Source organism: Rhodococcus sp. PAMC28707 (assembly GCF_004795915.1).
Classification (GTDB): Bacteria; Actinomycetota; Actinomycetes; order Mycobacteriales; family Mycobacteriaceae; genus Rhodococcoides.
This window is the reverse complement of sequence record NZ_CP039253.1, coordinates 3,164,932-3,352,500: the sequence shown is the minus strand read 5'-3', so window position 1 is coordinate 3,352,500 and position 187,569 is coordinate 3,164,932. Positions and strand designations below refer to the sequence as shown.

The following is a 187,569-nucleotide window of genomic DNA, read 5'->3' as shown; positions in this document are numbered from 1 at the left end:
CAGTTTCCCAGGCTTATCCCAGAGTGCAGGGCAGATCACCCACGTGTTACTCACCCGTTCGCCGCTCGTGTACCCCGAAGGGCCTTACCGCTCGACTTGCATGTGTTAAGCACGCCGCCAGCGTTCGTCCTGAGCCAGGATCAAACTCTCCGTAAAAGACTCTAGATATCACAGCCGAAGCTGCTAATCAGTCAAAGACATAAGAGCCAAATCACTAGCAAAAAAACTCAACTAGCTATAAAACAACACCCAACCATAACCACCACAAGCGGATGATCATTCACATCGGATGCTTTCACCAAATATAAAATTCGGCACTGACATTCATCGACACACTGTTGAGTTCTCAAAGAACACGCACACACCACACACCCACGAAAACAATGTCCTCGCAGCGCCTGGGGCAACCGTTCCAGCCTAGCTAATCCAAGCGACTGAGTCAATAACCCCGCCACATCGAATCACCCGGACACGACAACACCATCTTGCCGATCCAGGATTTTCAGTTCAAACGCCGTACAACCTCGTGTCCCGCACCTTTCGGTCCGGGTCGGTGTCCGTGTCGCTCTGACTCGACAAAAGTTACGCGACTCTGACGCCATCTCCAAATCGCCTGGTCAGCGGCCTACGTCAACTCCGCAAGGCGTCGCGAGCGAATCGTCTCGACCAACTGGGAGCGTCGAACACCTCGCTTCGGAAGTACAGCGACGGACCATGGGCGCCGACCAGGTCCAAGAAGTCGACCGTTGGTTGTGCCGCGGAATGGGCGTCGACCAATTTGCTGGTCCCCCACCCCAACGCTTGCATCGTCTCCACGATCATCGCGTTCCGTTGCGTTGCGGATGCCGACGAAGCGAGCGCGACTAGAAACAGCGTTCCGCCGTCGATCTCGTGAGCTTCCTTGCCCAAAGGGACTCGCGACGCACAATGCCTCCAGAGACCGATGGGGTCGTCGGCATATCGAGTTCCCGCTTTCGTGCGTACCAAAGCGCCCTTGAGGACTCGGACCAGACCGAGACGCTTGGCGGCATTGCGCAGATCGGCGACCTGGTGATTGTCGACCTCACGGAGGCTCGCTCCGATCCATCCCAGTCCCCATTCGAGTTCGACGCGCATGGCTTCGACAGCTGCCGGCGGGAAATAGCCACCCGGCGCCAACTGCAATCCGGTGTCACCTACGAGCTCGAGCAACCACAAAAGTTTTTTCATCGCCACAGTTGCAACCGGTAAATCGACAGAGCTTTCGATAGTGAGCTCACATCGCGGTAGCAGCGCCAGCAGAGCGGGCATATGGTCCGGCCGGGCAGTGCTGAAGAGCCGTGCGATCAGCTTCGACGCGACAGCGGCCTCGGCCTCGGCCGATCGCACGGGAGCGCCGGCCCGAAAACCTTCGTTGACACGAGCTACCTCGAACCGCTCGGGATCGAACGGTCCAACCGATTCCCGCAGACTTTCGTATTCCGCGTGGCCCTGGTCTCGGAGTACGTCGAGCAGATGGCGATAGCCGACGGGCCCTCCGCTGTTCTCGGGCGGACACGCACGCGCGCCGTCGAGGCACAGGGTACGAAGATCCTCGTGGAACTCGATGAGGGATTCGAGTTCGACGGTGTGTTTCCATCCGTCGCCGAAATCGTATTCGTATCCGATGACGTCGCCCTCTTTGTCGAGAACGCTATCCAACCTGACGTGCTGTTCGTTGATCACCGACCCAGCTTCGACCAGCGAGGTCTCGAAGTCGTATCGCATGACAGCTACCGACTTCCGTAGCCGGTAGCGGTGCGAATGAGCAGCATTCCACCCCATTACCTGCTGCAGCACCTGATGAAATTCGGGGAGTAAGAGGTCGGACCGGACCTCGAACTTTCGCCACACTGCCGGTTCGACGCCGTCCAATGAGACTCGAATCGTGTATCTCGCGACCGGAGCACCGTAGTCGGCGGACGCGTTGGTGAACGTATCGTCGGCGATCTCGAGCTCGGGACCGTCAGAGCTGTCCAAAAGGTCCGGCACCAGCGTCAGGTGCCGTACGCGTCCAGTGCGATTCCGCATTACTCGACCTTAGTAGCGGCTGCGCTTCGGCAAGGCTCAGACTGCGTTCAGAAAGCCACTGTTGATCGCATCGATGTCGAATGCCAGCTTGTCTGCGTGGTCGGCGAAGGTGGTCACCGTGAGTTGAACCAGATATTGCTTTTCGCTCTGCACGACGAGGTACCGGGTCGTGACGGCCAGTTCCCACTGCTCGGCGACGAATGTTCCCCTGATGAACCGCGATGGATGGCCACCGAACGGGTCGGAGTTCGCCTCTGTTTCGACCCAGCCATCCATCGCGCGGGCATCGGTGAAACTGCAGTCGAGGAGTTCATCGGCGTCGACTCGAGTGGACAGCGAGCCCACAAGCAATACGGCGTTCGGTGCGAACCCGCCTTCGACCAGACCCGGCTCGACAAGAACTTCGGTGGCACCGGGGAATTGTCCTTCGGGCGCCGCTTGCCATCCGGCGGGTACGGGAGCCTCGATGCCGAGTTTCGCGGCCTGAGCACGATGGACCGATGTCACCGCTACGGCGTGCGCCGCGAGGTACTGGGCGACGGTCATGCGATTGGATACACTGCTCTGTTCCACCCGTACATCTCCTGACGTTTCGAGACAATAGAATTTTCGATCGTAAAGTGCACGCTGCTCACGATGTGCCGGGCATCTTCACCCCGGCAGACTCTCGGCAAGCAGCGCCTGTCCGAGGTAGTTCAGTCATCGACGTCCGGCGACGAGCTCTTCCAAGTACCCCGCGACGCCGTCGTCATCGTTCGAAGGCAGCACGCGATGAGCGACAGCCTTGATCTCGGCCATCGCGTTGGCAGTGGTCAAGGCGGTACCCGCCCAGCGCAGCATCGGCAGGTCGTTGAACGCGTCACCTACAGCCGCCACGGCAGCTCGCTCGATCCCGAGTTCCGCACACAGCACCGATAGAGCACTGGCCTTCGACACGCCCGCAGCGGACATCTCTATATATGGTGCGCCCGAATGCGTCAGCTCCACTCCCCCTACCCCTGCTGCAAGAACAGCGTGGAAAAGGTCGACGCTTGGCAGCTCGGGATGTCGGGCGACGATCTTGACGGTCTGCTCCGACGCCGCGGGCAACACGTCGACCGAGACGTCCATCTCGTGGGGGTGTCGATGATGGTCCGCGAAAACACACATCGCTGCATAGTCGTGCTCGGCGACGAACCGAGTCGGACCGACCGTGGCGAAGGCGACTCCGGGAACCAGCTCGCGAACCCTGGTCATAGCAGTGGTGACGACGTCGGATTCGATTCCGGTCGTTTCGGTGACGACCGGTGTGCCGTCAGCGAGGTCGAGCACGACTGCACCGTTGGCGCCGATGGCCTTACCGGTGAATCCACAGGAGGCAGCCAACTCGTCGATCGAATGGCGTGCGCGCGCCGTGGCCCAGACGACCTCGATCCCCGACGCCTGTGCCGCCGCCATCGCTTCGGAGGTACGCGCTGAGATGGTTCTGTCCGAGCGAAGCAGGGTGCCATCGAGGTCGGTGGCGAAAAGTTGGACTGTCACGGCGCCTCTGTCCGTAGTACGAGCACGGTGATCTCACTGGGCGCAAAGACTCGAAACGGCGGTCCCCAGAAACCGGTGCCGCGGCTGGTGTAGAGCTGGGTGTGCTTACCGTGCCTGCTCAGGCCATGCACCGTCGGTTGATCGAGCCGGACCAGGTACTCGAACGGCCAGATCTGCCCGCCGTGGGTATGACCGGAAACCTGCACTTCGACGTCGCGTCGAACTGCCTCGTCGATCTGTTTGGGCTGATGTGCCAGGAGGAAGACCGGCAGGTCCGCGTCGGCTCCCTCGAGCGCACGATCGAGGTCCGCTCCGTGCCCCTCGAGTGTGGAAGCTGCTGCCGTTCGATCGTCCACACCAGCGACGATCAACCTCGCACCGCTACGTTCGACCACGAGGTGCTTGTTGTGCAGGGCCGTCCAGCCCAGCGTCTCCATGTGATCCAGCCAGTCCTGCGCTTCGCCGAAGTATTCATGATTGCCCGTCACGTAAACCTTGGCCAGGGCTGCGCGTGCTCCCCGAAGCGGCTGGACCTGATGCTCCCGCCGCAGGACCGAACCGTCTGCCAGATCTCCGAGGTGACAGAGCACATCGGCTTCCAATGTGTTGACGACGTCGACGACTTTCGCTGACCAATCGGCTCGATCCAACGGGCCGTAATGCGTATCGGTGATCATCACGACCCGGAGTCCGTCGAGTCCGGCACCGAGACGCGGAACCACCACGCTGCGCTCGACAATGCGTGGGACGCGCATCGCCTCGTGATGGCCCCACACCAACAATCCGATGACCACGACGACAACGGCGGCAGCCACAATTCGCGATCGCAGGGGATCTTCCAGACCGGCAAGGGCGAGGAGCACTCCGACAATCCAACCGAGTGCACTCCACACGAACAGCACCCACACGGTTCCGAGCAACATGTCACCGATCAGTGCTGCGCGGTCATGGGCGCGCGCGTGTCCGCGGGCCATGGACACCGGCAAGGCGATCGCAGCGGCGACGAACAGAACGCAGCCGAATATTCGCATCGAGAACGGCCAGTCGGAACCGGAGAAGAAAAGCGTCCACAGTGGGACGCCGAACAGCAGTGCGAGGACGATCAGAACTGTCGGTGCGATCAGCCATCTACGTCGGGAAGGCGCCGACTCGGGCGGGTGGATCTGAGTGTCATCGGTCGGTTGTGAATCCGCCATGTGTTTTCCTCGCTGCAGAGACGGCGAAATTCCAGGACAAGTGGCTGGGAGATCCGACTCAGCTGAGCGCCTCTGCGATGGGGGTGTCGCCGTTGTCGAATTCGATGACACGTCCGATGGTTGCCGGAGTGTCGACGGTTTCGGCCACTACGGCTGCGACGTCGTCCCGGGTGACCGAAGCGCCTGTGGCACCGTTGCCTTTGGTGGTGATCGATCCGGTACCGGGATCGAGTGTCAACGCACTTGGTCCCAGGATCGTCCAGGACAACGACGTAGATTTCAGGTACGCGTCGGCGGCCGCCTTGGCCTCCGCGTACGCGAAGAAGGAATTGCTCGGATCCACTCCATGCTGGGTCCCCGCCCCGAAATACGACACCATGACATAGCGCGTGATGCCCACTCGCCCGGCAGCGTCCATCGAGCGAATTGCTGCATCACGGTCGACGGCATACGTTCGGTCCGCACTGCCGCCGCCCGCGCCTGCAGCCCATACGACTGTGTCGAAGCCATCGAGTAACGCCGCAATCTTCTCGACATCGAGGTTCTCGATATCGGCCACCAACGGTGTGGCGCCCACGTTCGCGATGTCGGCGACGTGATTCGGGTTACGAACGATCGACCCCACCTCGTGTCCGCGCTCTACGAGCAACGGCGCCAGACGGAGCGCCACCTGTCCGTGTCCTCCGAAAATGGCGATTCGCGACATTGGCACTCCTTCGACAGACACAGTCGGACGCCGTCCACGCTATCGCATTTGCCTCGGTCAGCTGTCGTGGCCACGTCCTCCATCGTGATAGCCGTTGATGGGCAACTCAACAGACGGAAACAGGTACTCGGGGGCTTCACTCGGAACCGTCCACATGTCGTACTTCTCGCCTTCGGGCGCTGACTGCCACGCATTCCACGGCGTTTCCGCAGTGGCGCTCGTCAGGCTGGTGTCGGGACGTTCCACTGCATGATCAGCCTGCGCATCCACTGGCGTATCCACCGAGTTGTCCACCGGCATGTCCTCGGCTTGCACATCATCGTGCGATCGATCCAAATCGACCGGAATCCACTCCTCGGTCACCGTTTCCGCGGGCGAAATCGAAATCGTATTAGGTTCGATTCCCAACGCGGACAATGTATTCCACAAATCCTCCAGAGCGGCCTCGACATCGAGGTAGTACTCCGACTCGCGCACGCGCCAGAACGTCCAGCCACAACGTTTCAGTTCCTGCTCGCGCTGAAGGTCTGCCAGACGACGCTCCGGAGTTGACTGAATCGAGTCACCATCGCATTCCACGGCGAGCCTGGACACCTGCCCGGTGACCACCAGGTCGATACGTCGATTGTTCACCTCGAAGCCAGGGTTGACGTGATATCCACGATCCCTCAGATCGACGAACAGTCGCTGCTCGAACAGACTCTCGAACTCGCTGCGCCGAACATCCGGCGTGACATCGCGCGGCATCGGATTCGCAGGCGCAGGCGAGGTCGATGTGACATACGCGAGCAACGAGTTCCGTAGGTCGGATCGCTTGAGCCGATCGACCGTGACCGAGTGGAACAACCAAAGTTGATCCTGCGCACGCGAGGCCGCGACATTGAACCGCCTCTTGTACTGGCTTGCACTGAGAGCGGGAAAGTCCTGGTTCGGTGCGACCACCATCGACAGGAATACGACGCTTCGTTCGTCTCCCTGAAAGTCCGGTGGTGTCCCGACTCGGAGCCTTCGATCCGCCCACTGGTCGATTCCGATGCGCTTGATCAATTCGTTTCGGATTTCATCGACCTGAGCCGTTCCCTGCAGCACGACGACGCCGAAGGTCTTACCGTCGTACAGGGGATCGGCAAGGCATTCGAGGATCTGACCGGCGATGGCTTGCCCCTCGGCATGATTGACGAGCGAAGCGCCCTTCCCTCTTACCAATGCATCGGGTACGAAAGTATGGCGAAGCGGCGGGAGCCTGTCCGCGCCGAATTGACGCACAGGAACCAGGGGCGAATCTCCATAGAATTGTTGCGATGACCAGTTGATGATTTCCGGCATCGATCGAAAGTGCTCGCGCAGACGGACGACTTGGCCGAAACGCGTGCGCAGCATCGAGAACAGTGACGACCGTGGAGTCAACGTCGCACGAACATGTTCGGGCAGATCCGGCAGGTACACGTCCAGTCGGGTGAACACGTCTTCGAGCGTTCCCGCCTGCGGGACGTCTGCGGGTGCACATTGCCGATCGTCACCGACGACGATCACCCGTGGTGCGAGATACAGCAGAAACAGGCTGCTGATGTCGGCCTGGCTGGCTTCGTCGACGATCACGACGTCGAAACTGTCCGCTATGGGCGGCACTGTCGCCAAGACCTGAGCGAGGGGCATGACCCACGCCGGAACTGCACTTTGCGCATCTCTCATAGCCGAGCGCGCAGCGCTGCGGAACGTTTCCGCGTATCGACCTGCGCCTGCCCCGATCGACGACATGTGTTCCCGATACGTTTGCAACGCACGCACTTCCACAGCCGTCATGCGCTCGAGACAGTCGCGCCAGGCCATCGCAGCCGCCAGCTGAGCCGTCAGGTACTTCAGATCAGCGTCGAGTGCGTTCAGTTCGACATCGAGCTGATGTTCGACACCGCCGCGATGCTGTTCGCTTACCCACTCACGCGCTCGACGCCAGGCCCATGCCTTGGACATCTGCCAACTGATTTCATCCCAGTCGGAGTCACCGGCCGTGTCGAGAACCAGTTGGTACAACGCGGGTGCAGCATCGGCGAGTTTCTTCGCCAACTCGTCCTGTACCCGCTGATCGTCCTGCTCCTGGCATGCGGCGATGTACTTCCCCGACGCCTCGGCAACGGCGTCCTCGTCGGCCGAGTTCAGCGCCGTCACGAGAGCTGTTCCCTCGGGAGACGGTCCGATATCCACCTGCGTTGCAACGGAATACAGAATTTTACTCAGTTCGGCCGTGGCCACGTCTGCATCGATACGGGTAGCAATCGCCCTTGCCGACCCAGCGAACTGCGCCGCGTCGTCGAGGCTTCGAATCCACGGTGCCGAAGGCGACACTGCGTACAGCTTCTCGACCAACGCGTCGCGCGCATGCAGAACACCTGCCACCAACGTCAGCTTGTCACTGACGAGCCGAAGATCGTTCACACGTCGTGACCGGGGTCCGTCGGTGGACACCGAGATCCGCAGGTCCCCGAGCAGGGTCGCCGCGGTGCTTACGATATCGAGAGCACGAATGTGCTCTGTCACGAGCCTGCCGGCGCTCGCCGACGCAACTGGAACGCCATCGACGGTCGCCGTGATACCAAGATCCTCGACCACACGCTGCTGTTCGCTTTTTCGGAACCGAAGCTTCCACTCGATCCCCGATTCCAAAGCGACAGTGAGGGATTCCATCGCGTTGAGCGCAGCGGTCGTCGACGAGGAACACTGCACATCATGGGCACCGATGAAGCGATCGGCCCGAGCCGCAACCTCGGCCATGGAGGAAATACCGCTTACCCGTGACCAAAGGTGCGCAGCTTCGCCGGACAACACGGAATCGGTCAATTGCTGGAAGAGTTGGTCCAGTTCGAGAACGTCACGCACTCGCGCGTCGAGTTCTTCGCACAGTTGCCGAATACCCAGAGCTGCAGCCGGATCGACTCCGCCGAGGAACTCGACAAGCCTGGACGAATGCTCGGACTCCACATGAACCTTGGCGCTCGCTCGCCGACACAACAATCGTAGTTCGGCCGAATTCGGCAGAATGGTATCCAGCCGTGGGAGTGACTGCCCAGCTCGGGCCGCACGCCCGTCCGGCGCGGTCGCGATCAACTTCCGCAGCCGATCCACCTCGGTTCCGATCAGCGTGGGGCGATCCGTCGACAGCGGTCCCGGCAGCCACTCGTGAGCCTCTTCCGCTGCCTTGACCTTGCGGACGATCGCAGCCGCGGTTCCCTCGAATCCATCGGAAACATACTGATGCACAACAGTTTCCGACACGCGCAGGTCAGCGATGGCATCGAGCAGCACGGCACGCCGCGCCGAAGCATCCGACCGTCGCGCGGTCAATGACGCGATCTTCTCGGCCGCATCCACGTCGTTGTACGCCGCTTTGCGATCTGCGATACGAGCGACACTGCGATTGAGCTCCTCGGATCCACCGCGCCCGAGATCGGTGATCGAGACGCAAAGCTCCTGAAGTTCGGGTGGAAGTTTGTCCCGAAGCACGCGAAGCGCCTGTGACTTCTCACTGGTGACGAGCACACGCTGGCCGCGGGCGAGCAATGCCGACACCAGATTCGCGATGGTGTGCGTCTTCCCGGTACCGGGAGGACCTTCGACCACTACACCGCTGTCACGGCCTAGCCTGCGCAGGATCTGCGACTGTTCGGCGTTCGCCGGAAGCGGAAAGAGTGGATCCGTAGCGAGCGACCGAGTCTCGGCCGCACCCATTCGCTCCAACCAGGCCAAGCGTTCGGCGGGTTCGATGGGCTCCACCAACTGCGCCAAACCGAGCGGAAGCCTCGAACCTGGCTTGGCAAGATCCGCGATCATCTGTTCGTAGTAGTCACGCAGCGCAAAGGCATTTCGTTTACGCATGACCAGGGCGGGCGACAACGTCACCGTCGCCCCACACTCGGGAGCGTCGGCGGTAAACGGCCGATCCAGATCGGCTCGAACGTCGACCGGTATGTCCAGCGCAGTATCGGCCCACTCCACGAGTAGGGACACGACGTCGTCGTCGAGAGGTGAGGTGATGCGCCTCGGCAGGTCACCCTGCATCTTCACCGAACCGGACGGGTCGAATCCGGCCCGGCCGGTCAGCAGCTGAGTGTCCTCGAATCGCGGTTGAGAATTGGCAGCGAGCTTGACCAGCAGGTCTCCGGTGCGGACGTCCAACTCGATTGCTGCCGACTGGGTCAGCAAGTGCGTCTCGACCGCTTCTGCAGTTCCCTGAGCCGAAAGACTCAACAGGCCTGAGGCGACTACCAGCTCGATTGACTCCGGTTGCGAAGTCAGTTCTTGCATCATCAGCTGAAGAGCGTGGTAGAGCGAGGCTTCCGGTCGCTGCTCTCGATCCGATTCTGCCCATCGACGCCACTCGGTCGAATACGTTTCGAACGCACGTCGAACCTGGTAGGCATGTCGGACATCGAAGTCGGCGTCGGCATCGACGTCCTCGCTCGTAGGTGATGCCAAAGCCGACTCGATCAATTCGATATCCAGATGACGGCTGTCGGCCACCATCTCGGTATCGACGAATCCTTCGAGGATCTCCGGGAGCTTCGGCGGTTCTTCGAACTCGACCCGCCGGGCCCTGAGTACGACGCCGCCTTGCTCTGCCGACGCATCCAGGTGAGACGCGGGCGAGTCGGCCTGAAGCCACTCGACACGAAGGTGTTTTTCGTAATGCAAAACGGGCTCGGTGCGAGCGGTGACGATCTCGCGCAGGAATTGCAGCATGCGCAGAACCCTGTCCGTGAGCTCTTCATGCCCTTCCGTCAATACTTCGCCCTCCACGAAAACGCCCCCTTCAGCCGGGCCCCTGCTGGGATCCGGCTGCTGGCCACGATCGGGAACCGATGCATTCGACACTGTTGAACCTCTGAAATCCTCGAACGGCCGTCCTTTAACCGGGACGGTGCTTGCGCGCACGCACCAGACTAGTCTCTGTGTCCGGGTTGATCATGGTCTACGGACCCTAGGTTCTTTTCGTCGTGGTAGATCACAAGAAGTGGAAGAAAAAGCCCATTCGGGTTCACAGCGGATGCCCTATCGCGCTCGATCGGCAGTTTCGGGCCCGGATTCTGAATTTCGCGTTTTATGTCCGATTCCAATCGGTGCCGAGTGACACGTACCGACCGGTAACGTACCTGCCGGTAATGAATGGTCGTCGCCGACACCGAAATGTCCGTTGTCGCAACGCTACTCGTCAGTATTCCGTCAAGCATTCGGCGACCTTTTTTGGCAGCATTTCAAAACTTCGGTGAAATACATTGCCGTAGTGAAGGTTTGAACGAAGCGAGATCAATCACATCGACCCATATCGCCGTTGACATGGTAAGAATCGTGTGATCCGTTAGAATAAGACGACATTCAGACCTGTTCCACGTCTTCGACGAGGGATCAGCGGGGTAACGAACGAGATCGAGGTCGATGCGTGGGGGCTGTTACATCGACTCCCACTTTCGTCCACACACAAGCTTCTCGAGATCGAGTGTGTCGTTCGATCCCCAGCAAGCCCGATATGTGACAAGAACCCGCGGGCGTTCGACGTGCCGGCATTCGAGAAAAGCATTTTCACCCACCTGACGGAGAGAGAAACGTTGTTCAAACGGATTGCAGTAGTGAACAGAGGCGAGGCGGCAGTACGCCTGATCAGGGCCGTCAAGGAACTCAACGCCGAGTTCGACTACGGCATTCGGACGGTCGCCCTCCACACCGAGGCAGAACGCCGCGCAATGTTCGTCAGGCGGGCCGACGAGACCGTCGTTCTACGTAAGCCCGAGGTGGGTTCCGCGTACCTCGATCACGCAGAACTCGAGCGGGCACTCGTCGAATCCGGCGCTGACGCCGTGTGGGTCGGATGGGGCTTCGTCGCCGAAGATCCAGCGTTCGCCGACCTCTGTGCACGACTGAAGATCACCTTCATCGGACCTTCCGCCGACGCGATGCGCCTCCTCGGGGACAAAGTCGAGGCGAAACTACTCGCCGAACGGGTCGGTGTTCCCGTCGCACCGTGGAGCGGCGGACCCGTCGAAACACGAGCCGACGCTCGCAGGCACGCACAGGCCATCGGCTACCCACTGATCATCAAGGCTCGCAGCGGTGGCGGCGGTCGCGGCATCCGCAAGGTCTACGAGGAGAGCGAACTCGAACTCGCACTCGAACGTACGCAGGGTGAAGCCGAACGCTCGTTCGGCGACCCGGTGGTATTCATCGAGCGACTCGTCACCGACGCCCGCCACGTCGAGGTCCAGGTCATCGCCGACAACCACGGCAACGTCTGGGCTCCGGGCGTACGCGACTGCTCCATCCAGCGTCGCAATCAGAAGGTCATCGAAGAATCCAGCTCGCCGGTCCTGACGCAAGAGCAAGCCGATCACCTGCGCACCGTCTCCAGCGAACTCGTGCGCGCCGCCTCGTACACCGGCGCTGGGACAGTGGAGTACCTCTACCAGCCCGAGCAGAAGATCTTCACCTTCCTCGAAGTCAACACCCGACTCCAGGTCGAACACCCCATCACCGAATTCACCACGGGTATCGACCTGGTGAAACTGCAAATTCTCGTCGCCAACGGTGATCACCTCGAAGGTGATTGCCCACCCGAGTTCGGCCACGCCATCGAAGCGCGTCTGAACGCCGAGGACGCCGACAACGGTTTCGCACCCGCACCGGGAACCGTCGAACTTCTCAAGTTTCCCCTCGGCAGCGGCATCCGCGTCGACACCGGCATTGCACAGGGCGACGTCATTCCCCCCGACTACGACTCCATGGTGGCGAAGGTCATCGCATGGGGGCGTGACCGAGGTGAAGCACTCGCCCGGCTGCGCAACGCGCTCCGCGAGACGACTGTCGTCATCGACGGTGGAACGACCACCAAGTCGTTTCTGATCGATCTACTCGACCGTGAAGAGGTCGTTTCCGCCTCCGCCGACACCGGCTGGCTCGATAGATCCGAAGCAGGAACGGCCACCGGCCCGACGGCCGTGGCAGACATCGCGCTCATCGCCGCAGCAATCGATGCCTACGACGTCGAGGAAGGACGCGAGCGTGCCGCATTCCTGTCCTCGGCCCGCGGTGGCCGTCCTCGTGCAAGCCACACCATCGGCCGGACCGTAGAACTGAACTACCAGGGTCAGGCATACAAGCTCGGCGTCGGTCAGATCGGACCGCACCTCTACCGCGTCGATGGAGACAGTGGCGTTGTTCAGGTCGACATCGAGCGCCTCGGTCAGTACGAGAGCCGCCTCGTCCTCGGCAATCGCCGCTTTTCGATCGTCACCGTCGCCGGCGCCGCGCACTTCCTCGTCGAGGTAGATGGCATCAGTCATCAGATAAGCCAGGACGAAGCCGGACTGGTCCGTGCTCCAGCGCCCGCCGTCGTCGTTGCCGTGCCGGTTGCGGTCGGTGACGAGGTCGAGGCAGGCCAGACCTTGGTCGTGCTCGAGAGCATGAAGATGGAAACTGCTGTCCGGTCGCCGTACGCCGGCCGCGTACGCGAGGTCTTGGCCTCGGTCAACGGCCAGGTCGATTCCGGTGCCGCGCTGCTGCGTGTCGATCAGGCCGGCGAGCAGAAGGCATCCACGCAGACAGCTCGGGTGGAGTTTCGTATCGTGGACCGACCCGAGGGTGAGACACCGCGATGCAAAGCGCTGTCGTATCTCGACGAGCTGTCAGCCCTCATCACCGGTTTCGACGTCAATGCCTCCCGTGTACAGGCTCTGCTCTCCGACTACGAGACAGTGCGCAACGAGGTAGCGTGCGACGATTCTCAGGTCGTCGACGCAGAGTTGGCACTGCTCAACACATTCGCCGATATGTGCGAACTCTCCCGCAACCGTCCCACCATGGACGAGGAGAACACGGACGAACGGGTGCACAGCCCGCGCGAACACTTCCACTCATTTCTGCACTCTCTCGACGCAGACATCCAGGGACTGCCGGAATCGTTCCGCGGCAAGCTTTCTCGTGCACTCAAGCACTACGGCGCCGAGGACCTCGAACGCAGTCCAGAACTCGAAGAGGCCGTGTATCGGGTCTTCCTCGCACTTCAACGTATCGAGAATCAAGTTCCGGTCGTCTCGGCACTCCTCGATCGTTGGATGACGGACTCGGCAGCACAGCCCGCTGCAGGTTCGGCCATCGGTGAGGTTCTCGAGCGGCTGATCGTTGCGACTCAAGCCCGGTACCCCATCATCGGTGACGTCGCTCGCAACCTGCGCTTTCGTCTTTTCGACGCCCCTTCGATCCGTCGTTCACGCGACCAGGTCCACGACGGGGTCCGTGGCAGCTTGCAGTACCTTGCCGAAAACCCCGACGCGTCGGACTACGCAGCTCGCATCGATGCGCTCGTCTCCACCCCCGAGCCGTTGATCGATCTGCTGGGTTCACGGATCGACGCGCCCGGTGCACTGCTCGAGGTCATCACTCGCCAGTATTACGAGATCCGCGATCTCGAAGACGTCGAGGCATTCGACCGAGACGGGGTTCGTTTCGTCACCGGTAATTTCGAGCTCGCCGGCGAGCGACTCCAGTTGGTCTCGGCCGCAACCACGTTCGCTACGCTGTCCGCCACGATCGATGCGATCGACGACATCGCCGGGCCTGCTCCGGAACACCTCGCCGTCGACCTGTATCTGGCGTGGCCCGATGCCCCGGCCAGCGGCGACGACATCGCGAGGACCGTCCAGTCCGTTCTCACCGAACATCCTCGGACCAAGAACTGGCGTCGGATCACGATCACCGTATGCGGCACCGATATTCGCCATGTAACGTTCCGACGCCCGAGCGTCGAGGGTTCCGAACCTTTGGCCGAGGATCTCGCCATTCGCGACATGCATCCATTGACCGGGCAGCGCCTGGATCTCTGGCGCCTCAAGAACTTCGACGGCACCAGGCTTCCCGCAACGCCCGGAACTTACTTGTTCCATCTGACGGCGAAAGAGAATCCGTCCGACGAGCGATTGATGGCTCTTGCCGAAATTCGTGGAGTGACAACGCAACTCGATGACAACGGCATCGTCGTCGCTGTTCCCGAGATCGAAAGAACCGTCGCCTCCTGCCTCGACGGGATCCGGCGCGCCCAGAGCCAGCGGGGTAAGAACCGGCTCGACGCGAACCGTGTCACGCTCTACGTGTGGCCGGTACTCGATGTGCCCGAGGATCGCCTCGCTGCAATTGCACGGCACATTGCGCCGTCCACCATCGGTGCCGGGCTCGAAGAAATCACGATGATCGCCAGGCTGAGGAACCGACCGAGTGCGCCTGTTCGCGAGGTCGCAATCCGATTCTCGTATCGCTCCGGCGCGGGTGTCGTCGCCAAGGTCACCGACAGGCCGACCGAGCCACTACGCCCGCTGGACGAATACACCCAGAAGGTTCAGCGCTCGCAGGCACGCGGAACCGTGTACCCATACGAGCTGATCCCCCTGCTCACGGGCTCGAGTGGGACGTTCACCGAGTACGACTTCGACGAGACCGCCACCCTGGCTCCTGTCGATCGACCGTACGGCCGGAATACAGCGGGCATCATCGTCGGACTCGTGTCGACTCCGTCCGATCGCTATCCCGAAGGCGTCACCCGAATTGCCTTGTTCGGTGACCCGACCAAGTCGCTGGGAACCGTTGCCGAGGCCGAGTGCTCGCGGATCGTCGCAGCAATCGACCTTGCCGAGCGCCTCGGCGCTCCGGTCGAGTGGTTCGCCCTTTCCTCCGGTGCCACCATCTCGATGAGTACCGGTACCGAGAACATGGACTGGGTATCGCGTGGGCTTCGTCGCATCATCACGTTCACCCAGGCAGGCGGCGAGATCAACATCGTCGTCGCAGGCATCAACGTCGGCGCACAGCCGTACTGGAATGCCGAGGCCACGATGTTGGCGCACACCAAGGGCATTCTCGTGATGACCCCGGACAGTGCCATGGTCCTGACCGGCAAGCAGTCACTCGACTACTCCGGCGGCGTCTCCGCCGAGGACAACTTCGGCATCGGCGGTTACGACCGAGTCATGGGCCCGAACGGCCAGGCACAGTACTGGGCGCCGAACCTGCGTGCCGCGTGTGAGGTGCTCTTCGCGCACTACGAACATGCCTATACGGCACCGGGTGAGAAGTTCCCGCGACGCGCACTCACCACCGACCCGACCGAACGCGACGTGCGGAGCTACCCCCACGTCCACCCGTCTAGCGACTTCACCACCGTCGGTGACATCTTCTCCTCCGCAACCAACCCGGATCGTAAGAAGCCGTTCGACATTCGCACGGTCATGCGTGCCGTCGTCGACCAGGATCACACCGTCCTCGAACGGTGGGCAGACATGGCCGACGCGGACACTTCGGTCGTCTTCGACGCCCACCTGGCGGGTATTCCGGTCAGCGTCATCGGCATCGAGTCGCGGGCGATCCCGCGTAAGGGATGGTTCCCGTCCGACGGTCCCGACCAGTGGACCTCGGGCACACTGTTCCCGAATTCCTCGAAGAAGACCGCACGGGCCATCAACGCCGCCAGCGGAAGCCGGCCGATCGTGGTGCTCGCCAACCTGTCCGGGTTCGACGGTTCACCGGAATCCCTACGCAATATTCAGCTCGAGTACGGCGCCGAGATCGGCCGCGCGATAGTCAACTTCGACGGTCCGGTCGTGTTCTGCGTCGTATCGCGCTACCACGGAGGCGCATTCGTGGTGTTCTCCGGAGCACTCAACGACAACATGGAGGTGTTGGCAGTCGAGGGATCGTTCGCTTCGGTTCTCGGTGGCGCACCGGCAGCGGCAGTGGTGTTCACGCGGGACGTCAACGCCAGGACTGCAGCCGATCCGCGCGTCCGCGACATCGAGGCGAAGCTGACGGCCGCCGAGACGGACGCCGAACGCGCGCGCATCCGCGTGGAGTTGGCAACCGAGCGCGGCAACGTCCGCAACTCGAAGCTCGGTGAAGTGGCCGCCGAATTCGAGGCGATTCACAACATCCAACGCGCACAGAAGGTCGGGTCGGTGGATCATATCGTCCCCGCTGCCGAGCTACGTCCGCAGATCATCGCTGCCATAGAGCGTGGAATGGCTCGCGCGCAGTAGCGATTTCACCTCGAACGCACCCCCGGCCGCTCTGCGGCCGGGGGTGCGTTCGTTGTCCGATGTCTCGATCGGCGCTCAGCCGAGAACAGTTCAGTCGGACAGACTTCGATTGCTTCGGAAGCGACGCGAAACGCCGGTGATCGGGTCTTCGAATTCCACCGCCCGCGCCAGAAGCCTCAGGGGTTCGGTGAAGTCGTCGCCCGGTACCGACCGATACTCTGGATAGAACGGATCACCTTCGATGGGTATGCCCATCGAAGACAGGTGAATTCGCAACTGGTGCGTCTTGCCTGTTTTCGGGAAGAGTCGATAGCGCGCGCGTTCACCCAGGATCTCGATCATTTCGACCCGTGTTTCACTGTTCGGCTCGCCTGGTTCCTCATGGGCGACCATGACCCCGTGTTCTTTGATGATTCGACTCCGAATCACCCGCGGCAATTGCAGTGTCGGATCGTAAGGCGCGATCGCCTCGTACTCTTTGAGTACCGATCTCGACGCGAAAAGCTCCTGGTACGGCCGTCGGAGTTCCTTGGTGCGGGTGAAGATCAGAACTCCCGCCGTCGCCCGATCGAGCCGATGGGCAGGCGTGAGATCCGGGCAATCGAACATCCGACGCGCACGCACCGTCGCGGTCTCGGTGACGTGCCTTCCCCGAGGGATCGTTGCCAGAAAGTGCGGCTTGTCGACCACGACGATGCCGTCTCCGTCATAGAGGATGTCCATCTCGAACGGCACCGGGGTCTCCGGAGCGGGGTCTCGGTAGAAGTACACGAATCGTCCAGGAGCATAAGCACTTTCGCTGCACCACGGCCGCCCCTTCTCGTCGACGACCTCGCCGGAGACCATCGACTGCTCCCACAGGTCGGCCGAGTACTCGCGACCGAGGTACTCGAGCACGGTCTTCGAGGAATCCTCGTGTGGAAGCCGAATGCGCAATGGCGCCAAACCGTGCCGGTACGGAAGTGGCTCAGGCACAATCGACACAGACCAGGCGGAGCCCGCGGCCCTCGTCGTCGTCGAAATCCTGGTACCGAGAAGTCGGGTTCGTGCACACAGTGCAGCGGCCGATCACCGACGTGTGGTCGGAGAAGTCGATCTTCATGCGCTTGTCGAATACGTACAGCGATCCCTCCCACAGCGCATCGTCGCCGTAGGCCTCCGCGTAGCGCACTATTCCGCCGTCGAGCTGATAGACCTCTTCGAAACCTCGTGAGCGCATCAGCGAAGAAAGCACCTCGCATCGCACCCCACCGGTGCAGTAAGTGACGACGGGACTCTTCTTCAGATGATCGAACTGCCCCGAGTCCAGTTGCGCGAGGAAATCGCGGGTGGTGTCCACTTCGGGCACCACAGCATTCTTGAATTTGCCGATCTGCGCCTCGAACGCATTGCGGCCGTCGAAGAAGACGACGTCATCACCACGACGATCGACAAGTTCGTTCACTTGCGCGGGATTCAGGTGCACTCCCCCACCGACCACTCCGTCTGCGTCGACCTTCAGTTCCTCCGCTGCCCCGAAGGTCACGATCTCCGACCGGACCTTGACCGAAAGCCGCGGGAAGTCCTCCCCCAGTCCCTCCGACCACTTGATGTCGGCGTCTTTGAAGGCCGGGTAACTCCGCGTTCCTCGCACATAGCGCTTGACGTCGGCGAGTTCGCCGCCGACGGTTGCATTGATCCCATGCTCGGAGATGATGATCCTGCCACCGAGATTGTTGGACGCGGCCAGCGTGTGCTGCCACAGCCGGATTGCCTCCGGGTCCGGTAGTGGGGTGAAGACGTAGAACAGCACGATTTTCGGTACAGCCATAGATGTAAGTATGCCGGTGCGTACCGAGTCGGTGTAAGGAGCGACTACGCGCGAACGGGTAGAGCTACCGGATCCACCCGCGCCAACCCGTCGGGAACCGCAAATCCCGCACCCCAATAGATGCCGCTGAGCGGGTCTTCCTTGGCATCGAGGTACCAGTGATCCATCTGGACGCCCGCGGGCGTCACATCGAAGACGCCGAACCCGTGACTGTCGAGGTCGACGTATTTGATGTGACGGTTGAGCGTGGTCAATGCGGCCTCGGCGACTCTGCTGAGCGTGTGCGGGTCCGTCTTCGTCAGATCATCGATGTTCGCCGAGGACACCGACGTGACGACGAGCTCGGTGGCGACACCACCGGTCTGGAAGTAGCGTGCTGCATCGACTGGAACGTCACATGCCCATGACGAGTGAATATCGCCGGTGATGAAGACTGTGTTGCGCACGTTCTTCTCTGCGATCGCGCCGAGCAGCCGCTTACGGTCCGCGGTGTACCCGTCCCATGGATCGGCGTTGTATGGCAACCCACCAGCTGGAATCCCGAGCAGGCCGGTCAGCGCGGCAGCAGCTTCGCTCTCGAGCGGAGGGAGAAGAACCGGGGTGATCATGACCGGATTCCCGACGATCTTCCACTGCGCCGGCGAACTCACCAGTCCCTCGGTGAGCCACTCCATCTGGTCCGCTCCGGTGATCGTGCGATTCGGGGAATCGACGTCGCCGCCCTGGAATGGCAACACCTGCTGGGACCGATAGCTTCGCAAATCCAGCATCGACAGCTCGAGCAACGTCCCGAAGCGCAACCGTCGGTAGATGTGGCGATTCTGCGGGGTACCGGCTGCGCGTACGGGCATCCATTCGAAATAGGCCTGTACCGAGTTCGCCTTACGAACCGACCACGGTCCCTCGGTCTCGGGCTGATGAGTCTGAGCGCCACCGTCGTACGCATCGTTGGCCGATTCGTGATCGTCCCACGTGCAGATCCACGGCACGCCGAGGTGAGCGGCTTTGAGGTCCGGATCGGACTTGTACTGACCGTGGCGGATCCGGTAATCCTGCAAACTGACGATCTCGTGAACCGGATCGTGCTGCCGAACGACCCCGTTCTTGCCGGCAAAACCACCGGTCTCGTACTCGTAGATGTAGTCGCCGAGATGGATGATCGCGTCGAGATCGGTGCGTGTGGCCAGATGGCGGTAGGCGCCGAAGAATCCGGACTCCCAGTTGGCGCACGAGACGACACCGAACCTGAGTCCGTCGAGTTCGGCGTCGTTGGCCGGGGCCGTGCGGGTCGTGCCGACAACGGATTGCGTGCCTGCTGCGTCGCCACCCTGGACTTCGAAGCTGTAGTAATACGTCGTCGCCGGGGAAAGGCCGTCGACGTCGACTTTGACAGTGTGATCGGAGTCCGGGCTCGTCGCCACGGTGCCGCTGCGGACGATCGCCGTCAGCTCCGGATCGGTAGCCACCCTCCATCGAACCTCGCTCACGGGCCCGATACCGGAACCGGGGAGGGCATCAGGAGTCGGAGTTACCCGAGTCCACAGAATGACGGCCTCGGGCGTCGGATCACCCGAGGCGACGCCGTGCTGAAACGGGACGAACGAGCCCTGTTGCGCGTGAGCGAGAACCGGGACCGCCGAAGCTGCTCCGACCGCTGCCACTGCGATGGACGAGGACCGAAGAAATCCACGCCTGGACACACCTTTTTTCACGGTCACGTCACAAGTTGATGTGATCGAGAGGCCGCGGTCAAGTCCGGCTGGCCACCGAGGGTAGAGATTCACTCTCAGCTCACGCGGCGTTCGAATACAGGCACCTGACCGACGGAGAAAGTTTGCGCTTCCCTCGACTCGAGCACTCTGCGTCCATGTCCCCCTCCGCTCCGCTCTGGTTGTTCGGTGATCAACTCGGCCCGCATTTTCACTCGACGAGTGAGCACATCCATCGCGAAGTCCTGTTGATCGAGAGTGCACGAGTGTGCCGGACACGTCCGTTCCATCGACAGAAGTTGCATCTGGTCCTCTCGGGGATGCGACATCTCGCCGCTGAACTGGACGATCGCTCTACCTATCTGAAGACCGAAACGTACCGAGACGGTCTCGAACAGTACGGACGGCCGGTGCTGGTGTTCGAACCAACCTCGCACGCTGCGGAGCGTTTCGTCCAGAAACTTCTCGACGAGGGCGTCGTACTGGATGTGTTGCCGACACCGATGTTCGCGCTGAGCCGAACGGATTTCGCCGAGTGGGCCGGCAACCGAAATCGGTTTCGCCTCGAGGCGTTCTATCGCGACCAGCGCAGACGCTTCGAGGTGCTCATGGCAGGTGAGGAGCCGGTCGACGGGGTGTGGAACCTCGATGCCGACAATCGTGAACCACCTCCGAAGAAGCGCTCGACGCTCGGCGTGGATCCGCCGTGGTGGCCGACCGAGGACGTTATCGACGATTCCGTCCGGGCAGACCTGGATGCTCTGGACCTCCCGACCGTCGGACAGGACGGCCCGCGCCTGTTCGCGGTGACCGTCGGCGAGGCCCGGGAAGCCCTGCAGCACTTCGTCTCCTATCGTCTCGCTGATTTCGGCAAATACGAGGACGCCGTGATGAGTCAGGACTGGGCGATGGCGCATTCACTACTGTCGGTGCCGCTGAACATGGGTCTGCTCGAGCCTCTCGAGGTAGTCGAGGCCGCCGAACAGGCTTGGCGCGACGGTGACGCCCCGCTCGCGTCGGTGGAAGGATTCATCCGCCAGGTGCTCGGCTGGCGGGAGTACGTATGGCACCTGTACTGGCATTTCGGCCCGGATTACCTCGACCGCAACGAGCTGGATGCCCATGAGCCACTACCGAAGTGGTTCACCGATCTCGACGGTGAACACCCGATCGCGGCGTGCCTGTCACACACTCTGACGGAACTGAATGCGCGCGGCTGGGTGCATCACATCCCCAGGTTGATGATTCTCGGCAACTTCGCACTCCAGCGTGGATACGACCCGAAAGCACTGACCGAATGGTTTGCCACCGCATTCGTCGACGGATTCGCCTGGGTCATGCCGGTCAACGTGATCGGCATGAGCCAGCATGCCGACGGCGGGTTGATCGCGACGAAGCCGTACGCATCGGGCGGCGCGTACCTCGATCGCATGACCGATCACTGCGGTGGGTGCGAATACAACCCGAAGAAGCGCCTCGGCCCGGACGCGTGCCCGTTCACGGCCGGGTACTGGTCGTTCGTACACCGCCATCGGGAGCGGCTGGCGAAGAACCATCGAACAGCGCGCCAGGTGTCGGCGATGCACCGACTCGCCGACCTCGACCAGGTGCTCGAACAAGAATCCCAGCGAGAGGTCTTCTGATCGCGCTTGTGAGTAGGGGTGATCGAACTCGTGCTTCGCTACGGTAGACCCATGAGCCTTCCTCGACCTACGCCCGACAGCACTGCCGTCGTCACGGGGGCCTCCTCCGGAATCGGGGCAGCGATTGCCCGCGAACTCGCCGGCCGTGGGCACGGGGTGACCCTCGTGGCGCGAAGCGGCGAAAAGTTGAGCGCGCTGGCCGAGGAACTCAATTCGCGCGGAGTCCGAGCCGAGGTTCTCGCTGCGGACCTGTCCGAGCGATCTGCACGGAGTGAACTGCTGGGCCGAATCGAAGCGCTGGGACTGGTACCGGACATCCTGGTGAACAACGCCGGACTGTCCACGCTCGGTCCGGTCGCATCCTCTGACCCGGAAGCCGAGTTGAACATGATCGAGGTCGACGTGGCTGCTGTCGCCGACCTCTGCAGCCGATTCCTGCCAGGCATGACGGCGAGAGGACGCGGTGCCGTACTGAACGTTGCATCGACGGCGGCGTTTCAGCCCGTTCCCGGTCAAGCTGGGTACGGCGCGTGCAAGGCATTCGTCCTTTCGTACACCCAAAGTCTCAGCGGCGAACTGCACGGAACCGGAGTCACCGCGACAGCGTTGTGCCCCGGACCGGTGGATACCGGATTCGGTGAGACAGCAGGCTTTTCGAAAGAAGATGCCGAGGCTGCACTTCCGTCCGTGATGTGGATATCGCCCGAAGATGTCGCAAAGACCGCCGTCGACGGCATGGCGAAAGGGCAGATGGTCGCGATACCTGGCGCCATCAACCGTATCGTGTCGATATTCGCCCAGGTGACGCCACGAAAGCTGTTGGTACCCATCCTCGCTCGTAACCATCCAGGCCTACGCAAAGGATCCACTTCATGACCCGCGAATTCACGGTGTCCGACAGCGCCGTCGTCAGCGCTGACGCCGACACTCTCTACGCAGCCATCAGCGATCCGACGCAGATGGGTAGCTGGAGCCCGGAGAATCTCGGCGCCGTGGTGCACGATCCCCACGAGAGCGCTTACGTCGGAATGGTGTTCGACGGAAAGAACAAGCGCGGGCGTGCACGCTGGATCACCCGATGCACCGTCACCGTCGCAGATCCCGGGTCGGCGTTCGAGTTCCGCGTCCACGCGATCGGTGTGAAGACTCCCCGCTTCAAAGGCGCCAACGCGACGTGGCGGTACGACTTCGAACCGGCCCCCGGTGGCACCAAGGTCACCGAGACATGGACCGACGACCGCACGAAGTGGCCCGATACCGTAGCGCTCGTATTCGACAAGATCGCCACGAGTGGAAAGACGTTCCCGCAGTTCCAACGTCGGAACATCGCGAAAACCCTCGACAACCTGCAGAAGCGTTTCAGCTGAGCGAAACGGACGTACGGTGAGCAGCTACTTCCGCTCGAACAAGCCCCGCACATAGGCCGCTTGTCCACAGTGCTGCAGGTCATCGGACACCACCGACACCAGTCGCACGCCCAGGGTCACCGGGGGATCCCACTGCTCGTCGACGACGCGATCGAGATCCTCGGCCGTCAGCGAACCGAGATAGGCGACGGTCCTGGCGTGCACCGCGTCGTGGTAACTGCGGAGCAGGTCGGCGCCGGCGCTCACCCGAGCGACATCGTCGGAGCTATGGCCGTAGCCGATCGCAGAACTCTCGAACGGCAGGCCGAATCTGCCCTCCCAGCCGTCCGAGGTCCACACCTGCTCTCCTCCCTCGACGTCGGCCACGTGATCATCCTGAACTCGGGTCAAGTGCCAGATCAGCCACGCAATCGTATTGGCCTCCGCGTCCGGCCTGAAGATGAGGGCTTCGGAAGAAATGTCGTCGAGGGTGTCGTGTACGACCCCTTGGATGCGGTCGAAGGCGTCGATGAGTACTCCGGCGTGATTCACCTGGTTGTCCTTTCGAAATACGGGTGGAGATGTCGTGGTGACATACCTACTCGGTGCATACCCGACTGTGTTCGACGTGCATACCCGAGTGTGTTCGACGTGCATACCCGAGTGGGCAATTTTCATCACCGGAATTTCCGGTACTGCCCAACCCGTTGCACCCTGGTATGAAGGCAATCACATACACCAGGACCGGCGACACCTCCGTACTCGATCTGGTGGACCGAGAGATACCCGAACCGGGACCGGGCGAGGTTCGAGTGAAGGTCGCCGTGTCCGGGGTCAATCCCACCGATTGGAAGAACCGGACAGGCGCGCGCCCCGGAGACACACTCGACTTCGAGGAGGTCGTACCCAACCAGGACGGTGCAGGGACCGTGGATGCGGCAGGCACCGGCGTCGACGGCCTCGCAGTCGGTGACCGGGTGTGGCTGTACCTCGCACAGCACCGTAGGCCGACCGGAACTGCGCAGGAATACACGGTCCTCCCGGCCGAACGCGTCGTACGACTCCCCGAACACGTCGGTTTCGACGTCGGGGTCAGCCTCGGTGTGCCCGCCATGACAGCCCACCGCGCACTGACCGTCTCCGAAGACGGCCCCGCGCGGTTGCATCCCGGCGCGCTCGTCGGCAAGACGGTTTTGGTTGCCGGCGGGGCGGGAGCGGTCGGGCATGCGGCAATCCAACTCGCGCGCTGGGCAGGAGCAACGGTTGTCACGACCGTCAGCAGCCCGGAAAAAGCAGCCCTCGCTACTGCCGCGGGTGCACATCACGTCGTCGACTACACAACCGGCGATGCCGCTGCCTCGATCCGAGCCATCGCCCCGGACGGGGTCGATCTGGTGGTCGAGGTCGCCCCGGCGCAGAACGCGGAATTGAATGCCGCTGTCATCTCCACACGCGCCTCGATTGCCGTGTACGCCAACAACGGCGGCAACACGATCACCCTCGATGTACGACCGAACATGGTGCTCAACACTCGCTACCAGTTCATTCTGCTCTACACCGTCGGCGAGGCAGCCCTGAAGGCAGCTCAGGAAGACGTCAATACTGCGGCGGGTGCAGGTGTCCTCGAGGTCGGCGAGAGCGCCGGTCTACCGTTGCACCGGTTCCCCTTGTCCGGCACAGGCGCTGCGCACGAGGCAGTTCAGAACGGCGTGACCGGAAAAGTTCTCATCGATGTCTGACACACCTTTCGGTCACCTTTGCCGAAACAGCAAAGAAAATTGCACATCCGTGAATGCGGCGGCATTCTCGTAGGCATGCACACACACGACGATGCTCCGGAAGTATTCGACCAGCCGTTCTGGGACAACCTGTACTCGGAACGACCCAGTATCTGGAGCGGGCACGCCAACCAGGTACTGATCACAGAAGCGTCGAAGCTCACACCCGGCAGCGCCCTCGACATCGGCAGCGGCGAAGGAGCCGACGCATTCTGGCTCGCGGACAACGGCTGGAAGACCACCGGCGCCGACATCTCCCCCATCGCCCTCGAACGCGCTCGGCAGGCACAAGGCAATCGAACCGTGGCGTGGCTCCACCGCGATCTCACCGAGTGGGCTCCGCCCGCCACGTCGTTCGACCTGATCAGTGCCCACTTCTTCCACCTGCCACCCGCTCAGTTCCAGCCCGCAGTCCTTCGCTTCGGCGACGCAGTCACCTCGGGCGGACACCTCCTGATCGTCGGACACAGCCCTTCCGACGCCCTGGCCTCGCAGCATGGACACGCCGAAATCCTGTTCACAGCCGAGGAGGTCACGGCGCTGTTCCCCACCGAGGAATGGTCCGTCGTCGTCGCCGAGGATCGAGCGCGAACCGGAACCACCCCCGAAGGGGAGCAGGTCGAGCGCGTCGACGCCGTCGCGGTGCTTCGCAAGCTCTGACCTCGGAGTCGGGCCAGGACAGGGAGCTTCAGGACACAGGGGCATCTAGAATCGATCCCGATGCCCCTGCCTCTGCGCTCCCCCATGGCTCTACCGCTGCGCTACTACGTACCATTGGCTCTCGCACTGCTCGTCGCGATGATCATTCTGTTCACTCCCGCGTCGGGCGTGCCCAGCGGATTCACTCACAGCGACAAGATCGTTCACTTCACGCTCTTCTTCGCACTCGCCTACACCTCACGTATCGCAGCGGTGTCGGCGTTGCGGACCGTCCTCTGGACGACAACCTTCGCGATAGCGTCCGAGATCCTTCAGGCCGTCCTGCCGTTGGGCCGCAGCGGTTCCCTCCTCGACACGGCATTCGATGTGGCAGGCGCGGCCGTGGGGGTGCTCGTTGCCACGCGCATAGTTCCAACTCACTCCGCTATAGACTGACAGCACGCTCCGGGGGTTCTCGGCTCGCACGCCACGTCCGGAAGGGTCACCATTATCTCGTCCACGCCCCATGAGATCTATCTGGTCGCCCCCGAGCAAGATGCGCTCGACCCGGTGATCGGTGAATCGCCCGAGTCGGTCGCGCGCCTGACCGACCGAACAGATGTGGTTGCGTACGACGGAAGATTCGCCTTGTCGATCACGTCCACGACCCCCCACCAGGCGATGGTCTTCGATCTACTGTTCATCCGCGCGGCCCTCGACAGCGCCCGCATCCGATACCTGCTGGTTCGCGGAAATGACAAGAGACCCGTCATCGCCATAGATGCTGCCGACCGCGAACCACTGCGCGCAGCGTTGGTCGAGGCGTGCCTGCAAGAGCCGTTCTACTCCAAAACCGTCGACATCAAGCGAGCCAAGACGGTGCTGGTAGCCGACGGATCTCTCTCGCCTGCCTCCGACGCCCGCATCTTTCGGCTCTACCGCCCCCGAATCGAACCGAACAGTGGCCTGCATTACGGCGCGTCGACGGCAGTTCAGATCGAACTGTGGGCATTTTCGCCCCAGGAGATCGTGCTTCCCGTCGAGAACTCGCTGACCCGCCGCGCCATCCGACGCGACGAAGCGGTGCGCGGAACCGTCGAGCGCTTCGGTAAGTCCTGGCCGACGATCGAGAACATGTTCGCCGACCACGCGTCGGACATCAATTTCGATATCGACATCGTGTTCTCCTGGGTCGACGGCTCCTCCGCGGAGTTCCAAGCCCAACGCGCACGCCGTATGCAGAACTATGTTGTCGGAGAAGGTGACTCGTCACCCGCACGATTCCGGCAGATCGACGAATTGAAGTATGCGCTTCGCTCGATCCATATGTATGCACCGTGGATTCGTCGAATCTTCGTCGCAACCGATTCCGACCGACCGAGCTGGCTCGCCGAAGATCCGCGCGTGACGTTCGTGCCGAGCGAAACGTTCTTCGTCGACACCTCCGTTCTGCCGACGCACAATTCACAGGCAGTCGAATCCCAGCTGCACCACATCCCCGGCCTGTCCGAACATTTCCTCTACTCCAACGACGACATGTTCTTCGGACGCCCGGTCGGCCCGCAGATGTTCTTCTCACCCGGCGGCATCAGCATGTTCATCGAAGCCGGCACCCGAATCGGGTTGGGCTACAACGACGAAGATCGCAGCGGGTTCGAGAACGCCGCCCGGGTCAACCGCCGACTGCTGCAGGACCGCTTCGGCCTGATGACCACCAGGCACCTGGAACACGCGGCAACGCCCCTTCGCAAAAGCGTCATGCAGGAGATGGAGAACGAGTTTCCCGACGAGTTCGCTGCCACTGCCGCAAGCGTCTTTCGCGCCAGCACCAACATCTCGGTCACGAACTCGCTTTACCACTACTACGCGTTGATGAGTGGCCGGGCCGTGGTGCAGACGAACGCCAAGGTGACCTACATCGACACCACGTCGCATTCGGGACTCCACTCCATGGAGAACCTTCTACCCAAACGCTCGATCGACTTCTTCTGCCTCAACGACGGCAGCTTTCCCGAGGTCGACCTCGAGGTACGTACCCGTCGGGTCACCGAGTTCCTCGAAAGGTACTTCCCCATCGTCGCACCCTGGGAAAGCTAGATACTGCTGAACCTCGGCCGGCGCGTGCTTTCGGCGATGGTCACCCCTGCCTCGTCCAAACGCCGAACGACCTCTTCGGCGGAGACGTATTCACCGACTGTCTCGTAGGTTCCGATAGGGACCACCGAGTGCACGACGTTGTCGTCGTAGAGGTGGACGAGGTTGTAGGCCTGCGCCCCGTCGCGGCCCCGGGTAGCACCAGGTGGGACGTTGAGGTCCTGGGTATAGCAGGTAGCGGACGCTACCGATACAGGAATCCCTGCGAAGGTCGCGGAAGTCGAATAGTGCAGGTGGCCGGCCAGAATGGATCTGACGTCGCTGCCACGGAGTGCATCCGCGAGGCTGCGCTGATCGAGCAACTCCACCAGCACCGCAAGATCCAACACCGCAGGCACCGGCGGGTGATGCATCGCCAGGATGGTGCCGAATTCGGCTTTCGTTTCGAGAATGCCTGCAAGCCAATCCAATTGGCTCTGCGTCACTTCACCGTAGTGGTGACCGGGAACTGTCGAATCCAACGTGATGATGCGAAGTCCTGCCACCTCGTGCACACGGTCGACCGTGCCGGTCGTCGGTGCCTGGTCGAGTAGCCGAGACCGGAAGGTCGCACGGTCGTCATGGTTTCCCATCGCCCAGATGATCCGGGCTCCGAGCGCCTCGGCAACCGGCTCGACCAGCGCCCGCAGCGTGTCGTAAGCACCCGGTTCACCTCGGTCGGTGAGATCGCCGGTGAAGACCAGCGCATCGGGCCGCACCCCGGATGTCTCGACGTCTGCAAGGATGCGACGCAGCGTGGCCGTGCTGTCAACCCCACCGTACAAATCACCGCCCTCGACAAGGTGCGTATCGCTCAGGTGCAGGAGGCAATGATTCGGGCGTGGGTACTCCGCCGTCCGAGACTTCATCGGTGTCTCGCTTCCGATCGGCCTTCTCGTGGGCACACTTTCCGCATGCCCTCTATCTCACAGTAGCCAAACCCTCTGAAGGGAACACTCGGGGTACGGAGAATTTACGGAGAACGAACACCGAGACAGCTCCCCACGCAGGTGAGTGGGAATCTTTCCGACTCCCACTCACCTGTCGGACTCTGCTACTTCGACAGCACGCGCAGGTGCTCGTCGGCACCACCGAGCGTGTGCTCGATTGCGACGAGCCTGCTGACGTAATGTCCGACCGGATATTCGGCCGTGACGCCGATACCACCGTGCAGCTGAATCGCCTCTTGCCCCAGCTTGCGCGAGGACCGAGATATCTGCAGCTTCGAACGCGAAGCCACGAGCGGATCTACGACGTCGTCCGCGAGATTCATCGTCGCGTACAGCGCCATACTGCGCGCCAGTTCGAGCAAGACGTACATATCCGCTGCCCGGAACGTCAACGCCTGGAATTTGGCGAGCGGAACACCGAACTGCTTGCGCTGCTTCAGATAGTCCGTCGTCAACCTCAATGCCTCTTCCATGGCACCGACAGCTTCGGCGCACAGTGCGGCCTGAGCCTTCACCTCCGAAGCCACGATGGCCGCGCTTGCATCCGCGCCGTCACCCAACGGCTCGGCCGCGACATCGGTCAGTGTGATCTGGGCCGCCCGGCCGCCATCGTGAGTCTGGTAGGACTTGCGATCGAGCCCCGTCGCATCGCCGTCGACGAGAAACAGGCCTGTCCCGCCGCCGGGAAGCGTCGCACTGACCACCAGTACATCGGCGCTGCCGCCTGATGGGACCGGATTCTTCGTACCGGTGATGGACCACGAACCGCCGTCCTCGGTCGCTGAAGTACCCACCGTGATGTTCGGCCAACGGCTGCCGGTTTCGTTGTGTGCAAAGGCAAGCAAGGTGCTGCCTTCGGCTACGCCGGGCAAGACGCGTCGACGCTGATCGACACTTCCGACCTCGGAGATCAACCCGCCCGGCACGAGCACCGCATCGAGTATCGGCTCCGGGGCGAGGCGCCGTCCTACCTCGGTCATGACAGCCATGATCTCCACCGGACCGGCATCCATGCCGCCGTCGTCCTCGGAGAAGCTCAGTCCGAGTAGCCCGACCTCGGCGAGCTGCTTCCACACATCGGCAGACCAACCAGGTTCGGCGGCAACGATCTTGTTCCGCTTTTCGGTGTCATACGCCCTCGACAGCACCTCACGAGTGGTGTCACGCAGGAGTTTCTGTTCTTCGTTCAGTTCGAAATCCATGTCCTGCCCCTCACAATCCGAGAATCGTCGACGCGATGATCTGCCGCTGCACTTCGTTGGATCCGCCGTAGATCGATACCTTGCGGTAGTTGAGGTACGTCGGAACCGAACGCTGCGCCCAACCGGGACTGTCGATGTCGTCACCGGCCTCGTAGGGAAGCGAATCAGGTCCTGCGATATCCATCAACATCTCGGTCGCCGACTGCTGCAACTCCGATCCGCGCAGCTTCAGAATCGACGACGCTGGATTCGGCTTACCGTCAGAAGATCCCGACACCATTCGCAGCTGTGTGAGTTCTAGTGCGAGAACTTCGTTTTCGAGCTCGGCGAATCGCGCGGCGAAGATCGGATCTTCGAGCAGGGTGCCGTCGGCAACGGCGGTGGCGGACGCATGCTTCTTTGCCTGTTCCAGACGAACCTTCGTGTGCCCGACCCGGGTGACACCGGTGCGTTCGTTACCGAGCAGGAACTTCGCGTAGCTCCACCCCTGATTTTCCTCGCCCACAAGGTTCTCCGCCGGAACACGGACATTCTCGAAAAACACCTCGTTGACCTCGACGCTGCCGTCGATCAACTTGATCGGGCGCACCGTGATACCGGGCGTGTTCAAATCGATCAGCAGGAACGAGATCCCCGCCTGCTTCTTCGGCGCATCCGGGTTGGTCCGAACGAGAGCGAAGATCCAGTCGGCGTACTGCCCGAGCGTCGTCCACGTCTTCTGTCCGTTGACGATGTAGTCGTCACCGTCGCGCAAAGCAGTCGTTCGCAGCGAAGCAAGGTCCGATCCTGCCTCGGGCTCGGAGAATCCTTGACACCACCAGATGTCCAGATTCGCCGTCTTCGGGAGGAATTTCTCCTTCATCTCTTGCGAGCCGAAAGTCGCGATCACCGGTCCGACCATCGAGGCGTTGAATGCCAGTGGCTCGGGCACCGAGGCAAGCTGCATCTCGTCGAGCCAGATATGACGCTGAACCGGCGTCCAATCCCGGCCGCCGAACTCTGCGGGCCAATGCGGAACAGCCAGACCGTTGGCATTGAGGATGCGCATCGTCGTCACCATGTCTTCACGGCTCAGCTCGATACCCACCTTGCTCTTCTCGCGAATTTCTGCGGGAATCTCAGTGGTGAAAAAAGCCCGCATTTCGTCACGAAAGGCGGCTTCTTTCTCTGTCAGGGCAAGATTCATTTTGGTCCCTCCGGACTCGACCACGTTGTCGCTTTCGACCGTACTCTCCAGTAGCTGGGATACCCTCCGGACACTATGACTTTGCTGGCACTGGTTCGACATGGCGAAACCGACTGGAATCTGCACGGTCGCCTCCAAGGCTCCTCGGACATTCCACTGAACTCGACCGGCCGCGCGCAGGCCGGCGAAGCCGTGTACGAACTCGAAGGCCACGCCTGGGACCTGTTGGTGAGTTCACCGTTGTCGAGGGCATCCGAGACAGCGGACATCATCGGATCGCATCTCGGGATCGAGCGCAGCGCCGCCTATCCCGATCTCGCCGAACGACACTTCGGCGAGGCCGAAGGATTCACCGACTACGACGCGTACTCACACTGGCCGGACGGACTGTATCCAGGCCTGGAACCGCGCGGCACCCTGATCGAGCGGGGAGTGCGCGCCGTCGACGAGATCGCGGATACGTATCCGGGCTCCTCCGTGATCGCGGTCGCCCACGGCGGCATCATCCGGGCGATTCTCGGCGCAATCCGCGGCGTACCGTCGCCGCGCATCCTCAACGCAGGGGTGTCCACCCTCGTCCGCGACGAGACTGGATGGACTGTTCGCACGATCAACGGAATCCCAGCACGGAGGTACCACTGAGATGCACATCGAACGCAAGTTGGAGGAACTGGGATTCGTCCTTCCCGCCGAGGCCCACGCGCCGCCGGGATTCCAATTCTCCTTCGAATGGGCTCGTGTTCGAGGCAACCGGGTGTACGTCACGGGTCACTCACCGCAACGAGCGGACGGTTCGATGGCAGGCCCCTTCGGCGCGGTGCCGTCGCACATCTCCCTCGACGAGGCCACGGACGCCGCACGAGACACAGCCCTGGCGGTACTCGCCAGCGTGCAACGCGCTATCGGCGACCTCGATCGAATAAGCGCCTGGCTCACGGTCTCGGGAATGGTCAACGCCGATCACGGGTTCACCCAGACGACGACAGTCATCAACGGCTTCTCCGATCTGATCCTGCAAGTGTTCGGCCCCGAAGTCGGAGCCCATGCGCGCAGTGCCATCGGAACGGCAGCACTACCGATGAACAACGCAGTCGTCGTATCGGCAGAAATAGAAATCGACGGGTAGGTTTCCTCTACCGAACGAGATGACGGAAGGCCTTCCTCGAAGTGCATCGCAAAGTGCTCGCTCTGCTTGCCGTGCTGGTCGCACTGATGTCCGTTGCCGGTTGTGGATCCTCCACCGGACCACTGATCGATACGGTCAAGGACAACGGCGTCCTCGTCGTAGGTACCGAAGGTACTTACAGCCCGTTCAGCTTTCAGGGCGCGAACGGACAACTCACCGGATACGACATCGACGTGGTCGATGCAGTCGCGGGCGAACTCGGCGTCCGCGTCGAGTACGTACAGACCCCGTTCGACTCGATATTTGCCGGACTTCAATCCGGACGCTTCGACCTGATCGCCAATCAGGTCACGATCAATCCCGATCGACAGAACGCGTACGACTTGTCCAAGCCGTACACGGTCTCCGATGGCGAAATCCTCGACTCGGCGACCAGCACAGCGATCACCTCGGTCGCAGACCTCGCCGGCAAAACGACTGCACAATCGTCGACCAGCAACTGGGCTCAGGTCGCCGCAGACGCAGGCGCGAAGGTAGAAGCCGTCGAAGGGTTCGTGCAGGCAGTCACTCTCGTCAAAGACGGACGTGTCGACGCCACCGTCAACGACAGCCTCGCCATCGCCGAGTATCTGAAACAGACCGGCGACACCGGCGTCAAAGTGGCGGCACAAACCGGAGACACCAGCTACCAGGCCTTCGCAGCCCGCAAAGACAGCGGCCTGATGGACGAAATCGACAACGCGATCGACACGTTGCAGGCGGACGGAACGCTCGATCGGATCTCCACCACGTACTTCGGTTCTGCCGTCGCCGCACCGACCGCAGATACCCAGGTGCCCACATCGGACGCCTCGGCTGTCGAACCGCAATCCAAACTCGAACTGATCCTCGACAATCTGTGGCCGATGTTGAAGGCAACGCTGACCATGACCATCCCGCTGACGGCCATCAGCTTCGTCATCGGGCTCGTCATCGCCCTCGCAGTTGCATTGGCTCGCATCTCGTCGAGAAAGGCCTTGTCTGCGGCAGCTCGCTTCTACGTCTCGATCGTTCGAGGCACGCCGCTACTGCTGCAATTGTTCATCGTCTTCTACGCGCTGCCGCAGTTCGGAGTGGTGATCGACCCGTTCCCCGCTGCGGTGGTCGCGTTCAGCTTGAACGTCGGCGGCTATGCAGCCGAAGTCATCAGAGCAGCCATCCTCAGCGTGCCGAAGGGACAATGGGAAGCCTCGCAAACCATCGGCATGAGCTACCGCACGACGCTGCAGCGCATCATCCTTCCCCAGGCATTACGTACCGCCGTGCCGCCGCTGTCGAACACGTTGATCTCACTCGTCAAAGACACCTCGCTGGCATCGACCATTCTGGTGACCGAATTGCTCCGCGTCGCGCAATTGGCAGCCGCACCGACGTTCGACTTCTTCGCTCTCTACAGCGTTGCCGCCCTGTACTACTGGGTGATCTGCATGATTCTTTCGTTCTTCCAAGGAAAACTCGAAGTCCGACTCGACAGGTATGTGGCGAAATGACCGACCTACTCGACGTCAAGGCACTCAAGAAGTCGTTCGGCGAGATCGACGTGCTGTGCGACGTCTCCTTCTCCGTCCCGGCGGGCAGCGTCACCGTGATCATCGGGCCGTCCGGATCCGGCAAGACGACGGTGCTCAGATCGTTGAATGCACTCGACCCCGCCGATTCCGGGTCGATCCGGATCGGTGACGTCTCTGTGGACTTCGCAACCACAGTGTCCGCAGCAGAGCTTCGACTCCTCCGAGCACAAAGCGGAATGGTCTTCCAGAGCCACAATCTGTTCCCACACAAAACCGTTCTGCAGAACATCATCGAAGGTCCGGTAATCGTCCAAAAACGTCCGAAAGACGAAGCGATCGCCGACGCCCACACGCTGCTCGAGCAGGTCGGTCTCGAAGCCAAAGCCGATCAATACCCGTTCCAACTATCCGGCGGCCAGCAACAACGCGTCGGGATCGCCCGAGCCTTGGCGCTTCGACCGAAGCTCATGCTGTTCGACGAGCCGACCTCCGCCCTCGATCCCGAACTGGTCGGCGAAGTACTCACCGTCATCAAAAATCTTGCAGCGCAGGGATGGACGATGGTGATCGTCACCCACGAAATCCGCTTCGCCCAGCAGGTCGCCGATCAAGTCCTCTTCATCGAAGACGGCATCGTTCTCGAGCGAGGAACACCAGAGGAAGTACTTGTCAATCCGACCGAGGCGCGGACCAGGCAGTTTCTACAGCGGATCATGGGCTGACGAAGACGGGTCCAACCCAAGGCCACCGGCCAAGAAAAACACCGCCCAAGAAAAACACCGCCCACCTCCGCGTCGCACCGTCTGAAACAGGGTGCGATGCGTAGGCAGACGGTGTCTGTCTACTTACGTGCTTCTTCAGCGCCTGGGCTTGCCCTTGAACTTGCTGCCGCCGCCACTGCGTCCGGGAGGCCCGGAGTCGGGGGTCAGCTGAATCAGCACTCCACTGATCCGAGTACGACGCAACGCTTCGACCGTCTCGTCGGCCAGGTCCGCAGGCAGTTCCACCAGCGAGTGGTCCGGTCTGATGCTGATGTGCCCGAAATCGCTGCGTCGTAGTCCGCCCTCGTTCGCGATAGCTCCGACGATGGCACCCGGCGCGACGTGATGACGCTTGCCGACGCTGATCCGATACGTCGCCATCTCCTGACCGGTCTTGCGGTGATGCGAATCGGCCGCGTCTGCGTCGAACGAACGCGGAGGCCTCGGCTCGCGTGGCTCCCGGGGTGCGCGCGGCGGGGCGGGCGGCTCGGGCTTGAGCAGGAACGCTTCACCGTCGCGGGACTGCACGGCGAGCGCTGCTGCGATATCCGCGAGCGGGACGTCGTGCGCCTGCACGTAATCCTCGACGAGCCGGCGGAACAGAGCGAGATTCTCGCTCTCGAGGCTCTCGGTGATCGAGTCCCCGAACTTGGTGACGCGTTGCGCGTTGACGTCGTCGACACTCGGCAACTGCATCTCGGTGATCGGCTGACGCGTCGCACGCTCGATCGCTTTGAGCAGGTGACGCTCCCGTGGCGCTACGAACAGCAACGCCTGACCGGCTCGGCCCGCGCGCCCGGTACGACCGATGCGGTGCACGTACGACTCGGTGTCATGCGGAATGTCGTAGTTGATGACGTGTGAAATGCGGTCGACATCGAGACCACGCGCCGCGACGTCGGTGGCAACGAGAATGTCGATCTGGCCGTTCTTGAGCTGACCGATGGTCCGCTCGCGCTGAGCCTGCACGATGTCACCGTTGATCGCTGCCGCGGAGAATCCCCGTGCACGCAGCTTCTCGGCGAGCTCCTCGGTGGCCTGTTTGGTTCGAACGAACATGATCATCGCTTCGAATTCTTCGACTTCGAAGATCCGTGTCAGTGCTTCCAGCTTGCGCTGATGTGCGACCTGCACGTAGCGCTGTGTGATGTTCGGTGCCGTCGAGGTCTTGGTCTTGACGGTGATCTCGACAGGATCGTGCAAGTACTGCTTGGAGATCTTGCGGATCGCAGCAGGCATCGTGGCCGAGAAGAGAGCGACCTGCTTGTATTCGGGAGTATCCGAGAGAATTCGCTCGACATCCTCTTGGAAGCCCATCTTGAGCATCTCGTCGGCCTCGTCGAGGACCAGATACTCGAGGGCGGACAGGTCGAGAGTGCCCTTCTCCAGGTGATCGATGACGCGACCGGGGGTACCCACGATGATCTGCGCACCCTTGCGCAGACCCGAGAGCTGAATACCGTATGCCTGCCCGCCGTAGATAGGCAGGATGTGCAGGCCAGGGATGTGCGAGGCGTACTTACCGAACGCCTCGGCCACCTGCAGCGCGAGCTCACGCGTCGGTGCCAACACCAGCGCCTGCGGAACACGCCGCGACACGTCGAGCCGCGAGAGGATCGGCACCGCGAACGCCGCAGTTTTGCCGGTACCGGTTTGCGCCAATCCGACGACGTCGTTGCCTGCCATCAGCGGCGGAATGGTGGCCGCCTGAATGGGCGACGGTGTCTCGTATCCGACGTCCCGCAGTGCCTGCAGAACACGTTCTTCGATTCCGAGGTCGGCGAAAGTAAGCTGCGGAGCTTCTTCGGACGCAGCGTCCGGGGCGGGGGTCGAGTCGGTGGGCGCCGGTGCCGACCTATTCGAAATTGCTTCGTCACTCGTCACGGCGGCATCCTGATTCGGCTCTGTTGTGCTCATATGCAACCCAGTTTAGTCCCTGCAACCGACCCAGCGGACCGAGTGCCGAGAATTCATGGTTGCGCACCCACCGGCCGGGGCGGTTCTCTGCCCCCGATCCGGGCGACGGCGACAACGGGGGCAGATAAGAAGAGAAGCCTCGAACCTCCGTGCGACAACGGTTAAGGTCCACCCAGAGTTACACCAAAACTCGGTAGATCTGGCCGAAAGTTCGCAATCCGGACACCCCATCGGAAGTGCACGCTGGCCAAGAGTGTGATGAAATGCACATCTATTACGTCATTTTCCCGGAGGGGTCCCACAGTGCGAGAATATTCTGTACCCGCGTCATTCACCATTCCCGAAGACGCATCCATGGCAGATTCGGTGTTCCGGTACGCAAAGGAGTCCCCGAACCTCGTACCGTTCGTGCGGATGCAGAACGGTTCTTGGACCGACGTCACCGCAGCTCAGTTCGCCAAGGAAGTGTCTGCAGTCGCCAAGGGGCTCATTGCCTCCGGAGTCGAACTGGGCGATCGCGTCGCCATCCTGTCCGCAACTCGTTACGAGTGGGTTCTCCTCGACTACGCGATCTGGACCGCAGGCGGGTGCACGGTAGCAATCTACGAGACATCCTCACCCGATCAGGCGCAGTGGATCCTCGAAGATTCCGCTACCAAGATCCTGTTCATCGAATCCCCAGCACATGCCGAAGCGTTGAAAGAGGTCACCGAGGGTGCCGCCGAACTGCGTGAGGTACTGCAGATCGACGGAGGCGCTGTCGAAGAACTGACCAAGCGCGGCGCAGCGGTCACCGATGAAGAACTGCACACCCGTCGCAAGCAGGTCGGCGCGTCCTCGCCGGCAACGCTGATCTACACCTCCGGCACCACCGGCCGTCCCAAAGGCGTTCAGCTGACGCACTCCAACTTCTACGCCGAGGTGGAGGCCGTGAAGCTGGCACTTGGCGATTCGATGAAGGAGGGCAACCGAACACTCATGTTTTTGCCGATGGCGCACGTGTTCGCGCGGGCGATCTCCTTCGGCTCGTTCGAGTCCAAGGTGACCGTCGGCCACACTGCCGACGTAACAACCCTCGTCGACCAGTTCGCTGTATTCCAGCCGGATTTCATCCTGTCGGTACCACGCGTGTTCGAGAAGGTCTACAACTCCGCCAAGCAGAAGGCGCACGACGGCGGTAAGGGCGGAATCTTCGACAAGGCCGCCGCGACCGCGATCGAGTGGAGCGAGGCCAAGGAAAAGGGCGGAGCCGGTCTCGTCCTCAATCTCAAGCACGCACTGTTCGACAAGCTCGTCTACTCCAAGTTGCGTGCGGCCCTCGGCGGCAAATGCGTGCGAGCTGTCTCGGGCGGCGGACCCCTCGGGGCACGTCTCGGTCACTTCTTCCGCGGCATCGGCGTCCCCGTGTACGAGGGCTACGGCCTCACCGAGACCAGCGCCGCAGTCACCGTCAACACAACGCCGGAGCAGCGCGTGGGCACGGTCGGCAAGCCGATCAACGGCCATGCCGTCAAGGTCGCCGAGGACGGCGAACTACTCCTCAAGGGACCAGTCGTCTTCAGCGGCTACTGGCACAACGACAAAGCCACCGCCGAGTCCATTGTCGACGGGTGGTTCCACACCGGGGACCTCGCCTCCATCGATCAGGACGGTTATGTCTCCATCACCGGCCGCAAGAAGGAAATCATCGTCACTGCGGGCGGCAAGAATGTCGCACCCGCGGTACTCGAGGACGCACTGCGGGCGCACGCGCTCATCAGCCAGACACTCGTCGTCGGCGACGCCAAGCCCTTCATCGGCGCGCTGATCACCCTCGATCCCGAGGCACTGCCCGGCTGGAAGCAACGCCACGGGCTGTCCGAGACCGTTGCCTTCGCGGAACTGTCGACCCACGTCGACCTCGTTGCCGAGATCGACAAGGCCGTCGCCGAAGCGAACAAGAAGGTCTCCAAGCCCGAGCAGATCAAGAAGTACAAGATCCTCGAGCAGGACTTCACGGTCGAGACCGGGGAGCTGACACCGACGCTCAAGCTGAAGCGGAACATCATTCACCAGGAGCGCAGCGCGGTCATAGAGTCGATCTACAGCTGACTTACCCGTGTGACGTGCATGTCTGCTGTTCGGGCATGCACGTCACACCTTTATGTCTATACACCTGTGTCTATACAGCCGAGCATGAACTCGGCAGCGTCGAGCGAGACGGTCCGGTGGATCTTCTCGTGCAACAGATCATGACCGGCATTCTCGTACTCCTTCAACTGAGCGCCCGGCACCGATGGAATCCACGTGCGAACAGCGTCTATCGACGCCATCCGATCGTCCACGCCGTGCAGCGCCAGCAGTGGCACAGTCGAACTGCGTAGATCAGCGACGGCTGCACCGACAACCGACTTCGGGGTCGCACACAACACCGCCGAAGTAAATCGGCTCGAATCCTTGTCGAGAGCGGCAATTGCGGTTGCCGCGCCCAACGAATGCCCCATCAGGGCCAGCGGGATGCCGTCACGCTCGGACTGCGCGATCGCTGCGAGCTGAAGGGCGTTGTCTGCAAGACCTTCGATCTGCGATGCATCGGACAGCTCGCCCTCGGTGAGACCGTGGCCGACGTGGTCGATGGCCCATACATCGATGTCGAGACCGTTCATCACCCGCGCGAACCGATGGTAGTTACCGCTGTTCTGTCCCAAACCGTGGAGGAACACCACGATGAGACGGGGGTGTGCCGTCGTCCATGATCGGTAATGAACGGCACCGGTGGCTCCCTCGAAAAACGGCATTGGGCTATCTTGCCTGTTTCGCTTCCGTGTCGGTGCATTCCCCTACAGTTACGCGCGTGTTCCTCTTGGACGATCAGGTAATTTACAGCGCCAGCGATCTCGCGGCGGCCGCGTCCTGCGAGTTCGGCCTGCTGAGGCGACTCGACAGCTTGAACGGGCTCGTGCCGCGTGTCGCCGTCGAACCCGATCCGATGCTGGAGCGAACATCAGCACTCGGCCTGGCACACGAACGCACGCAGCTGGCACGGTTCGAAAAGCAGTTTCCGGGCGGAGTGCTGACGATGGAGAGGCCGGGCCGCACCCGTCAAGAACTCGCCGACGCCGACTGGTCGACGTTCACAGCGTTGACCTCCCGCACCCCGGTGCTCTATCAGGCGACCTTCTTCGATGGCCGATTCCTCGGATTCTGCGACTTCCTGGTTGCCGACGGGGATCGCTACGGCGTCTACGACACCAAATTGTCTCGTCATGCAAAGGTTCCGGCTCTACTTCAGTTGGCGGCGTACGCCGACTCATTGCAGCGCGGTGGAATCACGCCGTCCGATCACGTGCATCTGATGCTCGGCGACGGCAGCACTTCGAGCCACACCCTCACCGAAATACTTGCCGTCTATCGGCAGTCCCGCGAGAACCTCCAACGCATACTCGACGAGCATCAGGCGGAGGGGACCGCCGTCGGGTGGGCAGATGCGAAATATTCCGCGTGCGGCCGGTGCGATACCTGCTCGGTGCAGGTCGAGGAACACCGAGACCTGGTTCTTGTTGCGGGTATGCGCAGTTCGGCGCGCGAGCGACTGATCGACGCAGGCATCTCGACGATCGAGGAGCTTGCAGCCTCGGCCGGTCCAGTAAACGGCATGTCGGAGAGAACATCGACGAGTCTGCGGGCACAGGCCGCACTGCAGGTGCGTCAGGAGCGCACCGGCGCCGCCGAATTCGACATCTTCGACGCTCGAGGTCTCGGCTCGATCCCAGAACCGGACCCCGGTGACATCTTCTTCGACTTCGAAGGCGACCCGCTCTGGGCCGATCCGGCAAATCCGAACGACTGGGGTCTGGAGTACCTCTTCGGTGTTCTGAACACGGATTTGTCGTTCGAGCCGTTCTGGGCACACGATCGCAGCCAGGAACGTCAGGCGCTGATCGATTTTCTCGCCTACGTCACGGCCAGGCGCGCCGAATACCCGAACATGCACGTCTACCACTACGCCCCGTACGAGAAGACAGCGCTACTTCGGCTGGCAGGCCGGTACGGCGTCGGCGAGGACGTCGTGGACGACCTGCTGCGACACGAGGTCCTGGTGGATCTGTATCCAATCGTCCGCACGTCGGTTCGCATCGGTGCCAGGTCGTACAGCATCAAGAAGCTCGAACCGCTGTACATGCCCGAGGACAGATCAGGCGATGTCACGAATGCGGCGGCTTCGATCGTCGAGTACGCACACTGGTGCGAGTTCCGCGATGCAGGCGAGGATGCAGCGGCGGCGGAACTGCTGAACGAGATCGCCGAGTACAACCGGACGGACTGCGTCTCGACGATCGAGCTCCGCGATTGGCTTCTCGCCAGGGCCTCCGACGCCGGGGTGACACCCCGCAAGCCGAGCGAACCGGTCGTCGAACGGGAAGACACTGCAACCCCACTGGAAATCTCACTCGGCAAGTACGCCGGCCTGCCCTGGAATCGAACATCGGCTCAGCAGGCGGTTGCCATGTACGCGGGCGCCGTCGGCTTCCACCGACGCGAGCGTAAGCCTTTCTGGTGGGCTCACTTCGACAGACTGACCGACCCTGTCGACGAGTGGTCCGACGCCGCCGACGTCATGAAGATCGATCACGTAGAAATTCTCCACGATTGGATGAAAACCGCACCACGCCAACGAGTTCTCCGTAGAAAATTGAGACTCGTCGGTGAACTGTCCAACGGTGTCATCGGCGGAGTCGGTCATACGGTCAGATTGTTGTACGACAATCCGTCACCCGAGGGGTTGGACAAGCTTCACCCGACCCATCGTGGTTCGTCCATGGCGAAGATCGTCGACGTCGGGTTCGCCGGCACCCGAGATGCCGTCATCGTCGAGGAATCTCTGCGAGCGGGCACCGAGCCGTATTTCGATGCTCCGATAGCGACAGCTCCGGACCGCCCCGTACCCACCGCAAGCCTCGAGTCCGCGATCGAGACCGCCGCCACCGAGGTCGATGACGCGCTGCCCGATCTGCCACTGACCGCCGTGGCCGATCTGATGGCGCTGTCGCCACCTCGAACCACATCGGGCAATCCGCTTCCACCCGTAAACGGAAGCGACTATGCCTCGGCAATCACTGCAGCGCTTCTCGACCTCGACCACTCGTATCTGGCGGTTCAAGGCCCGCCCGGAACCGGAAAGACCTACACCGCATCCAAGGTCATAGCCCACCTTGTGCGCGAGCATCATTGGCGCATCGGAGTTGTCGGACAATCACACATGGTGGTCGACAATCTCCTCGCCACCGTCGTCGAGGCGGGAGTCGACGCCCGATCAGTCGGGAAGAAAGCACCGACCGAACAGACCGTACTGAAGGAAACCGAGTACCCCGGCTTCGTCGCCGACGCAGATCGCGGCTGCGTCATCGGCGGTACAGCGTGGGACTTCTCGCATTCCACCCGGGTAGTGCCAGGGTCGCTCGATCTTCTCGTCATCGACGAAGCCGGCCAATTCTCGCTGGCCAACACCATCGCCGTCGCCGGTGCAGCTCGAAATCTGTTGCTGCTGGGCGATCCACAACAACTACCCCAGGTAAGCCAGGGAACCCACCCCGAACCCGTCGACCGATCAGCGCTCGGTTGGCTCGCTGCCGGACACGGCGCCCTTCCTGCCGATCGCGGCTACTTCCTGGCCACCACGTGGCGTATGCACCCGGCACTGTGCGCGCCGGTATCGGCGCTGGCGTACGAGGGGCGCCTCGAGTCGAACCGCGAGGCGACCGAGTCAAGAAGCCTCGACGGACTCGCCCCCGGCCTGCACACCGTCCTTGTCGATCATCACGGGAACTCGACGAGCTCGCCGGAGGAAGCCGCGGAAATCGCCACTCGTATTCAGGGGCTGATCGGCAACGAGTGGACGGATCCTGCATCGTTCGAAGGGACCCGAGCGCTCGCGGCATCGGACTTTCTCGTCGTCGCCGCATACAACGCGCAGGTCGCCGCCATCCTCGCCCACCTCGCAGAGGTCGGCCTCGACGAGGTGACGGTGGGAACCGTCGACAAGATTCAAGGCCGTCAGGCTCCGGTGGTCCTCGTCTCGATGGCCGCCTCGTCCGTCGACGACGTCCCCCGCGGAATGGGATTTCTGCTCTCACGCAACAGACTGAACGTGGCAATCTCGCGTGGCCAGTGGGCTGCATTTCTCGTCCGGTCCCGCAGCCTCACTCAGCACCTCCCCGCAACCCCCGACGGGCTCGTCACATTGGGAACCTTCATGGCACTGAGTAACAGCGGGCAGGGGAACAGCGGGCAGGGGTAACAGCGGGCATGACTAGCCGAAGTTCTTCGACTCTCCTCGGTAGGTCGGGACCGCAGTCCGTCCACCGTCTGCGTCGATGACGTACAGCGTGTCGAAACGCTCGCACACTTCGCCTGCCTTGGCGTGACGGAACCAGATTCGGTCACCGATCGCGACCGATTCGGCACCACGCAGCGGCGTCTGAACCTCGCCTGCACCTTCGTTTCGGATCAGCTTCAATCCGCCGCGGGTCACCCCGCGCACCGCATTCGAGAACCCGACGGGCAACGGCACTCGCGTAGCCGACACCGGTCCCGAAGCTATGTACCCGCCGCCGAATGCCGTCGCGATCGCTGCGGTGGGCTTGCGGAGAACCGGCAACGCGAAATACAGGGCCGGATTCGACGGAAAAGCCTTGTAGCGGTCGAACAGACCGGGCAGGAAAAGCCCCGACCCGGCGGTGACCTCGGTGACGACGGAGTCCGCCGAGGTCACCTCGAGTGAACCGGTGCCACCACCATTGACAATTTCCAATGGCCCGACAACATCGGTTACTGCGCTGACTACTGCCTGGCGCCGCATCAGAAGCTCCGATGCCGATAGTCGCTTCATCAACTCGACAGCGGGATTCGAGTCCGGCAACCCCGCGATCTGGGCTTCGTAGAACATCACTCCGACGACGTGGAATCCTCGTGCATGCGCGATGCGTGCGAATTCGGCTACCTGAGCCGGCTCACGTAGCGGCGAGCGCCTGACACCGATATGGACGGGACCGATCCGTAGCGAAGCGTCGACATCGATACAGATGCGCGGAGAGAGTCGATCGGAACCGGCTGCGGCTCGAATGATGTCGAGATGTGCAACGTCGTCGACCATGAGAGTGATACGTGCAGACAGCACCGGATCACGGGTGATCGCGGCAAGGGATTGGGTGTCGACGCTCGGATATCCCATGAGGATGTCCTCGACGCCATCGACTCCGTGCCGATCACCGGCGCCTGCGAGCCACACCGCTTCCGCCGTCGAGTACGCCATGATTCCCTGAAACCCTTGCCCTGCAGCCGTATTCGATCCGGCCGTGGATTCGGCAACCGGATCCTTTCCGAGGACACGGCCGAGTATCGCTCGCGATCGCACCGACTTGCTGGCGACCCGAACCGGTAGTGCATTGCTACGCCGTATCAACTCGGACGCGTTGAAGTCCAATGCAACCGAGTCCACGGCAGCGAAAGGTGGTTCCAGGTCCTTGGTGGCCGAAGCGATACGGTCGAGGGCCGCGTCCGGTGTCGCCTTATCGCGTGTGGCTGAGTTGTGGGTGATCCGACCGAGAAGTGACGTCACTGAGCTGTCTTCCTTTTCGTCTACTCGCTACTGCGGGGGGCTGTCAGTCAAGCACCGGGAGCATGGTGTGTCCCAGCGACCGTCACAGATCGACGGCTTTGGCTGCTATCAGACCGGATAGGTCATCGAGCTGCGCGATGACTGCTATCTCGTCTCGGTCCACCAACCAACGCAGGACCATACCGTCGATGACGGCCATGCCGAACCTGGCTACCGCGTCAGGTGGCTCCAGCCATCGGATACCGGTATGGGCGGCGCAGCGCTCGAAGAATTCCAGGGCTTCGGAGTCACGCATGCGGTACTGCCCGGTGGCGATCTGGGCTGCCTGTTCCGAACCGAGTGCGCGGTGGCGCAACAGGTACGTCTTGATCTCGTAGGACAGCAGTTGCCGGTCAGCGGACTGCTCGATGCCGGGCCAGATACCACTCAGGCCGCTGTGCACCAGTTCGCGAAGTCCGCGCACACCGGAGAGTTCGCGTGCATCCACCGCTCGGTCGAATGCGCTGTGCAACGCCCCGGTCACATCGGAGAGCAACCGTTCCCCCATGGCAATGACGAGCGCTTCTTTCGTTTCGAAGCAGTAATAGACAGCGGCCTGGGTGACGCCCGCTTCATCGGCGACACCGCGAACGGTCAACCCCTCGATGCCGACGTGCTCGGCTCGTTGCACCGCAGATGCCACCAAGTGCGTACGGCGCGAATCTGCCGACAACTGGGTCTGCATGCCCACGATAGTAGGCCCAGACAGAGCGATACGTCGGAAAAATTGACCGTGTCGGACGGGCGATCCATAGTTATGCCATGACGGGGCATACATGGAAGAATTGGGCCGGCAATCAGACCGCACATCCAGCGGACTACCTCATGCCGCGAACGATCGACGAGCTCAGGTCGGTGGTCCTGCGGGCGGTCGAATGTGGCCTTCGCGTCAAATGCGTCGGCGCCGGCCATTCGTTCACCTCGATTGCCGTGACCGACGGAGTACAGGTCAGTCTCGACATGCTGTACGGAATCGAATCTGTTGTCCCCGAAGCCGATGGCTCCACCTCGGTCACCGTGCTCGCCGGAACTCGATTGGGGGAGCTGACAGCCCGCCTGTGGGACCTCGGATTGGCGATGACGAATCTCGGCGACATCGACTCTCAATCCGTGGCGGGAGCAATTTCGACAGGTACCCACGGCACCGGTGCACGATTCGGTGGCATCGCCACACAAGTTCGCGCGCTCGAAATACTCACCGCCGACGGGCAGCTGATCAACTGTTCGGCGACGTTCGATACAAACCTCTTCGACGCTGCCCGTGTCGGGCTCGGTGCGCTGGGCATCATCACAAAGGTGACCTTGGCCTGCGAGCCCGCCTTTGCGCTGCACGCCGTCGAGGCACCCGCGACGCTCGATGGAACGCTTGCCCATCTGAACGAGACGGTCTCCGGCGTCGACCACTTCGAGTTCTATTGGTTTCCGCACACCGATCGGGTGCTGACCAAGCGGAACACGCGGCTACCGGCAGACACGCCACTGTCCCCACTCGGATCGGTGCGGGCCTACATCGACGACGAGTTGTTGTCCAACACGGTCTTCGAGGTAGTCAATCGAGCAGTGACCAGGTTTCCCCGTGCGACTCCGCGAATCAACATGTTCTCCGCGCGGGCGCTGTCTGCTCGCGAGTTCACCGACCGTAGCTATCGCGTGTTCGCGTCCTCCCGCACCGTCAGGTTCCGCGAAATGGAGTACGCGATACCGGCAGAATCGGCCACGTATGTGTTGCGCGAAATCGATCGATGGCTGGAGTCTTCTACCGTCACGGTCGCGTTTCCCGTAGAGGTGCGGTTCGCGGCGGGGGACGACATCTGGCTCTCCACCGCCTACGGCCGAGATACCGCCTACATCGCCGTCCATCAGTATCACCGAGTGGACCATCGCGAGTACTTCGACGCGGTCGAAGCGATTGCGCGCAGCGTCGGCGGCAGGCCGCACTGGGGAAAGCTGAACTCGCTTCGGGCCGAAGACTTCGCCGGAGCGTACGAGCACTTCGACGACTTCTGCGACATTCGTGACAAGTTCGATCCGGACAGGTTGTTCGACAACGAGTACCTTCAGCAGCGGTTACGCAAGTAGACGCGGACCGAAACCCAAGGCCCGACGAGAGCACCGCTTATCGTGGAGTGATGTTGAAGCGTGCACTATCCGGTCTCCTCGCGGCAGGAGTGATTCTCGGCGTCGGCGAACTCGTCTCGGTTCCCTTCGGGCCGAACTCCTCTCCGTTCTATGCCGTCGGCTCGGCGGTGGTCGACAACACCCCCGAAGCAGTCCGCGAATGGGCGATCGATACCTTCGGCACCTCGGACAAAACGGCTCTCTTCGTCGGCATGTCGCTGATCATCGCCGCGCTCGCAGCCGTCGCGGGCATGATGCGCGCTCCACGCGGCGCCGTGCTGTTCGCTGGACTCGGCGCCGTCGGGGTGATTGCAGCGCTGACTCGCAGCGGAAGCACCCTGCTCGACGCTGTCCCGACCGTCGCGGGAGTCGCCGTCGGGATCGCCGTGCTGAACGCGCTGATCCGCGCCGCCGAAGCACCCGAACCGGCACAGGGCATGAGCAGACGGAATTTCCTCGGCCTTGCCGTTGCTGCGGGGGCGCTCGCAGTAGTTGCCGGAACCGCCGGCCGGATGATCGGTCAAGCCCGCAGCGTCACGGCCAACCGCCTCGCATTTCTGCTTCCGACCCCGAAACCACAGGCCCCGATCCCGCCCGGCGCCGATCTCAACGCGACGATGGACATCGACGGCTTGGCGTCCTACATCACCCCGAACGAGGACTTCTACCGAATCGACACCGCACTGGCCTTACCGCAAGTGCCATCGGACACCTGGAAACTCCGCATCCACGGCATGGTGGAGCGAGAACTCGAGATCACCTTCGAGGATCTGATGCAACGCGAAGCCGTCGAGAAGACCGTGACCCTGACCTGCGTCTCCAACGTCATCGGTGGCGACCTGATCGGCAATGCCACCTGGATCGGTTACCCGCTGAAAGACCTTCTCGAAGAAGCCGGGATCCAAGACGGCGCCGACATGGTGCTCTCTTCGAGCCACGACGCGTTCACCGCAGGAACCCCACTGGAGGTGCTGCTCGACGGCCGCGACGCCCTTCTCGCAGTCGGTATGAACGGCCAACCACTACCCGTCCGCCATGGCTATCCAGCCAGACTGGTGGTCCCCGGGCTCTACGGCTACGTCTCGGCCACCAAATGGGTCACCGACCTCGAGGTGACACGATTCGACCAGGTCACCGCATACTGGACCGACCGGGGATGGGGCGAACTCGGACCGATCAAGACCGCCTCACGCATCGATACGCCTCGCTCCGGCGGAACGGTCCCGGCAGGAAAGACCATGATCGCCGGCGTCGCCTGGCATCAGCACCTGGGCATTTCCGGAGTCGACGTCCAGATCGACGAAGGCAACTGGATGCCCGCGACGCTGTCCGAGGAATACTCGAAAGACACCTGGCGCCAATGGGTCCTCGAATGGGACGCGCCACCAGGCACTCACACCATTCGTGCACGAGCGACCGACGCGAACGGTGACATCCAAACCTCCATGACCGCCGACACCGTTCCAGACGGCGCAACCGGATACCCGAAGATCTCGGTATCGGTCAGCTGAACGAGGCGCGAATCGAGTTGTCGTACAAGATCTCTCGCTCACGTTCGGTCAAGCCGACCTGATCGGTCAGGGCCGCGAAGTTGTCGTCCACATAACCGCCGAAGTAAGCCGGATCATCCGAATTGACGGTGACCACGAGCCCCCGCTCGATCATCTGACGAATCGGATGATCGGCAAGCGTATCGACGACCTTGAGTCGAACATTCGAAAACGGACAGACAGTCAACGGAATTTCATCTTCGACAAGACGATTCACCAACGCCTCGTCTTCCAAGCAACGAACCCCGTGATCGATACGTTCGGCACCCAGTAGGTCCAACGCCTGCCAGATGTACTCGGCCGGGCCTTCCTCACCTGCATGAGCAACCACATGCAAACCTTCCGCCCGCGCACGCGCGAACACGTCCACGAACAACGAAGGCGGAAAACCCATCTCCGCCGAATCGAGACCGAGGCCGATGATCGGCGCCTTCATCGCCAGCAAATCCTCGAGCAACTTGTTGGCATGCAAGACCGGCTTGTCCCGCAGAATCGAAGCGATCAAACCGCTCGTGACACCGAACTCCCGCTCGCTCGACGCCGCAGCATCGGCCAGACCCTCCACCACCGCCTCCAACGCAACACCCCTGCTGGTGTGGGCCTGAGGATCGAAGAAGACCTCCGCATGCGTGATACCCGCAACCTTGGCACGCGCAAAATATGCCCGCCCGAGATCGGCAAAATCCTCAGCAGTACGCAGCACCGAAGTATTCGCATAATAAAGATCGAGAAACGACTGCAGATCCGTGAACTCGTACAACCCACGCAACTCGTCGATATCCGCATACGGCAACCGAATATCGTTACGCTCCGCGAACTCGAAAATCTGACCAGGCTCCAACGAACCCTCGATATGCATGTGCAATTCAGCGAGAGGCAAACTCATCCAGCCCACACTACCTGCCCGAATATATCGCCTTACCAGGACCGTTCTCCAGAAAACTCTTCACCGCACCGCGTAGATCATCCGACTCGAACAACGCACCCGATACCTCGGACGTGATCTCGTCAGCATGCGCGACACCACCCGAACGCCACGCTGCCACAATCTTTTTCGTGGCAGCGTGAGCCACCGTCGGCCCGGCGGCCAACCGCTCGACCAGGGAACGAGCAGCCGCGTCGACATCGGGGTGGACGGCGTTGACGACGCCCCATTCGCGCATCGTTTCGGCGTCGTACAGATCTCCGGTCATAACGAGCTCGCGAGCGCGACCCGAACCTGCCCGTTCGGCCAAGCGCTGCGGGCCGCCCATCGACGGAGTCAGCCCGACGACGGTTTCGACGAGGCCGAATCTTGCCTTCGGTCCGGCGAGAATGATGTCGCAGGCGAGGGAAATCTCGAATGCCGCGGTCAGGGTCAGACCGTGAGCGGCGTAGACGACCGGGCACGGCAGCGCCTCGAGCGGGTGGGCGATGTCAGCGAAAAGCTGACGCCACATCTCGGCACCCTGCTGCGCGGTGAGGCCCTCGAACACCTTCACATCGACCCCTGCGGAATTGACCTTGCCCTCCGCGCGCAGCAGCACCGCGCGCGGGGGGCGTGCAGTCAGATCAGCTACATCTGCGGCGACGGCGTCGAACATCGCCTGATCGAACAGATTGAGCGGTCCGTGATCGAAAGTCAGGACAGCAACCTCAGCGCCGGCGTCGGTGAAGTATCGAACTAGCGAAGTGGGGTGGTCAGCCATGTGGTTGAGCGTGCCACATCACCCCACGAGCGGAGGTTACCGGCGGGTACATTTCCCGACAGAGCCATACCGCCATCGAGGCCACAAAGGGAAACTGGTGGAGTTCGCAGGTACAGAACGACATCATGAAAGGTCCCATCGGCGCGATCTCGGGCTTCAGGCGCAAAGGCGCACTACTTGAAAGCAGGCCTCGCATAGAACGCCACTGCCACGACGCCGATCAGCAGGACGATGGCAGGCAAGATCAGCGACTGCGCCATCGCCGTCGTGAAGCCGTCCTGCAGCATTTCGGGTACTCGGCCGCTGAATTCATCGGCTCCCGCCGCGTCGGATTCGGGAATCTCCGCTGCCAGCCGAGATTGAATCAGCGCACCGATACCAGCACTCCCGAGGACGGATCCGACCATACGGGTTGTGTTGTAAATGCCGGAGCCTGCGCCGGCCTGGCTCATCGGCAAGTTGCGAGTTGCAGTGGCGGCCAACGGTGACCAGATCAGCGCATTGGCTACCCCCATGACTGCGATCGGTATCAGCAACTTCCAGATCGCAGTCGTCGGCGTCATGACCGAGGCAAACCCAAGGAGTGCGGCGGAGAGCAAGAGCAATCCGGTGGCGGCAAGGTAGCGAGGGTGCATCCGATCCACCAACCGGCCGACATTGGGCGCGAGTGCTCCGGTCAGGATCGCCATCGGTACGAACAACAACGCCGAGCGTGTCGGGCTCAATCCGGTCACGCTCTGTGCGTAGAACATGATGGGAAGCATCATCCCGGACATCGCGAATCCCATGGTCGCGATTCCGACGTTGGAGAGGGAAAAGTTCCGATCACGGAATAGAGCGAGAGGAACGAGTGGTTCGTTCTTGTTCTTGGCCTGCCAGTAGATGAAGACCGCGAACACGATCATCCCTCCAGCGACAAGGCCCCACACGCGTGCATCCCAGTCGTACTTCTGCCCTTCCTGGATGCCGAAGACGATGCAGAACAGCCCGACGGCGCTGAGCACGACGCCGAGAAGATCGAACTTGTGCTCGTGGGTCGGCAACACGGGAACAAACTTGAGCGCCAATGCAATCGCGACGACTCCGACCGGAATATTTATGAAGAAGATCCATTCCCACCCGAGCGTGTCGACGAGGACACCGCCGAGAATTGGACCGACGAGCGTTGCGACGCCTGCGACGGCGCCCCAGGCGCCCATAGCCGTGCCTCGCTTCTCTGCTGGGAACACCCGCGTGATCACTGCCATCGTCTGCGGGGTAATCATCGCCGCGCCGAGGCCCTGCACGGCGCGAGCGGCAATGAGCATCTCGATCGATCCAGAGAGCCCACACCATGCCGAGGCCATGGTGAATACGACCAGGCCTGCGATGTACAGCCTGCGGGGCCCGAATCGGTCACCGAGACGGCCGGTGACCAACAACGGCACCGCATAAGCAAGCAAGTAGGCGCTGGTAACCCAGATGACGTTGTTGATATCGGTCTGCAGCCCTTGCAGAATCGCCGGCTGCGCGACAGCAACAATGGTGGTGTCGACGAGGATCATGAAAAACCCCAGACACAGCGCCCACAGCGTCGGCCACGGCTTGATCTCGGTATCGTGTTGCGCTACAACGGTATTCATTGAACCTTCCCAGTTGTGTGCGCCACGCTCGCTCGCCTCTGTGCCATATCGGCCGCCTTACCTTCCGTCAGCCATAGCGTCTCGCCGCTGTGTACGTCAGCGAAGATTGCCTCCAACCAGCGCACCTCCACTGCGATCGTCGCGCGCATGCAGCCCACTCCACATGGAAAATTTGCGGGGTTCTACGTGAGCGCTGAACACTTAGGATCTCCGCGAGTTCGACACCCTCGGCATACTTCCGTTCGATCCGGGGGCGCGGCCGCGAAAAAGCCTGCACTGCATCGATATTGTGAATCTCCGACTCCGCCGGCACGAACTGTGGATACTCGAGGGCTGAGTCCTCGACGATGCGCGAAATTCATTCGATCGAAGCGACACGGCCCGCCGCGGCTACCTTGTACTTGGTTCGCTCCGGCCGATTGCCTTCGTTTCAGTACCCATAGCGTGCAGAAGATCCTGTTCCGCCGATCGATCGATGGCGTGATACCGCGACCCCGGTCGAACTTTTGACGATGAGATCCTCCTGGCACGACACCAGTAACTGATACATCTCATACGGGTACATCGGCCGTTCGACCAGCAGCGCGAGCACTGCCACTCCCAGTGGCGTCAGCACCTTGGCAAATATTTACCCCTCGATCTCCCAACTGAAATATTCCAGTTGGGAGAATAGCGCACAGTGGGTCCAAACAGCACAAAGGCCGGATACGCGAAGATTTCTCTTCGTGTATCCGGCCTTTGAAAACTCGGAGTCGGACAGCTTAAGCCGTCAGCATTTCCGGGTGGCGATCCTTTAGGGGGATCAGATAGCGCGAACGCCGGTGGCCTGGGGGCCCTTCTGGCCCTGTCCAACCTCGAACTCCACGCGCTGACCCTCGTCGAGAGACTTGAAGCCAGTTCCCTGGATCTCGGAGTAATGAACGAACACGTCAGGTCCGCCACCATCCTGCTCGATGAAGCCGAAGCCCTTTTCGCCGTTGAACCACTTAACACTGCCCTGCGTCATACCGTAAACCTTCTGTAGCGAGCTGGACCTTCACGTCGAAGCTCCAATCTCACTCACGATCATGCCATTCATTTGGCATTTGCGATACGCCGGGGTCAAAAAAGTCTTAAAACTTATTTCTCGGCGGGCCCGGATACCCTTGGAACGGTGGATTCACATCATCACGACATTGTCCGACTTGCCTGGTCCCGACGCCTCCGGCTGCCCGACGCGGCTCTGAAGCCCGGCATCCGATATCTGCAGGTAGATCCCGATGCGACCGAGGTCACGTTCCTGCGCCTAGGGGACGCGAGCGCCCTAGTAGGGCCGGAGCAGGTGTTGGAGGCCGCAGAACACCGATCCGACGACGAGCTGGCCGAGCGTGGCACTCTCTCGCTACTGGATTCCTCGGTGTCCGGCCGCAGTCGCGGACCCATCGTCTTGTCCTATGCCGCCGACATCGGCACGACCATCGAACTTCACGACCCACTCATTTCCCACGACCTCGGGCACGTTCTCGCACTGGACGCCCTGTGCGCGCCGGATGACGTGCTCAGTGCAGATCTGACACGCAAGCGGTCGTGGTTCACTCTCCTCTCCGACGATCGCCCGGCAGAGTCCGCCGCGTCCCTGTCCTGCGCGGCGTATCTCGAATGGGAAGGCATTCTCGCCGACGTCGGCGTTCTGACGGCGCCGCTCGCGCGCCGCCGCGGCAACGCTCAGGTCGTCGCACGGCTCGCAACGAACGACGCGATAGACGAGGGACTGATCCCGCAGTGGCAGACAAGCGCAGAGAACGGGACCGCCCGCAGGCTCGGTTCGCGGCTCGGATACGAAGAATGGGGCGTGTTCACCTCCGTCGAGCTGGGGAACTACGTAACGTTGGATTCATGAGCTACGTCGAACCCGGCAAGGAATTCAACAGAGACACCAACTACATCGAAACGCGGATAACCGCCGATGGTCGTGACGGCTACCCCGTAGAACCCGACCGCTACCGGCTCGTCGCGGCCAGGGCCTGCCCCTGGGCGCACCGATCGATCATCGTTCGTCGCCTGCTCGGGCTCGAGGACGTATTGTCGCTTTCGATTCCCGGCCCTACGCACGACGCGCGCAGTTGGAACTTCGACGAGGAGCCCGGTGGCGTAGATCCAGTGCTGAAGATCGAACGTTTGCAGGAGGCTTACTTCGCTCGCTTCCCCGACTATCCGCGCGGCATCACCGTGCCCGCAATGGTCGAGATCTCCACCGGCGAGGTCGTCACCAACAACTATCCGCAAATGACACTCGATTTTTCCACCGAGTGGAAGCAGTACCACCGCCCGGGCGCACCGGATCTGTATCCCAAGGCACTGCGCGCCGAGATCGACGAAGTGGCCCAGCGCGTATTCACCGAGGTGAACAACGGTGTGTACCGCTGTGGTTTCGCCGGATCGCAAGAGGCATACGAAAATGCATACGACCGGCTGTTCACCGCCCTCGACTGGCTCGCCGGACGTTTGAGCGGCCAGCGCTATCTCGTCGGCGACACCATCACCGAAGCAGATGTCCGCCTGTTCACCACGCTTGTGCGGTTCGACCCGGTTTACCACGGCCACTTCAAATGCAACCGCAGCAAACTCAGCGAGATCCCGGTCCTGTGGAATTACGCGCGCGATCTGTTCCAAACACCGGGCTTCGGTGACACTGTCGACTTCGACCACATCAAGCGGCACTACTACCTCGTGCACACCGATATCAACCCGACGGGCATCGTGCCCGAGGGCCCGTATCTGCACGGCTGGCTGGAGCCGCACGGACGCGAATCACTCGGTGGTCGACCGTTCGGCGAGGGCACCGCCCCTTCGCCACCCAAGGCCGAAGAAACGGTGCCCGCCGATCATTGGGTTCCGCAGTAGGTCACGAAACTCCAGTAGACGCCCTCGAGGTCGCGGCAAGTCCTACGGCGCGAACCCGAACTCGGCCGTGAACTTGACGATCAGATGTCGCCGGCTCCATCGAACGTTCTGGGCTACCTCACCCACCCGTGCCTAACCACCCGACCCGACCAACTGCCGCCATTCCTCGGCGAGCGTCGGATCGATGGGTTGTTCTTCCAGATTGCGAGCCAAAATCTCGTCGACCACGTCGAACCGTCTGTCCCAGTCTTCGGTCGCGGCGACTCGATCGAGGAGCTCGCCCGCGCCTGACATGACTTCGCCGAGGTCGACCATCCAGTCACCGAGCGCGGCAGTGGGGATCCCGAACAGTGCACGGGCACCGGCGGGGTGAACGACAGCTGAATCCCGTGTTGATTGCCGTCGTGCGCGATGGTGACAGGTACAGCGGAGATACCACTGGCAAGTGTCTCGAAAGCGCAGGCACCCTGTCGTGGCGAATCCGCGATCTCGAGCTTGGGTCCGATGGCGATGATCACAGTCAGATACGGACTCGGCATCCCGATATGCTCGCCGGGCTCGTAACCCGACAGTCGATATCCGCTGTACGACGCGACATACGGACGCAGCCGAGCACTCGGGGTCCCGCGCGCGCCCTCGGATACACCGGCCACCACTGCAGGGTAGAACCGAATGCGAACGGGTACCAGCGCTCGACGACCGAAAACCAAAGAATTCACATCGATCGGAGTGCGGATGGCGAGCAAGGACAAGAACAAGGATCAGGTCGAGATGATCAAGGAGGGCGGTCGCCTCGAACAGGCGCTCGTGAAGATCCTCGACCACGGCAGCAGGATCCAGGGACCGGCCGTCGAGAAGTACGTCGGGTACATGCGTCGAGCCCATCCGGACGACACTCCCGCGCAGCTGATCGAACGCCTGGAGAATCGCTTTCTGCTCGCGGTGACCGGAAGCGGAAGCGCAGTGGGTGGCGCCGCAGCGGTACCGGCGATCGGGACCGTCACTGCCCTTGCTGCAGTCGGTGCAGAGACAGCGTTCTTCATCGAATCTTCCGCGCTGTTGACGCTGTCGGTGGCCTCGGTGCACGGTATCGCGGTCCACGACCACCAGCAGCGACGTGCGCTCGTTCTGTCGGTCGCGCTCGGCGAATCGGGAATGCAGATCGTGCAGAAGACCGTCGGGACCAGCGCACGCAACTGGGGATCGCTCGTCACCTCTCGCATTCCCGGTGGCGCGATGACCAACATGAACAAGTCACTCGCCAAGAAGTTCGTCTCCAAGTATTTCGCCAAACGAAGCGCGCTGCTGTTCGGCAAACTTCTGCCTGCCGGAATCGGCGCGGTGATCGGCGGAACAGGCAACCGCGTGATCGGCAAAGGCGTCATCAAGAATTCGCGCGAAGCTTTCGGACCAGCACCCCGCGCGTGGCCGGAAACCCGGATCATCGAGCCGGATCGGTAAGTCCGCAGGAATTACAGCCGTACGGAGCGGTGTTGGTCATGAACATGACCATCACCGCTACACCTGAGCTCGGCACGATCGGCATCTGGCGCCACTATTCGGGGATCCCGCCCGAGTTGGCCCACATGATCGAAGGAGCCGGCTACGGCGCCATCTGGCTCGGCGGCTCCCCGCCTGCGGATCTGGCCTCGGCCGAGGAGGTTCTCGATGCAACCGAGTCGATCGTCGTGGCGACCGGGATAGTCAACATCTGGTCTGCAGCTGCACCGGAGGTCGCCGAATCGTTCCACCGCATCGAGAAGAAACACCCCGGACGATTCCTGCTCGGTGTCGGCGCGGGGCACCCGGAGGCAACGCAGGAATACCAGAAGCCGTACGAGGCACTGGTCGACTATCTCGATGCTCTCGACGAGGGCGGGGTACCCATCGGACGTCGGGTACTCGCGGCATTGGGACCGAAGGTGCTGAAGCTGTCCGCAGACCGCACCGCCGGAGCCCACCCCTATCTGACGACTCCCGAACATACGGCCGAGGCTCGGGCGATTCTGGGACCGGACAAAGTCCTCGCCCCCGAGCACAAGGTCGTCCTCGACACCGATCCCGAACGGGCCCGAGACATCGGGCGTCCACCGGTGAACAATCCGTACCTGCACCTGCGGAACTACACCAACAACCTCGAGCGCCTCGGATACTCCAAAGAGGAGATCGGCGACGGCGGCAGCGACCGGTTGATCGATGCCCTTGTCGCCCATGGAGATGCGGCCGCGATCGCCCATCGACTCGGCCAACACATCGACGCCGGTGCCTCTCACGTCATCGTGCATGCCTTGCCGGACAAGGCAGATCCGTCGGAGGTATATCGCGAGGTTGCTGCCGCGTTTCTCTGAGCGCTCGCAAACGTCGTAACCTGAACCCGGGGTCGGGAAGTTCACTCGATCCCGGGTAGCTCACGTACGACGATCCGGGGGAATCGAATCCATGACAGGCGGCTACGCAGGGGCGAACGGCTTCGCTGTCCACGCATTGCAAGCGCAAGGTCTCACCAAGGCCTTCGGCTCGATTCGCGCAGTGTCCGACCTCAGCTTCGTGGTTCCACGCGGATCCATCACAGGATTTCTCGGCCCCAACGGATCCGGTAAGACCACGACGCTGCGGATGCTGCTCGGCCTGACGAAACCGAGCGCCGGGGTCGGCCTGGTGGCCGGTGCACCGTTCTCCGCTCTGAGCCACCCGGCTCGCGCCGTCGGTGCCGTCCTCGATTCACGCAGTCTGCATCCCAAGCGCACCGCGGCCGGCCACCTCCGCATCTTCACCGCGTCGATCGGTGTGCCCGACAGCCGCGCCGACGACGTTCTCCGACTCGTCGGCCTCGGGGACGCGACCAACCGTCAGGTCGGCGGATTCTCCCTCGGAATGCGTCAGCGACTAGCCTTGGCGACGGCGCTCCTGGGCGATCCCGAAATTCTGGTGCTCGACGAGCCTGCCAACGGTCTCGACCCCGAGGGAATCGCCTGGCTCCGCGACTTTCTGAAGTCCTACGCGGCAGGCGGAAGAACCGTACTCATCTCCAGCCACCTACTCCGCGAGGTCGAGGCGACGGTCGACAATCTGGTGATCATCAGCGGCGGTGCATTGATGTATCAGGGTGGGATCGATCAGCTTCGTGCCTCGCGGCCGAGCCGAACGCTCGTTGCCGTGTCGGATCCGGCGGCTCTTGCCCTGGCACTTGCATCCAACGGAATCACGAACGCACAACTACTTCCCGACGGCCGGCTCGGCGTCGCCGGGAGCGACACGGACACCGTCACGCGCATAGCATCGGAGTCCGGGTTGACCGTCTTCGGTGCTTCCTACGAGCACGCGGACCTCGAGCAAGTATTTCTTTCGATGACTGCCGGGCAGTACACCGCAACGCCCGCGGGCAGTATCGGAACGCCTGGGTACGGACCTCCTCCTGGTTATCCCCAACCCGCAGGTAATCCCCAGCCCCCTGGTTACGCCCCTCCCCTGGGTTATGGCCCGCAACTGCAACACGGGGCACCGCACGCCGGCCCGTCTCCCTGGGACGGGGGTCGACGATGACTACGTTGATCACCTCCGAGATACGCAAGGTGACCACCCTCAAATTCTGGTGGGCGCTGGCCATACCACCGGTGTTCGTCGGGATCTGCGCCAGCGCGATCGCCGCGTCGATAGCCAATTCCACCTCCGACTACGAGTTCGAACTGTCGGGCGGCTTCGGAATCGTGGGGCTCTACGTCGCCCTCGGGTTCACGATGATGTTCGTCGCGGTGTTCGGAGCGGTGAACGGCGGCACCGAATTCCGGTACGACACGATCACCACATCATTTCTGACCTCGACGAGTCGTGACCGCGTCATCGCCGCCAAGCTGGGTGTCACCGCTCTGTTCGCACTCGGATACGGCCTCCTGGTCGAGATCGTCAGCCTGGTGTGCCTGTTGCTGTTCTCGAGCGAACCTTTCGTGCTGTCCGGCGCGGTGATCGGCATGCTTGCCATGGGGTTGTTCGCCGTCGTCGTCTGGTCCTCGATCGGTGCGGGTCTCGGACTACTGATGGGTTCACCGACCTGGCCCGCGATCATCATCGTCGCGTGGTATCCGATCGGCGAACTCGTTGCGACCTCGATAGTGTCGGGTATCGGCCTCGGCAACATCTCGGTGGTGACGCCGTCGGCGCTCACTCTCGCGACGGTCAGTGTGGGCGAGGTCGAAAGCGAATTCTTCATGCCCTGGCCGGTGGCGCCGTTCGGCCTGCTCGTGTGGGGTCTCGCCATTGCCGGTGCCGGATGGCTGCGGACCAGGGAACGCGATATCAGCTGAGAATCGTGTCGGTAGCGCGGTCTACCTTTGACAGTGATGTCGACTATCGGTAGCGCCCAACGACCGGTGAGAAGATCCCCTGGCTGGATCCGCCGCCTCGGAGCTCAATGCTGGATTCATCGCCGTACAGCCGCAGGTGCGTTGGCGGTCACCATGATCGCCGCCGTCATCGATATCTCGTTCCCGCTGCTCACACGCATCGCGATCGACGACGCAAGTGCAGGCGAGGGCAGCACAATCGGCGCCATCGCCATAGCGATCGGTGGACTCGGCGTCATTCGGTTCGGCTGCCAGTTCGGTCGACGATTCCTGGCCGGCCGACTGTCCATCGACGTCCAACACGATCTGAGGCTCGGTCTACTCGCGTCGCTGCAACGCCTGGACGGTCGACGCCAGGACGACATCAGAACCGGGCAGGTCGTCTCGCGGACCATCACCGATCTGCAACTCGTTCAGGGGTTGCTGGCGATGATGCCGTTGTCGGCCGGGGCATTGCTGCAGTTCGTCCTCGCCCTGGTCGTGATGGCCTATCTGTCGCCACTCTTGACCGTCGTAGCACTGTTGATCGTTCCTGCAGTATCGATCGTCGTCTATCGCATTCGGCCCACGCTGTATGCGGCAACATGGTCGGCGCAACAACGAGCGGGCGACCTTGCCCAGCACGTCGAGGAAACCGTGACCGGAGTACGCGTCGTCAAAGGTTTCGGGCAGGAAGCCCGAGCGGTCGACCGGCTCGAGAACCTGAGCCGCACACTCTTCGCCGAACGAATGCGCTCGGCCAGAATCAACTCCCGATTCACTCCGTCGATGGCGGCAATCCCCCAACTGGGACTCGTCGGCGTCATCGCACTCGGCGGCTACCTCGCCATGACCGACCACATCACTATCGGCACCTTCCTCGCCTTCGCGACGTACGTGGCAACGCTGTCGGCGGTAACCCGCACGCTGTCCTCGGTCATCATCATGGCGCAACTCTCCCGAGCCGCCGTCGAGCGCGTCTACGAGGTCATCGACACCGAGCCTTCGGTCCCCGAGCCTGAGAATCCCACCCACCTCCCCGACGGGCCACTGGGAGTGGACCTCTCCGCCGTGACCTTCGGCTTCGAGGAAGAACGCGACGTGCTTCGATCCTTCGATCTCACCGTCGCGCCGGGAGAAAGCGTCGCGATAGTCGGGCACGCGGGCTCAGGAAAGACCGCACTGTCGCTACTGCTCCCCCGCTTCTACAGCCCCCGAATCGGCTCGGTTGCGCTGACGTCGCACGGGAGAAGATTCGACGTCGCCGACATCAGCGCCGAGCAACTCCGCGGAGCCGTCGGTCTCGTCTTCGACGAACCGTTTCTTTTCTCGGACACCATTGCCGCGAATATCGCGCTCGGCCGACCCGACGCCACTGCCGAGGACATCACCCGCGCGGCAACTCTGGCCGAAGCATCCTCGTTCATCGACGCCTTGCCAGACGGGTACGACTCGGTCGTCGGCGAACGTGGCCTCACCCTGTCCGGCGGGCAGCGGCAACGGATCGCACTGGCCAGAGCGCTCCTGACCGATCCGCGGATCCTCGTCCTGGACGACGCAACTTCGGCAGTCGATGCGACCACCGAGGCAGCGATATTCGATGCACTTCGCGCTGGGCGTGAGAGAACAACCCTGATACTCGCGCACCGACGCTCGACGCTGACCCTGGCAGACCGAGTGGCAGTACTCGACGACGGCCGCATCATCGATTTCGGGACGGTCGCCGAATTGGACGAGCGCTGCCCACTGTTCCGCCTGCTGCTCGCAGACGGAGAAGGCCCTCGAGACATACCCACCATCGAACGAAGTGCCGAGCCGACCGAGTCGATGCTGTGGCCCGAACTCGAAAAGTCGGTCGATTCCGTCTCCCACCGCACCCCGACCGCACCCGCGGGCAGGGGCCGGCCGACATCGGGCTCACTCGGCCAGGTCGCATCGACGCCACAGCTGCAAGCTGCAGTTGATGCGTTACCACAGGCAACCGAGGATCCGCATGCCTCCGATGCGGAGATACGAGCCGCGGACCCACAATTTCGACTCTCGCGTCTACTGAAACCCGTCCGACTCCTTCTTGCCACAGTCGTGGTGTTACTGGCGCTCGACTCACTTTCGGCGATTGCTTTTCCGTCGATCGTGCGTTTCGCCGTCGACGACGGAGTCAGCCGTGGGAATGCGGGTGCACTGTGGGCCGCGACAGCACTCGGCGTCGTACTCGCAGCAGTGGGATGGTTCGTCATCGCCGCGACCACCATGATCACCGCACGGGCCGGAGAACGAGTCCTGTTCGGTTTACGGGTCAAGAGCTACGCGCACATCCAAAGACTCGGCTTGGACTACTACGAACGCGAACTCTCCGGCCGCATCATGACTCGGATGACGACCGACGTGGACGCGCTGTCGTCGTTCATCCAGACCGGTGCATCCACCGCCGTCGTCTCACTGCTCACCGTGATCGGCATCGCTGCTGCACTCCTGGTCACCGATCTGACGCTCGGACTCGTCGCACTCGCGGTGGTCCCACCGCTGATACTCGCGACGATCATCTTCCGCAAGGTCTCCGCCGTCGCGTACTCCCAATCCCGCGAGCGAATCTCTACCGTCAACGCCGACTTCCAGGAAAACGTCGCCGGGCTTCGGTCCGCACAGGCCTACCGTCGCGAAGAGTTCGCCGCACTGCAGTTCGCCGAACGTGCCGATCGATACCGTCGGAGCCGGATGCGCTCTCAGCGAGCGATCTCGGTGTTCTTCCCTTTCATCACTCTGCTCTCGGACGTGGCATTGGCCTTCGTCGTCTTCGTCGGGGCCCATCAGGTCGCGACCGGTTCGACTTCGGCAGGCACCTTCGTCGCGTTCGTGCTCTACCTCGGTCTACTCTTCGGACCGATCCAGCAGCTGTCCCAGGTTTTCGACGGTTACCAACAGGCCAGTGTGGGTGTGAGCCGGATCGGCGACCTGTTGCGTACGCCGAGTTCCATCGAGGCCGGTTCGGACACCGACACCGTCCCGATCGAGGGCGGTCAGTTGCGAAGCGATGTTCATCTCGACAATGTGAGCTTTCGCTACGCAGGTGCCGAGACCGATGCACTCACTGAGGTCAATCTCACAATTCCACTGGGAACCACAGTTGCACTCGTCGGCCAAACCGGCGCCGGCAAGTCGACGGTCATCAAATTGCTGGCCCGTTTCTACGATCCGACGTCAGGTTCGGTTCGTGTGGGAGGCACCGATCTGCGTCGATATCGACTCTCCGAATACCGTCGCCGACTCGGAGTCGTACCGCAGGAAGCGCACCTGTTCACCGGCGATGTAGCAAGCAACATCGCCTTCGGACGCCCCGATGCGAGCCGCGCCGACATCGAATCCGCCGCCCGCGCAGTCGGGGCTTTGGACATCATCGCCGGACTTCGCGGTGGCATGTACCAGCCGGTCGGTGAGCGCGGACAGGGCTTGTCCGCCGGCCAAAGACAGTTGATCGCGCTGGCCAGAGCCGAGTTGGTCGACCCCGACCTGTTGCTCCTCGACGAGGCGACAGCCACGCTCGACCCGGCTACCGAGCGCATAGTTCTCACGGCGAGTGACGCCGTGCTCCGCAAGCGGACCTCGGTCGTCGTTGCGCACCGGCTGGCGACTGCGGCACGCGCCGACATGATCGTCGTCGTGGACTCCGGACGTATCGTCGAGGTAGGTACACACGATCGGTTACGCACTCACGGCGGCTTCTACACACAGCTGTGGAATGCGGCCGAAACACGCGGAGGGAATACACCGATAGACCGAGCAGTCATCAGCAATGAAGCCGATAGTTACTCGTGAGTACTTATCACGGCTCCGTCCCGGGCGCTAGCACGTACCGGGAGCGGGTTAGCCTGGCTATGTACGCGCGTTGATCGGGAACGAAGAGAAGAGACGAGGCGAACTACTGCCGTGAGCAGCAGCTCTACTACCCAATTCGGACAAAACCAATGGCTGGTCGATGAGATGTACCAGCGATTCAAGGAAGACCCAGCGTCTGTGGATGCGAGCTGGCACGAATTCCTCACCGATTACGACCCGGACGCTCCGGCAGGTGACACTGCGTCTGTCCCGAATGGCAGTACAGCGAAGCCCGCCTCCACCAGCGCCGCTGCTTCGAAGAGCAACGCATCCGAGACGGGCGCTTCCGGATCGAACGGCACCGCTCCAGCTCCCCGAAGTGCACCGGTGAAAACCGAATCGCCCAAGGCCGCCGCAGTCAAGCCTGCGCCGACCTCCAAGCCCGCGACGTCGAAAGCCGCAGGTGGAACCTTGACCGCTGCTGCCGCAAAGCCCGCTCCTGCGTCCACAAGCGACGCCGGCGAACCGACCAACAAAATTCTTCGCGGAGCTGCAGCAGCCGTCGCGCGGAACATGACGGCTTCTCTGCAGATCCCGACAGCGACCAGCGTTCGCGCGATCCCGGCGAAGCTGATGGTCGACAACCGGTTGGTGATCAACAACCATCTCGCGCGTACACGCGGCGGCAAGATTTCGTTCACGCACATCCTCGGATTTGCGATCGTCCAGGCGATCAAGTCGTTCCCGACCATGAATACCCACTTCGCCGAGATCGACGGCAAGCCGAACGCGGTCTCACCCAGTGCTACCAACCTCGGTCTCGCCATCGACCTACCCGGCAAGGACGGCAACCGCACCCTCGTCGTCGCCGCGATCAAGGGCACACAGGATCACACCTTCGCCCAGTTCTACAACGCATACGAGGACGTAGTCCGTCGTGCGCGTGACGGCAAACTGACGGGCGAGGACTTCCAAGGCGTCACGATCTCGCTGACCAACCCCGGCGGAATCGGAACCGTGCACTCGGTTCCACGCCTGATGAACGGCCAGGGAACGATCATCGGTGCCGGCGCGATGGAATATCCCGCGGAGTTCCAAGGCGCGAGCGACGAGCGTCTCGCGGAGCTGGGCGTCGGCAAGCTGATGACCCTCACCTCGACGTACGACCATCGAATCATCCAGGGTGCAGAATCTGGCGACTTCCTTCGCACGATCCACAACTTGCTGATCAGCGACGAGTTCTACGACGAACTGTTCCACTCACTCAAGATCCCGTACGAGCCGATTCGCTGGCGCAAGGATCTGCCCGAGGGAACGGTCGACAAGAACACTCGCGTTCTCGAACTGATCGCCGCGTACCGCAACCGCGGTCACCTGATGGCCGACACCGATCCGCTGCAGTTCACCAAGGACAAGTTCCGGATGCATCCGGACCTCGATGTCATCAGCCACGACCTCACGCTGTGGGACCTCGATCGAGAGTTCAAGGTCGGCGGATTCCACGGCAAGGACAAGATGCGTCTTCGCGACGTACTCAGCGTCCTACGTGACTCCTACTGCCGCCACGTAGGTGTGGAATACACCCACATCCTCGAGACGGATCAGGTCGCCTGGCTTCAGGACCGCGTCGAGACGACACTCGTCAAACCGACCGTGGCACAGCAGAAGTACACATTGAGCAAGCTCAATGCAGCCGAGGCATTCGAGACGTTCCTGCAGACGAAGTACGTCGGCCAGAAGCGCTTCTCGCTCGAAGGCGCCGAGTCCGTCATCCCCATGATGGATGCGGTCATCGATCAGAGTGCAGAGTATGCACTCGACGAGGTCGTCATCGGCATGCCGCACCGCGGTCGTCTCAACGTCCTCGCCAATATCGTGGGCAAGCCGTACTCGAAGATCTTCACCGAGTTCGAGGGCAACATGAACCCCGCAGCCGCACATGGCTCGGGCGATGTGAAGTACCACCTAGGTGCCGAGGGCACATACATCCAGATGTTCGGCGAGAACGACATCAAGGTCTCGCTTACCGCGAACCCCTCTCATCTCGAAGCAGTCGACCCTGTCCTCGAAGGGCTGGTCCGCGCCAAGCAGGATCTACTCGACAAGGGTGCAGGCGAAGGCGGATTCTCGGTTCTACCGCTGATGCTCCACGGCGACGCAGCCTTCGCGGGCCAGGGCGTGGTCGCAGAAACGCTGAACCTTGCGCTGCTGCGCGGCTACCGCACGGGCGGAACCGTGCACATCGTGGTCAACAACCAGGTCGGCTTCACCACCGCACCCGAGCACTCCCGCTCGTCCGAGTACTGCACCGACGTCGCGAAGATGATCGGCGCGCCGATCTTCCACGTCAACGGAGACGACCCCGAGGCCTGCGTACGCGTTGCGCATCTCGCCGTCGACTTCCGGCAGAAGTTCCACAAGGACGTCGTCATCGACATGATCTGCTACCGCAGGCGTGGACACAACGAAGGCGACGACCCTTCGATGACCCAGCCGGCGATGTACGACCTCATCGACACCAAGCGCAGCGTTCGCAAGAGCTACACCGAATCGCTGATCGGCCGTGGCGACATCTCCCTCAAGGAGGCCGAGGACGCGCTTCGCGACTACCAGGGCCAGCTCGAACGCGTCTTCAACGAGGTTCGCGAACTGGAGAAGTACACCCCGGAGCCCAGCGAGTCGGTCGAACTCGACCAGCAGTTGCCCGCCAAGCTCACGACGGCGGTCGACAAGTCGGTTCTGCACCGCATCGGTGACGCGCACCTCGAGGTTCCGGACGGTTTCAGCGTGCACCCGCGCGTCAAGCCGGTACTCGAAAAGCGTCGCGAAATGTCGTACGAAGGCAAGGTCGACTGGGCATTCGGTGAGCTTCTGGCTCTCGGCAGCCTCGTGGACGAGGGACGCAACGTTCGTTTCTCCGGCCAGGACACCCGTCGCGGAACGTTCTCCCAGCGGCACTCGGTCATCATCGACCGCAAGACCGGTGCCGAGTACACCCCGTTGCACAACATCGGCAGCGAGAATCCCGGCAAGTTCATGGTCTACGACTCCGCACTCAGCGAATTCGCAGCCGTCGGCTTCGAGTACGGCTACTCCGTCGGTGACCCCGATGCACTCGTCATGTGGGAAGCGCAGTTCGGCGACTTCGTCAACGGTGCGCAGTCCATCATCGACGAGTTCATCTCCTCCGGTGAGGCGAAGTGGGGACAGCTGGCCGACGTCGTGCTGCTGTTGCCGCACGGTCACGAAGGACAGGGTCCGGACCACACCTCGGGCCGCATCGAACGATTCCTCACGCTCTGCGCCGAGGGTTCGATGACCGTCTCGGTTCCGTCCACGCCGGCGAACTACTTCCATCTCCTGCGTCGCCACGCACGGGACGGAATCCGTCGCCCGCTGATCGTCTTCACACCGAAGTCGATGCTGAGGAACAAGGCCGCGGTGTCCAATATCGAGGACTTCACCGACGGCAAGTTCCACTCCGTGTTCGACGAGCCGACCTACGACTCCGGTACCGGTGATCGCAGCAAGGTCAAGCGCGTCCTGATGGTGAGCGGCAAGCTCTACTACGAGCTTCTCGCACGCAAGCAGAAGGACAACCGCGAAGATGTGGCGATCGTCCGGATCGAACAGCTCTACCCGGTCCCGGTCCACCGGATCACCGAAGCGATCAACAGTTACCCCAACGCAACCGAGTTCCGCTGGGTCCAAGAGGAGCCTGCCAACCAGGGTGCATGGCCGTTCTTCGGTCTGGCGTTCCCGGAATTGATGCCGGACGTTCTCAGCGGCATCAAGCGGGTTTCGCGTCGTGCGATGTCGGCACCTTCCTCGGGTTCGAGCAAGGTGCACGCCGTCGAGCAGCTCGAAATCATCGACGAGGCCTTCTCTGGCGTCGGCGAGTAGTTCACTTCAGGCCTGATGGCGCATTCGGTCACTTTCGAGCGACCGGGTGCGCCATTCGGCGTTGCGGGACTGTATGCGCCCGCCCCATCGCTTCAATGGTCCACTCATACGATCAGATAGCTTCGGAGCGCCATTCAAGCGAGGGCGCACGGCGGCAAAAGCTACTCGACGTCCGCTCCGAACAGCGCGGCGCTCATGTCGGGTGTGAGGGCAACCGCAGGCAGGGCCGCGACGTTGAGCGCGATGACTTCTTCGCGGCTTACTTCGGGGTCGCGGAGCCAGGAGATGGTCGCTTCTTCGACGAACGCGATCCAGCCGCGTACGGCAAGACGGATGGTCGCGGTGGGCTCGATATCGAGTTTGTAGAGCTGGGTGACGGTTCGGTCGGCCATGGTGGTCCGGGTTTGCTCGAACACCTCTCGCATATCGGCGTCTCCCCCTACCGTTCCGCGGAGTAGCGAAATGTAGGTGTCTCGATTCTCGGTGACGTAGTCGACGTAGTTGGCCACCGATTCGCGGAGCAGATCCAATGGTTCGAGGCTGGTGTCCGGCGCCGTGCGTTCGAGCATCGCGTTGCTGGTCTCGCGGACGATGGCGAGGTGAAAGTCCCGTTTCGAGGCGAAGTAGTGGAACAGCAGACCGCGGGAGACGCCTGCTTGGTCGGCAATGTCTTCGACCGAAATCTGCTCGAGTGGACGTTCGGAGAGCATGTCGGTTCCGAGTGCGATCAATTGCGCTCGACGGTCTTCCGGACTCAGGCGGGTCCGTTTTCCTGCTGCCGGTTTCGCAGCCTGCGCTCCGTGCTTCACACTGGCCATCACATCAGCCTACTGATCAACAGTCAATAACTGTTGACTCACACTCAACAAGCTTCTACGCTCGCTTACATGAGTCTCTCGGTAACGGACACTTCGGCGCGCGTGAGCACACCGCGTCAGGTCGACACTGTCATCATCGGTAGCGGGTTCGCAGGCCTGGGGGCTGCGATCAAGCTGACGCAGGAGGGCAAGAGGAACTTTCTCGTCCTCGAGCGCGGAAGCGACGTCGGTGGGACGTGGCGCGACAACACTTACCCGGGAGCTGCATGCGATGTTCCCTCGCACCTTTACTCGTACTCGTTCGCTCTGAACCCGGCGTGGACTCGCTCGTTCTCCACACAACCCGAAATCCAGAAGTACATCGAATCGGTCGCTCGCAAGTACGGCGTCATGGACCGACATGTATTCGGTTCGGACGTCACCTCGGTCCGGTGGAATGCAGACACTTCACGGTGGGACATCAGCGCCAGCACCGGCGAATATTCGGCAAAGATCGTCGTCACTGCCGTCGGCGCACTGTGCGAGCCGAACCTTCCACCCATAAAGGGAATCGAAGGCTTCGAGGGTGAAATTTTCCATTCGGCACAGTGGAATCACGACGCGAAGCTCGACGGCAAACGCGTCGCGGTCATCGGAACCGGCGCTTCCGCCATTCAGATTGTCCCTGCGATCGCGGATACGGTGTCGCATCTCGACGTCTATCAGCGAACCGCGCCCTGGATTCTTCCTCGCGCGGACCGTCCGTACACGCGGTTCGAGCGCTTCGCGTTCAAGCACATTCCCGGATTCCAGCGCCTCTCGCGCACCGGAATCTACGCAGCTCGCGAGACTCAGGTCCTCGGCCTGGCCAAGCAGCCGAAGCTGATGAAAATTTTGGAGTTGGTGGCGCGGCGACAGATCGTCAAGGGCATCAAGGACAAGTCGTTGCGTAGGAAGGTGACGCCGAACTTCCGTATCGGATGCAAGCGCATGCTCATCTCCAATACGTATTACCCCGCTCTGGACCGTGGACACGTCGACCTCGTCGCCGACGGCATCCGCGAGGTTCGCGCCCACTCGATCGTCAGCGCGGACGGAACCGAACGCCCGATCGACGCGCTGATCGTGGCCACCGGTTTCCATGTCACGGATTCGCCTGCTTACCAGGGCATCTACGGCAAGAACGGTGAGTCGCTCGCGCAGACCTTCGAAAAGGAAGGTCAGCAAGGGTACAAGGGCGCGGCCATCTCGAACTTCCCCAACATGTTCTTTCTCGTAGGCCCGAATACCGGTTTGGGACACACGTCGATGGTCTTCATGATCGAATCACAGCTCAACTACGTCATCGACGCCATCGACACGATCGACAAGCACGACATCGGTGTCATCGAGGTTCGAAAGGACGTCCAGGACGACTACAACGCTGATCTTCAGAATCGAATGGCCGACAGTGTCTGGATGAACGGGGGTTGTGCCAGCTGGTACCTGGACAAACATGGCAACAACACCACTCTGTGGCCGGACTTCACTTTTCGATTCCGAAAGATCACCAGAAAGTTCGACCTCGCTGCGTACCGCAGTACTGCAGCATCCGACCTTCCCAGCCCTCTCGGCAGCACCCTTGCCGGCACCGACACCAAGGTAGTGACACAGTGAGTTCGAAGTCAGCGAACGGATTTACCGGCAAGGTAGCAGTCGTCACCGGCGCCGGTTCGGGGATCGGCCGTGCGCTCGCCCTTAATCTTGCCCAGCGCGGCGCAAAGCTCGCACTCTCGGACGTCGACGTCAACGGGCTCGAAGAGACTGTTCGTCAGGCGGAGGCACTCGGCGCCGAGGTGAAGTCCGACTTCCTCGACGTCACGCAGCGCGAGACCGTGCTCGACTACGCAGATGCGGTTGCCACCCGATTCGGGAAGATCAATCAGATCTACAACAATGCGGGCATCGCCTACCACGGCGACGTCGAGAGCTCCTCGTTCAAGGACATCGAGCGCATCGTAGATGTCGATTTCTGGGGAGTTGTCAACGGCACCAAGGCATTTCTTCCCCATATCCAAGCTTCCGGCGACGGACACATCGTGAACATCTCGAGCCTCTTCGGGCTGTTGGCAATGCCGTCACAAGCTGCATACAACGCCGCAAAATTCGCTGTCCGCGGTTTCAGCGAGGCACTTCGGATAGAACTGCTGATCTCGAAAGCTCCGGTGAAGATGACTGTTGTGCACCCTGGTGGCATCAAGACCGCTATCGCGCGCAACGCCACCGTCGCCGAGAACTACGACCAAGCGTCCGTCGCGAAGTTCTTCGATGCGAAGCTGGCAAAGACCACCCCCGACAAGGCAGCCAAGACCATTCTCGCGGGAGTGGAGAAGGGGAAGGGCCGAGTGCTCATAGGCGCCGATGCAATCGCGCTCGATCTGCTGCAGCGGGTGACCGGTTCGAAGTATCAGAGGGTCATCGCCACGGTGTCAGCCCGCGTCATGCCGCGAAAGATTTAGCGCATGAGGTCCTTTTATCTGCCACTCCCCCTTGTCGCTGCATCGTTGAAGCCGTTCTATCGCTTGGCGTTGAATGCGCGCTTGCCGTTCACGGTTCAACGCAAAATTCTCGAAGCGGCATCTCCACTGCAGACCTTGCCGCACGGAACCGTCAGCGAAAAGCTCACCCTCGCCGGACGCCAGGCAGAACGCATCACAGTCGGCGCGACGGAACGTACGACGGCAGTGCTTTACCTGCACGGCGGCGCGTACACCATCGGTTCGATTGCTACGCACCGCTCGCTGGCGGCACACCTTGCTCGCGAGTCAGCAAGCGCGGTATACGTTCTCGACTATTCACTGGCACCGGAAAATCCGTTGCCCGCTGGATTGAACGACGCTGTTGCCGCCTTCCGCGAGTTGGTGACTTCGCACGGCTTCAGTGCTGATCGAGTTGCGATTGCGGGCGACTCGGCCGGGGGTGGCCTGGCAGTTGCTACGGCTCGTCGACTCGTGGACGACGGAATTCTGCCTGCCGCACTCGGATTGATTTCCCCATGGGTCGACCCTGGTGCTCGCGACGCGCAGTTCGACCGTGATTTGGTCGTCAATACGGCTTGGTCGTTCTCCTCCGCCGATGCGTATTTGCACGGCGGTGATCCACTCGATCAGAGATTCGCTCCCCTGCACGGGGATTTGTCGGGGCTACCGCCGATCGTCATGCATGTCGGAACATCCGAGGTGCTGTATCCACAGATCGTCGCCTTTCACGACAAGCTCCTGTTGTCCGGCGTCGAAGTCGACTATGTCGAATACGAAAAGTTGTGGCACGTCGCGCATCTGCAGGCGTCGATACTGCGAGAGGCAGCTGATGCCGTGCACCATATGGGCGCATTGCTCGGCACGAGAGTGCGGACTTCAGAGGTTGTGTTCCCCGAGCCAACGAGTCGCGACCTCGTCTAGTTTCGCACCCTCTCGGACCTCGCCGATCATGTCGGCGAGGTCCGCGGTCGTCAATTCACCGGCGACCACGCCGAAGGCTTTGATTTCGTTCTCGTTCAACACGCCGTCTCGAAAGAGTGGTACGACGTTCTGGGCCCGGAATGCGCCTTCGTCGTCGTCGAGCGCGGTCAGATCCTTGGCCCTCGGCCCTGACGACGCGGTACGAATGACGCCGGCGGGCACGAACTCCGACCCTGTCACCGCGCCCGCCTCTACTGCTTCGACGACTGCCTCTTCGTCGGCCTCGATCCGGACCGAGGCAAAACTGCACCCGTATCGATCCCGCACTCTGTTCAATGCTTCGGCGTTCGCGACGGTGACCGATACCGTGGCCTGTGAACACCTCGACGCGATGTCGGTGATCGTCTCGGCTCCCGGAAAAGGGTTGACATCAGCGATGACCAGTGCCAGACCGTCTTCGGCGGCGGCATAGTCCGCGACGGACAACCCCTGCGGAAGCGACTTGTTGAGGTCGGCGAACACATCGTCCGCTTCGGTAGCCTCGGACGTCGAATCGAACGTGTCGAGGAGTTCGCCCATCAGCTCCGGCGCTACGTCTACGTCGCCTCGATCGAGTGCAGCCAGGGGGTCACCGCGGTCACCCTCGTCCAACTGGGTGCGCACCTCTGCTCCGGTCGAGCGAAGCGCTCCGGCGTAAATCTGCGCCAACAGCTCACCCTGCACGGTGTCCGAGGAACCCACCACGAGGGTCGAGGATGGCTGCTCAGCTGTCCCGCACGACATCGCGACGCACGAGAAGAGGGCTAGAACTACGACCCGCAGGCCTGACACACGCACTTTTCCACAAGCTCCGTTCACGGCCGATGTCGGTGGCAAGGTTTATCGTTCCACCACAACGGGAACTGAGGCCAACGAGATGCTCTTCGGGGCAACCCTATGTCTAGACTTGCTCGGATCACCATCCCGAGCTGCCGAGACAACCGGTCAGTCGACGCGCCGGTACCGATGGAAGGACCACATGAACATCACCCGAACCACACGCGTCCTCGCTGCACTGTCGATTTCGGCACTCGCGCTGACAGCATGCGGCAACAACGACGATCCCCTGTCCAGTGGCGGCGGCGAGAGCAACGGGGACACGAACTCCATCGTGGTGGGCTCGGCCAACTTCCCGGAGTCCGAGACGGTGGCAAATATTTACGCAGAAGCGTTGCGCGCCAATGGTTTCGATGTGGGTACCAAATTCAACATCGGCAGCCGTGAAGCCTACATACCGGCAGTCAAGGACGGGTCGATCGATCTGGTCCCCGATTACACAGGCAACCTCCTGCAGTACTTGGACGAGTCGGCAACGGCGACTTCGTCCGAGGATGTTCTGGCGGCCCTGCCCGACGCACTCGGTTCGGACTTGGCCGTGACGGCTCAGGCACCCGGTGAGGACAAGGATGCCGTCGTCGTCAGCCGTTCGACGGCCACAGAACGCAAGTTGACCACGATCGGCGATCTAGCGCCCTTCTCCGCGGACGTCACCTTCGCGGGCACGCCCGAGTTCCAGGAACGCGTCGGTGGGCTACCGGGGTTGAGTTCGAAATACGGACTCGACATCGCGGCAGGAAACTACGTTCCGATCTCCGACGGGGGCGGCCCAGCGACCGTCGAAGCTCTGGTCTCCGGCAAGGTCACTGCTGCCGATATCTTCACCACTTCGCCTGCGATCGCACAGAACGATCTCGTGGTACTCGAGGACCCGGAGAACAACTTCGCTGCACAGAACATCATTCCGGTGCTCAACACCGCGAAGCAGTCGGACAAGCTCACCAAGGTCCTCGACGCAGTGTCTGCGCAGATCACTACCGAAGAACTGATCGCCCTCAACACCTCTGTTTCCGGTGACGCCAAAGTCGAACCGGCCGCGGCGGCGAAGGCCTGGGTAGCGCAGAAGGGACTGGACAAGCCGATCAGCTGATAACTCGTCTATCGACGCAATGCACTTCACCGACGGTTTGCCGGTGCACCGACGAGAGGCACCCCTGTAGTGATCACTTTCGACAGTGTGAACAAGACATATCCGGATGGCACGACCGCCGTCGACTCGCTTGATCTGGTGATCGAACCCCAGTCGTTCACGGTCTTCGTCGGGCCGTCGGGCTGCGGTAAGACCACCTCGATGCGGATGATCAATCGCATGATCACTCCGACTTCGGGAGTGATCACGGTCGATGGCAAGAACATCGCCGACGCCGACGCCGTGAAACTGCGGCGCGGCATCGGTTATGTCATTCAGAGCGCCGGCCTGCTGCCGCACCGCACGGTCGTGGACAACGTCGCCACCGTGCCGGTGTTGCGTGGCGCCACGAGGCGCGCCGCGCGTAAGGCAGCATTGGGTGTTCTCGAACGAGTAGGCCTCGATCCAGCTTTTGCCTCTCGGTACCCGGCGCAGTTGTCCGGCGGCCAGCAGCAAAGAGTCGGTGTAGCCCGGGCACTGGCCGCGGATCCGCCGATCCTGTTGATGGACGAGCCTTTCAGTGCTGTCGATCCGGTGGTCCGCGAGGACCTGCAAACCGAAATGCTCCGCCTACAAGCGGACTTGAAGAAGACCATCGTGTTCGTCACTCACGACATCGACGAAGCCGTCCGTCTCGGCGACCACATTGCCGTTTTCGGGCCCCATGGGAGACTGCAGCAGTACGACAAGCCGGAGACCATCTTGTCTGCACCGGCCACTTCCTTCGTGGCCTCGTTCGTCGGTCGCGATCGTGGCTATCGGGGACTCTCGTTCAGGTCGGCTCAGTCGGTCACCCTGCACTCGATCGACACTGCAACCGAGAGCGAAGTGAAGTCACTGCGCCTGGACCAGGGGCAGTGGGTTCTCGTTGTGGACTCGTCACGTCGTCCACTCGGTTGGATCGATGTCACCGGGGTCGAGAAGGTCCGCGACGGGCGGCCGCTGGAGGACAGCACCGCAGCGGGCGGGTCACTGTTCACCCAAGGTGGGGATCTGCGCCAAGCGCTCGACTCGGCAATCTCGTCGCCGTCGGGAATCGGGGTCGCGGTCGACGACACCGGAGCAGCCGTCGGAAGCGTCGACGCCGCAGAGATCCTCGAAAACCTTGCTGTGCAACGCAAGTCCGAGGACGAAGAGCGAAACCGCCACCACTTCGATTCCAAACACAACGCGTCGGGGCAACACAGCGAGGACGACAAGCAGTGAAGTGGCTGGTCGACAACTTCGATGTCGTCCTCGGCCTCGCCAAGACACACCTCTATCTTTCGCTTATTCCGTTGCTCATCGGACTGGTCGTTGCAATACCCGTCGGCACGCTCATCCGGAACACACGATGGGTGCGGCGCACCACGCTGACGCTGGCCAGCATTGCCTTCACCATCCCCTCACTGGCACTGTTCGTCACTATTCCAGCGATCGTAGGTCTCCCCATTCTCGATCCGCTCAACGTCGTCATCGCGCTGGCGGTGTACTCGATTGCTCTGCTGATTCGGGCCGTTCCCGAAGCGTTGGACTCGGTGCCGTTCGCGGTCGTCGATTCTGCCGAGGCCATGGGTTACTCGCCGATTCGGCGCGCGGTGTCCGTCGAGTTGCCGCTGTCGCTTCCGGTGCTGATCGCGAACGTCAGGGTCGTGGCGGTCACGAATATTTCGCTGGTGTCGGTCGGCTCGGTGATCGGCATCGGTGGCCTCGGTCAACTGTTCACCCAGGGCTATCAGCGTGACTACCCGGACCAGATAGTGGCCGGCATCATCTCCATCGTCTTCCTGGCGCTCGTATTCGATGCGGTGCTGTATCTACTCGGTCGTTGGCTCACACCGTGGACTCGCCTCAACTCGGCCTCGAAGAAGAAAGCCACCATCTCGCCAAGGGCCACAGTCTCGGAGGAGGGGTCGGCATGAACTTGTTCTCGGAGGCCTTTTCCTACATCTTCGACTCCGGAAACTGGGCCGGGCCCACCGGAATCGGCGCCCGCATCATCGAGCACATCTGGTACAGCCTGCTCGCCGTGGTGATCTCGGCGGCCATCGCGATACCCATCGGCCTGCTGATCGGACACCTCAGGAGAGGGGAAGCCCTCGTCGTCGGACTCGTCAATGCGCTCCGATCGCTACCGACACTCGGCATTCTGGTGTTCCTGGTTCTGGTCATCGGGCTTGGACTGGTGCCCCCGATCATCGCGCTGGTTCTTCTCGGCATTCCACCTCTCCTTGCCGGGACCTACTCCGGAATTGCGAACGTCGACGCCGATGTGGTGGATGCCGCCAGAGCCATGGGCATGACCGAACTGCAAGTGCTCTTCCGCGTCGAAGTCCCCAACGCGCTGCCGCTGATAATCGGTGGCCTCAGAAACACCACGCTCCAGATCATCGCCACCGCGACCGTTGCGGCCTACGTCAACCTCGGTGGGCTCGGTCGCTACATTTTCGACGGCCTGGCCCTCTACGACTACGGGCGGGTGCTTGTCGGTGCGATCCTGGTCGCGTTGCTGACCCTGATCGTGGACGGCCTGCTGGCCCTTGCCGTCTGGGCTTCGGTTCCGGGTACAGGTCGGCTGAAGCGCATGCCTTCGCGTGTGGCCGAGGTCTAGCTGACGAGGGATTCGGACACGAACGAAAAAGCACCCCGCACCATGCCTGGTTGAGGCAAGGTCCGGGGTGCTTCTTCTATTCGGTCCTACGCGACACCCTCGGCTCGCGCTGCTGCCGCAACTGCGTCCGCAACGGCCGGGGCTACGCGAGGGTCGAGCGGGCTCGGCACGATTTTGTCCGCAGCCAACTCATCGCCGAGAACCGAGAGGATTGCCTCGGCAGCGGCGAGTTTCATGCCTTCGGTGATGCGGCGTGCTCCGGCGTCGAGTGCGCCTTTGAACACGCCGGGGAAGGCGAGCACATTGTTGATCTGATTCGGGAAGTCACTGCGACCTGTCGCGACGATCGCGGCGTAGAGGCTCGCTCGCTCAGGGTGAATCTCGGGATCCGGGTTCGAGAGGGCGAATACGATCGACTCCGGTGCCATCGACGCGATGCAGGACTCGTCGATCTGTCCAGCGGAGACTCCGAGAAACACGTCGGCTCCAGCGAGCGCATCGGCAGCGCTTCCCGACAGCCCGCGAGGATTGGTCCGCGAGGCCAGGTCTGTTTTCACCGAGTTCAAGTCACTGCGATCGGCTGACACGATCCCCTTGGAATCGAGCACGACGACATCCGGAGTGCCTGCCGCCAAAAGAATGTTGGCGCAGGCGACACCTGCTGCCCCGGCACCGGAGATGACCACCTTCAACCCTGCAGTGGTGCGCCCCTGGACCTTCGCCGCGCCGTTCAGGGCAGCGAGAACGACGATGGCGGTGCCGTGTTGGTCGTCGTGCATCACCGGGCAGTCCAGAGCGTCGATGACGCGCTTTTCGATTTCGAAGCAGCGCGGCGCCGAGATGTCTTCGAGATTGACTGCACCGAAGCTATGGCGCAGACGAACGATGGTGTCGACGATCTCGTCGACGTCCTGGGTGTCGATGACGATCGGGATGGAGTTCAGGCCGGCGAATTTTTTGAACAGAGCCGCCTTACCCTCCATGACCGGAAGCGATGCGCGGGGGCCGATGTCACCGAGTCCGAGAACAGCCGAACCGTCGGAGATGACAGCGACGAGTCGGTCGGTCCATGTGTATTGCTTGGCAAGCGCGGCATCTTCCGCGATAGCGCGACTTACCTGAGCTACCCCGGGGGTGTACGCGATGGAAAGGTCACGCTGGGTCTCGAGTGGAGATGCCAGTTCGACGGACAGCTTTCCACCGACGTGTCCGAGGAATATCTCCTCGTCGGTGATAGCGGACAGGTTTGCTGTGTTGCTGATCGGTTCGGTCACGGTGGTCACGTTAGCTCCTATGGACTCCGGTTTCGATACCGTCCAGGAATTCGAGGGAGGTGTCACCGAGCGCGCCATCGTGCGGCTGCATCTGCGGGAGAACCGATTTGCACAGTCGGTACGGCGCGGTGGCGCCAAAACTGCAGTAGTCAGTGTGCCACTGCGGTCCGCGGGTTGGCAACATGTCGGTCGTCGCCACCGACAGGTGAGGTCAACTCCACCACTGAGTCCAGAGCAACACACCTGCGATGACAAGGACGACGGTCGATGCGAGAGCCGAAGAACCTCGACGACGATGATCGGCGAAGTGCTGCACGACGATGGCGGCGACTGCGGCTGCGATGTGGGCCACTACCGAGACCGTGCCCGGCCCGGGAAACGCACGTTGATTTCCAAGATACTGGGCGCCCACGACCAGGATGGCCATGACGACGAGCCCTGCTGCGACGGCCCCACTCAACGCTTTAAGCACACCCGTCAACCTCCTGTGATGAAGCCGCGGACGGAGTCCGCAATGAGCTGGACGGCAATTGCAGCCAGCAGTAGGCCCGCGATGCGAGCGAGCAGGGTGATGCCGCCGACACCCAGGATTCGTATCAATACCGTCGAAAATCTGAGCACTGCGAAGAACAGTATGTGAATGGTGACGATGGCAACCGCGACGGCTGCGAGGGACCCGACCCGCCCGTCGGCTTGGCTGACATAGACGATGACGGCTGCGATCGCACCCGGCCCCGCCATCAGCGGGGTGCCGAGGGGGACGAGCGCGACGTTGACTTCCTCGGCCTCGGTGCCACTACCTGCACCTCTGCCGGTGAGCAGTGACAGTGCGATGAGCAGAAGCAGCAGACCGCCTGCGCCCTGAAGCGCCGGTATTCCGATGTGTAGGTAGCCGAGAATGGCCTGGCCACCGATGGCGAAGACGGTGATGACCGTCAGCGAGACCGCAGGAGCTTGCCAGGCGGCACGATTTCGCTCTTCTTTGCTTTTGCGTCCAACCAAAGAAAGAAAGACGGGAATGGCACCGGGTGGGTCCATGATGACGAACAGAGTGATCAGGACCGTCAGGTAAAGAGTGGTATCGAAGCTCATACAGACAGTCCAGATGCCTGCGATACCAGCCGCTCGTAGTCGTCCACGTGCGTCATGTGCTGACCGAGCTTCAATTCTTTGTTTCCACCGTGATAGTCGGACGAGCCTGTGACGATCAGGTCGAGCTCGGCGGCGAGCTCACGGAGTATCCGAGCGTCCTCGGCGTTGTGATCGGCGTGGTCGACCTCGATACCCCCGAGTCCTCCGACTCCTCCGGGCTCGAGCGAGACGAGTTCACGGATCTGTGCGAGATCGAGCAGTCTTCCCCGGGTCCTGGCCCGTCCGTGCGCGAGCACGCTGACCCCTCCCGCTGCCGCGATCATCTCCACGGCCCGATCGAGCGGGGTATCGATCTTGGGGACGTAGTACTGGCTCCTGGTACTCAAGGGGCCGTCGAACGCTGCCTGCACGCTCGGGGCGGCGCCGGCGTCGACCAGTGCACGTGCCAGGTGGGGCCGGCCGGCCGACGGGCCGGTCCCTGCCAGAATGCCCTCCGGATCGATGCTGGGATAGTCGACGGCCAGTAACTCGGCCATGCGTCTGATCCTCGTGCTGCGTTCTTCGCGCAATCGCGCACGTTCGAGCGCGAAGGCTTCGTTCTCGGGATCGAACAAGTACGCCAGCAGGTGCACCGGAACCGGAGCACCGTCCTCGCCTCGACCGGTGCAGGACATTTCCATTCCGCGCACCACGGTCAGACCGGAAGGTGCCGCCTCCAGCGCCGCGTCCCAACCGGCCGTAGTGTCGTGATCGGTCAGCGCAACGACATCGAGACCTGCCGCGCGCGCCGCACGAACCAACTCCGCCGGCGTATCGGTGCCGTCGGACGCGGAAGAATGAGTGTGAAGATCGATGCGCACGAGGGAAAGTCTCTCAGGCGTACAGTTGCGCGTCGCTCGCCGCCCAGAACAGTCCGCCCTCGAAGAACCCGCCCTCGACGAAGGAGTGCAGCCATGCCATCTCTACCACCACGGCCTTCGCTGCCGTCCCTGCATTCGCTGCGGCCCTCTACTCGGTCTGCTGCTCGCGCGCCGAAAGTCCCGGTGCCGACCGCCCGCGCCATCGTCGACTGCGCCGTGTACGTCGATGGTGTCCGGCTGGATGGCAAGTTCACTCATTCCGCTGCCATCGCCGAGGTACGCAGGCGCGGCGACGGATTCGTCTGGGTCGGTCTGCATGCCCCGGACGAAAGCCAGATGAACAGTGTCGCCGCGTGCTACGGCCTGCACGAGTTGATGGCGGAGGACGCAGTTCACGCCCACCAGCGCCCCAAACTCGAACGATACGACGACGTTTCGTTTCTCGTTCTCCGAACTGTGAGCTACGTCGAGCACGAATCGGCGACGACGGCCAACGAGTTGGTCGAGAGCGGGGAGATCATGGTCTTCCTCGGTCGAGACTTCGTGGTGACCGTCCGGCACGGCGAACATTCCGGGCTCTCCGGCGTGCGTCATCGACTCGAGCAGAATCCGGAGCACCTGGCGTTGGGGCCGACTGCGGTTCTGCATGCCGTCGCCGATCACGTCGTCGACGAGTATCTGGCGGTGACGTCTTCGATCGAACGTGACGTCGACGTGATGGAGGAGGAAGTGTTCTCCCCCGACGATCACGTCCCGATCGAGAACATCTATCTACTCAAGCGCGAGGTCGTCGAGCTGCGACGCTCGGTCACGCCTCTCTCGACGCCGTTGAGCCAGCTCGTGCAGGGTGTGGACACTCCTGTTCCGAAGGCGATACGCCGGTATCTGCGCGATGTCGCGGACCACCACACGCTCGTCGCGGAGCGGGTGGCCGAATTCGACGAGGTGCTGAGTTCGCTGGTCGATGCTGCGTTGGCGAGGGTGACGATGCAGCAGAACATGGACATGCGCAAGATCTCGGCGTGGGTGGCCATCGCCGCGGTGCCGACAATGGTGGCAGGCATCTACGGCATGAACTTCGACAACATCCCGGAACTGCATTGGAAATACGGTTACTACGGCGTCATCGGAGTAGTTGCTGTCGTCTGTATCAGCTTGTTCGCGACGTTCCGGCGCAACAACTGGCTCTGACCGCCGGCAAGCCGCGGCGAACTCGGTGTGACTAGAGGGTCACAGCCGACCGGGCAGGGTCGCGAACGTCGATACCTGCTTCTTTCCATGCGTCCCGAAGCGCTTCGGCACCGCGCAGTCGTACCCATGCCGCCTCGGTACTGGTGATCGGAACCAACTGCAGAAATTTCACCGGCTCTGCAGGCTCCGGCAGCACCAGATCCTCGATCTCACTGTCTCCGAGCAACACCGCAGTGAAGGGCGCGCCCTTCCACAACGGTTCGCCGATATCGAGCAGAAGATCGGGGCGCAGAACCACCCCTTCCACCGACGGCGACGCCGCCAACTTGGCGATGTTCTGCAGGAACGAGGTGTCGATACCGTCGAAGACTCTCGTGATGAGAATGAGTTCGGCTCGGGGACCGCGGGTCGCGTCGGCGATCATCTCACTGGGATCGGACATGGGATATCGAGAGCAACCCAGAGTTGCGAATCTGGCGAACGCATCCTGCCGCGGCAGAAATGTCAGCACTTCCAACGATTCGAGACCGAGGAAGGTGACCGAGTAGGGGCGGGGATTCTCGTCCCCGATCTGCGCGACGAGGTGTGCGCGGACCGAGGAAATGACACTGTCGCTCACAGTGCCATCCAACACCACCGCGGTCCGAACGACGCGTTCGGTGCATCACGAAAGGTGGTTGTCGGTAGCGTCGGGCCCGTGGTCTCCGTCCTAGCCGTCTCCGACGAAACTATCGAGACCCTGTGGAGCACACAGGTGCGCTCGCTCGATGTCGACCTCGTTCTCGGGGCCGGCGACCTACCCTTCGAATATCTGGAATATCTGACGGAAGCGTTGAATGCGCCGTGCGTGTTCGTCCCCGGAAATCACGACGCGGACTTGACGGGATACTCGTCCGGGCGGGTCGGATGGATGCGCGCGGGCCTGCCCAGCGCCTGGCCAGGGCCGGTAGGTGCGGTGAATGCGGACCGCACGATCGTGTCGGCGGCGGGGTTGCGCATCGCGGGCCTAGGTGGATCGATTCGGTACAACGATGGCCCGAACCAGTGGACTCAACGTCAACAGCGTCGCCGAGCCAGGTCCCTCACCCGCACCGAGTCGTGGAAACGTACGGTGCGCGGCGACCTGCGCGGTGTGGACGTGCTCCTGACGCACAGCCCGCCGTTCGGAGTCGGCGACGACACCGATCCCGCGCACGTCGGATTCGAATGTCTGGACGACGTCGTCCGTTCACTGCAACCCCAGCTGCTTCTGCACGGCCACATCCACCCCCACGGGCAGACACCGGAAGACTTCGAGTTGCACGGGACCACCGTCCTCAACACGGTCGGATACACATTGCTCGAGATCGAACCGGGTGGCAGAGCAGCTGAGAACGCACCCACGATCGTGAGGCGACGACATGGCACGTGACACCGGCTTTCCCACCGCCGATGCGGAGAACGACTTCACACGGCAGCGCCGTCGCGCCGACATCGCACGATTGGTCGGGTGGTTGCGTCGACAACCTGACGACGTCAACACCATCCTGCCGTTCGACGAGGTCGTCGCCGCTCTCGGCAAGGTGGGTGAACGCCAACTCGGCTTGCAGGTCATCCGGGTCGACTCCATCGTCGGAAGCGTGGACCGCACACGCGACTTCGATCGATTCTTCCGACCGACCTCGGCACGGGTTCGGGAGCGGTGGCAGCGCCTCGCCGCCGCCCAACGACGCGGCGAGTCCATGCCGCCGATTCAGGTGTATCGCATCGGCTCGATGCATTTCGTTATCGACGGCCACCATCGGGTGTCCATCGCTTTCGCCATGCACCGAACCACGATCGACGCTTTGGTCACCGAGATCATCACGCGCATCTCCCCCGAGGGCATCAACAGACGCGGTGATCTGCTCATCAAGGATCACCGACGCATCTTCCTCACCCGCGTGCCCTTGGTCGGCAAGGCCCGCGACGCGGTGCAGGTCACCGATCCGTTCGAGTATGCGGAATTGAGCGAATGCGTCGAGGCCTGGGGTTTCCGGCTGATCCAGGAGCTATCCGAATTCGTCGATCGCCCAACCGTTGCCCGACGCTGGTTCGGCGAAGAGTATCTCCCCGTCGTCAGGATGGTGCGCGCCGCCGACATCTTGGAAGGTAAGACGGACGCCGAGGCGTATCTGTGGATGATCCGCGAACGGTATCGCCTGGTGCGCGAACATATCTGGAACGACGAGATCGTCTCCGAACTCCGCGAGCGGGCGCGAGACACTCGACGTTCGTGAACCTCGCATCGCAGTCGCGAGAGGCATGCGCGCCTTCCCCCTCCGAAGAAACTCTGATAAGCATTTAGGTGCACACATCAAGTTTTTTTGATGTCTCTTTGCTCCATCGAAATGTAAACGGGGTTCTTCCGCATGTCATCCGCGGTTCGCACGGAAGATCTACGACCGGGAGTTCTACTGCTGCCGGGTCTGTGCTTCGTGGTGATGACGGTTGCCGTCCTGCAGACGATGGTCATCCCTATCGTCGGAACGATAGGGATGCAACTCGAAGTCAGCCCTACCGCTGCCGGGTGGGTCATCACTGCCAATCTCCTCGCCGCCGTCGTCGCGACCCCGGTAATCGGCAGATTGGCAGACCTGCACGGCAAACGCCCCGTCCTCATCGGTGTTCTGCTGCTCGTGCTCGCAGGTTCCCTCGTCGCCGCAAGCACTCATTCGCTCGCACTTCTGATCTTCGGACGGGTACTTCAAGGTGTGTCGTACGCGCTGTTTCCGATCGCCCTGGCAATCCTTCGCGACGAAATGCCGCACAGAAAACTGGTCGGCTCGATGGCCATTCTTTCCGGCACCCTCGGCGTCGGAGGCGGGTTCGGGCTCGTCCTGACGGGATTGCTGACCGCGGACGGCGCCGACTATCACCGTGTCTTCTGGCTGACCTCAGTGTTCGTGCTCGTGGCTCTCGTGATCGCGTGGTTCGCCGTTCCAGCGCGAGCGCGCAGTGGCCTCGGCTCGGTGGACTGGTGGGGCGCTGTCCTCCTCGCAATCGCGCTGGTCCTGCTTTTTCTCGCGTTGACACAGGGCAGGGAATGGGGGTGGGGCTCGGTCACCACTCTTGCCTGCTCGATCATCGGAGCCATCACGCTCGCACTGTGGTGGATATTCGAAAACAAGACGCCGGCTCCCCTCGTGGCACCGCGTCTGCTCACGCACGGACCGCTGCTGGCGACGAATATCGCAACGCTCTTCGTCGGTATCGGAATGTTCGTCAACTTCCTTGCCAGCTCGTATTTCGTGCAGACACCTCGTGAACTCGCCGGTTACGGCTTCAGCGCAACCGTGCTCGGGGCCAGCGTCGTGTACCTGCTGCCCGGAGCTGTCGTCGGCGTCATCGCCGCAACCTGCAGCGGGGCATTCATCCGACGCTTCGGTGCACGACCGGTACTGATCACGAGCGGTGGAATCGGAGTCTTCGGTTTCGTGTTCTTCGTCTTCTTCCACACCGCCACCTGGCAGGTCGTTGCCGCGACTTCGATTGTCAGCGTCTTCGTCAGCCTCGCATTCGCGGCGATACCGAATCTGCTGATGGCCGAGGTCTCCGCCTCTGACACCGGCGTCGCGAACAGCGTCAACTCGATCGTCCGAACCGTCGGAACGTCCATTGCAAGTGCACTTCTCACCACCATGCTGGCCACCTACACCATTGCGGGAACCTCGATTCCACGCGAAACGGTGTATACGTTTGCATTCGTCGCCGGAGCGATCGCGTGCACCATCGTGGCCTTGGCTGCCACCGCAATACGAGTGCAACCCTCTATCCCTGTAACCGTTACCGAGGTTGCGCGCGACAGCGGGGTCGCACAGGTGCGCGGAAATCCCTAGTGAGCAACAGATTTCCGCGCACCTGAACCGCCTTACAGGGTCAGGTTTGCACCCGACGAATGGTCGAACACAGACACCTTCGCGGGATCGAACCACAACTCGATCTGGCTGCCCTCGGCTGCCTTGGACTCGGCTGCCAACCGTGCAACGACCTGCGCACCACCGAGATTGCCGATACCCGCATCGGCAGCCAATTCCTGTAGTTCCGCGGACTCGACCTGAGCACCCGCGAGAGTGAAGTAAGCGTACTTGTCACTGCCCATCGACTCGAGAACGTCGACTTTCGCGGTGAAGACCGCGCCGCTGATCTTCTGGTACCCGTCGATGAGTGCAGCATCCTCGAAATGTTCGGGGCGAATGCCGACGACAACTTCACGCCCCGGATTCTTCGACTTGATCGAGTCCATTCGGTCCAATGGAAGCTCGATGTCGCCGAGGTCGGTGGACACCCCGTTCGCGGTGAGCTGTCCCGGCACGAAGTTCATCGAAGGAGATCCGATGAAGCCGCCCACGAACAGGTTCTTGGGCTTGTCGTAGAGCTCCTGCGGTGAGCCGATCTGCTGCACGCGTCCACCACGCAACACCACGACCCGATCGCCGAGCGTCATGGCCTCGGTCTGATCGTGCGTCACGTACACCGTGGTGGTGCCCAAACGCTTCTGCAGCCTGGAGATCTCTGCGCGCGTCTGCACGCGCAGCTTGGCGTCGAGGTTCGACAACGGCTCATCCATGAGGAATGCCTTGGGGGTGCGAACGATGGCGCGTCCCATCGCAACTCGCTGGCGCTGGCCGCCGGAGAGATTCGCCGGCCGACGGTCGAGGTGCTGGGTCAGATCGAGGATCTTCGCAGCCTCCTCCACCTTCTCGTTGATCTCGTTCTTGCTGAGCTTGGCGAGAGTCAACGGGAACGCGATGTTCTGCCGAACCGTCATGTGCGGGTACAACGCGTAGGACTGGAACACCATCGCGATATCGCGATCTTTCGGAGCCTTCTCGTTGACGCGCTCCCCCGCGATACGCAGCTCACCGGACGAGATGTCCTCGAGGCCCGCGATCATATTCAGCGTCGTGGACTTTCCACACCCCGAAGGCCCGACGAGAATGATGAACTCGCCGTCCGCGATGGTCATGGACACGTCGCTGACGGCAGCGGCGCCGTCCGGGAAGAGCTTGGTGATGTTTTCGAGAACAATTTCGGACATGACGGTTATCCCTTCACTGCGCCGGACGTCAAGCCCGCCACGATGCGTCGTTGGAAAAAGAGCACGAAAACGATGATCGGAATGGTGATCACTACTGCTGCTGCAGCGATCGATCCTGTCGGCTCCTCGAACTGCGAGCTTCCGGTGAACTGCGCGATCGCCGCGGGGGCAGTGATGGACCGCTCGGTTGCGGTCAACGAGATGGCCAGCAGCAAGTCGTTCCAGGCGAAGATGAAAACCAAGATGGCGGCTGTCACGATGCCGGGAGCCGCCAGCGGAGCGATGACCTTACGGAAGGCCTGAGCTGGAGTGGCACCATCCATTTTCGCCGCTTTCTCCAGCTCCCAAGGAATCTCTCGGAAGAACGCGGAGAGCGTGTAGATCGCCAGCGGCAACGCGAAGGTGGTGTACGGGATGATCAGGCCCAGCCAGGTGTCGAAGAGGCCGAGAGCACGCTCGATGTCGAACAGCGGAGTGACGAGCGAGATCTGCGGGAACATCGCGATGAGCAATGCGACACCGACGAGCAACTTCTTGCCGGGGAAGTCCAATCTTGCGACGGCATATGCCGCCATCGTGCCGATCACGACGGCGATGACCGTGGTGATGAGACCGATTCCGATCGAGTTGATCAGAGCCGAGGTGAACTGACTGGTGGAGAAGATTCCCTTGTAGTTGTCGAACGTGAAGGACCGGGGAATGAACGCGCCATCGGTGATAGTGGCCGTCGACTTGAACGACAAACTGATGATCCAGGCCAACGGAACGAGCGCGTACAGCAGGACGAGGACATTGATGACCGTCCAGCCGACCTTCTTACGAGGCGTCACTGTCGTCATTATTTACGGCCTCCGTCGTCCGAGCCCGGCGCCGAAGCCCCGAACAGCTTGATGAACACGAACGCGATGATGGCGACGCAGAAGAAGATGAGAACGCTGATCGCCGAACCGAGTCCGAGATTGAAAGCGCCGAACAGGTTGTCGTAACCGAGAATCGACACCGAACCGGTGCCGTTGCTGCCCTTGGTCAGTACGTAGATGTTGTCGAAGATGCGGAACGCGTCCAGGGTGCGGAAGAGAACTGCGACAAGGATTGCCGGCTTCATGAGCGGAATTGTGATGCGCAGCAATCTTGTCCAGGCTCCGGCACCATCGACCTCGGCGGCCTTCAGCAGATCGTCCGGCACGAGTGCGAGCCCAGCCAGCAGCAGGAGAGCCATGAACGGCGTGGTCTTCCAGACCTCGGCGAGCACGATGATCGCCAACGACGGGAACTGTTCGGTGAGCGGTGCACTGCCGTCGGGAAGAAGGTTGGCGAGATACCCGGTGCCCGGCGTCCACGCGTAGTACCAGCTGTACGCCGCGGCGACTGTCACGATGCCATACGGAATCAGAACCACGGTACGAACGAGTCCGCGACCGAAGATGGTGCGGTGCATGACGAGTGCCACGGCCAACCCGAGGACGAACTCGATGATCACCGACACGATCGTGATTCCCACTGTGACACCGAACGCCTGCCACCAGTAACTGTCCGACAAGACGGTGAGGTAGTTCGAGAAGCCCACGAACTCGCGGTCGTCGGGAAAGGCCAAGTTGTACTTCTGCAAGCTGAGCCAGAATGCATAGACGATCGGATACCCGGTGACGGCCACCATGATGATCGCGGCGGGCGCAACCAGCATGAGCCCGAGTCGACGCTCGGCCTTCTTACCGTCTGATATCTGCTTCAGCGCATCCTGCCTGGCCGGCGCGACGGACCCGGATTCGGGCTCGGTGGTCGGTGCGCTCATGGGATCAGCCCTTCCGAGTTGACGGCCTTGGAAACGAGATCGGCGAGCTTGTCCACGTCGGCGACAGGGTCGATGTTCTGCGGTGGATTCAGCGCGTCGGTGAGCAGAATCGAAATGGACTGATAGGCCGGGGAAACGGGTCGGACCGCAGCGTTCTCGATCGAGTTGAGTACGCCTTCCCACGCTGGGTAGACCGCCTGGAACTCAGGATCCTGGTAAAGCTTCCGCAGGACCGGCGGCACGCCGCCGTTGACTGCGTTGTTGCGCTGGTTCTCCTCGTTCGTCAAGCATGCGACGGCTTCCCAGGCGAGGTCCTCGTGTTGGGTCGTGTTCGCGACGCCGATGTTGAATCCGCCGATCGTGACCTTGGCGGGCGTGTTTTCCTCGACAGCTGGATACGGAGCGCTTCGGAAGACCTCGTCGATTGCCGCATCCTGTTGATCGGCAGGGACATTCGAAAGATCGAGAAATGGAACCGCACCGGCGACCGCATTCTCTTTCAGACCGGGCAGGACGAACGGGTAGTTGACCTCGAATGCGGAGCTACCTGCTTCCAGTCCGAGTCGGGCCGTCGCTTCGTCGGTCTGGGAAATGGACGGATCTGCACCATCCGCGGTTGCAACACGTTTCATGATTTCGAGTGCTTTTTCGGTAGCTGCGCGATGCTCCGGAGTGTCGTTGAGGGTGACAGTCGTACCGTCATCACCGACAACCTGTCCGCCCGCGCTGACCAGGAGGCTGTTGAACCACACCATCAGGCCCTCGTACTGCTTGGCCTGAACCCCGATGTACGACGGCTTGCCCTCTGCAGCATTCGCTTCGGCGACGTCGATCAGCTGATCCCAGGTTTGCGGGGGTACGCCACCTGGGACCTGGTCCGGGCGGTACCAGAGCAGCTGCGTATTGGAGTTGAGCGGAACCGCGTACAGCTGGTCCTGCCATTCTGCCGTTGCCAGAGGACCTTCGAGGGTCGACCCGTCGCGCAGTTTGGCGGACAGCTCTTCGGGAACCGGCAGCGCCCAACCTGCTTCGGCGAACTCCGCCGTCCAGACGACGTCGAGCGTCATCAGGTCGAGTGAACTGTCGTTGCCCGCCAACCGTCGAGCCAGCTGAAGCCGCTGATCGTTGGCGCTCTTGGGGAGTGTTCTCTGCTCCACGGTGTAGCGGCCCCCCGACGCCGCCGAACAGGCCTGCGCGGCAGCCGCATATTGCTCGGCACCGTCCGCGGCTGTATAGAAACTCAGCACCGGAGTGCTGCTGTCCGACGATCCACATGCCGCCAACAGCGGAGTGACGACCAGAGCAGCTGCGGCCAACACCCCTATCCTGGTTGCGTTTCTCGGCCTCGGACCACGTTGTCTCGGCACTTTTCGCCTCCGTATTTTCGATTACTCGCGCAGCAGTTGCTCTGGTCTACCCTGCGCGTAAAGAAACGTAACCGAACTCACAGTCCTCGAGGCGAAATTGGGACTATTCCGTAATGTCCGACAGATAACTATCGGGTCAGATCGATAGTTTTGCGAGCATGTCCCGAGCCTTTTCGGCACTCTTGGGCTCGCACAAGACGTCGTAGCGACCAGCGACGAGCTGCATGCTCGACGCGAAGTCACGTTGACCGCGCGTTGCTGCGTACGGAATGGCGGTGGAGATGAGACCGAAGATGATGCCGCCGACGATGCCGATGGCCAGAGCACCGAAAAGGTTGCCGTTGGTGAAGATCCCGAGCACGAGGCCGAGGAATACGCCCAGCCATGCGCCCGAAACAATTCCTCCGCCAATCACTTTGGCCCACGTGAGTCTGCCGAGGACTCGCTCGACCTGCATGAGGTCGACGCCGACGATCGTGACGTCTTGAACGGAGAACTCCTGATCGGAGAGGTAGTCGACAGCCTTCTGGGCCTCGGCGTAGGTGGGGTAGGAGCCGATCGGCCACCCTGACGGAGGCGTCGGAAGTCCTTGGCCACCGCGGCCGGACTGCGAGAGTGGATTCGTCATGTATCCATTGTGCCTGGGAACGGGCACAACAGATACCCGTTGTGGTGTTTCACCATGCCCTGTGCGTTGCCGGGCAGAATTACGTTGCCGGCGGCGTGAACGAGGTCGTCCGTGTCATGCCTGCGACTCTCCCCTTCGCCGACACGACAAGCGCCATCTTTCGGCTGGCTTCGTCGATCATCTCGTCCCCCAACATGACAGCACCACGGCCGCCGCCTGCTGCGGAGGTGTGGAACTCGTAGGCGTCGAGAATCATCTCGGCCTTGTCGAAGTCGGACTGACGCGGGCTGAATATCTCGTTGGCGGCGTCGATCTGCGTCGGGTGCAGTACCCATTTCCCGTCGAAGCCGAGGCCCGCGGTGCGACCCGCGGCGCGCCGGAACGCGTCGAGGTCGCGAATCTGGAGGTACGGTCCGTCGATCGCTTGTAGCCCGTGCGTGCGCGCGGCCAACAGGATGGTCATCAGAATGTGGTGATAGGCGTCGCCGGTGTCGTAGCCTTCCGGTTGTTCGCCGACGACGAGTGTGCGCATGTTGACGCTGGCCATCAGGTCTGCAGGCCCGAAGACGAGGGTTCGAACACGAGGACTCGCCGTAGCGATCGCGTCGATGTTGCGCAGACTTCTCGCACTCTCGATCTGTGGTTCGATGTCGATCGCGCCCACCGGCAGACCGGCGAGCTTTTCAACCTGCGTGAGCAACAAATCGAGCGCCTGGACGTGCGAGGCGGTCTCGACCTTGGGGAGCAGGATCGCATCCAGGTTGCTGCCTGCACCGGAGACGACCTCGATCACATCACCGTGCGTCCACGGCGTGGTCCAATCGTTGACGCGGACGACCTTGATCTGTTCGCCCCAGCCGTCGGAGTTGAGCGCCTCCACTATTCGTCCGCGCGCTTCGACCTTCGCGATCGCGGCGACCGCGTCCTCGAGGTCGAGAAAGATCGCGTCGGCGGGAAGTGTCTTGGCTTTCTCGATCATCTTCGCGGAACTGCCGGGAACGGCAAGAACCGATCGACGCGGACGGTCTCGCTCCACCGAAGTCACGTTCACGCCACCCCTGTCTGATTCTCTGAAATATCCGTTGACGCTCTAACCTTGACATCATGGCAGCTCTGAGCAAGGTATTTGCGGCCAGGCTGGCGGGCCTGGTGGTTCTCGGTCCCGATGGTGAGTCGATCGGCCGTGTGCGCGATCTGGTCATCACCATGCGCATCGGACGCGCCCAACCGCGCGTGCTGGGTGTGGTCGTCGAACTTTCCACGCGCCGAAGAATTTTCGTGCCGATGCTTCGGGTCACGAGTATCGAGCCGAACTCCGTGCAACTCAACACCGGCAACGTGAGTCTGCGTCGATTCACCCAGCGCGCGAACGAGATTCTGGTCTTCGCGCAGATTCTCGATTCCAAGGTCCGCGTCGACGACCCAGAGCTCGAAGAGATGCACGATGTCGACTCGATCGTGGTGGATCTCGGGATCGAACTGACCCGTACCCGGGATTGGCTCGTCGCTCGTGTCGCAGTGCGGCGCCAGCGTCAACGGCTCGCCCGACGCGGCGCGATCCACGTTGTCGATTGGCAGCACGTGCAGGGGTTGACGCAGAACGAGCTGTCGTTGCCCGGCCAGGGCGTCGCACAGCTTCTGATGCAGTTCGAGGACCTGCGTGCCGCCGACGTGGCCCACGCGATGCGCGAACTCCCCGTCAAAAGGCGCATGGAAGTGGCGATGGCGCTCGACGACGAACGCTTGGCCGACATCGTGCAGGAGCTACCCGATGACGATCAGGTGGAGTTGATGCATTACCTGGGCGTCGACCGTGGGGTGGACGTGCTCGAAGCGATGGACCCCGACGACGCCGCCGACCTGCTGGGCGAGCTGCCGAAGACCGAGGCGGAATCGCTACTGCGACTGATGGACCCGGAGGACTCGGCACCGGTTCGCCGTTTGCTCGCGCACTCTCCCGATACGGCCGGTGGAATGATGACGCCCCAGCCGGTCATCCTGACGGCGTCGACTACCGTCGCCGAAGCACTCGCACGGGCGCGCAATCCGGATCTGACTCCGGCGTTGGCCTCGTTGGTTTTCGTCGTTCGACCGCCGACCGCGACGCCTACGGGGGCGTATCTCGGATGCGTTCACTTGCAGCAATTGCTGCGTGAACCGCCCGCAAGCTTGATCGGTGGTGTGCTCGACAGTGCGCTTCCCCGACTCTCCACCGAGGACAGTTTGACGACCGTCACGCGATATTTCGCGACATACAACCTGGTCTGCGGCCCGGTAGTCGACGATGAGGACCATCTGGTGGGTGCGGTAACGGTGGACGATCTTCTCGATCACCTGTTACCGGAGGATTGGCGAGAGCAAGAGGTGGCCGGCCGATGAAGGAAACAGCCCGCCAACGGATGGACACCCCACGCGGGACCAAGCTGTTCAACTTCCACCTCGACGTCGACGTGGGCAGATCCGGTGAGAAGGCTGCACGGTTCCTCGGCACCGGGCGCTACCTCATCATTCAGACGGCCATCGTCATCGTCTGGATCTTCCTCAACGTCGTTGCGGTCAATCTGCGCTGGGATCCATACCCGTTCATCCTGCTCAACCTCGCGTTCTCCACTCAGGCTGCGTATGCGGCGCCGCTGATCCTGCTTGCGCAGAACCGTCAGGACGACCGCGACCGCGTGTCGCTGGAGGAAGATCGCGCGCGCGCGCAGCAGACCAAAGCGGACACCGAGTTTCTCGCCCGCGAACTCGCGTCACTGCGCATCGCCGTCGGCGAGGTCGCCACCCGCGACTATCTGCGCCGCGAACTCGACGAGATCAGGGAACTTCTCGAACAGTTGAATGGCGACTCGCCGACGCCGGTGAAGAAGTCCAGAAAGAAAGCCTCACGTCCCGCGTCGAAAAGTGACGGGGAGACGTGGGGGTCCGGCACGGAACACATCGAATAACGTTTCAGCGGCGGCTTGACCTCGCACGACACGCTCTATAACGGCGCGGTAACGAAATCATCTCGAATCGGGTACCCTCGACTCCGGAATTCAAACGGAAAGCCTCGAAACAACGGGGCGACGAGGAGGTACCAGGCGTGGGACGTCACAGAAGAGCATCGAACTCCACAATGCGACGGAATTCGGTGATCGCTCTGACCGGCCTTGTCCCCGCAGGTCTCATCACCGCGGCTTCCAGCGCAGGAGCAGCGGAGTACCTCCCGTTCATGGCATCGGAGTCGACGACCGAGCAGTCGGAGCCCGTCGTCGAGACTCCACGTCCCCTCGCATCCGAGACCGACGCTCAGCCCGTCGCCGCAGCCGAGGCACCGGTCGCACTGGCCGTCGCAATCCAGGCCCCGCAGCCTGCTATCGCGCCGACGCCCGAGCTACCTACCTCACTGATGGCCAGCCCGATCGCCATCCCCACGGTCAACGTGTCGGCATACAAGAACGCCGAGCAGATCCTGACCACCGAGCTCCCGGGTTGCGGTATCAGCTGGACCGTCATCGCCGGTATCGGCCGCGTCGAGTCGACGCATGCGAACAACGGCAAAGCAGATGACGCGGGCGAATTGTTCGAACCGATCCTCGGCCCCCGATTGGACGGCTCGCTCGCCGGAAACAACGTCATCGCCGACACCGACGGGGGCGCACTCGACGGCGACCCACATTTCGATCGCGCCGTCGGACCGATGCAGTTCCTACCGGAAACCTGGAATCACTACCACGCCGACGGTAACGGCGACGGCATCTCCGACCCCCAGAACCTCTACGACGCAGCTCTCGCCACCGGCAAGTACCTCTGCGACGGTGGACTGGACCTGCGTGATCTCGGCCAGACGACCAAGGCAATTCTGCGGTACAACAATTCGATGGCATACGTCGCGAATGTGCTCGCCTGGTCCACCGGCTACGCAACCGGAATCGTCCCGACATCGGACGAGCTCCCCCGCATCCACTAGCGTCGGGGCCCCGATAGCATGGGGTCATGGCAGTCCTTACGGAATCCGACGTCCGAACAGCACTTTCGAAGGTCATCGATCCGGAAATTCACAAACCGATCACCGATCTCGGCATGGTCAAGAGCGTCAAGATAGGCGACGGCGGCGCAGTCGAGGTGGGCATCTACCTCACCACCGCTGGATGCCCGATGAAGGGCGAGATCAGCGAGAGCGTCAAGAAGGCCGTCGCCGACGTCCCGGGAGTCGGCATCATCAACGTCGAGCTCGATGTGATGAACGACGAGCAGCGCACCGAACTCCGCAGATCCCTTCGAGGCGATTCCGCCGAACCCCTCATTCCGTTCGCCCAGCCCGGATCGCTGACTCGCGTGTACGCCGTCGCATCGGGCAAGGGTGGGGTCGGAAAGTCTTCCGTCACGGTCAACCTCGCCGCATCGTTGGCAGCCCGTGGCCTGTCGGTGGGTGTGCTCGACGCCGACATCTATGGCCACTCGGTTCCTCGGATGTTCGGCAACGATGCCAAGCCGACCCAGGTGGAGAAGATGATCATGCCGCCGCAGGCTTACGGCGTGAAGTTCATTTCCATCGCCCAGTTCACCCAGGGAAACACCCCCGTCGTCTGGCGCGGTCCTATGTTGCACCGCGCCTTGCAGCAATTCCTCGCGGACGTGTTCTGGGGAGATCTCGACGTCCTTCTTCTAGACCTTCCGCCCGGCACCGGCGACATCGCGATCTCGGTGGCGCAATTGGTTCCCAGCGCGGAGATCCTCGTCGTCACCACACCGCAGCAGGCAGCAGCGGAGGTAGCCGAGCGCGCAGGAGCCATCGCACTGCAGACCCGCCAACGTATTGCCGGAGTCGTGGAGAACATGTCCTGGCTCGAACTGCCCGACGGCACCCGCATGGACATCTTCGGATCGGGCGGCGGGCAGGACGTGTCCGAACGATTGACCAAAGCTGTCGGGGCCACTGTTCCTCTGCTGGGCCAGATTCCGCTGGATACCGCGGTACGAGAAGGCGGTGACAACGGGATTCCCATCGTGCTGGGTCACCCCGAGACTCCGGCCGCGAAGGCACTCGAAGCCGTCGCGGCGAAGCTCGCCGTGCGTGAGCGGGGGCTGGTCGGCATGTCGCTGAGCATCGATACAACCCGCCGGTAACCTCGAAACACTTGCCACTCGGACACAATCCGGTAGAGAGTGGCAACCATGAAAACGCCGAAATCGAACGGCCGTGGCGCAGTGGCGTTGGCGTTCGTGCTGTTCTCCGTTCTACTGGGATCAGTTCTAGCACCCGCCGTCGCAGCCGCCCAGCCGGCTCCGCCGCCGGGTCAGAACTATTCGATCGCAACCGATATCACGTTCGCTCCGTTCGAATTCCAGGACGAGAGCGGCAAACTCGTCGGCATCGACATGGATCTGCTCGCGGCGATCGCAAAGGACCAGGGATTCGAGTACGACGTCAGCCCAGTCGGATTCGACGCTGCACTGCAGGGCGTCACCGGCGGCCAGTTCAACGGCATGATCGCCGGAATGTCGATCACGGACGCCCGCAAGGCTACCTTCGACTTCTCCGAGCCGTACTTCGATTCCGGCGTACAGATGGGTGTCCTCGACTCCAACGATTCGGTCACGTCGTACGAGGACCTCCGCGGTAAGACCGTCGCGGTCAAGAACGGCACCGAAGGCGCCACCTTCGCCGAATCCATCAAGGACCAGTACGGATTCAGCACTCGGTATTTCGCCGATTCCTCGTCGATGTTCGACGAGGTCCGAACCGGCAACTCCGCCGCTGTATTCGAGGACTACCCAGTGCTGGCATACGGCATCAAGCAGGGCAACGGCTTCAAGACCGTCACCGAAAAAGAGCCTGGCGCCAGCTATGGCTTCGCCGTCGCGAAGGGTCAGAACGCGCAACTGCTGGAGGAATTCAACGCCGGCCTCGCGAACCTGCGCGCCAGCGGCGAATACGACCAGATCCTCGACACCTACCTCAATTCCGCTGCCAGCACCGATGACAACTCGATTCTCGGACTGATCAAGAGCACCTGGAAGCTCCTGCTCGAAGGCCTCTGGCTGACGATCCTGCTGACTGCAATATCGATCGCGATCGCCCTGGTACTCGGCGCTGTCTTCGGCCTCTTCCGAGTATCGGCGAACATCGTCCTACGCGGTATCGGCACGACTTATGTCGATGTCTTTCGTGGCACACCGCTTCTCGTACAGGCATTCTTCATCTACTTCGGTATCCCTGCTGCACTGGATTTCCAGATGTCGGCATTCACCGCAGGCGTCATCACACTCTCACTCAATGCCGGCGCCTACATGGCCGAGATCGTGCGAGGCGGCATCCTCGCTGTCGACAAGGGCCAGATGGAAGCGTCGCGGAGCCTCGGTATCGGCTATCTGAAGTCGATGCGCAAAGTGGTGATGCCGCAAGCAGTTCGAACGATGATCCCGTCGTACATCAATCAGTTCGTGATCACGCTCAAGGACACCTCGATCCTGTCGGTCATCGGCCTCGCCGAATTGACCCAGACCGGCCGAATCATCATCGCGCGCAACTTCCAGTCCTTCAACATGTGGCTGATCATCGGCGTCATGTACTTCATCATCATCATGGCCCTCACCAAGCTGTCGAACCGGATCGAGAAGAGGATCAACAAATGACCGCGGACCTGAGCAAAGCTGTGCCGGTCGAAGGCAAGCCCGGCATCAAGATCGCCATCAAGGACCTACACAAAGCATTCGGTGACAACGAAGTGCTCAAGGGCATCGACGCCGATATCGCAAACGGTGAAGTGGTGTGCATCATCGGGCCGTCCGGATCCGGCAAGAGCACGCTGCTTCGGTGCCTCAACAAGCTCGAGGACATCACCGGCGGCCACGTAGTCGTCGATGGCATCGACCTCACGGACAAGAACGTGAACCTCGACAAGGTCCGGCAGAACATCGGCATGGTGTTCCAACATTTCAATCTCTTCCCACACATGACGGCCCTCGAGAACGTCATGCTTGCCCCCGTGGAGACCAAGAAGGAATCCAAGGCCGAGGCCAAGAAGTCCGCGCTCGAACTGCTCGAGCAGGTCGGCCTCTCCGATCGTGCCCACTACAAACCTGCCAGCCTGTCCGGTGGGCAGAAGCAGCGCGTCGCGATTGCCCGAGCCCTGGCGATGAGCCCGTCGATCATGCTGTTCGACGAGGCGACCTCGGCCCTCGACCCCGAAATGGTCGGCGAGGTTCTCCAGGTGCTGCGCGATCTGACGAAGGGCGGCATGACGATGGTCGTCGTGACCCATGAGATGGGGTTTGCGCGCGAAGTGTCCGACCGCATCATCTTCATGGCTGAAGGAGTCATCGTCGAAGAAGGTACGCCCGATCAACTTTTCGGGAACCCGCAGAACCCGCGGACACAGGACTTTCTGAACAAGGTGCTCTGACCGGACGACGCGCGAACGGTCCGTTCGAGCAGCACCGCGAACGGGCCGTTTTTCGGGCCGAGAAGACCTAGGTGGCGTCCGAATCGATCGGCGGAGTCTTACCGGCCGGAAGTTTCTTCTCCAGTGACGGCTTACTTTCCGGCGTGGACACAGATCCCTTGGTCGAAGAGCCGCTGGCCGAGGACCCGGTGGTCGGCTTCTTGGAATCGAAGTTGCCGGTGAAGATCGAGTCGTCGCCGTCGAGCAAGTGCTTGGTGATGACCGCGCGCGGGGTCATGCCGCGAAGCTGATTGAGGTCTGCCAGGGGCTTACGGAGATCCTCGAAGTCCGTGCCGAGCTCGTCTTTGAGCTGCTGACTCGCGCCGTTCGCGTAGTCCTTGACCTGACGGATCGACTTGCTGACCCAACTGATGGCGCCGGGAAGCCGGTCAGGACCAAGGATGACGAGCGCTGCTACCAGGAGCACGACGAGCTCTCCCCAGCCAATGTTGCCGAACACCTCGTCAGCCTACTTCCTCAGTCCGAAATTGGGGTGACGGTGACATCGACCAACCGACCCGACCGGATCAGCTGCACCGGCGTCGACTCACCGATCCGGCTCGACTGCACGGCGACGACCAGTTCGTCGGCGCTCGTCACAGTGCGATCGCCGACCTTGGTGATCACGTCGCCCTCGACGATGCCTGCTTGCTGAGCGGGCCCACCGGCACGCACGTTGGCGACTTCGGCACCGGACGTCGCATCGTTGATGACCGAGCGCGCGTTGATGCCGATGTCCGGGTGTTGCATCTTCCCGTTGGCGATGAGCGACTGGGCGACCTTGGTGACGTCATCGATCGGAATGGCAAATCCCAGCCCCACCGAGCCGCCGCTTTCGCTTCGGATGGCCGAGTTGATCCCGATGACACGACCTTCGGCGTCGATCAGGGGTCCCCCGGAGTTACCCGGGTTGATCGCGGCATCGGTCTGCACGGCATCGATGACGGCATCGGTGTCGGTACCTTCACCGGACAGGCGAACCGGACGATCGAGCGCGCTCACAATGCCCCGGGTCACTGTCTTACTCAAGCCGAGAGGCGAGCCGACTGCTACGACGTCCTCGCCGACCTGGACGTCTGCAGAATTTCCCAATTGTGCGACCGTCAGATTTCCGACGTCGGTCTTGAGTACGGCCAGATCCGTCTTGGTGTCGCGGCCGACGATCTTCGCGGGCACCTTGGTGCCGTCGGAGAAGGTCACTTGCAGCGTCGCACGGTCCGGGTTGGTAGCCGCCATCGAGATGACGTGGTTGTTGGTCACGATGTACCCGGCTCCGTCGATGACGACGCCGGATCCGGTACCTGCGTTCTCGCCGAGAGTCACCTGAATCGAGACGACGGCCGGCAGGACTGCGTCGGCCACCTTGGCGACCTGACCCTGTGGGAGGTCTTCGCCACTCGATTGAGTCAGGTTTACCTTCTGACTGGTCAATGCGCCCGTCACTTCAGCAGTCTCACGGCCCACCAGCCCGCCGACGAGGCCGATTGCCAGGGCGATGGCCCCGAGCACCACGAGAGTCTTGGGTGCGACGCGCTCGCCGAACAGCACCTCCCGTACGCCGAGCTTGGGTCCGTCGGGCGCGACCAGGGGTTCCGGTGTCGGTTCGGCGGCGTTGCCCAGCCGCACCGAGGAATGCGGGTCACGCCACGGATCCTCTGGTACGGGCCCGGGTACCACCTCGGTGGATGTTCGGTCAGGGTCGCGTTGTAAGGACTCGGCAGCGTCCGTGGGGCGGCCGAACGCCTCAGCGAGAACTGGGTCGGGCGTGCGCACCGCAATTCGGGGAGACGGCTCTGCCCGTCGGCCTGGAGGTGTGAACGACCCCTCGTGGCCCTCCGGACGTCCGAACGCCGCAGCAGACGCCGGATCCACCTCGGGCCGGTAGAGCGGCCTTGGAGGCAGTCTGGGGGCCTCGGGATCTGTATGGGTGCTCACGCGCACAGGCTACCGACGACGCCTGCGGATACCCACAACGGAGGTGACGATCGCCCGTTTGCTGCGGCTGATCGCATCCTTGGCTTCGGTTGGTTCGCACATCGGAATCTGGCTGAGCAGACCGCGAAGCGAGTGGGGCATGGACAACTCACCCGCGCCTTGCAAAGCACTACGCGCCTGCTGCTGAGCATCCACCTCGGCGGAGCACTCATGGCACTCGGCGATGTGGTGGGCGGCCCGTAAGTAGGCCGTCATTCGAAGTTCGCCGTCGACGAAGGCGGCAACTGCTTCACTGGCCAGATGCTCGGTCGAGCTGAACTGTCGTGGCTTGCGGGCCTGCGTCATCCAACCCTCCTCGTAGCTACTGGACACTTGCGTGATCCGGCTCGACCTTCCCGTTCACTCGAAGATACTCGCGAAGCGCTGCGCGTCCACGGTGGATTCGACTTCGGACGGTTCCGAGCTTCACACCGAGTGTTGCACCGATCTCTTCGTACGACAGCCCTTCGATGTCGCACAGCACGATCGCGGCGCGAAACTCCGGCGCCAACGAGTCCAGCGCGGACTGCAGATCAGGGTCGAGGCGTGCGTCGTGGTAGATCTGTTCCGGGTTCGGGAGCTCGGAAGGGACCCGGTCGTAGTCCTCGGGTAGCGCTTCCATTCTAATCCGATTGCGTCGACGGACCATGTCGAGAAACAGGTTGGTGGTGATGCGGTGCAGCCAGCCCTCGAATGTGCCGGGCTGATAGTTCGACAGCGAACGGAACACACGAATGAACGTGTCCTGTGTGAGATCCTCGGCATCCTGCGCGTTGCCGGACAGCCGGTATGCCAAACGGTAGACGCGGTCGCCGTGTTCGCGAACGAGCTCGTCCCAGGACGGCATCGTGTTCTTTTCGCCGGTTGCGTCGAATACGGCGGTGCCGCTCAGATCCGCTACAGCAGCAGAATCGGCGGGCTCGGGCAATCGAGCTGTGTCTCGATCTCCGTTGATCTTGTAGATAGTTGGATCCTCCTGCTCAGGACCACGTTGGTGTAGCTCCCGTGCCGTGTACAACCTGCGGCTCCGCCGAGATGTTCCCGCGTGTGTCTTCTCGATCAAGCGATCTCCAGTAGCTTGTCGCATCCGGGTGTGCCCACCGTATGAAAAAGCTGAGGTGCCGCTGAGAAAGTGGCACGCAGATCAACCGAGTCGCTCAGCAGGCTTCGCTGCAGATCAACCGAGTCGCTCCGCAGGCTTCGCTGCAGATCAACCGAGTCGCTCCGCAGGCTTCGCTGCAGATCAACCGAGTCGCTCCGCAGGCTTCGCTCCAGATCAACCGAGTCGCTCCGCAGGCTTCGCTCCTGCCACGATAGCCTCGGCATGTGCTGACAAATGCCGAGAAGTTGCTCACCTACGCCGAGGACTCCGTGCAGGAAGACGAGATCCTCGTCAATGCTCGTGAACGCGCTGACGATCTCGGTGCCGCACCCGTGCCGCCGTCCGTAGGCGCGGTACTGAGCATCTTCGCGCAGATGCTCAGCGCCAAGACCGTCGTCGAGGTCGGAACGGGTGCGGGAGTGTCCGGCCTATGGCTGCTCGACGGGATGCGCGAGGACGGCGTGCTCACCACCATCGACACCGAACCCGAACATCAGCGCGCCGCGAAGGAAGCGTTCCGTGCCGGCGGTATCGCGCCGTCGCGGACGCGCCTCATCAACGGATGGGCGCTCGATGTCCTCCCCCGCCTCGCCGACGACACCTACGACTTGGTGTTCATCGACACCAGTCCGGTGGACCACCTGCATTTCGTACAGGAGAGCGTGCGACTACTTCGCCCCGGCGGAGTTCTGGTGTTGCACAACGCCTTGCTGGGCGGGCGGGTTCCCGACTTCACGCAGCGTGACGCCACTACCGTCGCCGTCCGCGCTGCCGCTCGCGCCATCGCTGAGGACGACCGCCTCACGACCGTCCTACTCCCCCTCGGCGACGGGCTGATCTGCGCCTCACGGAGCTAGATTTCAGGGCAGCTCGATCCGGGGCTGCTAGATCCAGATGCCCTTGCCGACGGTGACGATGCCGCCGGCGGAGACGTTGAAGCGTTCCTTGTCGCGCTCGACGTCGACGCCGACGATTTCGCCGTCACCGACGACGACATTCTTGTCCAGGATTGCCCGGCGAACGACCGCACCCTTGCCGATTTTCACCCCGGGCATCAGGACGCTGCCCTCCACGGTCGCGCCACTGTCGATCATGACGTTCGAGCTCAGAACCGAATTGCGAACCGTTGCCGCCGACAGGATGGAACCTGCGCCCACAATGGATTCCTGGGCGAGCCCGCCCTGCACGAATTTTGCGGGCGGAAGGTTTTCGGCGGCACTGCGAATGGGCCAGCGACGGTTGTAGAGATTGAAGATCGGATGCACGGACACCAGATCCATGTGCGCGTCGTAGAACGCGTCGATGGTGCCGACATCACGCCAGTAGCCTCGGTCGCGTTCGGTGGCACCGGGAACGACGTTGTCGTTGAAGTCGTACACCGACGCCATGCCCGCCTCGACGAGAGCCGGGATGATGTCACCGCCCATGTCGTGGTCGGAGTCGGAGTTCTCGGCGTCGGCTTTGATGGCGTCGATGAGCACCTTGGTGGTGAACACGTAGTTGCCCATCGAGGCATAGGTGACGTTCGGGTCGTCGGGAGTCCCCGGTGGGTGCGCCGGCTTCTCGAGAAACTGGGTGATGTTGCCGTTCTCGTCGGAGTCGATGCAGCCGAATGCATACGCTTCGCTACGCGGAACCCTGATGCCCGCCACGGTGACGCCTGCACCCGAATCGATGTGCTGCTGGACCATCTGTTCCGGATCCATGCGATAGACGTGATCGGCGCCGAAAACGACGATGTACTCGGGGTCCTCGTCGTAGACGAGGTTGAGCGACTGGAAGATCGCATCGGCGCTGCCGGTGTACCAGCGTGGGCCGAGCCGTTGCTGCGCCGGTACCGGCGTGATGTATTCACCCGCGAAACCCGACAGGCGCCAAGTTTGCGAGATATGGCGGTCCAGCGAATGGGACTTGTACTGAGTCAGCACGCACAGCCGGAGGTATCCGGCGTTGACGAGATTACTGAGCACGAAGTCGATCAGTCGATATGCGCCACCGAATGGGACGGCGGGCTTGGCTCGATCGGCGGTCATCGGGTATAGACGTTTACCCTCACCGCCTGCCAGCACAATGCCTAGTACGTGCGGTTGTGTCCTCACGTGCCCAACCTATCCGCACCGGATGAACCTCGCCAGCAGTACACGCGGTTCGCGCGAGGAATGTAGGTTGTCAGATGTGCGCGTGGCAATGATGACAAGGGAATTTCCGCCTGAGGTTTACGGCGGCGCAGGTGTACATGTGACCGAGCTATCGGCACAGTTGAGATCCCTGTGCGAGGTAGACATTCACTGTATGGGGGCGCCGCGCGATACCGCGCAGGTTCACGATCCCGATCCCGCATTGGCAGGGGCCAATGCCGCCCTGACGACACTGTCCGCCGAATTACGGATGGCCAACGCAGCGGCAGGCGCCGATGTCGTGCACTCGCACACCTGGTACACCGGGCTTGCCGGGCATCTCGCGGCCGAACTGTACGGCGTGCCGCACATTCTCACCGCCCATTCACTCGAGCCTCGCAGGCCGTGGAAGGCCGAGCAACTGGGCGGCGGTTATCGCATCTCCTCCTGGTCCGAACGCAACGCCGTCGAGTACGCGGATGCGGTCATCGCGGTCAGCGAGGGCATGGCCAAAGATGTCCTCGACGCCTATCCGCGCCTGGATCCCAGCCGAGTTCATGTGGTGCGCAACGGCATCGACACAGAGAACTGGCATCCAGGTCCAGCGGCAGACCCCGAGGATTCCGCGTTGGCCGACATCGGCGTCGACCCGAACAGGCCGATGGCGGCGTTCGTCGGACGCATCACCCGCCAAAAGGGTGTCGGCCACCTCATTGCGGCAGCGCATCATTTCGACCCCTCCATTCAACTGGTCCTGTGCGCGGGCGCGCCGGACACCCCGGAGATTGCCGCCGACACCGAGCGAGCAGTGGCCGAACTCGCCGAGACCCGATCGAATGTGTTCTGGGTTCGCGAGATGCTACCTACCGAAAAGGTCCGCGAAATACTTTCAGCGGCAGACGTATTCGTATGCCCGTCGGTGTACGAGCCTCTCGGGATCGTCAATCTGGAAGCTATGGCCACCGAAACTGCCGTCGTCGCATCCGATGTCGGCGGCATTCCCGAAGTGGTCGACAACGGTGTCACCGGACGCCTCGTGCACTACAACTCCTATGAGCCACAGGTGTTCGAACGCTCGTTGGCTGACATGGTCAACGCTGTCGCGCTCGACCCGAAGACCGCGACGGCGATGGGCAAAGCTGGTCGAGCACGGGCCATCGCCGAATTCTCGTGGGCTGCTATCGCGCAGCAGACGGTCGAGGTCTACAACGCAGCGCTGGCGGCCAGGGCCCGGTAAGTTCCGACGGTCACCGAGGCAGTCACCTCGACGGTGTCCGGTAGAGCTGCGATTGCAGAGCGGCGCGCGGCATCAGTGGAATGCCGCGCCGACGGGCCCATCCCCACAAGGCTTGCGATGCTCAGGTGATCGAGGGCCATCGTGAACTCGATGCGGGTGGTATCCGTCTGCTCGAAGCGTCCGGCGAGAGCTTCTCCGAGGCGGCGCGCCTTGTCCTCGTCGACGCTGAGGAGGCCGAGGGTCTCGATCAGTTCCTGCTGATGATGTTCGGTCGGCGTGACGACGACCAATACTCCGTTCGGAGCGAGAATGCGCCGTAGCTCGGCGGCGTTCCGCGGCGAAAACACGCAACTGACCGCATCGATCGATCCGGTACGCACCGGCAGTGGTTGCCACACGTCGGCCACGATGGATCCCAGTCGCGGATGCGCACGAGCCACTTTTCTGGCCGCCGGCTTGGACACGTCGAGTCCAACACCCCTCATGCGCTCGAACGTCTCGAGTACCGCCGCCAAATAGTGTCCGGTACCCGCGCCCACCTCGAGAACGGTGGCGGGATCGTGTGCCGACATGGCCGCTACTACGCCAGCGATGATCCGATCGAAGTGTCCGCGGTCGAGAAACTCCGACCGCGCCTCGATCATCTCGGCGGAATCACCGACGATCTTGCCTGCGTTTCCCGCCAGCAAACTGACGTAGCCCTGCCGTGCGACATCGAAGGTATGCCCACGGTCGCACCGCAATACGCGACCGTCCTCGATGGCCGCGAGATCCGAGGTGCAGTGCGGGCAGACCAGTAGATCCATCACTTCGCTCAGCATTTTTGTTCTCTCCGTATGGACTGGCATCACCACAAAGCCCCGTTCGCCGACTTCGCGCACGGGGCTATGGGTAGAAAAGAACAGCAGCTATGCGGTGACGCCCCTCAATTCCTCACCGAGTGCTGCTGCCTCGTCTGGGGTGAGTTCGACGACCAGGCGCCCACCGCCTTCCAGCGGCACCCTCATCACGATTCCTCGTCCCTCTTTGGTTGCTTCGAGGGGACCGTCTCCGGTCCGGGGCTTCATCGCCGCCATCCTCTGCTCCCTCCAGATCTGCGCCACACTGCACTGCGCCTCGGCCAAAAAAGATTTCTCGCCGCAGGGCGAGAAAGGTTCTTGAACACTATTCTTCCCTATCGAGCCCGATATCGGGAACTGGAGTCGGTATTGAGGGCTGGCATCAGACAACCAGACAGGTGATCGTCCACCATTCCGGTGGCCTGCATCAGCGCGTAGGCCGTTGTCGGTCCGAAGAACCGCAGGCCACGACGCTTGAGGTCGGCGGCCATCGCCGTGGACTCCGCGGTCACCGCCGGCACCTCGGAGGCGTCGACGAGCCTGCTCGGCCGCGGCGCCGGCGCGAACGACCACAGCAGAGTGTCGAGATCGGTTCCAGCCAGTTCGAGGACGACCCATGCGTTGGATATCGTTGCGGCGATCTTGGCCTTGTTGCGGACGATGGAGGCATCGGCCATCAGCCGGGCGACGTCGTCCTCGTCGAAGCGAGCGACCTTCTCCGGGTCGAAACCCGCGAACGCGCGCCGAAAGCTTTCGCGTTTACGCAAGATGGTGATCCACGACAGGCCGGATTGGAACGATTCGAGGCACAGTCGCTCGTACAGGGCGTCCCGGCCGTGAACTTCCCGGCCCCATTCGGTGTCGTGATACTCCCGATAGAGGTCCTCTGCCGTAGCACCCCATGGACAGCGCAGTAGACCGTCCGGTCCGGGTACCGCCGTCATTCCTCGGACTTCGCTGCTGCCAGAGCAGACCGCAGCAGATCGATCTCGGCACCCAACCGGTCGAGGGCCCAATCGACTTCGCTCTGCTTGTAGCCACGCACCGTTTGCTGAAATTTCAGCGTTCGAACATCGTCGCCGGTCACACCTTCTGCGGGCAGCACCGTGGCGGTGGTGCCCTCTGGTAGCGGGCCGAGTTCTTCACCGCGTCCGAACACGAGGCTTGCCACGAAGAAGAGCAGGGCTGCGATCACAGCGATGATGACGACGTAGAGAAGGAGCGTCAGCATGGACCGATCGTCTCACGCAGCCCTGCCCGTCACACGTGCAAGGTGTTGATTGCCGGTCGATCCTCCAACGAGACCGCCGTCGAGAACGGGACGAACGAGTCCCCGTCGACGCGGAACTGTGTGAGCCCGGCCCCCGAGTCCAGGATTCCGCATCGCCCCAGCATGGTGCCGACGATCTGACGACTCATGGCACCGAGTTCGATGAGCGGACGATTCCGGTGCTTGCGTACACCGAGATTGACCTGGCCGATCGCGTCGAGGCCGAGCCGGTCGTAGGTATCGAGCAGCAGTCCGATCTCGACGCCGTAGCCGGGCGCGAACGGGACGGCAGACAACAGCTCGCGGGTGCCGGCGTACTCACCACCGAGCGGCTGGATCACGCTGGTCAATTCCGGACGCATAGCTGCCAGCATGGGGCGGGCGACGAGCTCGGTGACCCGCCCTCCACCGTTGGCGTCCTCGCCGCCGCTCACCCGTAACGGGCGCCGGTAATACCCCTTCACCAGATGGATTCCCTCGACCGTCAACAGCGGCCCCAGCAGCTTCGGAACGAAGGCCGGGTCGGGGTTGATGAGGTCGGAGTCGACGAAGGCAATGAGGTCACCGCTCGACGCCGCGACAGCGCGCCACAGCACTTCGCCTTTGCCGGGCACGGGTTCGAGTCCCGGAATTGCTTCCTCTCGACTGATTACTCGTGCACCCGCTGCCCTTGCACGTTCGGCAGTGGCGTCGGTGGACCCGGAGTCCAAGACGATCAGTTCGTCGACCAGACCTCCCAGCAAGGGGTGGATCGTGTCGATGACCGCGGCCACGGTCCGTTCTTCGTTGAGGGCTGGTAAAACAACCGAGACGGTTCGGCCCTTCTTCGCGGCTTCCAGCTCCGCCAGAGACCACGACGGTTCGTCCCAACTGTGCGAGGCTGCCCACGATTCCCTCACAGCCGTTCGGTCGGCCAACGTCATGCGAGCCCCCTGACGGTTCGTTCGGGAATCCTCGTCCCCAGAATTGCGGCAACCATGTCCACGACTCTCCTGGTCGATGCGACCTCGTGCACTCGGAACATGCGAGCTCCGCCTGCTGCGGCCAACGCTGTCGCTGCCAATGTTCCCTCCAACCGGTCGGCGAGTTCTACACCTAGAGTCTCGCCTATGAAATCCTTGTTGCTCAGCGCCATGAGCACTGGCCATCCGGTGTTTACAAGAACGTCCACTCGCCGCAACAACTCGAGCCCGTGATAGGTGTTTTTTCCGAAATCGTGGGTCGGATCGATCAGAATCGAGTCGCGGCGAACTCCGGCAGCAAAAGCCGCTTCTGCTGCTTTCGTCACTTCGGCGACGACGTCGGCGACCACATCGGTGTATCGAACGCGGTGCGGACGCGTGCGTGGCGTCGCGCCTCCGGTGTGTGAACACACGATCCCGACGCCCTCTTCTGCAGCGACTCCAACGAGATCGGGATCGGCCCCCGCCCAGGTGTCGTTGATCAGATCTGCACCGACTCCGCACGCGAGCTTTGCTACCTCGCTACGCCAGGTATCGACACTGATCAGCAGATCGGGATATTCGCCTCGAATGGCTTCGACGAACGGAATCACGCGGCGAATTTCCTCGGCCGCGTCTACCACATCACCGGGTCCGGCTTTGACGCCGCCGATATCGACCATGTCCGCGCCCTCCGCGACAGCACGGTGCACCGACGCCATGGCCGCGTCGTCGGTGAAATTCGCACCTTTGTCGTAGAACGAATCCGGGGTGCGGTTCACAATCGCCATGACGAGTGCGCGGTCGGTGGCGACCGGTTTGCCGCAAAGGGTGCTCATGAATCAATAGTGGCATCCCTTCGCACACCGACACCTTCGCGCAGCTGAACTAGGACTGCGTCAGCGCCCACGTTGGCCCAATGACGAACCCCGCACCCCTGTTCGTCGAGCTCGATGATGTGGAACTGCTCGATCACCACCGGGACCCCTTCTGCTGGTATACCGAACAGCGGCGTGCCGGTATGTGTTCCGCGCATCTCGACTCTTGCGGCCAGGCGGTCACCTTCACCGAACAGGTCCATCACGGACACCTGCAGATCCGGCATTGCCGATCTGAACATGCCGATCGCATTTTCGAGATGTGCCGCCATGTCTGGTTCGTCTGCACCGAACGGATGTCGATCCACTGCGGTAGGGGCCAGTGCTACACCGACCACCGCCAAGTCACCTTTTCCGAATCCGTCTTCGAACACACTCCTGACTCGCAGCTTGGCTTGCTGAATATCCATGAGGTCCTCAATTCGTTCCAGTAGCACTCGGATTAATATGTCTATAGTGGAAGCAATGAACGACGCAGTCAAGAGGGTCTACAACTCTGCAGTTCGTCGAGACCGAGCCGCAGCGACACGCCTACGCATCATCGATTCGGCGCGCGCGCTCTTCCTCGAACGCGGGTACGCCACAACCTCGGTGCCTGCCATCGCAGCGGCGGCCGAGGTCTCACCCGACACGGTCTTCCACATATTCAGAAGCAAAAGAGAGCTACTGAAAGTGTTGGTGGACCTCGATATCGGCGGAGACGACGATCCGAAGCCGATCATGCAGCGCGGCCACGCCCTCGCCGTCCGAGACGAGCCGGATCAGCGGGCGCAGATTCGGCTTTTCGCACATGGAATTGCCGGGCAGGTAGCCCGCATCCGCGAAATCGACGACATTCTCCTCGGTGCCGCAGCGGTAGATGCCGACATTGCTGCTCTCCGCACGGACATCCAGGATCGCCAACGTAAGGCAGCGATGACCCAGATGGCGTCGTGGATCGGTGCACGCGGCCCCCTGGCCGTCGACATCGACACGGCGGGCGTCACGATCTGGGCACTGACCAGCCCCGAGATGCACCGCATGCTGTGCGACCGCTCGGGCTGGTCGACGGACCGATTCGGCCAGTGGCTGGAAGTCACACTGACCGCATCGCTTCTTCCCTAACCTTTGGGGGCCTTGCCTGCAGCTACCTCGTCGACGTATCCGTCGTACGCTTTGTCGTACCCACCGGACTTACCGCGTAGTACGTACAGTTCGGCCTCGGGGTCGTCGCCGTAGCCGAGCTTGCGCAGGGCAACCTTCTGGCTCTTGAACGTCGAGGTCTGCTCGAGACTGTCCACGACACGGACGAACAGCGGAACCGCGTACGAGGGCAGTTTGTCGTAGAGATGCTCGGCGACCGATTTTCCATCGAAGCTCTCACCGTCACGCAACGTCACCGCAGCCATACCTGCCTTGCCGTCGGTTCCTTCGATGTCGACGCCGTACACGACCACACCGTCCACCGATGGGTGTCCGCCGAGCGCGCCCTCGACCTGCGTCGTGGCGACGTTCTCTCCCTTCCACCGGAAAGTGTCACCGAGTCGGTCGATGAACGCGACGTGCATCCAACCCTGATGCCGGACCAGGTCGCCGGTGTCGAACCAGCAGTCTCCATTTTTGAAACCGTCTCGAACGAGCTTCTTCTCCGTCGCCTTCTCGTCCGAGTAGCCGTCGAACGGCGCGCGGTCGGTGACCTTGGACAGCAAAAGACCGACCTCGCCGCTCGCGACCTTGCTAAGCCGGCCGTTGCTTCCGCGCTTCGCCTTGCCGGACTCCTCGTCGTATTCGACGACGGCATACGGAAGTGGGCAGATGCCTGCAGTCTTCTTCATGTTCAGAGCGTTGATGAACGCGATGTTGCATTCGCTCGCGCCATAGAACTCCGCAACGCGCGAGATTCCGAAACGCTCGGTGAACTCTTCCCAGATCTCGGGGCGTAAGCCGTTGCCGACGATGAGCTCGATCGTGTTGTCTCGGTCCTCCGGCCGCTTCTCCTGAGTCAGCAGGTAGCGGCATAATTCGCCGATGTAGGTGAACGCGGTCGCCTTGTTGACCTTGACGTCTTCCCAGAAGTTGCTGACCGAGAACTGTTTACCGATGGCCATCGCCGCGCCGCCGGCGAGCACCGATGACAGCGTCACCGTCAGTGCATTGTTGTGATAGAGCGGCAGGCAGCAGTAGATGACGTCGTCTTCGCGCAGCCGCACACCCATGTTGCCCAGCCCGGACATCGACTTGAGCCAGCGGAAATGGCTCATCAAACTTGCCTTCGGCAGGCCGGTGGTGCCGGAGGTGAAAATGTAGAAAGCATTTTCTTTGGCCTGAATCTGCGCAGTCACCGACGGGTTTTCCGCGCTGGCATCCGCCGCGAGTTCGGCAAGCTCGCGCATCGGCAGAACCACGCCCGCCTCGGGAGCTTTGTCCAACGAGTCGAGCGCTTCCTGAGCGTTCTCGTCGAGGACAAGAACGGTCGCCGACAAGATACCGAGGCTGTGTTCGAGGACGTTGCCGCGCTGGTTGTAGTTGAGCATTCCTGCCGTAGCGCCGAGCTTGACGGCAGCAAGGGCCGCGAAGAGCGCCTCGGGCCTGTTCTTGCTGAGTACACCGACCACGTCGCCGCGCTCTACGCCCAGGTCCGTGAGCACGTGGGCATACCGATTGACGATCGCGTTGGCGTCGGCGTACGACACCGATTCACCTTCGAATCGCACGAAAGGTCGGTCTCCGCGCTTGGCAGCGGCATCCTGGAACACCAGGCCGATCGAGGCCTTGTGATGAGGTTTGCGAGTAAAGCCCAGGACACCGCGCAGCATGCTCGGCACCTCCGTCACCATTTTCGGCAACGCGACCGCGAGGTCGGTCAGTCCAATCTTCTGACGGGCATCGACAGCCATGTACTCCCCTTCGAGCGATGTGATCCCCATTACCTTACTCCAGAGTAACCTTAGCTTTCATCGAGGAGAACAGGCGGCTAACGCATCGGCCACGGTGGCTGTCCTGATCAGCTTGTCCAGTGCCCGTTGTTGGACGAAGCCCGTCGAGGACAGCCCGTCGAGCCACTGCAACAGACCCGCGTAGTGGTCCGTCGGATCCAGTAGTACGACTGGCTTCTCGTGCATGCCCAAATACCCGGCCGTCCAGGTTTCGAACAGTTCCTCCAGCGTTCCGATGCCACCGGGTAGCGCGATGAACGCGTCGGCCCTGTCTTCCATGATCTTCTTGCGCTCACGCATGGTGTCGGTGACGATCAATTCATCGGCATCGAGGTCGGCGACTTCTCGATGTACGAGAGCTTTCGGGATCACACCGACGGTGAAAGCACCTGCAGCCCGCGCAGATTCGGCTACCGCTCCCATCATCGAGACGTTCCCGCCACCGGAGACCAACTGCCATCCCCGTTGACCGATCGCGGTACCGAGTTCACGCGCCAGCTCGAGAAACGAAGGATCCACCGGCCCCGACGCACAGTAGACGCACACCCTGATTACGACAGCTTCGCTCACTCCGACTCTCCGCAAACGCTGCTCACGATCTGCACTGCTTCCTCGACGCTGTCGGTACAACGAATCAGGTCCAGGTCGGCCGAGGAGATCTTGCCTTGTGCGACCAGTGTGTCCTTGATCCAACTGATGAGACCGGACCAGAACTCTGTGCCGATCAGGACAATCGGAAAGCGCGTCACTTTGCCCGTCTGCACCAGCGTGAGAGCCTCGAACAATTCGTCGAGAGTGCCGAAACCGCCTGGGAGACAGATGAATGCCTGGGAGTACTTCACGAACATCGTCTTCCGTACGAAAAAGTACCGGAAGTCGATACCCAGATCTACCCAGTCGTTGAGGCCTTGCTCGAAGGGCAACTCGATGCCGAGCCCGATCGAGTAGCCGTCGACAGTACTTGCTCCGCGGTTCGCCGCTTCCATGATTCCAGGGCCGCCGCCGGTGATGACCGCAAATCCCGCTACCGCCAACGCACTTCCGAGCTCGCGGGCTGCCTTGTACTCATCGTGATCACGCGGGGTTCGAGCCGAACCGAATACCGTGACAGCCTTCGGCACCTCGGCCAGAGCGCCGAAACCCTCCACGAACTCACTCTGAATTCGTAGCACCCGCCACGGGTCGGTGTGAGTCCAGTTTCCTGTTCCGCGCTGATCGAGCAATCGTTGATCGGAGGTCGATGATTCGGTGTTGCGTCCGCGACGCAACGTCACCGACCCCATGTGTTTTGCTGGCGTCTCCATGTTTTACAGGCTATCCGGCCGATCTACCATCGGGACCACAGGTTATCCAGTGGTCAGGTATCCCCGTAGAACAGCCGTGACATTCGTGATCTGATCGGTAGGGACCCGCTCGTCGCGCTTGTGCGCCAAGTTCGGGTCTCCAGGACCGTAGTTGACCGCCGGAATACCGAGCGCCGAGAACCGCGACACGTCGGTCCAGCCGTACTTGGCCCGAAACCGCCCACCGGCCGCCTCGATCAGCGCCGCCGCTGCAGGTGCGGCGAGTCCAGGCAACGCACCTGGTGAAGAATCGGTGACCTCGAAACCGAGATCGAGCCCGTCGACGACGCCACGAACGTGCTCGATAGCCTGCTCGACACTCCGATCGGGGGCGAAGCGGAAGTTCACATCCAGCTCGGCTGCGTCGGGAACGACATTGCCTGCCACGCCACCGGAAATACGGACAGCCTGCAGACCTTCGCGGTACAAGCAGCCATCGATATCCACCTCTCGCGCACTGTATGCAGCCAACCTGTTGAGAACAGCGCCGAACTTGTGAATTGCGTTGTCCCCCAGCCATGATCGCGCACTGTGCGCCCTCGTTCCACCCGCCGAAAGTCGCACTCGCAGCGTGCCCTGGCAGCCCGCCTCGATGAATCCACCGGACGGCTCACCGAGAATCGCCACGTCGGCCGCAAGCCACTCCGGCAGTTCACGTTCGATTCGGCCCAGGCCGTTGAGCGTCGCGTCGATCTCTTCACAGTCGTAGAACACCAGCGTGATGTCGTGCGCAGGGTCGTCGATCGTGGCGGCGAGATGAAGAAAGACAGCGTCACCAGACTTCATGTCGACCGTGCCACAACCATGCAGGACATCGCCCTCGACACTGTCGCGTTCACGTCTGCTCGGCACATTGCCGGCGATCGGGACGGTATCGAGGTGACCGGCGAGCATCACGCGACTGGGAAGCCCACGATCGGTGCGCGCAAGAACCGCATTCCCGCTCCGGATTATCTCGAAACCGACCGTCTGTTCACGCAGCGCGACCTCCACCGCATCGGCGATCACCGACTCCTCCCGCGAAACGCTGGGTATGTCCACCAGCGCCGCTGTCAGATCGATGGGGTCGGAATGCAGATTCAAAGCCGGGTGCGAACTCACCGTACGAGACTACTTCCAGATCGTTCCGCAGCAACAACTCCCGCCACTCCCGCCTCTAAAGTGCGCCTCCGGGGATCTCGTACACCGCGCCATCGAATCCTGCCCGGAACAGCTTTCCAGCAGAGAAACCCTGTTCGCCACGGCCGTAGATCAGAACACTCGACAACGGAATGCCACTGCCGAGGACGCAGTACTGCCCGGGTGCATCGATGCGAACTACTTGCCCGCGAGCGTTGAGCGGGACGACGGGGCGGCCTGCGGAATCGAGTGTCAGACCGTCCGGTGCGCTCAACGCATCGACACCGGAGAAGTCGAGAATGCTCTCCGGCCTCGATGGATCGGCGACAGGGATTCTGCTCACGCCGGAGTTCACGAACGTCCGAGACACATACAGGTACTCACCCCCAGGATCGAGCACGGCGCCGTTTGCGCTGGGGAACCTTGCCCACTCGGAATTCACCGATCCGTCGGGGCGAACTTGCCCGATGAGACCACCGAAGTCATTTGTCGCATACACAGTCCCATCGCCGGCGACCGCGAGCCCGTTGGCAGCACTCAATCCCGACGCAAATGGGCTGAGTTCGAGCGTATCGATGTTCAGCCGAACGATGCCCGCAGCCTTGACGAGATCACCGACGAACACGCGGGGGTCGGCGCCGTACCCGACGAGCAAGGTGCCGTCCGGCATCCAGGCGAGAGCGCCACCGCCGCCGCTGGGCACCGTCGCGATGGGGTATGCAGCCTGGCCCGGCGCATCGATCCGGTAGACCCGGCCAGTGACGATGTCGGTTGTGTAGAGCCTGCCTTGCCCGTCGACCGCCAGGCCTTCGAGAGCCGCCCCGTCGATCTGGGCGACCTTCACCGGCGGTGCGCTCACCGCAGCACACTCAGGCGCCGCGGACGCCGTCGGCGCCTGCAGGATCGCTGTTCCACCTGCCATCAATACAGCCGATACAGCAACCGTGCCCCACCGTCGGAATTGTGCCCCCAAAGTCATGAATCATGTTTAGCACGCACGCCCGCCGCCCTCACGCTTCTACCTTCGACGACACACGCCGTATCCTCGGTACCTGTGAGCGCACAGGGAGCATCAGCAATAGGCATTGCCAACATCACCACCAGCGGAGTCGTCCTCGACACCTGGTACCCCAGCCCCGAACTGGGCGGTAACGGGCCCGTCGGCACCACGCGGCTCGAGGGGTCGGACATCCCCGCCGAGTTCGCCGCCCTCGTCGGCCCGGACGAGGCTCGCGGAGTCGACGTCGTCGCCGTCCGAACGACCATCGCCTCGCTCGACGACGCACCGATCGACGCGCACGACGTCTACCTGCGCCTGCATTTGCTTTCGCATCGTCTCGTTCAGCCGCACGGGCTCAGCCTGGACGGCCAGTTCGGCTTTCTTGCCAACGTCGTATGGACCAACTTCGGACCGGCAGCAGTCGACGGTTTCGAGACAGTCCGCACTCGCCTCCGTGCACGCGGCCACGTCACGGTCCTCAGCATCGACAAGTTTCCCCGTCTCGTCGACTACGTCGCGCCGTCCGGCGTCCGGATCGCCGACGCCGATCGTGTCCGCCTGGGCGCGTATCTGGCGAGCGGAACGACGGTCATGCACGAGGGATTCGTCAACTTCAACGCGGGCACGCTCGGTAACTCGATGGTCGAAGGCCGAATCTCGGCCGGAGTCGTCGTCGGTGACGGCTCCGACGTCGGCGGTGGCGCGTCGATCATGGGCACACTGTCCGGCGGCGGCAAGAACGTCATCTCGGTCGGCGAGCGTTGTCTGCTCGGTGCCAACTCCGGACTCGGCATTTCCCTCGGCGACGACTGCGTCGTCGAGGCGGGCCTCTACATCACCGCGGGAACCAAGGTGACCGGACCGGACGGCACCGTTGTGAAGGCTGCGACGCTCAACGGAAACAGCAATCTGTTGTTCCGTCGAAATTCGGTATCCGGTGCCGTCGAGGTCGTGCCGTGGAAGGGCACCGGCGTCGAACTGAACGCCGCACTGCACGCCAACGACTAGATGGATCGAAGGGAGTCGAGGGTGGCCACCACTGCGCGTGCCGCCTCGACTCCCTTGCGCTCCAGATGTGCGGTGAAGAACGCCGAGTGATCGGCGTGCTCGTGGAAGTGGTGGGGCGTCAGCACTACGGAGAACACGGGTACGTCGGTATCCAGCTGGACTCGCATCAGGCCGTCGATGACCGCTGATTCGACGAATTCGTGCCGATAGATTCCGCCGTCGACGACAAGCGCGGCAGCAACGATTGCCGAATATTTACCCGTACGCGCCAGACGCTGGGCGTGCAATGGAATCTCGAATGCGCCTGGGACCGCGAACTGGACTACCGACGCTTCCGGATAACCCTGCGCCGCCAACTCGGAAACGAATCCCTGGCGCGCCCGGTCGACTATCTCACTGTGCCACGTCGCTTGGATGAAAGCGATGGATCCGAGTTGCTCGTTCGTCATGAAAGATGATGTTAGTCGTCGAGCAGATCGATAGTTCGCTCGTCCGGCTTACCGTCGTAGTACTTATCCAACACCTCGCCGAAAATCGGAATACCAGGGTCGACTTCGGCGAACAAGGTCATCGACGACTGCAGCTTCAGATCGTCCGGATATCCGAGGATTTCAGCGGCGGTCCCGTCGGCGATCTTCGCCACCATCGCGGCGGCCTTGCGCAGTCGAGGTCCCAGCACTTCGTGGGAGAGGTACATCTGCGCTTCCACGCGGTCTGCGATTCCGAAATGCTGAGCCGTCGCACTCCGTCCTAGCCCAGCGAGTTGCGGAAAAACGAACCACATCCAATGGGTGCGTTTGCGGCCGACCTTCAGTTCGGCGCGGACGGTGTCCCACACCGGATCCTGCGCGTCGACGAATCGCTGTAGGTCGTATTCCATCAAGAGCCTTCCGAAGAATTTTTGGCCGAAACAGCTTCGTCGCGGGGCCGACAGTAGCAGCTCTGCCTGCACACTCATTTAACTCGTCAGGCCGATACACTCCGCAGATGGGCAACGACGGGGTCGACACCGCGCCCGTGCGCGCGCAATCGGCTAGTACCTCACCGGCCGCGCGCACGAGCCGTCGAAAGTTGGGATGGGTCGCCGGAGTTCTTGCCGCCACCGTGTTGTTGGCAGCGGGCGTGTTGTGGTTGGCGCCGAGTAGATACTTACCGTGGGACACCACGGCATTCCCCGATGTCGACGCTGCGGCACTGTCTTCGGAGCAGGCCGAGGTGGTCGAACTTCTCCGCACCGAACACAGCCGACAGAACCCGGGAACCTTCTACTCCGATGGTGTAGAAGAAGCGTGGTGCGCAAACTTCGTCAGCTGGATCATGCGTGAGGCAGGACAGCCACTGAGCAATCCGAATTCCGGTAGCTGGCGGATCCCCGGTGTGTACACGCTGACCGAGTACTACCAAGACGAGGGCAGATTCGAACCGAAGGGATATATCCCGTCGGTCGGGGACGTCGTACTCTACGACAACAGCAGTTGGATAGGTCAGCACACCAACATCGTCGTCGCGATCGACGGAAACACTGCCACCACGGTGGGTGGCAACGAACTCGGAAAGATCCGCGTACATACCGTCGACGTATCCGGCGATTCGGCCGTCGTCGGATTCGGGCGCCTCGTCGAATAGCCGCTCAGCCGAGCTGCTTTTTCTGAACCTTGCCCATCGCGTTGCGTGGCAGTGAATCCACGACGCGAATTTCCCTCGGCCGCTTGTGAATCGAGAGTTCGTTCGCGACGAGATCGATCAGAGCCGACGGTTCGACGCCGGTGCCGACGACGAATGCGACGATGCGCTGACCGAGGTCGTCGTCCGGAAGCCCCACGACGGCGACCTCGTCGACGCTCGGGTCCCCCAGCAGAACGGTCTCGATCTCACCGGCACCGACGCGATAGCCACCGGTCTTGATCAGGTCGGTGGATGCGCGTCCGACGATGCGGTGGAATCCGTCCGGACCGATGACCGCCACGTCGCCGGTGTCGAACCACCCGTCCTCGGTGAAGACCTTCGCCGTCGCCTCCGGGTTGTTCAGGTAGCCGGCGAACAGCATTGGACCGCGCACCTGCAGCGCTCCGATCGACTCGCCGTCGTGTGGCAGCGCCTCCCCCACCTCGCTCACGATTCGTGTTTCGACGCCATCCACCGGCAGTCCCACGGACCCGGGCCTACGTTCTCCGTCGGAGCGGGTGCTGATGGTGATCAGTGTTTCGCTCATGCCGTAACGCTCGATGGGCGCCTGGCCGGTGAGTTCGTTCAGTTTCTCGAACACCGGCACGGGCAGAGGCGCGCTACCGGAGACGAGCAGACGGGCGTGTGCGAGTGCTCTTGCGGACGCCTCGTCGGCAGCGATGCGGGACCACACCGTCGGGACACCGAAATACAGCGTCCCTTTGGCTGCGGCATACAACTCGGGAGTCGGCTTACCGGTGTGTACGAGCGGACTTCCGACGCGCAGCGGGCCCAGTACTCCGAGGAGCAGTCCGTGGACATGGAACAGCGGAAGTCCGTGCACCACGATGTCCCGGGATGTCCAGTTCCACGCCTGCGCTACCGCGTCGATGCCGGCCGCGATCGCTTCCCTCGACAACAGGACGCCTTTCGGCGGGCCGGTCGTGCCGGAGGTGTAGAGAATGAAAGCGATGGACGACGGGTGTGGATCCGGGTAGCTGTGCCAGGACCTTGCGTGCTGACGAACCGGCAGGACCTCGAGGCCCGCCGTGTCCTCGGGCGCCTCACCCAGCCATGCCTGCGCACCGGAGTCCCGCAGCATGTGTTCGCGTTCGGCATGCCCGGCATCGGGCGGGATCGGCACCACCGTCACACCTGCAATCAGCGCACCGACTACGGCAAGCACCGTCTTGACGCTGGGAGTCGCCAGAACTGCCAGGCGTTCCGCCCGCGAGATCCGCTCGGCGACCGATGTCGCGGCGCCGAGAATGTCGCCGCGGGAGAGGGAGACACCGCCGATCGTCACAGCGTCGGCAATATCGTGTCCGCGAGCGACGGCGAGTGGATTCAATGATCGGAGCAGCACATGGTTACCGTACATACATGGATGCCGACGGAATCGACACCGGTGACTACGCCGAGTACATGACGGTGCCCGCCGGAGACCTGCAGCCCGGGGTCTATTTGATCGGAACCGATGCCGACCAGGAAATCGCTGACGAGGAAGATCTGGACGACGACCTGGACAACGAGGACGACATCGAGGTCGCGCACATCAGCGACGGCGCTCCTCGGCTGGTCTATTCGGTGCAGTCCGATGACTTCTGGACACGCGTGGAACTCGCCGACTTGCGCGCGGCACAGATCTACGAGGAAGCGCATGCACGCAATCCGTCGGTCAACGCTGCGTCCAAGCGGTTCACCACGGTCGAGGCTTTCGGTAGTAATGAACTGGTCTACATCCTCCGCATCAGGCGGGGTGGTTGGGACATCGCCTGACCCTCGAATCGGGTTCGATCACGTCACCTGTGCCCTACACCGAGGACGCGACTGTGCCGATGCCGAGGGCGGCGAGGATTCCAGCGCTGATGCGATCGAGCCAGTCGGTCACCTTGGGTCGCCGCAGCAGCACGACGGCACGCGCGGCGACGACCGAGAAGAAGCCCATGACCAGTGCGGCGACCACCACCTCCACGGCCCCGAGAGTCATGGCTCCGGCGAACGTGACGACGGTCAGGAACTGGGGAACGACAGCGAGATAGAACAGCCCGACTTTGGGATTGAGCACGCACGAGAGGACACCGGCGCCGAACGCGGAGCGAGCCGAGGCCACGACCGGCACCATCGGTTCCCCGTCGACCTTCGTCTTCCTGCGCGCCGCGAACGCACGTACCCCGAGGTACAGCAGGTACAGGCCACCGAGGATCTTGATTGTTCGGTACACGGTCGCAGACTGCTCGACGATGGCTGCAAGTCCGACGGCAACCAAAACTGCCCAGAACAAGCCACCGAGTGCAACGCCCATGGCCGCTGCCATTCCGGGTCGCTGCCCTCCGATGCTGTATCGAAGCACGAGGAACGAATCCGGTCCAGGAAGAATCGCCAGCAGAAAACACACACCTGCAAAGCTGAGCAGCACACTGACGGTCATGGACTGAATGGAAACACCCAGGCCAGACCACGCGCAACTGGATACGCGCGAGACTAGGCCGTCAAACGCTCCGCTGCAGTGCGGATTCGTTCGTCGGTGGCGGTCAGCGCGATACGGACGTGCTGGGATCCGCGGGGACCGTAGAACTCACCCGGTGCGGCAAGGATGCCGCGCTCGGCGAGCCAGTCGATGGTGTCCCGGCAGGGTTCCCCACGGCTGGCCCAGAGATACAGCCCGGCTTCGGAGTGGTCTACTTCGAAGCCGGCTGCCCTGACGGCGGAGAGCAGTGTGGTGCGCCGGGCACGGTAGCGCTCGCGCTGGATGTTCTCGTGCTCGTCGTCGGACAGTGCCGCAGTCATCGCAGCTTGAATCGGCAACGGCATGATCATTCCTGCGTGTTTGCGGACTTCGAGCAGTTCGGTTACCAATTTCTGGTCGCCTACGACGAAGCCGGCACGATAGCTCGCGAGATTGGATGTCTTGGAAAGTGAGTGCACGGCAAGGAGATTCGTATGGTCGCCGTCGCTGACACGGGGGTCGAGGATCGAGAGTGCTTCACCTTCCCACGTCAGGCCGAGGTAGCACTCGTCGGAGACGACCACGGCGTCGCGCTCACGGGCCCACGAGACTACTTTGCGGAGGTGCTCCAGGCCGAGCACCTTGCCGCTCGGGTTCGCAGGAGAGTTCACGAACACGAGCGATGCGCGCTCGGGCCCGAGTCGATTCAAGCCGTCGGCACGAATGATGCGTGTACCCGCAAGGAGAGCTCCGACTTCGTAAGTCGGGTAAGCCAGTTCGGGGATGACCACGAGGTCGCTGTTACCGAGACCGAGAAGGCTCGGTAACCAGGCGATCATTTCCTTGGTGCCGATAGCAGGCAGAACGGCGTCGACACCGATCCCCGTTACGCCGTACCGCCGCGCCAGCGCAGCAACTGCTGCTTCACGTAAGGCAAGCGTGCCGACGGTCGTCGGGTAACCGGGGATGTCGGATACCGATGCCAGCGCTGCACGAATGATCGGTGCAACCGGGTCGACGGGCGTGCCTACCGACAGATCCACGATCCCGTCCGGGTGCGACTGTGCCTTGTCCTTCGCGGCAGTCAGTGAGTCCCAGGGGAAGTTCGGCAGGCCGGACGCGACGGAGATACGTGCCAATGTCAGCTCTCACCCATGGGAGGCAGTGCCTTGATGAACGGTGGGTCGAAATCGGTCTTGCCGAGCTTCGCGGCCCCACCAGGTGAACCTAGATCGTCGAAGAAATCGACGTTCGCGCTCACGTAGCCACTCCACTGCTCCGGGACATCGTCCTCGTAGAAGATCGCCTCGACGGGGCAGACCGGTTCGCATGCACCACAGTCGACGCACTCGTCGGGGTGGATGTACAGCATGCGGCCACCTTCGTAAATGCAGTCCACCGGGCATTCTTCGATGCATGCCTTGTCGAGTACATCCACGCACGGTTCCGCAATCGTGTACGTCACTGCTGGTCTCCCTCCCTTTCCAGTAATCGGCACTGAAAGCGTTGTTCATTGCTTGCAGTGCCCTGAGAATCCTAGTATCGCGCCGCAGAATTACGACAATCAGCGCAGGGTGTCCTCACTGTGGCACTCGGATCATCCGAGAAGCCCCCCCGAGCCTACGTGGCTCGGTTTTTCGGCGTTCGCCTGAACCCAACCAATCCCCTGCTTTGCAGCACGGGACAGCGCACCACGCTCCCCGAAGTAGCTAGCCACGCCTCCGACCAGCGGAATCACCGATAGCACACGGTAGATGCCACGACTGTGCGGTCGCTTGGCCAACTCGCCCGAGACGTCCTTGAGCACTCTTGCGACGTCCCACATCGCATGCAGTAGCGCGAACGGCCCGCATTCACGCGTCGGTGCCGGCGACGAATCGGGCTCGGAGACGTCGAGGTCGACTTCACGGCCGCACAGCACGGACGCGAGCATGCTCACGTGCGCCGACCGGTCCGTCACGCCGTTCTCTCTGGCGACGGCAACGAGAACCATCGCCTGGTTCGCGAAGCCGAGCAGATCCTGCAACGGCAGCCTGTTGACCAGTACACCGAAGACACTGGGGAATGCGACAGCCACAGTGTTGAGGGCGCCGATCCGCGCGACCCACCACTGTGAACGAGCTGGCGCATCGAGCTCGAGCCATGCTGCGGTCCCGGGGAAGTCGGTGGCGTTCAGAGTCTTCGCCAACGTGTCGAGCACGGTGTCGATGGCGGTGTCCTCGGCGGTCGGTTTTCGAAACGTTCTCGCCTTCAGGCCTACCGGATCACGTTCGGCGAGAATGTCGAGAACAGGGTCGATGATGGCCACGGCCCGATCGAGGGCTGTGACGACTGTGCGATCGTCCATGCTCAGACGAGTCCGACCGCGGGGAACTTGTCGACGAGACCGTACGTCGTGGTGCGTTCACGGGCAGGACGACCGATCCCATTGGCAATCTCGTGGAGCTCGGCGACGGTCTTCTCCGATCCGTTCTGGCTCCCCGCCATCCGCGAGATGGTCTCTTCCATCAACGTGCCGCCGAGGTCGTTCGCGCCCCCGTTGAGCATCGCCTGAGTGCCGGTGATGCCGAGCTTGACCCACGACGTCTGGATGCTGTCGATACGTCCGTGCAGCATGATCCGCGCCAATGCATGCACTGCGCGATTGTCACGGTTCGTCGGGCCGGGACGCGATGCTCCGGCTAGATACAGCGGCGAGGACTGGTGCACGAACGGCAGTGGCACGAATTCGGTGAATCCGCCTGTCTTGTCCTGGATTCCCTTGAGCACGTTCAGATGACCGACCCAGTGCGACGGATTGTCGACATGGCCGTACATCATCGTCGAGCTCGATCGCAGGCCTATTTCGTGGGCGGTGGTGACAACTTCGATCCACTCCGCGGCAGGCAACTTGCCCTTCGTCAACACCCAGCGGACCTCGTCGTCGAGGATTTCGGCTGCGGTACCGGGAATGGTGTCCAGTCCCGCGGCGCGAAGTTCGACGAGCCAATCGCGAATCGACTGTCCACCTCTCGAAGCCCCGTTCACGATCTCCATCGGAGAGAACGCATGGACGTGCATCGACGGCACCCGCGCTTTCACTGCGCGCACCAGGTCCGCGTAGCCGGTGACCGGCAGTTCCGGGTCGATACCGCCCTGCATGCAGACCTCGGTTGCACCGAGAGCGTGCGCCTCCCAGGCGCGGTCCGCCACTTCCGCCGTGGACAGCGTGAACGCATCCGCGTCGCCCTTGCGTTGCGCGAAAGCACAGAACCGGCAGCCAGTGTAGCAGATGTTGGTGAAGTTGATGTTCCGGTTGACGACGTAGGTGACGGTCTCGCCGTTGACCTGCCTACGTAGGTCGTCGGCGAGGGCCGCGACGGCGTCCATGCCGGTCCCCTCGGCCGTCGCGAGCGCCAGGTACTGCTCATCGGACAGACCTGCGGGATCCTTTTCGGCCGCTCGGAGCGCGGCCACCAGGTCCCTGTCTACGCGTTCGAGGCCGGCCAGATCGCGCACTTGTTCTCGGATGGACTCCCAATCCCCGAATGCGTTGTCCAGGTCGCTGCGGGTTTCGCTGTTACGCCCCTCGGTGTCGATCTCGGTGTTGAGATCCACTCGGCCCGAGGACACCCACTCCTCGTCCGGCTCCTGCCACGGAAGCCCAGTCGGGAGGACGCCGTCACGCGCCATGCCGGTCTTCGGATCTGCCAGTGCGTTCACGTGCGCGGAGATCCGCGGATCGATCCATGGCGCGCCCGCGAGAACGTACTGCGGTTGCGCTGCTGTGCGCTCGGTCAGCGTGTATCCGGCGGCCTCGGACAGCTCAGCCAAGGTGTCGAGATTCGGCCACGGCCGTTCCGGGTTCACGTGATCCGGAGTCAGCGGAGAGACGCCACCCCAGTCGTCGACGCCCGCGCCGAGCAACGCAGCGGTCTCTTCGACCGCGACGAGATTCGGCGGCGCTTGAATACGCATCGACGGCCCGAGCAGCACCCGCGTGACCGCGATGGTTGCGAGGAATTCCTCCATGCCTGCGTCAGGCATATCTCGCATCACGGTGTCGTTCTTGGCAAGGAAGTTTTGCACGATGATTTCTTGCACATGGCCGAAGGCCTTGTGCACCTTACGAATAGCCATGATCGACTCGGCGCGATCGCGGATTGTTTCCCCGATTCCGACGAGGATGCCGGTGGTGAACGGGATGTTGAGGCGTCCTGCATCGGTCAGAGTTCGTAGCCGAACCTCGGGATCTTTGTCCGGGCTGCCGTAGTGAGCCTGACCCTTTTCCTCGAACAGTCGGCGAGAGGTCGTCTCGAGCATCATTCCCATCGACGGCGCGACGGGCTTGAGGCGAGAGAGTTCCTGCCAGCTCATGACTCCAGGATTGAGATGGGGAAGCAATCCGGTTTCTTCGAGAACTCGAATCGACATGGCTCGGACGTAGTCCAACGTGGAGTCGTAACCCCGGGAATCGAGCCACTCTTTGGCCTCGGGCCAGCGATCTTCCGGCCGGTCTCCTAGGGTGAACAGTGCTTCTTTGCATCCCAGTTCCGCACCTTTGCGCGCAACCTCGATGATCTCGTCGGGATCCATGAACAGTCCGTGGCCCTCGGCGCGCAACTTCCCCGGCACCGTCACGAACGTGCAGTAATGGCATTTGTCGCGGCACAGGCGAGTAATCGGGATGAACACCTTGCGCGAATACGAGACCGTTTTGGGGCGGCCCGCGGACTCGAGACCTGCATCCCGCACCCGCGACGCCGAAGTGCAGAGGTCAACCAGGTCGTCACCGCGTGCGTGCAGCAGCACCGTGGCTTCGTCGACGTTGAGCGATACCCCGTCGCGGGCGCGCCGTAGAACGCGACGCATTGCGGAGGGGGCGGGGACCTTTTCTGGTTCGGGAGCAGCGGCGGTTACAGGATCAGGCAGCATGGTCACCCGTCGATCATGCGCCACCGACGGGTCGGCGTGCCACCGGCGGTGGTCTGGCGGGGCAGGAGTGGAGCCTGCGGAACGACCAGACCAGGCAGGAGTGGAGCCTGCGGAACGACCAGAATAGATTGGGGCATGATCACAATGACCGATCCAGCGTGGCGTCCGAGTCCGCGTGCGCGGCAATTGTGGGCCATCAATGCGTCGTTGATGTGGGTTCCGCTGTTCATCGCCCAGCTCGTCTGGGCCTTGATCGACGGCAAGTGGACGACGTGGCCCCATGTGGCGGTGTTCGCCGCGTCGGTCGTGTTCGCAGCTGTCCATATCGTTGTCGTCCCGGTGTGGCGGTATCGCGTGCATCGTTGGGAGATCAGTGACACGGCGGTGTACACGCTGACCGGCTGGTTCGACCAGGAACGACGCATCGCACCGATTTCGCGGGTGCAGACGGTCGATACCGAGCGTGGGCCGATCGACCGCATGCTGGGTTTGTCCACGGTCACCGTCACCACTGCGTCCTCGGCGGGGGCGGTCAAGATCACGGCTTTGGACAAGGAGGTGGCCGATCGTACTGTCGCTCAGCTCACCGAGATCGCGGGTAGAACGTTGGGTGACGCGACGTGAGCACCGACACCGAACTTCTGGTCGCTGAGGAGCAGCAACCGTGGCTGCGCCTGGACAAGCGGATGCTGTTGGTTCATCCGGTCAACGAGGCGGTCAAGGTTCTACCGGTGCTGTTCGTGTCTTTCGTGATCGGCAGTCGGAGCGGTAATCATCTGTGGGGGTTGATCATCGTGACCCTGGTGGTGCTGTTCGCGTTACTGCGCTGGTTCACCACCAGCTATCGGATCGGCCCGGTGCATGTGCAACTGCGTACAGGGGTGTTTCAGAAGAAGCTACTGTCCGTGCCGCGCAGCCGAATTCGCTCGGTCGATGTCGAAGCGGGCGTCATGCACCGGCTTCTCGGTCTGTCGATTTTGCGGATCGGCACCGGCCAGCAGGCAGGCAAGGGTGAGAAATTCGAATTGAACGCGCTCGATTCGAGGGTTGTCCCCGCGTTGCGCGAACAGCTGTTGCAGCGAGCCGAGCGGGGCCCCGATGCACTCAGGAAGGCGCCGCCCGCGGCAACCGAGATTGCGCATTGGAAGACCGAGTGGGTCCGATATGCACCGTTCTCGTTCACCGGCGTCGTGGCCATCGCGGCGGCGGTCGGGGTGCTCTTTCAATACGGGTTCGGTGAGCGCGTGGCAAATTCTTCCCTCGTCTCCAGCAGTATCGACTCCGCGGAGCGTTTCGGTATCGCCCTGGTGATCGTCGTCGGACTGCTGGTTCTGCTGGTCGTCGCCAGCCTCTTCGCATGCGCGCGTTACCTGATCGCGTACGGCAATCTGACCGTCACCGACGACGGCGCCCGCCTCCACGTCAACCACGGACTCCTCAAGACTCGCTCGACGACGCTCGACCGGAAACGCCTTCGCGGCACCTCACTGTCCGAACCTCTGCTGCTGCGGATCGCCAAGGGCGCGAAGCTCGACGCGATCATGACGGGGGTCAGCGCGGAGAAGAAAGAATCATCACTGCTGTTACCGCAAGCACCCGCACGCGAAGCGCTCCGCATGATGACGGTGGTGCTCGGTGACGCAGGGCTGCACGAGAACGCGCAGAAACCGCTGACACCGCACGGACCGGCCGCCGAACGTCGCAGATACACCCGTGCAGTAGTCCCCGTACTCGTTGTGGCCGCCGCGCTCGGTATCGCCGAAGCACTCGGTGCTCCGATCCCGACAATCGCGTGGGCCGTCGTGGTGCTGGTGCTGCTCGGAGCCGTATTCGTCGCAAGGGATCGATACCGAGGCCTCGGCCACGCAGTGTTGCCGGGCTGGTTGATCACCCGTCACGGATCCCTCGACCGCACCCGGCACTCGCTCGAGGCCGCCGGGATCATCGGATGGACGGTCAGACAGACATTCTTTCAACGACGCGCCGGTGTAGCGACAATCGTCGCTGCCACACCAGCCGGCGTCGGACACTACGAAGTTCTCGACATTCCAGCAGACCAGGCCTGGGTCCTCATCGACGCCGTCACCCCGGGAGCCGGTGACGCATGGGCTCACTGAACGCACCTGGCCCCAATAGTCATTCCGCGGGCTCCACTCCTGATCCCCCCGGTCATTCCGCGGGCTCCACTCCTGATCCCCCCGGTCATTCCGCGGGCTCCACTCCTGCCACCATCGCCGAACTCGACCTGGCCGTCAGCGCCTGCCGAGCTTGCCCCAGGCTGGTCGCCTGGAGGGAAAAGGTCGCGACCGAGAAACGAGCCGCATTTCGGGACGAAACCTACTGGGGCAGAGCGGTTCCCGGGTTCGGTCCTGCGGATGCGTCGGTCCTGATCGTCGGCCTCGCACCCGCCGCACACGGAGGCAACCGCACCGGGCGCATGTTCACCGGGGACCGCAGCGGTGACTTTCTCTATGCGGCACTTCATGCCGTTGGACTTGCCAATCAGCCGACGGCCACACACATCGGCGACGGCCTGACGTTGCGAGGGGTCAGAATCACTGCGCCGGTTCATTGCGCTCCACCGGACAACAAGCCGACCGTCACCGAGCGTGATCGTTGCCGCACGTGGCTCGACATCGAATTGAGCTTGCTGAAGCCGACGCTGAAATCCGTGATCGTGCTCGGCGGATTCGGTTGGCAGGCACTACTACCTGTGCTGGCAGCGAACGGCTGGGATATTCCGCGTCCACGCCCGAAATTCGGTCATGGCGTCGAAGTCGATCTGGGGTCGATCCGGCTGTTCGGTAGCTATCACGTCAGCCAGCAGAACACGTTCACCGGGCGGTTGACTACGAAGATGATCGAGGATGTGCTGCGGGCGGCCGGCTCCCATGCGGGCCTGATGTGAGCGCTGTCAGCCTCCAGGTGAACAACAGAACTCCGGCCGGGGCGATACCTGCCACCAGCAACAATGCCGTCCGCCAATCGGAAAGCAACAGCACATCGCCGCCGGGGCCGCCGAACATGCAGACCAGCACTGCGACACCCCAAGCGATCAGCGGCGACGCGATGGCGAGGGGTCGTTCTGCTACTTTTCGCGCGGCGTAGAGGAGCATGACGTTGGCAATTCCAGCCAGCAGTGCGCTGACTGGAAAGGGCACCGGCCCGAGGTATGCCGGGAGGAAGAATACGGACAGTACGCCGCAGAGAAAGCCGTCGAAAATCAGTACTGCAAGCGTTGCCCTCGACACGAGGACGACAGCATTGGATGCGGCCTTCGAGATCATGTAGCCAATACTGGCGTACTCCCCGCGGTCAGGAGACCGGCGGGTATCCCAAAGAGGTCAGCAGGTTGCTCAGTGCGGACGCGAGATCGGTGAGACCGGACTGATACAGCATCTCCTGACGGGGGAAATCAGGTATCAGCGAATTGACGAACGCGACGATGGCGTCCTGCACGACCCAGTTGTACATCTTGTGTGTTCCCCTGCTCGGCCGACCGCACTGAAGAAGATCTAGTGATCCAGATCATATTCTACGACGCCGGCAAACAGGTCGCTTTCCCTACCCGACCCATCGAGCTCTCCCCGATCGCCTCGAACGAGAACGAACTGCTCTTCGGCCAGGATGGGCTGCGCGATGTTGTTCGACAATGCGTACTCGGTGCCCGAAGGCGCGACGGTCACCTGGGTGGCGTGTGCCTCGAGTGCAGCGCGTTTGTTGTCGAGGACGCCGCTGACATCGAGCGAGGTGGTGATGGTCGACTCGGGCACGCTCGGCAGTTCACCGGGCTCGGGCATCCGCCAGCCGTCGGGAATGTTCGCGATCGAGTCCAGTCCACGCACCAGCTGTTCTTCGCCGGTGACGGTCCAGTAGAGCTTCTGCGGCGCCCACGGTGCGCCCACATCCGGGTAGCGGTCACTGTCTGCGATATCGACAGCCTCCGTCACCAGCGAATGCACTTGCTGGTGGTCGGGGTGTCCGTACCCACCCTCCGGGTCATAGGCGACGACGACATGGGGCCGGACTGTGCGGATGACCGAAAGTATTGCCGACAGAGCCTCGTCACGGTCGGCGTTGACGAACGCCCGCGGATTGAGCGCCGCCGAGGTACCCGCCATGCCGGAGTCACGCCACCGTCCGGCGCCGCCCAGGAATGTCGGACTCTGGACACCGAGAGCTGCCAGCGCCCTGTGCAATTCGTGAATTCGGTATCCACCGAGCTGATCGGCTCGGTCTGCGACGAGGCCCGCCCACCGGTCACCGATGACTTCGCCTTCTTCGCCCAGTGAACAGGTGAGGACCGTAACCTCTACACCTGCTCCCGCGTAATGCGCGATAGTTCCACCGGTGGTGATGGTTTCGTCGTCCGGATGCGCATGAACGAGAAGAAGTCTCACTTGGTCTTGGTCCTCATCCACTGCGCAGCATCACCGAAGATGCCTACCTCGATCGGTCCTGCCAACGACACACCTTCGACACCGGTACCGACGGCGACAACGGACGAATCCTGCATGATCGGGAGAACCGCGGCCAACGCCCACAATTTCGGCTCTGCTTCGGCGATCAGCCGGTCCGCCGGAAGTTCGCCGCGTAGAGCCAGATTCACCGAATTCTGCAACTCCGGCACACATAAACCGGAGAGGTTGCTCGGCGGACGCGCCTTGGCCTCGTCGGTGACACCCGACCGAGTCGGGGCCGGAGCCGGTGGGCACCCGAATCTCGACGCCATCACGGTCGCGGGATCGTTTCCTACACTTGTCCATCCGACCAGTGCGTCGATCCCGCCGTCTACGAGTGCCGTGCTGTACAACTCTTCGGGTGGAAGCGGGGTCACCGATGCATCGATGCCCACGCCTCCCAGTTGGTCGGCAACAGTGTTTGCGACGGCGAGCGAGGTGGAATCATCCTCTACTGCTCCGATGACGAATTCGACTGGTACTCCGTCTTTTTCGAGCGCCCCGTCCGGACCTGGCACGAATCCGGCTCCGGCGAGTAGTGCGAGCGCACTCTGGCGATCGATCGGAGCGGGAGCACTTGGGGCATAACCAAGTTCGGAGGGGCTCGACAGTTGAGCGCGCGCTGGGTGATCGGCCGACCCTGTCCCTGCTGCAACCGTCGACAGCAGTGCCGGATCGAGAAGGCCGAAGATTCCCGCTCGCACGTTTGGATCCGACAGCAGCGCGGTTCGGCCGTTGAGGGTCAGATCGAGAACGCGTGGCTGAAATCTGACGTCGGTGCGAACCCCTGGTATTGCCGCCAGCTGCGCCCTCGTCGCGGTACTTGCCCGAACCTGGGCTACCTGAGCGTCTTTCGACCGAAGCGAGTCGGCCAACTGGGCAGAAGTCCCGCCTCGACGAAGCAGGATTCGGTCAGGCTTCGCCGGTTCGTCCCAGAATCGATCGTTGCGTTCGAGAAGGATTTCGTCGCGTCCTCGGTCGATCGACTTGACACTGAACTGACCGCCCGAGACCGGCACGTTGTCGACGAAACCGGTTTCGAATCCACCGGGGGAGTCTTTGAGGAGATGACTCGGGAGCAAATCGGAGAAGAGTCGTCGCCAATTCGGATACGGCTCGACGAATGTCACGGCGACGCTCTTGCCGCCACCGGAGGAGGCAACGTTATCGATGAGGCCGTAGCCCGCCGGGTCGATGACTCCGGGTTTCGAGATCATTTGTTGCCAGAGATACCGGAAGTCCTCGGCGGCGATCGGCGCACTGTCGGACCACTGAGCTTCGTTGCGGAGCTGATAGGTGACCGTGAACGGATTCTGCGACGTCACCTCCGCCGACAACAACAGCGAAGGGTCCTGGACCCACACGGTCACTGCGGGATTCGATGGATCGGTGGCCGGCCGAAACGGACTCGGTAGGACGAGCGCGCTCACTGCTGAGTTGGCAGGCGACTGGTCGGACAAAAGGTGCGGATTGAACCCGATGCCGACATCGTCGATCGCGACGACGACAGGATCTCCGGTCTCGACGGGAACTTCCGTCGTCGTGATGACGGGTGTCGGTTCGCTCTCGACCGGAGGCGGCGGGTTGGCGGTGCATGCTGCGAGAACCAGAGTGGGCAGAACCAACGCGATGGTTCCGATGCCCAGGGGGCGCGCTCGCCGCAAATGCATCTCCTTCGTCGTAGCCCGTGTCTGCGCAGTCTCATGTCGAGACCGACTGCGCAGACACGGGCGTCCAGCGCGATATACGAAAGCTACCGCTCTTTACAGAGCAGCCTTGTCACGCGACTTGCTGCGCGAACGCTCACGAGCGCGCTCGTTGGAATCGAGGTGCACCTTACGGACCCGAACGACCTCGGGGGTCACTTCGACGCACTCGTCGACGGCACAGAACTCCATGGCCATTTCCAGGTCCATCTTCTTCGGCTTGGCCAGAGTCTCCATGACGTCTGCCGAAGACTGACGCATGTTGGTTAGCTTCTTCTCACGCGTGACGTTGATATCGAGGTCTTCCTGACGCGGGTTGATGCCAACGACCATGCCCTCGTAGGTATCGACACCGGGCTCGACGAAGAACGTGCCTCGGTCTGCCAACTGAATCATGGCGAACGGAGTGACGCTGCCGGCGCGGTCCGAGACGAGCGACCCGGTGTGGCGTGCACGAATCTCCCCCGACCACGGTCCGTAACCGTGGAAGACAGCGTTGGCGATACCGGTGCCACGCGTGTCGGTGAGGAAGTCGGTGCGGAAACCGATCAGGCCACGCGAGGGAACGATGAACTCCATACGAACCCAGCCTGCGCCGTGGTTCGTCATCTGCACCATCTTGCCCTTGCGCGCGGCAAGCAACTGAGTGACACCGCCGAGGTATTCCTCCGGGGAGTCGACCGTCAGCTCTTCGAACGGCTCGTGGACCTTGCCGTCGACCAAGCGGGTGACCACCTGGGGCTTGCCGACGGTCAGCTCGAAGCCTTCACGACGCATCTGCTCGACGAGGATGGCAAGGGCCAACTCACCACGACCCTGGACCTCCCAGGCATCAGGACGGCCGATGTCGAGAACCTTCAACGAGACGTTACCGACGAGTTCCTGATCGAGACGGCTCTTGACCATGCGCGAGGTCAGCTTGTGACCGCTTACGCGGCCGACGAGCGGGCTCGTGTTGGTGCCGATGGTGACCGAGATCGCCGGCTGGTCGACGGTGATCCGCGGCAATGCGACAGGATTCTCGAGGTCGGCGAGGGTGTCACCGATCATGATGTCAGGGAAGCCTGCAACGGCGACGATGTCACCTGCAACGCCCTTCTCACCCGGTACGCGCTCGACACCGATGGTGTTGAGCAGCTCGGTGATCTTCGTCTTCTGGACGACGGGCTCGCCGTCGATCTCACGCATCCAGCTCACGGTCTGGCCCTTGCTGAGCTGGCCGTTGTGGATGCGAACCAGAGCGAGGCGACCCAAGAATGCGGAAGCATCGAGGTTGGTGACGTGTGCCTGCAGAGGTGCGTCGACGCTTCCCTTGGGAGCAGGAACGTAGCTGAGCAGGACGTCGAACAGTTCGTCGAGGTTCTCCGCATCGGGAGCGTTGCCATTCTCGGGCTGAACCTTCGATGCCTTGCCCTCACGGCCGGAGGCGTAGAGGACAGGAAGGTCGAGGGCGAGCTCAGCAGCCTCGGAGGCTTCGTCGTCGAGGTCGGAAGCGAGGTCGAGAAGCAGGTCGTGACTCTCGGAGACGACCTCTTCGATTCGTGCGTCGGGTCGATCGGTCTTGTTCACGACCAAGATGACGGGCAAAGACGCAGCGAGCGCCTTGCGCAGCACGAAGCGGGTCTGCGGTAGCGGGCCCTCGGATGCATCGACGAGAAGGACTACACCGTCGACCATGGACAGGCCGCGTTCGACCTCGCCACCGAAGTCGGCGTGCCCGGGGGTGTCGATGACGTTGATGACGGTCATGGTGCCGTCGGGGTTACGTCGGTGAACGGCCGTGTTCTTGGCCAGAATCGTGATGCCCTTTTCCCTCTCGAGGTCACCCGAGTCCATCACGCGATCGATCGCTTCGGCGCGTTCCTCGAACGCTCCCGACTGCCGGAGCATGGCGTCGACCAGCGTGGTCTTGCCATGGTCGACGTGTGCAACGATGGCTACGTTGCGAAAAGTGGTGGTGCTGTCGATGTTATCTGCACTGCTTGGGGCGCTCACGCGAAAGGTTCTCCTGGGTTGAATGCGGGCTCTTGTTCGCTAGCGGCTTTATGACGCTAGAGAAGCGCGCTGCACCGCGAGAATCTCGCGACTGAACAAGTTTACCCGCTACCCCAGGGTGACCTGCGACACGCAGTACCCTTTTCCACAAGTTCACCTTGAAATGCGAGATTTTCGGAGACGTTCACATGGGCAAGATCAAGGCCAAGAAGGTGTCGGGTCTCAAGCCGAAGAAAAAATGTTGCCGCAAGAAGACGCGCTGCATCAAGTGCCCCGTGGTGATCATGAGGATGAAGAAGCTCGAAGATCAGGGCGCCTCCGGCAAGGACCTGAAGAAGGGCCTGAAAAAGGCCCGCTCTACCTGAGCATCAGCGCAAGTTCGGTTACCCATTCGCGGTCCGCATCGACCAGATCCATCCGACGAAGGCCGACGGCGTCGACCCACCGCAGATTTGAATGATCAAGTGGAGCAGGCGATCCCGCGACCAGCTCGACGCGATAGGCCCGCAGAATTCGCCCGGCTCCGATGGGGACATCACCGGCCAGCTGTGCACCGACAGCAGTGTCGACGCCAAGTTCCTCGTGTAGTTCACGCATCAACGCCTGAGCGTCGCTTTCGCCGGGTTCGACCTTTCCTCCCGGCAGCTCCCACAGGCCCGCGAGCTCCGGCGGACGGGCTCGCTGAGCGAGTAGGAGTAGCCCCTCGGCGACGATGGCACCGGCCACCACGACGGCAGGAGCGGTGATGTCAGGGACGGAACCAGCTGATTTTTCGGCGTCGGTCATGTCAGGATCGTTTCCATGAGTGAACTACTGTCCAACGCCGAGATCGACGATGCACTGAGCAGTCTGCCGGAGTGGAGTCTCGATGGCTCCTCGATCACCCGAACGGTCGAGTTGCCGACGTTTCCGGCGGCGATCCAGTTCGTTTCACGGGTGGCGACTGCTGCCGAGGCTGCGGGGCACCATCCCGACATCGATATCCGATGGCGAAAGTTGACCTTCACGCTGTCCACGCACTCCGAAGGCGGACTCACGTCGAAGGACGTGGATCTGGCTCGCGAGATCGAGAATCTGCTGATTCGAGATTGACCCGTCGTCTTTTCAGGTAGATCGCCAGGATGTAAACGAGGAGTGCGCCGAGTACGTCGACGGTTCCGAGCCAGGCGAGTATCCCTGGGCGGGATACGAGCCAGATCGACTCCTGGAAGAAGCTGAGGATCCAGGGGATGCCGATGACGCTGGTCACCAGCCAGTATCCGGCCACGATCCGCGTGAACACAGCCTCGCGATCCGGTCCGTGTACGAGCCACACGAGCAGCGGCATCACCCATACCCAGTGGTGTGACCACGAGATCGGCGAGATGAGCAGCCCCAACAGTTGAACGACGAGGAGTATGCCGAGTCGATCGTCGCGTCGTAGCGAGCGCCACGCGGCAACCGCGAGAGCGGAGACTACGAGGACGCCGCCCATCCACAGCGGCCCGGATTCGATATCGTGTCCGGCGATCCGGCTCATCGCTCCGCGCAGCGACTGGTTCCACACCGAGCCGACCGGCCCGATTCGATCGGCGTCCCCGAGCAGAGTGGTGAAGTAGGTTCCTGCTTGATGGCCGAGAACCAGGTAGCTGAGCGCGACGGTGGCAGCGAAGGCGACAGCCGAGAAGATCGCTGCCTTCCAACGCTTCGTGGCCAGGAAGTAGAGCCCGGTTATCGCCGGCGTGAGCTTGATTCCGGCGACGAAACCGATGAGTCCACCTGCAACCCACCAACGTGTACTGCGGATCGCCACGACCGCGCCCAGGGCGAGGAAGACGTTTACCTGTCCGTAGTCGAGAGTGGTGCGCACGGGTTCGGTCCACAGGGCCAGCGCTGTCCATGCCATGGCGATGCGGGTCCAGCGGGAGGTGCCCGCCACGTCGTCGCCGAGCATCAGGCCGAGGCTGAGCTTGATGAGCAGGAACATCGCTGCCATCGTCGCCAACTGCCAGGCGATCCCGACAACGGTGAACGGCAGATAGTGCAACGGAAAGAAGACCAACGCTGCGAACGGCGGATAGGTGAACGGAAGAGGAAAGTCGGGAGTCTTCACCGAGTAGGTGAAGTTGTAGAGGTCGTCTTTCAGCAATGCTGCCGAACCATCCACGTAGACGTGCAGGTCGACGAGGTTCATTCCGTTGGGCGTGGCCAAGGCCCAGGCGAGTCGGGCCAGGACCGACAGTGCGAGCAGGAAGGGGGCGTATCGAACCAGTCGGTTCACCTGTTGTCTCTCGCTCCCGCTCGGTGGTGTTCGTCGTCTCGGTTCGAGATCGACAGCCGAGCTTATAGGGAGCCTGATTGTGCCTTTTATAGGGAACCCGATCAGGCTTCGCGCACGCGGTTCACTGAATTTGCGGACGATCATCGTGGATGTTCACAAATAACATTTGCATCACCAATCACACTATTCACTTCTGTAACACGCTAATGTCCGTAGGCGGTCGATGCCGAGTTGCGCGCGTCCAGAGTCGGACAACGCCCGAAAGTACCGGCTGTACAAGCAAGGGTCGGATACATAGAGTGACCCCTCGAGCCAACAACCGCTTCATGGCCCGTTTTACGATCAGGATGGGGAAAATCAAGTGCTTCGTACCGGGGTAACACGCAAAGTCGTCACTGTTGCGGCGGTGGCATGCGCCGCTGCGCTCGCGCTGCCGACCTTTGCTTCTGCAGAGCCAGCACCGCCTGCAGCCGAGCTGCCTCCGATGTTCCTCCCCTCTCCGGACCAGCCACTGCCGGACTACGCGCAGATCGAAGCACTTGCATCGTTCGCCCCCGCCATCATGGGTGCCGCCGCAGGCCCGACCGACGTCGCAGCGGGCCCGCAGGGCGATCTCCTCGCCCAGGCACGTCAACTGCTGGACAATCCCGCCATTCCTGAGACGGTGAAAGCCACTCTCACAAGGGTCATCACGTTCCTCGACGGATCCGGTGGCGGCGGACCCGAACTGCCTCCGTCCGACGGGCCGATCATCGCCCAGTTCCTCTACCCGACCATCGGTAAAGGCTGCATCTCGGACACGGCAGATTCCATCGGCACCGCGCTGGCCGTACCCGGCCCCGCGACGCTTCCGCCTCCCGGACCTGCTGCAGGCCACGCCGGCTTCGTCTTCACTGCCCTCGGCACAGCACCTCTTGCTGCTCAGCAGGAGTCACCGTTCACCGTGACGTGGCTCAATCTCGACAACCGTCGAACCGGGACCCAGGAGTTGACCGGAGCGTCGGCCATCAATCCGGGCGGCCCTGCCACGATCTCCGGTATTGCTGATACCGGACCGGGACGCGTCCTCGCTGTCGCATCCGGTTCCATCACGACCAAGTCCGTCGAAGATCCCGCTGCACCGGCACGGACCTGCGGATTCCTTCCCACGATCGGCACCTTCTACGTAGCCTGATCATCGTGTGAGTAGGGTCTGCTCGTGAGCAGACCTCTCGCATTCGTTGCGATTACCTATGCATTCGCGGTAGCGATGATCGGCACCACGATGCCGACGCCGGTCTACTCGCTATACCAGGTCGAGTTCGGATTCTCCGTTTTCGTCGTCACGATAGTTTTTGCCGCCTATGCGCTGGGAGTGCTCACTGCACTCCTGGCGTTCGGTCGTTGGTCGGACTCACTGGGTCGTCGCCCGATGCTGCTTGCCGGGATCGCCTTCGGCATAGTCAGCGCGCTGGTGTTCATTTTCGCCGGATCGCTCACCGCTCTGCTGATCGGACGGGTGCTCTCTGGATTATCGGCGGGCATATTCGTCGGAACTGCAACGGTGACACTGGTGGAATTGGTGCCGGACAAGTGGCGCGCACACGCACCGGCGATTGCGACGGCGGCGAATATCGGCGGACTCGGTCTCGGGCCCCTACTAGCCGGTGTACTGGTTCAGTATCTGCCGCACCCGATGCAGCTGACCTTCATCGTCGACATCGGTTTGCTGATCCTGGCGGCGGTCGCGGTGTACCTCTCCCCCGAGACGGTGAAAGTTGCACGCGGAGCCAGACCACACCTGCAGAGACTGTCGATTCCGGCGCCTATTCGCGGCACGTTTCTCCGCGCATCGATTGCCGGCTTCGCCGGATTCGCTGTTCTGGGCCTGTTCACCGGCGTCTCTCCCGGCTTCATGAACAGCGTCCTCGGCATCGACGACCACGCTGTGACAGGCGCAGTCGTCTTCCTGTTGTTCGCCTCGTCCGCAGCCGCTCAGATCGGGCTCCGCGCCCTGGACACCTCGTTCGCGCTGCGGGCCGGATGCGTCGTACTGTTCGCCGGCGTCGTAGTACTCGCAATCTCACTGCTGACGGCTTCGCTGCCCCTGCTGATTCTGAGCGCCGTGGTGAGTGGAGTCGGACAGGGAGTGACGTTCAGCAAGGGGATGGCGACGGTGACCGCAGAACTGCCGGTGGATCGGCGCGCCGAAGTGACGTCGACATTCTTCGTCGTTCTCTACATCGCCATCTCGGTGCCCGTGATCGGAGCAGGAGCAGCCGCGAATGCCTGGGGCCTCGTCACAGCTGGTGTGGTGTTCTCAGGCGCAGTTGCTGCGCTCGCGGCCATCGCATTCCTTCTACTGGTACTCGAATCTCGCGATGAAGACTGGAATCAAGAAGCGAAGGAATCCGACAAGAACTGATAGATATATCCGGCGATCGTATAAATTACATCGATGAGATTCATATCGTCTTTCCTTCGAGAATCAGGCTAGGGACCATTGGCCGTAATCAGGCTTGAGAATTACATTGATGTCGACGCTGATCCCGTCGACCTTGCCTTTGTCGATCTGCACTTGATGTAGATGCGCGGCGGGGTGCCGGAAGCCTTTCGGCGTACCCCAATTGTGCTGCCAATACCACCGGCCGAGCCCAGCAATGGACGCCAATTCGATGGTCGGCGAATTGGCGTAGATCCCGGTGTTCTCGGCTCCGACGACAGATTGCCAACCGAGGATGTACGGCGCGATCATCGTGGCGAACTCGACCGCGGTGGGATTGTCGTCGATAGATGCGTAGATGGGCCGGTTCTGGGGTCCACCGGCGGCTCGATGCAGTTCCACACCCCGGTTCGCATGCTTGACTCCGGCCGCGTATCCGCCTCTCCAGTCGGACGTTGCACCCTTGCCGAACTGATAGTTGGACACCACTTCCAATCCTGCTTCGGTCAGCGCATCGGCCTCGTCGCGCTTCATCGGCTTGCCGAGCATCCATTCGGCACCGGGTCTGCGATCGGAAACATAGCGGACAGCCCCGTGGTGACCTGCCGCTTTGATCGCCTCCGGCGAGGGGACCCCGCCCGAATAGTCGACAAGCGTGCCCAACCCGTCGGCGTGCGCTGCAGTACGGGCCCCCAATGTTGCCAATCCGACGGCAGTAGCCGATCCCACCGCCGCGTATTTGAACAACTCGCGTCGTGAAACGTGCACTTCAAGCCCCCCACATCGATAGTTCGATTCGGCGTGTCAGACCGCTGATTCAAGTCGGCGCTGCTACATTTCTCGGTTTGCGTATTGCACCACACTCACTCCGGTACCGCTAGTCACTCCAGACTCCACAGCATCATTTGCCTCTCTTTGCACAGATGCTCCGAGCACGTGCCTTCGCCGGCCCGCGCGCGCACAACCTACTGTGGAGTCATCGGTTCAGGACGATCGAAGGAGAGATTTTCATGGGCGTAACGCTTTCCAAGGGCGGAAATGTGTCACTGACCAAGGAGGCCCCCAACCTCACGTCGGTATCGGTCGGTCTGGGGTGGGACGTCCGCGACACCACGGGCGGCGACTTCGATCTGGACGCAAGCGCAATCGGTCTGGACTCGAACAAGAAGTCTGTCGACGATCTGTTCTTCGTGTTCTACAACAATCTCCGTTCGCCGGACGGTGCCATCGAGCACACCGGCGACAACCGGACGGGCGAGGGCGAGGGCGATGACGAGAGCATCAACATCGACCTCGTGGCCCTCTCACCGAAGGTCGAATCGATCGTGTTCCCGGTCTCGATTCACGACGCCGATTCTCTGGGGCAAAATTTCGGCCAGGTCGTCAATGCATTCATCCGGGTGGTCGATCGCGCCGACAATCGCGAGTTGGCTCGCTTCGATCTCAGCGAGGATGCGTCGACCGAAACCGCCATGGTGTTCGGGGAGTTGTACCGACGAGGTCAGGAATGGAAATTCCGGGCAATCGGACAGGGTTATGCGTCCGGTTTGACGGGCATTGTTCGCGACTACGGAATCAATGTCGGTTAGCTGATTCGCAGAAATCATCGGCCTGCTGCGGGTATCGATTGAATAACCGACGACCTCTGGGCTTGAGAATCCATGGGCGAGTGTGGTCGGATCACCACATTCGTAACATTGGTTTCATCAGTCACAGGAGTAACACATGTCGTCTCGGTTCGGTCGAATAGCTGGAACAGTCGCACTGTCCTGCGCAGCGTTGCTTGCGCTGCCCGCCACCGCGACGGCAGATCCGGCGCCAATGGATCCACTGGCGCAGGCAGTGACGGCCCTTCAGCAGCAGGGCACCTCAGCCAATGATCCTGCGCTGGCCGCAGCGACCGCGATCTCGGGAGCCCGCACTGCCGTCGCCGACGACGTCGACGCCAACCCTCTCGCGGCTCTCGACACCGCCAACAAGATCCTTACCGAACTCGGTATCACGCCGTTCTTCTACCCGACAGCGGCTATCAATTGCGCTGAGGTTCCCGGCGTACCATTCGGCATCTCTCCGGCAGTAGCGGGAGCAGCTGGAGGGCCATGGCCGAATGCGAAGGTACCGCTGCTTCCCCCACTCAACGCTGTCGAGAAGGGCGAGACGATGTTTGCCTTCGTCCCGGCCGGTATCGTCGATGACTCGGCGAACAAGGCGGGCATGCAGGTGGCATGGTTCAACGTCAACACCTTGAAGGGCGGATTCGCCGATATGGGCGGAGCCACTACGACATTCGTCGATTCGATACTCGACAATGCCAAGCTCGACCCCATTACTACCCAGTTGGTACGAGGTGCGTTGACCACGGCTATCGCCAAGTTGCCTGCCGCCGGGGCGCGCCTCGCACCGGTGGAAACCGGCTCGGGAACCGTTCTCGCAGCTGTGTTCGGCAACGTCGAACACAAGACTGCCGACGGCGTCAACAACTGCTTCTACTTCCCGACCGTGGGCTTGGTAAACGTCGGCTGACGCTTTTCCACCGATCGTGAACCGACAAAATGCGGCGCCGCTCTTGCGGCGCCGCATTTTGTCTCGATAAGAGCTTCTACGAATCCCCTTGGGGTGGAACTGAAGTCACGCGGAGTTCGGTCACAACCGTCCGACGCTGCGCAGGCCCGCGACCGTGGCATCGAGCGTATCGAGAGACCCGCGGTAGTGCACTCCCAGATCTTTCTCGCTCGGCGAGTCGTCGGAAGGCGGCATCTGCGTGTAGTACTGCATCGCGGCCTCGGAAATCGGTGACCGAGACACGGGGGTCTCGATCGGTGACACCGAATCGACGATGTCGGATGCTCGTCCCAGCAGTCGCAACGCGACGTCGGGAACGGGCACCGGGAGGACTGTCGTACCCGTGATCTTACGCAGCATCTCGGCAATCGACCCGATCGGTATCCGCTTGCCACCCACCATGTAGCGACGCGGCCCACGCCCGGGTTCGAGTAAAGCCGAATGCACCGCCGCGAGATCACGGACGTCGACGACAGTCCAGGCTGCGCTGCGTCCCGGCAGCATTCGCATTTTCAGGGCGGATTCGACGCCGTCGGCGGCTTCACCGAACTGGTCACCCGCAGGAGGACCGAGCACCATCCCGGGGTAGGTGATGACGACCGGCGCACCGCCGTCTTGCATTCCGCGTGCATAGAGGTCGACCTGGGACTTGGTGCGTCCGTATGCATCGGTTCCACCGACGACCGGAAGATCGGCGCGAAGCATCTCCAAACCTGGCCGAAACAGGGCCGTGAAGCTCGAGACGTGCACAATCGGATCCAAGCCGAGAGCTGCGGCAGTCCCGAGCACATTCTCGGCACCCAGCATGTTCGTCGCGATCATCTCCTCGGCACGAGATGGATCGGTAGCGACGACCGCTGCAGCATGAACGACACTGTCGCAGCCATCCATGGCCCGCGAGATCGAGTCGGCGTCGGTGATGTCACCGAGGCGAAAGTCACTGACGTCCAGGCCTATCTGGGCCGCGCTCGTCTGCAATCTGTCAGGATTTCTGACCAGGAAACGAACTTCGTGTCTGGCGTCGACGGCTGCCTTCGCGGTCCATGCCCCGACGAAACCGGTACCGCCGGTGACGAGCACCCGCATCAGCTCTCCTTTGTTCGTGTTTGTGCTGCCTCGAGAAGCTCTGCGAGCGACTCGCCCATCGCGTCGGCGAGCCGATCCAGATCTGGTGTTTGTTCGCGGTCTGCGATGAGACCGATGTCGAGTCGCCCGTCGCCGGACATGACGGTGATGTTGAGACCGGCACCGTGCAAGATCGGTCCTAGAGGAAACATTCCGGTCACCTTGGCCCCGAGGAAATACAACGGCATCGGTGGACCGGGGACATTCGACATCACCAGGTTGTGCACGACGGGGTGGTGCTGGGCAAGATCGAGTGCCGCGTAGGCACGCATGGCCGCGGCAAATGTTGCTGGAGAGGCAAATTGAGCCCAGTCCTGCAACAGGGTCGCACCGATTTCCCTGTTGTGCTCCTTGCCGACCTCATGGCTCGCAGAGATAGCGAGCAATCGTTCGACCGGGTCGTCTATGTCGGTGGCCAACGACGCGAACATTGCCGATACCTGATTGGTCCCCGGTCTGCTGCTTTTCTCGTGCACCGACACCGGGACGACTGCGATGAGCGACTCTTCCGGTAGACCATCGGTCTTTTCGAGGTAGATGCGGATTGCACCCGCACACATTGCCAGCACGACGTCGTTCACCTTGGCGTCGAATGCGTTCTTGATTTCTTTGACGTCGGAAAGCTTCAGTTGCTCGAAGGCGACGCTGCGGTGCCGACTCAGTGTGCCGTTGAATTGCGTTCGCGGTGCTACGAACGGCGGCGGCATGGCCCGCCCGCTTCGAGCTCGCCCGATCCACCCGGTGAGGGTTCGTACCGTGGCGGGAAGAATGCTGAGTGCCTGCAAAGGCCTGCTCGCGAAGGAAACTGCACTTCCCACCGCAAGGTCGAAGTTGTTGACCGATCCGACCCCCGGTGATGGTGGGAGTGGTTCCGCATCCCGATCGATACTGCACAGTAGCGAAATAATGTTCGCTGCCGAGATTCCGTCGACCGTCGAGTGATGCATCTTCAGAAAAATGGGAGTCTTGCCGTTCTTCGCCCCTTCGAGCACCCACATCTCCCACAGCGGCCTCGAGCGGTCCAGGGGCTGCACGGCGAAATGCGCACATGCCGCCGCGACTTCGTCTTTGCCTGCGGGCGCGGGGAGGGTCATACGATGGAAATGCTTGTCGATGTCGAAGTTCTCGTCTTCGACCCAGACAGGGTGGTCGAGATTGAAGACGCTGTCGTGGAGCTTCTTACGGAGCGTTGGAATGCCCTCCAGCCGACGCAACAGCTCGACCTTCAGGGCATCGGCGTCGTAGTCGACGCCATCACCCACCGCTTCGAGTTCGATGAGACCGCACACATTCAGTGGCTGCTCAGGGGTTTCGAGGTATAGAAAGCTCGCGTCCAGTCCGCTCAACCGTTCCATTCGATTGACATTAGAACGTGTTTCAGTTTCTCGCTGAGATTTCGACTATTCTGTGCAGATGTCCGGACGTTTACACCCGACCGACGCGCAGGCCTATTGGATGTCTTCGAAAATTCCGAACGACCAATTTTTGCTTTATTGCTTCGACACGAGCACCGCTGCCGTCGACGTCGTGGATGGACTCGTGTCGACTGCCCGCGGTGTACCCGAACTCGACATCTGCTTCGCCGCCGCCTTCGGCTATCCACGGACCGTTCCGATGACCGTCGGACCACACCACGTCATCTCGCATACGCTGCCCGAGGGAACATGGACAGGATGCCTGCGAGCCGTCGCCGACCTGTTCGCCAGCCCCGTCGATCCGCTCGAAACTCCTTGGCTGCTACATCTTTTCGACTCTGTCTCCGGCGCTCCACGATGCATCGGGCCCGCACTTGTTGCAGTGCTACAGGTTTCACATGCCCTCGGTGACGGCCGTGTCGCCTCCTCGCTCGCACGACAGCTCTTCGGCGAGCGTGATTTCTCCGCCCCGCTGCACAACCCACGCGGACGCTTCCGTCCCGTCGAGTTCATCAGGCAATCCCGCCGCGCCCAGGTACTCGAAGGGACCCTCGCAGCCGACACCGCTGCGGGGTCGATACCCCCGCAGTCGCCCGGCAGGGAGAAGATCCGCGTCAACGTTGCCCCAGCAGGTGAGACGAGCATCCGGACCGTGGTCCGAGACCGTACCGAGCTGAGCGGTCCCGGGGTTACCGTCACGGTCGGCGCTATCACGGCAGTGTCCATAGCGCTGTCGAACTACCTGAGACGCTGCGGCGACCCGATTCCGGAGTTGCTCGGCGCAGAGGTCACCTTGGGAAAGAGCGGGCCGCGGCGGGCCCGCAACCACTTTCGTAATGCAGGTATCGATCTCTATCCGGGCATCATCGATCCGCTCGAGCGAGCGAAGCACATTTCGGCAGCGCTGCGCGATCGTCGCGCACGTGCCGATCATCCGGCTATGGCCGCAGAGGCTCTCGCGTCCGAGATGGTGCCCGCAGTACTACTGCGATGGGGAATCCGTCAGTTCGACCCCACCGTGATACCCGATACGGTCACCGGCAATACCGTCGTATCGAGTGTGAATCGCGGATCCGCCGACCTCACCTTGGGCGGTGGGCGCGTCCGATTCACCGCAGGATTTCCGGCGCTGTCCCCGGTCATGAGCCTCACCCACGGCGTTCACGGAATCGGCGACGTGGTGACCATCAGCGTCTCCTCGAGCGCCTCGGCGGTGGACGACCCAGATCTCTACGCGGGGCTCGTGCACGACGCGGTCGACGAAATGGCCGATCGCCTCAGCCGACCTGTTTGACAGACTCTTCTCAGCATTGTGCGGGTGCTGGCCTCAGACTCATCGCGCATGCTCTTGGATATGACTCAGATGACGGTTCTTGCGGTCGGTGGCACCGGGGAATCTCACCCGGACGACGACCGCACCGAGGTCTCCGGGCTGCTGAGCAGCGTCACCGGCGAATTGGATGAAAGATTCCACGGAAGGTGGGTCGGCTACCCCGCGTCGTATGGGCCGGTGGCAGTCGGCGGCCTCAGCTTCTCGCACAGCACCGAGCTCGGTGTCCAACGTCTGATCTCGGCGATCCAGGTAACCCCAGGACCGATTGCACTCATCGGTTATTCCCAGGGCTGCTCGGTCATTCGTGAAGTGTTGGGCCTTCTCGCAAGAGGGGAGGTGCACCTTCCTGCCGTCGCCGCCGCCGGGTTGATCTCCGATCCCCAGCAGCCTGCGGGCGCCGTGCCAGCCTGCACGGGACGCGGGGTTGCCGGGGACGGACCAAAGCTTCCGGACTCGGTCGCGGTGATCTGGATCGGGCAACCCGCGGATATGATCTGCAATGCAAGCGAAGACAGCTACATTCGTGACATCGCGGACCTCACCCGATGGATGTCGTTTCGCACTCCGAAAGTGTGGCTGCAACAGCTATGGATACTGCTGCGTAGCAATGGTTTTCAAAATGCTGCCAAGACCCGCCTGTCGCCGAAACAGTGGCGGAGAGACATACGACGCCTGCGTGTGGCCGCCACCGAGCTCAGCGGATATCTGCCCCGGACATTGGTATGGCGGAGGTGGCGAATATCCAACCCGTCCGGAGATCGCCACATCGCCTATGCGAGTGAGCCTCTCGATGCGAGCGGTCTGACCGGTTGCCAAATCTTGGCGCAGTGGCTGCAGGTACAGGCAACGATGGCCCCGACGTCATACGCAGCGTGAGTCTAGGTCAGCGCAGGCACAGACAGAAGAGATGACCGACGGGATCACGGAAGACGGTGAAACTCGGCTGATCGAGTGGCCCGGTCACTTTCGTGGCGCCGAGTCCCACGACGAATTCCTCGGAGGCGGCCATGTCGTCGACGACCAGATCCAAGTGAGTCTTGATCCCCTCCGACGGCCATTCCAGCGGAACGAAGTTCTCGGCCAGCTGAAACGCCAATTTGAGATTGCCCGGGCCTTGGAGAATCGTCCAATCCTTCTCGGATCGGACGATGTTCCACCCGAGCATCTTGCCGTAGAATCCGGCCAGCGCTGCGGTGTCCGGGCAGTCGAGGACGATGTAGTCCATGTCGATCGCAGGTCGTGTCATGGGTGACAGCGTAATGAAGAGAACGTCTCCAGTGACCGAAGGCCGGCGGTTCCGGTGATACGCGCAGTCAGATGATCCACCATGCGGCGTAGGGCGGCATCCATACCGAACCGAACTCGTCGGCCATCACATCGTGCTGTGCGAGAACTTCCCGAGGGTGTTCGACGCCGAGATCGAGCACATGCGAGTACGGAAACGGCCGATGCTCGGCGGTCATGTTGAAGAATGCGACGAGGGTGCCACTGGGGTGGCGTCGACGGACCACCAAGAGGCCGTCGTCGAAGTCGGTCGGCAGGTCCACCGGCGCCTCGGCGTGCAACATTGGTAGCCCCGCGCGCACCCGGGCGATGCGCGCGATCCCGTCGAACACCCGCTGCTCGTCGGTGCCGGCTATCAGGCGTCGTGCACGGTCTTCGTCGGTGATGCGGGGACGGTGGACCCAGCGATTGTCCTCGCCGTGCCCCGGTTCGGCGGCCCACTCTGCGTCACCGGGGGATCCCAGTTCGTCGCCGCTCCACACGACGGGGATGCCACCCCACACCGAGATGACGGCGTGCGCGAGAAAGATGCGCGCGAACGCTCCGTCCGGATCGCGCCTCGACGGGCCGAGTCCGGTCAATGCTGCTGAGGTGCCGCTGATTCGCCGGTCATCGGTCTTTTCGTTGTGTTGAAATACGAGCCCTTCGGCCCAGGAACCATCGAATTCACCGCTATACCACTCGGCGAGAAAAAGACGGTGCCCGGCGCCCGTCAACCCCAGTGCGGTGGCGTCGCCGTCGTCGATCGCCCAGCCGATGTCGTCGTGGCATCGGACGTACGTCACCCAGGTGCCGCCCGGCGGTGTCGGGGGTAGCGACGCGAGGACGTGCCGGGCCAGCGCTGTACTGCCGGTCGCCAGCATCGACCACACCTGCACCATCAGACTGTTGTGGTACGCGATGTCGGAGACCCGACCGGTGTGCTGACCGAGACCGAGGTAGGGCATCAGATCTCGGGGCCCGACGATCGCTTCGGCCTTGAACAGCACGGCCGGTGCAGCGAGCCGAGCGGTTGCCCGCAGGGCCTGGGTGATGGCGTGGACCTCGGGCTGGTTCTGACAATTGGTTCCGAGCCGCTTCCACAGAAACGCAATCGCGTCCAACCGAAGTACTTCGACGCCGAGGTTCGCAAGGTGCATGACGATGTCTGCAAACTCGAGCAGCACATTCGGATTGGCCCAGTTCAGGTCCCATTGCCACTCGTTGAAAGTGGTCCACACCCACTCCCCCATGTGATCGTCGAACGTGAAGCTGCCCGGCGCGAAGTCGGGAAACACCTCGGGCAGCGTGCGTTCGAACGAATCCGGTGTACTCCGATCGGGGTAGATCAGGAAGTAGTCACGGAACTTCTGGTCGCCGGAACGCGCTTTCTCTGCCCACTCATGCTCGCGGGCAACATGATTGACGACGAGATCGACGACGAGGCTGATGCCACGCTCACGCAGCGTTGTCGCCAGTGCGCTCAGGTCCTCATTGGTTCCGAGGTCGGGGCGGACCGATCGGTAGTCCATGACTGCATAGCCGCCGTCGTTGTCTCCTGGCCGTGTCGCCAGTAGCGGCATCAGGTGCAGATACGTCACGCCCAGGTCGGCGAGATGATCGAGTCGCTGCCCGAGACCGGCCAATGTGTCGCCGTACCGATCGACATAACAGGCATAGCCGAACATGTCCGGCCGTTGAAACCAGTCGGGCCGAAGAAGCCTGCGTTCGTCCAACCGGTGCAACTCCGGCGGGCGCTGCGCAAAGCCGGCAGCAGCAGCTTCCACCAGGCGCGACACTACGGCGTCGGGGTCCGGATAGATCGCGGTGACGGCGTCGTGAAGATCGGGCCACCACATTTCGTACCGCAGCTGAAATGTTTCTTGGCGATGGGCCGGGAGACCCGCCAAAATCTGGAGCGTAGCTGCGGAGTGGGCCGGCGCGACAACCATGCCTGCATCATGGCACGACGGTACTGTCGATGCCCTCGAGATCGGAGAGGCACACTGTCCGAGTGAAGATCACCGACGCCCAGCGCCGAGCCCATCTGGCCGCTCGCCACTTCGCGGACTCCCCCACCGCCGAGGACGTCGTCTCTTCACTGCTGGCTTTGCACGCTACCGACCCTGCGACGGTGTATCTGTCGGTGCTCGCCCGCGCCCGATCGCTGTCCATCGAAGATGTCCGCACCGCCATGTACGACCGACCAAACCTTTTGCGGCTCATGGCGATGCGCCGCACCCTGTTCGTAGTCGCGCACGACGACGTCCCGATCATTCATGCGGCAGCAAGCGTCGGGGTGGCCCGAACGATGCGCGCGAGACTGATCAAAGAGGTGTCGACGCTTCCGACCGAACCTGTCATCGAGGATGTGCCGGGTTGGCTCGATGCCGTCGAGAAGCAGGCGGAGGACGCGTTGAGGGCCGCCGGGTCGGCAACGGGTGCAGAGTTGTCGGCCGCGGCGCCGCTACTGAGAACAGCGCTACTTCCCACGACCGACAAGGCGTACGACGTCAAGCGTTATGTGACTTCGCAGGTGTTGTCGATGATGGCCGCCGAAGGGCGCATGGTGCGCGTCGAACCCCGCGGCTCGTGGACATCCCGCAGGCACGCGTGGGCGCCGATCGATCAGTGGTGGCCGGGCGGGATTCCGACTCTCGACGAGGCCGAGAGCCGCCGCGAGCTTGCACGACGCTGGCTCGACGTGTTCGGGCCCGCAACGCTCGACGATGTTCAGTGGTGGACCGGTTGGAACAAAACTCAGACGCGAACCGCAGTTGCGGGCCTCGACACCGTCGAAGTTGAACTCGACGCCGGCGACGGGATCATGCTGGCCGACACTGTCTTGCAGAAGGGCCGGACCGGTGTGATCCTGCTTCCCGCGCTCGACCCCACACCCATGGGGTGGAAGCACCGCAGTTGGTACCTCGGCGAACACAAAGCTCCACTGTTCGACACGTACGGCAACATCGGTCCGACGATCTGGTCGGACGGCCGCATCGTCGGCGGCTGGGCCGTCACGCCAGCCGGTGAGGTGGTGACCGAATTGTTCGAGGAGGTCGGTTCGGGAGTCGAGGCAATTGCCGCGGAGGCAGGAAGGATCACCGACCTGCTCGACGGGACCGCCGTTGTCCCGAGCTTCCCGACGCCGCTGGAGAAGCGGCTTCGGGGGAAGAAGTAGCGATCACTTCCGAGGTTGTGACGGCACCGACACGATTACCCGGCCCGAGCTGCCGCCGGTCAGAAGTGACACGAACGCATCCGCAACGCGATCGATGCCTTCGAAAACCGTGTGCAGGCTGCAGACTTTGCCTTCGCGCAGCCAACCTCCCACCTCGGTTTCGAACTGTTCGCGGAGATCCTCGTGTGACGTGACAGCGAAGCCCTTCATTGTGAGTTCCTGGTAGATGAGCCTGCGGTAGTTTGCCGGACCGCCGCCGTCCCCCACGGCACCGCAGATCACCGCTCGACCACCGAAGTTCAGTACCTCGAGCGCGGCTTCGAGTTGCTCGCCGCCAACATTGTCGTAGTAGAGGTCGATGCCGTCGGGTGCAGCATCGCGCAGAAGATCGACGGCAGGGCCGTCATGTCGATTGATGGCTTTGTCCGCACCGAGTGTGTCCGTGAGGAGCGCGACCTTGTCGTTGGAACCGGCGACACCGATGACGGTTGCCCCACGTGCTTTGGCGAACTGTACGACGCAGCTGCCCACTCCGCCCGCCGCGCCGGAGACGTAGACGACGTCCTCGGGCTGAACATCACCGACGTGAATCAACCCGGTGTATGCGGTGAAGCCGACGTGCCCGAGAACCGTGAGATGAGCGTCGAGACCCTCATTCGACTCCGTGCCGGGAATCTTGCGCAGCTCATCGGCCTCCACGACAGCGGCCGTGCACCACGGAACCTTGCCGACGGCGAGATCTCCGGGCTGAAAACCCTCGACGCCGGACTCGAGCACCTCGACGACGGCATCACTGGACGGAACATCACCGACGCCGATCCCCGGCCCGTAGGCCGTACCTTCACCGCCGAGACGGTGAGCAAGACCCGCGTTGAGGCCGAGGCGCCTGACACCCACGAGGACCTGCGTCTTCGTCGGCGACGCGACGTCCTTGTCGAACACGCCGAAGTTCTCCGCGCGGACATTTCCATCCGGTAGCGACTTCAACTGCACTTCTCGACTGAGCATATTTCGACTGTACTGAGTCAGTCGTGGTCCGCGGGGTAGTCGATTGTGCCGCAGCGCGGACGCTTCTTACAGATCCAAGCAGAAACAGTTGTCGCGCTTTTACTTTCAATTGTCACCGCCGCGAGGAGACAAGGCGGAGAACGCCGATTCGGCTAGCAAGTCCTCTGACCGCTGCAGACTGGACAAGGGCGGGATAATTGGCGAATACACATCGACGTCAGCAGATTGAGGTTGTCTCTGTGGGTTCTGCGCACGAGAGGACAGGACGATGAGTGAAGAGCAGATGGGGCCAGAGACGAAGGGGGTCGTGGTCGAGTTGTTGTCGACGGTTGACCTCGGCTCCGAGATCCAGAGCATGGACGGGTGGCAGTTGCGCACACGCATGGTGACCATGGAGCCGGGAGCTGTTTTCGGCCCGGTACATGACCACAAGGGCAGGCCAGGAACGGTCTACGTGCTGCAGGGAACCATCACGGACCATCGCGACGGGATCACCACCGAGTATGGGCCAGGTCTGGGCTGGCCCGAAGACCGGAACACGCTCCACTGGCTCGAGAACAGAGGAGAGGTTTCGGCGGTGGAGATATCGGTCGATGTAGTCAGGCGCGGGTAGGCCTCTTCTCGACCAATGGACACCATCACCAAAGGAGCCCTGCGTTGACGCGATATCTGACCTCGTTCGACGACTGAGCGATGACGCACATTCCGAATGCCGATTGGCCGGTCGGCGGCGAGGATTCGCATGCGGTGATTCGTGACATCCACAAGGACCTGCGTCTTCGCGGGTGAACCGATGTCCTTGCTGAACACCCCGGAGTCACAGGTCCGCGGGACGGTCCACTCGAACCGCTACGTGAACCTCGGTCAGACGTTGAAGCGGAACTCCACGACATCCCCGTCGACCATGACGTATTCCTTGCCTTCGATCCGGACTTTGCCGGCAGCCTTGGCTGCGGCCATGGATCCGGCCTCGATGAGGTCCTCGAAGCTGACGACCTCGGCCTTGATGAATCCGCGCTCGAAGTCGGTGTGGATGACTCCTGCAGCCTGAGGCGCGGTGGCGCCCTTGTTGATCGTCCACGCGCGAGCTTCTTTCGGGCCTGCGGTGAGGTAGGTCTGCAATCCGAGGGTGTGGAAGCCGGCGCGAGCCAGGGCGTCGAGGCCCGGCTCGGTCTGGCCGACGGATTCGAGCAGTTCCGCGGCAGATTCGGTGTCGAGTTCGAGCAGTTCGGACTCGATCTTCGCGTCGAGGAACACGGCGTCTGCGGGTGCGACGAGGCGGGCGAGTTCGCCGACCTTGGCGTCGTCGGTGAGCACACTCTCGTCGGCGTTGAAGACGTAGAGGAACGGCTTGGTGGTGAGGAGCTGGAATTCCTTGAGCAGCTCGAAGTCCAGCTTGTCCCTCTGCGAGAACAGTGTTTTGCCCTCGTTGAGCACTGCCTGGGCGGCAATGGCGGCGTCGAGCGCAGGCTTGCGATCCTTCTTGATCCGCGCCTCCTTCTCCACGCGCGGGATTGCCTTCTCCAAGGTCTGCAGGTCGGCGATCGCCAGTTCGGTTTCGATGACCTCGATGTCGGCGGACGGATCGACACGGCCGTCGACGTGCACCACGTCGTCGTCGGCGAAGACTCGGACGACCTGGCAGATGGCGTCGGCTTCGCGAATGTTCGCAAGGAATTTGTTGCCGAGCCCGGCGCCCTCGGAGGCCCCCTTGACGATCCCTGCGATGTCGACGAACGACACCAGCGCGGGCACCAGCTTCTCCGAGCCGAAGACCTCGGCGAGCTTGCCCAGCCGCGGGTCAGGCAGCGCAACGACGCCGACATTGGGCTCGATGGTCGCGAACGGGTAGTTCGCGGCCAGCACATCGTTGTTGGTCAGCGCATTGAACAGGGTGGACTTGCCGACGTTGGGCAGTCCGACGATTCCGAGGGTGAGGCTCACGGTCTATGGAGTCTACTTTGGACGCATCACCAGCCCCGACAGTGCCCGGCCAGTGGTGACGGCCGAGCCGCCCAACGGGGCCAAGACGACATGATCTGCACCCGCCCGCAGGTGTGCATCGACGCGTTCAGCGATGTCCTCGACGCTCCCCCACGCGACTACGGCATCGACCAGCTTATCGCTGAGCTGATCGACATCGTCGCTGGTGAACCCCATGCGAAGAAAGTTCTGGCGGTAGCCGTCCACGGTCGCCAGAAATGACAGCGGCTCGCGGGCGATCGCGCGGGCACGCCCGGGATCGTTCTCCAGCACGACGAATTGGTCGATCACCAACGTTCGATCCGGCCCGAGGAGTGCCCGCGCTGCCTCTGTGTACTCCGGGGTGACCAACAACGCCACCGCACCGGCTGCTCGACGTCGAGCCATCTCCAGCTTCTTGGGACCGAGCGCTGCGAGAATTACGCGATCGGCAGGAACGTCGAGTTCGTCGAGGTATGCATTCAATCCGACAAGTGGACGGGCTGCCTGTGGACCACCCAGCCCGAGAACGAACCGGCCCGAGGATTCCAGTTCGCTGTACAGCTGGGCCGTCGCCGACGAGCTGTAGCGGTCGACGGGGACGATGCCGGGCACCACTTTCACCGTTTCGGTCGCGTGCACGAGATCGGCGAGCCGCTCGAGCCGGTCGATTTGGCCACCGGGCAACCACAGGGCGCTGTAACCGAGCGACTCCAATTCACGAGCATCTTCGAGATACGAGTGAGAGACGCCGATGGAGAAACCAATTTTGCCGAGTCCGAGTGTGTCCATGCAAGCGATACTAAAACGCTTCGCGCCCAACAGGAGCCGTCAGACCCCTTGCAACAGCTAGCTATTGGCGACGATCAGCGCGATGAACAGGATGTACAGCAGGAAGAATCCGAAAAAGAGCCCGAGTGACAGCTTGCCGAAGAATCCGGCGCGCTTCGAGGAGTACTCCGCGCCCTGAATGTCGCCGATCAACCACAGTGGGTGAACCTTCAGTGCATGGTTGAACGCCGAGATCGCCAGCGGCCAGAAGAAGATGACAGCGACCACTGCCCAGCCTGCATTGGACGGCGGCATCGGCGGTGCCTGCACATAGGGCTGTGCGTAGGGCTGCGCGGACGGATAGGCCTGCTGTTGGTACTGCGGCTGCTCGAACGGACCTGACATTGCGAAATCCCCCGATGATCGATGAAAGACGAATAATACGACCAAGTCGCCGGCAGTACCGTTCGGCGCGCACTAGCGACCTTCGGGCCCATATCCATGCCAGAAATCCCCGACGCGAGCCGACTACATGCTTAGGGTGATCATAGTCACATCCGCGAGGCATGGAGTCCATCACATGACACTGAAACCGCCTGGTAATCCACACGTCGAGTTGTTGAAAACGGATCCAGATCTCCCCCCGGTGGGCGTTGTGGACACCAGTCCGATGACGGCGACGAAGCGAGTGATGTTCGTCGTTGTCGGCTTGCTGGGCGGTCTTGCTTGGGTCGTCGTCGCATTCATCCGTGGCGAAAACATCAACGCCGTGTGGTTCGTGATTGCGGCCGTGTGCACCTACGTCATTGCCTTTCGCTTCTACGCGCGTTTGATCGAGAACAAGATCATCCACCCACGCGACGATCGGGCGACGCCCGCGGAGATTCTCGAAAACGGTAAGGACTACATGCCGACGGACCGTCGGGTGTTGTTCGGACACCACTTCGCTGCGATCGCTGGAGCAGGTCCGCTCGTCGGCCCAGTTCTCGCTGCCCAGATGGGTTATCTCCCCGGCACGATGTGGATCATCATCGGAGTCGTGTTCGCGGGAGCCGTACAGGACTTCCTCGTCCTGTGGATCTCGACGCGTCGTCGCGGACGAAGCCTCGGTCAGATGGCTCGCGACGAACTCGGTATGGTCGGCGGAATCGCCGCTCTGATCGGCGTTTTCGTCATCATGATCATCATCATTGCGGTACTCGCGCTCGTCGTTGTCAACGCGTTGGCCGAGAGTCCATGGGGAGTGTTCTCCATCGCACTGACCATCCCGATCGCGCTCTTCATGGGCGTCTACCTGCGATTTCTCCGCCCAGGAAAGGTGTCCGAGGTCTCGCTCATCGGCGTCGTACTCCTACTGTTCGCGATCATCTCAGGCGGCTGGGTCGCCGAAACCGGCTGGGGCACCGACTGGTTCACCCTCTCCAAGGTCACTGTCGCCTGGCTCCTCATCGGCTACGGTCTCGCCGCATCGATCCTGCCGGTGTGGCTGCTCCTCGCCCCACGTGACTACCTGTCGACCTTCATGAAGGTGGGCACCATCGCCCTGTTGGCGATCGGTATCCTCATCGCCCGCCCGGAGATTCAGATGCCGGCCATGACGTCGTTCGCGACCGAAGGCAACGGCCCGGCGTTCTCTGGCTCACTCTTCCCGTTCCTCTTCATCACCATTGCCTGCGGCGCTCTCTCCGGCTTCCACGCGCTGATCTGTTCCGGCACGACTCCGAAGCTGCTCGAGAAAGAAAAGCAGATGCGGATGATCGGCTACGGCGGCATGCTCACCGAATCGTTCGTCGCGATCATGGCCCTTGTCACCGCATGCATCCTCGACCAGCATTTGTACTTCGCCCTCAATGCGCCAGAAGCACTCACCGGAGGAACAGCCGAAAGTGCGGCCACCTATGTGAACGGTCTCGGGCTTGGTGGTACCGACATCACGCCCGATCAGTTCACCCAGGCCGCAGCAGCCGTCGGCGAAGAATCGATCATTTCGCGCACCGGCGGCGCACCCACCCTCGCGTTCGGAATGTCCGAGGTCCTGCACCAAGTCTTCGGGGGCGCAAGCCTCAAGTCGTTCTGGTACCACTTCGCCATCATGTTCGAAGCACTTTTCATCCTCACCACCGTCGACGCCGGAACCCGCGTGGCACGTTTCATGCTCTCCGACAGCATCGGCAACCTTCCCGGCGCGTCGGCGAAGAAGTTCAAAGACCCGTCGTGGCGTCCCGGCGCGTGGCTGTGCTCGTTCGTAGTTGTTGCGGCGTGGGGTGCAATCCTGCTCATGGGTGTCACCGATCCACTCGGCGGTATCAATACGTTGTTCCCATTGTTCGGTATCGCCAACCAACTTCTTGCCGCGATCGCTCTCACCGTCGTGATGACCATCGTGGTCAAGCGCGGATACTACAAATGGGCGTGGATCCCCGGCGTTCCGTTGATCTGGGATCTCATCGTCACGATGACCGCGTCGTACCAGAAGATCTTCTCCGACATCCCGGCCATCGGTTACTGGAAGCAGCACAGTATCTTCGTCGACGCTAAGGCTCAGGGGCTGACCGAGTTCCAGAGTGCGAAGACGTCCGAGGCGATCGATGCCGTCATCCGCAACACCTTTATCCAGGGCACACTGTCGATCATCTTCGCGGTGTTGGTCCTCATCGTTGCCGTGGCCGGCCTCGTGGTGTGCATCAAAGCCATTCGGGCAGGAGGGCTTCCGAACAACGAGGATCCCGAAGTTCCCTCGAAGATCTTCGCCCCCGCAGGCTTCATCCCGACGGCCGCGGAGAAAGAGATCCAGCAGGATTGGGACAAACTGATCGCCGACGGCACCGTCCGAGCACCCGGCGCCGCACACGCCGGGCAGCACTGACATGCACGGCCTGTGGTGGTGGATCACCTCGGTGATGGGTGACAAGGACTACGAGCACTACCTTGCCCATATGCGACGGGTGCATCCGGACGAGCCGGTTCCATCGGAGCGCCAGTTCTGGCGGGACCGCTACGCCGAGGCCGATGCACACCCCGGGGCACGGTGTTGTTGAAGCTCCACACGCCGATGGCTGATTCCCGCTAGCGCGGCGTGTCCGCCGGTGACACAGTGGATCGCATGGAGTTGGACTTCGAGCGGTGCTATCGGGCCGTATCTGCACGTGACACCCGCTTCGACGGGCAGTTCTTCACGGCCGTCCGCACGACGGGTATCTACTGCCGCCCGTCGTGTCCGGCAGTCACGCCCAAAGCGAAGAACGTGCAGTTCGTTCCGACGGCGGCGGCAGCGCAACAGGCCGGGTTTCGAGCCTGCCGACGCTGTCAACCCGACGCCACCCCTGGCTCACCACAATGGAATATCAACTCGGACTTGGCCTCCCGCGCTATGCGGCTCATTTCCGACGGCGCGGTAGAGCGTGGCGGCGTGGACTCGCTGGCCGATTCGCTCGGGTACTCCACCCGCCAGCTCACGCGGGTTCTCAGCGCCGAGATCGGTGCAGGCCCGTTGGCATTGGCGCGTGCGCATCGGGCGCACACGGCTCGGACGTTGATCCAGACCACGACGATGACGATGACCGATATCGCATTCGCGTCCGGGTTTTCCAGCGTTCGCCAGTTCAACGAGACCATTCTTGAAGTGTTTGCAGTGAACCCCACCACGTTGCGCGGCGAAGCCACCCGAACGAAGACCCTGTCCAGCAACGGGACCGTCACGCTACGACTCCCCTACCGCCAACCGTTGGATCGAACCTGGCTCGAATGGTTCCTTCGCGGTCATGCTGTACCCGGCGTCGAGTCCTTCGACGATCGAACCTACCGCCGATCCCTTCGACTCCCACACGGACATGGCATCGTCGGACTTCGGATCGAGGACGGTTACGTCGACACGACGTTGAGCCTGCACGATATGCGCGACTTGGCCCCCGCCGTGGCCCGGGTCCGACGCCTGCTCGATCTGGATGCGGACCCGGAAGCCGTGGATACCGCCCTGTCCGCAGATCCTGCTCTTGCACCGAATGTTGCGGCACACCCGGGCATACGCGTCGTCGGAAATGTCGACGCCACAGAGTTGCTGTTACGGACCATGATCGGCCAACAGATCTCGCTGGGTGCCGCTGCCACGCATACCGCGCGCCTGGTCGAGGCGCTGGGCGAGCGGATCGAGGATCCGGGCGGCGGCACCATCACCCGACTGTTCCCCGACGCGTCCGCCGTCGCCGAACACGGACACGAAGTACTCACCGGCCCCAAGGCACGAGTAGGCGCGATCATCGGAGTGGCCGACGCGATCGCGTCGGGCAAGATCGAGCTGCACGTCGCGCGATCGGCCGAAGACCTCGAACGAGACCTTCTCGCGCTCAAAGGCATCGGCCCGTGGACCGCCCGATACGTGGTGATGCGATTGCTGGCCGACCCGGACGTGCTGCTCGACACCGACCTCGTTGTCCGTCAGGGCGCCGAAGCGCTCGGCATCCCCCTCACCGATACGAGCCGATGGGCGCCATGGCGCTCGTACGTCTCGATGCACCTGTGGAACATCGCGCTCGAAAGAAGAGGACTATGACTGCAACTGCCGCCACGACCGACACCCCGATCGGACCGTTCACCGCCATAGTCGACGCCGAAGGCTGCGTGCTGGCGTCCGGATGGACTGCAACTACCGAAGACCTGCAACCGCTGATTCACAAGTCGTTGCGGCCCAACGACATCCGGATGGTATCGAACCTCGGCAGTATCACCGCGGCAATCGAGGACTACCACCGCGGCGAGCTCACGGTCATCGACGACATACCCGTCGCACAACAGTCCGGAGAATTTCTGATGTATGCGTGGAAAGTACTTCGGACCGTTCCCGCCGGGTCGCCGGTGACGTACTCGGAGTTCGCGGATATGGCCGGCCGTCCGGCCGCCATCCGCGGCGCGGCATCGGCCTGCGCGCGCAACGCAGCGGCACTGTTCGTTCCGTGTCACCGGGTCTTTCGCATCGGTGGGGCACTCGGCGGTTTCAGATGGGGATTGCCTGCGAAGACCTGGCTACTGGCGCACGAGGTGGCCTGAGGATTGAGCGCGTCGACAGTTGGGTAGTACAGGCAATCGAGACGTTAGAGTCACTCGGGTACCCGAGTCCGAAGCCACCGAAAAGGACAACCGACGTGACGGAACAGACAGTGCCCAACGGTAAGCCTGGGCGCGATCGCGGCGACCTCATCGGTGTCGGTGGGGTGTGGCTGGCAAAGTGGTCGCTGATCCTCGTATCGGTAGCCGCTGGGGCCTGGGTACTCGGCTGGATCATCTCGGCGCTGTGGGTAGTCATACTCCCTTCGCTGCTCGCGATCATCGTGGCAACCGTTCTATGGCCGCCGACCAAGTGGCTCATGCGCGTAGGTATCCCGGCCGCTCTCGCGGCCACGACTTCGCTCGTCGTCTTCTTCCTCGTTATCGGTGGCGTGATCACATTGATCGTCCCGTCCGTCGTGGACTCGGCGCCCGAGCTCGTAGACAAAGCGACGCAGGGCGTGTCCCAGGTACAGGACTGGCTCAAGGGCCCGCCGATCAACCTGCAGGACGAGCAGATCGACAATGCTGTCTCGGCCATCACCTCCCGGTTGCAGGAAAGCGGAACCGCCATTGCCTCCGGTGTTTTCAGTGGTGTTACCGCCGCGAGCTCGATTCTCATCACCCTGGCACTTGTCCTCGTACTGACGTTCTTTTTCGTCAAGGACGGGCCCAAATTCACTCCGTGGCTGCACGGCTTCGCCGGTGGTCGTGCAGGAAGACATCTCGCCGAGATCCTGGCACGAATGTGGGCGACGCTCGGTGGGTTCATCCGAACCCAGGCAGTGGTGAGCCTCATCGACGCATTCTTCATCGGCCTCGGATTGATCGTTCTCAATGTGCCGCTGGCGCTCGTCCTCGCCACCATCACCTTTCTCGGCGGATTCATCCCCATCGTCGGTGCATTCGTTGCAGGCGCCTTGGCCGTCTTGGTCGCACTTGTCGCCAACGGACCGACCACCGCGCTGATCGTGTTGGCCATCATTTTCGCCGTTCAGCAGCTCGAAGGAAACGTTCTGCAACCGGTTCTGCAGAGTCGCAGTATGAATCTGCATCCCGCGATCGTGCTGTTGGCCGTCACCGGTGGCGGTTCGGTGTTCGGCATAGTCGGTGCCTTCCTCGCTGTACCTGCCGCCGCCGTAGCCGCGGTCCTGATTCGCTACGTCTCCGAGCAAGCCGACGAACGCTCGAACGAGGCCAGCCAGGCAGAACTAGAGGAGTCGGCGCCGGATCCGGACGAACTACTGACCGACGAGAAAGACGAGGACGAGGACGAAAAGTCAGCTCAGGACGCCGAAAAGAGCTGAAGCCTCGACCCGTCCCGCTCACGAATGACGTGGAGCCGGCTCGGTATTCGTTGACGCATCTCATCGACGTGGGAGACGATTCCCACCACACGCCCGCCGGCCCTGAGTTCGTCCAAAACCCCCATGACCGATTCCAAGGTGTCGGCGTCCAGCGTGCCGAAGCCTTCGTCGATGAACATCGTGTCGAGGACGACTCCGCCGGATTCTGCGGCCACGACGTCCGCCAGCCCGAGAGCAAGCGCCAACGACGCCAGGAACGACTCTCCTCCCGACAGCGTCTTCGCCGAACGGACGACTCCGGTGTAGTCGTCACGGATGTCGAGGCCCAATCCGCCACGCCTCCCACGAGATTCGGCCTCGTCGGAATGAACGAACTCGTATCGTCCCGCTGACATACGCTGCAACCTCGCCGACGCCGACTCGGCGACGTCCTCGAGGCGCGAGGCCAACACGTACGACCGGAGTGACATCTTTCGAGCATTCTGTCCTCGACCTGCGACGACGTCGGTCAGTGCAGCCAACTGGTCGTGTTTGGCCTGCATCGGTGCCGCGCGGTCGACTGCGGCCCACAACTGGGCGGTCAGTTCTTCCACTTGCTCGAAGCGTCGCTTGCATTCGGCCTGGCGCGCAACGGCAGCATCGAGTTCGACCGCTGCAGCGTCGGCAGCCTCCTGCCAGGGTGCTGTCTCCACCGGTTCGGTGTCGGTGTCTCCGATGGCTGCGATCGCAGGTTCGGCAAGAACCTGCTCGGCATGAGCGCGAATGTCGTGTGCTGCAGCGAGTTGCTTCTCGATGCTCCGGACTCGCTCGGCGGGGATCACCACGGCCGCTGCGTCCTCGGCGGACTCGAAGCCGGATTCCGACACCTGCGCTGCCAGTCGCTCGGCGATCGCCCCGCTGATGTCGGCCGCGCGAGCGGCAGCGACCCTCTTGTGTTGAAGATCGGTGGAGAGTGCGATCAGCTTCTCGAGGCGCGCCACACGCTGATCGAGTGTCTCCTCACCGTCGACAGCGGCGGCGACACGTGCGCGCATCCCCTCGACGGCGCTCCTAACCTGAGCCGCCCGTGCAGCGAGACCCGCTGCAGTGGATCGATGCTCGGCAATGACGGAAGCGAGCCGGTGATCCTCGGACCTGAGGTGAGCCAATCCCGCCCGAAGGTCGTCGAGTGAAGCAGCAGCTGTCCTTGCTGCCGTCAATCGAGTAGTCACCTCGTCAAGGGCCACCACCAGTTCATCGCTACCGCGGCCACCGGAACGAGCAATGAGTGCATCGAGCACCCGAACAAGCTCGGCCGCTTCCGCAGTCCGAAGATTCTCGGCAGCGGCCGCTCTACGCTCGGCACTGCTCGCCTCGGCTTCCTCCGCCTTCGTGACCGTCGAGTCGGCGGCCGACGCAGGCTCCGGGTGCGACCGGGATCCACAGACTCCGCACGGGCTGCCGTCGACAAGCTCTGTTGCCAGCTCCGCGGCCATTCCGGTGAGACGTCGTTCTCGCAGATCGAGTAGATGTTCCCGAGTGTCGTTGTGCGCCGTGCGTGCCGCTTCGCGAGCCGACTCGGCCGAGGCGAGCGCGGTTCGAGTCTTCGTGAGTTCGATTGCCGCCTTGACTGCATCGGAGACAGCGGCAGATTCGGACTCGAGCGCAGGCACATTCGCGGCAGCGTGCACAGCAGTGGTCACCGAGAGTTCTGCTGCAGCGATCGCCGCAGGCAACTGTTCTCTGAGGACGAGTGCTGCTTCGACAGCCTTCTCGACGGCAAGGCACTCGGAGGTCAGCTCGCGCGCAACGGCCTCCTCCGCATCGGCGCGAATAGCCAACTTCCGCATCTCCTGGAGGCCGACCACCGCCGTCGTCCACTCGCGCACAGCGTTGGCGACGACCGCCCGAGCTTCGTCTGCATCCGAGGACGACGCGGCGAGGACCATATCGGATCCATCGATCATCGCCAACGAGCCGCGCACCGACTCTGCGTCACGCGCAGCGAGGTCGTAGGCCCGTGCGGTTTTCGCATACTCGGCGGCGAGCGTCGCGATAGGGCCTGCAGCAGCAGACCGTTCGACTTCTCGGCGAATCACGTCCCGCTCGGGGGCTGCCCCGTGGAACTCGGCCAACTGCTTCCGCGCGAGGTCTCGTCGTTGCCTCAACACGAGGAGAGTTTTGTGGCGATCGAGTGCCGAGGCGGCGAGCTCGGCCTTGCCTCGCGCAGTTGCGAGCGCTGTCGACGCCGCGGCGTGCGCACCGCGAGCACGCCCCAGAACATCGGTGGCCCACTCCATCGGTTCACGGTCGAGTCCTTCGTCCTCGCCCGAGGCCGTGGCGATCCGACCGCGCAACTTGTCGATGGCAATGCGCGAAGACTCCATCAACGCTGCGCTGGAACGCCTTTCGTTGGCAAACCACTGCTCCACGTCCCCGAACCTGCTGGTGTCGAACAGCCTCTCGAGGAGATTGCCACGCTCTTCGCTGTCCGCACGCAGGAACCGAGCGAACTCACCTTGAGGCAGGAGGACGACCTGAAAGAACTGATCTGCACTCATCCCGAGTGCGGCGCCCACTGCCTCACCGATCTCGTCGAGGCGGGTCAAGTTCTGCCCATCGCCGTCGAGCCACGTCAGACTGGCCTTCGAATTTTCCTTGGTGGTACCCGTCCTCTTGCCCTTCTTGGGCCGCAGGTACTCGGGAGAGCGAACGATCCGGACGCGTCTGCCACCGAGAGTGGCCTCGAGCACCACTCTGGGTACCGCACCGGGCGCAGCATGGTCGGACAGAAGGCGCTTGCCTTCCCTGCGCGCACCCGGAACCGTTCCATACAGGGCAAAGGCGACGGCGTCGAGAACAGTGGTCTTGCCCGCACCGGTCTGACCGTGGAGCAGAAACAGTCCGTCGGCACCGAGGGCGTCGAAGTCGACGGATTGGGTTCGAGCGAAGGGACCGAATGCAGTGATCTCGAGTCGATGCAGTCTCATGCCGGTCGGCTCATGCGCTGCGTCCGGACAACTCGTACTGCTCGACACGCTCGTCGTCACGGGAAACGTCCTCGCGCTGCACCGCAGCCAATGCCCGTTCGAGCAACGAAACCTCCCGCGCTTCGGGAGTAGTTCGCATGTCGGTGACGAACGAGGTGGCAATGTCGATATCGGTGCGACCGCGCACGCGATCACGATACCGCAGCTCGGAAGTGCCTGCAGGACGCGACCATTCGAGGTGAACAGCGTGCGGGAAGCGGGCACGCAGCGCGCGCATGGCATCGACCGGACGAATCGGATCGGTCAGGACGGCCGACACGTAGTGCTCTTCGGCGTCGGCGAATTCGCTTGCAGTGGTCAGCTCTTCGACGGTGCCTTCGATCCGGCTCAAACCACGGACGACCGGCAAATCCACTCTCTCGACCGCGCCCAGACCGTCCGCATCGAGTTGGAGTATCCACACAGCTTTCCGGTGAGACCGCTCACCGAACGAATACGGCAACGGCGAGCCCGAATAACGAACACGGTCGGTCAGCGTCTGCGGAGAATGCAAGTGGCCCAGCGCAACATAGTCGACACCGTCGAATGCAGATGCTGCAACGGTCTCGACCCCACCTACCGAGATCGAACGCTCGGAACCGGTCGCTTCACCACCGACGACGAACGCATGAGCCAGCACCACCGATCGCACGTGATCCGCACCGCTCCGTCGGCCGCCGAGATCTGCGGTGATGCGCTCCATCGCCGCATCCAACACATCCGCGTGCGACCGCGCACCGGGAACGTCGAGTTCGATCCGCGTGGTTTCCGGCTCCAGATAAGGAATTCCGTAGAAGGCGACCGGACCGAACTCGTCGTCGATCACCACCGGAGTGCCTACCTCGCCCACACGGGTCATCAGATGCAAACCGCCTGCCGAGGCGAATGCTGCACCCGCACCGAGCCGCGCCGGCGAATCATGATTGCCCGAGGTCGCCACGATGACAGCGCCAGCCGCACGGATGGCTTCCAGTCCCCTGTTGCATACGAGGACCGCATCTGCGCTCGGCACGGCGCGATCATAGATGTCACCCGGCACGACCACCACGTCGATTCTTTGTGTGGCAACCAGATCCGCAATGGCCGCCAGCGCAGCAGCCTGGTCGGCAAGCAGGTCGACGCCGTGGAACGTGCGGCCGATGTGCCAGTCCGAGGTGTGCAGGATCTTCATGAATACGACGCTAACGGAGGCCACCGACAAACGCGCTCAACCGCTACGGCCAGTCGGCCCCTGCGCCCTGCGAGGTAGACAGGCCCTCGGGCTGATCCGAGAAGCCTGTCGGTGCCCTCGGGCATCATCTGCGTCATGAACGCACTTACCGCTGTCGGAATGGCATTCGCCTTCGCTCTCGGGGCAGCCCTCGGATGGTTGTTGCACTCGAGCAGGTTCGGAGATCGTGCGGTGCGCGCCGAGGAACAGTTGGCGGCACTCCGCGACAACGAGGCGCTGCTGCGAAGATCTCTCGATGCCGTCAACGAGGATTCGGCCCGCAGGCATTCAGGAGCAATCGGCCAACAGGTGTCACATCTGGTGGAACCGCTGCACGACGCCGTAGACGCGCTCACCGAGCAGGTAAGACAGGTAGAGCACAGTCGAATCCGGGCATACGCCGGTCTGACCGAGCAGGTGACCGGGATGCAACGCGCATCGGTTCATCTGTCAACGCAGACGTCCCAACTGGTCACCGCGTTGCGCGCACCGCAGATTCGTGGACGTTGGGGTGAGATACAACTCGAACGGGTCGTCGAGCTCGCCGGCATGGTCAAGCACTGCGATTTCGACACCCAGGTCACCCGGGACGGGGTTCGCCCGGACATGATCGTCCGGTTGGCAGGCGGTCGGCAGATTGTGGTGGATGCCAAAGTTCCGTTCGCGGCCTATCTCGACGCCGCGCAGGAGGAAGACGCCGATGCTCGAAGCAAGCAGTTGACTCGGCATGCTCGGCACCTGCGAACACATGTTGATCAATTGTCGGCCAAGGAATATTGGCGCTCGTTCGAACCGACGCCCGAGTTCGTGATTCTATTCGTCCCAGGTGACCCGTTTCTCGACGCCGCGCTCACGTCCGATTCGTCGCTGCTGGAATACGCATTCACCAGGAATGTGATACTTGCCACTCCCACGACTTTGGTCGCCCTTCTACGCACGGTTGCGTACACGTGGAAGCAGGAGTCGCTCGCCGAGGACGCCGCTCGAATTCAGATGCTCGGACGAGAGCTGTATTCCAGACTCGGAGTCGTTGCCGCGCACCTGGACAAGCTCGGCGGGCATCTCGGCAAGGCAGTCGACTCCTTCAACTCCACCGTGTCTTCGGTCGATTCCAGGGTCACAGTGACAGCACGCAAACTATCCGAGCTCGAGCTTTTCGATACCGAAGTCGTCGAGGTCCGCCGGGTCGACAGCCGACCGAAAGTGTCCGATTCGTCGCATCCGTTGCACCAGTTCGGTCACGTCAGCGACGCAGTCGGGTGATCAGCCGCTAATCTCGGTGGGTGTCTACATCCCAACGAGCCCGTTCCGGGGTTCCGCTGGATCAACGTTCAGCCCTCGCATCAGTACCCGGCGTCCCAGCGTGGGGGGCGGTGGCAATCGCCGGCGGTGCCAGTTTTCTCGGTTTCGTCATCGACGCAGCCCGCGGAACCGAGCTGACCTCTGCTTTCGCCTGCTTTTACATCATCGGTGTCGTTGCCGCAGTTGTCCTGGTCCGATATCGCGGCCTCTTCACGGCGCTGGTCCAGGCTCCATTGATCCTGTTCGTCGCGGTCCCCATGGCGTATCAGTACTTCACCGAGAATCCGGGAACCGGCGTGAAGGACATTCTGCTGAATGCCGCTATTCCCCTGGTCAATCGGTTTCCGTTGATGCTGCTGGGCACCGTTCTGGCAATCGGGATCGGCGGTGCACGCATCTACCTCAAGAGGCAGTCCACTCACGCCCCCACTCGCTCGGTCCGCGACAGGGCCAAGCAAACACGTGACCGTACGAGGGCGTCCAGGGCGAAGACGAAGAACGCACCGGATTCAGCGCGCAGTCCAGAGGATCGGGTTTCCGGACGGGGACCCGCATCCGACGGCCACTCGACAGACGGTGAACGCCGAAGTACCGACGCACGCCGGCCGAGCGCCGAGGGCCGCAGGAGCCGTCCAAGTGCCGAAGGCCGCCAGAGCACCGGAGACCGCCAGAGCCGTCCGAGCACCGAGGGACGTCGAGCGCGGCGCGAACGCGCCGAGCCGTCCTATGACAGCCCGGCCGCCGACCCATATGGCGCCGACCCGTATCGACCCGGACCGGTCGACGCGGATCGGTCGACGCTCCCGCCGAGGCGGGCCGCACCCCGACCGCCGCAGCCACTGGCGCCCCGCCAAACCGGTATGGATCCGCGTTCGGCACCGGCAAGCGCACATGTCCCGCCGCATCCGCTCCCGCAGGTTCGCTACCGGGACCGCACCGAACCCTGACTAGGCTCGCCCGAACGTCGGAAGCCGATCAGGCCTTGGTCGGCCGAAGCTCGCGCGGCAGTGAGAAGACGAGAGTTTCGTTGGCCGTGGTCACGGGCTGAACATCGGCATAGCCGTGCTCGGACAGCAGATCGATGACTCCCTGTACAAGAATCTCCGGCACCGACGCACCCGAAGTGATGCCGACGGTCTGCACTCCGGTCAGCCAGGCCAGGTCGATCTCCTTCGCGTAATCGACGAGGTAGCTGGCGCGCGCACCGGCGGAAAGTGCCACTTCTACCAGCCGGACAGAGTTGGAGGAGTTCGTCGACCCGACGACGATCACCAGATCGCACTCGGGTGCCATCACCTTCACCGCGACCTGACGGTTCTGTGTCGCGTAGCAAATGTCGTCGCTCGGCGGATCCTGCAATGTCGGGAAGCGCTCACGTAGACGTGCGACCGTGAGCATCGTCTCGTCGACGCTGAGTGTGGTCTGCGACAGCCAGATGACCTTGTTCGGATCACGCACGGTGACGTCGTCGACAGAGTCCGGGCCGTCCACGAGCTGCACATGTTCAGGCGCCTCACCGGCAGTGCCTTCCACTTCCTCGTGCCCTTCGTGGCCGATCAACAGAATGTCGTAGTCGTCGCGGGCGAACCGTTTGGCTTCCTGGTGAACCTTGGTGACGAGGGGGCAGGTGGCGTCGATGGTGCGGAGCTGACGCTCCGCAGCCGAAGCGTGTACCGCGGGCGATACGCCGTGCGCGGAAAACACCAACAGTGCGCCTTCAGGCACCTCGTCGGTCTCCTCGACGAAGACGGCCCCGCGATCGGCCAACGTCTCGACGACATGCCGGTTGTGCACGATCTCCTTACGGACGTACACCGGAGCACCATGCTGCTCCAGCGCCTTCTCCACGGTCTCGACCGCGCGATCGACGCCGGCGCAGTAGCCGCGTGGCTCTGCCAGGAGTACTCGTTTTCCTCCGGTGTAAGGGGCGGAATCAGCGCCCGATGGACGTGCGATACCCAGGTTCAGTGGAACAGCCGAAGACATGACTACAGGGTACGTGAGCAGGGCGCCGCGATTCCGACTAGTGGGCGACCCGCCTGTCGGCTACCCAAATGCCTGGACTTCAGGCAGGCTGTGAATATGACTCGTGTCCCTTTTGCTGCACGTGTGGCCGCGGGCGTGGTGGTGACCGTCGTCGAAGAGGCGCGCAAGCTCCCCGGTACCGCGGTCACCTTTCCAATGACGGTCGTCAGCGAAATACTGGCCAGCTCGATGCGCCTTCAACAGCAGGTCACCGCTCTCGCGATCAAGGGCGACGAGGTCATCTCGTTGTTGCCTCTCGTCGGAACCCCCGCTCAGGACCAGCCGTCTTGGGCTGTGTTCGACGACGACCATGCCCCGCCCTCGCTGAACGAGAACGAAGAGCTCGACGTCCCGGACCACGAGCCTGTCGCTGCGACCGGTCGTTTCGCGTTGTACTCCACTCCGCCGGCCGAGGTCGAGGAAGAAGTGCAGGCCGTGACGTCCACCGAGCGACCGGAGATCGTCGACCTCGTCGATTACGACGCCCTAGCGCTCGCACAATTACGTGCTCGTCTGCGCACCCTGTCCCTCGAGGACTTGGAGACGCTCCTCGACTACGAGGCCGATTCGCGCGCACGTGCTCCGTTCCTGACGATGCTCGAGAACCGAATCACCACAGCGAAAGCCAAGTGAGCGCAACCAATCAGACGTCGGGCCCCGGTCCGAGCAGCGCCGAAGAGCCGTGGCCGGTCCGCACCGTAGCGATGAAAGTCGCCGGGTGGATCGACCGACTCGGGAGCGTCTGGGTCGAGGGCCAACTGACCCAGATCAATGCCAGGCCAGGTACACGGACCGCGTTTCTCGTCCTGCGTGATCCGTCGGCCGACATGTCACTGTCGGTCACCTGCTCGCCGCAACTGCTGGAGCGGTCACCGGTCCCACTGACCGAAGGCGCGCAGGTCATCCTGTACGGCAAGCTGTCTTTCTACACCGGCCGAGGCACAGTCTCATTGCGTGCCACCGACATTCGGGCCGTCGGTGTCGGCGAACTCCTTGCCCGAGTCGAACGTCTACGCAGCCTCCTGGCTGCCGAAGGCCTGTTCGATCCGCGCCTCAAACGGCCACTTCCATTTCTTCCCAGCACGATCGGCCTGATCACCGCGCGCGCAAGTGCCGCCGAGAAGGACGTTCTGACCGTTGCGCAAAGGCGTTGGCCGGCAGTACGATTCGAAGTCAGACACACTCCTGTACAGGGCCCGCAGGCAGTGCCCGCGATCCTCGGCGCATTGAAAGAACTCAACGACAACAGCGACGTCGACGTCATCATCCTGGCCCGCGGAGGCGGTAGCGTCGAAGATCTGCTGCCGTTCTCCGACGAGGCACTGTGCCGCGCGATCTCGGCCGCGACCACACCGATCGTCAGCGCCATCGGACACGAACCGGACAGCCCGCTCAGCGATCACGTCGCCGACCTACGTGCCGCGACTCCGACCGACGCCGCCAAGCTGGTGGTGCCCGACGCCGTAGCCGAGCAGAATCTCGTCGCCGACCTGAGGTCCAGAACTGCTGCTGCGCTCCGGAACTGGGTCGCCAGAGAAGCGCGTGGGCTCGAGATGATCCGACATCGACCGGTCCTTGCCGACCCGATCGCAGGTATCGAGCGTCGCCGCGAGGAGATCACGCGACTGCGCGAGGCAACCCGACGCGACGTTCTGCGCGAACTCGCGAAACAGGAAACCCTCGTCGAACACTTACGAAATCGATCGCAAGCCCTCGGGCCCGCAGCGACGCTGGCGCGTGGCTACGCCGTCGTGCAACGCATGGTCGCCGGCGGCGATCCCGAGGTGTTGCGTTCGGTCGATGACGCACCACCGGGAACACAGATCCGAGTACGAGTGGCCGACGGCGCAGTGACTGCCGCGGTCATGGGCAAAGTTCGATAGGAGAAAACTCTTGACTGAAACACCGATCGAAGAAATGGGCTACGAGGCTGCCCGAGACGAACTGGTCGACGTGGTGAAGGTTCTCGAACAGGGTGGCCTCGATCTCGACGCATCGCTCGCCTTGTGGGAACGAGGCGAATTGCTCGCGACCCGCTGCGAGGAGCACCTCGCCGGCGCACGCAAGCGCGTCGAGAATGCCCTCGCACACGTGAAGGACCAGGACTGACGCTCGCCAAGGCTCGAGTTCAAGGTGTCAGGGGTGTCGCTTGGGTAGTCGCAGCGGCGAGCGTGGTGAATTCCTCGGAAGATCCGCTACCGGTGATGAGCAGCCGCACGTCACCCAGGTCCGTCACCCACACCGGCTCTTCGCTCTGTTGCGTGTAGACGACCCACTCCTTGCCGTCGATCGACTGAGTTCCCGAGGCGAATCGAGGCTCGCCGACAGCGAACGGCACGAGCACGTCTTCACTTGCGTTCGATTGCGTGAGCCGGTTGTAGCGCCCGGCACCGGAGATGTATCCGACAGTGCTGGTGTCCCCACCCTGATCGCCTGCGATGGATCCGCGGCTTCCCGAGTTAGGCGTCCAGTCGTCGGGAACCTTGGGGTTGCGGATCGGGAAGTCGACCTCGGACGCGTCGTACTGCATTGCCGCGGCGACGTCGAAGTTCGGGATCGGTCCCTGCGTCGGCCCGCCTGGGCTCAACGTGCACTGACTGGCAATTCCGGCAATCAACAGACAGGCGATCACTAGCGGAATGAGGGACCAGACCATGTCACGGTTGTTGTTCAGGATCCGGGGTTTACTGTTCGCCACGCCTCCAGTATCCCCGCAGGACGTCGATGCCGGGTCGGCGCATGCCCTCCTCGGCGAACAACGGCGCTGAATGAGATAATCGCGCTGGGTAAGACCCCCACCTACCAGGAGGCTACAAACCGATGACGACCAGCACCGAGTCCACCCGCGCCATGGCGCCAGATCGCAATCTCGCCCTAGAACTCGTACGAGTCACCGAGGCCGGCGCACTCGCCTCGGGCCGCTGGGTAGGACGTGGCGACAAGGAAGGCGGCGACGGAGCAGCGGTGGACGCTATGCGTCAGCTGGTCAGCTCGGTCTCCATGCGCGGCGTCGTCGTGATCGGCGAAGGCGAGAAGGACGAAGCGCCGATGCTCTACAACGGCGAGCAGGTCGGCAACGGCAACGGGCCGGAGGTCGACTTCGCCGTCGACCCCGTCGACGGAACCACGCTGATGGCCAAGGGCATGCCGAACGCGATCTCCGTGCTGGCCGTCGCCGAGCGCGGCGCCATGTTCGACCCCTCGGCGGTGTTCTACATGGAGAAGATTGCCGTCGGGCCCGACTACGCCGATGTCATCGACATCACAGCTCCGGTTGCCGAGAACATCGCTCGGATCGCCAAGGTCAAGAAGGGATCCGCATCCGATGTCACCGTGTGCATCCTGGATCGCCCCCGTCACGCAGAACTGATTCAGGCCGTTCGCGACGCAGGGTCACGCATCCGGCTCATCTCCGACGGTGACGTCGCAGGCGCGATCGCAGCCGCACGTCCCGATTCCGGCACGGATCTGCTGATCGGCATCGGCGGCACCCCCGAGGGCATCATCGCTGCCGCTGCGATGCGTTGCATGGACGGCGCCCTGCAGGGCCGCCTCGCCCCCATGGACGACGAAGAGAAGCAGAAAGCGATCGACGCCGGTCACGACCTCGACCGTGTCCTCAACACCATCGACTTGGTGTCGGGTGAAAACGTATTCTTCACCGCTACCGGCGTCACCGACGGCGATCTGCTGCGCGGCGTGCGCTACGCGGGCGGCGGTGCGCACACTCAGTCCATCGTGATGCGCTCCAAGTCCGGCACCGTTCGAATGATCGACGCGTACCACCGCCTCGAGAAGCTGCGCGAGTACTCCTCGGTCGATTTCGACGGCGACACGAGCGGTCAGGCTCCTTCTTTCTGACGGTTCTGCCAGCGCTCTGACCCAGCACGACAATTACCCGTACCCAACTGGCAAAGTAAGGCTCATGACGCAGACAGACGAACAGCAATTCCGGATCGAGCACGACACCATGGGAGAGGTTCGCGTACCGATCGATGCACTCTGGCGCGCCCAGACGCAGCGAGCGGTCGAGAACTTTCCCATCTCCGGCCGTCCGCTCGAGCGCACTCAGATCCGCGCGATGGGCCTGCTCAAGGCAGCCTGCGCGCAGGTCAACAGGGATCTCGGACTGCTCGACGGAACGCTTGCCGACGCGATCATCGCGGCTGCGAACGAAATCGCCGACGGTCTGCACGACGACCAGTTCCCCATCGACGTCTTTCAGACCGGTTCGGGAACCAGCTCCAACATGAACGCCAACGAGGTCATCGCGTCGATCGCCAAGGCGAAGGGCGTGGAGGTGCACCCCAACGACCACGTCAACATGTCGCAGTCGTCGAACGATACTTTCCCGACGGCTACCCACGTCGCCGCGACCGAGGCAGCGGTCACTTCGCTTGTGCCTGCACTGAAGCACCTGCATTCCGCCCTGGCCGCGAAGGCCGTCGAGTGGAAGACAGTGGTCAAGTCCGGACGCACGCACCTCATGGATGCTGTTCCGGTCACTCTCGGCCAGGAGTTCGGCGGGTACGCCCGTCAGATCGAAGCCGGTATCGAGCGCGTCGAGGCGACCCTGCCACGTTTGGGTGAACTCCCGATCGGCGGCACTGCGGTGGGCACCGGCCTCAACGCTCCCGACGGTTTCGGACCGAAAGTTGTTGCAGCACTGGTCGAGTCGACCGGAATCGAAGCCCTGACCGCAGCCAAGAACGCCTTCGAGGCGCAGGCAGCTCGGGACGGACTCGTCGAGGCATCCGGCGCACTGCGCACCATCGCGGTGTCGCTGACCAAGATCGCCAACGACATTCGTTGGATGGGTTCGGGACCACTCACCGGACTTGGCGAGCTGTCACTTCCCGACCTGCAGCCGGGTAGCTCGATCATGCCAGGCAAGGTCAATCCTGTTCTGCCCGAAGCGGTTACACAGGTCGCCGTGCAGGTCGTCGGCAACGATGCAGCCGTCGCATTCGGTGGCGCCTCGGGTGCCTTCGAGCTCAACGTCTACATCCCGGTGATGGCACGCAACGTGCTCGAGTCCTTCACCTTGCTCGCCAATGTCTCGGTACTGTTCGCCGACAAGTGCATCAGCGGGCTGACCGCCAACGTCGAGCACCTCAAGACCCTCGCCGAGTCCTCGCCGTCCATCGTGACGCCGCTGAACTCCGCCATCGGTTACGAGGAGGCCGCGGCCGTCGCCAAGCAGGCGCTCAAGGAGAAGAAGACGATCCGTCAGACGGTCATCGACCGTGGGCTGATCGGCGACAAGCTCAGCGAGGAAGAACTCGACAAGCGGCTCGACGTGCTGGCCATGGCGAAGGTCAAGGACTGACTTCACCGTTGGTTGCCGGCATCGGCGGTAGCCGCCCTGCATCGGCGTGAATGGCTCGTTCATACGATTGCTTCGTATGAACGAGCCATTCACGCGTTCAGGGGTAGTAAACCCAGCTCAGGCGAATGCGCTCAGCTCGTCGCGCGCCTTGTTGCCCTCGTCGCCGAGGTCGTCGCGGCCGAAGATGTTCCACTCCGCCAGCAATGGCTTGAACACCTTCTCGCTCTGCTGTTCCACCGTGTAGATACCGGCGGCGGCGAGCAATTCGGTGCTGCTGCCCTTACCCGGCAGATCTACCACGGGGATCGAGTACCCATTGATGCGGTCGGCGATAGCGCGCACGGTCTGATCCGGGGCAACGCCGAGTGCTTCGGTGACCATATTCGCGTAGAACTTCGACTGCAGCGCGTCGTCCTGGGCGATCTTCGACAAAATCTTGACCAGAACGGGGTCGCCACCGAGTGCGATCGTATTGTTGTTTCGCAACACAGCCGCCGACTCGTCCACGGCAAAATGCGCGAGGATATCGAGAACGTGAAGGCTGGGCGCGTCGTAGCCTTTCGTCATCTCTTCCATCCGAACGCGTTCGAGAGCGACTGGATCGACAGCGCGAGTCAAGACCAAGAAGTCGCGCAGCGCTATCGACTGACGATTCTCTTCCGACGTCCACCGCCCGGTCCACTTCCACCATGCGCCCTGGCCGGTCAGTGCACGGGCCAGTTCACGGTGGTAGGCGGGCAGATTATCGGCAACGAGGACACTGACCGTGGCAGAGAGAATCTCGACCTCGCTGAGGTGGGATTGTTCGGCCGACCAGTCCTCGCCACCGAGGAACGCGAAGTTCTTGCCGTCGTCCCACGGCGCGAAATCGTGGGGGTGCCAGTCCTCTGCTTCTTCGATGTGTCGGCGCAGATTCTCTTCCACGGCGGGCTCCAGTCGGAGCAACAGGTCACCGTCAGTGAAGTTCGTAGGCATCCGAATACCGTAGCGCCTCGCCCCGAACGTCAAGCCTCGCGCCCCTGACCTCTGTGAATTCTCCCAAATCCCACGCGAGCAGTGTTTACGCTCGTCCCAATACTGGACGAACCGATGGGAGAACTCGTCGGCAAGACACCGCCCACCGATCCGGGTCCCGCACAGCCGCTCACGGCCTACGCCGGGGTATATCGAAATTCGTTCTGGGGTCCTGCGACGGTCACCGAAGACAACGGCACCCTGACGCCCTTGGATGGTGATACGTTCGCCTTCGATGTGCGGAGCGAGAACGCTCCCGACGGCACCGTGTCGCAGGCGACGTTCAACGGAAACACCGTCACGCTCGAGTACTTCGACGGGAACGGACTGGGGAGGTTCACCAAGTGACAGATCTACTGCATTCGACCAAGACTGTCGAGGACATGCTGCGGGCTCTGGCGGAGCGCGACGTCGATCGCGCGGCGGCACTGCTCGACGACGCGATCATCTGGCACAACGTCGGATTTCCGAAAGTGCGTGGCATAGCCCGAGTCCGCAAAGCGCTCGCGGTCATGGCGAAGCCGAACTACGGATTCGACGTCACCATCCACAACATTGCGGCAGACCCCAGCGGCGACGTGGTGCTCACCGAACGCACCGACGTACTGATCTGGCGCCGATTGCGTATCGAGTTCTGGGTGTGTGGCACTTTCGAGCTGCGTGACGGCAAGATCCTCGTGTGGCGGGACTATTTCGACAATCTCGACTTCGCGAAGGCGTTGGTGCGTGGGCTGTGGCGGCTGCGCCCATGAGTGGAAATGCGTCCCGAGGAACGCATTTCCACTCCATGCATCTACGCCCCTGAAGGCCCGAACTCTTCCAGCATCTCCGTAACCAGTGCCGCGATCGGCGAACGCTCGCTTCGGGTGAGGGTGATGTGCGCGAAAAGCGGGTGGCCCTTGAGCTTTTCGATCACCGCTGCGACGCCGTCGTGCCGTCCTACGCGGAGATTGTCACGCTGCGCCACGTCGTGGGTGAGAACGACGCGGGAGCCACTGCCGAGCCTGGACAGAACAGTGAGCAGAACATTGCGTTCGAGTGATTGAGCCTCGTCGACGATCACGAAGGAATCGTGCAGTGATCGTCCACGAATATGGGTGAGCGGCAATACTTCCAGCATTCCGCGTGCAATGACCTCCTCCATCACCTCTGGGCTTACGAGCCCTTCCAAGGTGTCGAACACGGCCTGCCCCCAGGGGCCCATTTTTTCGCTCTCACTGCCGGGTAGGTACCCGAGCTCCTGACCGCCGACCGCGTACAGAGGGCGAAAGACAACCACTTTCCGATGAGTACGACGCTCGAGGACGGCCTCCAGACCTGCGGTCAGTGCCAGCGCAGACTTTCCCGTTCCGGCCTTGCCGCCGAGCGAGACGATGCCGATGCTCTCGTCGAGCAGCAAGTCGAGCGCGACCCGCTGTTCGGCGGAGCGTCCGTGCAAGCCGAATGCTTCGCGTTCGCCGCGCACAAGCTGCACCTGCTTGTCCGCTGTGACACGTCCCAATGCACTCGAACGGCCCCCGAGCAAGCGAACTCCTGTGTGACACGGCATTTCTCGTGCGTCGTCCAGGTCGATGACACCGTCCGCGAACAACCGATCGATGTCGGCCGGCTGCACTTCCAGTTCGGCCATCCCGGTCCAACCCGAAGGCACGACGTCGTGGGCGTGATACTCGTCGGCGGGCAATCCCACCGCACCGGCTTTCACTCGCAGCGGGATGTCCTTGCTGACAAGCACTACTTCTTTGCCCTCGGCCGCCAGGTTGAGTGCGCACGCCAGGATTCGCGAATCGTTGGAGTCGGTACGAAAACCGACAGGCAGAACGGCTGCGTCGGTGTGATTGAGCTCGACCTGCAGTGTGCCGCCCTGCGTGCCGATCGGAACAGGTAGATCGAGCCGACCATGTTCGACGCGAAGGTCGTCGAGCATGCGCAATGACTCCCGCGCGAACCATCCCAGCTCGTGGTGATGGCGTTTACCCTCCAACTCGCTGATGACCACGAGCGGCAGCACCACATTGTGCTCGGCGAAGCGAATAACAGCCCAAGGATCCGACAGTAGAACCGAGGTGTCCAGCACGAATGTCCGAAGAGGGGCGGAAACGGAGCGTGAAGTGGTCACGTGGGGCTCCTATTGTTCGCGCGACGCCACACGAACGCTTGTCGCTCGGCCGGTCGGTCCTGACGTGTCAGCTGACACGAGGACCGGGTGCCGGACCTCTCGCACTCACTAGCTCAGTCACGTATCAGAACCTCCCGCACAGTCAGCTTCCCCGCTGTCTGTTACTGCCGACGGTACCGCCGATTCCGAGGATTGGCGCGGGTAGCAGGGTGCGTGTCGGTGAACACCGCGTTAACCCATCGCACCGTGTCGGAGGGGTCCCTGTCCCCCCGCTCAAATAGTCCATTCGTACGATCGAGGCAATCTCAAGTGGTCGTTGCAACAACCACTTGAAACCGCCCGATTCGTATGAATGGACCATTCAAGCAGGTCGGGCGAGTTGAACAGGCCTGCTAGTCGAACAGGCCGACCTGCCTACTCGGCGAAGAGGTGGCAATCAGCCGATCAGGCCCCAGTCTTCGAGGCCGTCGTAGAGCGGCTTGCTCTGCGCGACCTTGACGACGCGCTCTTTCAATGAATCGCTGGCTTCGCCGGTGGCGAGTGTGGTGCCGATGATGTCGGCGACCTCGGTGAACTCTGCTTCGCCGAAGCCACGCGTCGCGAGTGCCGAGGTGCCGATGCGCAGGCCGGAGGTGACCATCGGCGGGCGCGGATCGAACGGCACGGCGTTGCGGTTGACGGTGATGCCGACCTCGTGGAGGAGGTCCTCGGCCTGTTGGCCGTCGAGCTGGCTGTTACGCAGGTCCACCAGAGCGAGGTGCACATCGGTGCCGCCGGTGAGAACCGAGATTCCCTTGTCCGCGATGTCTTTGCCGTTCAGGCGATCCGCGAGGAGTGCAGCTCCGAGGAGGGTGCGCTCCTGGCGCTCCTTGAACTCCGGCGTCGCAGCGATCTTGAAAGCGACGGCCTTGGCGGCGATCGCATGCATGAGTGGGCCACCCTGCTGGCCGGGGAACACTGCCGAGTTGAGCTTCTTCGCCCATTCCTTCTTCGCGAGGATCAAGCCGGACCGGGGTCCGCCGAGAGTTTTGTGCACGGTCGAGGAGACGACGTCGGCGTAGGGCACGGGCGAGGGATGCAGCCCTGCTGCGACGAGTCCGGCGAAGTGCGCCATATCGACCCACAGCAATGCGCCGACCTCGTCAGCGATGGAACGGAAGGCTTCGAAGTCCTGGAATCGCGGGTAGGCCGACCAGCCGGCGATCAGGACCTGCGGCTTGGCCGCGATGGCCTGCTTGCGCACCTGATCCATATCGATGCGGTGGTCTTCTTTGCTGACGCCGTAGGACTCGACCTCGTACAGCTTGCCGGAGAAGTTCAGCTTCATACCGTGCGTGAGGTGGCCGCCGTGTGCGAGATCGAGGCCCATGATCTTGTCACCCGGGTTGATCAGTGCCATCAGCACTGCCGCGTTGGCCTGCGCACCGGCGTGCGGCTGGACGTTGGCGAACTCGGCGCCGAAGAGTTCCTTGGCACGATTACGAGCGAGGTCCTCGATGACGTCGACGTGCTCGCAGCCGCCGTAGTAGCGACGGCCCGGGTAGCCCTCGGCGTACTTGTTCGTCAGCACGCTGCCCTGTGCTTGCAGGACGGCACGGGGAACGAAGTTCTCCGATGCGATCATCTCGAGCGTGTCACGCTGACGCCCCAGTTCGCCTGCCATGGCCTCGGCGACCTCAGGATCGAGTTCGGCAAGGGACAGGTTGTTGACGTCAGCCATAAGAGGGGTCTCCAAATGAGGGCAGCAATGTGGGCGTCCTTAGTTTACGAGATGCGTAATTGCCCCGGTGTCAGCGGCTCGTCGAGGAGGCGCCCGAACAACGCCGATCGCTCGCTGACGGTCTTGCCCTGAGCCAACCAACCACCGAGAAGTTTGTATCCCTCGACGTATGTGCTGCTGTAGGCACGCCACAACGGCGAGGACAAGAACTTCAGACTTTGCCTAGCACGCTTGGGCGATGCGAGGCCCCATTTCTCCAGGTACGCCGCGACGTCATCCTGGCTCTTGTGTCGATCGTGCAGCAACAATGCCGCGTCCTGCCGCACCCCGAGCAGCTGGCCCGACGCCGTCGACAGCCGCTCGGCCTTGTCCCCGTCGAATCGCAGGCCGAGGTCAGCGTAGATTTCCTGCGCCCATGCTCCCCACCCCGGTCCGACGATCGACTCGAGCGCCAGATCGGCAAGGCCCTCCGCCATCAGGCATTGCGGAGTGTTGACGAGAAACAGGGTCTGTTCCTGCTGCCCGGCACCGACGAGGCCCATCTCTTTCCGGCAATGCTCGGTGTGGTGGCCGGGGTAGGCCTCATGCGCGATGAGGTGCGGGAGGTTCGCCATGTGCTGTTCGAGATCGGAGTTGATGGCCACGGTGGACTTGAAGTCACCGAGGTAATAGTTGAATCCCGACCACGGCTTGTCTCCCACCACCTCATAACGCACCTGTTCGGTCTCGGGCAGTGAATACTCTGCTCGCACACGATCACGCAAAGCACTCGAAAAGGCGTCGACGCAGTCCTGGAGTCGATCGGCCGGGATTATGTCTCCGGCGCGGTGAGCAGCCAGTCGCTCGGCGAGCGAACCCGGACCCGACAACACCTCATCCATCTTTCGGTGTGCCTGCGCGTAGTGATCCTGATCCCCGGGTTCGATGCGGACATCGAAGTATGCGAAGACCTCGTCGACGAAACCGATGTCTTCTCCTGCGAACTTGCGGCCCGAGCATTCCAGCGCACGCAAGTGGACATCGATGAACTCGGCACGTTGCGCCGAAAGGTCGGCATTAGCGAGCTCGGCCCGCAATGCGACGGCCTGCCGCGCTAGGGCAGCCGGATCGGGAGCAGGCGCATTCTCGGTCTGTCGACGCAACTCGGGATCACCGGTGTACGCGTCGACGAAGCCCTTTTCGAGTCGGTCGAATTTCAGACCGAGTTGTAGATACTCACGGACGAGGGAATCGGCGTTCATAAGATCCGACGATAGTGGCCGCAGCGAGATGAACGAACAGTGAACTACCCCGCCCGTGTGAGTATCAGTGGCACCAAGCACAATCTGAAGCCATGCGACTTCAGTGTCCCTCGTGCGCCTGGTGCGTACTTCCAGGTACGCACCAGGCACACGAGGTGTGTACCTCCGAATGAGCGAACCCAGCCCCTACGTCGAATTCGATCGCGCCCAGTGGCGCACTCTTCGGCAGTCGACGCCACTGGTGCTCACCGAGGAAGAACTCGTCGGCCTCCGCGGCTTGGGTGAGCAGATCGATCTCGAAGAAGTCGCCGAGGTGTATCTCCCTCTGGCCCGACTCATTCACCTCCAGGTCGCTGCACGGCAACGGCTGTTCGCGGCCACTGCAACATTTCTCGGAGAGAAGCACCCGGATCGTCAGGTGCCCTTCGTCATCGGAGTCGCCGGCAGTGTCGCGGTCGGAAAGTCGACGACAGCCCGAGTTCTGCAAGCACTCCTCGCGCGGTGGGACCACCATCCGCGCGTCGATCTGGTCACCACCGACGGTTTCCTGTATTCGACGACAGAGTTGATGCGTCGCGGGATCCTGCACCGTAAGGGATTTCCCGAGAGCTACGATCGGCGCAAGCTGCTCCGCTTCGTCACCGAGGTGAAGTCGGGAGCCGAAGAGGTTGCCGCACCGGTCTATTCGCACGTATCCTACGACATTCTGAAGGGCCAGTTCCACATGGTTCGTCAGCCGGACATTCTCATCGTCGAAGGCCTCAACGTGCTGCAGACCGGGTCACGTTTGATGGTCTCGGATCTGTTCGACTTCTCGATCTACGTCGACGCCAGAATCGAGGACATCGAACGCTGGTACGTGAAGCGCTTTCTCGCGCTGCGTAAGACGTCGTTCGCCGATCCCGACGCGCACTTTCATCACTACGCGAATCTGCCCGACGAGCACGCACGTATGGCCGCCGAAGATCTCTGGCACTCGATCAATCTGCCGAACCTCGTCGAGAACATTCTGCCGACGCGTCCTCGGGCCACGATGGTGCTGCGCAAGGACAGCGATCACGCCATCAACAGGCTCCGATTACGCAAATTGTAGATCGGTCTTCAGATTCCGAATCGACGATGCCTGGCTGCATAATCACGCAGCGCTCGAAGGAAGTCGACTCGGCGGAATTCGGGCCAGTACGCCTCGGTGAACCAGATTTCCGAGTACGCGCTCTGCCACAGCAGAAATCCGGAGAGCCGTTGTTCACCCGAAGTGCGAATCACCAGATCTGGATCTGGCTGACCGGAGGTGTAGAGGTGAGTATCGATGCCGTCGACGTCGATGGATTTCACCAAGTCGTCTCCGGTGAGTCCCTCGGCGATCTTCTCTCTTACCAATAACTGGACTGCGTCGGCGATTTCCTGACGACCGCCGTAGCCCACTGCGACGTTGACATGCGTTCCGCTTCGCCCCGCGGTACGAGCGGCGGCCTCTTCGAGCCTGCGCGCCGTCGACGGTGGAAGTAGCTCGAGGGTGCCGACGATCTTGACACCCCAGTTCTGCTCGGGTCCGCAGATCTCCTCGACGACGTCGGTGATGATCTCGAGCAGTGAATCGAGCTCGTCGGGGTCGCGGGACAGATTTTCGGTGGAGAGTAGATAGATGGTGGCCATCTCGATTCCCGCGGCGTCGCACCAACCGAGCATCTCAGCGATCTTCAGTGCACCCATGCGATGACCGTGCGCGACGTCGGTGAAGCCGTTCTCACGTGCCCATCGGCGATTTCCATCACACATCACTGCAACGTGACGCGGATGGCGCATGCCGTCGAGCTGCATGAGCAAGCGCCGCTCGTACACGTTGTACAGCACGTTACGTACGTTCGTCGGGAGAATTTTCACCGAGACATCACCACAGTCGGATCACCACGGAGCACAACCTTACGCCGACGCAACGAAGCTACTCGCCGGTAGAGTACGGACCGAACCTACGGTTGCGTAGGTTCGGAGTCGAGAGGAAGTGATCGCATGACGATGTTCGGGATCGACCAACTACCCGCGAAACCTCGGATGCGCGGGTGGATTCATCTCTACGCTTTCGCGGTCTCCGTCGTGGCAGGCATCGTCCTCGTGACGTTGGCCTTCAGCTTGGTCTCCGTCAGTGCCGGAATCGCGACGGCGGTCTACGCGAGCACCGTCTGCGGTGTCTTCGGAGTGAGCGCTACTTACCACCGAATTCACTGGAAGACTCCTGCCACTCGCACGTGGATGAAGCGTGCCGATCACTCGATGATCTTTCTGTTCATCGCCGGCAGCTACACGCCGTTCGCGGTACTCGGACTCCCGGCAGCAACCGGCAGAACCCTGCTGATCGTCGTCTGGATCGGTGCACTCAGCGGCGTCGCACTCAAGATGCTGTGGCCTCTCGCACCCGTCTGGGTGGGCGTACCGCTGTACCTGATTCTCGGCTGGGCCATCGTGCCGGTCGCACCGACGCTGATCGAGCAAGTGGGCTTCGCACCGTTCATTCTTTTGCTTGTCGGCGGTATCCTGTACAGCATCGGAGCCATCCTGTATGCGACGAAGTGGCCAAATCCTTGGCCCACTACGTTCGGGCATCACGAGTTCTTCCACGCGGCCACTGTGCTTGCCGCGATCTGCCACCTCGTCGCCGTGTGGTTGGTGCTGTTCTAGCCAGGGTCAGCGCTGCAATGCTGCGATGAGCTCGGCCTCGGTAGTGGCGGGGCGATCACACACGAATCCGCGACACACGTACGCCGCCTCGTTACCGTCGACCATGGGTCGATCCGTCAGCAGCGCGCTGGAGTTCTCCGCTCCGGCCATGATCGTCGTACCTCCGGGAGCGTGCGCCCGAGCAACGGCGAGCAGCCTACTTTTCCCGACGCTCGACACGGCCACCTGCAGTGGTCCCCGCACCGACGCCTCGGCGACGGTGAGCCAGTGCCCTCCCGATCGTGGTGCCCGCTCCAGAATCAGAGCCGCACGGGCGAGCCCGGCCGAGGCGAGCTCTCCGTATCGCGCCGACATTTCGGGCGGCACAAGCGCCTCTGCCGTCAGAAGAGCCTCCGTCACCGTCGATGCTCCCGACGGGGTTGCATTGTCGAGTGGGTCTCGCGGCCTCGTCACCAATACTTCGGCGTCATCGGCGGTATCGAACCAACTGCCTGAATGATCCGGGTCGGCGAAGTGTTCGATCGCAGCGTCGAGAATCGCCTGCGCCCGAATCGACCAGATCTCCTCGCCGGTGGCCTGGAGAAGCGCCAGCGAGCCGACAGCGAGGCAGGAGTAGTCCTCGAGCACGCCAGTTGCGACGCCGACGTGCGTGCCGAGTGAGGCGCGTCGCAGTCGTCCGTTCTCGAAGTGTGTCGCGAAGATCTGTTCACCGCAGGTGACAGCGGCATCGACCCACTCCGGCCGTCCCAGTCCCGCACCCACTTCGGCGAGTGCTGTGATTGCCAGGCCGTTCCAGGCGGTGACCACCTTGTCATCGCGGCCTGGCTGCGGGCGTTGATCTCGAACCGAAAGCAGCAGTTCGGCCACGCGCCGGTACCGCTCGAGATCGTCAGGATCCTCGGGCAACTGCAGAACCGACATGCCGGCTTCGAATGTCCCGGCGCTGTCGACGACGAACAGGCCTGCCGCCCAGACACCATCTTCGAATCCGAGAACGTCCACGAGCTGTTCCGGCGTCCACGCGTAGGTCGATCCCTCCACACCGTCGGTGTCGGCATCGAGAGCGGAGGCGAAACACCCATTGTCGGTTCGCAGTTCGCGTAGCAGGAAGCCCGCGGTCGCCTCGGCTACGCGAACGGCCAGCGGATCCCCCGTCACCCGGGCGAGGTGCCCGTACAACCGAAGTAGAATCGCGTTGTCATAGAGCATTTTCTCGAAGTGCGGCACGACCCATTCCGCGTCGACCGAGTAGCGCGCGAACCCGCCACCGAGCTGGTCATAGATTCCGCCGCGAGCCATTGCGGCCGCGGTGCGTTCGACCGTCTCGAGTGCCGCGGCCGAGCCCGTGCGCTCGTAATGACGCAGTAGGCCCTCCAACAGTGCACCCGGCGGAAACTTGGGTGCCCCGCCGAAGCCACCACGATCGACGTCTTCGTCCTCGAGTACCGAGGCCACGGCGTCTGCCATCAGGTCGGAGTCGATCGGACGCTGCGATGTCGGCATCTGTCCGGAGTTGTTTCTGAGGGCAGCAACGATCGCAGCGGATGCGTCGAACACTTCTTCCCGACGCGTACTCCAGGTGTCCGATATCGCGGTCAGCAACTGCTCGAACGAGGGCATACCACCGCGCGGTCTGGGCGGGAAGTAAGTGCCGCAGTAGAACGGTTCGGCGTCGGGTGTCAGCAAGCACGTCATCGGCCAGCCGCCCTGACCCGTCATTGCCACCGTCGCGTTCATGTAGACGGCGTCGAGGTCGGGCCGTTCCTCACGATCGACCTTGATGCACACGAAGTTGGCGTTCATCAGCGCCGCGACCGTCTCGTCCTCGAACGATTCGTGCGCCATCACGTGACACCAATGACAGGCCGAATAACCGATCGAGAGCAGGATCGGAACATCGCGTTCGACTGCAGAATGCAACGCCTCGGGCGACCACTGCTGCCAATGCACCGGATTGTCCGCGTGCTGAAGCAAGTAAGGGCTGGTCGATACTCCGAGTGCGTTGGCACCGAGCACGGCTAAGTCTCGTCCTTGTCGGCCCGCTTGTCCGTGGTCGAAGACTTGTCCGCGGTCGACGTCTCGAGCGGGTTTACCGTCAGCGCGCCGCGATCGGTCCCCTCGTCGAGTTCTTGATCGGGCCTCGGGTCTTCCTTCTCGAAAGTTGCGGGCAACTTCTTGATCTTTTTGTTCATCGACCAGATCAGCAGAGCCGTACCGACGAGAAGCGCAACGATGATCACCAGCCCGACGGGCGAGGATTTACCGAACTCCGGGCCGGTCGGCTGCTGGGCCAATAGCGAGATGATCACTCAGACGTCCTTCGTTTCGATGCCGGCGAACAGATCGGTTTCGGGCAACGACGTCTTGACCCGCGTCTGCGCCAGTTCGAACTCTTCGGTGGGCCAGAGTTTGCGCTGCACATCGACGGGTACGGCAAAGAACACCCCGTTCGGATCGATCTGCGTCGCATGCGCCCGCAAAGCGTCGTCGCGTTGCTCGAAATATTCGTCAGCAGTGACCTGCGTGGTGATTCTCTCCATGATTTCGTCGCGATCCGTAGTCCACCGTTTCAACCAGTCGGCGAAAGGGCTCTCTTCGCCGCGATCGACGAACCAGTCGTTGAACAGTTGCATCCTTTTACGGAGGAAACCGTGCGAGTAATAGAGCTTGAGTGGCGTCCACGGTTCCCCGGCGTCGGGGAACTTCGTGGGATCACCTGCGGCTTCGTAGGCCGCAACCGATACCTCGTGACACCTGATGTGGTCCGGGTGCGGGTATCCGCCCTTTTCGTCGTACGTAGTCATCACGTGCGGTTTGAATTCGCGAACAACTCTGACCAGGGCCTCGGTGGACTCTTCGAGGGGAACCAGCGCAAAGCACCCCTCGGGCAGTGGGGGCAGCGGGTCGCCCTCGGGCAAACCCGAATCGACGAAACCGAGCCAGTGTTGGCGTACCCCGAGAATGCGGGCAGCCTCCGCCATCTCTTCCCGTCGCACTTCCTCGATGCGATCGTTCACACCGGGGATGTCCATCGCTGGATTGAGGATGTCTCCTCGCTCACCACCGGTCAACGTCACGACCAGGACATCGTTGTTCTCGGCGGCATACCGAGCGGTCGTAGCTGCGCCCTTGCTCGATTCGTCGTCGGGATGGGCGTGCACCGCCATGAGCCGTAGTCCGGACACGTTCTTTCCTCACCTCAGCTTCGCCTGCTTCTTCCCTACACATATAGTTCCACTTGGCGCTGACACAACGCGCACCGGCTGCCGTAGATCCACAGCGAACACCGAGTTCCCCCGACCTTCACGACGAAAGCATGCATGACTTCCACGCTCCCCGAAGGCCGATATCCCGCGTCGACGTCACGTTCGGTCTCCCGCCGCACCAAGAACCTGCTGCTTATCGTGGTTCTCCTCGCCGGCCTGGGGATCGCATACATCGGGTATGTGAAGTTTTCGGTGAAAGACATCGAGGGAACAGCCCTCGCGTTCGACCTGCTCGACGATTCCACCGTCTCCATTCGTTTCAGCGTCACGCGCGCAGATCCGCAGGACGACGCGGTCTGTATCGTGCGGGCGCGTTCGCGTGACGGATCGGAAACCGGACGTCGAGAGGTACTCGTACCCGGCTCGGACGCACGCGAAGTCGAGGTAAAGTCTGAGATACGTACTTCTCGACCGCCCGCCGTCGGCGACATCTACGGATGCAGCCTGAAAGTCCCCGATTATTTGCGTGCAGGCTGACCTAGCGCCTGCTCGTGGTAAGATCGGCCGGTACACGGTTCCGCTTTGGAGCCGTGTATTGCTGCATTGACGGCCAGGGCGGCACTGTGGCCCGCGGCTGACGCTGCGCTCCAGTGGCTCAAAAAACGGGCCTACAACGCCTGGGAATCTGCACACTGCAATCCCCAGGGTTGCCGCGTGCGCCGTCCGCATAAAACGGGGAGTCCACCGCGACTTCTACTACAAGGGAGTGATCGAGATGACCGAGACCCAGGTGACCTGGCTTACCCAGGAGTCCCACGACAGGCTCAAGAGCGAACTCGACCAACTCATTTCCAATCGTCCGATCATCGCCGCCGAAATCAACGAGCGACGCGAAGAGGGCGATCTGAAAGAGAACGGCGGCTACCACGCGGCACGCGAGGACCAGGGTCAGCAGGAAGCCCGTATTCGCCAGCTGCAGGAACTGTTGAACTCCGCCAAGGTCGGCGAGGCGCCCACCCAGTCCGGTGTAGCTCTCCCCGGGTCCGTGGTGAAGGTCTACTACGACGGTGACGAGTCCGACGCCGAGACTTTCCTCATCGCCACCCGCGAAGAGGGTTCCACCGACTCCAAGCTCGAGGTCTACTCCCCTAGCTCTCCGCTGGGTGGTTCACTCATCAACGCCAAAGTCGGCGACACCCGCCAGTACACGCTGCCGAACGGCAAGATCATGAAGGTCACGCTCGTCAGCGCAGAGCCTTACCACTCGTAGACATTGGTCTCGATTCAGTCGAGTTTCCCCGGCCGGTAGTCATCCGACCGGGGAAACTTGCGTTATATGACCGACACCGAACGCGGTCACGGCGCACACTTGGACTATGGATGCCGTGTCCCTGCAGGTCGACCCAGTCGAAGGTCCTATCGACGGCCCCACCACCTTCCGTGTTCTGGGTGTTGCACCCGGCCTCCCGGTCCATCTCGATATAGCGACGGTGGATGCGAACAACCACCACTGGGTGTCACATCAGGACTACAACATCGATGCCGACGGTCGGCTGTTGATCACCGACCCCGATCGACCGTGGTGGAACATGTTCTTCGTCGACGAAGGCGTCGTACCCGTCACCTTCGCCGGATCGGACGGCGGACTCGACTATCGAATCTCGGTGCACGCAGTGGAGGGGTCGTCCAGCACCACAGTGCGTCGCACCTGGGGCGGAGACCTGGTTCGCGAGGATCTCGCGGGTGTCGGGTGGCGACTGCGGATCTACCTGCCCGATACCGGCGACCATGTGCTCGCCGGGGTCATCGTTCTCCCCGGCACCACGGGCGCAAGAATGGCAGCGCCCACCGCAGCACTGCTCGCTTCACATGGATACGTGGCAGCCGTGCTGTCCTATATGGACGACACCGGCCTCCCCGAGCAGTTCGAGGAGATTCCGGTGGAAGCGATCGCCGCAGGAATGGCAGCTTTTGCCGGCCACGAACGCGTCGACTCACATCGCATTGCGGTCTACTCCTGCTCGGTCGGGGTATCGGTGGCGTTGTCCGCTTTGGCCCGCACTCCGAGCCTCCCGGTCCGCGGCGTCATCGCCATGGCGCCCTCCCACGTGGTCCTCCAAGCCCGGTCCAACAGTGGACCTCCACCCCGCACGTCTTCGCTGACCGTCGGCGGTCAACCGTTGCCGTACATGCCTATTCGAAGCGAACGGCTCATCGGGCAGCTGATCAAGACGGCGGCCCGAAGGGTCTTCTCGACCGGACCGACCTCGAAAGCCCTGTCGCTACGACCCGCATACGCTGCCGGATTGAAAAACGACAAAGACGTATACGACGCGACCATCCCCGTCGAGAGGATCGACGCTCCGCTGCTTGCGATCGCCGGCGATGACGACGCGGCGTACCCGTCCGACCGGATGGCGCGCGCGTTGATCGCCAGACGCAAACGCAATACGGATAGGTTGCTGATCCTGCCGAATGCCGGTCACGTTCTGCGTCCCCCCGCAACGCCCACGACCGTCGACCGTAACTACAACACTGTGTCCGGTGGAACGCCCGCAGGCACCGCGAAGGCGCAGCGTCGGATGTGGACCGAGGTTCTGGATTTCCTCGAGACCAGCCTCAAGCAGTAAGCGTTCTCTCGTACTTACGCACCGACAACGGCACGAAGACCACCAGTAGCACGACCACCCAAATGAGGGTATAGAGCACTGGGTTCTGCAGTGGCCACACATCCGGCGGCGGTGCCAAAGGACTTGTGTTGCCGAACAACTCGCGTACCGCCTGGACGGTCGAGGAGATCGGATTCCATTCGGCGATCGCTTTGAGCACCGGTGGGAAGCCGTCGATAGGCACGAATGTGTTCGCGATGAAGGTGACGGGGAATATGACGATGAACGACGCATTGTTGAAGATTTCCGGTGACCTCACCGACAGCCCGACGAACGCCATCACCCACGAGATCGAGTAAGCGAACAACAGCAGCAGTACGTACCCCGCCAAAGCCTCGAAGAACGACGTCGTAATGCGCCAGCCAACGATCAAACCGGTGATGGACATGATCGTGATGGTCACCAAGTTGTTGCCCACGTCGGCGGCAGTTCGTCCGATGACCACGGCCGAGCGTGCCATCGGCAGCGAACGGAATCTGTCCATCACACCCTTTTGCAGATCCTCTGCCAGCGAAGATCCGGTGATCGTGGCACCGAAGATCATCGTCTGAACGAAGATGCCGCCCATCAGGAAGCTCTTGTAGTCGCCGCCGCCTGGAATGTCGACGGCACTGCCGAACACGTACGCGAACAGCAGCACGAACATGATGGGTGACAGCGTCGCGAAGACCAGCAGATCCGGAACCCGCTTGATCTTGATCAGATTGCGTTTGCCGATGATCAGTGAATCGCGCACAACACTCATTTGTCTACCTCCACTGCCGCGTCCGACACGGTCGCATGGCCGGTGAGACTGAGGAATACGTCGTCCAGGTTGGGGCGCCGCAAGCCGACGTCGACCACGGAGATAGCGGCTTCGCGCAGCTTCAACAGTGCCGTCGTCAAGTCGTCCGCGCCACCGTCTACCGACATGACGATTCGGCGGGCCTGCGCGTCCCACTGCGGTTCGTCGACACCGATCGGAGCCAGCAATTCATGAGCGCGTGCCCGATCGTCAGGGTCGGTGAGTACGAACTCGAGACGCTCGCCGCCGACCTGCGCCTTCAGCTGATCAGCGGTACCCTCGGCGATGATCGACCCCTTGTCGAGGACGATGATCTTGTCTGCCAACCGGTCTGCTTCCTCCAAGTACTGCGTGGTCAACAGAATGGTCGTGCCATCCTTGACCAGATCGGAGATGAAGTCCCACATGCCGATTCGGCTTCGCGGATCGAGACCGGTTGTAGGCTCGTCGAGAAACAGCACCTGCGGCCGACCGATGAGACTGGCAGCGATGTCGAGGCGTCTACGCATACCGCCCGAATACTGCTTGGCTGTGCGGTCACGAGCATCGAGCAGATCGAACCGTTCCAGCAGAGTGTCCGCGCGCGAGCGCGCCTCGGCCTTCTTCAGCCCGAACAGGCGACCGACCATCTCTAGATTCTCGTAACCGGTGAGATACTCGTCGACCGCCGCGAACTGGCCGGTCAACCCGATGGTGGACCGGACCTCGTCTGCTTGCTTTCCGACGTCGAGGCCGAATACTTTCGCGGTTCCAGACGTCGCCTTCAATAACGTCGCCAAGATGCGAACCGCCGTCGTCTTGCCTGCGCCGTTCGGTCCCAGAACTCCGAGAACCGTTCCCTCCGGCACCGAGAAGCTGATCCCGTTGAGCGCGACGTTCTTCCCGTACTCGAGTACGAGATTGTCTACTTCGACGGCATTTGCCACGACATACCCTCCCCTGTCTTTGTCATGAACACGTACTTCTCGTTACTGCAGACACTGAGGTCTCGAATACTGCAGACTCTCGTGGCGTCGAAAATTAATCGGGCACGTTCGCCGCAACCTGAGGGCACGCTCGGATCGTACGGGCAGTCACCGACAAGTATCCGGGGAACACGTACCGCTCCGCAGATTTGGCCACGAACTCTTACGCTGTAGGTGCGCGATCGCGCACCTACAGCGTTCCGACCCCGAATGCCGATGCGTCGAGAGCGTCGAGAATCTCCTGACGGTGAATCGGGCCTCGGGTTTCGACGGTGAGCAGGACTTCGACCTCCTCCAGGCCGAGCTGGCCTCCGGTCCTCGAGTGCACGACGTCGACGACGCTCGCACCAAGATTTTTGACGACCTCGAGCAGAGACAACAGCCCGCCCGGTCGATCCGAAATCGTGACGCGGACAGCCAAGTATCGGCCTGCAGCGCGCAGCCCGTGGGTGATGACATGGGTCAGCAACAGCGGATCGATGTTGCCGCCGGACAGGATCGCGCAGACAGGACCCCGAAGTTCGAGGTCGTCGCGGCTCATCAGGGCGGCCACGGCGGCTGCACCTGCAGGCTCGACGATGAGTTTGGCCCGCTCGATGCAGAGCAGCAAGGCACGCGATAGTGCGTCCTCGCTGACGGTGACGACGTCGTCGACCCAACCGGCCACGTGAGCGAACGGAACTGCCCCCGGTAACCCCACCGCGATGCCGTCGGCCATTGTCGACATCGATGCCGCTGCGATCGGATGGCCCGCTCTCAACGAGGCCGGCCACGCAGCCGCGCCCTCGGCCTGGATGCCGATGATCCGCACATCGGGTTTGTGAAAATGAAATGCGGCGGCGACGCCGGCCAGCAGACCGCCGCCGCCGGTCGGAACGAGGACGGTGCCGACCTCCGGCATCTGCCCGAGCAGTTCGGTTCCGAGTGTCGCCTGCCCGGCAACGATGTCGGGATGATCGAACGGATGTATCAGGACGGCACCGGTCCGCTCCGCGAACTCGCGGGCGTGGGTCAGTGCCTCGTCGACGGTATCGCCGACGAGGTTCACCGTGGCTCCGTAGGCCTTGGTGGCGACGAGCTTCGGTAGCGAGGCGCCGGTCGGCATGAACACCGTCGAGGCGATGTTCAATTCGGTTGCAGCCCAGGCGACTCCCTGCGCATGATTACCTGCGCTCGCAGCGACGACTCCGTTGGCGCGCTCGGATGCGGTGAGCCGGGAGATCCGGTTGTAGGCCCCTCGCGGCTTGAAGGAGCCGGTGCGTTGCAAATTCTCGCACTTGAGACGCACCTCGTGACCGGTCAGGTCGGAGAGTATCCGCGACGCCACGACAGGCGTCCGCCGCATGACAGGCTCGAGAACGTCCTCCGCGTCGGAGATGTCCCCAGCCGTGAGAAGTTCACTCAAGAGGCAGCCCGATCTTCGCACGCATCTTCATCACTCCCCCAGCTTTCCCGGCACCGACAACAGCGGTAAGAATTCCGTCACGGAAGTAGTAGGCCAAGAATTTTCTGCCGTCATCGTCGACAATCTTGACAGAATCATCGGCAGAAGGCGTTCCGAGAGCCTGAATCTTCAGATCGTATTGGTCGCTCCAGAAGTACGGCACCTGCGGACGCGCCGGGGCCGCCTCGTGACCGAGGATCGCGGGCACCATGACCCGAACCTGATCGCCGACGTTGCTCCAATGCTCGACCCGCTTCTTCGCTTCACCGACGGTCCACGCAGCGACATCGCCGACCGTCCACACATGCGGATCGCTCGTGCGGCCGACGGCGTCCGCGGAGATACCGTCGGCGATCTCGATTCCCGAGCTCGCCAGGAAGCCTGTGACGGGTGTCGATCCCACACCGATCACTACGGTGTCGACCTCGATCTCGGTGTCATCGGTGAGCACGGCATGGGTTACTCGATCGGATCCGCGGAGGGTCTTGATGCCGATGCCGGTCCTGAGGTCGACGCCCTCCTCCCGGTGCAATCGAGCGACGAGCTCGCCCACCTCGGCGCCGAGCACCGAACCGAGCGGTGTTTGTTGCGGTTCGACGATCACGACGTCGGCCCCCGCATGCCGGAATCCTGCCGCGAGTTCACATCCGATGAAACCTGCACCGACGACAAGAGCACGGCTGCTGGATTCGACGTCTTTGCGTAGCGCCGCGGCGTCGTCTCGCGACCGCAGCACGTGCACGCCCGCCAGGTCCGGTAGCGAAGCAATCCGTCGAGGGTGCAAGCCCGTCGCAAGCACGAGTTCGTCGTAGGCCAGCGTCGATCCGTCTGCCAATTCCACAGTCTGCGCGGCGGTATCCACGGCTACTGCAGCCGAGCCCAGGCGTAGTTCGATGTTGTGTTCGAGGAAGTATTCGGCGGGTTCGAAGGTGGTGTC

Annotated in this window: 172 protein-coding genes and 1 rRNA gene (2 of these 173 cut by a window edge); 79 read left to right on the top strand and 94 right to left on the bottom strand. The window is 62.3% G+C overall.

Annotated elements, in window-relative coordinates:
• The 7 genes from E5720_RS15395 to E5720_RS15365 form a co-directional block, all read right to left on the bottom strand.
• A 16S ribosomal RNA gene (locus E5720_RS15395) occupies window positions 1-156 on the bottom strand (it extends 1,362 nt beyond the left edge of the window).
• A 474-nt stretch (window positions 157-630) separates the two neighbouring features.
• The gene (locus tag E5720_RS15390; protein ID WP_136171368.1) at window positions 631-2,049 is read right to left on the bottom strand and encodes a plasmid pRiA4b ORF-3 family protein; all 1,419 of its coding nucleotides are present in this window, start codon (window positions 2,047-2,049) and stop codon (window positions 631-633) included.
• Between the two features lie 36 nt (window positions 2,050-2,085).
• A complete protein-coding gene (locus tag E5720_RS15385; protein ID WP_247595984.1) occupies window positions 2,086-2,622 on the bottom strand; it encodes an LpqN/LpqT family lipoprotein in 537 nt (178 codons plus the stop codon).
• A gap of 126 nt (window positions 2,623-2,748) precedes the next feature.
• A complete protein-coding gene (locus E5720_RS15380) occupies window positions 2,749-3,570 on the bottom strand; it encodes a Cof-type HAD-IIB family hydrolase (RefSeq protein ID WP_136171367.1) in 822 nt (273 codons plus the stop codon).
• Entirely contained in the window at window positions 3,567-4,766 is a 1,200-nt protein-coding gene (locus tag E5720_RS15375) for a metallophosphoesterase (RefSeq protein WP_136171366.1), read from the bottom strand. Before E5720_RS15375 ends, E5720_RS15380 begins: the two co-directional genes overlap by 4 nt.
• Window positions 4,767-4,824: 58 nt before the next feature.
• Window positions 4,825-5,472 carry an NAD(P)H-binding protein gene (locus E5720_RS15370; protein WP_136171365.1) on the bottom strand — a complete coding sequence of 216 codons (648 nt, stop codon included), beginning with the start codon at window positions 5,470-5,472 and terminating at the stop codon, window positions 4,825-4,827.
• 57 nt (window positions 5,473-5,529) lie between these two features.
• Window positions 5,530-10,206 (bottom strand): AAA domain-containing protein, encoded by a 4,677-nt coding sequence (locus E5720_RS15365; RefSeq protein WP_136172734.1) that lies wholly within the window; start codon window positions 10,204-10,206, stop codon window positions 5,530-5,532.
• Window positions 10,207-11,069: 863 nt separating this feature from the next.
• Here E5720_RS15365 and E5720_RS15360 point away from each other — a divergent pair.
• On the top strand, window positions 11,070-16,535 hold the full coding sequence (locus tag E5720_RS15360) for a carboxyl transferase domain-containing protein (protein WP_136171364.1): 5,466 nt from the start codon (window positions 11,070-11,072) through the stop codon (window positions 16,533-16,535).
• A 90-nt stretch (window positions 16,536-16,625) separates the two neighbouring features.
• On the opposite strand, the gene E5720_RS15355 is transcribed toward E5720_RS15360, so the two are convergent.
• From E5720_RS15355 to E5720_RS15345, 3 genes are read right to left on the bottom strand one after another with little or no spacing between them, the layout of a single operon-like run.
• Window positions 16,626-17,513, bottom strand: coding sequence for a pseudouridine synthase (locus E5720_RS15355; protein WP_136172733.1), 888 nt, complete (start codon window positions 17,511-17,513; stop codon window positions 16,626-16,628).
• Window positions 17,503-18,345, bottom strand: coding sequence for a rhodanese-related sulfurtransferase (locus E5720_RS15350; RefSeq protein ID WP_136171363.1), 843 nt, complete (start codon window positions 18,343-18,345; stop codon window positions 17,503-17,505). Before E5720_RS15350 ends, E5720_RS15355 begins: the two co-directional genes overlap by 11 nt.
• Before the next feature lie 44 nt (window positions 18,346-18,389).
• Window positions 18,390-20,063 (bottom strand): alkaline phosphatase D family protein, encoded by a 1,674-nt coding sequence (locus E5720_RS15345; protein ID WP_136171362.1) that lies wholly within the window; start codon window positions 20,061-20,063, stop codon window positions 18,390-18,392.
• Window positions 20,064-20,212: 149 nt separating this feature from the next.
• Here E5720_RS15345 and E5720_RS15340 point away from each other — a divergent pair, with 149 nt between their 5' ends.
• Genes E5720_RS15340 through E5720_RS15330 form a run of 3 tightly spaced genes read left to right on the top strand, consistent with a single transcriptional unit; the run spans window position 20,213 to window position 23,064 of the window.
• A complete protein-coding gene (locus E5720_RS15340; protein ID WP_136171361.1) occupies window positions 20,213-21,697 on the top strand; it encodes a cryptochrome/photolyase family protein in 1,485 nt (494 codons plus the stop codon).
• 51 nt (window positions 21,698-21,748) lie between these two features.
• Window positions 21,749-22,573 (top strand): SDR family oxidoreductase, encoded by an 825-nt coding sequence (locus tag E5720_RS15335; protein WP_136171360.1) that lies wholly within the window; start codon window positions 21,749-21,751, stop codon window positions 22,571-22,573.
• Window positions 22,570-23,064 (top strand): SRPBCC family protein, encoded by a 495-nt coding sequence (locus E5720_RS15330; RefSeq protein WP_136171359.1) that lies wholly within the window; start codon window positions 22,570-22,572, stop codon window positions 23,062-23,064. Before E5720_RS15335 ends, E5720_RS15330 begins: the two co-directional genes overlap by 4 nt.
• A gap of 24 nt (window positions 23,065-23,088) precedes the next feature.
• On the opposite strand, the gene E5720_RS15325 is transcribed toward E5720_RS15330, so the two are convergent.
• Window positions 23,089-23,595: a DUF664 domain-containing protein gene (locus tag E5720_RS15325; RefSeq protein ID WP_247595983.1), complete on the bottom strand. Its 507-nt coding sequence runs from the start codon at window positions 23,593-23,595 to the stop codon at window positions 23,089-23,091.
• Between the two features lie 167 nt (window positions 23,596-23,762).
• Here E5720_RS15325 and E5720_RS15320 point away from each other — a divergent pair, with 167 nt between their 5' ends.
• The 4 genes from E5720_RS15320 to E5720_RS15305 all read left to right on the top strand — a co-directional run bounded on the left by E5720_RS15320 (window position 23,763) and on the right by E5720_RS15305 (window position 27,557).
• Window positions 23,763-24,782 carry an NADPH:quinone reductase gene (locus E5720_RS15320; protein ID WP_136171358.1) on the top strand — a complete coding sequence of 340 codons (1,020 nt, stop codon included), beginning with the start codon at window positions 23,763-23,765 and terminating at the stop codon, window positions 24,780-24,782.
• 75 nt (window positions 24,783-24,857) lie between these two features.
• A complete protein-coding gene (locus E5720_RS15315) occupies window positions 24,858-25,481 on the top strand; it encodes a class I SAM-dependent methyltransferase (protein ID WP_136171357.1) in 624 nt (207 codons plus the stop codon).
• A 60-nt stretch (window positions 25,482-25,541) separates the two neighbouring features.
• Window positions 25,542-25,916 carry a VanZ family protein gene (locus E5720_RS15310; protein ID WP_247595982.1) on the top strand — a complete coding sequence of 125 codons (375 nt, stop codon included), beginning with the start codon at window positions 25,542-25,544 and terminating at the stop codon, window positions 25,914-25,916.
• A 225-nt stretch (window positions 25,917-26,141) separates the two neighbouring features.
• On the top strand, window positions 26,142-27,557 hold the full coding sequence (locus E5720_RS15305; RefSeq protein WP_136172730.1) for a stealth family protein: 1,416 nt from the start codon (window positions 26,142-26,144) through the stop codon (window positions 27,555-27,557).
• On the opposite strand, the gene E5720_RS15300 is transcribed toward E5720_RS15305, so the two are convergent.
• The 3 genes from E5720_RS15300 to E5720_RS15290 form a co-directional block, all read right to left on the bottom strand.
• A complete protein-coding gene (locus E5720_RS15300) occupies window positions 27,554-28,462 on the bottom strand; it encodes a phosphodiesterase (RefSeq protein WP_136171356.1) in 909 nt (302 codons plus the stop codon). The genes E5720_RS15305 and E5720_RS15300 overlap by 4 nt on opposite strands.
• A gap of 185 nt (window positions 28,463-28,647) precedes the next feature.
• Complete coding sequence (locus E5720_RS15295; protein ID WP_136171355.1) at window positions 28,648-29,745, bottom strand: acyl-CoA dehydrogenase family protein; 1,098 nt, start codon at window positions 29,743-29,745, stop codon at window positions 28,648-28,650.
• A gap of 10 nt (window positions 29,746-29,755) precedes the next feature.
• Entirely contained in the window at window positions 29,756-30,931 is a 1,176-nt protein-coding gene (locus tag E5720_RS15290) for an acyl-CoA dehydrogenase family protein (RefSeq protein ID WP_136171354.1), read from the bottom strand.
• Between the two features lie 75 nt (window positions 30,932-31,006).
• On the opposite strand from E5720_RS15290, the gene E5720_RS15285 reads away from it, so the two are divergent.
• Genes E5720_RS15285 through E5720_RS15270 form a run of 4 tightly spaced genes read left to right on the top strand, consistent with a single transcriptional unit; the run spans window position 31,007 to window position 34,329 of the window.
• Window positions 31,007-31,573 carry a histidine phosphatase family protein gene (locus E5720_RS15285; RefSeq protein WP_136171353.1) on the top strand — a complete coding sequence of 189 codons (567 nt, stop codon included), beginning with the start codon at window positions 31,007-31,009 and terminating at the stop codon, window positions 31,571-31,573.
• Window position 31,574: 1 nt separating this feature from the next.
• On the top strand, window positions 31,575-32,057 hold the full coding sequence (locus E5720_RS15280) for a RidA family protein (protein WP_136171352.1): 483 nt from the start codon (window positions 31,575-31,577) through the stop codon (window positions 32,055-32,057).
• Window positions 32,058-32,098: 41 nt separating this feature from the next.
• Window positions 32,099-33,586: an ABC transporter substrate-binding protein/permease gene (locus tag E5720_RS15275; protein ID WP_247595981.1), complete on the top strand. Its 1,488-nt coding sequence runs from the start codon at window positions 32,099-32,101 to the stop codon at window positions 33,584-33,586.
• The gene (locus E5720_RS15270; RefSeq protein ID WP_136171351.1) at window positions 33,583-34,329 is read left to right on the top strand and encodes an amino acid ABC transporter ATP-binding protein; all 747 of its coding nucleotides are present in this window, start codon (window positions 33,583-33,585) and stop codon (window positions 34,327-34,329) included. The genes E5720_RS15275 and E5720_RS15270 overlap by 4 nt, the downstream gene beginning before the upstream one ends.
• A gap of 135 nt (window positions 34,330-34,464) precedes the next feature.
• Here E5720_RS15270 and E5720_RS15265 read toward each other — a convergent pair whose 3' ends face one another.
• Window positions 34,465-36,285, bottom strand: a complete 1,821-nt coding sequence (locus E5720_RS15265; protein ID WP_247595980.1) for a DEAD/DEAH box helicase — start codon at window positions 36,283-36,285, stop codon at window positions 34,465-34,467.
• 303 nt (window positions 36,286-36,588) lie between these two features.
• On the opposite strand from E5720_RS15265, the gene E5720_RS15260 reads away from it, so the two are divergent.
• Entirely contained in the window at window positions 36,589-38,376 is a 1,788-nt protein-coding gene (locus tag E5720_RS15260; protein ID WP_210729882.1) for a long-chain fatty acid--CoA ligase, read from the top strand.
• A gap of 56 nt (window positions 38,377-38,432) precedes the next feature.
• Here E5720_RS15260 and E5720_RS15255 read toward each other — a convergent pair whose 3' ends face one another.
• Entirely contained in the window at window positions 38,433-39,062 is a 630-nt protein-coding gene (locus E5720_RS15255) for an alpha/beta fold hydrolase (protein ID WP_136171349.1), read from the bottom strand.
• A 56-nt stretch (window positions 39,063-39,118) separates the two neighbouring features.
• Between E5720_RS15255 and E5720_RS15250 the strand changes: the two genes are divergently transcribed.
• Window positions 39,119-42,562 (top strand): bifunctional RecB family nuclease/DEAD/DEAH box helicase, encoded by a 3,444-nt coding sequence (locus tag E5720_RS15250; RefSeq protein WP_136171348.1) that lies wholly within the window; start codon window positions 39,119-39,121, stop codon window positions 42,560-42,562.
• A 12-nt stretch (window positions 42,563-42,574) separates the two neighbouring features.
• Here E5720_RS15250 and E5720_RS15245 read toward each other — a convergent pair whose 3' ends face one another.
• Window positions 42,575-43,861: an alanine racemase gene (locus E5720_RS15245; protein WP_136172727.1), complete on the bottom strand. Its 1,287-nt coding sequence runs from the start codon at window positions 43,859-43,861 to the stop codon at window positions 42,575-42,577.
• A gap of 103 nt (window positions 43,862-43,964) precedes the next feature.
• Window positions 43,965-44,606: a TetR/AcrR family transcriptional regulator gene (locus E5720_RS15240; protein WP_136171347.1), complete on the bottom strand. Its 642-nt coding sequence runs from the start codon at window positions 44,604-44,606 to the stop codon at window positions 43,965-43,967.
• A 77-nt stretch (window positions 44,607-44,683) separates the two neighbouring features.
• Here E5720_RS15240 and E5720_RS15235 point away from each other — a divergent pair, with 77 nt between their 5' ends.
• Window positions 44,684-46,000: a D-arabinono-1,4-lactone oxidase gene (locus E5720_RS15235; protein ID WP_136171346.1), complete on the top strand. Its 1,317-nt coding sequence runs from the start codon at window positions 44,684-44,686 to the stop codon at window positions 45,998-46,000.
• A 50-nt stretch (window positions 46,001-46,050) separates the two neighbouring features.
• Window positions 46,051-47,550: a molybdopterin-dependent oxidoreductase gene (locus tag E5720_RS15230; protein WP_136171345.1), complete on the top strand. Its 1,500-nt coding sequence runs from the start codon at window positions 46,051-46,053 to the stop codon at window positions 47,548-47,550.
• Here E5720_RS15230 and E5720_RS15225 read toward each other — a convergent pair.
• From E5720_RS15225 to E5720_RS15210, 4 genes are all read right to left on the bottom strand, one after another.
• Entirely contained in the window at window positions 47,543-48,475 is a 933-nt protein-coding gene (locus E5720_RS15225) for an adenosine deaminase (RefSeq protein WP_136171344.1), read from the bottom strand. The two genes, E5720_RS15230 and E5720_RS15225, sit on opposite strands and share 8 nt — an antisense overlap.
• Before the next feature lie 10 nt (window positions 48,476-48,485).
• Window positions 48,486-49,277: an enoyl-CoA hydratase/isomerase family protein gene (locus E5720_RS15220; protein WP_136171343.1), complete on the bottom strand. Its 792-nt coding sequence runs from the start codon at window positions 49,275-49,277 to the stop codon at window positions 48,486-48,488.
• A gap of 173 nt (window positions 49,278-49,450) precedes the next feature.
• A complete protein-coding gene (locus E5720_RS15215) occupies window positions 49,451-50,899 on the bottom strand; it encodes a DHA2 family efflux MFS transporter permease subunit (RefSeq protein ID WP_136171342.1) in 1,449 nt (482 codons plus the stop codon).
• Between the two features lie 802 nt (window positions 50,900-51,701).
• On the bottom strand, window positions 51,702-51,905 hold the full coding sequence (locus E5720_RS15210; protein ID WP_068369974.1) for a cold-shock protein: 204 nt from the start codon (window positions 51,903-51,905) through the stop codon (window positions 51,702-51,704).
• Between the two features lie 147 nt (window positions 51,906-52,052).
• Here E5720_RS15210 and E5720_RS15205 point away from each other — a divergent pair, with 147 nt between their 5' ends.
• Window positions 52,053-52,778 (top strand): GNAT family N-acetyltransferase, encoded by a 726-nt coding sequence (locus E5720_RS15205; protein ID WP_136171341.1) that lies wholly within the window; start codon window positions 52,053-52,055, stop codon window positions 52,776-52,778.
• Window positions 52,775-53,782 carry a glutathione S-transferase C-terminal domain-containing protein gene (locus tag E5720_RS15200; protein WP_136171340.1) on the top strand — a complete coding sequence of 336 codons (1,008 nt, stop codon included), beginning with the start codon at window positions 52,775-52,777 and terminating at the stop codon, window positions 53,780-53,782. Before E5720_RS15205 ends, E5720_RS15200 begins: the two co-directional genes overlap by 4 nt.
• 132 nt (window positions 53,783-53,914) lie before the next feature.
• On the opposite strand, the gene E5720_RS22055 is transcribed toward E5720_RS15200, so the two are convergent.
• Window positions 53,915-54,097: a hypothetical protein gene (locus E5720_RS22055; protein WP_247595979.1), complete on the bottom strand. Its 183-nt coding sequence runs from the start codon at window positions 54,095-54,097 to the stop codon at window positions 53,915-53,917.
• Window positions 54,098-54,553: 456 nt separating this feature from the next.
• Here E5720_RS22055 and E5720_RS15190 point away from each other — a divergent pair, with 456 nt between their 5' ends.
• The 6 genes from E5720_RS15190 (at window position 54,554) to E5720_RS15165 (ending at window position 65,817) form a co-directional block, all read left to right on the top strand.
• Window positions 54,554-55,243 carry a hypothetical protein gene (locus E5720_RS15190; protein WP_168708432.1) on the top strand — a complete coding sequence of 230 codons (690 nt, stop codon included), beginning with the start codon at window positions 54,554-54,556 and terminating at the stop codon, window positions 55,241-55,243.
• A 44-nt stretch (window positions 55,244-55,287) separates the two neighbouring features.
• Window positions 55,288-56,130: an LLM class F420-dependent oxidoreductase gene (locus tag E5720_RS15185; protein ID WP_210730060.1), complete on the top strand. Its 843-nt coding sequence runs from the start codon at window positions 55,288-55,290 to the stop codon at window positions 56,128-56,130.
• A 91-nt stretch (window positions 56,131-56,221) separates the two neighbouring features.
• The gene (locus tag E5720_RS15180; RefSeq protein ID WP_136171337.1) at window positions 56,222-57,325 is read left to right on the top strand and encodes an ATP-binding cassette domain-containing protein; all 1,104 of its coding nucleotides are present in this window, start codon (window positions 56,222-56,224) and stop codon (window positions 57,323-57,325) included.
• Window positions 57,322-58,083, top strand: a complete 762-nt coding sequence (locus E5720_RS15175) for an ABC transporter permease (protein ID WP_136171336.1) — start codon at window positions 57,322-57,324, stop codon at window positions 58,081-58,083. The genes E5720_RS15180 and E5720_RS15175 overlap by 4 nt, the downstream gene beginning before the upstream one ends.
• Before the next feature lie 36 nt (window positions 58,084-58,119).
• Window positions 58,120-61,914 (top strand): ABC transporter ATP-binding protein, encoded by a 3,795-nt coding sequence (locus E5720_RS15170; protein WP_136171335.1) that lies wholly within the window; start codon window positions 58,120-58,122, stop codon window positions 61,912-61,914.
• Between the two features lie 111 nt (window positions 61,915-62,025).
• Entirely contained in the window at window positions 62,026-65,817 is a 3,792-nt protein-coding gene (locus tag E5720_RS15165; RefSeq protein ID WP_136171334.1) for a multifunctional oxoglutarate decarboxylase/oxoglutarate dehydrogenase thiamine pyrophosphate-binding subunit/dihydrolipoyllysine-residue succinyltransferase subunit, read from the top strand.
• A gap of 161 nt (window positions 65,818-65,978) precedes the next feature.
• On the opposite strand, the gene E5720_RS15160 is transcribed toward E5720_RS15165, so the two are convergent.
• Window positions 65,979-66,635 carry a TetR/AcrR family transcriptional regulator gene (locus tag E5720_RS15160; RefSeq protein ID WP_136171333.1) on the bottom strand — a complete coding sequence of 219 codons (657 nt, stop codon included), beginning with the start codon at window positions 66,633-66,635 and terminating at the stop codon, window positions 65,979-65,981.
• A gap of 69 nt (window positions 66,636-66,704) precedes the next feature.
• Between E5720_RS15160 and E5720_RS15155 the strand changes: the two genes are divergently transcribed.
• The 3 genes from E5720_RS15155 to E5720_RS15145 are packed head-to-tail and all read left to right on the top strand — an operon-like array spanning window position 66,705 to window position 70,054.
• Window positions 66,705-68,270 (top strand): NAD(P)/FAD-dependent oxidoreductase, encoded by a 1,566-nt coding sequence (locus E5720_RS15155; RefSeq protein WP_136171332.1) that lies wholly within the window; start codon window positions 66,705-66,707, stop codon window positions 68,268-68,270.
• A complete protein-coding gene (locus E5720_RS15150; protein WP_136171331.1) occupies window positions 68,267-69,112 on the top strand; it encodes an SDR family NAD(P)-dependent oxidoreductase in 846 nt (281 codons plus the stop codon). The genes E5720_RS15155 and E5720_RS15150 overlap by 4 nt, the downstream gene beginning before the upstream one ends.
• Window positions 69,113-69,115: 3 nt before the next feature.
• Entirely contained in the window at window positions 69,116-70,054 is a 939-nt protein-coding gene (locus E5720_RS15145; protein WP_136171330.1) for an alpha/beta hydrolase, read from the top strand.
• Here E5720_RS15145 and E5720_RS15140 read toward each other — a convergent pair.
• A complete protein-coding gene (locus E5720_RS15140) occupies window positions 70,010-70,891 on the bottom strand; it encodes a glycine betaine ABC transporter substrate-binding protein (protein ID WP_136171329.1) in 882 nt (293 codons plus the stop codon). The genes E5720_RS15145 and E5720_RS15140 overlap by 45 nt on opposite strands.
• 181 nt (window positions 70,892-71,072) lie before the next feature.
• Here E5720_RS15140 and E5720_RS15135 point away from each other — a divergent pair, with 181 nt between their 5' ends.
• The 4 genes from E5720_RS15135 (at window position 71,073) to E5720_RS15120 (ending at window position 74,649) form a co-directional block, all read left to right on the top strand.
• A complete protein-coding gene (locus tag E5720_RS15135; protein WP_136171328.1) occupies window positions 71,073-72,020 on the top strand; it encodes an ABC transporter substrate-binding protein in 948 nt (315 codons plus the stop codon).
• A 69-nt stretch (window positions 72,021-72,089) separates the two neighbouring features.
• Window positions 72,090-73,265, top strand: coding sequence for an ATP-binding cassette domain-containing protein (locus E5720_RS15130; protein WP_136171327.1), 1,176 nt, complete (start codon window positions 72,090-72,092; stop codon window positions 73,263-73,265).
• A complete protein-coding gene (locus tag E5720_RS15125; protein WP_136171326.1) occupies window positions 73,262-73,960 on the top strand; it encodes an ABC transporter permease in 699 nt (232 codons plus the stop codon). The genes E5720_RS15130 and E5720_RS15125 overlap by 4 nt, the downstream gene beginning before the upstream one ends.
• Complete coding sequence (locus tag E5720_RS15120) at window positions 73,957-74,649, top strand: ABC transporter permease (protein WP_136171325.1); 693 nt, start codon at window positions 73,957-73,959, stop codon at window positions 74,647-74,649. The genes E5720_RS15125 and E5720_RS15120 overlap by 4 nt, the downstream gene beginning before the upstream one ends.
• Before the next feature lie 86 nt (window positions 74,650-74,735).
• On the opposite strand, the gene E5720_RS15115 is transcribed toward E5720_RS15120, so the two are convergent.
• The 4 genes from E5720_RS15115 to E5720_RS15100 all read right to left on the bottom strand — a co-directional run bounded on the left by E5720_RS15115 (window position 74,736) and on the right by E5720_RS15100 (window position 77,875).
• The gene (locus tag E5720_RS15115; protein WP_136171324.1) at window positions 74,736-75,932 is read right to left on the bottom strand and encodes an NADP-dependent malic enzyme; all 1,197 of its coding nucleotides are present in this window, start codon (window positions 75,930-75,932) and stop codon (window positions 74,736-74,738) included.
• Window positions 75,933-76,134: 202 nt separating this feature from the next.
• Entirely contained in the window at window positions 76,135-76,395 is a 261-nt protein-coding gene (locus E5720_RS15110) for a hypothetical protein (RefSeq protein ID WP_247595978.1), read from the bottom strand.
• Between the two features lie 5 nt (window positions 76,396-76,400).
• Window positions 76,401-77,015, bottom strand: coding sequence for a MarC family protein (locus tag E5720_RS15105; protein WP_136171323.1), 615 nt, complete (start codon window positions 77,013-77,015; stop codon window positions 76,401-76,403).
• On the bottom strand, window positions 77,012-77,875 hold the full coding sequence (locus E5720_RS15100) for a PHP domain-containing protein (RefSeq protein ID WP_136171322.1): 864 nt from the start codon (window positions 77,873-77,875) through the stop codon (window positions 77,012-77,014). Before E5720_RS15100 ends, E5720_RS15105 begins: the two co-directional genes overlap by 4 nt.
• A gap of 93 nt (window positions 77,876-77,968) precedes the next feature.
• Here E5720_RS15100 and E5720_RS15095 point away from each other — a divergent pair, with 93 nt between their 5' ends.
• Window positions 77,969-79,066, top strand: a complete 1,098-nt coding sequence (locus E5720_RS15095; RefSeq protein WP_210729880.1) for a magnesium and cobalt transport protein CorA — start codon at window positions 77,969-77,971, stop codon at window positions 79,064-79,066.
• A 31-nt stretch (window positions 79,067-79,097) separates the two neighbouring features.
• On the opposite strand, the gene E5720_RS15090 is transcribed toward E5720_RS15095, so the two are convergent.
• A complete protein-coding gene (locus E5720_RS15090; RefSeq protein ID WP_210729879.1) occupies window positions 79,098-79,685 on the bottom strand; it encodes a suppressor of fused domain protein in 588 nt (195 codons plus the stop codon).
• 78 nt (window positions 79,686-79,763) lie between these two features.
• On the opposite strand from E5720_RS15090, the gene E5720_RS15085 reads away from it, so the two are divergent.
• The 3 genes from E5720_RS15085 (at window position 79,764) to E5720_RS15075 (ending at window position 82,923) form a co-directional block, all read left to right on the top strand.
• Window positions 79,764-80,477 (top strand): metallophosphoesterase, encoded by a 714-nt coding sequence (locus E5720_RS15085; RefSeq protein ID WP_136171320.1) that lies wholly within the window; start codon window positions 79,764-79,766, stop codon window positions 80,475-80,477.
• On the top strand, window positions 80,467-81,324 hold the full coding sequence (locus E5720_RS15080) for a chromosome partitioning protein ParB (RefSeq protein WP_136171319.1): 858 nt from the start codon (window positions 80,467-80,469) through the stop codon (window positions 81,322-81,324). Before E5720_RS15085 ends, E5720_RS15080 begins: the two co-directional genes overlap by 11 nt.
• Before the next feature lie 132 nt (window positions 81,325-81,456).
• Complete coding sequence (locus tag E5720_RS15075) at window positions 81,457-82,923, top strand: MFS transporter (RefSeq protein ID WP_136171318.1); 1,467 nt, start codon at window positions 81,457-81,459, stop codon at window positions 82,921-82,923.
• Window positions 82,924-82,955: 32 nt separating this feature from the next.
• Here E5720_RS15075 and ugpC read toward each other — a convergent pair whose 3' ends face one another.
• The 6 genes from ugpC to E5720_RS15045 all read right to left on the bottom strand — a co-directional run bounded on the left by ugpC (window position 82,956) and on the right by E5720_RS15045 (window position 88,957).
• Entirely contained in the window at window positions 82,956-84,125 is a 1,170-nt protein-coding gene (ugpC, locus tag E5720_RS15070) for a sn-glycerol-3-phosphate ABC transporter ATP-binding protein UgpC (RefSeq protein ID WP_136171317.1), read from the bottom strand.
• Window positions 84,126-84,130: 5 nt separating this feature from the next.
• Entirely contained in the window at window positions 84,131-84,964 is an 834-nt protein-coding gene (locus E5720_RS15065; RefSeq protein ID WP_084346011.1) for a carbohydrate ABC transporter permease, read from the bottom strand.
• The gene (locus E5720_RS15060; protein ID WP_136171316.1) at window positions 84,964-85,917 is read right to left on the bottom strand and encodes a sugar ABC transporter permease; all 954 of its coding nucleotides are present in this window, start codon (window positions 85,915-85,917) and stop codon (window positions 84,964-84,966) included. The genes E5720_RS15065 and E5720_RS15060 overlap by 1 nt, the downstream gene beginning before the upstream one ends.
• Window positions 85,914-87,236 carry an ABC transporter substrate-binding protein gene (locus E5720_RS15055; protein WP_136171315.1) on the bottom strand — a complete coding sequence of 441 codons (1,323 nt, stop codon included), beginning with the start codon at window positions 87,234-87,236 and terminating at the stop codon, window positions 85,914-85,916. The genes E5720_RS15060 and E5720_RS15055 overlap by 4 nt, the downstream gene beginning before the upstream one ends.
• Window positions 87,237-87,420: 184 nt before the next feature.
• Window positions 87,421-87,912: a general stress protein gene (locus E5720_RS15050; protein WP_136171314.1), complete on the bottom strand. Its 492-nt coding sequence runs from the start codon at window positions 87,910-87,912 to the stop codon at window positions 87,421-87,423.
• 79 nt (window positions 87,913-87,991) lie between these two features.
• Window positions 87,992-88,957: a CoA ester lyase gene (locus tag E5720_RS15045; RefSeq protein WP_136171313.1), complete on the bottom strand. Its 966-nt coding sequence runs from the start codon at window positions 88,955-88,957 to the stop codon at window positions 87,992-87,994.
• Window positions 88,958-89,016: 59 nt separating this feature from the next.
• Between E5720_RS15045 and E5720_RS15040 the strand changes: the two genes are divergently transcribed.
• The 6 genes from E5720_RS15040 to E5720_RS15015 all read left to right on the top strand — a co-directional run bounded on the left by E5720_RS15040 (window position 89,017) and on the right by E5720_RS15015 (window position 95,300).
• On the top strand, window positions 89,017-90,291 hold the full coding sequence (locus E5720_RS15040) for a CBS domain-containing protein (protein WP_136171312.1): 1,275 nt from the start codon (window positions 89,017-89,019) through the stop codon (window positions 90,289-90,291).
• The gene (locus E5720_RS15035; RefSeq protein WP_136171311.1) at window positions 90,288-90,857 is read left to right on the top strand and encodes a DUF1003 domain-containing protein; all 570 of its coding nucleotides are present in this window, start codon (window positions 90,288-90,290) and stop codon (window positions 90,855-90,857) included. The genes E5720_RS15040 and E5720_RS15035 overlap by 4 nt, the downstream gene beginning before the upstream one ends.
• Before the next feature lie 137 nt (window positions 90,858-90,994).
• Window positions 90,995-91,861: a lytic murein transglycosylase gene (locus E5720_RS15030; RefSeq protein ID WP_210729878.1), complete on the top strand. Its 867-nt coding sequence runs from the start codon at window positions 90,995-90,997 to the stop codon at window positions 91,859-91,861.
• Between the two features lie 26 nt (window positions 91,862-91,887).
• A complete protein-coding gene (locus E5720_RS15025; protein ID WP_136171309.1) occupies window positions 91,888-93,021 on the top strand; it encodes an Mrp/NBP35 family ATP-binding protein in 1,134 nt (377 codons plus the stop codon).
• A 48-nt stretch (window positions 93,022-93,069) separates the two neighbouring features.
• Window positions 93,070-94,530, top strand: coding sequence for an amino acid ABC transporter substrate-binding protein/permease (locus tag E5720_RS15020; RefSeq protein WP_136171308.1), 1,461 nt, complete (start codon window positions 93,070-93,072; stop codon window positions 94,528-94,530).
• Entirely contained in the window at window positions 94,527-95,300 is a 774-nt protein-coding gene (locus tag E5720_RS15015) for an amino acid ABC transporter ATP-binding protein (protein WP_136171307.1), read from the top strand. Before E5720_RS15020 ends, E5720_RS15015 begins: the two co-directional genes overlap by 4 nt.
• A gap of 67 nt (window positions 95,301-95,367) precedes the next feature.
• Here the strand turns inward: E5720_RS15015 and tatB are convergent, their stop codons facing one another.
• From tatB to sigE, 4 genes are read right to left on the bottom strand one after another with little or no spacing between them, the layout of a single operon-like run.
• Complete coding sequence (gene tatB / locus E5720_RS15010) at window positions 95,368-95,799, bottom strand: Sec-independent protein translocase protein TatB (RefSeq protein ID WP_136171306.1); 432 nt, start codon at window positions 95,797-95,799, stop codon at window positions 95,368-95,370.
• 17 nt (window positions 95,800-95,816) lie between these two features.
• Window positions 95,817-97,274 (bottom strand): trypsin-like peptidase domain-containing protein, encoded by a 1,458-nt coding sequence (locus E5720_RS15005; RefSeq protein WP_247595976.1) that lies wholly within the window; start codon window positions 97,272-97,274, stop codon window positions 95,817-95,819.
• Between the two features lie 9 nt (window positions 97,275-97,283).
• A complete protein-coding gene (locus E5720_RS15000; protein WP_136171304.1) occupies window positions 97,284-97,619 on the bottom strand; it encodes a hypothetical protein in 336 nt (111 codons plus the stop codon).
• 16 nt (window positions 97,620-97,635) lie between these two features.
• Window positions 97,636-98,241: an RNA polymerase sigma factor SigE gene (sigE, locus tag E5720_RS14995; RefSeq protein ID WP_247596338.1), complete on the bottom strand. Its 606-nt coding sequence runs from the start codon at window positions 98,239-98,241 to the stop codon at window positions 97,636-97,638.
• Window positions 98,242-98,639: 398 nt separating this feature from the next.
• Between sigE and E5720_RS14990 the strand changes: the two genes are divergently transcribed.
• Window positions 98,640-99,272 carry an O-methyltransferase gene (locus tag E5720_RS14990; RefSeq protein ID WP_210729877.1) on the top strand — a complete coding sequence of 211 codons (633 nt, stop codon included), beginning with the start codon at window positions 98,640-98,642 and terminating at the stop codon, window positions 99,270-99,272.
• A gap of 27 nt (window positions 99,273-99,299) precedes the next feature.
• Here the strand turns inward: E5720_RS14990 and glgC are convergent, their stop codons facing one another.
• Window positions 99,300-100,514 carry a glucose-1-phosphate adenylyltransferase gene (glgC, locus tag E5720_RS14985; protein WP_136171303.1) on the bottom strand — a complete coding sequence of 405 codons (1,215 nt, stop codon included), beginning with the start codon at window positions 100,512-100,514 and terminating at the stop codon, window positions 99,300-99,302.
• Window positions 100,515-100,590: 76 nt separating this feature from the next.
• On the opposite strand from glgC, the gene glgA reads away from it, so the two are divergent.
• A complete protein-coding gene (gene glgA / locus E5720_RS14980) occupies window positions 100,591-101,769 on the top strand; it encodes a glycogen synthase (protein WP_210730058.1) in 1,179 nt (392 codons plus the stop codon).
• Here the strand turns inward: glgA and E5720_RS14975 are convergent.
• The 7 genes from E5720_RS14975 to E5720_RS14945 all read right to left on the bottom strand — a co-directional run bounded on the left by E5720_RS14975 (window position 101,736) and on the right by E5720_RS14945 (window position 106,107).
• Window positions 101,736-102,590, bottom strand: coding sequence for a putative RNA methyltransferase (locus E5720_RS14975; RefSeq protein WP_136171302.1), 855 nt, complete (start codon window positions 102,588-102,590; stop codon window positions 101,736-101,738). The genes glgA and E5720_RS14975 overlap by 34 nt on opposite strands.
• Before the next feature lie 87 nt (window positions 102,591-102,677).
• Window positions 102,678-102,845 carry a DUF3117 domain-containing protein gene (locus tag E5720_RS14970; protein WP_084611546.1) on the bottom strand — a complete coding sequence of 56 codons (168 nt, stop codon included), beginning with the start codon at window positions 102,843-102,845 and terminating at the stop codon, window positions 102,678-102,680.
• Between the two features lie 98 nt (window positions 102,846-102,943).
• On the bottom strand, window positions 102,944-103,552 hold the full coding sequence (locus tag E5720_RS14965) for a DNA-3-methyladenine glycosylase I (protein WP_136171301.1): 609 nt from the start codon (window positions 103,550-103,552) through the stop codon (window positions 102,944-102,946).
• Window positions 103,549-103,839, bottom strand: a complete 291-nt coding sequence (locus tag E5720_RS14960; protein ID WP_136171300.1) for a DivIVA domain-containing protein — start codon at window positions 103,837-103,839, stop codon at window positions 103,549-103,551. Before E5720_RS14960 ends, E5720_RS14965 begins: the two co-directional genes overlap by 4 nt.
• A gap of 29 nt (window positions 103,840-103,868) precedes the next feature.
• Window positions 103,869-104,801 (bottom strand): glucosyl-3-phosphoglycerate synthase, encoded by a 933-nt coding sequence (locus E5720_RS14955; RefSeq protein ID WP_136171299.1) that lies wholly within the window; start codon window positions 104,799-104,801, stop codon window positions 103,869-103,871.
• Window positions 104,798-105,658: a dihydropteroate synthase gene (folP, locus tag E5720_RS14950; RefSeq protein WP_136171298.1), complete on the bottom strand. Its 861-nt coding sequence runs from the start codon at window positions 105,656-105,658 to the stop codon at window positions 104,798-104,800. Before folP ends, E5720_RS14955 begins: the two co-directional genes overlap by 4 nt.
• The gene (locus tag E5720_RS14945) at window positions 105,655-106,107 is read right to left on the bottom strand and encodes an ester cyclase (protein ID WP_136171297.1); all 453 of its coding nucleotides are present in this window, start codon (window positions 106,105-106,107) and stop codon (window positions 105,655-105,657) included. The genes folP and E5720_RS14945 overlap by 4 nt, the downstream gene beginning before the upstream one ends.
• A 55-nt stretch (window positions 106,108-106,162) precedes the next feature.
• Between E5720_RS14945 and E5720_RS14940 the strand changes: the two genes are divergently transcribed.
• On the top strand, window positions 106,163-106,801 hold the full coding sequence (locus E5720_RS14940; protein ID WP_168708359.1) for a TetR/AcrR family transcriptional regulator: 639 nt from the start codon (window positions 106,163-106,165) through the stop codon (window positions 106,799-106,801).
• On the opposite strand, the gene E5720_RS14935 is transcribed toward E5720_RS14940, so the two are convergent.
• Genes E5720_RS14935 through E5720_RS14915 form a run of 5 tightly spaced genes read right to left on the bottom strand, consistent with a single transcriptional unit; the run spans window position 106,798 to window position 112,053 of the window.
• Window positions 106,798-108,573 (bottom strand): long-chain-acyl-CoA synthetase, encoded by a 1,776-nt coding sequence (locus E5720_RS14935; RefSeq protein ID WP_136172721.1) that lies wholly within the window; start codon window positions 108,571-108,573, stop codon window positions 106,798-106,800. The genes E5720_RS14940 and E5720_RS14935 overlap by 4 nt on opposite strands.
• Window positions 108,574-108,630: 57 nt before the next feature.
• Window positions 108,631-109,182 carry a TIGR00730 family Rossman fold protein gene (locus E5720_RS14930; protein WP_136171295.1) on the bottom strand — a complete coding sequence of 184 codons (552 nt, stop codon included), beginning with the start codon at window positions 109,180-109,182 and terminating at the stop codon, window positions 108,631-108,633.
• On the bottom strand, window positions 109,179-109,916 hold the full coding sequence (locus E5720_RS14925) for a TIGR00730 family Rossman fold protein (protein WP_136171294.1): 738 nt from the start codon (window positions 109,914-109,916) through the stop codon (window positions 109,179-109,181). Before E5720_RS14925 ends, E5720_RS14930 begins: the two co-directional genes overlap by 4 nt.
• Window positions 109,917-109,958: 42 nt before the next feature.
• Window positions 109,959-111,056: a succinyl-diaminopimelate desuccinylase gene (dapE, locus tag E5720_RS14920; RefSeq protein ID WP_136171293.1), complete on the bottom strand. Its 1,098-nt coding sequence runs from the start codon at window positions 111,054-111,056 to the stop codon at window positions 109,959-109,961.
• A 55-nt stretch (window positions 111,057-111,111) separates the two neighbouring features.
• A complete protein-coding gene (locus tag E5720_RS14915; protein WP_136171292.1) occupies window positions 111,112-112,053 on the bottom strand; it encodes an SMP-30/gluconolactonase/LRE family protein in 942 nt (313 codons plus the stop codon).
• Window positions 112,054-112,128: 75 nt separating this feature from the next.
• On the opposite strand from E5720_RS14915, the gene dapD reads away from it, so the two are divergent.
• The gene (gene dapD / locus E5720_RS14910) at window positions 112,129-113,082 is read left to right on the top strand and encodes a 2,3,4,5-tetrahydropyridine-2,6-dicarboxylate N-succinyltransferase (RefSeq protein WP_088943400.1); all 954 of its coding nucleotides are present in this window, start codon (window positions 112,129-112,131) and stop codon (window positions 113,080-113,082) included.
• Here dapD and E5720_RS14905 read toward each other — a convergent pair.
• Together E5720_RS14905 and E5720_RS14900 are read right to left on the bottom strand one after the other, a co-directional pair.
• Window positions 113,079-113,531: a 6,7-dimethyl-8-ribityllumazine synthase gene (locus E5720_RS14905; protein ID WP_136171291.1), complete on the bottom strand. Its 453-nt coding sequence runs from the start codon at window positions 113,529-113,531 to the stop codon at window positions 113,079-113,081. The two genes, dapD and E5720_RS14905, sit on opposite strands and share 4 nt — an antisense overlap.
• 11 nt (window positions 113,532-113,542) lie before the next feature.
• Window positions 113,543-114,040: a DUF1810 domain-containing protein gene (locus E5720_RS14900; protein WP_348769834.1), complete on the bottom strand. Its 498-nt coding sequence runs from the start codon at window positions 114,038-114,040 to the stop codon at window positions 113,543-113,545.
• A gap of 29 nt (window positions 114,041-114,069) precedes the next feature.
• On the opposite strand from E5720_RS14900, the gene E5720_RS14895 reads away from it, so the two are divergent.
• Window positions 114,070-114,708 (top strand): CHAP domain-containing protein, encoded by a 639-nt coding sequence (locus E5720_RS14895; protein ID WP_136171290.1) that lies wholly within the window; start codon window positions 114,070-114,072, stop codon window positions 114,706-114,708.
• A gap of 4 nt (window positions 114,709-114,712) precedes the next feature.
• On the opposite strand, the gene E5720_RS14890 is transcribed toward E5720_RS14895, so the two are convergent.
• Entirely contained in the window at window positions 114,713-116,128 is a 1,416-nt protein-coding gene (locus tag E5720_RS14890) for an acyl-CoA synthetase (RefSeq protein ID WP_136171289.1), read from the bottom strand.
• Window positions 116,129-116,130: 2 nt separating this feature from the next.
• On the opposite strand from E5720_RS14890, the gene E5720_RS14885 reads away from it, so the two are divergent.
• Window positions 116,131-116,526, top strand: a complete 396-nt coding sequence (locus tag E5720_RS14885) for a hypothetical protein (protein WP_136171288.1) — start codon at window positions 116,131-116,133, stop codon at window positions 116,524-116,526.
• 34 nt (window positions 116,527-116,560) lie between these two features.
• On the opposite strand, the gene E5720_RS14880 is transcribed toward E5720_RS14885, so the two are convergent.
• The 6 genes from E5720_RS14880 to E5720_RS22295 form a co-directional block, all read right to left on the bottom strand.
• Window positions 116,561-117,178, bottom strand: coding sequence for a LysE family translocator (locus tag E5720_RS14880; RefSeq protein ID WP_136171287.1), 618 nt, complete (start codon window positions 117,176-117,178; stop codon window positions 116,561-116,563).
• 53 nt (window positions 117,179-117,231) lie between these two features.
• The gene (dapC, locus tag E5720_RS14875) at window positions 117,232-118,335 is read right to left on the bottom strand and encodes a succinyldiaminopimelate transaminase (protein ID WP_136171286.1); all 1,104 of its coding nucleotides are present in this window, start codon (window positions 118,333-118,335) and stop codon (window positions 117,232-117,234) included.
• Window positions 118,336-118,337: 2 nt separating this feature from the next.
• Entirely contained in the window at window positions 118,338-118,661 is a 324-nt protein-coding gene (gene fdxA / locus E5720_RS14870; protein WP_084346039.1) for a ferredoxin, read from the bottom strand.
• 132 nt (window positions 118,662-118,793) lie between these two features.
• On the bottom strand, window positions 118,794-119,543 hold the full coding sequence (locus tag E5720_RS14865; RefSeq protein ID WP_136171285.1) for a hypothetical protein: 750 nt from the start codon (window positions 119,541-119,543) through the stop codon (window positions 118,794-118,796).
• 2 nt (window positions 119,544-119,545) lie between these two features.
• Entirely contained in the window at window positions 119,546-122,110 is a 2,565-nt protein-coding gene (locus tag E5720_RS14860; protein WP_136172719.1) for a bifunctional FO biosynthesis protein CofGH, read from the bottom strand.
• Between the two features lie 2 nt (window positions 122,111-122,112).
• Window positions 122,113-122,247 carry a hypothetical protein gene (locus tag E5720_RS22295; RefSeq protein WP_281727909.1) on the bottom strand — a complete coding sequence of 45 codons (135 nt, stop codon included), beginning with the start codon at window positions 122,245-122,247 and terminating at the stop codon, window positions 122,113-122,115.
• Between E5720_RS22295 and E5720_RS14855 the strand changes: the two genes are divergently transcribed.
• The 3 genes from E5720_RS14855 (at window position 122,246) to E5720_RS14845 (ending at window position 125,018) form a co-directional block, all read left to right on the top strand.
• On the top strand, window positions 122,246-122,734 hold the full coding sequence (locus E5720_RS14855) for a PH domain-containing protein (RefSeq protein ID WP_136171284.1): 489 nt from the start codon (window positions 122,246-122,248) through the stop codon (window positions 122,732-122,734). The genes E5720_RS22295 and E5720_RS14855 overlap by 2 nt on opposite strands.
• Before the next feature lie 62 nt (window positions 122,735-122,796).
• Entirely contained in the window at window positions 122,797-124,227 is a 1,431-nt protein-coding gene (locus tag E5720_RS14850; protein ID WP_136172718.1) for a PH domain-containing protein, read from the top strand.
• On the top strand, window positions 124,215-125,018 hold the full coding sequence (locus E5720_RS14845; RefSeq protein ID WP_136171283.1) for a uracil-DNA glycosylase: 804 nt from the start codon (window positions 124,215-124,217) through the stop codon (window positions 125,016-125,018). Before E5720_RS14850 ends, E5720_RS14845 begins: the two co-directional genes overlap by 13 nt.
• On the opposite strand, the gene E5720_RS14840 is transcribed toward E5720_RS14845, so the two are convergent.
• From E5720_RS14840 to typA, 5 genes are all read right to left on the bottom strand, one after another.
• The gene (locus tag E5720_RS14840; RefSeq protein ID WP_136171282.1) at window positions 124,960-125,397 is read right to left on the bottom strand and encodes a hypothetical protein; all 438 of its coding nucleotides are present in this window, start codon (window positions 125,395-125,397) and stop codon (window positions 124,960-124,962) included. The genes E5720_RS14845 and E5720_RS14840 overlap by 59 nt on opposite strands.
• Before the next feature lie 28 nt (window positions 125,398-125,425).
• Window positions 125,426-125,584 carry a hypothetical protein gene (locus E5720_RS21715; protein ID WP_168708358.1) on the bottom strand — a complete coding sequence of 53 codons (159 nt, stop codon included), beginning with the start codon at window positions 125,582-125,584 and terminating at the stop codon, window positions 125,426-125,428.
• 41 nt (window positions 125,585-125,625) lie between these two features.
• Window positions 125,626-126,531 carry an N-acetyl-1-D-myo-inositol-2-amino-2-deoxy-alpha-D-glucopyranoside deacetylase gene (gene mshB / locus E5720_RS14835; RefSeq protein WP_136171281.1) on the bottom strand — a complete coding sequence of 302 codons (906 nt, stop codon included), beginning with the start codon at window positions 126,529-126,531 and terminating at the stop codon, window positions 125,626-125,628.
• Entirely contained in the window at window positions 126,507-128,240 is a 1,734-nt protein-coding gene (locus E5720_RS14830; protein WP_136171280.1) for an ABC transporter family substrate-binding protein, read from the bottom strand. Before E5720_RS14830 ends, mshB begins: the two co-directional genes overlap by 25 nt.
• A gap of 93 nt (window positions 128,241-128,333) precedes the next feature.
• A complete protein-coding gene (gene typA, locus E5720_RS14825) occupies window positions 128,334-130,271 on the bottom strand; it encodes a translational GTPase TypA (RefSeq protein WP_136171279.1) in 1,938 nt (645 codons plus the stop codon).
• Between the two features lie 188 nt (window positions 130,272-130,459).
• Here typA and E5720_RS21710 point away from each other — a divergent pair, with 188 nt between their 5' ends.
• On the top strand, window positions 130,460-130,636 hold the full coding sequence (locus tag E5720_RS21710; protein ID WP_168708357.1) for a hypothetical protein: 177 nt from the start codon (window positions 130,460-130,462) through the stop codon (window positions 130,634-130,636).
• On the opposite strand, the gene E5720_RS14820 is transcribed toward E5720_RS21710, so the two are convergent.
• Entirely contained in the window at window positions 130,629-131,057 is a 429-nt protein-coding gene (locus E5720_RS14820; RefSeq protein ID WP_136171278.1) for an NUDIX domain-containing protein, read from the bottom strand. The genes E5720_RS21710 and E5720_RS14820 overlap by 8 nt on opposite strands.
• A 15-nt stretch (window positions 131,058-131,072) precedes the next feature.
• Between E5720_RS14820 and E5720_RS14815 the strand changes: the two genes are divergently transcribed.
• The gene (locus tag E5720_RS14815; protein WP_136171277.1) at window positions 131,073-131,363 is read left to right on the top strand and encodes a 4a-hydroxytetrahydrobiopterin dehydratase; all 291 of its coding nucleotides are present in this window, start codon (window positions 131,073-131,075) and stop codon (window positions 131,361-131,363) included.
• On the opposite strand, the gene E5720_RS14810 is transcribed toward E5720_RS14815, so the two are convergent.
• The gene (locus E5720_RS14810) at window positions 131,305-132,531 is read right to left on the bottom strand and encodes a mannosyltransferase (RefSeq protein ID WP_247595975.1); all 1,227 of its coding nucleotides are present in this window, start codon (window positions 132,529-132,531) and stop codon (window positions 131,305-131,307) included. The two genes, E5720_RS14815 and E5720_RS14810, sit on opposite strands and share 59 nt — an antisense overlap.
• Before the next feature lie 361 nt (window positions 132,532-132,892).
• Between E5720_RS14810 and E5720_RS14805 the strand changes: the two genes are divergently transcribed.
• Window positions 132,893-133,705: a hypothetical protein gene (locus E5720_RS14805; RefSeq protein WP_136171275.1), complete on the top strand. Its 813-nt coding sequence runs from the start codon at window positions 132,893-132,895 to the stop codon at window positions 133,703-133,705.
• A gap of 24 nt (window positions 133,706-133,729) precedes the next feature.
• Window positions 133,730-134,935 carry an MFS transporter gene (locus E5720_RS14800; protein WP_136171274.1) on the top strand — a complete coding sequence of 402 codons (1,206 nt, stop codon included), beginning with the start codon at window positions 133,730-133,732 and terminating at the stop codon, window positions 134,933-134,935.
• A 63-nt stretch (window positions 134,936-134,998) separates the two neighbouring features.
• Here the strand turns inward: E5720_RS14800 and E5720_RS14795 are convergent, their stop codons facing one another.
• Window positions 134,999-135,721: a DUF1906 domain-containing protein gene (locus E5720_RS14795; RefSeq protein WP_136171273.1), complete on the bottom strand. Its 723-nt coding sequence runs from the start codon at window positions 135,719-135,721 to the stop codon at window positions 134,999-135,001.
• Between the two features lie 242 nt (window positions 135,722-135,963).
• Here E5720_RS14795 and E5720_RS14790 point away from each other — a divergent pair, with 242 nt between their 5' ends.
• Together E5720_RS14790 and E5720_RS14785 are read left to right on the top strand one after the other, a co-directional pair.
• Entirely contained in the window at window positions 135,964-136,542 is a 579-nt protein-coding gene (locus E5720_RS14790) for a TerD family protein (RefSeq protein WP_136171272.1), read from the top strand.
• Window positions 136,543-136,678: 136 nt separating this feature from the next.
• A complete protein-coding gene (locus E5720_RS14785) occupies window positions 136,679-137,476 on the top strand; it encodes a hypothetical protein (RefSeq protein WP_136171271.1) in 798 nt (265 codons plus the stop codon).
• A gap of 120 nt (window positions 137,477-137,596) precedes the next feature.
• Here the strand turns inward: E5720_RS14785 and E5720_RS14780 are convergent, their stop codons facing one another.
• Together E5720_RS14780 and E5720_RS14775 are read right to left on the bottom strand one after the other, a co-directional pair.
• Entirely contained in the window at window positions 137,597-138,601 is a 1,005-nt protein-coding gene (locus E5720_RS14780) for an NAD-dependent epimerase/dehydratase family protein (protein WP_136171270.1), read from the bottom strand.
• Window positions 138,601-139,995, bottom strand: a complete 1,395-nt coding sequence (locus E5720_RS14775) for a wax ester/triacylglycerol synthase family O-acyltransferase (RefSeq protein WP_136171269.1) — start codon at window positions 139,993-139,995, stop codon at window positions 138,601-138,603. Before E5720_RS14775 ends, E5720_RS14780 begins: the two co-directional genes overlap by 1 nt.
• A 58-nt stretch (window positions 139,996-140,053) precedes the next feature.
• On the opposite strand from E5720_RS14775, the gene E5720_RS14770 reads away from it, so the two are divergent.
• Both E5720_RS14770 and E5720_RS14765 read left to right on the top strand, forming a co-directional pair.
• Window positions 140,054-141,349, top strand: coding sequence for a WS/DGAT domain-containing protein (locus tag E5720_RS14770; RefSeq protein WP_136171268.1), 1,296 nt, complete (start codon window positions 140,054-140,056; stop codon window positions 141,347-141,349).
• A 60-nt stretch (window positions 141,350-141,409) separates the two neighbouring features.
• On the top strand, window positions 141,410-142,264 hold the full coding sequence (locus E5720_RS14765; protein WP_136171267.1) for a PE-PPE domain-containing protein: 855 nt from the start codon (window positions 141,410-141,412) through the stop codon (window positions 142,262-142,264).
• Window positions 142,265-142,271: 7 nt separating this feature from the next.
• Here E5720_RS14765 and E5720_RS14760 read toward each other — a convergent pair whose 3' ends face one another.
• Together E5720_RS14760 and E5720_RS14755 are read right to left on the bottom strand one after the other, a co-directional pair.
• On the bottom strand, window positions 142,272-142,634 hold the full coding sequence (locus tag E5720_RS14760) for a VOC family protein (RefSeq protein WP_136171266.1): 363 nt from the start codon (window positions 142,632-142,634) through the stop codon (window positions 142,272-142,274).
• A 67-nt stretch (window positions 142,635-142,701) separates the two neighbouring features.
• Window positions 142,702-144,603: an alpha-amylase family protein gene (locus E5720_RS14755; RefSeq protein ID WP_136171265.1), complete on the bottom strand. Its 1,902-nt coding sequence runs from the start codon at window positions 144,601-144,603 to the stop codon at window positions 142,702-142,704.
• 62 nt (window positions 144,604-144,665) lie between these two features.
• On the opposite strand from E5720_RS14755, the gene E5720_RS14750 reads away from it, so the two are divergent.
• Entirely contained in the window at window positions 144,666-145,832 is a 1,167-nt protein-coding gene (locus E5720_RS14750; RefSeq protein ID WP_136171264.1) for a winged helix DNA-binding domain-containing protein, read from the top strand.
• A 3-nt stretch (window positions 145,833-145,835) separates the two neighbouring features.
• Here E5720_RS14750 and E5720_RS14745 read toward each other — a convergent pair whose 3' ends face one another.
• Window positions 145,836-146,840 (bottom strand): NADP-dependent oxidoreductase, encoded by a 1,005-nt coding sequence (locus E5720_RS14745; protein WP_136171263.1) that lies wholly within the window; start codon window positions 146,838-146,840, stop codon window positions 145,836-145,838.
• Window positions 146,841-147,108: 268 nt separating this feature from the next.
• Between E5720_RS14745 and E5720_RS14740 the strand changes: the two genes are divergently transcribed.
• Window positions 147,109-147,453, top strand: a complete 345-nt coding sequence (locus tag E5720_RS14740; protein ID WP_136171262.1) for a cupin domain-containing protein — start codon at window positions 147,109-147,111, stop codon at window positions 147,451-147,453.
• A gap of 251 nt (window positions 147,454-147,704) precedes the next feature.
• Here E5720_RS14740 and ychF read toward each other — a convergent pair whose 3' ends face one another.
• The 3 genes from ychF to E5720_RS14725 are packed head-to-tail and all read right to left on the bottom strand — an operon-like array spanning window position 147,705 to window position 149,978.
• Window positions 147,705-148,784: a redox-regulated ATPase YchF gene (ychF, locus tag E5720_RS14735; RefSeq protein WP_136171261.1), complete on the bottom strand. Its 1,080-nt coding sequence runs from the start codon at window positions 148,782-148,784 to the stop codon at window positions 147,705-147,707.
• Window positions 148,785-148,796: 12 nt separating this feature from the next.
• Window positions 148,797-149,594, bottom strand: coding sequence for a TIGR03620 family F420-dependent LLM class oxidoreductase (locus tag E5720_RS14730; protein ID WP_136171260.1), 798 nt, complete (start codon window positions 149,592-149,594; stop codon window positions 148,797-148,799).
• Between the two features lie 57 nt (window positions 149,595-149,651).
• Window positions 149,652-149,978: a CD225/dispanin family protein gene (locus tag E5720_RS14725; RefSeq protein WP_136171259.1), complete on the bottom strand. Its 327-nt coding sequence runs from the start codon at window positions 149,976-149,978 to the stop codon at window positions 149,652-149,654.
• A gap of 175 nt (window positions 149,979-150,153) precedes the next feature.
• Between E5720_RS14725 and E5720_RS14720 the strand changes: the two genes are divergently transcribed.
• The 5 genes from E5720_RS14720 (at window position 150,154) to E5720_RS14700 (ending at window position 155,920) form a co-directional block, all read left to right on the top strand.
• On the top strand, window positions 150,154-152,439 hold the full coding sequence (locus tag E5720_RS14720; RefSeq protein ID WP_136171258.1) for a carbon starvation CstA family protein: 2,286 nt from the start codon (window positions 150,154-150,156) through the stop codon (window positions 152,437-152,439).
• Window position 152,440: 1 nt separating this feature from the next.
• Complete coding sequence (locus E5720_RS14715) at window positions 152,441-152,611, top strand: YbdD/YjiX family protein (RefSeq protein WP_084346065.1); 171 nt, start codon at window positions 152,441-152,443, stop codon at window positions 152,609-152,611.
• A gap of 65 nt (window positions 152,612-152,676) precedes the next feature.
• A complete protein-coding gene (locus E5720_RS14710) occupies window positions 152,677-154,122 on the top strand; it encodes an AlkA N-terminal domain-containing protein (RefSeq protein WP_136171257.1) in 1,446 nt (481 codons plus the stop codon).
• Complete coding sequence (locus E5720_RS14705) at window positions 154,119-154,616, top strand: methylated-DNA--[protein]-cysteine S-methyltransferase (RefSeq protein WP_136171256.1); 498 nt, start codon at window positions 154,119-154,121, stop codon at window positions 154,614-154,616. The genes E5720_RS14710 and E5720_RS14705 overlap by 4 nt, the downstream gene beginning before the upstream one ends.
• 95 nt (window positions 154,617-154,711) lie before the next feature.
• The gene (locus tag E5720_RS14700; RefSeq protein ID WP_084346068.1) at window positions 154,712-155,920 is read left to right on the top strand and encodes an AI-2E family transporter; all 1,209 of its coding nucleotides are present in this window, start codon (window positions 154,712-154,714) and stop codon (window positions 155,918-155,920) included.
• Here E5720_RS14700 and E5720_RS14695 read toward each other — a convergent pair.
• Entirely contained in the window at window positions 155,899-158,889 is a 2,991-nt protein-coding gene (locus E5720_RS14695; protein WP_136171255.1) for an SMC family ATPase, read from the bottom strand. The two genes, E5720_RS14700 and E5720_RS14695, sit on opposite strands and share 22 nt — an antisense overlap.
• A 10-nt stretch (window positions 158,890-158,899) precedes the next feature.
• Window positions 158,900-160,099, bottom strand: coding sequence for an exonuclease SbcCD subunit D (locus E5720_RS14690; protein ID WP_136171254.1), 1,200 nt, complete (start codon window positions 160,097-160,099; stop codon window positions 158,900-158,902).
• Between the two features lie 135 nt (window positions 160,100-160,234).
• On the opposite strand from E5720_RS14690, the gene E5720_RS14685 reads away from it, so the two are divergent.
• Together E5720_RS14685 and E5720_RS14680 are read left to right on the top strand one after the other, a co-directional pair.
• Window positions 160,235-161,401, top strand: a complete 1,167-nt coding sequence (locus E5720_RS14685; protein WP_136171253.1) for a DNA recombination protein RmuC — start codon at window positions 160,235-160,237, stop codon at window positions 161,399-161,401.
• Window positions 161,402-161,511: 110 nt separating this feature from the next.
• The gene (locus tag E5720_RS14680; protein ID WP_136171252.1) at window positions 161,512-162,387 is read left to right on the top strand and encodes a DUF6542 domain-containing protein; all 876 of its coding nucleotides are present in this window, start codon (window positions 161,512-161,514) and stop codon (window positions 162,385-162,387) included.
• A 28-nt stretch (window positions 162,388-162,415) separates the two neighbouring features.
• Here E5720_RS14680 and E5720_RS14675 read toward each other — a convergent pair whose 3' ends face one another.
• Window positions 162,416-163,426 carry a 4-hydroxy-3-methylbut-2-enyl diphosphate reductase gene (locus E5720_RS14675; RefSeq protein ID WP_136171251.1) on the bottom strand — a complete coding sequence of 337 codons (1,011 nt, stop codon included), beginning with the start codon at window positions 163,424-163,426 and terminating at the stop codon, window positions 162,416-162,418.
• A 96-nt stretch (window positions 163,427-163,522) separates the two neighbouring features.
• Here E5720_RS14675 and E5720_RS14670 point away from each other — a divergent pair, with 96 nt between their 5' ends.
• The 3 genes from E5720_RS14670 (at window position 163,523) to E5720_RS14660 (ending at window position 165,574) form a co-directional block, all read left to right on the top strand.
• On the top strand, window positions 163,523-164,098 hold the full coding sequence (locus E5720_RS14670) for a lipid droplet-associated protein (RefSeq protein ID WP_136171250.1): 576 nt from the start codon (window positions 163,523-163,525) through the stop codon (window positions 164,096-164,098).
• Between the two features lie 71 nt (window positions 164,099-164,169).
• A complete protein-coding gene (gene xseA, locus E5720_RS14665; RefSeq protein ID WP_247596337.1) occupies window positions 164,170-165,348 on the top strand; it encodes an exodeoxyribonuclease VII large subunit in 1,179 nt (392 codons plus the stop codon).
• 34 nt (window positions 165,349-165,382) lie between these two features.
• On the top strand, window positions 165,383-165,574 hold the full coding sequence (locus tag E5720_RS14660) for an exodeoxyribonuclease VII small subunit (protein ID WP_247596336.1): 192 nt from the start codon (window positions 165,383-165,385) through the stop codon (window positions 165,572-165,574).
• Window positions 165,575-165,593: 19 nt separating this feature from the next.
• Here the strand turns inward: E5720_RS14660 and E5720_RS14655 are convergent, their stop codons facing one another.
• Window positions 165,594-166,163 (bottom strand): DUF4245 domain-containing protein, encoded by a 570-nt coding sequence (locus tag E5720_RS14655; RefSeq protein WP_136171248.1) that lies wholly within the window; start codon window positions 166,161-166,163, stop codon window positions 165,594-165,596.
• A gap of 122 nt (window positions 166,164-166,285) precedes the next feature.
• Between E5720_RS14655 and glpX the strand changes: the two genes are divergently transcribed.
• Together glpX and E5720_RS14645 are read left to right on the top strand one after the other, a co-directional pair.
• A complete protein-coding gene (glpX, locus tag E5720_RS14650; RefSeq protein ID WP_136171247.1) occupies window positions 166,286-167,326 on the top strand; it encodes a class II fructose-bisphosphatase in 1,041 nt (346 codons plus the stop codon).
• Window positions 167,327-167,390: 64 nt separating this feature from the next.
• On the top strand, window positions 167,391-168,794 hold the full coding sequence (locus tag E5720_RS14645) for a class II fumarate hydratase (RefSeq protein WP_136171246.1): 1,404 nt from the start codon (window positions 167,391-167,393) through the stop codon (window positions 168,792-168,794).
• 117 nt (window positions 168,795-168,911) lie between these two features.
• On the opposite strand, the gene E5720_RS14640 is transcribed toward E5720_RS14645, so the two are convergent.
• Window positions 168,912-169,769 carry an acyl-ACP desaturase gene (locus E5720_RS14640; RefSeq protein WP_136171245.1) on the bottom strand — a complete coding sequence of 286 codons (858 nt, stop codon included), beginning with the start codon at window positions 169,767-169,769 and terminating at the stop codon, window positions 168,912-168,914.
• 114 nt (window positions 169,770-169,883) lie between these two features.
• On the opposite strand from E5720_RS14640, the gene E5720_RS14635 reads away from it, so the two are divergent.
• Together E5720_RS14635 and E5720_RS14630 are read left to right on the top strand one after the other, a co-directional pair.
• The gene (locus E5720_RS14635) at window positions 169,884-170,156 is read left to right on the top strand and encodes a hypothetical protein (RefSeq protein WP_136171244.1); all 273 of its coding nucleotides are present in this window, start codon (window positions 169,884-169,886) and stop codon (window positions 170,154-170,156) included.
• Window positions 170,153-170,560 (top strand): limonene-1,2-epoxide hydrolase family protein, encoded by a 408-nt coding sequence (locus E5720_RS14630; RefSeq protein ID WP_136171243.1) that lies wholly within the window; start codon window positions 170,153-170,155, stop codon window positions 170,558-170,560. Before E5720_RS14635 ends, E5720_RS14630 begins: the two co-directional genes overlap by 4 nt.
• Window positions 170,561-170,601: 41 nt before the next feature.
• Here E5720_RS14630 and E5720_RS14625 read toward each other — a convergent pair whose 3' ends face one another.
• The 3 genes from E5720_RS14625 to E5720_RS14615 form a co-directional block, all read right to left on the bottom strand.
• The gene (locus E5720_RS14625) at window positions 170,602-171,927 is read right to left on the bottom strand and encodes a PhoH family protein (RefSeq protein WP_210729874.1); all 1,326 of its coding nucleotides are present in this window, start codon (window positions 171,925-171,927) and stop codon (window positions 170,602-170,604) included.
• 436 nt (window positions 171,928-172,363) lie between these two features.
• Complete coding sequence (gene glyA, locus E5720_RS14620; protein ID WP_136171242.1) at window positions 172,364-173,647, bottom strand: serine hydroxymethyltransferase; 1,284 nt, start codon at window positions 173,645-173,647, stop codon at window positions 172,364-172,366.
• A 44-nt stretch (window positions 173,648-173,691) separates the two neighbouring features.
• Window positions 173,692-174,888, bottom strand: a complete 1,197-nt coding sequence (locus tag E5720_RS14615) for a DUF885 domain-containing protein (protein WP_136171241.1) — start codon at window positions 174,886-174,888, stop codon at window positions 173,692-173,694.
• Between the two features lie 169 nt (window positions 174,889-175,057).
• Here E5720_RS14615 and coaA point away from each other — a divergent pair, with 169 nt between their 5' ends.
• The gene (coaA, locus tag E5720_RS14610) at window positions 175,058-175,981 is read left to right on the top strand and encodes a type I pantothenate kinase (protein WP_084346084.1); all 924 of its coding nucleotides are present in this window, start codon (window positions 175,058-175,060) and stop codon (window positions 175,979-175,981) included.
• 8 nt (window positions 175,982-175,989) lie between these two features.
• Here the strand turns inward: coaA and E5720_RS14605 are convergent, their stop codons facing one another.
• Window positions 175,990-176,709: an isoprenyl transferase gene (locus E5720_RS14605; protein WP_281727925.1), complete on the bottom strand. Its 720-nt coding sequence runs from the start codon at window positions 176,707-176,709 to the stop codon at window positions 175,990-175,992.
• Between the two features lie 189 nt (window positions 176,710-176,898).
• On the opposite strand from E5720_RS14605, the gene E5720_RS14600 reads away from it, so the two are divergent.
• Window positions 176,899-177,564 carry a hemolysin III family protein gene (locus tag E5720_RS14600; protein ID WP_136171239.1) on the top strand — a complete coding sequence of 222 codons (666 nt, stop codon included), beginning with the start codon at window positions 176,899-176,901 and terminating at the stop codon, window positions 177,562-177,564.
• A 6-nt stretch (window positions 177,565-177,570) separates the two neighbouring features.
• Here E5720_RS14600 and E5720_RS14595 read toward each other — a convergent pair whose 3' ends face one another.
• The 3 genes from E5720_RS14595 to mca are packed head-to-tail and all read right to left on the bottom strand — an operon-like array spanning window position 177,571 to window position 180,731.
• Window positions 177,571-179,580 (bottom strand): thioredoxin domain-containing protein, encoded by a 2,010-nt coding sequence (locus tag E5720_RS14595; RefSeq protein ID WP_136171238.1) that lies wholly within the window; start codon window positions 179,578-179,580, stop codon window positions 177,571-177,573.
• 2 nt (window positions 179,581-179,582) lie between these two features.
• Entirely contained in the window at window positions 179,583-179,873 is a 291-nt protein-coding gene (locus E5720_RS14590; protein WP_247595974.1) for a hypothetical protein, read from the bottom strand.
• A complete protein-coding gene (mca, locus tag E5720_RS14585) occupies window positions 179,874-180,731 on the bottom strand; it encodes a mycothiol conjugate amidase Mca (protein WP_136172716.1) in 858 nt (285 codons plus the stop codon).
• A 153-nt stretch (window positions 180,732-180,884) separates the two neighbouring features.
• Here mca and E5720_RS14580 point away from each other — a divergent pair, with 153 nt between their 5' ends.
• From E5720_RS14580 to E5720_RS14570, 3 genes are all read left to right on the top strand, one after another.
• The gene (locus E5720_RS14580; protein ID WP_136171237.1) at window positions 180,885-181,307 is read left to right on the top strand and encodes a DUF4307 domain-containing protein; all 423 of its coding nucleotides are present in this window, start codon (window positions 180,885-180,887) and stop codon (window positions 181,305-181,307) included.
• Window positions 181,308-181,545: 238 nt separating this feature from the next.
• Window positions 181,546-182,040 (top strand): transcription elongation factor GreA, encoded by a 495-nt coding sequence (greA, locus tag E5720_RS14575; protein WP_084346091.1) that lies wholly within the window; start codon window positions 181,546-181,548, stop codon window positions 182,038-182,040.
• 106 nt (window positions 182,041-182,146) lie between these two features.
• Window positions 182,147-183,400, top strand: coding sequence for an alpha/beta hydrolase (locus tag E5720_RS14570; protein ID WP_136171236.1), 1,254 nt, complete (start codon window positions 182,147-182,149; stop codon window positions 183,398-183,400).
• Here the strand turns inward: E5720_RS14570 and E5720_RS14565 are convergent.
• The 4 genes from E5720_RS14565 to E5720_RS14550 form a co-directional block, all read right to left on the bottom strand.
• On the bottom strand, window positions 183,390-184,184 hold the full coding sequence (locus E5720_RS14565) for an ABC transporter permease (protein ID WP_084346093.1): 795 nt from the start codon (window positions 184,182-184,184) through the stop codon (window positions 183,390-183,392). The two genes, E5720_RS14570 and E5720_RS14565, sit on opposite strands and share 11 nt — an antisense overlap.
• Entirely contained in the window at window positions 184,181-185,149 is a 969-nt protein-coding gene (locus E5720_RS14560; protein WP_136171235.1) for an ATP-binding cassette domain-containing protein, read from the bottom strand. Before E5720_RS14560 ends, E5720_RS14565 begins: the two co-directional genes overlap by 4 nt.
• A 229-nt stretch (window positions 185,150-185,378) precedes the next feature.
• Window positions 185,379-186,533 (bottom strand): threonine ammonia-lyase, encoded by a 1,155-nt coding sequence (gene ilvA / locus E5720_RS14555; RefSeq protein ID WP_247596335.1) that lies wholly within the window; start codon window positions 186,531-186,533, stop codon window positions 185,379-185,381.
• Window positions 186,534-186,585: 52 nt separating this feature from the next.
• A protein-coding gene (locus E5720_RS14550) for an FAD-dependent oxidoreductase (RefSeq protein ID WP_136171233.1) crosses the window boundary here: on the bottom strand, window positions 186,586-187,569 show its 3' portion. The gene runs 162 nt beyond the window's last position; 984 of the gene's 1,146 nt are visible here — the last part of the coding sequence; its start codon lies beyond the right edge, outside the window; its stop codon occupies window positions 186,586-186,588.

Coding starts and splice junctions, on each gene's coding strand:
- E5720_RS15390 (WP_136171368.1), bottom strand. CDS start 2,049: ATGCGGAATCGCACTGGACGCGTACGGCACCTGACGCTGGTGCCGGAC.
- E5720_RS15375 (WP_136171366.1), bottom strand. CDS start 4,766: ATGGCGGATTCACAACCGACCGATGACACTCAGATCCACCCGCCCGAG.
- E5720_RS15370 (WP_136171365.1), bottom strand. CDS start 5,472: ATGTCGCGAATCGCCATTTTCGGAGGACACGGACAGGTGGCGCTCCGT.
- E5720_RS15365 (WP_136172734.1), bottom strand. CDS start 10,206: ATGCTGCAATTCCTGCGCGAGATCGTCACCGCTCGCACCGAGCCCGTT.
- E5720_RS15350 (WP_136171363.1), bottom strand. CDS start 18,345: ATGGCTGTACCGAAAATCGTGCTGTTCTACGTCTTCACCCCACTACCG.
- E5720_RS15340 (WP_136171361.1), top strand. CDS start 20,213: ATGTCCCCCTCCGCTCCGCTCTGGTTGTTCGGTGATCAACTCGGCCCG.
- E5720_RS15335 (WP_136171360.1), top strand. CDS start 21,749: ATGAGCCTTCCTCGACCTACGCCCGACAGCACTGCCGTCGTCACGGGG.
- E5720_RS15330 (WP_136171359.1), top strand. CDS start 22,570: ATGACCCGCGAATTCACGGTGTCCGACAGCGCCGTCGTCAGCGCTGAC.
- E5720_RS15320 (WP_136171358.1), top strand. CDS start 23,763: ATGAAGGCAATCACATACACCAGGACCGGCGACACCTCCGTACTCGAT.
- E5720_RS15315 (WP_136171357.1), top strand. CDS start 24,858: ATGCACACACACGACGATGCTCCGGAAGTATTCGACCAGCCGTTCTGG.
- E5720_RS15310 (WP_247595982.1), top strand. CDS start 25,542: ATGCCCCTGCCTCTGCGCTCCCCCATGGCTCTACCGCTGCGCTACTAC.
- E5720_RS15305 (WP_136172730.1), top strand. CDS start 26,142: ATGGTCTTCGATCTACTGTTCATCCGCGCGGCCCTCGACAGCGCCCGC.
- E5720_RS15300 (WP_136171356.1), bottom strand. CDS start 28,462: ATGAAGTCTCGGACGGCGGAGTACCCACGCCCGAATCATTGCCTCCTG.
- E5720_RS15295 (WP_136171355.1), bottom strand. CDS start 29,745: ATGGATTTCGAACTGAACGAAGAACAGAAACTCCTGCGTGACACCACT.
- E5720_RS15290 (WP_136171354.1), bottom strand. CDS start 30,931: ATGAATCTTGCCCTGACAGAGAAAGAAGCCGCCTTTCGTGACGAAATG.
- E5720_RS15285 (WP_136171353.1), top strand. CDS start 31,007: ATGACTTTGCTGGCACTGGTTCGACATGGCGAAACCGACTGGAATCTG.
- E5720_RS15280 (WP_136171352.1), top strand. CDS start 31,575: ATGCACATCGAACGCAAGTTGGAGGAACTGGGATTCGTCCTTCCCGCC.
- E5720_RS15270 (WP_136171351.1), top strand. CDS start 33,583: ATGACCGACCTACTCGACGTCAAGGCACTCAAGAAGTCGTTCGGCGAG.
- E5720_RS15265 (WP_247595980.1), bottom strand. CDS start 36,285: ATGAGCACAACAGAGCCGAATCAGGATGCCGCCGTGACGAGTGACGAA.
- E5720_RS15255 (WP_136171349.1), bottom strand. CDS start 39,062: ATGCCGTTTTTCGAGGGAGCCACCGGTGCCGTTCATTACCGATCATGG.
- E5720_RS15240 (WP_136171347.1), bottom strand. CDS start 44,606: ATGCAGACCCAGTTGTCGGCAGATTCGCGCCGTACGCACTTGGTGGCA.
- E5720_RS15235 (WP_136171346.1), top strand. CDS start 44,684: ATGACGGGGCATACATGGAAGAATTGGGCCGGCAATCAGACCGCACAT.
- E5720_RS15230 (WP_136171345.1), top strand. CDS start 46,051: ATGTTGAAGCGTGCACTATCCGGTCTCCTCGCGGCAGGAGTGATTCTC.
- E5720_RS15225 (WP_136171344.1), bottom strand. CDS start 48,475: ATGAGTTTGCCTCTCGCTGAATTGCACATGCATATCGAGGGTTCGTTG.
- E5720_RS15220 (WP_136171343.1), bottom strand. CDS start 49,277: ATGGCTGACCACCCCACTTCGCTAGTTCGATACTTCACCGACGCCGGC.
- E5720_RS15215 (WP_136171342.1), bottom strand. CDS start 50,899: ATGAATACCGTTGTAGCGCAACACGATACCGAGATCAAGCCGTGGCCG.
- E5720_RS15210 (WP_068369974.1), bottom strand. CDS start 51,905: ATGACGCAGGGCAGTGTTAAGTGGTTCAACGGCGAAAAGGGCTTCGGC.
- E5720_RS15200 (WP_136171340.1), top strand. CDS start 52,775: ATGAGCTACGTCGAACCCGGCAAGGAATTCAACAGAGACACCAACTAC.
- E5720_RS22055 (WP_247595979.1), bottom strand. CDS start 54,097: ATGGTCGACCTCGGCGAAGTCATGTCAGGCGCGGGCGAGCTCCTCGAT.
- E5720_RS15190 (WP_168708432.1), top strand. CDS start 54,554: ATGATCAAGGAGGGCGGTCGCCTCGAACAGGCGCTCGTGAAGATCCTC.
- E5720_RS15185 (WP_210730060.1), top strand. CDS start 55,288: ATGACCATCACCGCTACACCTGAGCTCGGCACGATCGGCATCTGGCGC.
- E5720_RS15180 (WP_136171337.1), top strand. CDS start 56,222: ATGACAGGCGGCTACGCAGGGGCGAACGGCTTCGCTGTCCACGCATTG.
- E5720_RS15175 (WP_136171336.1), top strand. CDS start 57,322: ATGACTACGTTGATCACCTCCGAGATACGCAAGGTGACCACCCTCAAA.
- E5720_RS15170 (WP_136171335.1), top strand. CDS start 58,120: ATGTCGACTATCGGTAGCGCCCAACGACCGGTGAGAAGATCCCCTGGC.
- E5720_RS15160 (WP_136171333.1), bottom strand. CDS start 66,635: ATGGCCAGTGTGAAGCACGGAGCGCAGGCTGCGAAACCGGCAGCAGGA.
- E5720_RS15155 (WP_136171332.1), top strand. CDS start 66,705: ATGAGTCTCTCGGTAACGGACACTTCGGCGCGCGTGAGCACACCGCGT.
- E5720_RS15145 (WP_136171330.1), top strand. CDS start 69,116: ATGAGGTCCTTTTATCTGCCACTCCCCCTTGTCGCTGCATCGTTGAAG.
- E5720_RS15135 (WP_136171328.1), top strand. CDS start 71,073: ATGAACATCACCCGAACCACACGCGTCCTCGCTGCACTGTCGATTTCG.
- E5720_RS15120 (WP_136171325.1), top strand. CDS start 73,957: ATGAACTTGTTCTCGGAGGCCTTTTCCTACATCTTCGACTCCGGAAAC.
- E5720_RS15105 (WP_136171323.1), bottom strand. CDS start 77,015: ATGAGCTTCGATACCACTCTTTACCTGACGGTCCTGATCACTCTGTTC.
- E5720_RS15095 (WP_210729880.1), top strand. CDS start 77,969: ATGCCATCTCTACCACCACGGCCTTCGCTGCCGTCCCTGCATTCGCTG.
- E5720_RS15080 (WP_136171319.1), top strand. CDS start 80,467: ATGGCACGTGACACCGGCTTTCCCACCGCCGATGCGGAGAACGACTTC.
- E5720_RS15075 (WP_136171318.1), top strand. CDS start 81,457: ATGTCATCCGCGGTTCGCACGGAAGATCTACGACCGGGAGTTCTACTG.
- ugpC (WP_136171317.1), bottom strand. CDS start 84,125: ATGTCCGAAATTGTTCTCGAAAACATCACCAAGCTCTTCCCGGACGGC.
- E5720_RS15065 (WP_084346011.1), bottom strand. CDS start 84,964: ATGACGACAGTGACGCCTCGTAAGAAGGTCGGCTGGACGGTCATCAAT.
- E5720_RS15060 (WP_136171316.1), bottom strand. CDS start 85,917: ATGAGCGCACCGACCACCGAGCCCGAATCCGGGTCCGTCGCGCCGGCC.
- E5720_RS15050 (WP_136171314.1), bottom strand. CDS start 87,912: ATGACGAATCCACTCTCGCAGTCCGGCCGCGGTGGCCAAGGACTTCCG.
- E5720_RS15040 (WP_136171312.1), top strand. CDS start 89,017: ATGGCAGCTCTGAGCAAGGTATTTGCGGCCAGGCTGGCGGGCCTGGTG.
- E5720_RS15035 (WP_136171311.1), top strand. CDS start 90,288: ATGAAGGAAACAGCCCGCCAACGGATGGACACCCCACGCGGGACCAAG.
- E5720_RS15025 (WP_136171309.1), top strand. CDS start 91,888: ATGGCAGTCCTTACGGAATCCGACGTCCGAACAGCACTTTCGAAGGTC.
- E5720_RS15020 (WP_136171308.1), top strand. CDS start 93,070: ATGAAAACGCCGAAATCGAACGGCCGTGGCGCAGTGGCGTTGGCGTTC.
- E5720_RS15015 (WP_136171307.1), top strand. CDS start 94,527: ATGACCGCGGACCTGAGCAAAGCTGTGCCGGTCGAAGGCAAGCCCGGC.
- E5720_RS15000 (WP_136171304.1), bottom strand. CDS start 97,619: ATGACGCAGGCCCGCAAGCCACGACAGTTCAGCTCGACCGAGCATCTG.
- E5720_RS14975 (WP_136171302.1), bottom strand. CDS start 102,590: ATGCTGAGCGAAGTGATGGATCTACTGGTCTGCCCGCACTGCACCTCG.
- E5720_RS14970 (WP_084611546.1), bottom strand. CDS start 102,845: ATGGCGGCGATGAAGCCCCGGACCGGAGACGGTCCCCTCGAAGCAACC.
- E5720_RS14965 (WP_136171301.1), bottom strand. CDS start 103,552: ATGACGGCGGTACCCGGACCGGACGGTCTACTGCGCTGTCCATGGGGT.
- E5720_RS14960 (WP_136171300.1), bottom strand. CDS start 103,839: ATGCTGACGCTCCTTCTCTACGTCGTCATCATCGCTGTGATCGCAGCC.
- E5720_RS14955 (WP_136171299.1), bottom strand. CDS start 104,801: ATGACGTTGGCCGACCGAACGGCTGTGAGGGAATCGTGGGCAGCCTCG.
- folP (WP_136171298.1), bottom strand. CDS start 105,658: ATGAGCACCCTTTGCGGCAAACCGGTCGCCACCGACCGCGCACTCGTC.
- E5720_RS14945 (WP_136171297.1), bottom strand. CDS start 106,107: ATGGATATTCAGCAAGCCAAGCTGCGAGTCAGGAGTGTGTTCGAAGAC.
- E5720_RS14940 (WP_168708359.1), top strand. CDS start 106,163: ATGAACGACGCAGTCAAGAGGGTCTACAACTCTGCAGTTCGTCGAGAC.
- E5720_RS14935 (WP_136172721.1), bottom strand. CDS start 108,573: ATGGCTGTCGATGCCCGTCAGAAGATTGGACTGACCGACCTCGCGGTC.
- E5720_RS14925 (WP_136171294.1), bottom strand. CDS start 109,916: ATGGAGACGCCAGCAAAACACATGGGGTCGGTGACGTTGCGTCGCGGA.
- E5720_RS14915 (WP_136171292.1), bottom strand. CDS start 112,053: ATGACTTTGGGGGCACAATTCCGACGGTGGGGCACGGTTGCTGTATCG.
- E5720_RS14905 (WP_136171291.1), bottom strand. CDS start 113,531: ATGACGAACGAGCAACTCGGATCCATCGCTTTCATCCAAGCGACGTGG.
- E5720_RS14900 (WP_348769834.1), bottom strand. CDS start 114,040: ATGAGTGTGCAGGCAGAGCTGCTACTGTCGGCCCCGCGACGAAGCTGT.
- E5720_RS14895 (WP_136171290.1), top strand. CDS start 114,070: ATGGGCAACGACGGGGTCGACACCGCGCCCGTGCGCGCGCAATCGGCT.
- E5720_RS14890 (WP_136171289.1), bottom strand. CDS start 116,128: ATGTACGGTAACCATGTGCTGCTCCGATCATTGAATCCACTCGCCGTC.
- E5720_RS14885 (WP_136171288.1), top strand. CDS start 116,131: ATGGATGCCGACGGAATCGACACCGGTGACTACGCCGAGTACATGACG.
- E5720_RS14880 (WP_136171287.1), bottom strand. CDS start 117,178: ATGACCGTCAGTGTGCTGCTCAGCTTTGCAGGTGTGTGTTTTCTGCTG.
- E5720_RS14865 (WP_136171285.1), bottom strand. CDS start 119,543: ATGGACGATCGCACAGTCGTCACAGCCCTCGATCGGGCCGTGGCCATC.
- E5720_RS14860 (WP_136172719.1), bottom strand. CDS start 122,110: ATGCTGCCTGATCCTGTAACCGCCGCTGCTCCCGAACCAGAAAAGGTC.
- E5720_RS14855 (WP_136171284.1), top strand. CDS start 122,246: ATGATCACAATGACCGATCCAGCGTGGCGTCCGAGTCCGCGTGCGCGG.
- E5720_RS22295 (WP_281727909.1), bottom strand. CDS start 122,247: ATGCCCCAATCTATTCTGGTCGTTCCGCAGGCTCCACTCCTGCCTGGT.
- E5720_RS14850 (WP_136172718.1), top strand. CDS start 122,797: ATGCTGTTGGTTCATCCGGTCAACGAGGCGGTCAAGGTTCTACCGGTG.
- E5720_RS14845 (WP_136171283.1), top strand. CDS start 124,215: ATGGGCTCACTGAACGCACCTGGCCCCAATAGTCATTCCGCGGGCTCC.
- E5720_RS14840 (WP_136171282.1), bottom strand. CDS start 125,397: ATGATCTCGAAGGCCGCATCCAATGCTGTCGTCCTCGTGTCGAGGGCA.
- E5720_RS21715 (WP_168708358.1), bottom strand. CDS start 125,584: ATGTACAACTGGGTCGTGCAGGACGCCATCGTCGCGTTCGTCAATTCG.
- E5720_RS14830 (WP_136171280.1), bottom strand. CDS start 128,240: ATGCATTTGCGGCGAGCGCGCCCCCTGGGCATCGGAACCATCGCGTTG.
- E5720_RS21710 (WP_168708357.1), top strand. CDS start 130,460: ATGGGCAAGATCAAGGCCAAGAAGGTGTCGGGTCTCAAGCCGAAGAAA.
- E5720_RS14820 (WP_136171278.1), bottom strand. CDS start 131,057: ATGACCGACGCCGAAAAATCAGCTGGTTCCGTCCCTGACATCACCGCT.
- E5720_RS14815 (WP_136171277.1), top strand. CDS start 131,073: ATGAGTGAACTACTGTCCAACGCCGAGATCGACGATGCACTGAGCAGT.
- E5720_RS14790 (WP_136171272.1), top strand. CDS start 135,964: ATGGGCGTAACGCTTTCCAAGGGCGGAAATGTGTCACTGACCAAGGAG.
- E5720_RS14785 (WP_136171271.1), top strand. CDS start 136,679: ATGTCGTCTCGGTTCGGTCGAATAGCTGGAACAGTCGCACTGTCCTGC.
- E5720_RS14780 (WP_136171270.1), bottom strand. CDS start 138,601: ATGCGGGTGCTCGTCACCGGCGGTACCGGTTTCGTCGGGGCATGGACC.
- E5720_RS14775 (WP_136171269.1), bottom strand. CDS start 139,995: ATGGAACGGTTGAGCGGACTGGACGCGAGCTTTCTATACCTCGAAACC.
- E5720_RS14770 (WP_136171268.1), top strand. CDS start 140,054: ATGTCCGGACGTTTACACCCGACCGACGCGCAGGCCTATTGGATGTCT.
- E5720_RS14765 (WP_136171267.1), top strand. CDS start 141,410: ATGACTCAGATGACGGTTCTTGCGGTCGGTGGCACCGGGGAATCTCAC.
- E5720_RS14760 (WP_136171266.1), bottom strand. CDS start 142,634: ATGACACGACCTGCGATCGACATGGACTACATCGTCCTCGACTGCCCG.
- E5720_RS14755 (WP_136171265.1), bottom strand. CDS start 144,603: ATGGTTGTCGCGCCGGCCCACTCCGCAGCTACGCTCCAGATTTTGGCG.
- E5720_RS14745 (WP_136171263.1), bottom strand. CDS start 146,840: ATGCTCAGTCGAGAAGTGCAGTTGAAGTCGCTACCGGATGGAAATGTC.
- E5720_RS14740 (WP_136171262.1), top strand. CDS start 147,109: ATGAGTGAAGAGCAGATGGGGCCAGAGACGAAGGGGGTCGTGGTCGAG.
- E5720_RS14730 (WP_136171260.1), bottom strand. CDS start 149,594: ATGGACACACTCGGACTCGGCAAAATTGGTTTCTCCATCGGCGTCTCT.
- E5720_RS14725 (WP_136171259.1), bottom strand. CDS start 149,978: ATGTCAGGTCCGTTCGAGCAGCCGCAGTACCAACAGCAGGCCTATCCG.
- E5720_RS14720 (WP_136171258.1), top strand. CDS start 150,154: ATGACACTGAAACCGCCTGGTAATCCACACGTCGAGTTGTTGAAAACG.
- E5720_RS14715 (WP_084346065.1), top strand. CDS start 152,441: ATGCACGGCCTGTGGTGGTGGATCACCTCGGTGATGGGTGACAAGGAC.
- E5720_RS14710 (WP_136171257.1), top strand. CDS start 152,677: ATGGAGTTGGACTTCGAGCGGTGCTATCGGGCCGTATCTGCACGTGAC.
- E5720_RS14705 (WP_136171256.1), top strand. CDS start 154,119: ATGACTGCAACTGCCGCCACGACCGACACCCCGATCGGACCGTTCACC.
- E5720_RS14695 (WP_136171255.1), bottom strand. CDS start 158,889: ATGAGACTGCATCGACTCGAGATCACTGCATTCGGTCCCTTCGCTCGA.
- E5720_RS14690 (WP_136171254.1), bottom strand. CDS start 160,099: ATGAAGATCCTGCACACCTCGGACTGGCACATCGGCCGCACGTTCCAC.
- E5720_RS14685 (WP_136171253.1), top strand. CDS start 160,235: ATGAACGCACTTACCGCTGTCGGAATGGCATTCGCCTTCGCTCTCGGG.
- E5720_RS14675 (WP_136171251.1), bottom strand. CDS start 163,426: ATGTCTTCGGCTGTTCCACTGAACCTGGGTATCGCACGTCCATCGGGC.
- E5720_RS14670 (WP_136171250.1), top strand. CDS start 163,523: ATGACTCGTGTCCCTTTTGCTGCACGTGTGGCCGCGGGCGTGGTGGTG.
- xseA (WP_247596337.1), top strand. CDS start 164,170: ATGAAAGTCGCCGGGTGGATCGACCGACTCGGGAGCGTCTGGGTCGAG.
- E5720_RS14660 (WP_247596336.1), top strand. CDS start 165,383: ATGGGCTACGAGGCTGCCCGAGACGAACTGGTCGACGTGGTGAAGGTT.
- glpX (WP_136171247.1), top strand. CDS start 166,286: ATGACGACCAGCACCGAGTCCACCCGCGCCATGGCGCCAGATCGCAAT.
- E5720_RS14645 (WP_136171246.1), top strand. CDS start 167,391: ATGACGCAGACAGACGAACAGCAATTCCGGATCGAGCACGACACCATG.
- E5720_RS14640 (WP_136171245.1), bottom strand. CDS start 169,769: ATGCCTACGAACTTCACTGACGGTGACCTGTTGCTCCGACTGGAGCCC.
- E5720_RS14635 (WP_136171244.1), top strand. CDS start 169,884: ATGGGAGAACTCGTCGGCAAGACACCGCCCACCGATCCGGGTCCCGCA.
- glyA (WP_136171242.1), bottom strand. CDS start 173,647: ATGGCTGACGTCAACAACCTGTCCCTTGCCGAACTCGATCCTGAGGTC.
- E5720_RS14615 (WP_136171241.1), bottom strand. CDS start 174,888: ATGAACGCCGATTCCCTCGTCCGTGAGTATCTACAACTCGGTCTGAAA.
- coaA (WP_084346084.1), top strand. CDS start 175,058: ATGAGCGAACCCAGCCCCTACGTCGAATTCGATCGCGCCCAGTGGCGC.
- E5720_RS14605 (WP_281727925.1), bottom strand. CDS start 176,709: ATGCAGCTCGACGGCATGCGCCATCCGCGTCACGTTGCAGTGATGTGT.
- E5720_RS14600 (WP_136171239.1), top strand. CDS start 176,899: ATGACGATGTTCGGGATCGACCAACTACCCGCGAAACCTCGGATGCGC.
- mca (WP_136172716.1), bottom strand. CDS start 180,731: ATGGCGGTGCACGCCCATCCCGACGACGAATCGAGCAAGGGCGCAGCT.
- E5720_RS14580 (WP_136171237.1), top strand. CDS start 180,885: ATGACTTCCACGCTCCCCGAAGGCCGATATCCCGCGTCGACGTCACGT.
- greA (WP_084346091.1), top strand. CDS start 181,546: ATGACCGAGACCCAGGTGACCTGGCTTACCCAGGAGTCCCACGACAGG.
- E5720_RS14570 (WP_136171236.1), top strand. CDS start 182,147: ATGGATGCCGTGTCCCTGCAGGTCGACCCAGTCGAAGGTCCTATCGAC.
- E5720_RS14565 (WP_084346093.1), bottom strand. CDS start 184,184: ATGAGTGTTGTGCGCGATTCACTGATCATCGGCAAACGCAATCTGATC.
- ilvA (WP_247596335.1), bottom strand. CDS start 186,533: ATGCGGCGGACGCCTGTCGTGGCGTCGCGGATACTCTCCGACCTGACC.